The organism is Magnetococcus marinus MC-1 (assembly GCF_000014865.1).
Taxonomy (GTDB): Bacteria; Pseudomonadota; Magnetococcia; order Magnetococcales; family Magnetococcaceae; genus Magnetococcus; species Magnetococcus marinus.
The window spans coordinates 4,144,045-4,374,730 of the sequence record NC_008576.1 but is presented as its reverse complement, the minus strand read 5'-3'; the positions used below and the strand labels follow the sequence as shown (position 1 = coordinate 4,374,730).

Here is a 230,686-nt window from a genome sequence, read left to right as displayed (position 1 = left end):
AGCCCCTCTTTGGGGTCTTCCGCTTTAAGGCTATTTACCGGCGGGCTCTGTTGCGCCAAAACCGGTAGTGCCAAAGCGTGGGAGAGCAGCAGCACGAAGGCCAACATGATAAGGCGAGCCATTAGGATGCTCCTGGTGTGGGCGAGGGGGTGTGGGTGCGCATAAGCGGCAGTGCCACTTTGTCAAACCAGCCAGGCATCAGTGGGCCATACTCTTTTTTGACGATTTTCCCAGCGGGGTTGACAAAATAACTCTCCGGTGCCCGCACCACGCCCCACTCAATGGCCACCTTCTGATCGGGGTCAAAAACCATCGCGTAGCTGGGTGTGCCATGACGCTGCAAAAAGGAGATGGCTCCCGAGCGGGTATCTTTATAATCAATGCCTATGATGGCAAAATCATCCCGCTGTTTGGCAATACGATCCAGTTGCAGTAATTCAGGATGCTCACTGACGCAGGCACCACACCAAGAGCCCCAAAAATTGACCAAAACCCATTTGCCCTTATAGTCAGCGATATCAATGGTGGCCGAACCAGTAAGGGCCGGTCCCCGCAAGGGGGGCGCAGGCTTATCCAACAAGGCGGTAGGAATTTTTTTGCTGTCGTGCCCCAGTCCCAACGCCATTAAGACCAAGATACCCACAATCACGCCAAGCAGTAGGATTTTCCATAGCTTACCCATACTAAGAGGCCCCCTGGATGCGTTTAAAACGGCGTCCCTGGAAGAGTGCCAGTATAGCCCCCGCCGCGATGATGAAGGAGCCATACCAAACCCAGCTAATCAAGGGGTTGCGGTAGGCTTTAATGGCCCACCCCTTGCCAGGGATGCGATCTCCCAACACCACATAGAGATCTTCCCAGAAAAAGTTGATAATGGAGGCCTCGGTGGTCTCCATCTCATGGTTATCATACTTACGTTTTTGGGGATGCAAGCTGACGGTCAGACCATCCTCCCGCACGCCATGCATCACCGCTTCGGTTGCTGTCCAGTTATCTTTACGCACCTGATGGTACTTTTCCAGGGTCAGCTCCCAACCCGAAAGGCGTACCTTATCGCCGGGTTGCATAATGACGGTCTGAACCTCCTGGAACATGCCACTGCCAATAAAACCCGCGCACATAACCAGAATGCCAATATGCACCGTCAGGCCACCGTAGCGGCGCTTGTTACGGGCGACCATTTTAACGAAAGCAGAAATGGGGTTGTGGCTACCCGCTTGAAGGCGAGCCGCAACGCCCCGCTGTACATCAATAAGGTGGGTGCTGCCCACAAACAGAATGATCATCACCGTAACAATGGCGTAAGGGTGCTGCACACCCAAGAGCAGGGCGATAGGAATCCCCACCAAGGCCAACAGACCCGGCACCAAAAAGTTCTTTTTTAACTGTCCCTGGGCGGCCCGCCGCCAAGAGATCAAGGGACCAATGCCCATCAGAATAAGCAGGCCCAGCATAATCGGCACAAACACCTTGTTAAAGTAGGGGGGGCCCACCGTGACCTTGGCATCCATCAACGCTTCCAAAGCGAGCGGGTAGAGGGTGCCCAGCAGCACCGTGATCGCCCCAACCAACAGGAACAGGTTATTAAACAAGAAGGTGCTCTCGCGACACACCACCGCGTCCATGCGGTTTTCCGCTTTTAAGGCATCGGCTCGCCACACCAGCACACCAAAGCTAAACAGCAACATAACCGCCATAAAGCTTAAAATAAACATACCCCGGCCCGGGTCGGTAGCAAACGCATGTACCGAACTAAGCACCCCCGAACGCACCAAAAAGGTACCCAGCAGTGAGAGCGAAAAGGTGGTGATAATCAGGAATAGATTCCATACCTTAAACATCTGGCGGCGCTCTTGCACCATGATCGAATGCAAAAAGGCGGTACCGGTTAACCAGGGCATGAAAGAGGCATTCTCCACCGGATCCCAAGCCCAATAGCCGCCCCAGCCCAGCTCATAATAGGCCCAGTAGGCACCAAACACGATGCCCGTCGTAAGCATGGTCCAGGCAAACAGGGTCCAGCGCCGGGTTGCCAAGATCCACTCATCCTTGGCCTGTCCGGTTATCAGTGCCGCCATGGCAAAGGCATAGGGAACCGCAAAACCCACATAACCCAGATAGAGAAAGGGGGGGTGAAAAACCATACCAGGATCTTGCAACAGCGGATTAAGATCCCGTCCATCCATGGGGATGGGAAACAGCCGCTCAAAGGGCGAAGAGAGCAGCAATACCAAGCACAGAAAACCCAGGGTCACGGCCCCTAGAATGGTCAAAATCCAGGGCATCGAGACCGAGTGGGTGTTCCAGTGGCGCCATGCTGCAACGGCAATAAAAAAGGACATTAACCAAGCCCACAGCAACAAAGAGCCCTCATGTCCCCCCCACATGGCGGTGGCCAAATAGAAGGATGGCAGGCTCAAGGAAGAGTTGCGGGCCACATAGAGCACGGAAAAATCGTGGCTCATAAAGGCGTGTATCAGTGTGCCACTGGCTACGCTCAAGAGCAAAAACACCGCAAAGGCGCTGTAGCGACCAACCCTGACCCAGGCCATCTGACCACTGCGTATGCCCACCATAGGGGTGACCATTTGGGTAATACTCAGCAGCAACGCCAGGATGGCGGCATAATGTCCAACTTCTATCCACATAGCAAACGGCTCCACAAGGCCGGGGAAAACGTCAGGTTATTGCAAAGATTTAAGAATGTTCTCGCGGGATTTTTGAATCGCCTCGGCATTCATCTCTACAGGCATATAATCTTCGGAGTGTTTGGCCAGGATGGTATGGGCGATAAAGGGTTTGGTGTTTAACCACTCCCCTTCGACCACCACGCCTTGCCCCTCCCGGAACAGATCGGGTGTAACCCCTTTGTAATAGACGGAGATGGGCGTCTCCCCATCGGTGACATCAAAGGTGATCTCAAGGGTGCCCTCTTTGCGGCTTAAACTGCCTGCTTGCACCATGCCCCCAATGCGCACCTTTTTACCCACGAGTTCAACGGTTTTTTGCATCACCTCCGTGGGGGTGTGAAAATAGACCATGGCACCGCTGAAGGATTGAAAGACCAAGGTTAACAGCGCTCCCCCCACTAACACCAGGGTGGCGATAAGCAGCAAGCGTTTATTGCGCATCCGCTTTTGATAATCAGCCTTCATCGACCTGAGCCTCCTGTTCCTCAGCCAACCGCTGTTGTACCTGCTTTAACTGTTTGTGCCAAAAGAGCGTCGCACCACCCAAAATCAGCAGGGTGACACCGTAGACCCCCGCAACATACTCCATATATTCCATTATGCGATCCCCTCGCTCTCCAGTGCATCCAGTTGGCGCTGGGCAGCGACCATGCGGTAACGTAACACCAAAAGGTAGCAGGCCAGCAGCAAAAAGGCGACGGTCATGCCCGCCAGCGGCGGCAGCATGGATGAATCAATATGGATCATGCCCGATGCCCCATCAAATGACGGGGGTTGGTGCAGGGTGCGCCACCATTTGACCGAAAAATGGATGATGGGTAGATCCACCGCGCCAATAATCGCCATAACCGCCGTGGCTTTGGCCGCTTTGCGGGGGTCGTCAAAGGCACCGCGCAGGGCCATCAAACCCACAAACAGGATCAACAATACCAACATGGAGGTGAGGCGGGCATCCCAGGCCCACCAAGTGCCCCACATGGGTTTACCCCAGATCGAGCCCGAGGCCAGCGTAGCGGCGGTAAAGGCCGCACCCACGCCGACCATCGCTTCGGCAAAGATATCGGCCCGCTCCGAGCCGCGCGCCAACACCCAGATGCTGGCCAAGGTAATGGCCACATAACTGAAGAGCGCCATTTTAGCCGCAGGGACATGCACGTAGAGGATACGTACCGAGTAGCCTTGTTGAAAGTCCGCTGGCGCGCTCCATACCAGAGCCAGGGACGCCAGCAATACCCCAACAAAGGCAAAACCCAGCAGGCGTTGTATTTTGCTTAAATCCTGAAACATCACTCCTCCACCAACCAACCAAAGGCCCAAGGCACCAGGGCAAGATAGACTACATCAAAGATTATCATCAATTGCAGCCAAGCGGCGCTGTCCGTTACCGTACCCAGTACGGCAGAGGTCGCCTGCACCCCTGCAATCAGCAACGGTACCACCAGCGGTATAAGTAACAACGCCAGCAGGGTCTCGCGGGAGCGGGCCGTTTGGGTCATCGCCGCCAAGAGTACCCCCAGGCCGGTCAACCCCAATGTCCCCAATAACAGAATGCCAAAGATAAGATGCACCCTATCCCATGCATCCACATTGAGCAAGATCATCATCATGGGCAGTAGAAGAATTTCGACCAAGATGGTCAAGATTAAGTTCCCCCACCATTTACCCAGAAAGATGATACCTCGGGGTACCGGGGCCATCAACAACCCCTCCAGCGCACCATCCTCCTCTTCGGCCTGAAAGACCCGCCCCAACCCCACCAGCGAGGTAAATAGCACGGTGATCCAGAGCAAGCCCGGCATCAGGCGCAGGGCCTCTTGGCGGTTGGGTTCCAGCGCGGCTTGAAACACAATCAACACCGAAATGGCAAAAAAGAGCATGGCAGAGAGGGTGGCGCGACGGCGGAAATCCCCCATCACATCCTTCCAGGCGATGCGGTAGGCGGCTTTTAACATACCTGCATCTCCTCTTCCTCACGAAAATCGGCATCCACGGTATCGGCCAGCAGCAACCCTTTACTCACCCGCAAGGCACGATAGGGCAGTGCCGCCACCCGATCTGGATCGTGGGTGACGATGATCAAGGTACCGCCCTCTTTAATGTAAGCATTAAGGATTTTGTTCAGCCACTGCACACCCTGGTGATCCAGGGCTGAATAGGGTTCATCCAGCAGCAGCAAGGGCGGGTTGGCCAATAGTACCCGCGCCAGGGCCACGCGCTTGCGCATGCCCGCCGAAAACCCTTTAACCGGACGGTGCAAAAAACGGCTTAAACCCACATCCCGCACACACTGTTTAATCTGTTCATCGGTGCGTTCAAGGTCGCGCATCGCGGAAAAAAATTGTAGATTTTCTACGGGGGTAAGATGACCATAAAGATGGCTGTGGTGAGCGATGGTAACGATCTGACTGCGGCTATAGTCGGGGTTATCCCACACCTCTTGTCCATTGAGGCGATAGCTGCCCCGCTTGGGTCGATAGCGCAGCGCAAGAATGTTTAACAAGGTGGATTTGCCTGCGCCATTGACACCAAACAGCACCAGACACTCACCATCCTCTGCGGTTAGGTCAATGCCTTTTAGGACTTTATGACGACCAAACCCGTAGTGAATATTTTCAACTTCCAGTCGAGCCATGGAGCACTCTCAGTTGGCCGACTGGAAGCGAAACAGGTTCCAATCAGCAGATTAGCGGCCAGGGGCGACAATCTGGCCGCTCTGACCGGTGCGTTGTTGTAGATAGAGGCGTGCCTGATTGGCAACCTCACGATTGGGGAAAGGCCCCAAACGTACCCGATAATAGAGCTTGCCTTTAACCTCTGCGGTGGTGGTATACACCGGCAGATATTGGCCGTTAAAGGGCAGAGAGGCCAACCGCTGACGCAGTCCGTTGGCGTGGATAGTATCCGAGAATGAGCTCACTTGCACCGAGTATCCACTGGTTGGGGCCGCTTGCGCAACATTTTGTGATGGCATTTGGTACGCTTGAGCCGGGGCCGCCGGGGCCGGAGTCGGCTGTATGGCGCGCATACTGGGCAGAGCTGGGGTCTGGTTGATGGGTGCCGGCATACGATAGGCTGGTTGAATAGGGGCCTTGTACTGGGGCTGAACAGGTACCGGCAGGGGTTGGCTGACGGGGATCGGTGTGGTAGTGCTGGCCACCGTAACCGGTACCGGTGTTTGGGTGGCGGGCTCACTAATTTTACGCGGCGCTAAAGAGAGCGGCGCGGGCTTGTTGGCAGGCGGAGCCGGCACCACCGGTTCTACCGTGGGCGCGGGCATCTGAGCACCGGTCGCTTGGCCATCCTGCATCAAGGAGACGGACTGGGTACCCGCAGGGCTCTGGCTTGGCTGAGGCGGGGAGAGGTTCATATCGTCAGCCCGCAGAGTGCTGGTGGGGCGGTTCCAACTGGCTTGCAATTCAGAAGGGGGTTTAATCTCCTTCACCTGATCCACGGGCTCTTCTTGCTTGCTCGGGGCTTTGTTGGGTGGGGCGGCAAAGATGCGGGCAGGCTGGCTGGATGTCAGCCATGACTGGGGTTGGCTCGCTGCGGCGCTATTGACTTTAAGCCCCTCACCACCGGGGCGGGTTACTTGCACCACAGGGCGTTGGCTGCCCAGGTCGGCCAGCATAATATCGCCGCCACCCGTAAACATTTCATAGACGACCATGCCGACGATCAAAACCATGATCAGGCCGCCAAAGTTAATAAGAAATTGCTGTTCGCGACGGATTGCGCCACTCATGGCTGTAAGCTCCCCTATCCTTAGGATACCCTTGCAGGCTGCCCCTCTGCTGAGGGCGTGACTGCGCGACGGATGCAGGCCGTAGGATGCGTTTACGCTTTCCCCCCAAGGGTGGCTGCGTTATCCTGAGCATCCGTTTTTTGACAACGGCCCGCTTGCGGGTCGCATACCGGCCTGTTATCACCCTGCCAGGGTGGTCGGTATGGACACGGCACAACTTTTGAAAGTATAAAACCTTTCAAAAGGATAAACATTCTAACCAGCGCATCGTCAGCAAGGTTTTAACCTGCTTTGACGCTGCCTATGATGGTCTTCCATCCTTTCATAAGCAAGGGTCGCGCCATGGCTAACTATGTATTGTTGCAACTGTCGGGTTTGGATCGCCCGGGTATTGTGGCGGAAGTTACGCGGGTATTGTTTGAGACCGGTTGCAATATTGAAGATTCCAGCATGACCCGTTTAAGCGGGCAGTTTACCATTATGTTGGTGCTTAGCCCGCCCCACGCCCAGATCTGCGCTGAGTTAGAAGCCAAGCTCAAGCCGGTGGTGGCGCGTTTTGCCCTGGCGCATCTGATTACCGAGCTCAGTGCCGCCCAGGTAGAAGACACCCAGCCAGCGGATGAGGAAGAGTCTTTTCTGATTAATGTATTGGGGGCGGATAAACCGGGCATTGTTTACCATGTCACCCAATTGTTGGCCGATAAAGCGGTCAATATCGTGGATATGCACACCCACACGGGTGGTGCGGTGGGGCGTCCCATTTATATTATCAATATTGAGGTGGAAGGGGTTAAACAGCCCGAAGCCCTGCGTACGGCGCTCAAAGAGCTGGCCGCCCAGTTGCAGGTGGAGATCTCTCTGCGTGCAGGTGATGTTTTTGAACTGTAAGAAGAGTCTATCATGGCCATTTTGGATGTATTGGTCTACCCCGACCAGCGCCTGTTACAGCCCTGCCGCAGCTTGGAGGCCGAGGAGTTTAAAACCGCCGCTTTTCAAGCCTTTGTGGAAGATCTTATTGAGACCACCCAACACGCGCCCGGTTGTGTGGGTTTAGCCGCCCCGCAGGTTGACCATGCCATACGTATGGTGGTGGTCAACTGTGGACTGGCCCGCAAACCGCCCGACGAGCACCATGGCGAGTTGATTTTGTGCAACCCCGAAATTATAAGCTGGGAGGGTATGGAGACCGCGCGGGAGGGCTGCATGTCGGTGCCGGATTATACCGGTAATGTGATGCGGGCTACCCACATATCGGTTCAGTTTCAAGACCGCCATGGTCAAGAGCAGGTACGCCACTTTAAAGGCTTTGAGGCCCGGGTGGTCCAGCATGAGATGGACCATTTGGAAGGTAAGCTGTTCACCGATCGGGTGGTCAGCCGCAAAGCCGACCTGTTTCCCCGCAAGGTTTACCAGAAAAAACGCAACCGAGCTTAAGGGCAATCTATACCGTTACCGATACATGGATGCGGATATTTGGGTGTTCATCAGAGCCATTTATCCGACCGATCCTACCCCACGGTTCGTTTTTCAGCCAGCCAATGATGAAAAGGGGCTTCTGGCGATACGTTCGGGGCTTTTTCTGCAAGCCGGACATGGGATAAAGTCGATCAATCAACGTTTCGCTGATCTCCCTTGCCTCATTGACCTGCACACACGTTTGATGGTGTCGGTCAAGCTATCACCTCTGCGCGGTTCCAAACAGAAATGATAAACCCGTAGCCACTGTACCAAACGTATCCATGGCTCTTTATAGCAGGGCAATCACCCGGAAAAAGCTAAAAAAGGCCAGAATAAGCGGGGGAACAAACCACCAGGGGCTCATGCCCGCAGCGGCCATCACAGCACCCCCCAAAAAGAGAAAACCTGCCATCACCGCCGACCAAACCCGCTTGAAACCCAAAACAATCTCATGTTCCACCCGCTCCATAGAGCTGGCATGGAGGCGAATGTGAAAACGGTCGTTGGCGACCCGCTCCAAAACCTGAAAAGCCATCTCTGGAGCCGCCCCCATGGCATAGCCCATCTCCTCCAACTGGCGGCGCAACTTTAATAACTGACCCTTTGGGCCAATGCGGGCTTTCATCCAAGCCATGACCAACGGCTCGGCAATCTCCCACGCATTGAGGTCCGGATGCAGCTCTCGGCCCACCCCTTCCAGGGTAAAGAGGGTCTTTTGCAGCAGCAACAGCTGAGGTTGCACCTCCATATTATACTGCTCCGTGGTCTTGAACAGCTTGGCCAGCAGCCGCGCCACGGAAATATCCTTCAACGGTTGACCAAACACCGGTTCGCCAATCTGCCGACACGCCTCCTCAAAGGCATCCATATCGGTATCATGGGGGATATACCCGGCATCCAGATGCACCTGGGCCACCTTTTTATAGTCGCGGGTAATAAAACCCTGCACCATCTCCGCCAAAAATTGGCGTGTCTGCTCAGAGACATGGGAGACAATGCCAAAATCAATCAGGGCAACCACCCCATCCTCGCGCACCAAAATATTGCCTGGGTGTTGGTCCGCATGAAAATAACCATCGTGAAACACCTGCTTAAAAAAGGAGCTTAACAGGCGCTCCGCCACCACCCGGGGGTCAGGACGCCCCGCCACCCGCTCACGGGGTAATTCATCAATGGAGACACCCTCAATCCACGCCATGGTAAAGACCCGGCTGGAGGTCAAGGGCCAATAAACCTGGGGGATCATCATCCCCACATCATCCTTAAAATTCTCCCCTAATTTTTGCGCCCGCGAAGCCTCCACCAAAAAATCCATCTCATTACGGATGGTTTGGGCAAACTCCTTAACCACGCCCCGGGGTTTAAGGCGACGCCACTCGGGCATCAACTCCTCCACCAAGCTGGCCATGGTCATGAGCATGGCAATATCTGTCTCGACCCGCGCCGCTACATCCGGGCGTAACACCTTAACCGCCACCTCATCCCCATCGTGGGTAAAAGCGTGGTGAACCTGAGCAATGGAGGCCGAAGCCACCGGCTTTTCATCAAAGCTACGAAACAGCTCATGCAGGGGGCGTTTAAGATCTTCTTCGATGCTTTGGCGTACCGTCGCCAGATCAAAGGGGGGCACATCATCCTGTAAGCGCTTGAGCTCCTGCCCAATCTCATCGGGTAGAATATCCAGACGGGTCGAAAGGGTTTGACCAAACTTAATAAAGGTGGGTCCCAGCTCCTCCAAGGCCAACCGCAAACGAATGTGCAGCGGCGTGCGGCGACAGTGCCGCCAAATCACCGGGTTAAGCTGCACCAACCAGCTAAGCAGGCGCATGGGGACATAACGTCGGGCAAAGGGCTCCATGACGTTATGCTGGGCGAGGATCATCCAGATCCCCCCAAGCCGTTTAAGAGAACGAAACGCTGAGAGCATAAATTAGGCTTCCGAATCCGCCGCGCGTAGGGCCGCTTGGCGCATCTTATAACGGTTTTCCAAACGGGTGAGGCGGCGCTCCAGACTCTCGGTTTCGCCACTTAGGTCGCTACACTGATCCTGCAAATCATCCACATCATGGCGTCGGGGTACGCTGTTTTCATCCAGCCACATCTCCGCACTCTCTTCTGCCGACTCCTTTTGCATGGCAAACAGCGCTTTGAGACGGCTGCCAACTCCACCGGCCAGCTTGGCGCCTATGGGACCAATAAAAAAGGCCGCCTCACGCTCCCAATCAATCGCAACATTATCCAGAATGTTTTTAAAGTGTAGGCCGGTCTCGGTCTCGCCGCTCATTTTTAGACGACGGGCGAAAAAGAGCGAGTCGGGATCTTCCACATTAAACAGGAGTTGCAAAAAGGCCTCGGCACTGCCGCTCATGGTGACATTCACCGGGGCGTCGCTGTAGGTGTGGATGCGCACATGACCATCCTGTTCCACCAACATGTAGTAGTCCTGGCCCAGATCCTCCACCGCAAAATGAAACAGCTTACCAGCCAGCTCTTGCAGGCGTGCTTTGAGTTCGGGATAACGCATAAAAAACAGATTGAGCGTTACCCCCAGGCCCACGGCGGTAAAGGGTTGGGGAAGCAGGGCTAAAGGTGCGGCAAATTGCTTGACAAACATGGCATTACACCTTGTAACCCAGGTGAATGGCGGAGATCCCTGCCGAGAGATTTTCATAGCGGACGTTAAAGAAACCAGCGGCTTCAATCATCGCCTTAAAACTCTCCTGATCGGGGAACATGCGGATGGATTCCACCAGATATTGGTAGGAATCCCGATCCTTGGTCACAATGTGGCCAATCTCCGGTAGTAACTTAAACGAGTAGAGGTCGTACAGAGGGCGCAGCGCCGGAATGGCGATCTTAGAGAACTCCAACACCATCAATTTACCGCCGGGTTTGAGCACCCGAAACATCTCACTCAAGGCTTGGGGAATGTTGGTCACATTGCGGATACCAAAACCGATGGTAACCACATCAAAACAGTTGCTGGGATAGGGCAGCTCTTCGGCATTGGCCTGCACCCACTCCATACCACACAGCCAGCCCTCGTCGGTTAGGCGGTGGCGGCCTTGGTCTAGCATGCTGTAGTTGATGTCGCAAATGGTAACCCGACCGCTGCGCGTCATGCGCTTTTGCATGAGCAGCGCCAGATCACCGGTGCCACCAGCCAGATCCAGGGCGTGGTCACCGGGTTGCAGGTTGAGTTTGCTAATGGCGTGGCGCTTCCAGAGCCGATGCACGCCCATGCTCATCAGGTCGTTCATCAGATCATATTTGGGGGCCACGGAGTCAAAAACATCCCGTACCTTTTTAACCTTCTCGCTGGTAGGGACGTTGGTAAATCCAAAATGTGTGGTGGTATCGCGCATAATCTTTGGCTTTCCTGGCTAGCTGCAAAGTTGCTCGCATCTTACGCCATTGTGCCAACTGGGGAAAGGTAAAGCTTAGCCTCCCCTGGATGAGCGGGTCGGCTGAGGGGATTGCTCTTCTACTACAGCGAGGGTTTTACCCCGCCTATGTGTATCCATGGGTTGCCTGGCAGAGGGGGGCCGTAGGGGGTATGGTTTAAAGGTCATCTTGTTGTTTTAGGGTGTAGCGGGCCAGTTGGTCCAGGCGCTCCAGCCGTTGATCCCAACGATATTCACGGGGGGGCTGGCCCCACCACTCGGGGCGGGCCTGCTGCATACGCGCCAGCCGTTGGCGCATGGTCTCCAGATTGGCGGGCTCTGCGGTGCAGGCTTGCTCGGCCAGCAGCTCGATAATGCGGGGTATGAGTTGTTTATCCACCGGGGGCTGTTCGTGGGTTAGCAGCCATTGTGCCAGTGTCTGCGCCCCACGGCGGTTGGCCACGTGACACCACGTTGTAAGCCCCATGGGGTTGGCATTGATGTAGTCTGGATCAAACACGTTGTGGTTTCCCTCGTCATGCATGGGGCAGCTGGTGCGCCCCGGTGGTTGTGCGGGGTGGTTGGGCACCCTGCGCTTGGCACACCTGGCCAATGAAAGGCTTGATTGACCGCCAACCCAAGTTTGCCTTAGAGATGCGCCAAGGGAAAGTCAGGTAAGCCGCCATCAAGGTCAGAGAGCTGCTCGGGGGGATAGGGCCAAGCCATGCCAAATTGGGCATCATCCCAGCGGATGCCCCGTTGTAACAGGGGTTCATCTTTAACCGAGGCCATGCTAAGCAACAGTGTATCGGCAGCCAAGGTTAAAAAACCATGGGCGCAGCCTGGGGGAATGCAGAGGCTCTGAGCCGCGCTCGCCTGCATCTCGACCCCATACCAGTGGCAAAAGCTGTGACTGTTGCGGCGTAAATCCAGCACCATGATCCATACCATGCCCGTCAGCGGTGTCAACAGCAAGGTTTGCGCCGCCGGGGCTTGTTGTACCCGTAGACCCCGTAAAGTGCGGGCTTGGGGCTCCCGCCACAGTTGCAGTTGGGTATCGCTCTGGATAAAGGGGGTGGTTTCAAATAGGGACTGGGGTGCCCCTGGGGCTGCGACAGCACCATTGGTTAAAAGCAAACCTGCAATGGGGGTGGCGTGTTGCGACATGGTGTTTCACTTGGGGTCAGGGTGGCCGAACTTGAATCTTTTGACATGTTAACCAATATCCCCATTAAAAACGATGGGCCACCTGATGGGCTAAAGGGGTTAAGTGAAAAAAAGCAAGCATACTCAAGAGGGCAGGGCGTCAAGTTAACCTACACGCACGCTGCCCACAGGGTGAAGTGGGTGTTGATGCAATAGGCCCTATTTCCCGGACAAAGGGGCGTTCAAGGGGGAGGATTAAGGGGCAAATCGTGTGGATAATCCAGTGGTGGGGTCTCTGCACGAAGAAGGCGTGTTACACCCTTGCCTTGCCAAGGGTCCCCCCCTCTGGATGACAAGATACAATTTTTTTCCGGTCTGACAGGGATCTGCTGCATCCCTTGGCATACATGGATTTTCACGCCATCGTGGTGGTCGGCAGAGGGTGAATTCGAAGTTGTCAAGCATACAATGGTGTTGAACCCATCGGGTAACGGTGGCATGATCTCTCTCGCGCTGTTTCACCTACCTGTTACGGTTAACGAACAAAGCGTTTCCAGAAATGAAATCTATGGTGGTTGGTCAACCGGAGCCATTGCGACGCAGTGGGACTTCGCGGTATCCTATAAACCTAAGCAGGTAAAAGGTTTTTTTGGCTACATAAACACTTTTTTGGTCTGCGCTGCGCGCCATTCTTTTGCACAAGGTAGACCATTTTAATCCATAGGCTGCATCGGTCCAACACCGTTTAATCCTCATTAAGAAGGCGCGGTGGACCTATCCGGGTATGCGGTCTATGTGCACCATCGGGAGCCCTCTATTCCGATGTGCCGGTTCGTCATACGAAACGGTGCCGCTGCGGCTGGCACCCTGTTGTATGGCTTGGAAGAGTTTTCGCACGTTTACGAGTAGAGGTCATCTTCTCATGCCCAATCGCGTGAAGAGACTGGATATCAATCCGCAAAGGGATCTGGAACTCCAGTCTGCCTCCCAAGATATTTGGGACCGCAAATACCGTCTCAAATCCAAGGGCGGCGACCCTGTGGATAAGACCATTGAAGACACCTTCAAACGGGTTGCCCGTGCGCTCGCTTTGGTTGAGCAAGAACCGCTCCAGGAGCAGTGGTATCAGCGCTTTTTGTGGGCACTGATGCAGGGTGCCATACCGGCGGGACGCATTGTCTCCAATGCCGGTGCCCGGGACCATAAACCCGCCACCAGTACCATCAACTGTACCGTTTCGCAAACCGTTAAAGACTCCATGGATGATATCCTGGCGGCGGTGCATGAGGCGGGTTTGACCCTTAAGGCAGGCTGCGGCATCGGCTATGAGTTCTCCACCTTGCGTCCCCGTGGGGCGTTTGTGGCGGGGGCTGGCTCCAGCACCTCGGGGCCGCTCTCCTTTATGGACATCTATGACGCCATGTGCCGTACCGTCTCATCGGCGGGGGGGCGGCGTGGTGCGCAAATGGCCACGTTTGATATTACCCACCCGGATGTGGTGGATTTTATCCGTGCCAAGCGTGAGGATGGCCGTCTGCGTCAATTTAACCTCTCCTGTTTGGTGACTGAGCAGTTTATGGAGGCGGTTAAGTCCGATATGGATTGGGAACTGGTGTTCCCTGCCAACCACTATGAGTTGGATGACCCAACGGTGGAGATTGTCTACCGCCACTGGCCCGTAACCGAAGGCTATAAAACCAATGAGCAGGGCGAGGTGGCCTGCCGGGTATGGAAGAGCATTCCTGCCCGTCGGTTGTGGGATGTGGTGATGTCCTCCACCTACGATTATGCCGAGCCGGGTTTTATTTTGATTGATAAGGTCAATGAGCAGAACAACAATTGGTTCTGCGAAGATATACGGGCCACCAATCCCTGTGGTGAGCAGCCGTTGCCCCCCTATGGGGCCTGTCTGCTGGGTTCGGTCAATCTGGCACGCTTTGTTAAAAACCCCTTTACGGCCAAGGCGGAATTTGATTGGGCACGCTTTAAAGAGGTGGTAGCTGTCTTTACCCGTATGTTGGATAATGTGGTGGAAATCCATGGTCTACCCCTGCCGGGTCAGGCCGATGAGATTGCACATAAACGTCGTCATGGTATGGGCTTTTTAGGTTTAGGCTCAACCTTGACCATGCTCAATATGGTGTATGGGGACCGTCAATCCGTAGAGTTTACCAGCCAAGTGGCCCGCGAAATGGCGCTAACCGGTTGGGAAGTCGGTCTGGAGCTGGCCAATGAAAAGGGTCCAGCCCCGGTGATGAACCAGATGTATACCATTACCGAAGCGATGATGGCCAAGCGTCCTGAGATGGCCAATGACGGCATCTGTGTCGGGGATCAACTGCCCGGCAAGGTGCTCATGGCCCGCTATAGCCGCTATATGGCTAAGTTTCCTGAGCGCCTGCGCAAGCGTATTGAAACCGAAGGCTCGCGTTTTAGTCACCATAGCTCCATTGCGCCAACGGGGACCATTTCGCTGTCGTTGGGTAACAATGTATCCAATGGTATTGAACCCAGTTTTGCCCATAAATACAGCCGCAATATTATTCGCGAGGGGCGTAAGACCAAAGAGAAGGTGGATGTCTTCTCTTACGAACTGCTGGCCTATCGGGCGTTGGTTAATCCTGATGCCGATCCCTATGCCGAAGAAGAGAAAAACCTACTGCCCGCAACCTTTTTGGACAGCAATGCCATTAATCCACGGGCTCATGTGGATATTCAGGCCGCCGCGCAGGAGTGGGTGGACTCTTCCATTTCCAAGACCATTAACGTGCCCACCGATTTTCCTTACGATGAGTTTAAGGACATCTATCTCTATGCCTATGAAAAGGGGCTGAAGGGGTGTACCACCTTCCGCTTTAATCCCGAGGCATTTCAGGGTGTGTTGGTTAAAGAGGAGGATCTTGCCAATACCAGCTATCGGTTTGTTATGGAAGATGGCAGTACCGTTGAGGTTAAGGGTAACGAAGAGATTGAGTACGACGGCGAAAAACATACCGCCGCCAATCTGTTTGAGGCGCTTAAAGAGGGTTATTACGGGCGCTATTAAACGGGCGACCCGAGTAAATGTTGTTTAACCAGGGTGATGCTGGATAATGGCTGCCAAGGGTGGGTGGTGGCACCACACGAGAGGTTAAAACGAGGGGTTAAAGTTCGGATGGCCGCAGGTGGGGTACAACCGCTGTAAAAGCGGTGACACACGTGGGTTGTCTCGGGTGTCCATACGATGCGCCAAGGGTTAGGCCAAGCGCCGCCGAGCATGCTTAACGGGAATGGGTGGTTGTTTGTCCTTAGGCGTGTGTATATGGCAGACCAAAACAGTAGATGGGGAGCGGTAACATAATGTCCGTCACGATTGAGAAAAAGATTGTGGGTTTTGAGGTTGTCTCTGATGTTCCCAAGACGGAAGCAGAAGAGGAGAAGCGTCCAACCGGTGGGGCCGAGGTGATCCGCATGCAGCCTTTGTTGCAGCGTCCACCGGAACTGCGGGGCACCACCTATAAAATTGCGACGCCCATGTCGGAGCATGCACTCTATATTACCATCAACGATATTGTGGTGAATGAGGGCACCGATCGGGAGCATCTGCGCCCCTTTGAGATCTTTATTAACTCCAAAAACATGGAGAACTTCTCTTGGATTGTGGCTCTGACCCGCGTGCTGTCGGCGGTGTTTCGTCATGGCGGAGAGGTTTCGTTTTTGGTGGAGGAGCTGCGTTCGGTGTTTGATCCCCGGGGTGGTTATTATAAGCCCGGTGGTAAATATATGCCCAGCTTGGTGGCAGAGATTGGTGAGTGCATCGAGAAGCACCTGTTGGATATTGGTATGATTCACGCGCAGGAGGTGAGCGCGGAGCTGCGTGAGAAACGCAAACAGGCGGAGAAGCAGGGTATGTTGGGGGGGAGTTTGTGTCCCAAGTGTAGCCAGCTGTCGGTGGTCCGTCTGGATGGCTGCGAGACCTGCCTGGAGTGTGGTTATTCCAAGTGTGGCTGATCATGGTTAGTGACGTGGCGTAAGTTAAAAAGGCGAGGTGTCAAGCTTCGCCTTTTTTTATTGCTCATGGTAACCACGTTTAGCCAGCAGTGGCTCAAGCAGGGTTGTAGAGGTGGCAAACGATGATGAGGGTTGGATGAAAAAAACGGAGATATTTCGGCGTTATCTCCTTTGCTATTTTGCAAAAGCTGGGGAGTTGTGTAGGATGGGTGGGCTAGGGTATGTGGGCTTTGGGTAGAAGCTTAATGGTGTTTTGAAGAGGATCTGGAATGGCTATTCTCAATTTTGTGTTGATTGCGGCGCTGCTGATCTTTGTGGTGAAAGCGGTTGCCATAGGCTTACAACGGGGCCATTCGGACCGTTATTTTAAAAAATGGAAACTCTTTACAGGCCAGCGGTTTCATAATTTTTTTGGCCTGCCCCGTGAAAGTGATGAGAGCCGTTTCAACGCCAAGTTTAAATCCTAATACTCTCTTTCCCGAGGGTGGCTGGCACTGGGTGTGAAGATAGACGGCGTGTTTGGGTAGGGATAAAACCATGGGTAAACGAATCGGTGTGGTGCTCTCGGGCTGTGGTGTTTATGATGGTGCAGAGATCCATGAAGCGACCTTGACCCTCTATTTTCTGGATAAAGCGGGTACCAAGGTGGTCTGCATGGCCCCGGATAAAGATCAATTTCACGTGGTAAACCACCTGACTGGGGATGAAATGCCCGAGCGCCGCAATGTTCGGGTGGAGTCAGCCCGTATTGCGCGGGGTGATGTCAAACGGCTGGACGAGGTTAAGGCGACCGAACTGGACGGGTTGATTATACCGGGCGGTTTTGGCATGGCTAAAAATCTCTCTACCCTCGCCTTTGATGGTGCCAACGCCCAAGTTGATGAAGATCTGGTTGCGCTGGTTATGGCCATGCATGGGGCGGGGAAACCCATTGGGGCCCTCTGTATTACACCCGCAGTGCTCTCCAAAATCTTAGCGGAGCGTGGTGTGCGCCTAACCATTGGTAATGATGAAGGCACTGCTGAGGCTATCCGCAACATGGGCAATACCCATGTGGAGAGTGGTGCTGAGCAGATTATCATTGATGAGCAGAACAATGTGATCTCCAGTGCCGCCTACATGTGCGCGGCCAGCATTGCCGAGGCGGGGGTGGGCATTGAAAAATTGGTGGCCGAGGTGTTAAAGCGCGCTTAATCTCACGGAGAGAAGGGGCCTTTTTGTGGCCAAGCCATCGCTTTTGACCGGTAAGCCGGTTATGTTACGCAGATTGGGCCGTATCCGCAGCTCAATGCTGGGTAGGTTTGCATGGGGCACTTTGTCGCCTCTCTGTTTCGTGGGTACGCTCTCCTTGCTTGCTGGTCATGGTCCAACGACCGGGTTTTGCTTTCCTCCATCAATCCATACCATGAAAAAGTGAAAAATAGTCCGCGTTGCTTGCAGCGCATCTGGACTTTTGCGACCCTCTGCGCCAAGGTTGAAAGATCGGTAACGTTGCTCTTTTTAGCAGGTGATCACATGGATGCTTATCCCGCCCGATTGATCTATGCGGACAGCGAAAGCTGTGCCGACCTTTTTTATGCCACCGGCTTTTTTGCACCGGACCCCTTTCTTTATGTTAAGGAGGGCGGTCCCCAAGGGGCCAGCCATATGGTGGTTTCGGCTTTGGAGATCGATCGGGCGCGGCGCTGTGCCAAGGTGGATAAGATTCACGATATGGCCGACGTGCGTGATTTTTATTTTGAGATTCACGCCGATGGTGTGCCTGGAGAAGGGGATCTGGTCGCGGCCTTTTTGAAAAAGCTGTCGGTGGGGGATGTGATTACGCCATGGGATTTTCCCTTGGCGATTGCCGATACCTTACGCCACGAAGGGGTTGGCGTGACCCCCATGAGTGGCCCGTTTTGGCCAGATAGGGCACACAAGCAGGATGATGAGATTGCCTATATTGAGGCGGCATTAGAGATCACCGGCAAGGGTATGCAGGCGGGCATTGATCTTATCCATATGGCGGATATTGATGAGGATGGCGGGCTTTATTATAAAGGCGAAGCGCTTACGGCGGAGCGGGTACGGGCGAAGATTAACGCAACCTTGGTTGAACTGGGGGCGATGCCCCACCACACCATCGTGTCTGGCGGCCAGCAGGGTGCTGACCCCCATGAGGAAGGGCATGGACCCTTGCCCGCGCACCAACCCATTATTCTGGATGTTTTTCCCCGTCACGAAAAGAGCGGCTATTGGGGGGATATGACCCGCACGGTCTGCCGCGGTGTGGCACCAGAGCCGCTCAAAAAAGCTTGGGCTTGTGTACGGCAGGGGCAGGAGATCGCTTTTTCCATGTTGTGCGCGGGGGTATCGGGCAAGGCGGTGCATGAGGCGATAACCAACTATTTCACTGAACAGGGCTTTGCCACTGGTCCGGGTGAGGATGGTAAACAGCGGGGCTTTTTCCATGGCACCGGCCACGGCTTAGGGTTGGAGATTCATGAATCTCCCCGTATTTCAAGCCGGGATATGGTGCTAGAAGCGGGCCATGTGGTGACGGTTGAACCGGGACTCTACTATCCCGAGTGGGGTGGGGTACGTTTGGAGGATGTGGTGGTGATCGAAAATGGTGGTTGCCGTAATTTGACCAAATTTCCCAAAATTCTGGAGGTCTAAACCCACCCATGGTAGGGGTATTCTCCTTATGCCGCGGTATGGGCGAGCAATCTAGGGGTGTCCCAGAAATTACATTGTGTTGGCCCTTACTTGTTGACGACTCTATGCAGCTTGGGTGCATGGTGATCGTGCTCTGGGTGTATCCTTGTTGTCTTTATCATGCAGCTTGAGTGCAGGGGATGGCCTTTTGGTGATTCGGGAACTTGTATTAATGTGAGGTTGGCATCAATGGTGCGTCTTTGTGGCGTGTGGCTGAGCTGAGGCGGCGTTTTTTGCGCCTAGTCCGGCTGCCCCCCCCCACCCCCAAGGGTTGGAGTTATGCCGTCTATAAATTATCTATGCTGAACAACTACCTAGTGGTTAAGCATTGGAGTAGGTTTCGTTGCTTTTACTGATCCTGACTTTCATAGGACTCTTTTTCACGGCAATCGGCGAAAGTTTTCTGCCGCTGGTCAGTGTGTGGGTGTTGGGTTTGATCTGGATATTGCTTCCCTATCGGGATAGTCCAGGCCTGATTGTGGTACCGCTCTCAGTCTCCTTTCAATGGCTGCAAATTACCTTCGGAATCTTCTACGTCCCCCTTACTGGCATTCAACTGCGCCCCATGGAAGTGGATTATGTCTCCTTTGTGGGAATTGGATTGGCATCCATGGTGGCTTTGGCCAGCGGTATTAACCAGGGTTATCGGGTAACAGCCCGATGGGCGCGAAGCGAGCAACCCCACAGGGCGCTGCACAGCATGATTTCCTTTCGGTTTTTACTCTATTTCAACTTAATACTGCTCTATTTTAAAGAAGATATTCTCTCGATTATCTGGATGATTCCGGCGTTGACACAGCCTCTTTATGCCATTTTTAATCTAAAGATAGGGGTACTGTTTTTGGTGGTGTTCGGCTTTATTTATCAGCAAAAATATGGATGGGTGTGGGTGGTGGTGGGGCTGGAAGTGGGGTTAAACTTTACCGGCTATTTTGCCGACTTTCGTATTTCGCTGATGGTCTTTTTTGTGGCACTGTTGGATTCGTACGTGCGGTCAAAAAGTTCGTATATTCATAAGCGTATTTTATTGCACCTGTCTATATTACTGCTGTTTACGGCCATAGCCGGTACGGTATGGACGGGCATTAAGTCAGACTGGCGCACCTTTTTAGACTATCAAGCGACCGGGCAAGAGACCCAACTAGACAAGCTATCAATGGTTGCGGATATTATTGAAAAGTGGCGCAACAGCCCAAAGTCAAAGGGTACCGGTACCGCGTTTGGCAACCGTATTTGGGATATCTATCATGCCAGTTTAGTCATTCAAAGGGTGCCCGATGTGGTGCCCCATGAAGATGGAGCACTCTTGATGGGGGCCATACGCCATATTTTGATGCCCCGCTTTCTGTTCCCAGATAAGCCGGTTTTGCTGTCTGAAAGCTATAAAGTGCGTAAGTATGCCGGGGTAATGGTGGCTGGGGGGGAGGGTAATAAAACCAACCACTCCTTTAGCTACATTACCGAATCCTATGTGGATTTTGGTATGCCCTTGATGCTGGTGCCGATCTTTGCGTTTGGCATGCTGTTTGGTGCCGCGCTGGGCATGATTCAAAGCTATATTTCGGACTACTACTTTAAAATTATTTTTATTCTGGCACTGAGTTGGACCTCACTGGGGCGTTTTGAAACCTCCTGGACCAAATTGCTGGGCATGTTTGGTACCATGTTAATCTATGCGTTGATTTTTTACTTCTTCTTGAGGTTGTTTACGCCATCTAGGCAAAAAGCCCTCTCTTAGAGGGCGCTTCAACCATGCATGGTCACCTCCACCTTGGGCTAAGGATGTGGCGACGCCAACGGTTAGGAATTCTCCTGCAACCACTGCTGCATATGGGTTAAGGCACGCTGGGCATAGGCCTCTTTACGCTGTTTTTTGGGGACCCGTTCGGTAAAGTTGGGAAACAGGCCAAAATTGACGTTCATGGGTTGAAAATGGGTGGCGTCAGCCTCCCCTGTAATATGCCGCATGAGTGCCCCCAGCGCGGTGGTCTGTGGGGGAATGCTGACGGCCTCCCCCCGCATCTTATGGGCCACAATACGACCCGCCATTAAGCCGCAGGCGGTGGATTCCACATAACCCTCGACGCCGGTGATCTGTCCGGCAAACAGCAGGCGGGGTTGGGTTTTGAGTTGCAGGGTCTCGCTGAGCAGGGTGGGGCTGTTAATAAAGGTGTTACGGTGTAGCGCCCCCAACCGGACAAATTCAGCCTGCTCCAAACCGGGAATGGTGGCAAAGATGCGCTTCTGTGCAGGCCAGCTAAGTTTGGTCTGAAACCCCACCATATTCCACAGGGTGCCCAATTTATTATCCTGGCGCAGCTGCACAATGGCGTAGGATTTTTCCGCTTTGTGAGGGTTGGTCAGCCCAACCGGTTTCATAGGCCCATACCGTAGGGTCTCTACGCCCCGTTCCGCCATCACTTCAATGGGTAGGCACCCATCAAAATAGGGTGTGTTGGCCTCAAATTCCTTATAGGCCACCTTTTCCCCCTCTAAGAGTGCTTGCACAAAAGTGTGATATTGAGCCTCATCCATGGCACAGTTAATATAATCGTTGCCATCGCCCTTATCATAACGGGACTGTTTCCAGGCTTTGCTAAAATCAATGGAATCGTGGCTGACGATGGGGGCAATGGCGTCAAAAAAGGCCATGCGTTTGCCCACCTGTGCTTCAATCCAGTGAGCCAGACCGCCCGCTGTGAGGGGTCCGCTAGCGATGATGGTATACCCATCCTCTTCCATAGGCGGGGTGACGATCTCCTGACGGATCAACTCAATAAGGGGGTGCTGCTCAAGGGCCTCGGTTATGGCGGCGGAAAAGGCGTGGCGGTCTACCGCCAACGCACCACCAGCGGGCACCCGATGTTGGTCGGCACAACGCATAATTAAGCTATCCAGCCCGCGCAGCTCTTGGTGCAAGAGACCCACCGCACTGTTGCTGTGGTCGTCGGAGCGCAAGGAGTTTGAGCAGACCAACTCGCCGCAATGATCGGTCTGGTGGGCTGGGGTCATGGTGTGGGGGCGCATCTCATACAGACGTACCGGAATATTGCGCTGGGCAAGCTGCCAAGCGGCCTCAGAGCCCGCCAAACCGGCACCAATGATGGTTATTTTAGCCATGGATGTTACACGCCTCATTCAATGTAGTGGGGGGCCACCCGCCCCCCAGAGCCTGCTATTCGTACCGGCTTAACGTAACGGAAAGCGCACCTTCTGGTGGTGCAATGATCCACCGGGCAGGCCCGCCAAGCTGCCTGTGGCACCGCGTCGGCTGCTCACACGAAAACCACGATCCTCTAAAATTTCTTGAGGAAGCTCCTTTAAAAAACGGGACTTAATTGGCATAACCGGTTTATTAAAGAGCCATCGACGACGCGCCATGGTGAGATAAAGCCGCTGTTTGGCGCGGGTCATGCCAACGTAGGCCAAGCGCCGCTCCTCCTCTAAGCCGATCTCCGGCTGTTCGGTGAGGGCCAGTTTATGGGGCATAACATCCTCTTCGACCCCCACCAGAAACACCCAGGGAAACTCCAACCCCTTGGCGGCATGCAGGGTGGAGATCACCACCCGATTGGCAACTGGTCCGCCATCCTGGAGGTCGGTGGCAAGGGCAACCTCTTCCAAAAATAGTTGCAAACTCTCAGTGCGGGCCAGGGCATTACGCAGTTCGTCCAGGTTGTCGATACGGTCGTTGCCCTTTTCCAGATCCCGTACATAATCCCGGTAGCCACTTAGGGCCAACAGTTTGGTGAGCATCTCAGCGGGGGTTATATCGTCGGCGAGCATGCTGCGAGCGTGCTCAATGAGCTGAATAAAAGCTGCCAAACCCTTGGCCGCAGCCCCCTTCATGGTGTTGCTCTCGACCGCAAAGCGGGCCGCATGCAGCAAAGAGCAGCGCTCCTGGCTGGCAATCTCCCGCAGGGATTGCAGGGCACCTGGGCCAATGCCACGCTTGGGGAGATTGATAACCCGCTCAAAGGCCACATCATCCCGGTTAGAGGCCACCACCCGCAGATAGGCCAAGGCATCGCGCACCTCGGCGCGATCCAAAAAGCGCAGCCCCCCCACCACCTGATAAGGAATACCCGCCCGCATCAAACCCTCTTCCAGGGAGCGGGTCTGGCGAGCGGTTCGCACCAGAATAGCCGCCTGTTGATAATCCCCAGCGGGGCAGAGGGTGAGAATTTCCGAGGCCACAAAGCGTGCCTCATCCTCATCATTCTCCGCTTGGTAGAAGTGAATGGCATCGCCTTGGGCATCTTCGGTCCAGAGCTGTTTTTCCATGCGGCCCTTGTTGTGGTTGATCAGGCCGCTGGCGGCTTTAAGGATATTGCCACTGGAGCGATAGTTTTGTTCCAAACGAATAATCTTGGTTTGAGGGAAATCCTCTTCAAACTTGAGAATGTTTTCAATACGTGCCCCCCGCCAACTGTAGATGGATTGGTCATCATCCCCCACCACACAGAGGTTTTGGTGCAACCCTGATAGAGCGCAGATCCAGCGGTATTGAACATGGTTGGTATCTTGATACTCATCCACCAACAGATAGCGAAAGCGCTGCTGAAAGGCCGCCAAGATGGCCGGTTCCTGTTGCCACAATTGCAGACAGTGCAGCAGCAGATCGCCAAAATCCATGGCATTGCTTTGCAGCAGTGCTTGCTGGTAGCGTTCGTACATCTGTTGAATACGCGCCCGTTCCCACGCTTTACGGATCTCCCGATCGGTTAAATCCTGGGGGCGAATGCCATCATCTTTCCAGCGTCCAATGGTGTGGGTTAGGCGCTTGGGGGTCCAGTAGGCATCGGCAAAGCCCAACTCTTCACAGAGCCGTTTAAATAGGCGCTCCTGGTCGCTGCTGTCAAGAATGGTAAAGTCCCGCTCAAAGCCAAGGCGGTCGGCGTATTGGCGCAGCATGCGGGCGCTCATGCCGTGGAAGGTACCAATCCAGAAGCGGTGGGCCTGGGCGGGGGCATCCAAACCCAGTAACGCCTGAACCCGGTTCCGCATCTCTTTGGCGGCCTTATTGGTAAAGGTCACCGCCAGCACCTCTTCAGGGGAGGCCTGTTGCTGTTGGATAATCCAGGCCAGACGTCGGGTCAATACCCGTGTTTTGCCCGATCCTGCCCCGGCCAAGACCATGAGGGGGCCGTCCAGGGTGGTAACGGCTTGCCGCTGGGGGGCGTTGAGATGATGCAGTGTGGGATGATCCATGGCTGAACAGACTCGCGGTGGCGGAAGGTGTGAAAGGGGGTTGCCCACGCTGGCGGGCAGCCGCCCTTTGTGTTTATGGATAGGCTAGGGCAAGGTGGGCGATTAGCGGTTGAGTTCCCGTTCGGCTTCACGCTCCAGCAGGGCTTGGTTGTAGGCTTGGATGACATCATGGTTGGTGATAATGCCCAGCACCTGCGAGCGGTTATCCTCACTCACCACAGGTAACTGTTCCACATTGCCCGACCCCATGCGGCGGAAGGCATCATAAAGGTTATCGCTGGGGGTAACGGTGATCAATTCACGGGTGGCAATATCGCGCACCAGCACCAAATCCTCTAACCCCTGCTCAAAGGCCACCCCACGGATATCCTGAAAGGAGACAATACCTTTTAGATCGCCTTGCTCATTGACCACCAGAAAATTCTCCTCCTGCGTGCGATGTATTTTCTCTTTAAGATCGCGAATATTCATGCTGTCGGGGATCATTTCGAAGGTGCGTTTCATGATGGCGCTCACGGGAATATGGCGCAGCAGTCCCGATTCTCGTCCGGACCAGAGATCAATATTTTTAGTACGTAAGGCTTTGGTGTAGACCGAATCGCGATAGACTTGGTTAATAAGCAGGGTAGCCACGATGGAGGCCACCATTAATGCCAGCATGATACGGTAGTCACCGGTCAGTTCAAACAGGATCAAAATAGAGGCGATGGGTGCGCCCAAGACGGCGGCGGCCATGGCACCCATGCCCACCAGGGTGTAGGCACCTGGACCGGCGGAGATGGCTGGAAAGAGGGCGTGGGCATAGGTGCCAAAAGCCCCTCCCACCATCGCGCCCAAAAACAGACTGGGGGTGAACACCCCCCCCGAGAAGCCGCTACCCAGGGTCAGGGAGGTAGCGAGAATTTTGACGAACACCAGCATCAACATGGTTGGGCCGATCATCTGTTCCAACAAGGCTTTGTTCATGGTGTCGTAGCCAACGCCCATGATCTGCGGAAACTGGAGGGCAATAAGTCCCAACAGCATGCCGCCAAACATGGGTTTGATCCAGCGGGGAACGGCGATTTTGCCGATGACATCCTCGGCTTTAAACAGGGTGTGCATAAACAGAATGCCGGTCAAGCCGCATACCAGCCCCAACCCCACGTAGGCGGGGATCTCCCAGGCAGAAACCAGGGTGTAGTGGGGTACGATAAAAGCGGGGAAATCGCCCAAGTGCAGACGGGCAATGACGGTGGCGATCACCGATGAGAGCACGATGGGGGAGAAGGTGGCAAGGGCATAATCGGCCAAGATCACCTCCAGGGCAAACATAACCCCGGCGATAGGGGCATTAAAGGAGGCCGCAATGCCCGCCGCCGCGCCACATCCCACCATGGTACGCATATGTTTGGTGGACATGTTGAGCTGCTTACCAAACCAAGAGGCGAGGGTTGCGCCCAGATGCACCACGGGACCCTCCCGGCCTACGGAGCCACCGGAGCCGATGGAGATGGAGCAGGCAAACATTTTGCCGATGCCATCCTTCAGGTTCATTTTGGCACCGTGCAAGGCCACCGCCGCCATCACCTCGGGCACACCATGACCCCGGGAGCCAGGGAAAACAAAGTGAACCAACGGGCCCACAATAGCCCCACCCAGCATGGGGGCCAGGATCACATGCCACCACTGTAGACCAGAGATGACCTGTACCATATCTTCGGCGCTACTGCCGAAGAAAAGGTGTTGAAATCCCTCGATCAATGTACGAAACAAAATGGCCCCATAACCCACCATGACGCCGATGATAATGGCGATGGCAGAGAGGATAATATGTTCGTTAACCCCAAGGCGGTTTAAATAAGTAAGCATTGTGCTCAAGCGATCCGGTGTGGGTGCCGATGAATAAGATAAGCAGCTCCCCGTGAGTGTAGTGTAAGGCCCGCTAGAGCCACAACCATTAAAGGGCCATTTTGCCAAGAAACCACACCGGCGAGGCAAAAAAGGAGTTCTGAATATGTTGATTGAGTTGCAACCTTCGTCAGGGTCAAGCCTGCTGGCCTCTTCTTCACCCAGCGCGAGCGGCAGCCAAGCCGTGGAGAGCGTGCCCAGGCAGGATACACAGAGCATCTCTGTACGTGCGCCGCTGCCCATTATCACCCAGCAGGAGATGAAGATGCACCTGGATCGCCTATTTATGCAGGAGCTCTTTAAAGAGGATCTGCAACGTGTAACCCGCTGGGATCTGCTGCCCGAGCAGGATGACCCGATGGTGCAGGAGATTCTGAGGAGCTTGCAAGAGGGTGAAACAACCTCCTCTTTATAATCATATTCTGATATACTCAGGCTCTCTTTTACCCATAGGAGCCTGTTATGTCTATGCCCTCAAAGGAACGCTCCCAGCGATCGGTTTTAATTACAGGTTGTTCCAGCGGTATCGGTGCCTGTGTGGCCCATGGCCTGCGTGAGCGTGGCTACCGGGTGTTTGCCACCGCTCGCCAAGAGGCCGATGTGCAACGGCTGATGAGTGAGGGATTTGAGTCCTATCTCCTGGATCTCACCGATTCTGACACCATTGCGAACGCCCTAGAGGCCGTGCTTTACCGCACCGAAGGTAAGCTCTATGCGCTTTTTAATAACGGGGCTTATGCCCAGCCCGGCGCGGTGGAGGATCTCAGTCGAGCCTGTTTAACCGCATCCTTTGAGACCAATCTCTTTGGTTGGCACGATCTGACCGTGCGGGTCTTGCCCATTATGCGTGCGCAAGGGTATGGGCGTATCATTCAAAACAGCTCGGTACTTGGTTTTACCGCGCTGAAATATCGCGGGGCCTACAATGCGACCAAGTTTGCGTTAGAGGGGTTGAGTGATACCCTGCGCTTGGAGCTGCATGGGAGTGGCATTTACCTGAGCTTAATTGAACCAGGACCCATTCACAGCCGCATTAATGCCAATGCGTTGCAGGCGTTTGAACGTTGGATTGATCCCCAACACAGCACCCATCGTGAACACTATGTCCAGCAGCTTCCCCGTTTGCTCGATCAGCAGCATGCAGCCTATAAGCTACCACCCGAGGCGGTGCTCAAGCGGGTGATTCATGCACTGGAGAGTGACCGGCCCCGTCGGCGTTACCCCGTTACCATGCCAACCTATCTGTTTAGCGTCCTCAAACGGGTGGCCCCCACCGCCTTTTTGGATTGGATGCAAATCAGGGTCTCCTAAGTGCAGCAGTGCTTGTGACCCAACACAATGCAGGGTTGCACACGAAAACCGGGGTATAGGCACCCAACTTAAACCGGGATGAGCCTTCGGTATGGAGGTTAACCTGCAAGATGAGCAACCTCTGCTTGAGTGGGATAGGTGCTACCTCTGCAACCCCCTAACCCCAGCCAACCACCAAGAGCGCAGCAATGAATCTATTTGCCACAGCCTTGCAGCAGCATACCGGCACACCGGTTATGGAGGCGGCGTCACTCAGCCTCATTCAGGTGAATGTGGGTTTGACTTGCAATCTACAGTGCCGTCACTGCCATGTGGGGGCTGCTCCCCAGCGTACGGAGCAGATGAGCTGGGCGGTGATGCAGCAGGTGCTGGCGTTGATCACCCAAAGCGGCTGTAAACAGGTGGATATTACCGGCGGTGCGCCAGAAATGAACGCCCATATTCAGCCCTTTATACAAGCGCTGCGGGCGAGGGATGTGGCGGTGCAACTACGCACCAACCTGACGCTGCATCGGGACCCCGACTGGCACGCCATGGCCCCCTGGTTGCGGGATCACGGGGTGGTGCTGGTGGGCTCTATGCCCTGTTATGTGCAGGAAAATGTGGATCAACAGCGGGGCGATGGGGTCTACCAGGCGTCCATCGCCGCCCTGCAACGGCTCAACCAATTGGGTTATGGGGTGGCCGGAGGGGTTCCCCTAAACTTGGTCTACAATCCGGGCGGTGCCCACCTGCCGCCGCCCCAAAGTAGCCTTGAAGAGGCCTATAAAAAGGCGATGTGGCAACAGTATGGCATTACCTTTGACCAGCTCTTAACGTTGACCAATATGCCCATTGGGCGGTTTCGCGCCGACTTGCGCCGGGAGGGCCAGGAGCAAGCTTATTGGGGTTTGCTGCAAGCATCCTTTAACCCAGCCACCGTGGCAGGCTTGATGTGTCGTCATCAGGTGAGTGTGCGCTGGGATGGTGTGCTGTTTGATTGCGATTTTAATCTTGCCCTCGATCTGCCTGCCCGTGTGTCGGGCGGGGCGCGGTTGGGCGAGGTGACCGTGGCCACGCTACGCAGTCGCCGGGTGGTTATTGAACAGCACTGCCTGGGCTGCACGGCCGGGTGCGGTTCATCGTGCGGTGGAGCGTTGGTTTGATGGATATGTTTACCCTGTTGCAGGTGCTGTTTGCTGGGGCCAGTGCCCTCTTTTTGCTGCTGTTTGTGGTGGGTTTGCTGTGGATGCGTCTGCGGCAATGGCGGGCGCAGCGCCAAGCCCACCGGGCAAAGGCACCAAGCTCCCAATAGGGTTAGGTGAAGCCGCCTGCAAGGTAAAGGGATGGTCATGACGTGCTCGGGATCTGCGTCATAAGGGGTGGGCTGGGTCTGTTGGGGGGCGGCTGGTGTGGCCCCGATGGGCGTGCAGATGGCACTATGCCGCCGATGAGTGGTCGCTGGGCCAGCTTATGACAGTGCAGAGCGGTTGATAATCGGTGCCATGACCGGTGCGATTCTCCCCCTGTCCCCCCCCCGTTCAGAGATCCCTATGGGGCGAAACCGGAGAGGTTTTAACCCACACCTTTATGGCAAAAAGATATGCAAATTGGTAGGTTTGCTGCTCAAGTTGAGCTAAGGGGGGGCAAGCCATGGTAAAGGGTTAGTTAGCGCTTGTCATTCGGTCGATTTTGTTGCTTAATAGGGCCTCCCGGAAACCAGCCCATGGGACTCTTTTACATGCTGCCCCTTCGAGCTCACCTCGCCTGCTGCATGGTCATGAGCGCTTGTTTACAAGCATTGGAACACCCCTGGGTTGGATCCACGCTCTCCCTGGCCCCTGTGCCCTCTCCCCATGCCAAACTACGGAAATTTACATTATGAGCACGTCGGATCTGGATCGTCTCTGTATTAATACCCTTCGCATGTTGTCGGTGGATGCCATTGAGGCTGCCAATTCCGGGCACCCGGGTTTGCCACTGGGGGCAGCGCCTATGGCCTATGTGTTATGGTCGCGGATTATGCGGCATAACCCCAAAAATCCCCTTTGGCCCGACCGTGACCGCTTTATCCTCTCGGCAGGGCATGGTTCGGCGCTGCTCTACGCGCTGCTGCACACCAGCGGTTATGATGTGAGCTTGGATGAGCTGAAAAATTTCCGCCAATATGGCAGCAAGACCCCCGGTCACCCCGAATATGGTCACACCCCAGGGGTGGAGTGTACCACAGGCCCCTTGGGTCAGGGGTTCGCCATGGGGGTGGGGATGGCTTTGGCAGAGCGGCATCTGGCGCAGCAGGTCAACCGCGCGGAGTTTCATCCCATTGTCGACCACTTTACCTATGGCATTGTCGGTGATGGCGACCTAATGGAAGGCATTACCTATGAAGCGGCGGCTATGGCGGGCAACCTCTGCCTGGGTAAGTTAATCTATCTGTATGATGATAATGGCATCTCCATCGAGGGCAGTACGGAGATTGCCTTTACCGAGGATGTCACCACCCGCTTTGAGGCGGCCGAGTGGCAGGTGCTCACGGTTGAGGATGGTGAGGATCTGGATGCCATTGAGGCGGCGATTCTTCAGGCTCAGCAAGAAGAAGAGCGCCCCTCGCTGATCCGGGTTAAGACGGTGATTGGTCGTGGCAGCCCCAAGCAGGGTACCGCCGCCACCCACGGTTCCCCCATTAAGGGGGCGGATATGGTCGCTACCCGTCAGGTTTATGCATGGCCCGAGACGCGTTTTTATCTCCCTGACGAGGCCCAAAGCCACTTTGCGCAAATGGTTAAGCGCGGGGCTGAGGCCGAAGCGGAGTGGAACGCCACCCGCGAAATTTATATGAGCCGTTTTCCCACCGAGACTGAGCTGTTGTTGGAGCGTCTGGCCGGTGAGCTGACCGATGGCTGGGATCGCTCTTTGGATGAGCTAACCTTTGCACCATCGGCGGCGACCCGCTCCACTTCGGGTCAATGTCTGAATGCCATTGCCCAGGATCTGCCGGGTCTGATTGGGGGTTCAGCCGATCTAGGTCCCTCCAACAACACCACCCTGAAGCATTTTCCCGAGCGTACCTTGCACTTTGGGGTGCGGGAGCACGCCATGGGTGCGGTACTCAACGGATTGGCGTTGCATGGGGGCTTTCACCCCTATGGGGGCACCTTTTTGGTCTTTTCCGACTATCTGCGTGGGGCGATTCGTCTCTCTGCCCTTATGCATCTACCGGTGACCTATGTGTTGACCCATGACAGCATTGGGGTGGGGGAGGATGGTCCGACCCACCAGCCGGTGGAGCATGTGGCCAGTTTGCGTGCCATCCCTGGGCTCAATGTATTCCGTCCGTGCGATGGCGAGGAGACCCGCGCAGCATGGCACTGGACCCTCTGCCACAAGGCCCCTGCGGCAATGATTCTGACCCGTCAGGAGCTGCCCGAGTTGGGCGGTGGTGAAGGGGTTATGGAAGGGGTAGCGCGTGGGGGATATATCAAGGTGGATTGCCAAGGCACGCCCGATCTTATCCTGTTGGCCAGTGGTAGTGAGGTGAGTTTGGCGGTGGCGGCGGCGGCGCAGTTGAGCGCTAAAGGGCACCAGGTCCGGGTGGTCTCCATGCCCTGTATGGAGCGCTTTGATGTCCAGGATGCCGCCTATAAAGAGTCGGTCTTGCCGGCGGCGGTGGCAACACGTCTGGCGGTGGAGGCGGGTTCGACCATGAGCTGGTATAAATATGTGGGCTTAGAGGGAGAGGTTATCGGTTTGGATAACTTTGGTGCCTCGGGTCCTGGTGATACCTTAATGGAGGTTTACGGCTTTACCACGGAAAATGTGGTGGCCCAGGCCCAGGAGCTGCTGGGTTAAAAAAGGGCATGGCAAGGGTGCTGGAGCAGTGGGCCGTTCCACCAGTGATGGGTGGGGCGCGGTTTGGTGAAGACCCATGCTCCCCCCTTGCCCATGGGTTAACGTGCGGATCGGTTTGGGGGATGCCATGGGCTTAACCTAGGCTTGGCAACCTGCTCATGCCTAAAAAAGCCCCCTCTTTAGGAAATCACCCTCGGTAGGTAAGCCCTCCAAATGGTACGGGGCGACCCTCATGCAGGGCCTCTGGTTGGCCCCACTTCAGTAAAAAAAAACATCAACAAAGAACCTTTTTATCCACCACAAAATAACAAGCAATGCTGTTGGTTTGCTGAGCCACCATAAAGCGTGGTGTTTTTATTGGAGGTTAATCTCAAATGATCACAACGGAGGCGTTGGATCAAAACAGTATAAGAAAAAAGCTTCATAGGTAAAAAAATCCATTATAATCCTAAAGAAATCATGAAACCCTGAATGAATCCATGAAATAGGTCAATTGATACAAAAAGAGACAAAGGTTAGGTAGAAAAGTGATTTTTTCAATGTCTTTTTGACAAATTTTTAAATCTTTGTTAAATTGTCGAAAGTTTTGTTTAGAGCACTTTGCCTTCATATACCCATTAGGAACGGATCTCATGAAACGCTCAAACCTATCCCTGTTAACCCTGAGTCTGGCCACCACCGGCCTGCTGTTGATGACACAACCCGCCGTGGCCTTCCAGGAGGAAGAGTATACCGATGAGGTCATCTCTCCCCGGGAAGAGGTCAAGCATTTGCTGCGGGTGGTCTCTCGTAACGTGGGTAAAGCCGTGAGCAAACGTACCCCCCCCGCCCAACAACAGGCGGCATTTGAGGGTGAACGTACAGGTCTCTCTACCGGGGATATGACAGGTCAGGGTCTGGCCGCCTGGATGGATGCCCAGTATGTGCACAGCAAGGACGACACGGCCAACTCCAAAACCTCCATGTATGTTACTTCGCTGGGGGTGGATAAAAAACTCAACAACGATCTGGCCATTGGTACCGCCGTGACCTATGAAAACGTCAACGAAAAATTTACCAACGCCACCACCCGCAACGATATTGACAGCTTTACCATCACCCCCTACGTCGCTTACGCTTATGGGGATAGCTGGGTGTTTGACGCTGAGTTGGGTTACTCCTGGGTCAACGAAGACCGCAGCACAGGGGTTAGCTTTGATACCGAGCGCTGGTTCATTGGTGGTAATGCAACCTACTATGTGCAAAACACCGGTAACTATGACGTGAGCGGGCGTCTCTCTTACTTCTTTTCCAAAGAAGATCAAGAGGCTGCAACGGGTGTAGCCGCCAACGTCCGTTCGTTTTCGCAAATCTCTGGTTCGGTGGAAGTGGGCTACTTTCTGGAGAAATGGGAACCCTATGCGGGCATGACCATCGAGCGGGACCTCTCCTATGAATCCGGCGGTACAGCCTATGATAATAGCGGGTTATCCTTCACCGTGGGGGGGCGCTTTAATCTTTCTGACACCATGTTTGCGGAGATCGCCGCCAGCACCGAACAGGGCCGTAATAAGTTTTCGCAAAACTCCATCTTGGCCAACTTACGCATGGAGTTCTAAGCACGCGCTCTAAATAGTGCGGCGCATTTTACAAAAAACCCCGCTGTTTACAGCGGGGTTTTTTGTACCATAATAAGCAAAAGAGATCTTTTATAGGGAGTATCAATCATGGCAAGACGATCCCCATATAGAAACAGCTTACTCTGGCTGTTGGGCATAACGGTTCTATGCATGACACTACCTAACCAAGCGGAGGCTCGCCGTGCCCATACACGGGTGCAGGGCTTAAAAAGCATCCAAAGAGCGGTCAATACCCAGGCACGCACGCTGTTTCATCCGAAGATGCGTATTCGTTCTCGCTATGCAGCCCCCATGACCACGCTGGCGAAAGAGTCCACAGAACAGTGGCTGGCCTCTGCCACCAATACCGGGGCCATCCAGCTTTGGAACCTAAAAAATGGTAAACGCGAGCTGGAGCTCAATGGCCATGAGCAGCGGGTAAGTACCCTCTATTTTGTACCAGCCTATGTGGGTATTACTGAAACCGATGCCAAAGTACGCATCCGCAGTGCCCTGCAACGCCCTAACTATCTGATCAGTGGGGATGTGCAGGGGCAGATGATTTTATGGAATTTACAAACCGAACAGATTGTGCGGCGTTTTTACCACAATCCCCAGCCCGTATTGGCGGTGAGTGTGGACAAGCGCGGGGTTTTGATGAGCTTGCAAAAACACGATCTGCTACGTATGTGGAACGTGCAAAATGGCCAAGCCAGCGACCAACTAGAGCATGGCATTAACCAAGCCACCGCTGCGACCTTTGATGAGGAAGGCAAGCTGTTTGTGGTGGGCAATGCCCATGGCGATGTGGCGGCTTGGCGGGTTAAAGCGCCCCAAAAAAGGGTGGCCTTGCTGCAAGGCGATGGCAAGCCAGTACGCTCCATGGCACTCTCACCGGATGAAGTGACGGTGGCCATTGGGGATGACCAAGGGGGGATCCGACTGTTTAAAACCGGTGATGTCAAAACCGTATTAGAGGTGGATAAACATCGGGGTGCCATCACCTCACTACGATTTAACAACAAGGGTACAGAGCTCATTAGCGCTGCTGCGGATAAACAGATCCACCTATGGCAGTTGCCCAACAATGCGGGCGGTTTTCGCCCCCCTAGCACGGAGAGCGGTTCGGGTAACAGCACCCGTGCCCTGCTCAAGCATAGCTATACGGCGCATACGGAGTCGGTGAATGATGTGACCACTCTCAATGAGGGTAAAATGCTCATTAGTGCCGGTGAGGATGTTATGTTGCGTCTGTGGGATAAAGATCAGGGTAAAGAGATGTTGCGCTTGGTCTCTATGCGTAAAGGCTGGGCTGGGGTCAGCCCCGAGGGCTTTTTTGATGGCGTGCTGGAGGGCAACGCGGAAGAGCGGCTGGATGCCATTGAATGGGGCGATGACGATACACAGTTTAAGTTGGATGGCTTTTTAGAGCACTACTACCAACCGGCGCTGTTGGGCAAACTTATGGCCGGGCGTCCGCTGATTGTCAACAAGCCGGACCTACCCAAGATTGAGCAGGGCTTCTACCTCCCCCCCAAAGTGAATTTTCTTAGTCCTACAGCGTCGTCTGCGGTTGAAGGCGAAGGCGAGGTGGTGATCGAGGTGGTGGAGCAGGGGGGTGGCATGCAGGAGCTACGACTCTACCACAATGGCAAAGTGGTGGAGCCCAGCAAACAGCGGGTATTGGAAACCAGCGACGAGGAGGCCAGCGAGACGCTCACCAAATATGCCTATACCATCCCTTGGCTGCCGGGTTTTAATACCCTGCGTGCGGTGGCGTTGAGCAATGATGGTATTGAGAGCCTACCTGCCGAGTTGCAGGTGGTGGCCCGCGATGAGGCCGATCAACACCGCAACATCCATATGCTGGCGGTGGGTATTAACCAATATGCGCTGGATGCCTTAACCCTGAATTTTGGGGTGGCTGACGCCAAGGGGGTTAACACCTTTTTTCGCCGTCAAGATTATGTGCATTATAGCAATCTGGTCTCCCACCAGCTCTACGATGCCGCCGCCACCCGTGCCGCGATCCGTGCCCTGCTGCGTGAAAAATTGGCCACCATTCCTCCGCAAGATACGGTGCTTATCTTCTTTGCCGGACATGGTGAGGTGGTGGATGATCGCTGGTATTTTATTCCCCATGAGTTAAGCGAAGTCAGTGCCGAGCAGATCCAACAGCAGGGTTTTAGCTCGTCCCAAATCTACGAGGACCTGAGTACTATCCCAGCGCGTCATATCGTGATGTTTATAGACGCATGCCACTCTGGGGCCGCAGCGGACGCCTTCGCTCACTATGATGCCCAGCGCCCCATTGCCCGCCTATCCCGTTCAACGGGTATACACATTGCCACATCCACCAGTGTTACTCAGTTGGCCAATGAGCTTCGAGAGCTGGGACACGGCGTTTTTACCCACACCTTGTTGGAGGGATTAAAGGGTAAGGCAGACAGGGCACCCAAAGATGGGCGCATCATGGTGCAGGAGATTTTGCACTATGTGCGTGACCAAGTGCCAGAGTTCAGTGAAAAGCTGGAGCTTGAAGAGGAGCAGACCCCGGTCATCAATAGCCGTGGTGAAGATTTTATAATCCTCGGCCACTAAAGCGTGCGCGGCAGGGATGGCTGTGTGCCCCATACCTGCCGCGCTTGCTAATACATACAGGAAGGCACAGAAAGAACTTAGTAGGTATACATTAGAAATAATTTGGGTAGGCATTCACGAACCAAAAAATTAAGCATATATGATAAGATTGACACATAAGATAAAGAATTAAATTTGGAAAAATGGCGGCGTGCGTTTTATTTTTCTTGTAAGATAAAGCGAGATTTTTTACAGTCGAAACAGCGATAATGATTTTTGCTCACCGCCATAGGTACCTCTCCCTGTGGGTGTCAAGGTCTGTTGGGAGAGTTTATGCCACATTCTGGGCTGTTCTATCTTGGTGGGGTGGTGATTTTTGTGTTGGCAGCCTTACGACCGACACCGCATCCAACCCAGCACACGCCGGTTGAGCAGGCCGTGGCCCATCTTGCCACGCTGCCGCCTTGGCAAAAAGCACAGGACTATAACTCTGTACGGGTGCTCTATGATCGCGCTTTATCCCACGGGGTGATGGTCCGTCCTCAACCATAAGCCCTCTCCCCACGTAAGGCCGTTAACTCCTCATCAGAGCGGCCCCAGCAAAACGCTGGTAAGGATGCGACCGCATAGGCAGGTTCACAAGGCAGACCGGGCGGCTCGCGCGATCTGATTTTGTGGAGGCAGAAAAGAGCTGCTGTAACGTTAAGCTTAATCGCTTACCTAGGCGAAACACCCGCTAACACCTCCCCCTATTTGATCGGTCGTTGTCTACCAGCGCCCATGCCCAGGTATCAACCGCTGCGCCTAACCCCCCTGGTGAATGAAGGTCCTTTAGTGGTTGGTTTTGAGAATGCGCTGCTTTTCACGCTGCCAATCACGCTCTTTGGTGGTGGCCCGCTTGTCGTAGAGCTTTTTACCCTTGGCGATACCCAACTCTAGCTTAACTTTGCTGCCTTTCCAGTAGGCCCGCAGGGGGATAATGGAGAGCCCCTTCTCTTTGACAAGACCGATGAGGCGGCTGATCTCTTTGTGCCTAAGCAGCAATTTACGGCTGCGAAAGGGTTCGTGGTTATGAATGTTGCCGTGTTCATAGTGGGCAATCTGCCCATTAAGCCAGTAGAGCTCTTCACGGTTTACCACCGCATAGGAGTCTGCCAGTGTCATTTTACCGGCACGAATAGACTTAACCTCAGTGCCTTGCAGCACAATGCCCGCCTCGATTTTTTCGATAATTTCATAGTTGAAACGGGCTTTACGATTTTCGGCGATCAGTCGGAACGTCATGGGTTTACCTGACTTAGGGCAAGCGTTTTAAATGGCCGATCAAAGCGGCCCGTTTATAATCGTCCCGCACCCCACGAAACAGCATACGAGTATGGGGTATGTGGGACTGGGGCGCGTAGAGAAAACGATACAGGCTCACCTCATCCCACACCTTAGGGTTCTCTTTATTCTCCATCCAGCGGCGAAAACCGGGGGAGTAGCAAAAGCCTTTGCTCGATCCAACTTCCCGCTCAACGATATCCACTAAGGGGGGTCCGACAATGATCTCGGCGGATTGAGTAAGATCGTGACAAGCGGTGCATTTTTGGGCCTCTTTGGCCCCCGCTTTGCGCCAGCGTTTAGCGTTTTCGCCGCGCATGCGGTTGAGGGTTGCTGAAACTTGAGCATAGTTCTCCGCAGCCACCAGTGTGGGCTGAGTGACTTGGGGGTCCTGTAAACTGGTTAAAAATTCAATAAGCAAGCGGCGCTGTTCAGGATCGGCTATGGGTGCGTAATCCTTACGGGTGCCGGGCATAAACCGTTTGGGGTCAGTCAAAAAACGGTCAAGGTTGGCTTCGTTCCAAACCAAGCAGCGCTTGGCCAACTCCATATACCCTTCGGAATAGGGGTAGAGGGTGTGACCGGCCATGGCATCCACAATTCCCCACAGGGGTGGTCCCTTTTCGCTGAGGGTGCGGGCAGGGGTAAGGTCGTGGCAAGGCAGGCACTGGCGGGCCAACTCACGCCCCCGGTTGGCATAGTCTGGGGTGGTGTTGAGTATGGGCGCGGTGGTGCGTTTTACGACGCCAAAAATGAGTAAAATAACCACACACACCGCTGCCATTAGCAGCACCGTAAAAATATCCCGATCCAGTTTCACAAGGCGTTAATCCTGCATGGAAAAGAGATAATCCACGGCCTGCATGCGGCTCTTTTCATCCGCGATACCGGTAAAGGCCATGCGACATCCCGGGGCAAACATGCGGGGGTCCGCCAGATAGCGCTCCAGGGTGCGACGGTCCCAGATTTTACCATGAGCACCCATGCTAACCAGGGTCTCTGAATAACCCGCAAAGCTGTTTTCCGAACCGATGGAGCGGTTGGCAACCCCCCACAGGGGGGGGCCAATAAAGCCTTGGCTTTTTTTCTCGGAGCTTAAATCGTGGCACACTCGGCAGGCGCGTAGGCTAGCGGGCTGGTGCTCCCCAGCCGCGATGGCCGATTCACGCTTGGTGGCAAACACCACGGTGAGCACAGCCAACAGCAGTAATGCCCTTGCCCCCCAGGCTGGTGTACCACTCATAAGTTATTCCTCCAACAGATTCAGTTTTACCATGGCACGATGCAGTTTGGCCTGATTGGCTTCACTCATGGCTGTCATAGGCAGGCGCAGTTCATTGTGACACAGACCCAACATAGCAGCGCCTGCTTTAACCGGAATGGGGCTGGTTTCACAAAAAAGTAAGCCATTGATCTCCAAAAGCTGCTCATGAACCTCACGGGCTTCGTTTATTTGCCCATTGTGCCACAGGTCCCATAGATCTCGCACAAGACGGGGGGCTAGGTTGGTAGTTACCGAGATAACCCCCTGACCGCCTACGCTGAGAAAGGGTAAAAAGGTGGCATCATCCCCAGAGATCAAGGTCATACTCGATCCTGCACCCTTATGGATTTGCGAAGCGCGTTCCATGTTACCTGTCGCTTCCTTGATGGCCACAATGTTGCTGACCTTGGAGAGGGCAATCACCGTATCGGCATGCATATCCACTGCGGTACGGCCAGGCACATTGTAGAGTACCACCGGCAGCTTGGTGTGGTTAGCGACCGTGGTATAATGGGCGATCAGACCCGCTTGGGTCGGCTTATTATAATAGGGGGTAATAAGCAGAGCACCATCGGCCCCCACCTCTTCGGCGTAACAGGTGAGCTCAGTGGACTCCTCGGTACAATTGGAACCGGTGCCCGCCAACACTTTAACCCGGCCCTGGACCAGTTCGACAACGGTACGGATGACCGCTTTATGCTCTTCATGGGAGAGCGTGGCCGATTCGCCGGTGGTACCACAAGGCACCAGACCATGTATTCCACCATTAATCTGCTGCTCAACCAGCTTAGCCAATGCCGTATAATCGACAGCACGGTTCTTAAATGGTGTGATCAGTGCAGTATAGACACCTTTGAACATTCCGCTACCTCAATGCTTGAATTCTTACCGTTGGCGGGTTTTCTTGTGGGGAGGGAGAAACCAACCCTCATGGTGCTGCATCTAAAGTGGCATCGGGCTACACTATCCTGAACCGAGAGCCTTTTCAAGATTGTCACATGGTAATCGGTCCGTACCCAAGAAAAAAAGAGGGTAAAATCGCCGCAATGTGTTGGGTAAAACTGCCAACTTAGGCTTGAAATCTGCTAGAGTGGGTCTTATCTCATTGGAGCAAGGGGTGTGTAAGCCCCCTTGCCGGCCAAGCACGGCGGTTCGTGCTGGATTAATGCACGCATTTTAATCACCATTGGAGGGTTTCGTGAACCAATCTTCGCGTTTTCAACCACGTTCGTCACTAGCTGGGGCCGCTGCGTCTTATGATGTTAGCGCCTCGCGCAGTCAGGCTAGTGTGGGTTATTTACAACAGGTCTACGCCTTTCTCGCTGCGGGCATGCTACTGGCGGTGGCGGCGGGTTATGTGGGCATGACATCGGAACTGGCGTTCCAGATGCGCGGCAATCTACTGGTCTCGTTGGGTGCCCTTATCGGCACCATGCTGCTGGTCTCTTGGAAGCCCAGCGCACCAACCCTGTTTCTCATGACCGCGACTTGGGGCTTTATGGGTGGTCCCATCATCGCTTACTACGTTAACGCTGGGGCTTCGCACATTGTGGGGCAGGCGGCCTTTATGACCGGGGCGATCTTTACCGGCATGACCTTCTATGCCATGACCACCAAGCGGGATTTTAACTTCCTCGGTGGCATGCTCATGGCGGGTTTTATTGTCATCTTGGTGGGTGGATTGTTAAACTTTTTTATCTTTGAATCCACCGCCGTGACCTTTGCCCTGTCGGCTATCGGGGCGCTGTTAATGACCGGCTACTTGCTTTATGAAACCCAACAACTCAAGCAAAATCCCGGCATGCTGCATCCAGCGGCGGGGGCTGCCATGCTCTTTTCCAGCATCTATAACCTGTTCATGATGCTGCTGCAACTGCTGGGTATCATGAATTCGGATGATTGATCCGCAGCTTAGAGAACAGGCACTTAGCACGCTGGTCCAACACGGTTGGTCCAGCGTGCGCCCTGGGCTTTATCTTCACGGCCCCAGTCAACGGTTGATGGGGTTTTATGGCGAGCAAAGTGTGCTGGGGGTGTGGCCTGTCTCAACCGGTTTAAAGGGCTTTGGCAACGCCCAGGATAGTGGACAAACCCCCATGGGTTTGCACACCCTGGGGGAGTGTATTGGGGCCGGTCAGCCCTTGGGTATGTGCTTTGTGGGGCGTCAAGCCACCGGGCAGATCGTAGAGACCACCGAGGATCGTAGTCGCGACTATATCACCACCCGCATCATCCGATTATGTGGTGCTGTGCCGGGCTTTAACCAGGGGCCGGGTGTGGATAGTTATGAGCGTTATATTTACATCCATGGCACGCCCCATCTGGCGGATTTAGGTCAACCCGTTTCTCATGGATGTGTTAGGATGCATTCGGCCCACCTGCTGGAGCTGTTTGATCAGGTTGGCCCTGGAGATCTGCTCTATATTGAGCCGGGTCGGTAGGGGTAGCCAACCGTGTTTGTTCAGGGTGCGCACCCCAGGTGCGCTATTTTAGGCGGACAGGAAGGCTCTTCCTGGGGCCTGCTTGCCAACAGTTGATCCACACATGAATTTTATCTCGCGTCAAAAAGTACGTTTGCGCCACCCGCAGGTGGTGGGATTGCTGGCTGCTCTGCTTACCGTATGGATCGTTTTCTACTTTTTGGGTTCTGCTTTGGCACCGGTGATCACGGCGCTGTTTATTGCCTATTTGCTGGATAGCCTGGTAACGCCCATGGTGCATTATCATATTCCACGACCGCTGGCGACGTTGTGTGTTTTTTCCCTTTTTGTGTTTGCCATGGCGCTGTTGATTTTGGGATTGGTGCCGATCATTGGCCAGCAGGTGACAGAATTGGTGCAAGAGATGCCCCGCATCACCCAGGTGCTTAAAGAGCAGATTCGCAGTTTGATCGAAAGCTATTCTGGGATCATTAATCCGGCTTTGGTTGAGGATCTGTTGGTGGATTTAATGAACAAAGCCAAGGAGGCTTCCACCCAATCGCTGGGGCTGGTGGGGCATGTGAGCCAAGGGTTGATTACCACGGGGGTCTATCTGTTTTTGGTGCCATTTTTGGTCTTTTTCTTCCTCTTGGATAAGTCTGAACTGCGTAAAAGTTACAGCACGTTATTGCCCGATGAGCAAAAACTGCTGGAGCAGGTGGTGCAGGAGGCCAATGCCGGTTTGGGGGGCTATATCCGGGGTAAGTTTTGGGAGATGATGCTGGTGGGTTCGCTGGCATTTTTTGTTTTTACCATTCTGGAGTTTCGCTACGCACTGATCATGGGTGTGCTGACGGGCATGTCGGTGTTAATTCCCTTTGTGGGGGTGGCGGTGGTGGCGTTGCCGGTGGCGATTTTGGGCTTGGCGCAGTGGGGGTTTGGCATGGATGGTTTTAAGCCCCTGTTTGCTTATGCCATCATCCAGGTGGTGGATGCCAACTTGGTGGCCCCCTTAATTTTGGGTGAGTCGGCAAAAATTCATCCCACCACTTTCATTATCGCGGTATTGGTGTTCGGTTCGTTGTGGGGTCTGTTAGGGGTGTTTTTTGCGGTACCGTTGGCGGTGTTAGCCCGCAGTATTTATCAGGCTATTGCCAGTATCGAGGTGCATGCCGATCCTGTGACCGGGCAAGAGGTTTCTGATAGCCTATGAGCATGCCTTCGGCGCACACACAACTGGTGGCGCAACTGGCCGAACAGATTTTGAATCACCCTGAACGGGCGGTTGATGGTATACTGCGGCGCAGTTTTAAGGAGCACCCGCAGATGGGCAGCGGAGATCGGCGACGCGTGAGTGATCGTCTTTATCTGCTATTGCGTCATTTGCGGCGGTTCAATGGCCTGCATACGGGGCAACCCTATCTGCCAGCCTGTGAAGCACGCGCGTTGCTGCCTTTGGTGCAGATGGCAGAGCAGGCTTTGAGTGAGGGTTTACCACCCCGCCAACCGCAGGAGTCGGATGGGTTATACTACAGCCTGCCCGATTGGTTGTGGCAGGCGTGGTGTGAGCAATATGGGCAGGATGCTGCCCAGATGTTAGCGGCGGCCATGTTGGAGCAGGCTCCGGTGGATCTGCGGGTCAATCGGCAGCGGGCCAGCCGGGAGGGGGTGGCGCAGCGGCTGTTGGAAAGTGGGGTAGAGAGTGCTCCCTTGGCCATCAGTGCCGATGGATTGCGGTTGACGAAGCGCCATCTGTTGCGGGATCATCCGGTCTTTTTGGAGGGACTGGCTGAAATTCAGGATGGGGGCAGTCAGTGCATTGCTCCATTATTACAGCCTGTTGCGGGTCAGTTGCTGGTGGATTTTTGTGCAGGTGGTGGGGGTAAAACAGTGCATCTGGCGGCTTTGATGCAGAATAAGGGGCGCATTTTGGCGTTGGATACCCAGGAGCATCGGCTTAAGCGGTTGGCTCCTCGGCTCAAGCGCAATCAAATTAAAATGGTGCAGAGCCACACCATCCGCCATGAGCGGGACCCTTGGTTGAGCCGTTGGTATGGCAAGGCCGATGGGGTGTTGGTGGATGCACCATGTAGTGGTAGTGGTACCTTGCGGCGTCATCCTGAGATTAAGTGGCAGTTGGAGCCTGGGCAAGTGGGTTCACTGGCCATTCAGCAGGGGGCGTTATTGGAGGGGGCTGCGCATTTGGTCAAGCGGGGAGGGCGGCTGGTGTATGCCACCTGCTCTTTGCTGGCGCAGGAAAACGAAGAGGTGGTGGAAGCATTTTTGCGCACCAACCGGGGTTTTCGGTTAGAGGAGATCCAAGGGTTGGGCGATTTACAGCGGTTGGCAACACCTTATTTAAAGGTGATGCCGCAGCAGGCACAAACCGACGGCTTTTTTAGTGCTGTCTTGATACGTACGTAGCTGGAGTAGAAGCCTCATGGCTAAGATTAAACGCGCTCTTATCAGCGTCTCGGACAAAACAGGTCTGGTTCCCTTCTGTCAGGGACTGGCGGAGCATGGGGTAAGCTTTCTCTCCACGGGGGGCACGGCCCGCCTGTTGCGTGAAAGTGGCCTGGATGTAATGGATGTATCAGAATTTACAGGTTTTCCAGAGATGTTGGATGGCCGGGTTAAGACGTTGCATCCCAAGGTGCATGGGGGTTTGTTGGGGTTGCGTGACAATGCCTCTCACCAGCAGCAGATGGGGGAGCATGGTATTGAGCCCATTGATATGGTAGTGGTCAATCTCTATCCCTTTGAGGCGACGGTGGCTAAGGAGGGGTGTACATTGGAGGAGGCCATTGAGAACATTGATATTGGTGGTCCATCCATGTTGCGCAGTGCGGCCAAGAACTATCGTTCGGTGACGGTGGTGACGGATCCAGCGGATTATGCCCGGGTATTGGAGAGTTTGCGTGCCCATGATGGCCAGTGTGATGCGGGGTTGAATGCGCAGTTGGCGCGTAAGGTTTATGCACGTACGGCGGCTTATGATGCGGCGATTTCCAACTGGTTATCGGCGTTGGATAATGAGGGTCGCCCTGGTGCTTTTCCTGAGACCTACACGGTACAATTTAAGAAGGTTCAGGGCATGCGTTATGGTGAGAATCCCCATCAGAGTGCGGCCTTTTACGCAGAGAGTCCACCCAGTGAGGAGGCATCATTAGCCACGGCCACGCAGTTACAGGGCAAGGAGCTATCCTTTAACAACATTCATGATGCCAATGGTGCGTTGGAGTTGGTGAAGGAGTTTAGCAAGCCGGCGGCGGTGGTGGTGAAGCATGCGAATCCGTGTGGTGTGGCGGTGCATGATGGGGATCTGTTGGCGGCCTATCGCATGGCGCGGGATACGGATCCGGTATCGGCGTTTGGGGGTATTATCGCTTTGAACCGTTGTGTGGATGTGGCGGTGGCCAAGGAGATTGCGCAGTTATTTGTCGAGGTCATTATTGCACCGGAGTATGATGAGCAGGCATTGGAGTTGTTTGCGACCAAGAAGAATTTGCGTTTATTACGGGTGCCCAACATTGGGGTAGCGACGGCGGTGAGCACCATGGATCTGAAGCGGGTGACGGGTGGATTACTGTTACAGGATCGGGATTTGAAGCAGTTACCGGAGGGTTCGCTCAAGGTGGTGACGGAGCGTGCGCCGTCGGAGGCGGAGATGCGGGATCTTTTATTTGCGTGGAAGGTGGTTAAGCACGTGAAGTCCAACGCCATTGTGTATGCTAAAGAACAGCGCACGTTGGGTGTTGGGGCGGGTCAGATGAGTCGTGTGGATGCTTCACGCATTGCGGTATGGAAGGCGCAGGATACGGCGCACACGGCGGGTTTGCGGGAGAATCCATTATTGGGTGCGGCGATGGCGTCGGATGCATTTTTCCCGTTCCGGGATGGAGTGGATGCTGCGGCCAAGGCGGGGGCCAAGGCGGTGATTCAGCCGGGTGGTTCGGTTCGGGATGAAGAGGTGATTGCGGCGGCCAATGAGCATGGTATGGCGATGGTGTTTACGGGCATGCGTCATTTTAAGCACTGAGTATGGGGTTGGTTAAAAGGGGGGGGGTCGGTTTCCGAGGGGGGACCGGCCTCTCTTTTTTGTTTAATCTTTTGATTTTTTGAGGTTGTATTTTCTGTTATCGCAGCTAACTTGATCGTTTCTATTATTAAAAAAAGGTTAGAGGGGGGTCTGGGGGGAGAAGTTCTCTGTCTCCCCCCAGGGTTTTGCTTTTAATCTTTTGATTTTTCTTGGCTTTTAGGCTCGCCCTTCGCCAGGGGAGCTAAGCGGCGTCTTTTTGCCGCTTAGCGACCAGCGAGCCAGCCTTTTAATCCCCTATTGGGGGTCCCTTGAGGCTTTTTTCAAGGGAACCCCAATAGGGGGTGCCAAATGCCTCAGCGGGGTTTAGGTCCGGGCTGTGGTTGGGGCGCATGATGTGATTTCCCCCCCAACCATGTGCCCAAGCACGGTTCCACCCCAGCCATGTGCCCAAGCACGGTTTCCCCCCAGCCATGTGCCCAAGCACGGTTTCCTCCCCAGCCATGTGCCCAAGCACGGTTTCCTCCCCAGCCATGTGCCCAAGCACGGTTTCCCCCCAGCCATGTGCCCAAGCACGGTTCCACCCCAACACCGGTGTGCCCAACCGCCCGCCACGCTGGCGCGTGACATCGCTACCCTATGCCCCGTACCGCGCCCCTACAAAACCCGTGCTCTCCTAATCAATCCCTGCGCCCCTGTCCAACCGGTGCGGGGCTAAAAGATCAAAAGATTAAAAAAGTCAAAAGATCTCAGGGCTTCGCCCCGAACCCCACTGGGCGCCGCCCAGACCCGGCAGGGCTCTGCCCTGCACCCGCTGGATGGGCAAGCAGAGCTTCCCCCCAGACCCCCCAATCCCTTTTAATAATGAGACTCCCTGGGCATAAAGGCATTCAGTTTCGAGTTGGGCCGTGGGTTGGGGATGTAGCGCTTTCCCCTCCAGCCACCATGTGCCCAACCGCCCGCCACGCTGGCGCGTGACATCGCTACCCTACGCCCCGTACCGCGCCCCTACAAAACCCGTGCTCTCCTAATCAATCCCTGCGCCCCTGTCCAACCGGTGCGGGGCTAAAAGATCAAAAGATTAAAAAAGTCAAAAGATCTCAGGGCTTCGCCCCGAACCCCACTGGGCGCCGCCCAGACCCGGCAGGGCTCTGCCCTGCACCCGCTGGATGGGCAAGCAGAGCTTCCCCCCAGACCCCCCAATCCCTTTTAATAATGAGACTCCCTGGGCATAAAGGCATTCAGTTTCGAGTTGGGCCGTGGGTTGGGGATGTAGCGCTTTCCCCTCCAGCCACCATGTGCCCAACCGCCCGCCACGCTGGCGCGTGACATCGCTACCCTACGCCCCGTACCGCGCCCCTACAAAACCCGTGCTCTCCTAATCAATCCCTGCGCCCCTGTCCAACCGGTGCGGGGCTAAAAGATCAAAAGATTAAAAAAGTCAAAAGATCTCAGGGCTTCGCCCCGAACCCCACTGGGCGCCGCCCAGACCCGGCAGGGCTCTGCCCTGCACCCGCTGGATGGGCAAGCAGAGCTTCCCCCCAGACCCCCCAATCCCTTTTAATAATGAGACTCCCTGGGCATAAAGGCATTCAGTTTCGAGTTGGGCCGTGGGTTGGGGATGTAGCGCTTTCCCCTCCAGCCACCATGTGCCCAACCGCCCGCCACGCTGGCGCGTGACATCGCTACCCTACGCCCCGTACCGCGCCCCTACAAAACCCGTGCTCTCCTAATCAATCCCTGCGCCCTTGCTCCATCGGTACGGGGCTAAAAGATCAAAAGATTAAAAAAGTCAAAAGATCTCAGGGCTTCGCCCCGAACCCCACTGGGCGCCGCCCAGACCCGGCAGGGCTCTGCCCTGCACCCGTTGGATGGGCAAGCAGAGCTTCCCCCCAGACCCCCCAATCCCTTTTAATAATGAGACTCCCTGGGCTTATAAATATTCAAGATCACGCAAATATCCCTTCTTCCTCATCCCCCATAACCCTACACCCCCAAAGAAAATCTACAACCTATCCTCCTTTTAAATTGACCAAACCCCCGCCTATCATAGAAAGTAAGAGCGCTACGCGACCCCCACCCGAATAGGAGTCGATTCCATGCCGCGTCTACTGCTCGCCCTCGTCCTGCTCTCACTGTGCCTCACCCAAAACCCAGCCCTCGCCCAAAGCCGCGCCGAATACCTCGCTTGGCGTGCCCAACAAGGTGACGGAAATGCCTTGCCCCGCCTCGCTCAAGAAGGTGACATCAACGCCATGATCGCCACCGGTAACTGCCTGCTCACCGGTCAAGACGGAAAACAAATCTGTACCTTACCCTCCATCAGCACTGGCCTCCTCTACTGGGAACAGGCCCTGCTCAGTAACCAACACCCCTGGCTCGCCAACGACCTGCTCGAACTACTCATGCGTGGCCCAACCATGTACCGCCATACATGGAACCAAGACTGGAACGCCATCTGCCGCGTCTCCCAATATGTGCGCCATGCCAACCTTATCCAAAACCTCGGCACCATCCAAAAATCCGGCGTCGGCCTCTGCTACCTCTCTAACTTCGCCCTGCCCCAAAAAGATACCCCCTTCGGCCTCAAACTTATCGAACAAGCCGCACACGACGGCCTGAGCGAAGCCGCCTCCATCCTCGCCGATATCTACGCAAAAGGGCTCTATGGCATCCCCACCAATATGCCCAAAAGCCGACACTGGCACGCCATAGCCCAGAAAACCCAGTAAAAAATATCCATCCAGCCATATGCCAATAGACCCTAACCCCAACCGCCCCTAGGCACCATTTTTCCAAACCCAATCCACCAAAAACGGAGGCCACCCACTAAAAGATGTTATGATAAATTAAATATATTTTTCGAAAGAGGTTTGAATGAAATTAAAATGACACCACCGATTTGAAGGTAGATAACTGGTTTTGCCAGAAAATTCGTTTTGCAAGAGAAATCTTTCTTAATTTTTCTAAAAACAGGCTTTACATTCGGCCCGTTAGAAACGAGAATATCGAACTTGTTCATGCCGTTTCTTTCCCACGATCGTTGCATCGGGGGGCTGGTATCGGTCGCTCGTCCTGCATGCGAGAAGCAGGCCTCTAAGAGCGTGCCCGTGGTAAGAACGGCACCGGGGATAAACGCATAGGTTTACCTAAGCGTACGCCCTACACTCGGTCGGGAGTGTCAAATACCCCCTCGGGGGACACCAAGCCCGAAGAAGCCCCAAGCTTCTTCGGGCTTTTTGTTTGCGAATAAACAACGCTTAAACAATATAAAAAACGACTTTTTGCAAAGAATCATGCCGCACTCAATTGCCCCTTAGATGGATTTTGGCTACATTCATGGTAGATGATGACCCTGGAAGATCCTCTGTGCGACGGTTGAGAACCTCCATCAACCAACCGCCCAGAGCGCTCAACAACACCTCTTGCGTAGAGGTGGCTTGTGTGGGGTGCTGTTTCCCAAATTTACGGCACGCCGCTGCATCAACTCTAACGAATGGATAACGCAAATGGGCATGAATGTTTTGGTGGTCGGTGGTGGAGGTCGTGAACACGCCTTGGTGTGGAAGATCACCCAATCCCCCTTAGTGGGTACCGTCTACTGCGCCCCCGGCAATGCCGGCATTGCGCAACTGGCGACCTGTGTCGAGATCTCGGTGGATGATCTACGCGCGATGAAACAGTTTGCCATCGAAAAAAAGATTGAGTTGGTGGTCATCGGTCCCGAAGTGCCCCTGGTTATGGGTATGGCCGATGAGATGCAAGAGGCGGGTATGAAGGTGTTTGGCCCCAATAAAGCCGCTGCTGCCATCGAAGGCTCCAAAACCCTGATGAAAGAGCTCTGCCAGCGCTACAAGGTACCCACCGCTGAATACCGTACCTTTACCGATGCTGAAGCCGCCAAAGCCTATGTTGCCGGCGAAGGCGCACCCATCGTGGTGAAAACCTCTGGCTTGGCCGCCGGTAAGGGCGCCATCGTCTGCTTGACCGTACCCCAAGCCATCGAAGCCATCGACCGCATCATGGTCAAACGTGAGTTTGGCCATGCCGGGGACGAAGTCGTTATCGAAGAGTTTTTAGAGGGTGAAGAGGCCAGCTTTTTAGCCCTGGTCGACGGTAAAACCATCCTACCCCTAGCCGGCTCCCAAGACCATAAAGCGGTGGGTGAAGGGGATACCGGTCCCAATACCGGCGGTATGGGGGCCTATTCCCCCGCCGCACTGCTGGATGATGACGAAATGGTGCGTCGGGTCATGGATCAAGTGATGATCCCCATCGTGCAAGGAATGGCCGCCGACGGCATGCCCTACAAAGGGGTGCTGTATGCCGGTCTGATGATCCATAATGGGCGCATCAAAACCCTCGAATTTAATGCCCGTTTTGGCGATCCCGAATGCCAACCCCTGCTCATGCGCATGAAATCCGACATTATGCCGCTGCTGTTGGCCTGCGCCGATGGCACCCTCCATGAGCACGAAATTGAGTGGGATAGCCGTACCGCCATGTGCGTGGTGATGGCCGCTGGTGGATACCCCAATATGTACGAAAAAGGGCTGCCCATCACAGGCTTAGAAGAGGCCGCCGAATTGACAGATTGCATGGTCTTTCACGCCGGTACCCGTCGCCATAATGGCCATGTGCTTACCGATGGAGGCCGTATTCTGGGCGTTACCGGCTTGGGCGAAGGTGCCATCGGCGCCCGTATTAATGCCTACGAAGCTGTGCGTAAAATCCATTGGAAAGATGCCTACTACCGACGCGATATCGGCTACCGGGCCGTGGAGCGAGAAGAAGCTGCCTTGGATGAGGACGAAGGATAAAGTCGCGTTGAAAGGCCGCTCCCATTAACGCGCGCCTCAGCCCACTTTCCAGACAGCAAACCTAAGTGTGCGTAACAGCCAGTGAGAAGAAGAACATGAATAACACCCCACAGATCGCCATTTTAATGGGCTCTGACTCCGACTGGGATGTGATGTCCGAAGCCGGTAAGGTTCTCAAAGGGTTTGATATTCCCTTTGAGATGCTGGTTACTTCAGCCCACCGTACCCCAGAACGAACCCATGCCTACGCCAAATCCGCCGCCGCACGAGGCATTCTCGCCTTTATTGTCGGGGCAGGTGCCGCGGCCCATTTGGCTGGGGTGATCGCCTCAGAAAGTAATCTACCGGTGATTGGCGTGCCCTTGTCCGCGACTGAACTCAAAGGGATGGATGCCCTGCTCGCGACCGTGCAAATGCCAGGGGGCGTTCCTGTGGCAACCATGGCCATCGGTAAAGCTGGGGCGAAAAATGCGGGTATCTTCGCCGCGCAAATACTGGCACTTAGCGATCCCCAGTTGGCGGCAAAGTTGGTCCGCTATCGTGAAGAAATGGCCGCTGCGGTGACTAAGAAAAATGAAGCCCTACAGGCCAAACTGGCCGATTTTTAACCAAGATGATCACCACCGCCCCGCTCTATCCCAGCGAACAGTTGCGCCACGCGGTGCAGCTGCTGGAGGGGGGCGGTATCCTCGCTTATCCCACGGAGACCCTCTACGGCTTGGGGGTTGATCCCTTTAACCCCCAAGCCGTGCGTCGATTGCTGGACCTAAAAGGGCGTGAGGCCAAAAAGGGCCTCATCCTGTTGGTCCCAAACAGCGTGGCATTGCTGCCTTTGGTGCAGCCCCTTGAGGCCGTTGCGCAGCGTCTAATCGAACATTTTTGGCCCGCCCCTCTGACCTTAGTGCTGCCAGCCCAAGCGGGCCTGAGTAGCCTGCTGACTGGTGGTACCGGACTGGTAGCGGTGCGCCATTCAAGCTCCCCTTATGTGCAGGCGCTGATGGCACATTGGCAGCGGCCTTTGGTTTCTACCAGTGCCAACCCCAGTGGCTCTCAAGTGCAACACTGGTCGCCTGAGCGCATCGCCGCAGAGTGGGGGGGGCAGGTTGATATGATCCTCGCTGGACCCTATGATGATGGGGCCTTGGCTTCGACGGTGGTAAAGGTTATAGCGGGACGTGGGGTTGTACTGCGCGAGGGTGCCATCACGTGTGCCCAGTTACAGCAGATTATTCCAATTGAGGCGGTTTAGTCGGTTTTTCTGGTTCACGGCTAAATTCACCTTCAACCACATTTCCCCCCATGGTGTGGTGGCTCGCAAAGGTGCCAGCATTTTTCAAGAAACCCAACACCGTGGCAGCCAACATCAGCCGAAGTAAATGGCGGGTAAACGGAAAGACCAATAAAAAACCAAGGGTGTCACTAATAAAGCCGGGTAGCAGGAGCAGCAGCCCGGCAAACAGCAACAGGGCACCATCCAGCAATTGCACCGTGGGTATTTCCCCTTGTTCAGCCCGCTGTTGTAGCTTGATGAGGGTTTTGATGCCTTCGTGTTTGACGAGCGCAATGCCCACCACGGCACTGCCTATAATCGAAGCGAAGGTCAGCCAACCGCCAAACGCTTCACCCACCCAGGCAATCACCGTGATCTCCAAGGCAATAAAGGAAAAGAGAGCGAAAATGATAACAAGACGCATTATAAACTGTTCCTGGTTAACGTTGGTAGAAAAAGATCTACACCAGCATATGGGGTAGGCGCGATTAGATATCAACCGGTGAAGGAAAGATTTGTGATTTTAACGATATTAGAATATCTTAATTTTCGGTTGATTGCTCAGTGTTTAGGTCAGCTGAAAATGGGGTGTTATGGCCTGTGATGAATCCCCCATATTTAGGCTGTCACTAAAAAAAACCGTAGAATAGTGGTCAAAACATTGAACTTACCCGCGTAAAATGCTAAACATTCCGGGTTCACCGATTTGCCCACCGAAGCGTGAGGACGTTCGCCGTGCACGAAAGCACTATTGCTAAACGATATGCAACTGCCCTGGCTGAGCTGGCCAGTGAGCTTAACATTCTGGATTCTATCCGGGATGAGCTCGCCCATTTTCAAGCACTCTTGGCGGAAAGCCCCGAGATGCACGAGATGATGGTCAGCCCCACCGTATCCAAAGAGAGTCAGCATAAGCTGATTTCCACTTACCTGGAGTATGCCAAGCCAAACGATCTGACGGCGAATTTTCTTCGCTTGCTTATCGATAAGCACCGCATGGCCCTGCTCAACGACGTGGCAACCGCCATTGTTCGGGTGGTGGACGAACGTGCAGGTCGGATACAGGTCAAGGTTGAGACCCCCAAGGCGCTCACGCCGTCCCTGGTGGCCAAGCTAGAGAAATCTCTGGCTGATGTGACAGGGAAAGAGGTCTCCCTGGAAATTAGTGAAAAACCCGAGCTGCTGGGCGGCTTGGTCATTCGTATGGGCAGCGTCATGTTGGATGACTCACTGCGCACCCAGTTACACCGTCTCAAAGAGATCATGAAAGGATAGGGGCCGATGCAAGTCAGCGTCGCGGAAATCAGCGGTATCCTGAAGAAACAGATCGCCGAGTACGGTAAAGAGGCGGAAGTCTCTGAAGTCGGCGAAGTTATCGCGGTGGGTGATGGTATCGCCCGTGCCTACGGTCTTGACAATGTCATGGCCGGTGAAATGGTGGAGTTCGAAGATGGTACCCAGGGCATGGCCCTGAACCTTGAAGAAGATAACGTGGGTATCGTTATCTTTGGTGAAGGTCTTGCCATCAAAGAAGGTACCACCGTTAAGCGTACTGGCCGCATTGTGGATGTACCTGTGGGTAAAGGGCTGCTCGGTCGTGTAACCGACGGTCTAGGCAACCCCATCGACGACAAAGGTCCCCTTGAGACCACCGAGCGTCGTTTGGCGGAGGTCAAAGCCCCAGGCATTATCCCCCGTAAATCGGTGCATGAGCCTCTGCACACCGGTATTAAAGCACTGGACGGTTTGGTGCCCATCGGTCGTGGTCAGCGTGAATTGATCATTGGTGACCGCCAAACCGGTAAAACAGCGGTGGCCATCGACACCATTATCAACCAAAAGCGTACCCATGAGACCGACTCTCCGGTTTACTGCATCTACGTGGCCATCGGTCAAAAGCGTTCGACCGTCGCCCAGGTTGTGCAGACCCTGGAAGAGAATGGTGCCATGGCTTACACCACGGTGGTAGCCGCTACCGCATCCGATCCGGCCCCCATGCAGTTCTTGTCGGCCTACACCGGTTGCGCCATGGGTGAGTACTATCGTGATAATGGCATGCACGCCCTGATCGTCTATGATGATCTCTCCAAGCAGGCCACCGCATACCGTCAGATGTCTCTGATTCTGCGCCGTCCGCCTGGTCGTGAAGCCTATCCTGGTGACGTGTTCTACATTCACTCCCGCTTGCTTGAGCGTGCGGCTAAGATGAATGATGAACATGGTGGTGGTTCTTTGACCGCACTGCCCATCATTGAAACCCAAGATGGTGACGTGTCGGCCTACATCCCCACCAACGTGATCTCCATCACCGATGGTCAGATCTTCTTGGAAACCGACCTCTTCTACTCCGGTATTCGCCCTGCGATCTCCGTGGGTCTGTCGGTCTCTCGGGTGGGTGGTTCGGCTCAGGTTAAAGCGACCAAACAGGTTGCCGGTACCCTGCGTCTGGACTTGGCGCAGTACCGTGAAATGGCGGCCTTTGCCCAGTTTGGTTCTGACCTAGATGCCACCACCCAGAAATTGCTACACCGTGGTAAGCGCCTTATGGAACTGCTGAAGCAGGCCCAGTATGCGCCCCTCTCCATGGAAGAGCAGGTGGTTTCTATCTTTGCTGGTACCCGTGGTTTTCTGGACGTGGTGGATGCCGATGCCGTGGTGAAAGCTGAGTTAGAGTTGCTCAAGCAGATGCATGCAAAGCATAGCGATCTTCTGGACACCATTCGTACCAGTGGTAAGCTGGATGCGGACACAGAAACCAAACTTGGTGTGGCGATTACCGCCATCATCAAAGAGTTTTTGGCCTAATCCAACCTTGGTAAGTTAAGGATCAGCCATGGCGAACTTAAAAGCCCTGAAAGTACGGATCGGTTCCGTCAAAAATACCCGGCAGATCACCAAGGCTATGAAAATGGTTGCGGCCGCTAAGCTGCGTAAAGCAACCGAACAGGCCGAGTCGGCCCGTCCTTACAGCAAACGTATGAGCCGTATGATGCACTCATTGGCCCCTGCTGCTGCTGGACGGGACAACGCTCCTGAGCTGCTGGTGGGGCGTGGTGATGTTAAAAAAGTAAACTTGGTTGTCTACACCGCAGACCGCGGTCTGTGTGGTAGTTTTAATAGCGTGGTAATCCGCGCCACCCGTGCCCGTATCGCAGAGCTAGAAAAGCAAGGTTTTCAAGTCATGCTTACCTTCATTGGTCGCAAGGCTTATGATGTGCTTAAACGCTCTCACGGTCATCTGGTGCGTAAGGTCTATACCGAGATGTCACGCCATATGAGCTTTGCTTATGTGGAAAAAAACATCGTAAAAGAGCTTATCAAAGATTTCCACGAAGGCCAGTTTGACGCCTGTTATCTGGTGTTTAACCAGTTTAAATCAGCCATGAGCCAAGAGCTGACCTGGGCACAGAGCATTCCTCAACCCATTGATACCGAGGGTGCTTCTACCCAAACCGGATATCAGTTTGAGCCGGTTGAAGAAGAGCTGCTCGAAGAGTTGTTGCCCCGTAACTTGGCTGTGCAGGTGTTTCAAGCTTTGGCCGAATCCGAGGCTTCTGAGCATGGTTCCCGTATGACCGCAATGGATAACGCGGTGCGTAACGCGGGGGATATGGTCAAGAAGCTACAGACCAAATACAACCGTTCCCGACAGGCGGCCATTACCACCGAGTTGATCGAGATCATCAGTGGTGCTGAATCCCTGAAAGGTTGATGACGTCGCACATCGACGCCTAACAAAGCGGAGTTTTTAAATGAGCGTAGCACGCACTGGAAAAGTGGTACAGGTAGTCGGACCGGTTGTGGACGTCCGCTTCGAGGGCGAATTGCCCAACATCCTCAATGCGTTACACATGGTGCGCAATGGTGAGCGTCTGGTTTTGGAAGTCGCCACGCACATGGGTGAGGGCACCGTGCGTGCCATCGCCATGGACAGCACCGACGGTGTCGTCCGCGGCATGGAAGTAACCGACACTGGGGACACTATCCGCGTGCCTGTGGGTCGTCAAACCCTGGGCCGTATTCTTAACGTGGTGGGTGAGCCTCAAGATGAAAAAGGCCCAGTCGAAACCACCGAGACCCTGCCGATTCACCGTCCTGCTCCGGCCTTTGCCCAGCAAGCCACCAGCGCAGAGATATTGGAAACCGGCATCAAGGTGATCGACTTGCTGGCCCCCTATGCTAAGGGTGGTAAAGTGGGTCTGTTCGGCGGTGCGGGTGTGGGTAAGACGGTGTTGATCATGGAGCTGATCAACAACGTAGCCCAGGAACATGGTGGTTATTCGGTGTTTGCCGGTGTGGGTGAGCGTACCCGCGAAGGTAACGACCTTTACCACGAGATGGCCGAGTCTGGTGTTATTGATCCCAATAGCTGGGAGAACTCTAAGGCCGCTCTGATCTATGGTCAGATGAACGAACCCCCTGGGGCCCGTGCTCGGGTGGCGTTGACCGGTCTGACGGTGGCTGAATATTTCCGTGATTTGGGGGGCCAGGATGTGCTCTTCTTCGTGGATAACATCTTCCGCTTCACCCAGGCTGGTGCTGAAGTGTCGGCGCTGTTGGGTCGTATCCCTTCTGCGGTGGGTTATCAGCCTACCCTAGGTACCGACATGGGTGCTTTGCAAGAGCGTATCACCACCACCAAAACCGGTTCCATCACCTCTGTGCAAGCCGTCTATGTGCCGGCCGATGACTTGACCGACCCTGCTCCAGCCACCACCTTCTCCCACTTGGATGCCACCACGGTGCTAAACCGTGCCATCTCTGAGATGGGTATCTATCCTGCTGTGGATCCTCTGGACTCCACCTCGCGGGTGTTGGATCCTAAGGTTGTGGGTGAAGAGCATTACCATACAGCCCGTGAAGTTCAGCGCATTCTGCAAACCTATAAATCCTTGCAGGATATCATCGCCATTCTCGGTATGGATGAGCTTTCCGAAGAAGATAAGCTGGTGGTGAACCGCGCGCGTAAAATTCAGCGTTTCCTCTCCCAGCCTTTCCATGTGGCTGAAGTGTTTACCGGTACCAAGGGTGTCTATGTACCCGTTAAAAAGACGGTACAGGGCTTTAAAGAGCTGTGTGAAGGCAAGTATGACAATGTGCCAGAAGCAGCCTTCTACATGGTAAGCGACATTGATGCTGCTTTGGCAAAAGCTGAGAAGCTGAAAGCGGCGAGCTAAGGAGAGACGCCATGGGCGTGACTGTTGATCTTGAGGTGGTAACACCTGAGAAACTGATTCTCTCCGAAACGGTGCAACTGGTGACTGTTCCGGGTAGCGAAGGCTATTTTGGGGTTTTAAGCGGTCACGTTCCCATGATTTCCTCGCTGCGCAGTGGTGTTGTGCGCATGGGGCAGGGGGATGATGCGGTGCATCTGGCCGTTTCTAAGGGGTTTGCCGAGGTTCGTCCAGATCGGGTAACGCTACTGGTTGACCGTGCGGTATTTGGCAAAAAAGTGGACGCCGCCGCGGTGACAAAAATTCGTGATGCCGCCCAGGATGAGTTGGATGGTACCCCGACAGAGAGCGAAGAGTATGAGACTTTGCGTGATAAGTTAGACTTTGCCAATGCGCAGTTGGCCGCCCTTGAGGGTGAGCTTGTTTAATAAAGCATCACGTGAGTTGGTCAATAAAAGGGGCGATCCATCAGGATCGCCCCTTTTTTTCTAGGGAAGGGGATAAATGGTGAGGATTGAGAGTAATGCTCCATTTTATCCCATGAGTTGAACCCACAGACCCACTAACATAGATCCGGTGATTCACTTCTACGTTAAATAAGAGATGGACAGTATGCGCAACAACAGTGCTGTATTAATATTAGCGGCGGGTAAGGGTACTCGGATGTGCTCCAAGTTACCCAAGGTTTTGCATCCTATTGCTGAAAAGCCACTGCTTGGGCATGTGTTGGATGCGGCGCGTGGGCTACACCCGTCACGGTTGGTGGTCGTGATCGGACATGGTGGAGAACAGATCCGGCAAGCCCTGGATGCGCCGGATATTACCTGGGTAGAACAAAACCCACAAATGGGCACCGGCCACGCGGTGCAGTGCGCCATGGGGGCTTTGCAGGGGTTAAGCCAGCACCACCTGCTCATTCTCAATGGTGATGTGCCTTTGATTACCACAGAGACATTACAGCAACTGTTAGAGAGCCACCAGCAGAGCAGACGCGGCGTGACGGTGCTCTCTTGTACGCAAAAACCACCGACGGGTTACGGACGTATCGTCCGTGATGATGTGGGCGGTTTGCAGCGTATTGTGGAAGAGAAAGATGCCGATGCGCAGATCCGTCTCATTGAAGAGATTAATTCGGGCACCTATTGTGTTAATTTAGACGCGCTGCCCGGTTGGTTGGCGGAAATCTCCAACACGAATGCTCAAGGTGAGTACTATCTTACCGACATCGTAGGGTTGGCCAACGCCCAGCAGGGTATCGAACCCTTTAGCCATACCGGCAGTGGTGCCCATTGCCACCACGATGACCATGAGCTGGCTGGGATTAATAACCGGGTACAGTTGGCTGCTATGGGGGCCCGTTATCGTGACCGGCTGGTGCGGCAGCATATGCTGGCGGGTGTTACTTTCATGGATCCCAGCTCCTGCTGGTTGGCGGCTGATGTGACCATTGGCCAAGATACCACCATCGCCCCCCATGTCATTTTAGGGCCGGGGGTAACCATTGGTGAGGATTGCCTGATTGGGGCTTTTTGTGAAATACGTCATACACGGATTGCGCAAGGGGTCGAGGTATTACCCTTCTGCCATTTTGAGCAGGCCGATATTGGGGTAGGGTGTCACTTAGGACCCTATGCGCGGTTGCGGCCTGCCTCGGTTTTGGCTGCGGGGGCCAAAGTGGGTAATTTTTGTGAGGTAAAAAAATCGCATATTGGCGAGGGGGCCAAGGTTAACCACCTTACCTATATCGGGGATGCCGATATAGGGCGTCGGGTCAATGTGGGGGCGGGCACCATCACCTGCAACTATGATGGCGTGAACAAACATCGTACGGTGCTAGGGGATGATGTGTTCATTGGGTCGGACACGCAGCTGGTGGCACCGGTTACCGTGGGTGCGGGGGCGTTTGTGGGGGCCGGGTCAACGGTCACCAAAGATGTGCCCGCCGGCGCCCTCGCGTTAAGCCGAAGTCAACAAAGTAATATAGAGGGTTGGGCGGATAAACGCCGTCAAACCTTAAAGAAGAACGCTTAAGGTGTCATCCAGCAACCGGTAAAAAGCGCTCTGGTGTCAACCACCAAAGCGGGAGGTTCCGAGCATGTGCGGTATCATCGGTGTTATTGGCGAGCGTAATGCGACCCCGATTTTAATTGAGGGGTTACGTCGCTTAGAGTATCGCGGCTATGATTCGGCTGGTATAGCCGTTGCTTACCAGGGTAAATTGCTGTTAGCCCGCGCAGAAGGTAAGTTGGTCAACTTGGAAAATGAGTTGGCGCACACCCCCCGCACCGGATTTTTGGGCATTGGCCATACCCGCTGGGCCACCCATGGACCCCCCACCATCCATAATGCACACCCCCATCGTAGTGAGTCGGTTGCGGTGGTGCATAATGGAATTATAGAAAATTATCAGGAGCTGCGCGAAGAACTCATGGCGCATGGCGTAACCTTTGTCTCAGAGACCGATACCGAGGTGATCCCCCATCTCATCGAGATGGCGATGCGAGCCGACCCCCATGCTCCCGCTGAGGAGGCGGTACGAAGGGCGATCTGTAAATTACAGGGGGCCTTTGCGCTGGGGATTTTAATTCAAGGCAAAGAGGATATGCTCATCGCCGCCCGTCGGGGCAGCCCTCTGATCATTGGCTTAGGGGATGGTGAAAACTTTATTGGCTCCGATGCAACCCCTTTGGTGCCCTACACCCGCCGCATGATCTATTTGCATGATGACGATATGGCGGTGCTGACCAAAGATGCGGTGCGTTTGATGGACATGGAGGGTGCCGCAGTAAGCCGCCCCATTAAGGTGACACAGGTACGCGATGATGTGACGGAGAAGTGGCCCTATCGGCACTATATGCAAAAAGAGATCTATGAGCAGCCCACCGCCATTGGTGAAACGCTCAAAGAGTTGATTCACCCTGCCTACCGCACCATCTCCATCCGTCAAAACTCGGCTGGGTTGGATCTTGCCACCATTGAGGATATTACCATCGTCGCGTGCGGCACCTCATGGCATGCAGGGTTGGTGGCAAAATATTGGATTGAGCAGTTGGCCCATGTGCCGGTACAGGTGGATATTGCTTCGGAGTATCGCTATCGGGCCTCCCCCATGCGCAAAAATGGGTTGATGATTGTCATCTCGCAGAGCGGTGAGACGGCGGATACCCTGGCGGCTATGCGCTATGCCAAGCAGGGCGGGTTGCAGGTGTTGGGGGTGGTGAATGTGCCGGAATCCTCCATTGACCGTGAGGCCGATGCCACCCTGCACACCTATGCAGGTCCAGAGATCGGCGTCGCCTCGACCAAAGCTTTTACCACCCAACTCACGGCGCTGGCCTGTTTTGCCTTGGCGATGGCCAAAGCCAAGGGCGTGTTGGATGCCAAACAGGAACAGGGTTATGTGGATGAGTTGTTGCAACTCCCTGCAAAAGTTGAGCAGGTGCTCATCCATGATGCCTCGTTAGAGGCCATTGCGCGGGAGCTGATGCATGCCAATGGGTTTCTGTTTTTGGGGCGTGGTACCTGCTTTCCCATCGCTTTAGAAGGGGCACTAAAGCTCAAGGAGATCTCCTATATCCATGCTGAAGGCTATGCCGCTGGGGAGATGAAGCATGGCCCCATCGCTTTGATTGATGAAGATCTGCCGGTGGTGGTGGTGGCCCCACAGAACAGCTTGTTCGATAAGGTGGTCAGCAATGTGGAGGAGGTCAAGGCGCGTGGAGGGCGGGTATTGATGATTACCACCCAAGGCCAAGCTGCCGGACGTATTCCAGCCGATTACACCATTCCCGTGGTGCCGTGTGGTGAGTTTGTGGCGCCCATTTTGTATGTCATTCCCTTGCAAATGCTGGCCTACCACATCGCGGTTCTCAAGGGTACGGATGTGGATCAACCCCGTAATCTCGCAAAAAGTGTGACGGTGGAGTAGATCTTATGCGCATGTTTTTGTGGCTCATCGCTCTTATGTCTATGCTGGCGGCCTGTGCATCGGTCGTCCCCGATCAGCGACCCTTATTAAACCGTGAGGTGGTGGAAGTGGTGCGCACACGGGGCGATCAAACCCAGAGCTTTGCCTTTACCCCGATGGAAAAAGCGACGGCCCATCTGATTTTAATGGCAGGGGGGCGTGGTACACCGGAAATTTCCAGCCGGGGGGTGGATTTGGGGGTACGCATGGTATGGGGCAAACATCATTTCCTTATCCGTGAGCGGCATCAACTGGCGCAACATGGCTTTAATATCGCGCTGCTGGATGGGCCTTCGGACCATGCCACCGACCTGCGCCGAGGCTACCGCAACAGTGCCGAGGCGGTGGCGGATGTGCAGCGGGTAATCGAAGCATTAAAGGCCAAAGCCGATCTACCGGTGTGGCTGGTGGGTATGAGCCGGGGGACCGAAATGGCGGCCTATGTGGGTAAAGCGCTGGATCACCGCATTGCTGGTGTGGTGTTGATTTCATCCATCACCGAGGGGGACTACCAGGGCAAGAGCGTGTTGGAAGCCCTGGATTATGATCCCATTCAACAGCCGGTGTTGGTGGTGCATCATCTTCAGGATGGCTGCTTAAAGAGCCAACCAGAGGCCATTAAGCCGTTGGTGGAGATACTCTCCCACCGGGGCCACAGCGAGGTGCAGTGGTATGATGGCGGCAAAGCGGACCTTGACCCCCCCTGTGAGGGACGTTCCAAACACGGTTTTTTTGGCATTGAAGAGTCGGTGATCGGGGGCATAGGCCGCTTTATCCGCCTCAATAGCTCAGCAGCGGCGACCTCTGCGCCCTAGTAAAGCCCGGTCAAGCCCAAGGATCTAACCTCTGCACCGCTGGGCACTTAGGGGGAGCTAGGGGTTGCCCTGTTATGGGATTTTAAGGTTAGGGTTTAATAAAATAGACCCCGGTAAAATCCAGAGGGTGCAGGGCTAGGTTTATGTTACGCTGGGCAAAAAATTCATCAACCGCCTCTTTGCACCCCTGCCATGCGCCATAATCATCAATCTGCACGGTACCGCCTGGGATGACTTTATCGTAGAAGGTGGCAAAGATGAGTTGGGTGGATTCATACCAATCGGCATCCGCATGCAGTAGGGCAATGGTGGGAATTTGCGGCGCGATGGTGGGAAAAGTATCCTGAAACAGGCCCTGGATGGGCTTAATGACATCCAGTAACTGCAACTGCTGGGCAATCTTTAATAAATATTGCTCCAGGGGTGCACTAAGGGTGCCGGTGCCAAAGGGTGTCTTATCGGCGTGGGTGCCTTGGGCGCTCTTATCCCGTGCGGTGGCTTGGGGCATGCCCGCAAAGGTATCAAAGGCATAAACAGACCGTGGACGGCGGCTATAGCGTCGAACAACCCATGCCAAGAGGGCCGCCGCCCCACCGCGCCAACTGCCACATTCGACAAAATCCCCTGGTAAATCCGCATCACAAATCTGTTTAGCCTGTTGAAACAGATTAAACAGGCGAGCCTGACTAAGCATGGTATACGGGCGTATTTGGGGCAGGCATTGGTAAAATGGGGCCAGATTATCCAAGAGCTGCTGCGCCTGGGGGGTGCCTGCACAGGGAAAGGTGCGTAAAAAATCGGGCAGTGGCCAGTTAATGCGGGGATCGGGGCGATGGTTGATGGGTGTCATACAGCCACGCCATGCGATGCCCATAATCTGAGCGGTTTGATAAATCAAGGTCTGCCAGCCAGAGTGACGTAGAAAAGCCAACCCTTCGGCGACAGCCGGTGCGGCCAAGTCATGGAACAGAATCACCGCGTCATCGGCGGCCAGTTTTTCGCAAACCTGGGCATCCTGTAGGGGGGCGTGCCCTTCATGATCGCCATCAATAAAGATAAAGGGCCAGCGTTTGTTGTGTGCCTTGGCCAACTGGGTAACAGCCTCGGGACTGGCACCGACCACCAAGTTGGTGGTGTGCAGCACCCCCGCGCTGGCGAGGGAGTCCCGAACACTCTGCAACAGCACCGGGTCGTTGAATAGGGGATCCACCACATCCAGCACCACCCCGGCCAGCGCAATATGGCAGGCTGACCAACCCATCCAACACCCGATCTCCAGCCCCGTCTGACCACGAAAAGGAAGGGCGATATTATAGATAAGCTGCGACTCGTCCCGGTTAAGAAAGCCCACCATGGGGTTGCGTCGATCCACATACCACGTGTGGGGTATGGCGCGGCGCAGATAGGGCCAGGTGTTGCGCATCGGGTCGCCGACCACCCGGTTGGGGAAGGCGGCGTCAGGGTAGACACGGATAAAGTTGGGGTCGCTATAGTCCCAGCGCTGGGGTGTTGGTGGGGCTGTAGGGCTTTGCTCTGGGCTGTTCATGGGCGGGCTTTTCTAAAATGATGGTTCATAAGGGATAGAGACAACAGGTTTTCCTGACAGCCTATTGGGTTTGAGTGGGTTTGTCGATACGTTAGGTTGCGCCAAGCGGGTGAAAAGGGGGGGTAAAGCGTCATCAGCCGGCCAACCATGGGTTGTCTCTCCCATGGTTGGCCGCCGCCGCGCCACCCGCTTGGGTTGACGGTCCATCCCGCCGTTGGTGACCGGCGTACAGGGTTACACCTAACCGTCTGGGTCGCTTAAAAAACCCTGTAAACGGAACAAAAAAGGAGCCAAAGCGGTCCTAGCACTAACCTGTCAAGCGGGTTAAACTGCTGGCTTGATCCCTATTTCACACTAAAGATTGCAATGCTATGACACCCTTGGACCGACCCACCTATGCCCGCTACCTGCCCCGCATGGGGATGTTGGCGCTGCTCTGTTTGATTGCCTATACCGCCACCGCAGGCTGGTTGCCAAGCGAGGCCCGCAGTCATGTGGTGGTGGGGGCGGCGATCCTACCGCTGATTTTGGCCAACATTCTTTATTTTAGTGCCACCCTCACCCGCTCCAGTCAGCCGCCTGCCAGCTTGTGGGGCTGGCCTCTGCTGGGGCTGCTGGCGGGTTTGGTGGTGATTGCGGCGTTGAGTTTGGATCGCCGCTGGGCACTGCTGGGGGCGGTTATGGCCATGGTCGCCGTACTCGGTACACTTAACTGGATTCGCCAGCGGCGTAAGCAGTGCTTGGGCGACCCCCATCCTGGCCTGCGCTGGTATGAAGGCGCGCTGGTATCGCTGTTGCTGGGGTTGGTGGCGATCTCCGGTGGTCTGCTCATGCCCGACTATTGGGCGCCGCTGCGCTCCATGCATCTGCATCTCAACCTCATAGGTTTTGTGGGCATGACGGCCATTAGCACCATGCAGGTGCTGCTGCCAACGGCCGCCAAATTTCAGGATACCGATGTGGTGCGCCGTCTGCACCAGCACGCCATATGGGCCATGGGGGGGAGCTTGGCCTTCGCCGTGGGGGCCGCCGGGCTGCACCTATTTTATCTGCTGGGGCTTGGCCTTTGGTTGCGGCCATTGGGGGCGTGGATCCTTAGCCTGTGGGGGTTTCGTGATAAAATTTATGGGGGTGGCGGGGCAACGTGGCCGCTGCTGGCGGCTTTGGCCGGCTTTATGATCATGATGTTTGCGGGGCTGTTGGTCGCTTTGGGTTGGCTCTCCGCACAGAACACCCTGCCGCTCTTTTTTATCGGTTTTCTGTTCCCCTTGCTGACCGGAGCGCTCACCCAGCTGCTCCCGCTGTGGTGGTGGCCTGGACTAGAAACCCCGCTGCGCAGCGAAGCCAGAAGCGCCATTGAGCTGGGCAGCCCCGGGCGGGCTGCGGTTTATTTGGTGTGCGGTGTGGGCGCCGCCCTGGGTTATGGCTGGGCGGCCCCGCTGGCAGCGGCAGCCGTGGCGCAGTTTTTGTTGCAGGTGCTGGTGGTACGTATGAAAACCCCAAAAATGCCGCCGGGTAACAGCTTCTAAACGCCAGCAGAGCAAGACGCGAGGTCGACGTAAAGCTTGCACCCTCTGGAGTGCAGGGTGCTTTGCGTGTATAAAAGGGGGGTAACGGTCCCAGGGTTGCCCCCCTGATTTCCCCTTTTTTCCGACTTTCATGGATGATGATGCATGCGCTTTGCACTGGAACTGTTGGCCATTGTGGTCTTTTTTGTGGTTTATAAGCTCGATGGTATCTATAGCGCCACCGCTGCTTTGATCATCATGGTGCTGCTGAATGTCTTTTACCACTGGTTTAAACACCGCCATGTACCCTCGATGATGTGGATCACCCTGATTTTGGTGATGCTGTTTGGCGGTGCCACGCTGATTTTCCACGATCCCCTGTTTATCAAGTGGAAGCCCTCGATTTTACAATGGGTGTTGGCCTCTGGTTTTCTGGCAAGCCATCTGATTGGTAAACGGGTGCTGGTGGCACGCATGCTGGATAACCAGATCAGCATGCCGAGCCTACATTGGCGTCGTCTGAACGCAGCTTGGGTGCTATTTTTGCTCTTTTCAGGTGCGCTTAACCTGTACGTCGCCTACACCTTCTCCGAAGAGATTTGGGTCAGTTTTAAGCTGTTTGGGTTGATGGGCCTAACCATCCTCTTTTTAATCGGCCAAGCCTTCTATATGTCCCGTCATGGTAGTGAGGTGAGGGTGGAAGAGCGCAAAGAGGGGATGATCGAGGCAGAAGAGACGGTGGAAAATCGGCCAGAATAGGTGTGGGTACGGGGGGTAATCCCGCTGTTGCAGCCGCTTGTGCTTAGGTGTCGTCAGCATCACTGGTGCGACGGGGCGGTGGAGGTGGTGGCGAGGGCTGTTGCCAGGGGTCCTGGCCAGTGGCGTCGTCGCACCAAGGGTGAGGGAAAAATTCCTGCAACCGCTCGGCCGGGCTGGGGATGCGCTCCTCTGAGGCTTTGGTTGTGGGGGTTGGCCGCGGGGACTTGTGGGGGGCATAGACGGCCTCCAGCTCCGCGTCATAGGCGGTTTGCCGGGACTCGAGCTGACTCTCCAGATCTGCGACCCGCTGGTTAACCCAGGTGGGCTTGGCTTCGTTCTCTATCGACGGGATAGGCGAATGTGCGGCGGTTTCTGGCGCTTCCTGCTGACCGGCTGGGGGAGCCGCTGCGGGCAGTGGGGTGTCAGGCAGGGTGTCGTCCCAGTACCGTTCAAAGGCTTCATCCAACGCTTGAAGCTGCTGGTGGTAGGCCTCATCGGCCTGTTCCAGCTCTTCCATATAGGCCTGCCAGTGATCCCCTTCGATGCGCTCATCCTGATTATTAGCTAACATTTCCCCGGTTAAAATACCGGCAAAACCAGCCTGCCGATTGCCCTCAACCTGATTGCGGGTGGGTTCCACAAAGGCGCTCTCCCCGCGCAGAGAGAGTACCAGATAGTTCCAGGCCCAGTTCCAGCCCATACGAATAAAGGTAAATTTACCCCGTTCAATTCCAGAAGGGGGTGTGCCACGAACCAGCCGATAGACCAGCCAAGCATTGAGCAGGCTGAGTGTCACAATCATCAGTGCCCCGACCAAAGCAAGCTGGGGGTTGCGCCCCAAATGGGCCACTAGGGTCCACAGTGTCAGGGCAAACCCCAGCAGCAGCACCAACAGTGCCAGCAACAGCCCAGCGGTACGACGCAATCGGTAGCGACGCTGCTCCATGTTCTCTTGCAGATGGGGAAAATAGGGTGCCTCCGCAGGGGGGGAAGAACCCATGGATTTAAACAGATGCTTGAGCATGGTGGTATCCTGGGAGGGTTGGCCCGGTGTTTGCGCACATTGTAGTGCGATCCATCGGTGCAGGCCAAGGTATTGTGTGGGCATGCCCCCCGCTTGGTTGGTTTGGTTTTTATAAAGAAGGGTATGAAAAAATGCTCTATTTTATCCTATTTGTGGTGCTGTTACTGCTATCCATCGTGCTGGTTATGGGGGTGCCACAGCGGCCACAGCGAGGGGTTGCTGGGTTTTTTTTGCCCCCCGCCGTGGTGGCCGGGGCGCAAGAGTTGGAGGAGGTGTTGGGGCCAGACTTTGCGCTGTTGATCCGCCCTGACCCCGCCATGTTAGCCGGTAGGGTGAACGATGCAACACCCGATTATGTGATTTTAGATCGGCAGGATCAGCGCCCCTTGGGCATGGTGTTGCTACAGGGTGATAAAGCACGCATTCAGCGTTTAATGAGCCACGGCCTACCCCTACAGGTGTGGGATGAGCGGATCGACAGCGAAATGGTACATGATGCGGTGTTGGCTTGGCAGCAGCATAAAGCTGGTCCTCTGCACAAGGAGCCCCATCTGCCCGCCGCAGAGATTCCCTACACCCCAGCGCTGGGGCCTGAACAAGCCTTGCCACCGATGCCGCCCCCCCCATCCACGCGCCAAGTTGATTCCCCCCACTGTGACAAGTGTGGTGCCCAGATGCAGCGTAAAAAAGTGGTGAAAGGGCAGCATGCAGGTAAACGGTTTTGGGTGTGTAGCAACTATCCAGAGTGCCGCACCATGGTTCCTGTCTCCTCCTAATGTAGGTATGGATAAGGTTTTTTTTGAACAAGGAGTGATTATGGCTTACACGCGCATCACCCTACTGCTTTCCCTCTTGGTGTTGCTGGCGAGCTGTGCCTCAGACCCGGCCTGGGAGATGCGTCAATACCGCCTTAAACGCCATTATGATCAGGCGATCCAATGGTATGAGCAGAACTATCGTGCCGAGGATGATGACCAGTTGGGGGATGAGGCGTTGCAGGATCTCTGCAAAGCCTATTTTGAGGTGCGTAATTACCAAAAGTTTATGGATTGTGCCCAGCGCTATTTTAAATTGGTACAGGGCGGCGTTGCGGTACAAGGGGACTATTTTAACGAAGAGACGGTGGAGATTTCCAAACAGGAAAAGCTTGCCTCAGTAATGGCGTGGCGGGCCTTGATGCGCATTGATATGGGCCGTTATGAACGCGCCTTGGAGGATGCCAAACAGGCGACGCAATGGTTGGAGCAGGCGCGTAAGTTTAATGGCAATCAGCAATCGAAAGATCATCAGGAGTGGGCCTTTGTAGAGGCTGATGTGCTACAGGCGGCGGGTTTGGCCCACGCCTTTGTCGAGCTGGAGGATGAGGCGCGAGGTTACATCCAGCGGCTTGCTCATCTACGCACACCAGAAGGGGGCAGTGAGCTCCACCGCAAGCAGACCATGGCCCGGTTGCGGATTTTGGTGGCGCTCAAGGATTACCAGGCCGCGCGGGTGTTGGTGGAGAGCTATGACCGCACCCACCCCTTGGGTTTTTTGTTGATGGCGGCCAGCTTTGTCAATCCCGTGCAGGGGGTGATGCAGGCGGCGGACATGCTTGGTCGTGAGGATCGTTTGCAGCATCAACCGGCCAGATATCTGCCTGAGCGTTTTATTTTAGCCAAGGTCCTTTATGAAACCGGTGCCACAGAGCGGGCTTTGGCCCTCTATACCCAACTGTTGGAGAGCCCGTATCGGGGCAGTTTTCCCGGTCTGATGGTAGCCGCTCTGCATGATCGTGGCACCATTGCCATGGGGGCGGGCCGCTTGGACGATGCGCTCAAGGATCTGCAACAGGCTGCTGGTTGGATTGAGGCCAGACGGGCCTCTATTCGAGATGCCACGGCGCATACCGGGTATGCCCATGATTATGACCGGGTTTACCATGATCTTATTCTCTTGTTATTAAAAAAACAGCGCACGGCGGATGCCTTTGAGGTGGCTGAGCGGGCGCGTATGCGGCTGTTGGTAGCTGATCTGGCGTATAATAAATATTTAATTGAGGGGGCCGGTACGGGGGCGGCTTTGATTAAGCAACTGGAGCAGGCCGAGGAGCGCCTCATCATCCGCCGTTTTGATGAAGATCCCGAGGCTTTTAAAACCATTGAGGCCGAGCCAGGGCGGTTACGTGCAGAGATTGCCCAGCAATACCCCCATTTAGCGCCCATGGTGGGAGCGGTGGGGAAAGATCTGTTGCACCGTTTACAGCAGCGTATCGGTCCTCAGGGTCGGGGGGTCGTCTACTACCACTATGGGGATACCTTGCTGGCCTTTGTGGTGGCGCAGCAGGGGGAGCCTCGGGTACACAGTCTGGATGGCAACAATCTGGGTGATGCGGTTGCCCAATGGCGGCGTTTAATCCAGCGTCCCAGCGATGAGGAAGGGTGGAAAATTGGTGCCCGTTCCCTCTATGATCGGCTGTGGAAATCCCTAAAAATTGACCCCTCTGTACGGCAGGTAACGTTGGTTGGTGATGGTCCCTTACGCTTGCTACCATGGGCGGCATTGCTGGACGAGCAGGATCTGCCATTGATGCAACGTCACACGCTCTATGTGCTGCCCTCGGTTTCGGCGTTGGCTTGGCAACAGCGTCTGACGGGTAAGATATGGTCCCGCTATCTGTTAGCCGTAGAGGGTAGCGGCATCGTGTCGGTGCAGGGCAGGCAGAGCGAAGCCGAGCGGCGCATCATGGCATTGGCCTATGAAAGTGCGGCCCACCAAGCTGGCGAGACCGGTAATAAAGAGGTGCGGGTGCTGACGGGTACACGGGCCAGTGAAGCAGCCCTAAAACGTCATGGACCCAGCAGTGAACGGTTGCATCTGGATGCCATTTGGCAGTTGGAGGAGGAGCAACCCTGGCGGAGTTCGGTGATTCTTAATCCAGGTTTTGGTGAGGATGGCAAGCTGCATTTGCAAGAGTTGCTGAGCCAAGCATGGCCGGTGCGTCTGGTGCTGCTACCGGGTATTATTGCTGAGGGCGATGCAGAGAGCCGGGGCCGGGGTGTGTTGGCTTTGCAGAGTGCTTGGCTCTATGCGGGGGCAGACTACCTATTACATGGCATGTGGCGCCTTGATGGTGAGGATGTGGACCGTTTTATGAGCCGCTACCACCGGGTGACACGGTTGCAGAGTCCAGCGCGGGCGTTACAAATGGTGCAGCTCTCCATGCAACGCGATGGATTGACCCACCCACACTACTGGGCTACGTTCCAGCTTGTGGGTAATCCACCCCCGTTTCGGGTACGCACCATGGATATCCGTAGCCGACCCATTAAGGATGGAAAACCCTGATGGTAAGAGCCCTACAGCATGGAGAAGTAAATGGTTAGCCCAGGGTGGTGCCGAACCAAAAGTGCTGTGGTGGCGCTTGGCGTGCTGCTGTTGGGGGGCTGTAGTGGGGTATCGCCGGCCACCTTGGAGAGTGCGTGCGCGCTGTTTGATCATCGTAGTAGCTGGAACCGCGCTCTGGAGCAAACCGAGCGGCGCTGGGGTTTGCCGGTGCATGTGCAGTTGGCGATTATCCATCAGGAATCAAAATTTCGCAGTGACGCACGCCCTCCCCGCGAGCGGCTCTTATGGCTTATTCCCTTGGGTCGGGCTTCGTCGGCACAGGGTTATGCGCAGGCGTTGGATAGCACTTGGGCGTGGTATCAAGAAAAAACCGGGCGTCATGGGGCAAAACGCTCCAACTTTGCCGATGCGGTGGATTTTATTGGTTGGTATGCGCGGATGAGTCAACAACGCTTAAATATCTCTATGTGGGATGCACGCAACCAGTATCTGGCTTACCATGAGGGTCATGGGGGATTTGAACGGGGTAGCCACAAACAGAAAAAATGGTTGCTCAAGGTGGCTGATAAGGTGGCTAACCGTAGCTACCTGTATCGACAGCAGCTTAAAAGTTGTCGCCCCTAAGGTTTAACTCTGGGTGCTCGTTGGTATGATTTATAAATGGTCGCTAGTCCTATGGTCTGATTTCTGCCATTATAAAGCTTATGGGTTGGGGTATCGGTCTTTTCTATGGCCGTTGCCATGGGCGCTGTGGTCGACGACGCTACGGAGCAGAAGTTTTCGTGGGTTGTAAACGGACCCTGTTGGTCATGCCGTATATTCAATCAAGTTTTTGGAATAATGCGTGATCATGACGGAGAATAGGGTGTAGTGGTAGGGTTGTTTAAGTTAGGGGTGCCTTGCGTGTTATGCCGGACGCAACCAAGCGGTCGCGGCGGATAATCAGCAGAGCAGGGGGATGGGTAGGGTGGTTAGCGTGTTATTTTTTTAAATGACGCGCTTTATCATTGAAAAAAATGAGTCATAAGGGTAGCTCTGTTTAGGTAAGGCTTGGTTTGCTGATCCTCCTGTAAAAAAAGCCAGCGTCAGCCCATTGCTGGGTGACACTGGCTTGGACAGGTTGTGCGTCTGATTCAATGACCAGCAGCCGTAGGGCTGTTTGCCAGCGACAGAAAACAGGCCCTGGGTTGGTCATTGGCTTTTGTCAGATGCCTGTTCATTCTAGAGTGAACAGATTCAATAGAAAAATTTTAAAAACAAATCTGGGGTATTCCAGCCATGTGGGGTATTCAGTGAAAGAAGGACTGAACAAATTCGACCTTAATCTTTTGGTAGCTTTTGATGCACTGATGAGTGAGCGTGGGGTGACCCGTGCTGGACGTCGTTTGGGCATTACGCAGGCTGCTATGAGTAATACTTTGCGGCGTTTGCGCACCGCTTTTGATGATCCGCTGTTTATCAAAACCGGGGCACGTATGGAGCCGACTCCCCGGGCTATGGAGTTGTCGGGCATGATCGAAGCGGCGTTAAAGCAGGTGCACGTGGCCCTGGATAACGACAGTTTTGATCCGGCCAACTCCCACTATGTGTTTCGGGTGGGTATGGTGGACTATACGGTGCCGTTGGTGTTTCCGGCGCTGTTGGATCATTTGGAAAAGTATGCCCCCAACTGCATCCTTGAGGTGGTCAATACCGGTGATTTTGAAGGGGAGATGCTTGAGTCGGGTGAGGTGGATCTGGTGCTCAGCCGGTTGGATCAAGCCCCCCGGGGATTAAAATCGCGTGTGGTGGGGGAGATCCCGTTTGTCTGCATCTATCGCCCGGGCCATCCCTTAATCAAAGAGCCTATGACCCTGGAGCAGTATCTGCAAGCTCGCCATGTGCACTATTACCCACCCATGGTCAAAGAGGGTTTGGTCGATTTAGGTTTAAAGGCGATCAATCAAGAGCGGAATGTGGTGGTGCGGTTGGACTCGTTTGGGATGGTGCCAACTTTGGTGGCTGAAACCGATCTGATTGCCGCTGTCACCCACACCTCGGCCCATGTGATTGCGCCGGCTATGGGGCTAAAAGTGCAACCGCTACCCTTTGAGGCACCGCCGCTGCAGTTTGTTATGGTTTGGCATGATCGTTCTGAAGAGAGCGCCCCGCACCAGTGGTTCCGGGAGCAGGTACTGCACATGTTGATCTCTTTGGAGGGGATGGTAGGCAAGGTATAAAACAGACCGGCAGAGCAAGGCACAGAGGGGGGGGGAGGCCGCTCCACCGGTCCGTCGCGTTGCAGTAAACCACAAGGGAACCGCAACAACGCTTGAAACCGCCCCCCGGTAGGCCGAGGCAGACCAGTAGGGCGGGAATCAATAATGAAACGCTGATACTTATATCCATGGTTGCGTGATAACGCAACATAAAAATGGATCTCTCCTCCCTAAGCGGCGGCTGATTTAGCAGAAAATTTAGGTACAATGCTGTTTTTGCAGAGCAAAGATTTTTTTCTAGAGTGCGGTGTAGTTGGTCGGTCGTGGCTCGTAAATGAGGGTATAAACTGGTCCCTTTAGGGACTTGCACACGCTTTTTGAGGTGACACAGCACATGTCAGGTTCGAGCATGAAACACAATTTGAACAAGTTCGACCTTAATCTCTTGGTCGCCTTTGATACGCTCATGACAGAGCGTGGCGTGACACGAGCCGGTCGGGCTTTGGGTATTACCCAGGCGGCGATGAGCAATACATTGCGCCGTTTACGTGAACTGTTTGATGACCCTCTGTTTGTAAAAACCGGTTCTAGTATGGAGCCTACACCCCGTGCTATTGAGCTCTCTACGCCTGTGGCGTTGGCCCTAGAAGAGGTTCGCAAGGCATTGAATCAAGAAGGTTTTGATCCAATGATGGCGAGCGAAAATTTTCGCTTGGGTATGATTGACTATGCTTCGGCCATGTTGATGCCCGGTTTGGTGCGGCATATGAGCCAAGTTGCCCCACGGGCCAAGATGCAGGTTGTGGATGTGGGGGGGGATGAAGAGGTGGCCAATTTGGAGCGGGGGGCTGTGGATCTGGTTTTCAGCCGTTTTCAGTGGGTGCCGCCCAAGGTTTGTATCAATCGACTCTTTAGTATGGAGTATGTGGCGGTATTTTGCCCCAATCATCCTGGGGTAGAGGGTGGCTCGTTGAGCATGGATGCCTTTTTAGCCTCGCGTCATGTGCACTATTATCCCCGTGGTATGGATAATACGGTGGTGGATGAGACCCTGGCCGAGATGGGTGAAAAACGGAACATTATTGGTAAATTGGCCTCATTTGGCATGTTACCAGCCATGCTGGCTTCGAGCCACGTCATGGCGGTGATGCCCGAAGGGGCGGCCAAAGTGGTGGCGCGTCCGTTGGGGTTGCGGGTGGAGAAGCTGCCTTTTAAAACGCCACTCTTACGTATGGCTTTGGCGTGGCACCCGCGCACCGATCGGGACCCTTCGCATGTATGGTTTCGCCAGCAGGTAAAATTTGTGCTCAAAGAGGCGTGCTGGCGCGATGAAAGTAACTGTGAAGATGGCATTTATCACTAAGGATAGCATGCTTTTTTGGCGGTTTGGTGAGGATTAAAAAGCTGAGAGTTAGGTTCTAGGAGTTGGTGTGATGCACCGCTACGGTAAAGAGTAAGTTACGGTAAATAAGAGCGAGCAGTAAGTAAGATCAAGGCAGGCCTGCGGGTCTGCTTTTTTTATGGGAGCTGGGTTAGTGAGACGCGGTTGACATGGGTTTTGGTAAATATTCTGCGTCATTTTGGTGGGTTTCAGGTTGCAGAGGTGTGGTATGCGTTTTCAAATGAGTATTCAATTTAGAATAAGTGTGGCGGTACTGTTGGGTTTGGTGCTGTCCTCGTTGGTGGGTGGGGTCAGCCTCTATGAAATGAGCAGAATTCGTGGCCAAATTCAGGAGATCGCCAAAACCGAACTGCCGTTAACGGAAATTTTAACGCAGGTTGAAAATCTGCATTTACAGCAAGCCCTTTTATTAGAGCGCGCCTACCGTTACGGGGTAAGCAAGCAGCCGGCAACCGTGAGCGCGTTACACAACCAATTTGCACAGACCGCAGGCCGGATGGGGCAACTGCTGCAAGAGGGGCGGGCGCTGGCTCTTGGTGCGGTAACGACGACAGCTGCTACCCAGGCACGCCAAACTTTTCAGGGGATCGCGCAAAGTTTACGGGTGTTAGCACAAAACCATGAGCAGCTCGGTCAATTGGTGATGGAAACCTTGGTCAAGATTCATGGCGACGCGGTGGCCCAGACGGACCATCTCTTCCAACGTATTGAAAGCCAAGAGTTGGCCCTGATTACAGCGCAAAACCAGTTAAAAGGGCAATTGGCGAGCATGCTACAAGAGAGCGCCCAATATGCGGTCTATAAAGAGGAGCAGGGCATCTATCTCATTGGCTTATTGCTGGGGATAAGCGTGGTCGTTGGGTTGCTCTTCTCCTGGCGCATTTCCAAGGAGATTATTCAACCCTTAACCGAGGCGGCGCAGATCGCTGACCGTATCTCTGAAAACCAGTTGGATATTGAGACCCCCAAGGGCCAACTACCGGAGATGAAGCGGTTGTTCAGAGCCATGACCTACATGGTCACAGCCTTGAAAGAGCGACAACGGCTGGAACAACTGCTCTTGATTTCGGAAAAAATGTCCTCCATAGGACGGCTTACCGCAGGCATTGCGCATGAGATTAATAATCCATTGGCCTCGGCATCTATGGGGGTGCAAACGCTAAAAACCCTGTTGGGTGAGTCGCCGTCATTGGATGTAAGTAAGCGGATAGACTCTATTGAGCGAAACCTGGACCGCGCCGCCACGATTGCACAAGAGATGCTAGTCTTCTCTCGTTCCGAATCCAGCAGCTTGGTGCCCATCGATCTGCAAGAGCAAGTAGAGGGTGCTTTAACCTTGTTAAGCCATAAACTAAAAGATGTTACTGTGGTGCAGCAGTGGCAGCAGGATATGCCCGAGGTGTGTGGTGATTTTGTGCGTTTAGAGCAGGCCTTTATGAACATTATGTCCAATGCGCTGGATGCCATGGCCGAGGGAGGGTGCATGGAGATTGTGGGAGAGCGGGATGAAGAGGGGGCAATGGTGCGCATTACCGACCATGGGCAGGGTATTGCGCCAGAGTTGTTATCCCGCGTGTTTGATCCCTTTTTTACCACCAAGGAGGTGGGTTTGGGTACAGGGCTAGGACTATCCATTTGTTATAATACGATTTTGGAACATCGTGGCAGCATTGAAATTACCAGTGAAGTAGGGGTGGGGAGCTGTGTGACGGTAAGATTGCCGGTACGCCAAGGGGATTGCTAAGGTTGAGATGCGGTCATGTGAAAAGAAATTCTATTTTTTTCCAGGGTGGTCAAGCACTACAGTTGCAAGGGGTCCGGTGGGGTCCCAAGAGCCCTTGGCTAGGAGTGTAGGTGATACCATGCAGGCTAAAGCGCGCTTGTTAATTGTGGATGATGATGCAGAATTTCGTGAAAACTTGAGCCAAATTATGTTGGCGCACGGTTTTGAAATTGAAGAGACAAACTCGGGCAAAAGCGCCTTGAGTAGGGTGCAAAGCGAACCGTTTGATATTGTTTTGCTGGATATGATGATGCCCGGTATGGATGGTATCGAGACCCTGCGAGAGATGGAAAAACTCAGCCAACACCCTAAAATTATACTGATTACGGCTTTTTCCACGGTGCAAAATGCGGTGGAGGCGATTAAACGAGGTGCCTCAGACTATGTATCCAAGCCGTTTAAAGTCGAAGAGCTGCTGGCGGTGATCCAGCGCACCCTGGAAGAGGCAAAGTTTGAAGAGGAGATCCGCATTGAGGATCTTGATCAAACCTTGGGTTCACTGGCAAACCCGATTCGTCAAAAGATCATCGCGCTGTTGGGTAGCGGCCTACCCCAACGCTTGATGGAGATTCGTAAGATCCTAGATATTGAGGATCACACCAAAGTGGTGTTTCATTTAAAAATTCTAAAAGAGTCTGGTTTGGTACAGCAGCAGAGTGACCGCGCTTATGTGCTGTCCGATTCGGGTAAAGAAGTATTGCAATTTCTTAAATCGCTGAAAAGCCGTCTCCCTTCGGTTCCCCTGTCCTGAGAGGCGTGGACGAGGGGCCTTGCGTGGCGCGCCCAACCCCCGTGAATAAAAATTCACCAAACGGTCATCACCGTTGATAAGATTTCTATTGAACCAATGAATAGGAGCGTTCAGGATGCCGCCAGCATGGTCTGTGGTCGGTGGATCGTGCCCCACTCTCTTATTGGGTTCAAAGGATCATATCATGGTAAATAAAGGGGTTATGGCCATTGTCATGGTGGCTTTGGGGACTCTGTTAGGTGCAGGAGAGCTGTGGGCTTCCGATGGGACGGGCGGCCATTTGGATCTGACCCATACGATGTATGGCTATCTGGCCATACTGCTGTTTGTGGTGGCCTACGGTTTGGTCATGACAGAAGAGTATACCAAGTTACGCAAATCCAAGCCTGTATTGTTGGCGGCGGGTCTTATTTGGGTATTGATTGCCGCTGCCTATGTGAGTAACCACATTCCCCATGTGGCAGAAAAGGCCATGCGCCATAATATTTTGGAGTATGCCGAGCTGTTTCTGTTTCTGTTAGTGGCCATGACCTACATTAATGCCATGGAAGAGCGTTTGGTGTTCGAGTCGCTACGTGCTTGGTTGGTGCGCGCGGGTTATGGTTTTCGTAAGCTGTTTTGGCTGACGGGGATTTTGGCCTTTTTTATCTCGCCGGTGGCCGATAACCTGACCACGGCGCTACTGATGTGTGCGGTGATCATGGCGGTGGGTCGGGACAATGGTAAATTTGTCACCCTCGCCTGCATTAACATTGTGGTGGGGGCCAACGCGGGTGGGGCCTTTAGCCCTTTTGGGGACATTACAACCCTGATGGTGTGGCAAAAGGGTGTGGTGGGTTTTGGCGAATTTTTCCAGCTCTTCTTGCCCTCGGTCACCAACTTTCTGGTACCCGCCTTGATCATGCACTTTGCGGTGCCCAATCTTAAACCAGCCAGCAGCAATGAAGTGATTTTGATCAAGCGGGGGGGACGGCGCATCGTGGGGCTGTTTCTGTTGACCATCTTGACGGCGGTGAGTTTTCACAGTGTGCTGGAACTGCCCCCGGTGGCGGGCATGATGACCGGTCTAGCCTACCTAAAAATCTTCTCTTACTACCTGAACAGAACCATGAATCGGGGCCGCAAGGGGCAGGGTTTGGCGGGCGAGCCAGAGGCCGAAGAGGAGACCTACTTTGACGTTTTTCAAAAGATCGCCCGTGCCGAGTGGGACACCCTGATGTTCTTTTACGGGGTGATCATGTGTGTGGGTGGTCTGGGTTTCATCGGCTATCTGACCATGCTCTCCCACCAGATGTATGGTGGTATGGGCCCTACCATGGCCAATGTGTTGGTGGGTGTTCTTTCAGCGGTGATTGATACTCGATGTTCAAGTTTTCTGCGCTTGACATCTGAGGGGAAAAGGGCAGCAGTGTCATCCCGTCGGACTCTGGATCAAGATTCAATCGAGACCCTTCATTATCTGACGGGCTGGCCTGCTGCCCCTGCTTTATTTTACACTTTCCTCCAGGGATGAACCAATGTCCCGTTTTCCATGGAGGGAAGACGGATGATTTTCAATCGACCTCTGCCATTTATCAGCGCCTTTGTTGAAGAGATTGATGGAGCCCTGCGGGAGCAGCATACGCATTCGGTTGGGATGAGCGTCTGCCAGCGGAGCTGGTTTGGTTTCTGCATCATGGCGATCATGCTGACCAACTCGATCTGCTGGGCACAGTTTGAGCGGGCTGGGTTGGGACGCTACGGCCTCGGGGCACTGGCTTGGATGTTTCGGAGTTCCAAGATTCCCTGGGAGCGGCTGTTTCAGATGAGCGTTCGGGTTGTTTTGCGTCGCCATGGGATCACGCATGGTGTGCTGGTGGTCGATGACACGGACAAAAGGCGGGCCAAGGTCACGACCCGCATCTCACATGTCCACAAGATGAGGGACAAGAGCAGCGGCGGTTATCTTTTTGGCCAGCAAATTGTCTTTTTGCTTTTGGTGGCCGACATGGTGACGATTCCGGTCGGGTTTGCGTTTTATCGTCCAGACCCGGCACGGACGGTTTGGCGCAAGGAAGTCAAAGCGCAGAAGCGCAAAGGGATTCTGAAAAGCAAGCGCCCAGTTGAACCGGCCAGGAACCCGGACTATCCGACAAAACCAGAATTGGCACTGCGATTGTTGCGGCAGTTCAAGCAGTGGCATGCTGTGGTGCAGGTCAAGGCGATCCTGGCTGATGCACTTTATGGAGCTGCTGATTTTGTAGACCAAGGGTCATCCCTGTATGCTGGCATCCAATGCGTCAGTCAGTTGAGGAAGAACCAGAAGGTCCGTTTCCTGAGCCGGGATCTGACTGTTGAGGAATTTTTCCAGCGCTATCCCGGTGTAACGGGGAGGCTCCCGGTCCGAGGTGGAGAGAACAGGGCCATCGTGTTTCGCAGCGCCCGCATCCATGTGAAAGCACATGGCGTGAAGCGCTTTGTTATTGCATTGAAATATGACGGAGAACAAGATTATCGATACCTGTTTGCCTCCGACTTGACGTGGCGAACGGAAGATATCCTGAAGGTGTTCACCTTGAGGTGGCTGATCGAGGTGTTTTTCCAGGACTGGAAGGCCCACGAGGGCTGGGGGAATCTGACCAAGCTTCAAGGTGACGAAGGATCAAGCCAAGGCCTGATCCTGAGCCTGATGGTTGATCATTGTCTCCTGGTCCAACCAGACCAACTGGCCCAGTTGAAACACAAACAACCCGCGTTCACTGTGGGAAGCCTGATCAATCACATCAAGGCCGACAACCTAGTGGCACTCATTCACGATCTATTGAACGCAAATGCACCAGAGCAGGAATTGACCCAATTGGCCGACGTACTGGCTAAACAGTTCAGGCTGAACCTCTCGGAAAAACACATGGTTGGGCGTGATCTGGGGCGGCAGGCCCCATCAGCGTCGCTCAAGTATAAAACTGCGTTGGCGTGACACCTTGAACGGCTGTCAAGCGCTGAAAACTTGAACATCGAGTGATAACATCCCGGTCATGTTTGCGGTGTTGACCATGCAGCCCGACATGTCCGTGGGGCAGTGGTTATTGGTGACGTTGACGGCGGGGGTGGGTGGCTCGCTGCTCTCCATTGGTTCGGCGGCTGGCGTGGCGCTTATGGGGCAAGCCCACGGTACCTACACTTTCTCAAGCCATTTGCGTTGGAGTTGGGCAATCATGTTGGGCTATATCGCCAGTATTTTGGTCCATTTCCTGGTCAATAGCAGCTCATTTGCAATGCAACCTGGCTTGTAACCAGTGGGTGGTCCTTTGTGAAATTTATTGCACAGAGGAGCGCTTTTTGAGGGTTAGATTTCTATTTAATAACAGCCATATCCTTGGTTACTGTTGACCCTATTAGCACGTTGATGGCCACGTAGTAGCAATAGAGGTTGAGGAGTGTCATGAGGGGCTTGTTAAGTGGGATCAGATTGGTAACAGAGGCCATACGGTCATGCCTTATGCCGCGTTCGCTTGCCAAAAGTCCGTGTAAAGGTTTAGTCTCACTGCGGATCTCCACCATGTCTGGGGATGAGCATGAAGAGCGTCCGGGGCCAGAAAAAAGAATCATTATTATGGGCAATGGTGGCCGGCCCAATGTGCCCAAGTCGTACTATGTGCAGATTGATGATCCCATGCTCTGCCCCCATCACGGTATGTTGGTCAAAAGCACTCTACGTGGGTGGTGTGTTGAGCCATTAAAACGGGGTTACGCCTGCCAGATGGAGCTGGATGGTGAACCCATAGAGCACACCATGCCCCTCTACGAAGGGGCGGTTGTCTCGCTGGGTAACAGTAGGGTGCAGGTAGGGGTGCAACCGGTGGTCAAGCAATGGCCTAACCTAAATCACGGGATCTAGGCTGCGCGAGACAGAGTAGGAGATGGCGCTTATGCTCACTTGGCTAGCGGATAAATTTAAACGGGGTCAGGAGGCATCGGACCGTTTGGTCAATGCGGTGCGTCTGGACAACATCGCCAAAGTAGAGATGATTCTTGCTGAGGGTTCGGATGTCAACACCCTCGATTCCCGCCACAAAACCCCCCTCTGCCATGCGGTGGAACGGGGTTATCTGGGCATTTGTGCGCTCCTGTTGGCCTATGGGGCCGATCCTAATATTAAAAATTCCCATGGTGAAACACCACTGCACTTGGCCGCCATGGCCAATCGTATCGAGATTGCTACGGCGCTGTTAGACCGCATGACAACGCCGGATGTGGTGGATAAAGATGGCCGCACGCCGTTGCATTTTGCGGCAGATAATGGTCAGCCAGAGATATGTAAGTTGCTGATTAAAAAAGGGGCAAATGTCAATATTGCAGATGTTGAGGGGGAGACGCCACTCTTTTTTGCCAACCGCATGGTGGCCGAATTGTTGGTGCAAAGTGGGGCGGATATTCACTGGCGCAATCGCTCGGGGGAGACGGTTTTACATCTGACTTCAAAGGACCTCGCGGAGTATCTGCTGGGGTTGGGGTCGGATGTCAATGTGCGGGATAATAAAATGTGGACTCCGCTGCACTTTGCCAACAGTGAACTGGCGGCGCTCTTGATCCAACATGGGGCAGATCTCAATGCCACCGACCGCTATGGTTGGACCCCACTGCATTTTGCGGCGAACCGGGGAGATGAAGAAAAAACGCTGCTGTTGATCAAAGCTGGTGCCGAGATCAATGCGGAAGATCGTTATGGCTATACCCCAATGACGGTAGCTTATAATACCAATTATAATAACTTAGCCCGACTTATTGGCATGCATGGTGGTGTTTCTCAGGTATCATGAGTGCCCAGGTTGGTAGGGATGGTTTGGGATGAATATCATTATTGTGGGCGCCGGGCGGGTGGGTATTGATTTGGCGCGATTTCTTTCCGAAGAGTCCTTGAACGTTACCTTGGTGGAACGGGATACGGTGGTGGCCCGACAGGCGCAAGAGGCGCTGGATGTGCAGATTGTGGAGGGGGATGGCACCGATCTGGATCTGCTTTTGGCCCACGGTTTAAAAGAGTGCGCGCTGGTGTTGGCCCTAACCGGTTCCGATGAGACCAACATTGTCATAACGCTGATTGCCCAGGTGCAAAATCCCGAGGCCCATGTGATCGCCTGGGTGCGGGGTCATCAATTTACCACCAACCGCGAGCTGTGGCGGGGTAAAGCGCTGCAACAGACCGCATTAATCAGCCCCGAGAGCGCGGCCCAAGAGAAGCTGCTGCACCTGATCACCTGGGAGCAGGCCTTTGAGGTGGTGCCCTTTTTGGATGGTAAGATCCATTTAGCCGGATTTAGCCTGGATGCCGATAGCCCCTTGGTGGGACGCAGCCTCTATAAAATTGGTCAGGAGTGGGGCCAGAGCGGTGCCTTGGTGGCGGCGATTAAACGGGGGAATAAGGTGCTGGTTCCCAAAGGGGATCACACCTTTGAGGCAGGGGATGAGGTCTATTTGACCACCCTCAAAGAGGAGGGACCAACCCGGATATTGCGTTTTTTGGGCAAACACCCCACCACCAGCCGCCAGATTGTGATCGTGGGTGGCGGGCGTATTGGGCAGAGCGTGGCTATTGAGTGCATTAGTCTGGGTTTTCCCGTGACCGTTATCGAACGGGACGAAGCACGCTGCCGACAGTTGGCGGAGATGATGCCCGCTGCACGTATTTTGCTGCTGGATGCCACCGAGCGCGATAGCCTAAAAGATGTCATTACCAGCCATACCACCTTTCTATCGTTAACCAGCCATGAAGAGCGTAATTTTATGTTCTGTATGGTGGCGCAACGTCTGGGGGCAGGGATCACCATCGGGCTTATGGATAATACCGCCTATATTGATATGGCGCGGGATATTGGGATCAATGCGGTGGTTAGTCCACGCTTGGCGGCGGTGGGTTCCATTTTACGGTTTGTGCGTAAGGGCAGGGTGGTAGAAGCCGCCCCGCTGTTGGATGGTAAGCTGGAGGCTATCCTTGCCGAGGTTGGGGTTGGTTCGCAGTTGGATGGGGTGGCCCTTAAACAGGCGCGTATTCCCCGGGATGTGCTGGTGGGGGCCATCAGTCAAAACAACCGGGCGGGTATTCCCGGTGGGGATACGGTGGTGCATGCGGGTGATCAAGTGCTGCTCATTGCACCACGACGCTATCTGACCCACATGGACAATATACTGACCCGGACAAAAGTATGAACTACCGTATGAATGTGCGGCTGCTGTCGGTGTTGGCGCTGTTGCTGGGCACCTTGCAGCTCATGCCCCTGTTTTATGCGTGGTATGCAAAGCTGTCCCTATGGCCATGGCAGCTTTCGCTGATGATCTCCATGGGGGGCGGGGGGATCGGGCTGTTGTTGACACGGGGTGCCGCTTCGGCGCTCTGTCCACGGGACGGTTTTTTTGTGACCACCGCAGGCTGGTCGCTGGCCATTGTGTTGGGGGCTATTCCCTATGTGGCCTCCCATGAACTGGGTTGGGCGGCGGCAATTTTTGAATCCTCCTCAGGTTTTACCACCACCGGCTCTTCCATCCTGCCCCATCCCGAGGGGTTACCTGCCAGCCTACAGCTCTGGCGTAGCCAAACCCAGTGGGTGGGGGGTATGGGGATGCTGCTGTTGACCATTGCCATTCTCCCTTTTTTGGGGGTGGGCGGCATGCAGTTGATGAAGGCCGAGGTGCCTGGCCCCAGCAAAGAGCGGCTCACGCCACGCTTGATGACGACTGCCCGTGTGCTCTGGGGGTTTTATCTGGGTCTTACGGTGCTGGCGGGGCTGGCCTATTATTTTGCTGGTCTATCCCCCTTTGATGCCCTTAACCACGCCTTTACCACCGTAGCCACCGGCGGTTTTTCCACCAAAGATCAAAGCTTTTTGGCCTTTTCACCGGCGGCGCAGTGGTGGTGCATTCTGTTTATGGCGCTGGCGGGGACCAATTTTTTGCTCCACTATCGGCTGGTGATGCACCGGGATTTGAGCATCTTTAAAGATGATGAGCTAAGGCTCTATCTGGCCATTATGCTGGGTGTGGGTGGGGCTGTGGCACTGCTGCTTATGCACGATATGCAGATGGATGCTATGCATGCCCTGCGGGAGAGCCTGTTTCAAACCGTTTCGTTGATGACCACCACCGGCTTTGCCAGTACAGATTGGGAACAGTGGCCTGCCTTACCGATCTTTCTGCTGTTTCTGCTGATGGGGGTTGGGGGCATGGCCGGTTCTACATCGGGGGGGCCTAAGGTGGTGCGGGTGGCGGTGGTGATGAAACTGCTCTCTATGGTCACGCGCCGCTTGGTCCAACCCAACCGGGTGGTGGTTTTACAGTTGGGGCACCGAGCGGTGACAACGGCGGTGGTGGAGGGTTGTGTGGGTTTGTTGGTGGCCACAGTTATTTTGGTGGTGGTGAGTGGCTGTCTGTTGCATCTGCTGGGTATGGATCTCACCAGTGCCTTGAGTGCAGCCCTAACCTGTGTGGCCAATGTGGGGCCCGGTTATGGCAGCGTGGGGGCGATGGATAATTTTTCCCAGGTCTCCGAGTTGGGTAAGCTGCTGCTTGCTTTTGATATGCTGGCGGGACGCCTAGAAATTTTTACGGTACTTATGCTGTTTACGCCCGGCTTTTGGCGGCGTTAAAGGAGAACGTAAAAAGGTTGCTGGGTGGTTGCTCCGCCTGTACAAAGTGTTCACCCAATTTTCACAGCATGGTTTAATGATAAGATGTTTGTCGATCCCTCGTGCATGTAGGTCGTGCGGCTCTAATGAAGGAGTGCCCCTATGGAAGTGTCTGACCAATCATCCCGCCCAGAACATGATTTTAAGTGTCAGGGAACCTTGTTGCAAGCCATACACCGACACGTGGTGACCACCTTGGGTAATGATGTTTTCCCCCCGCGCAAAGAGACCTACTACAAGGGGTTGGCTTATGCGGTGAGGGACCGTTTAATGGAACGTTGGGTTATGGCCCAGCGTGATTTTTATGATCAAAAAGCCAAACGGGTCTACTACCTCTCCATGGAGTATCTGCCGGGTCGGTTTTTGATGAACTACATCACCAACCTGGAGCTGGAACAAGAGGTGGAGGCGGCCATTAAGGATATGCCCTTCACCCTACAGGCGTTGGAAGAAGAGGAGTGGGATGCGGGCTTGGGTAATGGGGGATTGGGTCGGTTGGCCTCCTGTTTTATGGACTCGATGGCGACCTTGAAGATTCCCGGATATGGTTATGGACTCCGCTATGATTATGGCATCTTTTTTCAAAAGATCGTCAATGGTTATCAGGTAGAAAAAAGCGATAACTGGATACGGAATGGTTTTCCCTGGGAGATCAAACGCACCGGTTTTCTCTACGATGTCAACTTTTATGGCCGCTCCCAAGCCTATATTGACAGTGTGGGCGAGACCCGCTATCGCTGGGTAGATACCCAACAGGTACATGCCATGGCCTGTGACATTATGATCCCTGGTTACGGTACCAAGCATGTCAATAACATGCGCTTGTGGGAGTCGGTTTCGGATGAAGCCTTTAGTCTAACCCACTTTAATGATGGCGATTACACCGGTGCCATGCAGGCTAAGGTGCGGGAGGAGAGTATCACCAAGGTGCTCTATCCCAGTGATGAGAAGGCCGAGGGACGTGAGCTACGCTTAAAGCAGCAATATTTTATGGTGGCGGCGACCCTGCATGACATCTTCCGTCGGTTTAAGAAAAAACATGGTCAGGAGTTTCAAAAATTACCCGATCAGGTGGCGATTCAACTAAACGATACCCACCCCTCCATTGCCGTAGCGGAGTTTATGCGACGTCTGTTGGATGAGGAGATGGTGGGGTGGGATCAGGCCTGGGAGATTGCGGTCAAAACCTTTGCCTATACCAACCACACCGTCTTGCCCGAAGCGTTGGAAACTTGGCCGGTGGAGCTGTTGGGGCGCTTGTTGCCGCGTCATCTGGAGATCATTTACGAGATCAACCATCGCTTTTTAGAGATGCTACGCCAGGATTTCCCCCACCGTCCTGATTTGCAGAACAAGCTCTCCATCATCAAAGAGGGGCCAACCCGTCTGGTGCGCATGGCCCATCTGGCGATTATTGGTAGCCATGCGGTCAATGGTGTGGCAGAGCTGCACTCGCGCATTATTCGTGAGAGCCTGTTTAGGGACTTTAACACCATCTATCCCGACCGTTTGACCAACGTTACCAACGGCATTACCCCACGCCGCTGGTTGCGGCAGGCCAACCCCGAGCTTTCGCAACTGATCAGCCAAGCCATTGGGGACGCGTGGATTGCAGATCTGGACCAACTGAAAAGGTTGATTCCCCTTGCCGATGATGCCGCATTTCAGCAGCAGTGGATCGCGGTTAAGCGCATCAAAAAGCAGCAGTTAAGCGCGTATATCCAGCGTAAGTTAAAGTTTAGCCCCAATCCCGATGCGCTGTTTGATGTGCAGGTAAAACGCATCCATGAGTATAAGCGGCAACTGCTCACCATTATGCACGGTATTGCCCTATACCGGCGCTTGTTGATCAATCCCCAGTTGGATATGGTGCCCCGCACCATTATCCTCGCGGGCAAGGCGGCCCCAGCCTACCATTTGGCGAAAAATATCATCAAATTGGCCAATGCGGTGGCGGAGCAGATTAATAACAATCCCATCTGCCAGGGTAAGTTAAGCATGGCCTTTTTGCCCAACTATTGCATCTCGCAGGCCGAGAAGGTGATCCCCGGCGCAGACCTGTCGGAGCAGATCTCCACCGCAGGCATGGAGGCTTCCGGCACGGGTAATATGAAGTTTGCCCTCAATGGTGCCCTGACCATTGGTACCCTCGATGGCGCCAATGTAGAGATTATGGAGGAGGTGGGTGCCGAGAATATCTTTATCTTTGGTTTGACCAGTGAAGAGGTTGAGCAGTGGCGAGAGGGTGGTCTGTATAATCCCCGCTGGTATGTGGAGCGGGATGAAGAGCTGCGCGGCGTGTTGCAGATGATCTCCAGCGACACCTTTTGCCCAGGTCAACCCGGTCTGTTTGAGCCCATTCGGGCCAGTCTGCTGGAGCGGGGGGATTATTATATGGTCATTGCCGATTTCCGTGCCTATCTGGATAGACAGCAAGAGGTGGCAGAGACCTACCGCAATACCGGCGAATGGGCGCGGCGCTCCATTTTGAACACCGCCAACATGGGTAAGTTTTCCAGCGATCGGGCCATTCGAGAGTATGCGCGTAACATTTGGGATGTAGAGCCCCTGCGTTAAACGGCTTGGTGGGATCGTCAGGTTGCGTTGGTTAAGCACAAGGTTAACCGAGGGGGTGGCAGGCTGAGCCTGCCACCCCCTCTCTGTTGTTAGCCATGGGCAGGAGGTTGTGGTGCCTCGGGGGGGTGGGTAGCACCGGGTAGGCGGTGGTGACGAATATCATCCAGATCCAATAAAATCTGTTCCTGGGGAATCTCAAGATGGCGCAGGGTGTGTTGGCAAAGTACCACCGAGGCCTCCAACTGCATGGCCACCACATGGGTAGCCCCCAGGGTTTCCAACGCCTCGACCTCGTTTTTAAACGAGGTGCGGGCAATGATGGGTAGATCCGCGCGTAGATGGCGGGCCGTGTGCAGAATATGGCGTGTGGCGGCGGCATCGGGTACGGTAATCAGCAGCGCTTTGGCGTGATCAATACCTGCATGTTTAAGGATAGAGGCACGGGAGGCATCGCCAAACTGAATATGCGCTCCGGCCAGCTTTTCGCGGCGCACGGTTTCTGGATTGGTTTCTAGAATCAGGTGGTCAATGCCGTGGTAACGGGCCAGTTGTGCCATGGTGTGGCCATTTTCGCCAAAACCGATAATAATAAGATGATTGTGTAGCGTATCTTTGGTGGGGTTGGCGGCCTCGGCGCCCAACGCCAAGCGGCGAAACAGGGGCATGTGGGCCAGCTTACGACCCCACCGACCGGCCCGCCCTGCCAGCAGGGGGGTCATGCTCATGGTGAGCACCGAGACCGCCAAAAAGGTTTGGTAGGCCTGTTGGCTCAACAGGCCTTCATCCACACCGCTACGGGCCAGCACAAAGGCAAATTCACCAATCTGCGCCAGCGTCAGACCCGCGCCCGCCGCCGCCGCAAAACCGATGCCGGCACTCAAGACGGCTCCGCTGGTAAGCAACGCTTTGCAGAGGATTGCCAGCAGGGTCAGGGTGAGGATTAAACCCAGGTGATTCCAGAGAAAACCCACATCCATCAACATGCCCACCGAGATAAAAAAGAGGCTGGTAAAGACATCGCGGAAGGGTAGCACCGAAGCAAAGGCTTGGTGTCCATATTCGGATTCCGAGATAATAAGCCCCGCCAAAAAGGCCCCCAGTGCCAAAGAGAGGCCCGCCGCCGCCGTTAACCAAGCAATACCAAGACCGATGGCGATAATAAACAGAAGAAACAGTTCGGGATCGCGCAGCCGCACAATGGCGTTAAGCATGGCCGGGATCAACCGCCGGGCACCGAACCATAAGGCGAACCCAATGCCGACAAATTTTAATGAAAACAGCCCCATTTCCAGCATGGGGTTTTCAGCTTTGCCCGCCAGCAGCGGCACCAGCAGCAGCATAGGTACCACGATTAAATCCTGAAAGATGAGCACGCCCACCGCGGCCCCACCATGGGCCGAGCCCACCTCGCCCCGACTTTGCAGGGTTTTGAGCACGATGGCGGTGCTGCTATGGGCCAGCAAAAAGCCGAAAAAGAGCGATTGATTGAGGGGAAAGCCCAACGCGACCGCCAGCAGCGCACCCACCGCCACGGTTAAGCCAACCTGCAAGCCCCCGCCGACGAATACCGCCCGCTGCATCTCCACCAGTTTGGTTAAAGAGAGCTCCATGCCGATGGTAAACAGCAGCAGCATCACCCCTATTTCCGCCAGCAGCTCCACCTGTTCAATGGAGTCGATTAAGGTCAGACCAAAGGGGCCGGCCACCGCCCCGGTGAGCAAAAAGCCAATAATGGGCGCAATACCCAGGCGGTGGCAGAGATAGACCACGCTCACCGATAGCGCAAAAATAATTAACAGCTCCAATAAAATGCCATCATGCATGGGTTTGTTTCCGATCTTTTGCGGTTGCTGCTTGTCTCTAGGTGACCTTGCTAGGGAGCTTACCACAGGTGTCGTGAAGGGTATAGCTAAGGGGAGAGATAGCGAGGTAAATCCATGGCTATGGGGATACCACGCCAACCCGTCCCGGCTGCTTGAGCAGGGGCGGGTGTTGCATGGCGCATGGTTTGGGAGGGGGCGTCAGGCACCCCCCCTCCGTGCGGGTGAGCCCGCTTAGGTGATGACGGTGGGGGCCTGACGCCCGGTGTGCTGTTTGATGCCCGCCAAGGTATCGGCAATGCGAATGAGGTCGGCCAGCGCCTCTTGGGCATCCTTGTGCTGAAGGCTGGGGTTGGGCTCAAAGCGCTCCAGATAGATACGCAGGGTAGCCCCCGAGGTGCCGGTACCGGAGAGACGAAAGACAATGCGGCTGCCATCGACAAACAGAATGCGTACCCCCTGCTTGATGGTACTCTCCCCATTGACGGGATCGGTGTAGCCAAACTCATCGGCCAGTTTGATGGTTAAGCCCTCATGCACTTGGCCGGTTAAGGTGGCAAAGTTGGCGCGTAGTTCGCTCATGAGTGTGCTGGCCGCAGCGGAATCCACATCCTCATAGTCGTGGCGGGCGTAGTAGGTGCGGCCATAAATGGCCCACAGATCCTTCACCACGGCCTCGACCGAGGTTTTGCGATGGGCCAAAATGTTGAGCCAAAAGAGCACCGCCCATAGACCATCCTTTTCGCGTACATGGTCCGAGCCGGTGCCAAAGCTCTCTTCACCGCAGAGGGTGGCTTTGCCGGCATCCAGCAATGAGCCAAAAAATTTCCAGCCGGTAGGGGTTTCAAAGCAGGCGAAATTTTTCTTCTCAGCAACCCGGTCCACCGACTGGCTGGTAGGCATGGAGCGGGCTACCCCCACAATGCCCCGGGCGTAACCGGGGGCACAGGTGCCATTTTCGGCCAACACGGCGAGGGAGTCGCTGGGGGTGACAAAAAATTTACGTCCCAAAATCATGTTGCGGTCGCCGTCGCCATCGGAGGCGGCGCCAAAATCGGGGGCATCGTCGGCCCACATACGTGCCACCAAATCGGCTGCGTAGGTCAGGTTGGGGTCGGGATGTCCGCCGCCAAAATCGTCTTTGACCACGCCGTTGAGCACGGTGCCTGCTGGGGCACCGAGGCGGTTTTCCAGAATCTCCCGGGCGTAGGGGCCGGTGACGGCGTGCATGGCATCAAACAAGATGCGAAAGCCGCCCTTTAGGAGAGCACGGATGGCTTCAAAATCAAACAGCTCTTCCATCAATTGAGCATAGTCATAAACTGGGTCGATGACCCGCACCACCATGTTGCCGATCTCAGAATCCCCCAGATAGTCTAGGTCCACCTCGGTATCCGACCAGATGCGGTATTGGGTGATCGCTTTGCTGTGGGTAAAGATGGCGTTGGTGATGCTCTCGGGGGCGGGGCCGCCGTTGGAGACATTATATTTGATGCCAAAATCCCCATCAGGCCCGGCGGGGTTGTGGCTGGCCGAGAGCACGATGCCACCAAAGGCGTCGTATTTGCGGATTAAATGGGAGACCGCCGGGGTAGAGAGCACACCGCCGCGCCCCACCAAGACCTTACCAAAGCCATTGGCGGCGGCCATGTGCAGGATGGTGTGAATGGCTTCACGGTTGTGGTAGCGGCCATCCCCGCCCAAGACCAAGGTTTTGCCCTGAAACTCCTCCAGGGTGTCAAAGATGGATTGAACAAAATTTTCCAGATAGTTGGGCTGTTGAAACACCTTAACCTTTTTACGCAGTCCGGAGGTGCCGGGCTTTTGATCGTCAAAAGGGGTGGTGATCTTGGTCTGAATGCTCATGTTCGCTCCGATACAGGGTTGGGATGCTCTATGAATAGTAGGGACAATGGGCTCAGGAGAAAACAACCATCTGCATGTAGGGGCGGTTTTTTACCATTTCTTCATCAATTGCTAACCGGATAGTCGCACACCATGGGTGCATATGCGGCAGGATATATATGCCTATCAATGCGGTGCATACCCCTTATCAGGGAGCTTGTTATTGACACATCTATCTATATTAGGCATTCTCCGAGCATCACAAAACAGAAATCTCCAAGCCAAGGAGTCTGCAATCCATGTCTTTCCCCTCTGCGTTTTACCGTTGGCGTCCCCACCCCTGGCACGGTCTTGATGTTGGTCCAAAAGATCTGTTTCCCGAAGTGGTGCATGCCTACATTGAGATCACCCCCTTCGATATGGTGAAGTACGAAGTGGATAAGACCTCTGGCTATCTGCGGGTGGATCGTCCCCACCGTAGCTCTTCGCAGCCCCCTGCGCTGTATGGTTTTGTGCCCCGTACTTACTGCGGTGGTCGGGTTAAGGCGCTCTCCCCCAACTCCACCAAGGGTGATGGGGATCCGTTGGATATTTGTGTCATCAGCGAGCGCCCGATCAACAAGACCGAGGTGATTTTGAACGCCCGTGTGTTGGGTGGTATGCAGATGATTGATGGTGGCGAAGCCGATGATAAAATTATCGCGGTGTTGGCCAACGATAACGTATGGGGCGGTTTGAAGGATATTACCGAGGTACCCAAGGTACTTACGGAGCGTCTGCACCACTACTTTTCGACCTATAAAATGGTGCCGGGCCACGAAAATGAGATTACGGTGGACCTGACCTATGGTCGTGAACATGCGCTGAAGGTAATTAAGGCGGCCTGTGACGACTACATCGATATGTATGGTGGCTAAGCTTAGCCCACATGGTTTATAAAAAAAACGGGGCGTAGTTGCCCCGTTTTTTTTGGCGTTAAGCAAGGCTTAAGTGACGCCTTCAACGTGAATCTCTGGATCTCCCTATGAGCGTTGCTTTACATCATGCGCCCCATCCCACCCACTTGGCGTGCCGCTGTTGTGCGGGGCAGGCGACATTGTTGGGGGTTGTGGATTTTTCAAAGACATCCGCCAATGTGCGGGGGTTCTATCTGCCACTGGCAGGCATTCCGGTCTATTACTACCGCTGTGGGGGGTGTGGGCTGCTGTTTACCCCCCATTTTGATACCTTTGCTCACGACGATTTTCTGAGCTATGTCTATAATCGTGACTATTATGAAAAAATTGATACCGACTACGCCCATCAACGACCAAGCCAATGCGCCAAGCTGGTGCATCGCCTGTTGGCGGCCCAAAGATCCCATATCAGCCTGTTGGATTATGGCTCAGGTGGGGGGCTTTTTGCCCAGTTAATGCAGCAGCAAGGCTACCATGTCGCCGCTTATGATCCCTTTGATCCCCAAGGGGGGGCACCGCCTAGCGCACGTTATGATGTGATCACGGTGTTTGAGGTGTTTGAACATCTGGTCCATCCCCACGACACGGTAAAACGCTTACTTGAATGGCTGAAACCCGGCGGGCTGGTGCTGTTTAGTACCACCCTAAATACTTTTTCCAGCGCTCAAGAAATGTTGCAGTGGCCCTATCTAGCTCCCCGCAATGGGCATGGTACCCTCTATACCGCCCGTGCCTTGGCGGAACTGTGGGGTGCGGTGGGCTTTGCTTGCTACAGCCAAAACATTTTTATCCATTTTGCCTGTGACCCAAACCACCCAGAGGCGCTGTTTAGAGCCCAGCGACAGCCCAATGGAGGGCTTGTACTGAAAATAGGGAGAACGTAGGGGTTTAGTGGTTGAAATAACCAGAAAAGCGGCTAAATTACAACTAATGGGTGGTAATTATAATGATATTTTAAAATATACAATAGAAAATAGTTCATAAAATAGACAGCAACAGATACGTTTTTGCTTGTGTTATGGCCCACGCACGGTAGATTGAAATAGATGGGAGTGATCGCGTCAATTCTCGTAAAAAATAGAATCCCCGGTAGGGCCAATACAGGTCTAGTGGTTAAGAACAAGGGGAGTTGAATGTCTCGACGCGCAGGATCAATGGTCAACATTGATCACCTGACCACCGGGTTTTTGAGCCATGAAAAGCAAATTGACAGAGCGCGGCTTGCAAAAGCTGACGTTGGGGGGGATTGCTCTTCTGGCTGGCCTGATTTTCTATCTGTTCATCGCCGATGCACAGTTTATAGGCTGGTCTAGCGTACCGCAATCTCAGGTTGCCACATCTTCTCAATGGACCTCACCGGCGGTATTGGTGATTAGCTCCGGCGGCCTCGTGCTGTTTGGGCTTTTTGTCATACTGTTGCTGATGTTGGTCTACCGTCGCTGGGTGCGTCCTTCGCAATTGATGTTAGAGAGCATCTATAGCGTGGTGACCTGTGCCCGCGAGGGACGCTTTGATGTCCGCGCCCGTTCCGATTGTCCCGGTCGCGTGGGAGAGATTGCCGTCCAGCTCAATGGCCTGATGGACCAGTTGCATCTGGGTGTGGATGCCATTAATAAGGATGTGGTGCAGCTCACCAACTTTCATGCCGAAGGTCAGACCAACAAGCTGACCATGGCGGTGGAGGTGGTGGAGTCACTGGTGGAGGTCTCTCAATTTAAACAACAAATTGAGGAAGATCTCACCAAGGTCGAGGTTTACCGGCGCATCGGTAATATCATCCAAAATAAATTTGGCTTGGAGCGCTACACCATTTATGAGGTCTCCTCCAGCCAAAACCGTATGCACCCGGTGCTGGTCAATGGCGAGCAAGAGGGGATGTGTCGCTGGTGCCGGCAAGAGGTGCAGTTTAGAGCCGAGTTGTGCCGCGCCCAACGCACGGGCCGCATTGTGGACGGTGTGGAGCAGCCCAACATCTGCAACCAGTTTTACAATGACTCGGATCATCCACTGGGCTTTTACTGTATGCCGGTGCTGCACTCGGGCACGGTGGGTAATGTGGTGCAGTTGGTGGTGGAACCGGACATGGCCGTCATGTTCCCCTATATTATCCCCTTTTTGCAGGTCTTTTTGCGGGAGTCCTCGTCGGTTATCGAATCCAAACGGCTCATGGAAAAACTGCGGGAATCGGCCCTGAAAGATCCCCTCACCGGTCTAAACAACCGCCGCTTTTTGGAGGAGTACGAACGTACCATTGTGGCCTCCTCGCAGCGTAAAGAGATGTTCCTGTCGGTATTGATGATGGATCTAGACCACTTTAAAATGGTCAATGATACCCACGGCCATCAGGTGGGGGATGCGGTGCTCAAGTCGCTGGCTGGGGTATTGATGCAGCAGACCCGCGCCTCGGATCTGGTGGTGCGCTATGGGGGTGAAGAGTTTATGGTGGTGCTGCAAAATGAGCGGCCCCATATGGGCAATCAGATCGCCGAAAAAATTCGTGAGACGGTGGAGCGCCTGAAGATCAACGTTCCAGGGGGCTGTCTGCAAAAGACCATCTCCATCGGGGTGGCTGAGTTTCCCACCGATGGTACCGACTTCGATGATGTGGTAGAGAAGGCGGATATGGCCCTCTACCGCGCCAAAGAGCAGGGCCGTAACCGGGTTATCAGCCACTCCGCCAGCGAGACTGAAGATAAGGAGGAGCAACCCGCTGTCCATCTGCTCTTTAAAGGATAATGGGTGGGGGTTTCTCCAATGAAACCATGGGCGCGCGTGAATGCGTCATGGGGCCGTTGGCTTACCCGCTTTAGAGCGCAAGCAGCGGCGTTCAAAGGGTGATTAGGTCAGAAAAGGGGGCGAGAGCCCTCTTTTTTTGGGCGTAGGCTGGAAACTTTATCCGTGATGTTAGGTCTTTGCAGTCGAGGTTTGTTGGCTGAGTGGCACAACAATCCAGAAACCAACCCAACTCCAAAATAATATTAAGGGATGTGCATAAAGATGAAAATGACCCGTAAAGCGCAGATGGTAGGGGCCATGGCCCTAATGACGCTGTTGGCCGCAGGGCCAGCCTTGGCAACGGATGAGGCGGCACTCCTGGCTGAAAGCCGCGATGCGGTTAAACAATTCTTTGGCAAACTTAAAGGTACCTTGATGCAAGGTATGAAGGCCGGTGGACCCAATGCGGCAATGACGGTGTGCAACACTGCGGCGACGGGCATTGCCAAACAGGCTTCTGCCAGCTACGGCGGTTCGGTGGGGCGCACCAGCCTGAAACTGCGCAATACGGATAATGCCCCCGATGCCTGGGAGCTTGGGGTGTTGGAGAGCTTTGAGAGCCGCTTGGCCGCAGGTGAGGATCCCGCCAAGATGGAGCATCACGAGGTGGTGAGCATGGATGGCAAGCAGGTGTTTCGCTATATGAAGGCGATTCCCACCGCCGCCAAGCCCTGCCTAGCGTGTCATGGGGAGAAGATTGATCCAACGGTTGAGATCACACTCAACCGTCTCTATCCCGAAGATAAGGCACGTGGCTATACCGAGGGCCAGATTCGCGGGGCCTTTACGTTGAAAAAAGAGATTCAATAGTCAAGCTGTGTTCAAGCAAGTGTAAAAAAGGCCGGAATCCTTTAAGGATACCGGCCTTTTTTACAATGAAGCATGGTAGGGCCTGCCCGTAAAGACGAGATTACTCCCGCAGTTCTAAGGGCAGTGGAAAGGCCAAATACTCTTTGGTGACCGAGAGCAGTTCCACCTGGTGCTGCTCTGCGTGCAAATGCGCCAGCAGCTCTTCGACTAAGATTTCCGGTGCCGAAGCCCCGGCGGTAATGCCCAGGGTCTCAACCCCTTCAAGCCACTGTATTTCCACATCTTTGGCGTTTTCAATCAGGAAAGCCCGGCAGCCGTGCTGTTCGGCCACCTCGCGTAAACGGTTTGAGTTGCTGCTGTTTGGTGCCCCTAAAACAAGAATAAGATCCGATGCTTGCGCCAATGCTTTGACCGCATTTTGGCGGTTTTGGGTCGCATAACAGATATCCTCTTTAGCCGGTTCTTTGATGGTGGGAAAACGGGCTTTAAGTTGCGCCACCATCGCTCGGGTCTCATCCACCGAGAGGGTGGTTTGGGTAATGTAGGCCACCTTTTGCGGGTTACTTAGCCGCAACTGTGCAACGTCATCGGGATGGGAGATCAGTTTCATGCGCGCCTGTTGCAGTTGGCCCATGGTACCCTCAACCTCGGGGTGCCCGGCATGGCCGATGAGCAGCACTTGGTAGTGGTCATGATCCAGGCGTTCGGCCTCGCGGTGGACCTTGTCGACCAGTGGGCAGGTGGCATCCAAAATGTGCAACGGACGGCGCTCGCCCTCGGCTTGTACCGCTTTAGAGACACCATGGGCGGAGTAGATGGCTACCGCACCATCGGGGATTTCATCCAACTCATGCACAAACACCGCACCCTGGTTGCGTAGATGCTCCACCACCCAGCGGTTATGCACAATTTCATGGCGGACATAGATGGGCGGGCCAAATTTTTCCAGCGCTTTGAGTACAATGGCAATGGCCCGATCAACCCCGGCACAAAATCCCCGTGGTTCCGCTAATAGAATACGCATGGTTTTATTGGTCCAGTTGCAGTTGGTAGGGATGATAAGCGCGGATGGAGGCACCATTGCGCCAGCCAATGCGGCCCCGCACCTCCACAAAGCGCCCTTGCAGCTCTTTGAAGGGACCAAGAACTTTGCGAAAGTGGGCCAGCCAATCCCGATGGCTGATGGTTACGGTAAAATCTTCACGCCAATTTTTACCAAAGTTAAGGTAGATCCAACCCCCCTTTTGGTCAACGTTTAGGATGGTGCCGCCGACAATGCGATAGGCCCCTACATGGTGACGGGCCTCTGTATGATCCACCAGCCAATGCCCCTCAAGCCATGCGCCGCGTTTGGCTTTGCGGGCGCGGCGTTCGGCTTTGCTGTAGCGTTTGTAGCGGTTTAAATCGGCGCTGGGGTAGACAATGGCCAACCCCTCTTCCAGCAGTTGTTCTGCGAGATCCTGACCATTGGCAAGCTCTACATAACAGAGTGGTCGCGCGTAGACATCCCGCGAGCGCCCTTGCGGGGCAAAGCTTAATTTAACGCTTTGTCCACCACGCATAAGCAGTTCAGTGGCGCGATGTTTGGCTTGTTGGGCATAGGGTTCGGCGGGTAGGCGCTCATGCTCCAGCTCTGGGGTGTCGATACCCATAAGACGGATACGGCCCACATGGGGGATGGTAAAGGTGTCGCCATCAATCACGCTTGTAGGGACGGCGTGACGGGGGAGTGCCTGATCCGCAGCCCAGCCAGTCATGGTTTGGCCCAGTAAGATAAAACAAAAGAGCAGCGCCACAGGTGTGCGCAAATGTGATAACATATTGGTATCCTCATGCGGTTTTAAGGGTGCCTGTGAGCTGGGCAATGTTTGTGACCCCCTGTTCGGCAACACCCTGGTGCAGGGCTTGGGCGATGCGCATGGGGAGCAGGGGATCTTTAAACAGGCTGGTGCAGAGGCCGGTGGCGGAGGCCCCGACCAGAAAAAATTCAAGCACATCGTCAGCCGAGGCGATACCCCCTTGGCCGATGATGGGGATCTGGTGCTGACGGGCCAGTTGATAGGTCTGCCACACCTTGAGCAGGGCCACCGGCTTAACCGCAGGGCCAGAGAGTCCCCCTTGTAGGTTGCCTAGCACGGGACGGCGCTTTTTGAGGTCGATGGCCATACCCATCAGGGTGTTGATGACCGACAGCGCATCACTACCGGCCTCAATGGCCCGTTTGGCCACTGTGGTAATGTCGGTGACGTTGGGGGAGAGCTTGGTGATGATGGGTTTGGTGGTGGCTCGGCGCACCTCTTCCACCACGGCGGCGGCCATATCAGGATCAGAACCAAAGGCAATACCGCCCTCTTTGACATTGGGGCAGGAGATATTAATTTCGATGGCGGCCACCGGGCTTTGATCAAAGATACGCGCTATTTCGCCATACTGCTCGGTGGTGGAGCCAGAGATGTTGGCGATCAATGGGGTGTCGATCTGCGCGCAGAGGCGGGGTAAAATCTCATCCACCACGGCGCGGGCGCCGGGGTTTTGCAGGCCGATCGCGTTGAGCATGCCACAAGGGGTTTCGGCCAGTCGGTGCGGGGGGTTGCCCCGTTTGGGCTCTAAAGTGGTGCCCTTTAGGCAGATGGCACCGATGGCCTTAAAGTCAAACCCTTCCAGGGTGAGCAGCTCCTCGCCAAAGGCAACGCAGCCCGAGAGCAGCACCAGGGGGGTACGCATGGCAATACCGGCAACTTCAACAGCGATGGGGCTCTGGCTGGTCACGTCTGGGAACTCCTACAGCTCAAGGTGGTCAAGGGCGCAGGCCATGGTAACAAATTTAGCGGCCTGGGAGAATAGGGGGGTGTGGCTTGGCAAAAAAGAGCGGTCGACATGATTTCACACAATAAAAGCAGAGTTGTTACATATAATCCATAGAACAAAAGCAGAGATGCTGCTATTTTTGCCCACCCCAACGGGAGCAGTCTCTCTTCGTATAAGGGTGTATACCCCAGGGTGAATGGGTAACATCTGAAGATTCAAAGGGATGAAAAAATGGCAAAGGCTGGCCCGGCCTTTGCTTTTAGAAATGGATATCGACGTACAGAATCGTGCAAAACATGCATCCTTTTTTCCCCTTTTTAGCACCCATAAAAAAGGGTCTGTAAGAGATGTGTAGGAGAGGCAACCATGGGTAGCCAACAAATGATGTATACAGGATCGTCAGTGGTTATTGACAACTTAGAGAGTTATGAAGAGGCGCTGGTGCGCATTCACGATCTGTTGGAGATGCCACTCTCTCCCCATGTAGACAGTGTGCTGGACCCCCTGCTCAAGGCGGTTGCTGGTTATGAGCAGTATCTATACAGCGCTAAGCGTTCCCGTTTGCGCGGCTAGCGGGCACGCTATGACAGGATAAAAAGCCCCGTGCGCGGTGTAGGCGACGGGGCTTTGTGGTCATTTTTTGCGTTTGAGCAATCCCACCAACATCTGCAACTCCTCCAGCTTTAGCAGCCATGCGGTGAGCAAAAAGAGTGCGACACCCACGCCAATGGTGGGCAGCAGAGCCACGGCCCGCTGGGTGGTGGTTACATCGCCACCGTGTGGCCAAACATGACCATGCATCGCCCAGATCCCCGCCGCCATCATCATCGTTGCCAGCGTGCCTTTGAGCAGTACCTTGAAAAAGCCCCCATGGGGTTTAAAGCCCGTACGCTTTTTTAACGCCCGTAACAACAGCAGCATGTTCAGGTAGCTTGAGAGGGTGGTGGCCAGCGCCAGCCCCACATAGCCCAATGGAAACATGAGGATCACATTGAGAAACATATTGGTGATCATGCAGATAATGGCGATGCGCACCGGGGTTTTGGTATCTTTGCGGGCGTAGAACGCAGGGGCTAACACCTTAACACTGGCAAACGCCATCAAGCCCATGGCATAGGCGAATAGGGCGTTGCCGGTGAGGTGGGTGGTTTCGCTGCCAAAGGCGCCCCGCTCAAACAGCAGGGCCAAAATGGGCTCGCGCAGCATGATCAACCCCACCATGGCGGGTAGGTTGATCAGAAAAATCAAGCGTAGCGCGAAATCCAGGTCATGGTTGAGGGCGGCATCATCGTTTTTAGCGGCGTGGGCCGACAGTGCCGGTAAAATGGCGGTGCCCATGGCGATGCCGATCAAGCCCAAGGGGAACTCCACAAGGCGGTCGGCGTAATAGAGGTAGGAGATCGCCCCACTGGATAAAAAAGAGGCCAGCAGGATGTCAAACAGCAGATTAACCTGTGCCACCGAAACCCCCAGGATCGAGGGCCCCATGAGCCGCAAAATACGCCCAATGGCGCTATGTTTGGGTTCCCAGCGCAGGCGCACGGTAAAGCCGATCTGTTTCAGGGCGGGCCACTGCACCAATAGCTGGGCGGCCCCCCCTAAAAAAACGCCCCAGGCGAGGGCCTCGGCGGGGCGCTCCACGTAGGGGGTAAGGAACAGCGCCGCGCCGATGAGAGAGAGGTTGAGCAACATGGGGGTGGCGGCTGGTACGGCAAAGCGCTGATGGCTATTAAGAATGCCCCCCGCCAAGGCTACCAGCGAAATAAATAGGATATAGGGAAAGGTGATGCGGGTTAGATCCACGGTAAGCTGATATTTATCCGGCTGGTCCAGAAAACCCGGTGCGGCGGCCATGATCAACCAGGGCATAAAAAGTTGTGCCAGGGCCACAATCACCATCAAAACCAGCAACAGTTGGGTAAAGATCGCCTGGGCAGCCCGCTGGGTTTGCTGGGTGTCACCGGCGGCCAAATAGTCGGCAAACACCGGTACAAAGGCGGTGCTAAAGGCCCCCTCGGCAAAGAGGCGGCGTAAAAAGTTGGGCAGTTTTAAGGCGACAAAAAAAGCATCCGCGCCCATGCCCGCGCCAAAGCCGCGGGCGATGACAATATCGCGAATAAAACCGAGTATGCGCGATAAAAGGGTATAAAAACTGATCGTTCCAACCGCACGTAGTAAACCACGGCGTTGATTATGGGCAGAGGAGGGTAGGCTCACAGGCATGGTTTCCCGGCGGGAAGATGAAGGAAAATGAACGGGAAGGTAAAAAAGGATTGACGATTGCTCCATCTCTACCTATTCTGCCCGTTTCATCGGAACAGGTACTTTCTATCGTCATGTGCCCCTGTTTCCGCCGCTGCGTATCATTTGCGAGCGCAAATAGGCGGGCACCAGATGACGGTTTGTTTGCACAACAGTAAGATTGAAACCGGAGAGTAGGTCAAGTGGCTAATCACAAGTCCGCCCTGAAACGCATTCGTCAATCCGCCAAGCGCACCGTTGCCAACCGCATCGACAAAGCGCGTATGCGTACCTTCGCTAAAAAGGTGCTCGCCGCTGTCGAGGCTGGTGATGTCGAGCTGGCTCAACAGACCCTGCGGGACGCCACCTCGGTGATTTCGCGCACGGCACAGCGTGGCGTAATCCACACCAATCAGGCATCGCGCCGCATTGCACGCCTGAACAGCCATGTGAAAAAATTGGCGGTTGCAGCGGCCAGCTGAGCAGGCTTTGCAGATAAGTGGTGCCCTTGGGTGCTGCTATCTCTTGGGTCACACAGGATCTTAGCCGCGCAGGCGGGGCAGAACAGCGGTTTTGCCCCGTTTGTTGCGGCTAAACTCTTGCCGAAAGATTGAGTCGTGTCCCAACGGCATGTATAAAGGTTCATCCCCGGCCACGGCGTGTCGAGGGGTGCGGCATGCACAGGGTGGGAGAGAGATTCGGCAAACTCTTCGGCCTACCAGCCTTGCGGCTCTGTGAGTGCCTTTGCGGAGAGGTTTTCTGAAAAGGGGTGTCCTTCTGTTTAGCAAAGCGACTCACCCCTCAACTTCGTCCCTTTTCAGGTGACCTTTTCCACCCCCCGCGCATCCGTGCCCTTGCGTATCAACGCTCTAGCGGCAGGATAGATGCCCATGGAATTTACGGAACTCCCCATTCCCGAACCGGTTTTGGCCGGCATACGCGACTGTGGTTTTACCCAGTGTACCCCCATTCAAGCCTTAACTTTGCCACTGGCTTTGGCCGGTAAAGATGTCGCTGGACAAGCCCAAACCGGTACCGGCAAAACCGCTGCTTTTCTGATTGGCGCCCTCTCTCATCTGGTCACACACCCCCGCAAACATGGGAAACCCGCTGGTCAAAGTCTGCCGCGCATTCTGGCTGTTGCGCCTACCCGCGAGTTGGTGGCACAGATCGAGTCGGACGCCAAACTGCTCAACGCCCACACCCAATTTAAGTTGCACTGTGTCTACGGTGGGGTGGATTATGAAAAGCAAAAACGCATCCTTATGGAGGAGGATGTGGAAATTTTGGTGGGCACGCCGGGACGTTTGATCGACTATTTTAAGCAAAATGCCTACGGCCTCAAAGGGGTCGAAGTCCTGATCGTGGATGAAGCCGACCGTATGTTTGATATGGGCTTTATTGATGATCTGCGCTACATGTTGCGCCGCTTGCCCCACTATAGTGAGCGGCTTTCTATGCTCTTTTCGGCGACCCTCTCCTACCGTGCCCAGGAGATGTCTTACGAATATATGAACATGCCCGAGGTGCTCAGCACCACGGTGGATGTGAAAACGGCGGAGCGGGTGGAGCAAAAGCTCTACCATGTGAGCGGTGATGAGAAGATTGCGCTCTTGGTGGGGTTGCTGCGGGATATTTTGCAGCATGAGGGCATTGATTTGAGCCAGCCAGCCATGCTTGAGTTGGATGACAACGGTGATGAAATCGTTGAACCCAATGGGGCCATGTTGAGTGGCGATGAGCCCAGCACCGAGAGTGAACCCTTTGTGCCCCACCCGGATGATCTGGATACCGAGGATGCCGCCCGTGCAGCCGAGGCGGCCTTGGCCAACGCACAAAAAACCCCACCGGGGCGTAGCATGGTGTTTGTCAATACCAAGCGGGCTGGGGAGCGGGTGGAGCGTTGGTTGAAGGCCAATGGCATTCAAGCGGGTTATCTCTCTGGGGATGTACCGCAAATGAAGCGCCTAAAGGTGCTCAAGCGGTTTCAGGATGGCGAATATCCGGTCCTGATTGCCACCGATGTGGCGGGTCGTGGTCTGCACATTGATGGGGTGACCCATGTGATCAACTATGACCTGCCGGACAATGCCGAAGATTATGTACACCGCATTGGGCGCACCGCCCGGGCCGGTAATCGGGGTGATGCCATTGCTCTTGTGGATGAAGAGGGTGCCTACTCGTTAGAAGCGGTACAGGCCTATATTGGCATGACCATCCCGATTGTCTGGGCTGAGGATGATCTGTTTGCCGATCTGGTGCGTCCGCCACCACGGCCCCGCAGCGAGCGGGATATGCGTCGTACCGGTGGTGGCCGTAGCGGCAGCGGCGGCAGTCGCTCGGGTAGCGGTGGTGGTCGTGCCGGTAGTGGCGGCAGCCGTTCGGGCAGTGGTAGTCGTGCTGGTGCGGGTCGTGCGGTAGGTGGTAGCCGTTCCACGGCTGGTGGGGTCAGCCAGGGGGCGAAGCCCTCTCATCATACACCGGCTGCGGCGGCTCATGTGGCTGTGCCTGCGGGCAGTGAGGGCGGTGGCGAAGCGGTTAAGAAAAAGCGGCGCCGACGCCGTCGTAAGCCTGGGGTGCAAACGCCGGCTACGGGTGGTGAGGCGTAAGATGATTTTCAGCCCTTTGCTGAGGGGGGCTGTCACATTAAATCCTAATTTTTGTGAGGAAGATTCATGAGCGAGAATGAACAGGCCGCTAAGGCGGAGGCCCCCATCTTTCATGTGGTGAAACTCTACCTAAAGGATCTCTCCTTTGAGAGCCCCAACGCCCCAGAGTCCTTTTCGGTGGAGTCCGAGCCCAAGGCTGAGTTTAATTTAGACACCAAGGCGACCCAAAAGGACGATGACCACTATGAGGTTAGCCTGGAGGTCAATGTTAAGGTCGCCTCTGGAGATGGCAAAATCCTGTTTATGGCTGAGGTGAGCTATGGGGGTCTGTTCATGGTGAAAAATGTTCCCAGCGAACATATTCCCATGGTGTTGGGTATCGACTGCCCCAACATTCTGTTCCCCTACGTGCGTCAAGTCATCTCCAGTGTGGTGTTGGAGGGGGGCTATAAGCCGATGGTGCTGGATCCCATCAACTTTGCGGCCCTTTTCCACCATGCCCAGCAGCAGAAGGCCGCCCAGCAGGGCGAGAAAGCCTGATCTGCGAAGGTTCAAGATACAAAAAAAGGGGGGCGTGTTGCACACGCCCCCCTTTTTTTATCTTTCAAGCCCATGGGCCAAAGGGTTGGCCGCCTCCCCGCAAAGCAGGGCTTAACCTGTATGGCTGGGTAATGGGCGGTAGGGCTTGCGGCTTATGCCTCTGTGGAGCGCTCTTTATGGTGCTCAACGGTGATGGTAGTGGTAATGCCCCCGCGCACGTAAAAGGCACCCTGTACCTGCATGTAGCGAGGATCGCAGACGGCAATGAGATCATCCATAATCTGGTTGGTGACCGCCTCGTGAAAGGCCCCTCGGTCCCGAAAGCTCCACATGTAGATTTTAAGCGACTTTAGCTCAATACACTTCTCATCGGCCACATAGGTAATGCGAAAATCAGCAAAATCGGGCTGTCCGGTTTTGGGGCAGAGACAGGTGAACTCGGGGCAGTGCATGTCGATTTCATAATCCCGTTGGGGATTGGGGTTGGCAAAGCTCTCCAGGATAGCGCGCTGGGGCTCCACCTTTTCGGGGCTGGACATGGCGATTCCTCTTTATGGAATGAAGGTGGCCATTCCCACCCACGGGGGGTGAGGGGGGCACGGTTGGGCGTCATTCTAATGCAAGGTGCGGCGCTTTTCCACCTCTGCATGGTTTGGGTTGAGGCTGTGGTTGGTCATTAGGGTGGGTTAAATCGTTTCTTAAACACGCAATCTTTGGTGGTAATGGATTTGACTTACACAAAAAATAGTGGATAATTGCAAAGGGAAAAGGGGCTATTCTCCAAACAGTGGGCAGGTGTGGCTGTGGATTTTTGGCAGGGTAAAAAGCTTGTCGTGGCAGTAAGTGGTGGAATTGCCGCCTACAAATCTTTGGAGCTTATCCGTCGTCTACGCGAGTTGGGGTGCTGTTTGTTGGGGGTGGTGGTAACCCCTGCGGCGCTGCAATTTGTGACACCGCTCTCTTTGACGGCACTCTCTGAGGCACCCTTGTATGACGATCTTTTTTCCCTGACCCAAGAGCGGGAGATGGGTCATATACGGTTGGCGCGAGAGGCCGATCTGTTGATTGTGGCTCCCGCCACGGCTGATTTAATGGCGCGTATGGCTCAGGGGTTAGGGGATGACCTGCTCACCACCCTGTTGTTGGCGCGGCGCGGGCCGGTGCTGCTGGCCCCAGCCATGAACAGCGCCATGTGGTTACATCCGGCAACCCAGCGCAATGTGGCACAACTGCGTGAGGATGGGATTCACATGGTAGGGCCAGCCAGTGGCTCCCTGGCGTGTGGCGAGGTGGGACCGGGGCGCATGGCCGAAGCCGAGGCCATTATAGAGGCTGCCCAAGGGGTGCTCACCCCGCAACGTTTGGCCGGGCGGCGTATTTTAATTACGGCAGGACCCACCCGCGAGGCGGTGGACCCGGTGCGTTTTATCAGTAACCGTTCCAGTGGTCGCATGGGGTTTGCCATTGCGGCGGCGGCACAACGTATGGGGGCGCAGGTTACGTTGGTGCATGGTCCCTGTGGTATCCCGCCGCCTAGGGGTGTGCTGCCGGTGGCAGTAGAGAGTGCGGAACAGATGTTGGCGGCGGTGCAGGTGGCTTGGCCACAAAGCGATGCGGCCATTATGAGTGCGGCGGTATCGGACTACCGCCCGCTACAGGTGGCCCCGCAAAAGTTGAAAAAAGAGGCCCAAGGGGGTCAGCAGATCCAGTGGTCGTTGACGGAAAACCCCGATATTTTGGCCTATGCAGGGGCAAATAAACAGCCGGGGCAGTGGTTGGTCGGGTTTGCCGCTGAGACCGAAAAGCTGTTGCAGCACGGCACGGAAAAACGTCGCCGTAAGGGGTGTGACCTGCTGGTGGTCAACGATGTTTCGCGCCAGGATATCGGCTTTGATGCCACCCATAATGAGGTGATGGTGTTAGGTCCAGGGGAGGATGCGGTGGAGTCGTGGGCGCGGTGCCGTAAAGATGAGATTGCCCAACAGCTGATGGAGCGTCTGGCCGCATGTATGGAAACGGCGTAAAGGGGGTAATCAAGGTGGATGAGGAGCGCGGTATGAGAGAGACAAACACCAAGATGGCGCATATTACAGTGGCCTTGCAGCAGTTGCCCCATGGTGAGGGGCTGCCGCTGCCTAAGTATCAGACTGTATTGGCGGCGGGCATGGATTTGATGGCCGCCGTGGATAAACCGCTGACTCTGGCTCCCGGTGAGCGGGCCTTAGTGCCGACGGGTCTGGCTATGGCCCTACCCCCAGGCTATGAGGCGCAGGTGCGCCCCCGGTCAGGATTGGCCCTGAAGCATGGGGTAACGGTGCTCAATGCGCCGGGCACCATTGATGCCGACTATCGGGGTGAGGTGGGGGTGATTTTAATCAATTTGGGGCAGGAGAGCTTTACCGTACAGCGGGGCGAGCGTATTGCGCAGCTACTGTTTGCCCCGGTGTTACGGGGGGATTGGCTAAGCACAGTCCGTTTAAGCCAGACTTCCCGTGGTAGCGGTGGTTTTGGCCATACCGGGCGATAAGGTAGGGCTGGGATAGCCGCACTTGTGCGCGCGCATCGTTATTTTTCATCAATGTTGGGAGGTTGGACCTCCCACACCGGTGAATAGCGGTCTTGGAACAGCTTAGGTGGAGGGCCGATGCTGTTCAGCAGGCAAGACCATTAAGAAGGAGTGAGGGCGTGTTGAAGTTTTCTAAAAAGCTGCTTTATGCCATCGAGGCGGTGGTGGATATCGCTTATAATTCCGGTGGCGAACCGGTACAGATACGTGAAGTAACCAGCCGTCAGGGGGTGCCCCAGCGTTATCTGGAGCAAGTGATGCAGCGGTTGGTTAAAGCCGGTATTCTCAAGGGCATTCGTGGCCCAAAGGGGGGCTATCTGCTGGCTAAGGAGCGCAGTAAAATTAGCGTGGGGGATATTGCCCGGGTCGCTATGGAACTGGGTGATGAGGGCAACAATGGCCTACCCTCTGATGTGGCCACAGGCCCCATTGGAACGGCGGTGATACGCCCCGTGTGGGGGGAGTTTCAAGAAGAGATTTTGGTGATGATGGATAAGGTGTCGGTGGAGGATTTGACCAACCGCGCATTCCGTAATGGGGTGCCCAGTGAGGTCTATAACCGTATCACCTACACCATTTAACCCCTTGAGTGCGCACGGGCCGATACCCCTGTTGCTGGGGGCAGGTGGTTTGGGCAGTGCCACGGCGTTGGCCCTGGGTCTGTTGGGGGTGCGCCGCTTTGCGGTGATGGATGCTGATCGGGTTGAGCTTTCTAACCTACAGCGGCAGGTGATCTATGACCAAGGGGATGTGGGGCAGTTAAAGGTCGAGGCGTTGGCGGCGCAGATGGCGCGGCGCTTTCCCGGTAGCGAAATCCAGTGCATGGCCGAGCGGCTACTGCCCGAGGCGATGGTGGCCCGCTTTGCCCAGCACAGCTTGGTGGTGGATGGTAGCGATAATTTTACCACCCGTTTTGCCGCCAATGATGCCGCCTTGGTTGCTGGGGTACCCTTGGTGCATGGGGCGATTACCGGTTGGCGTGGGCAGGTGATGACGGTTACGCCGGGGTGTTCTCCCTGTCTGCGCTGTCTGTTTGAAGCCCCACCCAGCATCGAGGCGCCCACCTGTCAGGGGGCCGGGGTCTTGGGCAGCGGGGTGGGTGAGATCGGTGCCATCATGGCCCAACAGCTCTACACCCTTAGGCAGGGTGTGGGCGAGCTGCTGCATGGGCAGCTCTATACGGTGGATCTACGGCGTGGGGTACGTCGTGTGGTACGGTTTTATGCACGTCCAGGGTGTGGCTGTGGTATGGCCCATCAAGGGTTGGCACAGGTAGAGTGACCAATTGTGGTTTTAGGATGATGGCTTGCATAACAACCATCGTAGCCATTTATAGGTGCAGAAATGGGTCGAATCTATAACGATATCACCGAAACCATCGGCAACACGCCGCTGGTGCGCCTGAATCGCATCAGCCAAGGGTTGGATGCTGAGATTCTGGTTAAATTGGAGTATTTCAACCCCATGGCTTCGCTCAAGGACCGTATTGGTCTGGCGATGATCCAAGAGGCCGAGGCTAAGGGGCTGATCACTAAAGATACGTTGATTATTGAGCCAACCTCGGGCAATACCGGCATCGCCCTGGCCTTTGTCTGTGCCGCGCGGGGTTATCAATTGGTATTAACGATGCCAGAGTCCATGTCCATGGAGCGGCGCAAGCTGTTTGAGTTGCTGGGCGCGCAGGTGGTGTTAACCTCGGCCATGGACGGCATGAAGGGAGCCATTGATAAAGCCCAGGAGCTGCTGGCGGAGACCGACAAAGGGTTTATGCCCAACCAGTTTGATAATGGCGCCAACCCAGCGGTCCATGAGACCACCACCGCTGAGGAGATCTGGCGGGATACCGATGGTCAATTGGACCTGTTTTTGGCCGGCGTGGGCACCGGTGGTTGTTTAACCGGGGTGGCGCGCACGCTGAAAAAACGCATACCCCAGTTACGGGTGGTGGCGGTGGAGCCCGAATCCTCTCCGGTGCTCTCTGGGGGCATGCCCGGCCCGCACAAAATCCAGGGTATTGGGGCCGGTTTTGTGCCACGGGTGCTGGATACCCAGTTGATGGATGAGGTGGTGCGGGTGGGGGATCAAGAAGCCTTTGAAGTGGCCCGGCGCATGGCCCGAGAAGAGGGTATCGCCTGTGGTATCTCCTCAGGGGCGGTGGTGGCGGCGGCGCTGCAACTGGCCCGTACACCCCGCTACGCAGGCAAACGGTTTGTGCTGGTCTTAGCCAGCTTTGCGGAACGCTATCTCTCCACCGAGCTGTTTCCCTCACAGCTACCCTAAGGTCAACCAGGGATGTTTAGCGAGGCACAGATCAACCGCTATGCCCGCCACATCCTGCTGGATGGGATAGGCGGGATTGGGCAGCAGCGCTTGCTGAAAGCCCACCTCGTGTTGGTGGGGCGGGGTGCAGCTTGGGCGGCGGCGTTGATCTATCTGGTTGCGGCTGGGGTGGGGCGCATTACCCTCGTGCAGGCCCTACCCCAGCAGCCCATTACCCCAGGCGAGGCAGTGCTGGGCCTGCCTCCTGGCGCAAATGTGGCGCAGCTTGGGGCACAATTGGCTTGCCTGAATGAGGATACGGTGGTGGAGCAGGGGTCGCTTTGTGCAGGTGATGGCATGCTCTGTTTTTCACCCCTCGCGGTGGCGCCAACCCATCCACACCTGCCTTGGCAGCTTACGGTGTTAGGGTGTGGGGAGGGTGGCGTGCTGTGGGGTGGCCAGCTGCCCGCAACGGTGCCGGTCTCGGTTGATGCGGCGACCCCATTGGCGCAACTTAGCCTCAATCGGCTTGGCTGTGTGGCAGCAACCGAGGCGCTTAAAGCGCTACTGGGCGGCCAAGTGGCCCAGGGTGAGCTGTTCCGTCTGTAAGGCAAACAGGGCCATGGGCAGCTGCGTAGAGCGGCTCGATTCCGCTATGGTTTTGTATCCATCAGGGGCGAGTCATCTTCATCATCCCACAGCAATGCCTCTTCCTCTTCATCCTCTTCTTGATTTAAGCGGGCATGCTCGGTTAACAGGGTATCTACCCATATACCGAGCTGTTTACTCTCCTGAGCAATGCTGAGCAGCTCGGCTTGGGTGGTGCTGTCCAGATTGGGCTGTTTAAAGCGAATCATCTCCACCGCGCGAAAGATACCGCTTAAAGGTTGGCGAAATTCATGGGAGAGCAGGGATAAAAAAGTGCGCTGACGACGGCGGATGCGGCGCTCCATGTGCACGGCGACCATGCGTTGCTGATGGGTGCTTTCTAACGAGGCACTGGCGGCTTCTAGCTCCATAGCGCGGCGTTTAACGTGGCGCTCTAGCTCCAACTCGGTAGATTGTATGTCCCGAAGCAGAGCCTCTTGGGCCCGGCGCTGATCCTGTTGCATGCACTGTACGCGGTAGCCCAACACCAAGGTAAACAGGATTAAATGGCTCAAGCTCCCCAATTGAAAGGCGTGCTCCGTCCAAAAATTATGGGGGATTGTCCCCTCTTGCATCATCCGATAGATGTAACCGCCCACGGCTGTGGGCAAAAAGGCAATAAAGTAAAGCAGGTAAAGTCCATAGCTTTGACGGCGATAGGCAATGATGAGTGTTAAAAAGCTAGAAAGGGCAAACACATAAAAGGCTAAATTCATGATATGCGGGGAGAAATAGATGACCTGTTGGGTGAGCCCAAAGGGCATCACCAGGGCAACCCCAATGACCAGTACGTGATAGAGCTTGTGCATGGTAGGCAGATAGCGTTTGAGCTCCAGCAGATGATCCCACAGCAAAATCACCGCAATGGTCATGATGTGCAAGGCAAAAATCAGGACAAAATCGTTAAACCAAGGCCACGTGATGGGCAACAGCAAGAAGAACAGATTGGCCGTATTGGCTTGGATCAGTATAAGACCTACCAAATAGAGCGCGTAGATACGCAAGACAGGATCGCGTAACCAAATGCCCGCCAACAGGTTGACCCCAATCAGCAGTAAAAAAATACCCAAATGCATGCCATAAATCAGATTGTCTTGGCGCTCATTCTCCATAAACGCTTGCTCCTGCCAGATGGTGCCAAATAGGGTCATCATCTGTAGCGTCTGTAGACGTAGGTAAAGGGTGGTCTGGGGTGCAGAGCCAAGATCCAAGGGCACGCTGTAGAGCCGGCTCGCCATGGGGCGTTGGTTAAGGGGGGTGTGATCTCCCAACACCACACGTTGATAGTGGCCAGGGGTGGGGGTGGGGATGTAGAGTTCCAAACGGTCTAATAGCGCGGAGCCCAGCTCAATAATCCAGCGCGATGGCGCGTCAGGCTCCCGTTCCAGGTTTACCCTTAGCCAGCGTTCGCCAGATTGAAAGCCGCCGGCAAAGCCCCAGTTAATATTCAAAAATTGTTGGGTAATTTGCGGTTTTATAACCTGCTCAATGGTCAATGGGGTAGCCTGGGCGGGCAGTAATTGAAAGTGCCCTTGCAGGCTTTGGCGTTGGGTTTCTCGCATTAACAGTATGGGGCTATTATGGGTGGCATCGTAGAAACGTTCATGGGCACAGACCGCCGTAGGGCTCAGCAAGAGGCTGACGAGCACGAACAGGCCATAAAGCAGGTGTGCGGCGGTGCGGGCCATGGCTTACAGCGGCTTACGGGTGACGATACAATAGACACCCGGTTGTTCGGTGGCTTGTGGGGGGGTCACCAGATAGCCTTCTTCCAGCAGGGAGCGGGGCACATTGAGCAGGGGCTCTCCTTCACGCAGAAGGATAAGCAAGGGCTCACCGGGCTGCATCTGCTCCAAGTGCAGCTTAACCTTAACGAAAGTTATGGGGCATTGGTCTTGGCTAATATCGAGTGTGGCTGTGCTCATGGCGCGATCATTTTATGTAGGGCGTGAATACGGGTGACAAAGGGGTGCTCGCCGACGACCGACCGAAAGGTTTCACTGGCTTTAACGGCCTCTTCGCGGGTTGGGTAGTTACCCATCCAGACAAAAAACCAAGTCTCTTGCTTACGATTGAGGTAGTGACTCAGCATGGGGCTGTAACCCAAAGAGACCAACCGAGAGGCCAACAATTTGGCCCGTTGGCGATCTTGGAAAGCACCGACTTGGATGGTGTAGCCACTCACTTGAGCGCGCTCAGTGGGGAGGGCGGGTGCGGGTAAAAGGGGCTGCTCTGGCTCAGTCGGGGGGTTAGGGGATGTCGAAACCTCTTGTAAAAACAGGGGTAGTTCAACATCACCGGGCAGCGGTTGATTGTCCCCCCCATAGGTAGGGCTATTCAGCTCAGCATCATCTTGCCCTTGTCGGTTAAAGATCTCTTGCATGGTGTCGGGAAAGGTAAGAAAGACCGTGGGTTGTGGTTCGAGAATAATCCACACAGCATCCCCCAAAAATTGGTGCAGGCGGCGTTTAAGCAGACGCAGAGCCAGCACCAGATCATCCTTATTAAGGTAGCTGATCTGTTCGCTCCACAGGGGTTTTTCTTGGTTGGGCAGCCAGAGCTTGAGTACAACCTGTTGCAGGGGCTCTTTAACCACTTTAAGTTGTAAGAGCTGATCGGCTTGTAACCAAGAGAACCGCTCCCGTCCCTGGGGGGTCGTTGGGTCAATCTTAGCCCAATTTTCTGGGGCAGGCAGAGGTTGGAACTCCAGGGAACGGGTCGCGTGAATGTTGTCTAACCAGCGTTGCAAAATGGCGCGCTCGCTGAGATCTTCTGCCTGGATGGGCAGGGTTAATAAGCGATAGGTGCGGGCGGGCGGGGGTTGCTTAATGGCGACTGGGCTAAGTGGCGGTACGCTGCTTGCGGGGCTGCATCCGGTGATGAGCAACAACACCAGACATAGAGCGTAACCCAAACGCCACCCGCGAGGGTGTGTATGGGAGGGTAGTATACGCAAATGGGCAGCAGACATAGAGCTTGATCCATAGGGTTGGTAAGTGCCAAGCCGAGGTGATCAGGATAGGCTGTTTCGGCAAGCGTGTGGTGTTACGCTGTCCCAGGGCTGCGCTCAGCCTGCTTAGGTAGGGCGTGACTGGGGGAGAATACGACCGATGAGGCGCGAATGACCCCTAAGGCCAGGATTAAGGCACTAAAGGCATAGATCTCTTCGGTATGCATTTTTTCTTGGAACAGCTTAATCATGATCTCCCGCAGGACGAACACAATGGCGGCATCCACAATAAACACCAAACGCAGGCGTTTTTGCTCGAAGTATTCCACCAAAGAGCGGGAGAGCTCAATGAGGATAAACAGCGACAGCACATCGGCAATTAAGGTGTGATAGCTGTTTGCGAGGCCGCCTGTCAGCAGCAGATCGCTCAGGCCCAAAAACAGTTTACCGGCCCCAATGACCACACCCAGGGTCAAGAAGAGCAAGATAACCCCAAAAACCGCATTGGTAACATGGTAAAAATAGGGCAATAAGCGTTCTTTACAAAACAGGTTAGGCGGTTTTTCCAGCATGGGGCGTATCCTTATTGCAAGGGGGGCGGAGCCCCTGAGGTTAGGGTGACATTATGACCAGAAAGCGCGGCCTTAAACAGAGTTTTTTTCTGCTGGCCGAGCTTTAAGGTGTAAACTTGGCGGCGATGGGGTTTAGCCGCTAAGGGTGGGGCCAAGCGCTTGCTGGCTACCATGGGAGAACCCAACACAATGGGGCGGGTAGGGTGCCGTCACGGCCTTTGGTTTGGTGGATGGAGCAGATAAACGATGGAAAAGTATGCACCTCCCATAGATCGCACCGGCAACCAAGCGGGGGGGCGTCCCCCCCTGCACCAGCTCTTCGATGACGCACCGCCGCCGGATAGGCACGCCCCCTCGCTGGATCCCGTCTATGGGGAGGATCTGGCCCCGGAGGATTTTCCTCAAGAAACGGTGCCGCGTGCTCCGGTCGCCTTTTTATGGATGCTGGTGCGGCGCCACTTTGCCGGACGGGCCTTGGCGATGATGGGGGTCGCCGCGCTCTCCATCGGGGTGATGGGTTGTGAACCCCCCGTACTGCGACGCTTGGTCGAGACCTTGGGGCAGGGTGGGCACTCGGTAGATGCCCAGCAAGCGTGGTTTTGGTTTGCCATGGTGGCGGGCATTTGGTTGCTTTCATCGCTGTGCAACCGGGCTTTCCAAATTTTGGACCTCTACACTGCGCCACGTTTGCGGTTTGCCGTACAGTCCTACCTCTACGCCTATTTGCAAGGCCATAGCCCACGTTATTTCCAAGAAAATTTTGCGGGAAAACTGGGGCAAAAGATTAAACAAGCCGGGCAGAGTGCCCTGCCGTTGCTCAATATCCTGCTGCATGATGGGGTGCGGATTATTACCATTCTGGCCATGGGTACGGTGATGCTCTGGGAGATGTGGCCCGCCATGAGTTTAACCCTGTTGGGCTGGTCGGTGGGTTTTTTAGGGGTTGCTCTGTTCTATGCCCGTCGCTGTCAGGCCCTCTCCTACGCCTTTTCTGATGAGGTTTCCACCTCGGCTGGACGCTTGATCGACACCATCACCAACATTGAGCTGGTGCGGGCTTTTAGTCGTCAGCTCTTTGAACGGCGTCAACTGGCCGGTTTTTTGGCGCGGGAACAGCAGGCGTCGGAACGGGTGCGCTGGTTCTTGATTATTATGAACAGTGTGCTCTATACCATCACCCTGTTTTTTCAAGTGCTGTTGCTGGCGATGGTGGTTCACCGGGTGGTCAAAGGGGAGCTGGGGGTGGGGGATTTTGTGCTGGTCTTTTCCCTGATCACCATCGTTGTTAATAACGTGTGGAACCTTTCCCAACGCATGTTGGAGTTTTATGAGCAGCTGGGCATTCTTGCCGAGGCGTTGGCCATGGTGGGGCAGCCCCATGAAATTCAAGATGCCCCCCAAGCGCAACCGTTGCAAGTGACCCAAGGGGAGGTGGTGTTTGAGCGGCTACATTTCAACCATGGCGATGGACATGGGGTGTTCCACGGTCTGGACCTCACCATTAAGGCAGGGGAAAAGGTGGGGTTGGTGGGGCCATCGGGTGCGGGCAAAAGTACCTTGGTCAAGCTGCTGCGCCGTCAGTATGACCCTCAGCAGGGGCGTATCTGCATTGATGGACAAGATATTGCCCAAGTGACTTTGTGCTCCCTTAACGATGCCATCGCCGAGGTGCCCCAACTGCCCGGCATGTTGCACCGCAGCATTGGGGACAACCTACTTTATGCCCGACTGGATGCCCAGCCCCAAGAGCTGGTGGATGCGGCGGCTCAGGCCCACTGTATGGCCTTTATCGGACGCCGCGCGGGAGGGATGGCAACCCTAGTGGGGGAGCTGGGGGTGCAGCTCTCTGGGGGTGAAAAGCAGCGGATTGCCATCGCCCGTGCCTTTCTTAAAAATGCTCCGATTCTTATTTTGGATGAAGCAACCTCCTCGTTAGACTCTCAAACCGAGCATCTTATCCAGACATCTTTATGGCAGTTAATGGAGGGTCGAACGGTGATTGCCATTGCCCATCGGCTCTCTACCCTAACTGCGTTAGATCGCATTATCTATCTGGAGCAAGGTGAGATTGTGGAGATGGGTACCCATAGAGAGCTGCTGGCCAAACAGGGTGCCTATTGGCGACTGTGGGAGCGGCAATCTGGAGGTTTTTTACCTGAGTAGTTTTTACCAAAGGCAAGATGCTGGGGGCGTAAAACAGTGGCTCATGGAATGGAACTGCGTTAGATTGGGTAAGCTTTGCTTGGGTGGAACGGTTACTCTTTTGGCAGGATTCTATGATGAGAATGCTATTATTGGTGTTGGTTGGGTTGCTTGCTTGGCTTCCCTCCAGTTGGGCTGGGGATGAGCCCCCCATCCATGCCGATATCCGTCACCGCCCCCCCGAGATGATTGTACATGGCGGCTTTATGGGTGGCCCCCTTAAAGAGGTGTTGGAGCAGGCAGCCGCCAAGTTACAGCGCAAAGTTGTGTGGCGTTCGGTTCCTTTTTCAGAAAGTTATAAAGATCTTCAAAGCGGTGCGGTGGATGTGGTACCACGGACCATCCGTACGGCCGAGCGAGAGCCTTTTGTGCATTTTTTAGGGCCGATTGGTCAGCAGAACAAGGCGATTCTGTTTTTGCTGAGAAAGGGCCAGGAGCGGCAGATTCGCAGTTTAGCCGATCTGCATGGTCTAACGGTTGGGGTTAAACCCAAAACGGCCTATTTTCCCGCGTTTGACCAAGATGAAAGTATTACCAAACTGCCGACTGAGGGGGGCGATTATGGTCTGGTGACCCGCTTGATCGAGGGCACGGCTGATGTGGTGGCCGTGTTGGACCAAGCCGCCATGGAGAGTGCCTTGGCCGGTTTAGGCTTTAAAGATTATGCCTATGCCCCCTTTCGCCATGAACAAATTATCGAGAACTATTTTGGTTTTTCCAAAAATTCACCCCTAGCCGCCGTGGCACCGGCCTTAAATCACCTTCTCCAAGAGATGGCGGCCAGCGGTCAGATTGAGGCAATCTACGCCCGCCATCAAGCCAACCCCATGCCCATTGCGGAGCATGGCTCCCTGCTCACCGTGGCAGAGAAGGCGTGGTTAGCAACCCATCCAGAACCCCTGCTGGTACACAACGAACAGGATTATCCCCCCTTTAACTATGTGGTAGAGGGTCGCCCCAGCGGTTTTTCGATTGATTTTATGGATCTGGTCGCAGCCAAACTTGGGCTTACCATCCGTTATGTGACAGGCCCTCGTTGGTCTGAATTTCTTGAGCAGATGCAGCAGGGTAAGCTGGATATTATGCTCAACATTGTGCAGACCGAGGCGCGGGATCACTATCTTAATTTTACCCGTCCCTATGTGGATAATCCGCCGGTGTTTGTCACCCGCCAGGATCAACCCCCCGTGCGCCGTTTTGAAGAGCTGGTTGGTCGTCGGGTAGCCGTGCCCGAAGGCTTTTTTTATCAGGAACTCATGGGCAATCGTTACCCAGAGATTCAACAACACCTGACCAAGGGCATGCTTGAGGCGTTGCAAGCCGTGGCAGGGGGTGAAGCGGATGCTGCTGTGGGGGGGCTGGCGATTGAAAATTGGTTGATCCAGACCTATGGTTTAACCAACCTGCGGGTGGATAGTCTGATTCGTGATACCGCATTTTCCAACCAGCTACGCATGGCGGTACACAAAGAGCAACCGCTGCTCGCAGCTTTGCTGCAAAAGGGGATTGACGCGGTTACACAAGAGGAGTTGGGGGCTCTCCAGAGAAAATGGTTTGGTGGGGCGGTTGATCCGGGCAGCGAGCGTGTGGCCGTGGGAGAAAACCTAGGCTTGGTGCCCCAAGAGCGGGTGTGGTTGCGGGAGCATCCAAATATCCGCTTGGGGGTGGATCCTGCTCGGCCCCCCTTTGAGTTTATGGATCGCAACGGTATCCATAAGGGCATGATTAGCGACTATGTAAAAGAGGTTGAACAGAGCATCGGCGTGCGCATGGAACCGGTGCAAAATCTGGATTGGGAAGCGATGCTTGCCCGCGCCAAACGGGGCGAAATTGATGTGATTTCAGCGCTCAGTCCAAGCCCAGAGCGACGCAAGCAGTTTTTGTTTAGCCGACCCTATATGCAGGTACCTATTGCGGTGTTAACCCGTAATACGGTGGAGGATCTGCAAAAGATGGACAACCTGCGCGAAACCCGTTTGGGTGTCGTTAAGGGTTATATGACCGAAGAGTTGGTGCGTCGCAACCATCCCCAGCAAAAGATTTTTCCCTATAAAAACTTGGAAGTGGCCCTTAAAGCGCTCTCTGTGGGTGAAGTGGATGCGTTGTTAGCCAATCAGCTAGCGGCGGTGCATCGGGTCAATGAGCTGGCGATTACCAACTTAAAGGTGAATTTTGTCTCGCCCTACAGCGACGATCTGGCCTTTGGCATTCGTCAAGATTGGCAGCCTTTGGTGGCGATTATGGATAAAGCCATCGCGGCGATTCCCGCAAGTGAACGGGAACGCATTCAGCGCAGTTGGGGGGGGGGTAGTCTGACCCAGGGCATGGAGCCGAGTCAGTTGGAGAGTATCCCCTACGGACGGCTTGGTTGGATGGTGCTGGCGCTGGTGGGTGTGCTGCTGGTGGTTGAGCGGATTCTGGATCGCAGTGGGGCCGATGTGCAAAGCTTTTATCGATCCCGTTCCGCTAAAACGCTGGGCGTGAGCTTGGTGGCTGTGCTCATGGTGTTTGTGGTGGTGATGGCATGGCTGTTTATAGAGCACCAAGAGCGGCAGACGCGACAACGCACCGGCGAGTCCTTGAGCACCCTGTTGCAGACCACCCACGAAGCGCTCTCGATTTGGGTGCGCGGCAATCGTAATTTTTTACAGGCCATGGCACGTGATTTGGAGATTCGCCATTATACGCAAGCCTTGGTCGCGAGCGATTTGGCTGACCTGAGTCGCAATCCGGCCCAGCAGGAGATGGCCGCCCATTTTCAGCGGGTCATACTTGCCCGTGAAGCACAAAGTTTTGCCTTGCTGGATGCCACAGGCACCATACGTTTTTCCACCAACAGCCATGATTTGGGTAAGCAGCATGCGTTGGCCAGCCTTAGGGCCGATGCATTGGCTAAAGTGTTTGCCGGGGAGGGTGTGTTTATTGCGCCTCTGCTCGAACCCGTGGAAGGGGAGGCACGGCCATCTCTCTTTATGATGGAGCCGGTTAAAAATGCCACCGGGCAGACCCTGGCAGCCCTGGCGCAACGTTTGGATCCAACCCAAGAGTGGACCCGTATTGCCAATGTCGGGCGGCTCAATAAAACCGGCGAGACCTATCTGTTTAACCAAGCGGGCATTCTGGCCTCAGAGAGTAGATTTCTCTATCAACTCAAGCAACTTAAATTGGTGGGTGAGCAGGAGAACAGTATTCTCAATCTGCGCTTGGGGGATCCTGGTGGAGATCTATTTAAGGGGTATACACCCCACAAAACGAGGGATCAATATCCCCTGACACGCATGGCGCAAGCCGCGATTAAGGGCCAGAGTGGGCAGGATATTGAGGGGTATCGGGACTATCGCGGGGTGCCGGTGCTGGGGGTATGGTTATGGGATAGCGAGTTGGGCTTGGGCATGGTCAGTGAGGTGGATGTGCAAGATGCCCTAACCTCTTATTATGCCAATCGTAATGCCTTGCTGTGGGTGTTGGCCGTCACGCTGTTGCTGTCGTTGGCACTGACGGTGTTCAGTGCGCTGCTGGGGGAGCGGGCCAACCGTCAACTGCTTAAATCCAAAGATGAGCTAGAGGATATGGTGCAGAGCCGTACCATGGCCCTGAATAGGGCTTCGGAGGGGCTTAATCTGGCCCTATCGAGCATGTCTAACGGACTCATCATGCTGGACCAGGCCCTAACCATTCTTATTGTCAATGGTCACTATTTGTCTCTGTTGCAGCTACCTGAAACACTGGTTGGTGTGGGTAAACCCATTGAACCGGTGGTGCGCTATCTGGTCGTCCGTGGGGATTATGGCGCGGTGGATGAAGAGAGCATGGTTCGGCAGCAGCTACAGAGCATGCGCCAACAACAGAGTGGCAATATTGAGCTTAATACCCCCGATCGACGCAGTATTGATGTGCATCAGGCCCCAACAGAAACCGGTGGGATGGTGTTTACCCTGACCGATGTAACCGAACGCAAACGCAGTGAAGAGCGCCTTAATTTGGCCCTAGAAGGGGGTTCCCTGGGTTACTGGGACGTCAACTTGATTACAGATGAGATGGTGGTTAACCAACGTTGGGCAGAGATGTTGGGTTATGGGTTGGATGAGATTAGCCCGGTCTTGAGGCAGACGTGGTTAGAGACCATACACCCTGAGGATCGTGAATTGGTATTGGCCCGTGGCAATGACTACCGGGCTGGTGTGTTGGATCGTTACGAGGTGGAGTACCGGGCACGAGCCAAGGATGGCACGGCGCGTTGGTTGGTCTCGCGGGGGGCCATTATGGAGCACCAAGAGGATGGCCAGCCACGGCGCATGGTGGGCACGGTGCAGGATATAACCGAGCGTAAACTGATGGAGGCCGCCCTTTCCGAGTCAGAGGAGCGTAGCCGGCTGATTTTGACCTCTGTGACCGATGGTATTTTTGGTATGGATGCCCAAGGGTGTACCACCTTTGTCAACCCTGCGGCGGCGGCTATGTTGGGTTATCGCGAAGATGAGCTGACCGGGATGCTTATGCACGATACCGTGCACCATAGCCATCCCGATGGCAGCCCCTATGCCCATGAGCAGTGCCCCATGCGGGCCGCCTTTGCAGAGGGGGCCGTGCGGGTCATTACCGACGAGGTGTTGTGGCATAAGGATGGTCACGCCTTTCCGGTTGAGTATACCGCTGTACCCATGCAAAAAAGGGGCAAACGGGTGGGTGCGGTGGTGGTGTTTCGTGACATCACCCAGCGCAAGGCCGATGAGAAGCGCTTGGCAGAGAGTGAACAGCGGTTGGTGCTGGCCCTACAGGGTGCCAACTTGGGATTATGGGATTGGCAAGCGGAGACCGGTTCTCTGATTACCAACGATATTTGGTCGGCGATGATTGGCTACACCAAAGAGGCGTTGGATGCCCGTTATGGCAACACGTTTGAACGCTGGTTGGCGTTGGTGCATGCCGACGACCTGCCGGAAACCCAGCAGCGGTTAGAGGCCCACTTGCGGGGTGAAACCGAGGAGTTTCGGGCCGAGTATCGGATGTTGACCGAATCGGGAGAGTGGAAATGGATTTTGGATATTGGGCGCGGGGTGGAGTGGGATGAGCAGGGTGTTGCCAAGCGTCTGGTGGGCATTCATCAGGACATTGATGCCCTCAAGCGCTCAGCAGAGCAGCTACGTCTGGCCAACTTTCTCAGCGATCAGGCGCTGGATCTTAGTCAGGCGGGTTACTGGCATGTCCCCCTGACCGCAGAGGATGGCTACTATAACTCGTCGGAGCGTGCTGCGGCGGTGTTTGGCGATCCACCACGGCCCGATTGGCGTTACCATGTGATGGATGAGTGGTTTGCCAATGTGGAGGCGGGGGATAAGCTGGCGTCAGCAGCAACCTTGGCCAATTTTACAGCGGCCATCAATGGCACGGTGCCTCGCTATGACAGCATCTACGCCTATAAACGCCCCCTGGATGGCAAGGTGGTATGGATTCATGCAATGGGCCATGTAGAGCGAGACGAACAGGGCAAAGCGACGGATATGTATGGCATTACCATGGATATTACCGCCAGTAAGCTAGCGGCGGATGCCATTCAGCAAGCCAAGGAGATTGCGGATGCGGCAAACCAGGCCAAGAGCGATTTTTTAGCCAACATGTCCCATGAGATTCGTACCCCTATGAATGCCATTATCGGCATGAGCCATCTGGCGTTACAGACCGATCTAAATGGGCGCCAGCGTAACTATATTACCAAGGTTAAGCGCTCGGCCGAGGCGTTGTTGGGGATCATTAACGATATTCTGGATTTCTCTAAGATCGAAGCCGGTAAACTCACCATGGAGTTCATTGATTTTCGACTGGAGGATGTGTTGGATAACCTCTCCAATCTGGTGGGGTTAAAGGCTGAAGAGAAAGGGTTGGAGCTGCACTTTAGTTTACCGCCAGGGCTGCATACGGCGCTCAAGGGTGATCCCTTGCGGCTGGGGCAGGTGCTCATCAACCTAGGCAACAATGCGGTTAAGTTTACCGCCCATGGGGATGTGGTGGTAAAGGTGCAGCAGCTGGAGCGTACCACGGAGCGCATTAAACTCTATTTTAGCGTCAAGGATAGTGGCATCGGCATGACCCCGGAGCAGAAGGGGTTGTTGTTTAAATCCTTTAGCCAAGCGGATGCCTCCACCACCCGTAAGTTTGGCGGTACTGGCCTGGGATTGGCCATCTCCAAGCGGTTGGTGGAGATGATGGAGGGTGAAATTGATGTGGATAGTGTGCCTGAGCAGGGCAGCGATTTTCACTTTAGTGCATGGTTTGGGTTGGGCGAAGTGCGGGGCGAAGAGACGCTGCGGGTAGAGCGGGATTTGGCGAATCTGCATCTGTTGGTGGTGGATGACAACAGCACCGCGCGGGAGATTCTCGCGGAGATGGCGCAAAGTTTTGGTTTTCGGGTAGACACGGCAGAGAGTGGCGCAGCGGCTTTGGCTAAAGTTGAAGCCGCGGCGGCGTTAAACGATCCGGTACAGGTTGTGCTAATGGATTGGAAAATGCCTGATATGGATGGGCTTCAGACTGCCCGCGCCATGCAGCATAATGACGATTTGCAAGAGCTGCCTATGGTCATTATGGTGACCGCCTATGGCCGGGAAGAGGCCGTGCAGGCTGCGACAGGGGTGGAACTCAAGGGCTTTCTGACCAAGCCTGTTTCACCCTCGACACTGTTGGATGCGGTGATGGGCGCCTTGGGCCGGGAAGGGGTATCAGGCCGTCGTGCCCATGAGCGGCAGGTTGAAGAGTCAGAAGCCATCATCCTGCTGCGTGGTGCCAAGGTGTTGTTGGTGGAGGATAACGAGATTAACCAAGAGCTGGCTCTGGAGTTATTGGCCAATGCCGGCATTTTGGCCAAGCTGGCGGAAAATGGTGTCGAGGCTTTGCAGGCCCTTCAGCGAGAGCCCTTTGATGGGGTGTTGATGGATGTACAAATGCCCATTATGGATGGCTACACGGCCACCCGTGAAATCCGCAAACAGGCGGCTTTTAAGGATCTACCGGTGATCGCCATGACAGCCAATGTGATGGCGGCTGATCTGGAGAAAGCCAAGGCCGCAGGCATGCAAGCCCACGTGAGTAAACCCATTGATGTACGCGAGATGTTTACCACCATGGCCCAGTGGATTAAACCGTCAGGATTGGTGGTAGAGCCGGTGCTTGCGGTGACAACAGCAGAGCCGGTGGATGTGGGTGAGGGGGATGCGTTCCCCACAAGCCTGCCGGGGATCCATTTGCAGGAGGGATTAGCCCGTTCAGGGGGGGATGTTTCCCTATATCGGCGGTTATTGGGTAAATTCCGCGAGAATCAAGCCGCAGCATTGGTGCGCATGCAGGGGCATTTGCAACAAGGTGAGCGTGAGGATGCGGTGCGTCAAATACATACCCTTAAAGGGGTGAGTGGTACCCTTGGTGCACGAGACCTATTTGAGGCGGCAAAGGCGCTAGAGGCCAACCTGAAAGCCCACGATACCCCCGTGGATGAAGCCTTGTTGGCAACCACCGAGCAAGCTTTGCAGCAGGTGCTGGGGGGGTTGGCGTTTACGGCGCAGGTCAGCAGCCCAGCAGATGGGGTGCAGGCTGAACCATTGGCCCAGCGATTGTCAGCCCTGCGCCGTTTGTTGGAAGAGGATGATGTGGCGTCAGCCCGTTTGGTTGAGCCGTTACTACCCATGTTGGCGGGAAGCCCCTTAGCCCCGCTGGCTAAGCAGCTCAGTGAGGCGGTGAGTGGATACGATTTTGAGGCGGCCTTGTTGGCGTTGCAGGCGCTGGAGGCGGCGGTTGCAGGGGCTGATGAGGGTGCCCAGATTGATCTGCCCCAGGTGCGGGAAGCGGCCCGCGCTCTGCTGCACCTGTTAGAGGAGGATGATACCGCCGCGGGGGAGGCCGCAGAGGCGCTTTCCCAGATGTTACAAAGCGTGTCGTCGTTGGGTGAGGATGCGCATCAAGCGGGCCAGTTGGCCGAGCGTTATGCTTTTGAGGAGGCCGCGACGGTGGTGCGTGCGCTGTTGGCGAAGCTGGAGCAGTTGGGTTAGGCTGGTAGCCTGTGGCATAACGGGGTTCATGGGGGTGGTTGACTGGCTAGGCTGGTTTGCCGAAGGTGGGTGCGGTCTGCTGGGTTGGGTTTGGGGCGATGCGGGATTGGTGCGCAAAGGCGTAGCAAGGGTGAAAAAGGAGACGACAGATGGGCGAATTGGTGGAAAAGGCCACGCTATTGGTGGTGGATGATACCCCAGAAAATATTGAAGTTCTCTCCGGCGTGCTACGCAGCTGCTACCGCGTTAAGGCGGCGCTCAATGGGGAAAAGGCGCTGCGTATTGCAGCCATGGAGCCGCGCCCCGACATGATTTTGTTGGATGTGATGATGCCCGGCATGGATGGCTATGAGGTGTGCCGACGGCTTAAAGCGGACCCCATAACCGCCCACATACCGGTGATTTTTGTCACCGCCAAAGCGACGGTAGAGGATGAGTTAGAGGGGTTGCAGCTGGGGGCGGTGGATTATATTACCAAGCCCATCAGTCCACCCATTGTAGAGCTTAGGGTGCGCACCCAGTTGGCGTTGTACGATCAGCAGCGGGAGCTGGAGCGTATGGTGCAGGTACGCACCGAGCAGTTGGTGCAGACTCGGTTGGAGATTATTCGCCGGTTGGGTCGTGCGGCGGAGTTTAAGGATAATGAGACCGGCCTACATGTGATCCGTATGAGCCACTATGCCCGGCTGATGGCAGAGGCTTTAAACATCTCGGCGCAATGGACTGAGTTGGTATTTAATGCGGCCCCCATGCACGATATTGGCAAGATCGGCATCCCCGATCATGTTTTGCTCAAACCCGGTAAGTTGGATGATGAAGAGTGGCTCGTGATGCGCAGACACCCGGTGATGGGGGCTGAGATTATTGGGGACCATGATTCGGAGCTGATGAGCCTCTCTAAAGAGATCTCCTTGACCCATCATGAAAAGTGGGATGGTAGCGGTTATCCGCACGGTCTGCGGGGGGAGCAGATTCCCCTGGCAGGCCGGATCGTCGCCATTGCCGACGTGTTTGATGCGCTCACCTCCGAGCGTCCCTATAAAAAGGCGTGGTCGGTGGAGAAGGCGGTGGAGATTATTGAAAAGGATGCTGGCACCCATTTTGATCCCAGTTTGGTGCCGGTGTTTCTTAAAACCTTGCCTGAAGCACTGGAGATTAAGGCACGCTACGGGGAATCCAGCCACGGATAGCGCGGCGTGGTCGGCTTAGGGGCGGCTTTTGCATGAAGGGCGCCCTCGACCGCCGTGGTTAGGTTGGGTGCGGCGTCTAGGGCATGTGGCGAGCCTATCAAGCGTTAGGTTGGCAGCGCGGTGGTGTGCGGCGGGGGCTGTTGCTGGGGATACCCCCTCTATACCTAGGGTTGTCATGGCATAGAGGGGGGAAGGTCTGGGCATTAGGCGGAGAGAAAGGGCTTCTCTTTGCTCCAAGCGGCGAGCAGTTCTTCTTTAGCAGGACCGTGGTGGTTTTGGATCCACTGTTCGGCATCGGCGATGTTGGTAACAACCTTGACCAACTTTAGATCATGTTCCAGCCAGCGCGCGGCCAAATCTTGGGGTGGCGGTGCTTCGTCAGGATCGGCCCGCACGGTGTGACCATGCAGATCCTCATATTCGATGACATGGTTGCCAGATGCTAGGATGGATTGGAAAACGGGGGGCACAAAGGCTTCGCCACCAAACTCCCGCTCCAGGGCTTCACGGCCAAGGCTCACATAATCAAAGCCGGTGCGTTTTTCGGCAAGCTCGATCAGGGCCTGGGTGTCCAGCAGTTGAAACGCGATGGCACCGGGTGCGGCGGTAATCATGAGATAGTCCCAATGTCCACCCGTTGCCAGTTCACCAGAGGCTTGTTTTTGTTTAAAGCGATCCCACGCTTCGCGCAAGGGGGCTTGATCAGCGTCGCTGAGGGTTGCCAACCACGCTTCGACAGCAGGCATATCAGCAAACAGTTTATGGTTGGGCAGGGCTTTTTCTATCCAGTGGGCAGCCAGATCGGTTTCGGTCGGGGCGCGGTCCTGTGGGCTTTGAATGTCGTGGCCGTGCAGGTCGGTGTACTCCACCAAGCCACCCTCGGCATCCATCATGGAGCGAATGGCGGCAGGGATGAACTCAATACCACCATATTCCCGCTCAAGCTCTGCACGGTTGCGCACACGGTAGGAAAAATCGGTTTTACTTTCGGCAAGTTCCACCAAGCTCTCTGCATCCATGCGGAGGATATGGATATTGTTGGGGGTAGCGTTAACCAAGATTCGGGTTGGCATGGATGACTCCGTTGGGTTTAAGTGCCGTGGTCATTAGGCACCGATTATCACATCGCAGGTTTTTAACATAAGCCTAAATAGGAGAGATTTCAAGTGCTAAGCAGGCATCATGGGGTTTTTGCAAGGGATGCTGTGGTGGGGAAAATGAGGAGCCTGGTAACGGGGTTGGCTGTGGAGTGTCAACCCCTTGTAGCAGCATGGAATCTAAGCAGAGCTGGCAGCGTGGGCGGGTGGGGGGGGCTGTGATCAGGTCGGTTAGAAATGGGCATGAGCCGTCCAGTCTTGGGGGAGAAGGCATATTCCGCCATACAACAGGACAACCCGCTGCGGGTCGGGTGTTTGTTGAGGGAAAAGGATAACAAGCCGCGCGGTTTCCTTTTATCCCGGCTGGCATTAGGGTAGATTTATATTTTCTTTGTTTTGTTAAGGTGTTAGTGGTGATAATGCCGAGGATACCCCCTTAATTGGGGTAAGAGAAGGGCCGATGGTGTTGGGGGGTGCTGCTCTAAGCGGTCAATCCTCTAACGGGTGGGGCGTTTAGAAGTTTCTGGCGAATGTGGTGTTTTAGGGATGTATAAAATGAAAGCCAAAGTGTTTGATTACTATATGATGCGGCTCTATAAAGCCGCGCCTGTTTGGTTGCAACGGTTGTTTTTATGGTATGTCTATCGGCCTTATCGTCAAGATTTGCCCAAGGATGGTACGGCACCGATTTTTCATGAGTTATATATTGAGTTGCGTACCCGTTGTAACAGTACGGTGTGTCGTTTTTGTCCGGCGGTTAAGGGCGCGGATGAGCGACCAGATATTACCATGCCCTTTGAGGTGTATGCCAAGGTGATTGATCAACTGGCGGAGATCAACTATGGGGGGCGAATCGCCTTTTATTTAAGCAATGAACCGTTGATTGTGAAGGATTTTCCGCGTTATGTGGCCTATGCGCGGGAGAAGCTGCCCCAGGCGTGGTTGATGATTACCACCAATGGGCAGGCGTTGACGCCAAAGACGGGGCGTCCATTGTTGGAAGCGGGTTTAAATATGATCAATTTAAATTTGTATAACGATGATTTAGAGGCTCCATTGCCTGAGCCTATCAAGCGGTTTGAGGAGGAGGTTTTGCAGGCGTATGCGCAGCAGGGGCGTGTTCAGTATCAGGGATCGCGACATTCGGCTCAGGGTCAGCCGGTGGATTTTGTCTACAATGTTAACCGCCGCTTGGCTACGGAGGTTTTGACCAACCGAGGGGGTTCGGCTCCTAACAATTTGGGGGATCATGAGCGGCAGCGTTCGCCGTTGGGTTTATGTGACAATCCCTTTTACAGCATGACCATTACGTCGGATGGTCGGGTAGGGCGCTGTTGTTCGGATCACTATATCCATGAAGCGTTGGGCAACATTAAGGATCAGCCATTGATGGAGATATGGAACGGGGCGGCATTTGGTGCGTTGCGTCGTGCTTTATTGAGGAATGATCGCCCAGCGGGTGTATGTCGGGTATGTGATTCAGCGGGCATCCGCTGGAGCCGCCAGAACAGCTGGCAGGAGCGGTTTTTAAAAAATTTAACCCAGTAGTCGGTGGATCGTCCACGGGGTATTTTGACCGTGCAAGAGGGCCCGTGGGCGATATACTGCCCGACCACACCGTCACAGCTCGGTATTCCCCCCCTTATTAGGGGCATTCTGAAGTAGAGTTAAGCAGTCATATCTAACCTCTGGTTAGGTGTCACGCACACCAATGGCCATTGGTGTGCGTGAGCATCGCGCCATAAAATGGGTAGCACGCGACAAATAAGAGCGATAGATCAAATGCTAATCGTATAATTTAGGGAAAAACGATTAGGTTTGGTCAGGGTCACAGCATGCAAGGGCTGCCGTCGTTCTTTTGGCAAGAGAGGAGAAAACCTCAATCTCCGCTCCCACGGTAACGCTAAGGTTACGTCCGTGCTAAATGCAAAACAGGCGATTGAACGTGGTGTTCAACCGCCTGTAAATACTTGAAAAATGGTGGGCGATACTGGGATTGAACCAGTGACCCCTGCCGTGTGAAGGCAGTGCTCTCCCGCTGAGCTAATCGCCCCTTGTGCCTGATTCAAGGAGCGTGATTTATACCCAAAATCGTGCTACCTTGTCAAAGAAAAAATGCGTATCGGACGGTATACCCTATGACCCCAACTGCCCATGACTGGATCGCCGCATTCGGCTACCTGGAAACCTCCGGCGTGCCCATGCTCTATGGTGACATGCCCACTCTCGAACTCATACAACAACAGTTCGATAGCGCACCCGCCCAAGCGTGGCGTACACCCTCCATTACCCCACATGCCCAATCCCAAACCGCTGGGTATGCACCGTCACAGCAGGCCGCCTACCCCACAGTCGCAGCCGCCCCAGCCAAACGGCCCCGCCTGCCCCAACCCGTCGCACCCGCCCATAAACCGGATGAGACCCCCATTGTCACCCCACCACAACCCCTTAACCTGCCTGCCGGTAAAGCCGCTGCCCTAGAACATATCGCCCAACACTGTCAAGCCTGCCAACGCTGCGACCTCTGCCGTACCCGCACACAGGCCGTGCCCGGTATCGGTCATCCCGATGCCCCCGTGGTGTTTGTGGGCGAAGCCCCAGGAGCCGAAGAAGACCGCATCGGACAACCCTTTGTCGGCCCCGCCGGTCAACTGCTGGACCGCATGATGGCAACCATCGGCCTGCAACGTGAGCATGTCTATATCGCCAACGTCGTAAAATGTCGCCCCCCAGGCAACCGTAACCCCCAAACCCACGAAGTGGCGCTCTGCCAAGGCTACCTCCACCAACAGCTCGAAGTGATTTCCCCTAAAGTAATCTTCGCCCTAGGCCGCTTCGCCATACAAAGCCTGCTGGGTAGTACCGATAGCGTGGCCGCAATCCGCCGCCATGAACACAGCTGGCGCGGTATTCCCGTGCTGGCCTCCTACCACCCCGCCTTCTACCTGCGTACCCCAACCCGTAAAAAAGATGGTTGGCTGGACCTTATTCGTTTGCAGCAGCTTTTAGAAAACAACCCAAAACAGCCCTTGATCCGATAGGTTGATCCGACCCCAACGCATGAAGCTCTTTTAAATCCTTCTAAACTAACGTAGTCTGGTTACTACGAAGGCACCAAATAGGAGCACGTTGATGGTCAGTCGTTTGTGGATGGCACTGCTGTGTGGTTTGCTCAACCTACTGTTGGCAACACCCTCGCTGGCCCAGACGCCGCTTATATTCGGTGTGCACCCCTTCTTGCCTGCCACAGAGCTACATAAACGTTTTCAACCCCTCATCACCTTCTTAATGCATGAACTACAACGGCCTGTGCAATTTCATGTGGCCGCCAATTATGCAGAACATTTAAAAAATCTCGTGGATAACCAGATTGATATCGCCTATCTTGGCCCCTATCCCTACATTAAATTGGTGCATGATTTTACGCAACCACGCCTGCTGGCCCAACTGCGGGTTAATGGTGAAAACGCCTACCATGGTGTAATCTTTACCTATGAAAAAGCATCGCTACAAAGTTTGGCCGACCTACGCGGTAAACGCATGGCATTTGGCGATGTGGACTCCACCATGAGCCATCTTATCCCTTTAAAAATGCTCCAACAAGCAGGCGTGAAAAAGGTTGATCTGGGTGGTTTCCAACATGTCAATAACCACCTTAATGTCGTCTACGGTGTATTGACCGGCCTGTTTGATGCCGGAGCCACCAAAGAGAGCACCTATCACCAATACGCGGCTTGGGGGCTGCGTGTGTTGGCGCGTTCCCCCGCTGTACCTAACCATGTACTCGTCGCACGTGCCACCTTGCCCAATGCGCACATCGAAGCGGTTAAAGCGGCCTTGGCGAAAATAGGGAGCGGAACCCTAGACACCCTAATATTAAAACCGCTTAAACCGAACATTACGGGTTTGGGGCCAGTGACGGATGCCGATTTTGATGGATTGCGTAGACTGCTTTCCGTACCCATACCGCAGCGGGGGCAACCCTAATGGCGCATATCAATGTCCATACAAATCTCCGTAACTCCAGGCCGTTGATTTTATTCGCTGGGGCATTGTTGCTGTTGTTGCTGACCCAGTTGTGGGTCATTACCGGAAAATATCAACAGGATATGCGTGAGGATCTGCATGGTAGCATCAAAGCCCAGCTTGCCTTGCTCGGTGCTACGTTGCAGGAAGCCGCCATCCGTGGTGACCTTGCTCAGATCAAGCGCAACCTTGAAATGTGGGGGCAGGCTCACTCAGAAATTTTGGCCATACGGGCGATCTCTCCCAACGGGTTTGAGTTGGTTCATTATCAAGCGGGCGCGTTGCAGGGTGATATGTATGTCCATAAAAGCGCAATAACCGTAGATGGGCGTCAGCTCATAACCCTGGAAGTTACCCATAATTTAAGCATGATCAATGACCGACTGCGTACCATGACCCTCTACATGGGGGTGGTCTCCAGTCTGATATCGGGACTATTTGCCCTAACGGTTTGGTGGATTATGACCCGTTTTGCCATCGCGCCGCTCAACCAAGAGTTGGCAGCACGGCAGCGCGCGGAAAATATGATACGCGAGAGTCAACAGGCGCTGGTCAAAGCACAATTGGTAGCCCATATGGGGAGCTGGAGTAGCGATGTCGCCATTGAACATATGGAGTGGTCCCAGGGGCTCTGCCAGCTGTTGGGGGTGAAGGTTGATGAGGCACCTCTACCGGTGGAGCGCCTGTTGGGGTTGGTTCCACAGCCCCAGCAACAGTCTGTGTTAGAGATGTTGGATCGTCTCAGTCAACAGCAGCAAAATCAAGTCCAGATGGAGCACCGCATTCATCGCGAAACCGGTGGGGTGTTGCAGGTGCTGCACCGCTGTGAACGGGTGGAAGGGGCCAATGGCCCACGGGTGCAGGGCATTTTAATTGATACCAGTCAGAGCGAGGCACTGCGTGGGGCTTTGGCGGCCAGTGAAGAGAAATTTCGTAACCTGTTCGACAATATGGGCAGCGGGGTGGCCATTTATGAAGCCATAGATAATGGCGATGATTTTATTATTCGTGGCTTTAATAAGGCGAGCACGGTTTTTACCAAACTCGACCGCGAGAGTATATTGGGAAAGCGGGTCACGGAGATTTTTCCGGGCATCCGGGCGATGGGGCTGCTGGATCTTTTTAAGCGGGTATGGCACAGCGGCGTGCCGGAACATTTACCATTAACCCAATATAGCGACCAACGCATTACACAGTGGGTGGAAAACTATGTCTACCGTTTAGAAAATGGTGAGGTGGTCGCGGTATTTGATGACGTTACTTCCAACCGACAGGCCCAGCAGGAGCTGGCCCAGAGTGAGCTGCGTTTTCGCGAGATGGCCGAGACCTTGGAGGATGTCTTCTGGATCACCAGTGCCCATGGGCACCGCATACTCTATGTCAATCCAGCGTTTGAAAAGGTGTGGGGCTATTCGGTACAGGCGCTGGAGCAAGATATTAACCTCTGGTCGCAGTCGATCCACCCGGAGGATCGTGCGCGGGTCGAAGAGGCGCTCCTCCAAAGCACAAGCCATGCGGATGGTTTTGATCAGGAGTACCGTATTGTGCGGGGGGATGATGGCCAATTGCGCTGGATACATAACCGAGGTTATCCCATTGAGGAGCAGGGGCAGGTAGTCAGAGTAGTTGGGTTAGCCACGGATATTACAGCTAAAAAAGAGAATGAAGCAGCGCTACAGCAGGCGATGCGACAGGCGCAGCAGGCCAGTCAAGCCAAGAGTGAGTTTTTAGCGGCCATGTCCCATGAGATCCGTACCCCAATGAACACGGTTATTGGTATGACCGAGCTGCTGCTGGAGACCCCTTTGAGTGAAGAGCAGCAGCGTTATGTGCGGAGTTTGCGCAGCTCGGGTACAGCGTTGTTGGACGTGATTAACGCCATTTTGGATCTTACCCGTATTGAGTCGGGCCGTCTGGAACTGACCGAAGAGCGTTATGATCTCCATGAATTAATGCGTGAAACCTGTGAAGTTATGGGCTATGCCGCGGCCAAAAAGAAGCTGGAGATGGTCTTGGAGATGAATCCCAATACCCCCAACTATTTGGTGGGGGATGCGCCGCGTTTGCGTCAGATCCTGATCAATTTGGTGGGAAATGCCATAAAATTTACCGAAGTGGGACAGGTTTGTGTGCGTGTTTGGTTAGATGAAGCGGTAGAGCGCTTACGCATTGAGGTCGAGGATAGTGGAATTGGTATTCCCAAGGAGCACATAAACACCATTTTTGATATGTTTGCCCAAGCAGATTCCAGTATGGCCCGTCGTTTTGGTGGCAGTGGGCTGGGTTTGACCATCTCTCAGCGTTTGGCTCAGCTTATGGGGGGGCGTCTCGCGGTGCAGAGTCAGGTACAAAAGGGCAGTTGCTTTACCTTGTCCATGCCTTGCCAAATTGGTGAAGAACCTGCACAAGAGGTGGTAACAGAAACGCAGAGTTTAACCCGTCAGACTTTACGCATTTTGCTGGCGGAGGACTCTGTGGATAACCAAAATTTAATTCAGGCCTATCTCTCCCGTACATCCCACGAACTGATCTATGCCATCAATGGAGAAGAGGCTGAGCGCTACGTTAAATCCGGGCAGCCAGTGGACCTGATCTTGATGGATATACAGATGCCCTTGGTGGATGGCTATACCGCCACCCGTCGCATTCGAGCATGGGAACAGCAGCAGGGGCGGCCTGCGGTACCGATTGTGGCTTTAACCGCCCATGCTTTGAAAGAGGATGAAATGCGCAGTTTAGAAGCGGGTTGTGACGCACACTTGACCAAGCCCATCGGTAAAAAGCAGCTATTGCAGGTATTGGCACACTATCCACGTCGGGAGAGCACCCCGTAAGGCGGTCCGCACGAATGGCTACCCCTTCTTGATGGGCGATTGATGGGGTGGTGGTTCTAGGGGACGAGAGGCAATCGGGATTGGTTCGGCTTGGTGCGTCCAACGTGGAGATGGGAAACCCATTTTGCCGTTATATTGGAGTGTGTCCCCCGTTAAGTGATGCATTTTGCCGTTGTATTGGAGTGTGTCCCCCGTTAAGTGATGTGGGGATGTATTAAGCGCATCTCCTGGTTATGTTTGTGCAGGCTGGGGCTGCTTGCCTTGTGGAGGTATGATGTCCTTTCGACTAAAAACCGTGCTGGGTATAGCGCTTATTCAAGCTTTTGTATTGCTTACATTGGTCAGTTCAGCCTTGGACGATCTGCGGCAATCACACCAAAATAATCTGTTGGCCCATGCGAAAACCCTTACCACGCTTATGGACACCGCGACCAAAGCACCCATTTTAGAAAAAAACCACAGCGCATTACAGGCGATTGCTCATGAGATTGTGCAGAAAAATGCTATAACCTATCTAAGCATTTACGACAACCAACAGCAGATCCTCTATCAATTTGGTCCAGCACCCACCCCCCATATCAAGCCAGACATAAATTTACGGGATATAGACGACGCCACCTTTGATCTGCGCCACCCGATGCTGCATGAGCAGAGTGTCTATGCAACCTTGGCATTAGGGCTGCCCGTGACACCGATTATAAAGGCGCTGCACGCTGCACAGAACCAGCAACTACGTTTGGCACTGTTGGCGATGAGTGCCTCAATACTGGTTTCCTGGTTGCTGGGCAGTTACCTTACCCGTCAGTTGGTGCATTTGCGGGAGGCGGCTACAGCCATAGGCCATGGACATTTTAACCATCGCATACCCGTGCAGGGGCAGGATGAGTTGGCGTTGACCGCCACCGCCTTTAACCGTATGTCGGGGGAGTTGGATAAAACCTATCAGCGTTTAAAAAAATCACTCTATACCAGCAACCGCATGGCCAAATTAGAGGCCACCATTATGCACACGGTGATGGATGGTTTGATCACCATGGACAGCAGCGGCAAAGTTTTGAGTTTCAACCACGCGGCGGAGGGGATTTTTGGTTATGCGGCGGCGGAGGTGGTGGGGGAGCAGATCACCATGCTCATGCCCGAACCCTACCGTAGCCAACATGATGATTATGTGCAGCGCTATCTGCAAGGGGCGGCGCCCCGGGTGATCGGTTCAGCGGGACGGCATGTCACCGCGCAGCGCAAAGATGGTGCCCTATTACCCATCCGCTTGTCGGTCAATGAGATGGTATTCGAGGGGGAGCGGCTGTTTGTGGGATTGGTGGCAGATGTCAGTGAGCGGTTGCAAGAGGAGCGCGCTTTGATTGAGGCCAAGGAGCAGGCCGAGGCGGCCAATATGGCCAAGTCGCGTTTTTTGGCGGTGATGAGTCATGAGGTGCGCACCCCGATGAATGGTATTTTGGGTATGCTTGGTTTGCTCAATGATCGCCGCTTGGATGGTCAGCAGCAGGAGTGGCTTGCCACCGCGCAGGAGTCTGCCGAATCCATGCTTACCCTGTTAAACGATATTTTGGATTTTAGCAAAATTGAGGCGGGGCATCTGGAACTGGAGCAGAGCGCTTTTAGTCCAGAACAGATCTTAAAGGGGGTGCATGATCTGTTTTTACCCCGTGCTACGGCCAAGGGCATCACGCTGGAACTGGAGCAGGGGGCTAACCTTCCGGCGTGGGTGCAGGGGGATCCTGGGCGTCTGCGCCAGGTGTTGATGAATTTGGTGAGTAATGGCATTAAATTTACCCACCAGGGGGGGGTCACGATGCGGGTGGCGCAACAGGCGAAGAGAGAGGATTCTCTACTGTTGCAGTTTGAGGTGCAAGATAGTGGTATTGGCATTCCTCCGCAACAGTTGACCCAACTGTTTCAGCCCTTTAATCAGTTAGACCCGTCTTATTCCCGCAAATATGGGGGCAGTGGTTTGGGGTTGGCGATCTGTCGTCATTTGGTGGATCTGATGGGGGGGGAGATTCGCTTGGAGAGTCCACCAAGTGGGGGTAGTCGTTTTACCTTTACCGCCCGTTTTGGCTATGCGCATGCGCCCCAAGATGAGGTGTTGGACAATTCCGAGCAGGAGGTACAACTGCATGGGGTGCGGGTACTCCTGGCCGAGGACAGCCCCACCAATCAGATGGTGGCGGTGGCGATGTTGGCCCGGGTGGGGTGCCACGTGGATGTGGCGGTCAATGGTTTGGAGGTGCTGGAAGCGTTGACCCGTGCGCCTTATGATCTGATTCTTATGGATTTAGCCATGCCAGAGATGGATGGCTGGCAGGCCATTGCACGTATCCGTGGCATGAATGCCCCGCTGCGGGATATTCCCATCATTGCGCTTACCGCCAATGCCTATCCAGAGGTACGCGCGCAATGTCTGGCGGCGGGGGCGCAGGACTTTATTACCAAGCCGATCCAGCGCAACATTTTGCTCAATGGTATCTTGGCATTGGTGACGCAGGCTCAGCAGACAGGCCAGCAAGGGGTGGGGGCTAAGCGGTGTCATTCCAACGCCCCGATCCGCGATGAGAAGGTGCTGGAGCGTTTGGCCGAAGATACCCACTGTTCGTTGTTACCCCGTATTCTGGAGGTATTTATTGATGAGGCCGATGCCCGTTTGCAGGCGATCTCTACGGCGTTGGATAATGAGGCTTGGCAGACCGTAGCGCTGGAGGTCCACCCCTTAAAGAGCAGTGCAGCCACCTTTGGAGCAGCCCGATTGGCTGCCTGTGCCATGCAGTTGGATGCTGCTTGCAAAGCGCAGCAGTGGACGCAAATGCACGATTTATGTAACTGTTTGATCGAGGTTTATAGGGAGACGAGGGGTCTTTATAAGGGGCAGCAGGTTTAGGGGTTATGGTTTGGTGCGGGCTTGGTGGTACGCAAGTTGAAAGGGAGCGGCACAATGCGGTTTTTACATACCATGGTGCGGGTGGCGGATTTAGAGGCGTCGCTGCATTTTTACCGGGATCTGTTGGGGTTGGTTGAGACCCAGCGCAAGGAGAGTCAGGCGGGGCGGTTTACCCTGGTCTATCTGGCCGCGCCGGAGGATCTGGAGCGGGCCAAGGGGGAGCAGGCGCCAGAGATTGAGCTTACCTACAATTGGGAGAGTGAGTGTTACAGCGGTGGGCGTAATTTTGGCCATATAGCGCTGTTGGTTGAGGATATTTATGCGGTTTGTGCACGGATGCAGCAGGGTGGTGTGACGATTTTGCGGCCACCGCGAGATGGGCACATGGCCTTTTTTCGTAGTCCCGATGGGATTAGTATTGAATTACTGCAAAAAGGGGAGGCCCTGCCTATGCAAGAGCCCTGGGCCAGTATGGTCAACAGCGGTAGTTGGTAGGGGGCGGAGCCATGCCCTATGGGCGTATGCTCCCTGCCTGGGTTTGCCCCCGTAGGGACGCCGCGCCGCTTACCGGGGTGGTGGGAAAAGTGGCTTGTTGTCAGCGCTGGGAACAGGCACAGCTTTGATCGTTGCACGGGTGAATTTCGATGGTTGTGTGTTTGAGCTTGGCAATTGGGGCAAGCCGTGACCGGTAATCCTCGGGGGTTCGGGGCGCTTTTGTAACGACAGTGATGGCAGCGGCAAGCGCATTGGAACCGAGGGGCCAGATGTGGAGATCGCTGACGACGCTGTCGTCATCGGATTCAATGGCTTGCACAATGGCATGCTGGCTCGCTTGGTCACCATGGCCATCCAGCAGGATAAAGGCGCTGCTGTGGAGCAGGCCCCATGCCCAGCGGGCGATTAAAAGGCCGCCGACAATGCCCATGGCCGGGTCGAGAAAGGACCAGCCTGCCAATTTTCCCGCCACCAGCGCCACAATGGCCAACACAGAAGTCAATGCATCGGCGAGCACATGCAAGTAGGCCGCCCGCAGATTGTGGTCATGGTGATGATCATGATGGTGGTCGTGGTGATGATCATGATGGTGGTGGTTATGACCATCGTTGCTGTGGAGCATCCAGATACTCAACCCATTGACAGCAAGCCCGATGAGGGTGACTAAAATGGCTTCGTCAAAGGCGATGGGCACCGGATTGAACAAACGTGCGAAGGACTCCACAATCATATAGAGGGCTGTACCCCCCAAAAAGAGGGCGCTGGTATAACCGGATAAAATGCCGAATTTCCCGGTTCCGAAGCTAAATTTCGCAGAACCAGCATACTTTCTTGCCATCACATAGGCAAAATAGGTAATCCCCAGGGCAAAGGCATGGGTTCCCATATGCCACCCATCCGCCAGCAGAGCCATGGATCCCGTCAGCACACCAGCGATGATTTCAACGCCCATCATGACGCCGGTGAGGATGATTACACTGAGCGTTTTCTTTTCGTTGTCATGGGCAGCACTGTTTTAAAAATTGTGCTCATGACGGATCTCTCTTAATGGTATCGACATGCATATGAGACGCTCTTTGTAGATTGCTGTGGTGGCCTTTGGCCGAATTTTCCCAAGCTGCGCGATGGGGGTCCAAGCCTCACTCGCTCACCATTGCTCGGCTGAAGGGTCGCATTGTGCGGGCGGCACCCATGGCCCCTACAACAGAAACCACTTCATTGAGGTGATCGCCGAGGCGATCGAGGTACGCGCTGTCCGCTTCTCTTGTGCGGTGCATGCTGCGGATTGAACCCCCCATGTGGGGTTAAGCGGTTTGCTGGGCCTGTTCCCCATAGCGTCCAAGCGCTTTCCCACAATCGAGTCTATAAGGGACAGCCTAAGCAGAGCGTTTTTGAATGTCAATCAGAATTATTCTCAAACAGATAAGCGTGCTCTCTGGTGAGGGTTCTGGGGCTGTGCAGAAGCGTTCATCAAGAGATTAAGCGTCGATGGCAATTTATTACTTGCAACAGATATCAAACATTATTACTATAATATTTTTAACAAGAGAGGGTGCGCCAACCTGGGTCAGCGCACCGTTCCGGGATGGGCCACCCGTGCGGGAACACGGATGACGCCACAAAATGTAGCCTGAGGATATCAGGACCGCCCAACAAGGCAAGGGAAAAGTCGTGGTTCATCTCCTCTCCATCGTGAGACCTGGAACGCTAAGGGCGTGTGATCGTGTTTAATCGAAAAGATCATTGTAGCAACATACCCAACCCTATCGGTCGGCAGGCGTGTGAGACACAGACGCAAGCGCAGACGCAGCAGTGGCAGCGACAAGTTGAGCGGCAAGAGCAGTGGAATCCCCGTTACACGCAACCAGCCGAACGCTCCAATCCGCCTGCCTATGGTTGGCAAGAGGTAGACAAGAACATCGAAAAGACCCTCAAGGAGAATTGGTTCGCCTGGGTTAATCGCGTTCGGGAGGACGGAACATGGGATTATAAAAAAAAACAGAAAGACCATTCTTGGTCTAAACGGGAACGGGCTGGCAACATTAATTATGGTGCTACCTGCGTGGCCGCTGGACACGATCCAGAAACTTGCCTAAGGGCAGGGGGGGCATTTCAAGGACTCACCGACGCCAAGAATCTACGTGTTCCGTTCTCCGACAGTTCTGGACGCCCCTGGGATATGAAGAAGCCAACCAGTTGTTTTGGCGAACCGATTGACGATTGCCAACAGGTCATCCAAGGCATGCGTTACGGATCGGACTACCTGCGCCGCAGAGGGCGCTAATCGTTTTAGGTATGCTACTTACTCCGGGAGACCGCCGCTATGGCGGTCCCCGTTTTTTTGGTGAGGTCTCTTATGGCAATTGGATTTGTGCGTTGGTTGAGTCGACATCCGCTCCTGGCCGCTTTGCTGACGCTGTTCAGTTTTGTCTGGATCAAATGGATGGCCCTGCCGCCGGATTGGTACCTCATTCATACGTTCCCGTCGAACAAAGAGACGCTTGAACGGTTGGTTACCATGCTCAAGGAAGACATAGCCTCCTACAGCTCGATCATTCTTGACCCACACGAACGGTGTTGCGTCGTCCGGCTCGATGATTTTAAAGAGATCAAACGCTCTATGACCAGTGAACAGATACCCGAGAGTCGGGTTCAGGCGTATGGCAGACTCATGAGAAAAGCGGGGGTGTATGATGTTGGGCTTTTACGTAATGGCTACAGTCAGGTATGGATTTCAATAGACTATTATTTTGTTGGTGGATCGGTAAGTTATTTATATTCTGAAGAACCAATGGCTGATTGTGCGCAGAAACTCTATGACATCACGGAGGGCATGCCCGCCTATGACTGTACTCAATTGGATAAGCATTGGTATCTGTTCCATATCTGACGGAGTGCAAAAAAAACAAGCCCGGCTATGGAGAGCATAACTCTGTGCTCGGTGCTGGAGAGATCGAGAGGCTGAGCATCGACGATGTGAATGTTATAGGCTGCCCAGGGCACGATCCAGCGCGATAAGCTTCGGAGTAACTCCTCCAGTGAGGTCCAGGGAGCAACCGGGGCAAGTGACACCGGCAGAGCGCCGCTATGGCGGTCCCCGTTTTTTTGGTGAGGTCTCTTATGGCCATTGGATTTGTGCGTTGGTTGAGTCGACATCCGCTCCTGGCCGCTTTGCTGACGCTGTTCAGTTTTGTCTGGATCAAATGGATGGCCCTGCCGCCGGATTGGTACCTCATTCATACGTTCCCGTCGAACAAAGAGACGCTTGAACGGTTGGTTACCATGCTCAAGGAAGACATAGCCTCCTACAGCTCGATCATTCTTGACCCACACGAACGGTGTTGCGTCGTCCGGCTCGATGATTTTAAAGAGATCAAACGCTCTATGACCAGTGAACAGATACCCGAGCGTCGGGTTCAGGCGTATGGCAGACTCATGAGAAAAGCGGGGGTGTATGATGTTGGGCTTTTACGTAATGGCTTCAGTCAGGTAAGGGTAAAAATAGACTATTATTTTGTTGGTGGATCGGTAAGTTATTTATATTCTGAAGAGCCAATGGCTGATTGTGCGCAAAAACTCTATGACATCACGGAGGGCATGCCCGCCTATGACTGTACTCAATTGGATAAGCATTGGTATCTGTTCCATATCTGACGGAGTGCAAAAAAACAAGCCCGGCTATGGCGGTGCTCATTCCCTCATGTGTTGGGGATTGCCGTGGGCCAAAGCGCGTTTTAATCCACTTGTCCTTCAGCTTGGGTTGGGGCTTTTGCAGCGGTACAGGCCTCCATGGCCTCCAGTAAACGGGCTTTGCTGATGGGCTTGCTCACATAACCCGTAAATCCCGCAGAAAGACATTTTGACTCGTCATCCGACATGGCAAAGGCGGTTAGGGCAATAATCGGGCAGGGCGGCTTTTTATGCGCTTTTTCCCATGCCCGAATGGCCGCTGTGGCTTGAAAACCATCCATTTCAGGCATCTGTATATCCATCAAAATCAAATCAAAGCGGGGCGATGTTTGGGTAAAGCGCTCCACAGCCTGCTTGCCATTGGTGGCGGTTTGGACAATATGGGGCGTGCTCTTTAAAAAGGTCGAGGCAAGCAATAAATTATCTTCGCTGTCATCAACCAACAAGACACGCAGCGAGGCTCTGCTTGGTTTGCTGTCCACTTCTGGTTGCTGGGACTTTTGCGTAATGCGGCAAAGTTCATCCAGTAAGACATCTGGAAAAACCGGTTCAGGCAAAAAATTAACCCCCTGTTGCAACATCTTAGCTGGTAATGAGCGATCGTGGCAGCGTCCATAGATTAATACCGGAATCTTCTCCCAGGGGGATACCGCCCTAAGACGCTTGATCTCACTCAATACATCGACATCGGCGTGATCAAAGTGAATAAATAACAGATCAATGGGCGTAGCTGCATGGTTGGCCTGCGCACAACGTAGAAAAGGGTCAACCTCGCTGCAATGGTGCAGGGTTGCACCATAACGGATTAAGGTCTCTTCAATATTCATGCGTTTAATAGGATGTGTGTGCCATATTAAAATATGCATCCCCGCAAATATGGGCGCAGGCTGGGCACTGCTCTTACTCGGCCCTGTTGAGCGGCTTAACCGAAGGGATAAAGTGAAGGTGCTGCCGTGGCCTTCCTGGCTTTTTAAGCCAAGTTGGCCCCCCATCAGATCGGCCAGTTTTTTGGAGATGGTCAAACCCAGACCGGTACCCCCGTAGCGCCGCTGGGTGGAGGAATCCAACTGCTTAAAGGCATCAAACACCACGCTCTGCTTGCTTTCAGGTATACCAATACCGGTATCAATGACCCGAAAAACAATCTCTACCTGACTGCCTTTGCCGGCGGTGGTGCTGACCACCGTGGCAATGGTGCCCGCTTCGGTAAATTTAATGGCGTTGCCTAGAAAATTGATCAAAATCTGACGTATACGGGCCGGATCACCCAATAACCACTCCGGCACACTTTCATCAATAAAAATCAGCTGGTGCAACCCCTTTTCATGAGATCTAAAACGAATCACCTCGCCCGCATCATACACAATACGGCGCAGATTAAAGGGGACATGTTGGAGCTCCAGCCCACCCGATTCAACTTTGGAAATATCCAGAATATCGTTGATAATCTGTAATAGATTTTCACCGGCAGAGCGACAGACAGACAAAAAGCCCCGCTGTTCAATGCTCAACTGAGTCTCGCCCAATAACTCCGTCATGCCTAAAATGGCGTTCATGGGGGTCCGTATTTCATGGCTCATGGTGGCCAAAAATTCGCTTTTCGCCAGGGAAGCCGCCTCGGCCTTTTTCTGGGTCAACTCCAGGTGGGCCTCCGTCTCTTTTAACGAGGTAATGTCCTCTTTAATGCCGACAAAATGGGTAATCTTGCCACTGGTCTTAGAGAGAACCGGGCTAATGTGAGCCATTTCCCAATAAAGCGAACCATCTTTGCGCTTGTTGATAAGCTCACCTCTCCACTCATGGCCCCGACTAATGCTGTCCCAAAGGGCATCATAGATGGCCGGTTCAGTCTGCCCGGATTTTAGTAAGCTGGGTTTATTGCCAATCACCTCTTCTGCCCCGTAGCCGGTTATTTTTTCAAACTTGGGGTTAACATACTGGATGTGCCCCTCGGCATCGGTAATAACAATACTTGCAGGGCCATACTCAACAGCCCGAGAGAGCAACCTGAGCCGCTCTTCTTGATGGACCCTGTCGGTAATATCCCGAATAAAGGCATAGTTATACTCATGAGATGAAGTTTTTACATAGTTGGATTGAATCTCAACGGGAAATTGAATGCTATTTTTGGTGCGTAAATGGGACTGAAAGGTCAGGGTCTGGTAGGATTTTAATTTAAGCCAATGCTCTTTCCAAGAGGTCTCAATATGGCCACAGCCGATCTGCTCAATACTCAACTGAAGCAGTTGTTCTTTTTCATATTGCAATTTTTGGCAGGCTTTTTCATTAACATACACAATTTTGCCTTGGGGTGAGATGAGAAAAACCATATCCCCCAGGCGATCAATGGCAAATTGTGTCATGCGTAACTGCTCTTCTACACCCCGGCGTAACGAGATAGACTCCCTCAACTGTCGGTTGGCCTCTAGCAGTTTTTGACGAGAACGGTAAAGGTCGACAAAAACCTTCACTTTGCTAAGGAGGATGGTGGTATCAACCGGTTTGTCAATATAGTCCGCAGCCCCAAGTTGATAACCCGTTGCGCGGTGGGCATCATCATGGTGGATGGCGGTCATAAAAATGATGGGAATATCTTTGGTCTGTTCCCACGAGCGGGCAATTTTAGCGACCTCGTAACCATCCATGCCCGGCATGTTGACATCCAACAGCATGAGTGCAAAGTCGTGCTCGACCATTAGCCCCAAAGCATCATTGCCACTGGGGGCCTCAATGATCTGCACATCCAATTTGGAAAGAGATACCCTTAGCGCCATAGAGTTAGCGGGTCGATCATCGACAATCAATATTTTAGGCTCTATAAGGCTCATTCTGATACAAACTCGTTGGGGGTGTTTTTTGGGTTTTTCAGGGATGACGCTGCTTGGATTGCCAGCGTGCTCCCTAGGCTAAGAATCTCTAATATTTCATGTAATGGTGCGGGGCGCGCATAGTGAAAGCCCTGCATAATCCCACATCCCAGCCCTTGCAGAACATTAACTTGTGCGGCTGTCTCCACCCCCTCGGCCACCAGGTCGTAACCCAGCGCATGGGCCATTGAGATAATGGCTTGCACGATGGTGCGGCTCTCCTGATTGTGCGCAACTTCCATGACAAAGGAGCGATCAATTTTCAGGGTGTGGATCGGAAAATTTTTCAGGTAGCTCAAGGAAGAGTAACCAGTGCCAAAGTCATCAATGGCGATTTTGTAGCCAAGTTGGTGAAGGGCTTGCAACAACGCCGCGCTCTTTTCAATGGGTTTGGCTAAAAAACTCTCGGTAACCTCTAACTCAAGCTGTTCGGCCTCGATACCATAGTTTGCCAAAGTCTGAGAAAAATAGTTAACCAGATTATCTTGCCGCAGTTGCCGAACCGAAAGGTTAATGGCTACCGGTAAGGGTTTAGGGGTGCAGCGGTTGATCCGCTGCAAGCCTTGGCAGGCCATCTCCACGACCTGATTGCCAATGGCGGCAATCAATCCAGACTCTTCGGCAATGGGAATAAATTGGTTGGGTGAAATCACACCCTCGGTTGGGTGTATCCAGCGCAAAAGGGCTTCAAACCCGACAATCTCAGAGCTATGGGCATCCACCTTGGGTTGATAGTAAAGTTCAAACGCTTTATGGTCAATGGCATAGCGTAGTTCGGACTCTAGGGAGATACGGCTTTGCGCTTGGGCATTCATCTCGGCTGTGTAAAAGGAGTAGCGGTTGCGGCCAGACTCCTTCGCGCGGTACATGGCCGTGTCGGCATGTTTAATCAGCAGAGCAGCGTTGCCGCTATCGTCAGGGTAGATGGCCATACCCAAACTGCACCCTATAAAAAGCTTTTTATCTTCTAGCACAATGGGGTGTGTGAAGGATTCCAGAATAGTCAAAGCCACATTGGTCATCACTTTAGCGGTATCTGTCAGGTCGGCCAGAATAATGGTGAACTCATCCCCCCCCATGCGGGCCACCGTATCCTCTTCACGCACACAACTTTGTATACGCTTGGCCGCTTCGATCAACAGTTGGTCCCCGGCATTGTGGCCCATGGAGTCATTGATGTGTTTAAAATGGTCCAAATCAATAAAAATCAATCCAACTTTATTTTGGCGACGGTTGGCGGCGGTTAAAGCGTGGTCCAGGCGCGATTGAAAGTGCGCACGGTTGGGCAGTTTGGTCAAACAGTCAAAAAAGGCCAACTGTTCCAACCGCTCCTCGGTTGCTTTTAACCGTGAAATATCCGAAAAAATGCCAATACAGTTGACCAAATGGCCACGTTCATCATACACGGCGTTGATGGTTAACCATTTTGGGTAGATCTCGCCATTGTGGCGACGGTCCCATATCTCCCCTTGCCACTGACCCGTTTGCCAGATCTTCTTCCACATTTCAGCATAAAATTCGTGAGTATGGCGGTGCGATTTCATGAAACCAGGATCTCGGCCAATCACCTCATCGGCTGGGTAGCCTGTAATACGCACAAAAGCGGGGTTGACCTCCATAACCCGGTTAGCGGCATCGGTAATAATGATCGCTTCGCTGGTGTTTTCAAATACCCCGGCGGTCAAGCGTAGGCGGTGCTGGGCCTGTTCCCGTTCAATCATTTGCTGCTTCAACTGCTCATTGCTGGTTTTGAGGGCGGCGGTACGTTGGGCAACCGTGGCTTCGAGTTTGTCATGACTCTCTAAAAGCGCATGGTTCGCCAATTCAGCCGCTTGTTTGGCATCCGCCAGCTCTCTTTCAAGCAGTTTGTGGGCGTTAATGTTGTAGATGGAGACTAAGATAAATGGATTATCATGATAAAGATCTTTGAATAGATCCTGTTTCAGGGTGCTGCACCCGGTCAACTCCGCAATAAAAGAGTGATCTTTATGTTTAAATGCGCTCCCCTTATGGATGAGCCGTATCTCAATGGGCTTTGGATAGGTACTTTTAAAAAACGAGGGGTAAGAAGCATAAAATTTAGGCTGGTCTTCAATATGCACAAAGGCAGAAAAGGGCTTGCGGATCAGATCTTCCCGCTTGCAGCCCAACATCTCCAGGGTGGTATGGTTGCACTCTAGGACCATGCCCGAGACATCAATCAAAATAAACCCTTCAGGCGCACTGTTAAAAAGTGCCTCAAAGCGGGCTAGGGCACTCTCCTGCACCTGTTTGGCCTTTTCCAAGCGCAATTGAGATTCCCGCAGCTCCTGATTTTGAATCTCCAACTCAATTTGGTGTACGTTTAGGTCATGGATAAGGGCATTCACATTATCCCTATCCCATTTGGTGTGAATCTGCTCCTGACGCAGCATCAACTCTTCAGCACGTTTGCGCAGCTCTGATTTATTATGATCGTCCATTCGGAATATCCTTACCAAACGATACGTCGGACACGGGTTAGTAGCTCGTCTCCGTTAAGGGGTTTGACGATCACATCGTAGGCGCCTTTACGGAGTAGGCGTTCTTGGGTTTCTAGGGCACGATCACTGGTGATCATGATGATCGGAATTTTTTGAATATCTGTGGTGGAACGAACCTTTTTGAGCAGCTGAAAACCATCCATAAGGGGCATATAGACATCACACAATACAAGATCGGGACGCAGCTCCACCATGTTGGTGTAGGCGGTTTGACCATCCCATGCCTCAAAGAATTCACAATCTTCGAGAATGTTTAAATATGTTTTTATAAGCGTGCGAATGTCCTGATCATCATCAACAATTAGAATTCTGGGTCTAATGTGGGGTAGGGTGACGGTAAAGTGGCTACCCTTGCCAAGCTCGGACCAAACGGTAATATCCCCCCCATGGCTCTCAATAATATTGGCACAAAAGGGTAAAGCAAAGCCGGACCCCTTCTCCCCATCGGTGCCGGGCATGCTGGTTTTGCTACCTGCATCAAACAACTGGGTTTGTAGGTCGGGTGCGATACCCACCCCTTCATCTTTGACCACTATGGTGCCGGGTTTAGTTGGGCAAGCCTCAAACCGGATGGCGCTCTCAGCATGGCTGAATTTGATGGCATTGGAGAGCAGATTTTGTATCACCTCTCCATACAGCACAGGGTCGGCGAAAATACGTGTACCCGGTGGGACATTATTGATGATTCGTAGCCGCTTTTGGCGCCGCATATACTCCAGTTTGGGCAGGCACTCCTCAATACACATATAAGCATCAATAAACTCTTGTTTTAAAGTGATTAGCCCGGTATTTAAGCGGCTAATATTAAGAATTTTCTCGGTTAAATTAAGCAAGCTATTACCGCTATTGCGGGCCACCTGAATCAATTCCATATGCTCTTTTTCGAGCACATGTCCGGCCTCTTCCATCAAATATTCAAGCAGCCCGACAATAGAACTTAATGGTCCCCGCAGATCATGCGCCACTAAGGAGATAAATTTATCCTTAATCTGGTTGGCCTGTTCAGCTTCCGCTTTGGCACGTTGCATAGCAAGATTACTATCAATCAGCGGGGTAACGTCACTGACAACGACCAAGAGATGGTTGCCCTTAACCTTGCTGCTGCCAAGACAAGAGCTATCCCAATCGGCGCGTTTGCCCTCCAATTGGGCATAAAAGGGGAGTCCTTGTTGGGGAATCAAGCGTAGTGAAAGGCTCTTATTGGTCGGTTTGTTGAAAAAACTGGTATAGCGAGCAAGAAACTCTGAGCGGTCCCTGGCATCGATCCAGTTAAGAAAGGGTTTGCCGATAACGGGGGTATCCTGAGCTTGGAGCAGGTCTAAAAAGGTCTCGTTGACCATCTGCACAATACCGGAATGGTCAACAACCAAATATCCAGTAGGGGCTTCGTTAAACAGGCGGGAAAAACATTCACGCAGTTGATCCGACTCTTGACGCACCCGGATCAAACGCTCCTGGGTTATGCGCAGTTCGTCATTTTGCATCTCCAGTTCAATTTGATGCACCCGCAGATCATGAATCAGCGTCTGTAAATCCGTGCGTTCAAATTGATCCAAAGCGTGTGTATCACTTTTCAACACCTCTTCTGCCCGGCTACGCAGTGCGGATATGTTGGTTATGTTTTCCGAGTTCATGAGCGTTCTCAACGGTTCTGTTGCGCGAAAAGGTGGGGTGTTACTCTGTATCGTGATTGATCAGGGTTCGCAAAGAGGGCATGCTTTGCGGCGTATCCAACACGTGGGTGAGATCCAGGACGGTAAAGGTGACGCCCTTGTCCCAATTGTGTCGATCAATGGGGGTAGAGCTCATCAATACGTCAATGACCACCCCATCTTTTCTACGCCAGCGGGTTTTAACCGTACCGGTACCACTCACTTGAATTTGCCGATATTTTTCGGTACCGACAAAGGTATACTCTTCGTCCGAGGGATATAACAGGCGTGAATCTTGACCAACCAGTTCATCCATGACATAGCCGGTTATATCGCACACTTGCTGGTTAACCCACTTGAAAACCCGTTTGTTGACCAAACCAATGCCAATGGGAGCCGTTTTAAAGATACTTTGCAGCAGCGCTCCTTTTTCCTGAATCTGGGCCTCTAAATCTTTGCTCATGGTGATATCTCTCACCACGCCGATCATGCGCTCTGCTTTGCCCCGGCTGTTGCGGATAACCGTGCCGGTTTCGGCCATCCAGCGAATGGTACCATCAGGGCAGATAATGCGGTGGTCAATGTCGTAGGGCATATCCTTTTCGATGGCGTTTTTGACGCTTTCCATAACAAAACCATGGTCCTCGGGGTGCAGGGACTTTAAGAAGGTGTCGTAGCTACCATCAAACTGATCCTTTTCAACCCCAAACATCTCCTCAATATTGTCGGACCAGACCAACTCGCCGGTAGTGATGTTCCAGTCCCAACTGCCAATCTGTGCCGAAGAGCGAACCAAACCATAGGATTCGGACACCCGCAGCAGCTCTTGCTGGGCGGTATGCAAGCTGTTGATGTTGACAAACACCAGCACCACACCCAGGTAGGCATCGGTGGCAATGCGGTACGGCAGAATACGCAACTGGTACCAATCGCCACTGGAGGTGCGAACCACCTTCTCTTCCACCTTGTGGGATTTATTGACGCGCAAGGCGAGGGTGATGAGATCCACCTCTTGCAGATTATGGGAAAGGTGGGCCAGCGGGCGGCCAATATCGCTCTCTAAAATATTAAAGAGCTTGGCGGAACTGGTGGTGAATTTTCTGACATCCAGATCTTCATCCAAAAACACCGAGACCACTTGGGTGCTGTTCATCAGGTTATCCAAGTCGTTATTAACCTCGGTCAACTCAATGATCTTATTCTGATATTCCGCATTGACCGTATAGAGCTCCTCGTTGACCGATTGCAGCTCTTCGTTGGTGGATTGCAACTCTTCATTGCTTGCCAGCAGCTCTTCATTGGTCGCTTGCAGCTCTTCGTTAGAGGTCTCCAACTCCTCGATGGTCGCCTGTAAATTTTCCCGGGTCAGTTGCAGCTCTTGCTCAAGATCCGCGATGCGCTGCATGGTCTCTTGGTTAAAATCATAAGCGTCATCGGCGGGATTAAGGCGCGTTTCAGCGGCCTGTTCCTGGATAAAGAGTGCCGCAAGGGGGGATTGGTTTTTGCGTCCAATAACCGGTTTAATATGGATATTAAGCAGCCGGTTCGCGCGTCCCCCCTGACCATTGAAGCGTATGTTGGTAAAAGTAACGCTCTCGCCTTCACGAAATACCTTGGTCAAACCTGTAGAAACGTAACCGTTCAGAGACCCCGATATCAAGCGGCTACTGGAGCCGGTAACGGCGGTACGAGGTTTCCCTTTCTCCGTTCAGCAATCACCTCAGCAAGATAGTCCCAGGGAGACACGTTCCGCAATCGGCAAGTTTCGATGACGCTAGCCAGCACACCCAATACCCGACTCCCTTCTGCCGTACGAGTTCCGTGGCTGATCAGACGCGCAATGACCCAGTGGCGCAGAGCCCGCTCCGCATCGTTGTTGGTCAGCGGCAGCCCTGGAACTCTCACAGGTTGCCAGATAACATCCCAGTCATTGAGAAGCTCAACGGCAAGGCTGCGAACTTTCTCGGACGGGGGATAATCTCTGTACAATTCGCAGTATCCCTGGAATTCTTCCAAAATCGACTCGGCAGCTGGCGGATCCGATCCATCTTTGACCTCTTCGACCATGTATTCCAGGACCTCCAATACCCTGGAGCCGAATCGTTTGCTCTCTTTATCCAGGCTTGTCGACAACCCCTTGGCTTTTCGGATCAAGTGCGCCCAGCAGCGCAGCCGCCTGGAGAAAATCCGGTAGTTCATGAGTCCATCGCTCATTAGCCAGCCTGCATATTCCTCGGTCAGGATATCAAGGACCATTTGTCGAGTCCGGCGTCCCACGCAAAACAAGACCGTATTTGCCGTCGCGAAAACCCAGAGCCACAAAGCTTGACCTTTTTGCTTCCAAGGCGTTTCGTCTACATGAGCCAGAGCGGATGCACGAAGTTCGGCAATCAGTTCATCCTGAACAGGGGCGGCAGCCAGTCCGACCTCACGTATGCAATTGTCGATGGTCCCGACACTCAACTCCAGGCCGAACCAATCGATCAAAAACTCCTGAACCTTGGAGCGAGACAACCGCATCCGTTTTGCGAGCGCAACAATGAAAGCAGCCAACATGGGGCCGACAATACGCCATTCACTCAAACTGGTTGCGGTTTTGCGTCCTGCAATCTCAAGTCTATCCCCTGTGCCGGGACCGGTACATGAAATATGGCCGCATCTACAGGCAACTTCCCCAAAAAGGTGCTTGGTCCCCTCTAGCCTCAATCCAGGCTGATCCGGGGCACCCCTTATCAGATCGATGGTCACATAGCCGATTCGAGCTGTAAATCGAGCATCCAAGGGAAGGGCAGCATCGCAGGCAGCACACGTTTCCGCTCGATGAACCACGGTACTCCGAATCGGAATTATCTGCGTTCTGCCGAATCCCTTGGCCCCAACTGGCTTCCCAGCCCTGCCTTTCGGCTTCTTGCCTGAGGAATCCGACTTACCATTTCCTGGAGCAGAGGGAGTAGAACTGCCGGATGGCCCTGGTGAATCATCTCCATCCGCATCATCGGTTCCCTTCTTCTCCACCGGCGAAACGTCCTCTTCATCCTCATCCGAAAGCGTTTCGTCTTGCTCAACTGGAATCCCAAGGTACGCCGGACGACTGCTGGGCGGCTGGGAACTGTTGTCGGGTGTTCGGTTCAAACGCTCACGAGATTCCTTGAGATCCTCCAACATTTTCCGGCTGACGGCCAGTAACTCTGCAGACGATAGTGAGGAGAGATATTCCTCATCAATCTGGAGCAGGTCGTGATCTGAAAGCTTCATGGTTCGCGCACCACATCATCGCCGGTGAATGAATCCTCGCACACATGATAACACGGGTTTCCAGGAAGAGATTTTTGCGCTTCTGCGCCCCATTGGATCCAGCGCAAAAATTCGCTCGTACCCGGGGGTGGGCGCCACAGCTGAAAACCCGCCAGAACTCTCCTCAAGGCTTTGATAGGCAAAAACAGATCGGATCGCACTCTCCTTCTGAAATTTCACATTTTCGACGAAAATCGTGTCAAGGATATTCTTTGCCATGGTCAAACAAAATTGGCGCTATTCCCGGCAGTTGACTCCTTCTCAAACGGTGAACATCCTCACTGAACGAGGGGTCTCTGAACGGTTACGTAGAAACGGGAATATAGAGATCATCGGCCACCATTTTGGAGATGTCGGTAATGGGAGAGCCGAACGGGATGCGCATATAGTCCAGGGTATCCCCCAGCACCTGCACCAATTGCAGGTTATCGTTGACCACCACGGCAAAGGGTAGATAGTTGCCTGAGATTGTCTGCACAAAACGGCTGAGAATTCGTTCTTCTTCAAGGTAGCGCCCGGTGGTGGTGGTTTCTAAGCGGCCACCTGCGCGACCACCAACCCAATGTTTGGGTTCATATTGGCTGAGGGGGCGGTTGGCTGAGGCCACTTTACGGATGCCCTTGCTGCGGTAGATTTTCCATTTGGCATGCAGAGTGTTGAAAAAACTGTCCATTTCACCCGGGGTCTCGCTACTGCCCAAGAAGAGAATACCGTCTGTGGCCAGGGAGAAGTTAAAGCCCTCCAGCACCTTTTGTTGCAGCACGGGCTGGAAATAGATCAACATATTGCGGCAAGAAACAAAGTTGATGTTGGTAAAGGGGGGATCTTTAATAATATTGTGCTGGGCAAACACCACCATCTCGCGCACCTGGCGAATAATATGGTAGTTATCCCCTTTGTGCATAAAGTATTTATTTAATAATGGGGCGGGCACATCGGCCACAATGCTCTCGGGGTAGGCCCCTTGGCTGGCGCGAAAAATGGCATCCTGATCCACATCGGTGGCGAAAATTTTTATATCAACCGCAGCCTCACTCTTTTGCATGGCCTCCATAAACAAAATGGCTAGGGAGTAGGCCTCCTCCCCCGAGGAGCAGGCCGAGGCCCACACCCGGATCTGTTTGCCTGTATTATTTTTTACCAACTCTGGGATAATGCTCTCTTGTAGAATCTGGTAAGCGTCGGCATCGCGGAAAAAGCTGGTGACGCCAATTAACAGCTCACGGAACAGCACCGTCTGTTCCCGTGGATTGGCTTCTAAAAAGTGTACATAGTCATCCAGGTCTTCGTACTGATTGATGGTCATGCGGCGCTCGATACGGCGCATCACGGTGGAGGGCTTGTAAAAGGTAAAATCAATGCTGCTGTTTTCCCGCAGCAGGGCAAAAATACGGGTTAAGCCCGTGCCTTTTTCCGCCAGTTTATCGGTCATTAACTCGCGGGTCGCATAGGGGTGTTTGACAAAAGCCAGCAGTTGGCTGGGCATTTCGTCGGGGGGCAGAATAAAATCGGGCAGGTTGGTGGCTATGGCGCTTTTGGGCATGCTGTCAAACTTGGCGGTGGCCTCCTCCTGCACCATGACCATGCCGCCCTTTTCTTTGATGCTCTTGACCCCCCGTGTGCCATCGCTGCCCGCACCCGACAGAATAATACCCACCGCCTTACGCCCCTGATCCTCTGCAAGGGAGACAAAGAAAATATCAATGGGCAGATTGATGCCAATATTATTATGGGTTTGGTCGGTTAAAATCAGACGTCCGTGGAAGATTTTAACATTCTTCTTAGGGGGAATCAGATAGACCGTGTTGGCTTCGACCGGCATACCGTCGGTGATGCGCGTGACCTCCATATTGGTCTGCTTGGAGAGCAGCTCCACCATGAGACTTTTATAGTCGGGGGAGAGGTGTTGCACCACAATAAAGGCGGCCCCGCTGTTGGCAGGCATGTGAGAGAAAAATGCCTGAATCGCCTCCAAGCCGCCTGCCGAGGCCCCTATACCAATATAGTGTGTGGGGGGGTTGGCGATCACTGGATCCATGAGCTTGGTGCGGGGTGGCGTTGTTTCGTTCGAGGACATGTCTCTTCTCTCTTCAAGCATCAAAAGGGGGTGGCAAGACCATGATCCTTGCGCCTCATGGGTCAAAAAAAGGTCCACCATCACTTAGCAAAACCGGTTTGCTGGTATGGCATGGCCAACACACCATAGCAGTTTCTGCTTGTTTGGAAAGTAGAAACATTCTATCATAAGTACATATGCTTATCATAAATGAGTAAAATATGAAGAATGCACGACTGCATGTAATCAATCCCGATGAAGTGGCCACCTCGGTGCTCTTTCGTCTGCTGGCTCCCACGGGTATTGAATCGCGCCACTACCCTTGCGCCGAGGATTTCTTGAACCAATATCAGGCCAACGGGCCTGCTTGTCTGCTGGTGGATATGTTATTGCCAGATTGGGGGCCATTGCGTCTGCTGGGAGAGTTAAAACGACGACAGATCCACCATCCCTGTATCTTTATGTCCTATCGCTGTGAAGAGCAGACCCTTATGGAGCTGCTGGAACAGCAAGCGTTTGCTTTTATCAAAAAACCCTTAAATCAGGTTAAGTTGACGGAGTTGATTCAAGTGGCCATGGGCCAGGATCAAAAACAATTCCCGCTCCAGCAGCGGGTCATGCAGCTGGCTGATGACTTAGAAAAATTGGGTAAAAATGAGCGCAGGGTGGTGGATCTGGTGGTTAAGGGGCTCTCGGCCCGTGAGATCGCGGCAACCTTACAGGTCAGCCCGCGTACCGTGGAGAACCAACGGCTCAAGGCCTATGCCAAATTGGGGGTGGCCACCACAGTAGAGATGGTGCGACGCTATACCGAGAGGGAGAGCTATCACGCCCTGACTTAGTCCGACGGCGGATTAGAAGTGTATAGGACATGCACCACTGGAACCGTCGGGGATGCGGCGCTCTGAGTGTGGTGTGACAGCACCATGGTGGTTGGCCGCCGGATAGCTGGACCGGTTGCGGTGGGGGGCGTGTAACCTCACCTTCACGCCAGGTGTAGAGAGCCGGTAAAGCTGTAGCCCACACTACGGGCCGATTTCACCGGTAGGCGGGCACCACATATGTTCATAACCTTTTGCCGCAGCCGGTTGAGCAGCACCGAGGCGCGGTGAATATCATTGTCGGAGGGGTCTTGAAAGATGGTCACAATGTTGGCATAGGCAACGGGCACGCCGGGGCTCTCTGCCAGCATGGTGAGGAAAGCCAACTCTGTGGCGGTTAAGGGAATATTGTCGCCATCGGGGGTGGTAAGGTTCCAGGTGTTGCGGTTGAGCGTCCAACTGGCGTGAGGGGTAGAGGGGGTATGCAGACGACGCAGCAGGGCTTGAATTTTGGCCTCTAAAATACGCAGGTCCACCGGCTTGGCCAGATAGATATCCGCACCAGCACTCAGGCCCATTAGATAATCCTCGGTGGTATCGCGGCCCGTGAGCATAATGATACCCACATCGGGGTGGTCATGATGCAGGGTCGTGGCAATATCAAAGCCGATCTCTTCTCCCAGATTAATATCCAGCACCACCACTTGAATGGGGGGGCTTTGGGTCAAGCGGTGGGCCAGTTGGGCTGCATGGCTGGCCTCGAACACCTGCAACCCCTGTAAGACCAAAAAATCCCGTGCCGATTCGCGAAAGTCGCGCTCATCTTCAACCAGTGCTACCCAACTCATGACAGCTCCTCTATCCGTGGTAGTGAGACGACAAAACATCCCCCAACACCCGCCTCGGCCTGCACCGTGCCGCCATGGGCCACAGCAATTTGACGCACCGCGTTTAAACCAATGCCGCTGCCACTGCCTGAAGGGGCAGCGGGACAACGGTAATATTTATCGAACACCTGTTCAAGCTGATCAACAGATAGACCTGGCCCTTGATCTTTGACCCGCAGCTCTACTTTATCTTTGACGACTTGTAACAGCAAATCAATACTGGCACCCTGTGGACTATATTTACTCGCATTGTCCAGCAGATTTCCCACTAAAACAGCCAGCAGGGTGGGACTACCATGAATCATAACCGAGCCATCGGGAAAGTGGCTCTGCATGGGTCGCTCGGGATCCATCTCCTGATGGCGTTCCACCACCTGTTTGACCAGTTTTACCATGTCCAGCCGCATATGGTCGCCATGGTGGGCACCCTCCAGACGGTCCCAGGTTAGGCAGCTGTTGATCAAGGTCTCTAGGCTCTGTACCGCGCCCTTAATTTTATGCAGCTCGCGTTGGGTCAGGGCGCTCTGTTCGGGTAACACAACCTCAATCAATTGAGTCGCGGCCAAGATCACGTTGACCGGGCTGCGAAAATCGTGGGCCATAATGGCCAGCAGATTACGGGTCTCATGCAGGGCGTCGTGGGCTCTGTTTTCGGCTTCTTGACGTTTGTGCACCTCGCGGGTAAGGCGGGTGTTCAACACATAGAAGCGCCCCCCCACCACCGCTACCAGCACCAAGGCCACCACCACAAACAGCAGCAACCGATAGAGGTTTGCAAGGTTCTCATCTTTTTGGGAGGGATCGTAGAGAAAACCATCCAGGTTCCAGGTGTCATCCAACATGCCCAGTTTATGGTAGGTTTCGCCAATATGCTTCCAGCGGCCCGGGCTCATATACCCCCACTCCACCAAATCAGGACGGATGAGGGGGATGCTATGTTTGGCCTCGTAGAGCAGTTGCTCCACCGACTTGGCTTGGCTATAGTCCTGGTAAATCCAGTTGGCTACCTCCTCGGCATGGTTCAGGGCGTAATACCATCCCCGCCGCGCGGCACGCAAAAAAGCGGCAACGCGCCGGGGGTTTTGAGCGATCTCTTGCTCGGTGGTAAACAGCACCTCACCATAAAAATCAATCCCCGCCGAACGGGCATCAAACATTTGGTAGGGTATGCCCAGCTTATCCAGGGTATAGGGCTCATCGGTGGCGTAGACACTCATGGCGTCCACCTCACCAGAGATAAGGCTCTCGGTGTTAAAGGTGTGCTCTTTGAGCTGCAATGTGTTGGTGGGGATCCCCTCGCTGCGCATATAGGCCCACATTTCGGCAGCTTGGGGTTCCAACATCAGACGTTTGCCCGCCAGATCATGAATGGTGCGAATGGAGGAGCTTTTTAAGGACGCGATGGCAAAGGGTGAGTGCTGATACACGGCGGCCAACGCCACAATGGGCAGACCCTTATGGCGCGAGACCACCAACTCTGAAGAACCGATGCCATACTCACCTACCCCAGCGGCGACCAACTCGGCGGGGTCCTCCCCCGCTTTGGGCACACGCAGTGTGACATTGAGCCCCTCATCTTTAAAATATCCGTTACGAATGGCCGCATAGTAGCCCGCAAACTGAAATTGATGTTGCCATTTTAGCTGTAGGGTGATGGGTTCTAATGCTCTCTCCAGTGCCCAGCTAGGGTGGCTGTAGAGCACCAGCGCACACAAGAGTATCAAGAGCCGTTTGGGCATGGTGATCTCAATCTTGCACAAAAATGTAAGCCACAGGGATCGGTTAACAAAGCAGGAATTTCGTTATTCCAGCACTTTAGTGTCAGAATGAACATAAGAGTTTCCCAATTTGGAGTAACACATTAACACACATTTGAAAAGCGTGCGTAGGGTAAGGCAGGTGTGGATCGGTTTGCGGGGGTAGGTAGAGGGAGGTAACCGGGCGACCGCTACGGCCACCCGGTCAGGCTTACTTAATGTTTCATCATTTGGATGATGCGGTAGGTATTATCCCGCCCCAGTTTAACGGTAAAGTGGACCTTATCCCCCGCTTGAAAAGCGCTTAAATCAACCTTGTTGCTCACCGGTAAATCCATGGTCATGCCGGGCCAGCCCAGCGCGGGGATGGGGTCGTGGGTTAAGTTGACCCGCGCCTGTTTGGCATCCACATGGTGGATCAGGCCCATGGCATCGGCTTGGTTAGATGGCTGCTCCTGTGCCATGGTGCTGTGATCCATAGCCGCAGGAGCCATGCTATGGCCACTGTGATCCATGGTGCTATGAGAATCGGCCATGGCTTGCCCAGAGAGCAGAAGTAGGGCGGCACACACAGTAATAAGGCGTTTTTGCATGCTCATTCTCCAGAATGTAGGGTGGGGTTGGGTTCTATGGGTAGGCGACGGGCCTCCCACAGCATATAGAGGACGGGGATCACGATGAGGGTCATCAAGGTGGTGCTGAGCATACCCCCCACCATGGGCAGGGCAATACGGCGCATCACGTCTGAACCCGAGCCGTCGGTATAAAAAATGGGTAGCAGACCCGCTATAATCACCGCCACCGTCATTAATTTAGGGCGCACCCGCATGGCGGCCCCCGTTATAACGGCATCAAACAGGGCGCGGTGATTTTGGGGTTGGTCATGGCGCACCTGTTGGTCAATGTAGAGCAGCATAACCACCGCCGTTTCCACGGCGATTCCCCCCAGTGCAATAAAGCCCACCGCCACCGCCACCGACAGATGATAGTCGGCCAGATAGACCGCCCATAATCCCCCCACCAAGCCAAAGGGCAGCGCGGTCATGACCATCATGGTGCGGTCTAGGCGGCCAAAGTGGATCATCAACAGCAGCAGAATAATGGCGGCGGCGGCGGGGATGGCGATATTTAGGCGTTGGCGGGCTTCCATCATCTGCTCATACTGGCCCGACCAAGTGATGGCGTAACCGGGGGGAAGCGGAACGACCTTGGCGATGTGCGCTTGGGCTTCGGTCACATAGCCGCCCATATCCCGCCCGCTCATATCCACAAAGACCCAGCCGGTAAGGCGAGCATCCTCGGATTTAATCATGGGGGGCCCTTCGGCATAGGTAATGGTGGCCAACTCACCCAGGGGAATGTGCTGTCCCATGGGGGTAGGGACCAAAATCTCGGCCAAATCCTGCTCCGACTCGCGGAAGGGGCGGTCATAGCGCATCTGAATATTATAGCGCTCCCGTCCCTGGATGCTCTCGGCGATCTTCATGCCCCCCAGCGCGGTCTGAATAATGGATTGAAACAGAGCAAGATCAATATTGCGTCGCGCCAACTCTTCCCGATTGGGGTCAATCTCCAGATAGCGCCCGCCGCTCACCCGGTCGGCAAAGGCACTGCGGGTACCGCGTACATCCTTGACGGCGGCCTCCACATCCAGGGCGATGCGGCCAATCTCTTGCAAATCTTGACCAGAAATTTTAATGCCCACCGGTGTACGGATGCCGGTGGAGATCATATCCATACGAATTTTGATGGGATACCCCCAACTGTTGACCAATCCGGGCAGTTTAACCCGTTGGTCAAGCTCTTTGATGAGCCCCTCCACATCCAGACCAGTGCGCCACTGGGCCTTGGGTTTAAGTTTGATCCAGCTCTCAATCATGGAGATGGGCGCGGGATCGGTGGCGGTATCGGCGCGTCCCAGCTTGCCAAACACCCGTTCAACCTCTGGCACCGTCATGATCAGGCGGTTGGTCTGGGCCAAAATCTCTTTGGCTTTGCCAATGGAGACCCCCGGTAGGGTGGTGGGCATGTAGAGCAGCTCTCCTTCGTAAAGGGCGGGCATAAACTCGGAACCCAAATTCTTGAGCGGGATCTGTAGGCTCATTAACCCCACCACGGCCAGCAGCAGGGTAAACCAGCGCAGATGCAACGCGAGGCGTAAAATAGGCCGGTAAAGCCCGACAAAGAGTCGGTTAAGGGGGTTGCTTAGCTCTTTGAAAATGCGCCCTCGGATCAGCCACACCATAAGAATGGGCACGATTGTAACCGATAGAATAGAAGCAAATGCCATGGCGTAGGTTTTGGTATAGGCCAGGGGGGCAAACAGGCGATGGCTTTCACCGGTGAGGGCAAACACCGGCAAAAACGAAACGGTAATAATCAATAGGCTGAAAAAGAGCCCTGGTCCAACCTCTTGAGCCGCGACAATAAGCGCCTGCCTGCGGGCAGCCGCCGAGCGAGGTTGTGGCAAGTCGCTCAATTTGCGGTGGGCATTTTCGACCATGACAATGGAGGCGTCCACCATGGCGCCAATGGCAATGGCAATGCCGCCCAAGGACATAATATTGGCGGTGATGCCCTGGCTGGACATCAGGATAAAGGCCCCTAAAATACCCAAGGGTAGGGTGATGATGGCCACCAAGGCCGAACGCACGTGCAGCAAAAAAACCAGACAGACCAGGGCGACCACCAAGCCCTCTTCGAGCAATTTATGTTTAAGATAATCCACCGCATCCCGAATCAACGGGGCGCGGTCGTAGACGGTGCGTATCTCCACCCCAGCGGGTAATCCGGGGCGCAGTTGGGCCAGCTTGGCTTGCACGGCTTCAATGACAGTAAGCGCATTTTCCCCAGAGCGCATCACCACAATGCCCCCCACCACCTCGCCCTCACCATTGAGTTCCACAACCCCTCGGCGTAGTTCAGGACCCTCCACCACGCGGGCGACATCGGTGAGCAGTACCGGACGGCCATTTTTGGCGTAGACCACCACCTGTTGCAGATCGTGCAGTGAGGTGACATAACCCTTCGAGCGAATCATCAACTCGGTTTCGGCCCGTTCTAAAACCCGCCCCCCCACCTCTAAGCTGGCGGCTTTGACCGCCTGTTGCACCCGGCTGAGGGGCACATCAAAGGCGCGGAGTCGGTTGGGGTCAATACGCACCTGATATTCGCGCACAAAGCCCCCCACCGAGGCAACCTCGGAGACACCGGGCACGGTGGCCAGCTCAAATTTTAAAAACCAATCCTGTAACGCACGCAGCTCCGCCAGATCGTGTTGGCCGGTGGGGTCTACCAACGCATATTGAAAGATCCATCCCACCCCGGTGGCGTCTGGTCCCATGCGGGGGGTGGCCTTGTCGGGCAGATCTTTCTGCACGGTGGCCAAGGCTTCGGCCACCCGACTACGGGCCCAATACATGTCCACCCCATCTTGAAAGATGACATAAACAAAGCTGGTGCCAAACATGGAAAAACCACGCACCGCCTGAGTCTTGGGTAGACCAAGCAGGGTGGTGGAGAGGGGATAGGTAACCAGATCTTCCACAATCTGCGGGGCTTGACCGGGAAACTCGGTGCGGATAATCACCTGGGTGTCGGAAAGATCGGGAATGGCATCCAGTGGGGTACGCTGCACCGCCAACACCCCCGCGACAGCCAAACCAAGGGTGAGTATCACCACAATGAGCTGATGGTGGATGGACCACTCAATCAGACGGGCAATCATGGATTGGGTGGGATCGTGCCCCGCGCTGGGGGGGGTGTGAGGGGTATCAGCCATGATTGGCCTCATGGGCCGCCGGGTAGGGTATGGCTTGGCTGGGACCAGGACCGTAGGGTGAGGCGGCTTCGGCGCCAAGTTGCAGCCAATAACGCGCGGGGCTTCCCTGATGTTGGAAAAGATGCAGCCCCTTGGCTTGATAGTGTTGGGCGGCACCCTGTTGTATCCAGGGTTGCAGGGCTTGCACCAGCTGATCCAGCGCAGTGAGCAGCTCGGCTTGGGTGCGTGCCTGTTGGGCCCTACTTAGGGCATCTTCAGCCTGGGTGAGAATCGCCCCCAAACGGGTCTGGCCAAAGTGTGGCCAGAGCAGGCTTTTAATATCCCGAGCAGGTTGCAACTGCGTCGGTTCTACGGCGTAGCCATCTATGTGGGCCTCATGGATATAGAGGGCGGCATCCACCAAATGATCGAGCATGGCAAGTTGGGCGGGGGTTGGCGCAAGCTGGTTAAGGGGGGGTTTGAGCCGCTCAAGCTTGGTAAAGGATTCCCCTAAAGCACTCTCAGAGTCGATGAGAAATTGCCCGGAGATCACCACCTGCTGCTGTTCGTCCAGACCTTCCAGGATTTCGGTAAAGCCACCGCTGGAGAGCCCCACCTTGACCGCTTTGGGCTGAAAGCGTCCCTCTCCTAGGGCCAGCACCACGTGGTAGCCTTGGGCATCGTTGAGCAATGCCCCGTCCGGCAGGGCCAGACGACGATCCACACCGACCTCGAACAGCACATCCGCATAGGCCCCGGGGCGCAGGGCGCCATCCTGATTATCCAGCAGCAAGCGGACCGTGCCGGTGCGGCTGGCAGCATCAATGATGGGGTGAATATAATCAATTTTTGTCGCCACCTTACGCCCAGGCAGGTGGGGTAGCAGCACACGTACGGGGGTCTGTTTGGTGATGCGGGAGAGATCTTTCTCCGCCACGCTGGCGTTAAGCCACACCCGGCTGTAGTCCTGGATCACCGCTAGGGTCATCCCCGGTTTGACATAACTGCCTTGGCGGACCTCCAAGCGGCTGAGGGTGCCGCTGCCTTCGGCGTAAAAGGGTACCCGCTCGGAGAGGCTTTTTTCCGCGATCCAACGGTTAATCAAGCGGCGTTCCACCCCCAGTGCCAGCAAGCGTTGGGTGGCCGCGTGCAGACGCCCACCCCCCTGCTGTTGAGCGGCGCTGAGCAGATCCCGCTGCGCGGCCACCAGATCGGGACTAAACAGTCGGTAGAGTTCCATGCCCTGCTGAATGGTGTCGCCTACCGCAGTAACCTGCAATTTTTCAATCCAGCCAGCGACACGGCTGGCCACCACACTTTGGGCGCGTTCATTTTCCATCACCATGCCAAAAGCACGGATACGGCGACCAAACTCGGTCCATTGGGGGATGCCGTAGCGTACCCCCATATTTTGAATGGTCTCCGGGGCAATGGTGACAGCGTTGCGTGGATTATCCGGGCTGCTGCTGGTGGGGCGCTCGCCCGCCGCCAAGGGTACCAGATCCATGCCGCACAAGGGGCAGCTGCCCATCTGATCGGCAATATAGTGGGGGTGCATGGGGCAAGTGTAGCGTTGCACCGCTGGCTCGCCCCAACCCAACTGAGGCAAAATCAACAGCAAACAGAGCAGGGGGGTTGCAAGATAGCGCCGCATCATGGTTGCACCTGACTATAAAAAAGGGTGTGGATCTTGGCCGCCGCAATGGTTTGCAAGGCGCGATGACGGGCCAGATCCTCCCCCAATTTAATGCGGGTCATGGCTGGCTTGATGAGCTGTTCCAATGAGGCTTCACCAGCCTCATAGCGGCGGTTCATGGCCGCTTCCAACTCACGGATCTCCTGCTGACGTTTGGTAATGGCCTTGAGTAACTGACCACTGGTGTGATACTCCGCCAGGGCTGTGTCATAGCTGGCTCGGCTGCTGCGTAGGGCGTCATCCACCAGCAACTTGGCCTCATCGACCGCCACTTTGGCAGCGGCGATCTTGGGTTTTTGGTTCCACTTGGCCCATAGGGGCACGCTGATGGTGGCCGTTATGCTGTACCAATCCTCGCCACTAAAATTTTTACCATCCTCACGCTGTTGCCACATGGCGTTAACCCCATAATCGGGGCGCAGGCTGGCTTGGGTAATCTCCACCTGCCTGCTGGCCATGGCCTGTTTAATCTGGGCAATCTCAACCGCGATGGGGGTGTGGTTCTGCCACGTTAAGGGTTGCAGGGCCGGGGGGGCGATACGGGGGCTCTGCTGCACCAACTGCTCTAGGGTGGCTTTGTGGCGCTGATCCTCCCCTTCCTGCAACAAAAGCTGCTCTTGGAGTTGGCTGTGCTGAATATCCAGCGCCTCAACCTCTCCATAGGCAGGCTTACCGGAGGCCATCTCGCCCTTGAGCCACTGATCCAGTTCGCTGATTTTATCCAATTGGGCCTGAATCACCTGTATGGTCTGGGCGATGCGTTGGCGTTGGGCGAGGCTGGTGATCAGTTGCAGGGTCAATTGCGCCTGGGTGTTTTTGGCTTGGGCAAGGGCGAGATCGCTGCGGTTAAGGGTGAGCGCACGGTTGGCACGTCGAGCGGTTAAATTGGGCAACGGTTGGGCAATGGCGATACTTTTATTGCTGGGCAAAAAACGGTCAAAACGGGTAGGGGTCTGGATCGGCACATTATTGATGCCCAGGGCAAGGGTGGGGTTGGGTAGCCCCATATCCCCTTGGGCGCGGGTGGCTTGGCCCAAGCCACTCTGCTCAAGGGCAGCTACGCTGGGGTGTTGCGCCAGCATCCCTTGCAGCTCAAAATAGCTGGGACTATCGCTCCCAGCCAGCGCGGTGCACGCTAAAAAAAGGGTGGCAAAGAGGGCCCCTAAATGCAACATGAGTTGGCATTCCTTTTTCTTTCGGACAGGTGGCCTATGGCCCGCTGGCCACGGGGGTGAGATTGCTGGATCTCAACCAGTGAACCATAGGCGCAACCTGAGAGTGGTTTGACACCACGGATCTAAGCATGGCAGATTTTATCAGGAATGGGCAGCGGGTTTAATGTAAATAATCTATTGAAATAGTGGCAAAATATTAGAATTTTATGACCGTTTCCCAAAATTGTTTCTGCGGTATGACCAAACCGTGCTTTCTGTCATACTTGTGTTATAGATTGGCGTTGGGTATCGCCCCTTGCCCAACGGTGCCCCTGTTACCCCATCCAGATCGAGCAAAGGCGCTTATCCATGACCCAGCAGGATCGCATACTGATCGTTGAAGATGACGAGCCCACCCGCACCATGGTAGCGGACTATCTGCGGGGTCATGGTTTTGAGGTGCGCACTCTCGCCAGCGGGGAAACGATGAACAGCACCCTCGCGGCGTGGCCGGCCGATGTCATTGTTATGGATCTCATGCTGCCCGGAGAGGATGGTTTAACGCTCTGTAAACGGTTGAGCGTAGACAAACAGACGGCGGATATTCCCATTATCATGCTGACCGCGCGGGGGGAGGAGACCGACCGCATCGTGGGGTTGGAGATGGGCGCTGATGACTATCTAAGCAAGCCCTTTAGTACCCGTGAACTCCTGGCGCGTCTGCGCAGTGTGTTGCGGCGTGCCCGGGCGATGCCCCGCAGCCACGCGGCCCCCCCCATTAACCATTACCATTTTGCGGGTTGGCACATGAATGTGCAGGCTCAGGAGCTCATCGCCCCCGATGGTTTGATCGTGGAGCTAACCCGGGGTGAAGCGACCCTGCTGTTGGCCTTTTTGCACCATCCCAATCAAATCTTGGATCGGGAACAGATTATGGCCTTCTATCAGCAGCGTCAGGCGGGTATCTATGACCGCAGTATTGATGTACAGGTTGGACGCCTGCGCAAACGTCTGCAAGAGCCCAAAGAGCCGCAATTGCTTAAAACCGTATGGGGTAAGGGCTATATTCTTAAAGCTGAGGTACAGGCGCGATGAGGCTGGCGCTGCTGCCGCGCACCCTCTCTGGGCAACTGCTGCTGATTTTGATGACCGGCATCTCCATGGTATTGGCTTTAAGTGCGGTGCTCCATCTGCATGAACGCAGTGAGGCGCTCTCGAACTACGGCAGTATTCAAGCGGCCTATCGGTTAAAGGGGGTGGTGGAGAATCTGGATCCGCTGTTGCCGCAGCAACGGCAGCAGATTCTGGGTCTGATGGAGAGTTCGCTGCAATTTATACAGATTATCGCGCCCAGCTCGGATGCGGTGATTGGCGATGCACCCTCGCACCCTATGGCCCAGCAGTTTTTACAGCGTTTACAGAGCGTATTTGGGGTGGGTTGGCAGATACGCGTTAAAATGTTGCAGTGGCAAGGCCCCCCCGAAACGCAGGATGTACACCAGCGCCACCACCGTCAACATATGGGGGGCATGCAGCGCATCTTTCCCGATGGTCTCTCCTTTTTGGCGCAGGTGCAACTGCGGGATGGCAACTGGGTTGAGTTTCACAACCATCTGCCCAAAGAGGTGTTTGATCGCCCCGACCATCTTTTTGGGGCGCTGTTGGCGCTGTTCATAGGGGTGATGCTGTTGGCGGTGGTGGCGGTGCGGTTGACCACCCGTCCCTTGACCCTGTTGGTGCAGGCGGCCCATGGTTTGGGGGAGGATCTCAATCGTCCCCCCTTACCCGTACAGGGTTGCCGTGAGCTGCGGCAAACGGCCCAAGCCCTCAACAGCTTGCAGGCCCGTATTAAACGCCATGTGCAGGAGCGCACGCAGCTGTTGGCGGCCATTTCCCACGATCTGCGTACCCCCTTAACCCGCATGCAACTGCGCACCGAGCGGCTCATTGAAGGGGATGTTCAGCACGCCTATTTTCAAGATATCAAAGAGATGGAGCAGATGATTCAGGGGGCGATGGCCTTCATCCAAGGCATGGAGCAGCAGGAGCCGTGGCAGCGGGTGGATCTGGCGGCGATGCTGGAGCGGTTACAGGAGGAGTTTGCCGAAATGGGCTACACCATCACTCTGGATGTGCCCGATCATCTGCCCTTTTGGGTCATGCGTACCAGTTTGAAGCGGGCACTAAGTAACCTCATAAGCAATGGGGTGCAGTATGGCCAACGGGTGGCGGTGAGCGCCATCGCTGAAGGGGATGGGGTTAAATTGAGCATCCGCGATCATGGTCCGGGCATCCCTGAGTCGGAATTTGCACGGGTGTTGGAGCCCTTTACCCGGTTGGAGGCCTCCCGCAGCCGTCATACCGGTGGGGTGGGGTTGGGGCTGGCCATTGCACGCAATATTATCCAGGCGCACGGGGGAGGGTTGCGGTTGCACAACCATCCCGATGGGGGGTTGCAGGTGGATGTCATGTTGGTGGCCAAAGATCCGCCATCACCGCATAAACCCGTATAGGGTAGGGGGATGTGACCCTGCGCTGGGCGACAGGAGAACGCCAGTGCGCGAGGGGTAGCAGGGTTGGTGAGTGGCAATCCTTTAGAGCAGGGAGAGGGTGTGGAGAGCTTTTGTGGGCGTATTAAACAGGTGGTCTTCCATAATCTGGAAAACGGTTATGCGGTGATGGTGGTGCGCCCGGATGAGGCCCCGGAGGAGACCCAGACGGTGGTGGGGGTGTTGGCGGCCCCGGCGGCGGAGATGCGCTTGTGTTTTCATGGCCAATGGGAGAGCAACGCCAAGTTTGGTCGGCAATTTAAGGCCGAGCGCATGGAGCCCCTGGGGACCACCCTGCGGGAGGCTATTGTACTGTTTTTGCAGAGTGGCTCCATCAAGGGCATTGGCAAGACCATGGCCAACCGCTTGGTCGAGCGGTTTGGTGAAGCGCTGTTTGAGGTGATGGATGAGCGTCCCGAAGCGCTGCTGGAGGTGCGTGGGGTGGGTAAGGCCAACCATGGGCGTATCTTAAAAAATTGGCAAAAAGCACGGGACGATGCCCAACTGATGCTGTTGCTCTATCAACTGGGTTTTGGTGCGGCTTTGACCCGCGCGGTCAGTAAATGCCTGCGGGAAGCCGATCCCCAAGCCGACCCCCTCAAGATGGTGCAAGAGAACCCCTATCTGTTGGCGCAGGTGCGGGGCATCACCTTTCAGCGGGCCGATGCCGCCGCTCTGCAATTAGGGATGCAGCGTTTGGACCCGCGCCGTATTGAGGCGGGTATGCAGGAGATTTTAATACAATTGGCCAATAATGAGGGGCACACCCTGCTAGAAGAGCCCCGTTTTCACCAACAGCTAACGGTTTTGTTGGCCTTACAGGGGCACCAGGATCAGCTCAATTTGGTGCCCATGGTGTTGGAGCGTTTGGATCTTGGTCAGGGGCCGTTGGTGCGGGTATATGGTCGGGATGGCAGCCCTTTTGTGCAGCTTACCCGTTACCATGACTATGAAAAACAGATTGCTTACCATATCAGCCGTTTGCACGGGCCAAGCCCCATTGAGACCATTAGCGATGGCTGGATTGAGCGGGTGAGTCGCGGCCATTTTAGCCTCTCAGTGGATCAGCGTCAGGCGCTCAAGACCATTACCCAGGACAAGGTCGCCATTTTAACCGGTGGTCCTGGCATGGGTAAGACCACCATCACCCGCTATGTCATTGAGCATGCCGTAGAAAACAAGCAAACGGTTAAGCTGTGCGCCCCCACGGGGCGGGCGGCCAAGCAGTTGGCCGAGGCTACCGGGGAGGTGGCTTTGACCATCCACCGTTTAATGGGCAAGGGCAGTGATGAGTCTGTGGATGGTCAGCGTAAGTTTGAGTGTGATCTGCTGGTGGTGGATGAGAGCTCCATGATGGATGAGTGGATGGCCAGTTCACTGCTACAGATGTTACCGGACCACTGCCGCCTGTTATTGGTGGGGGATGCCGATCAGCTACCGTCGGTTGCAGCGGGGCGTGTGTTGCAGGATTTAATTCAGAGTGGGGTGGTGCCGGTGGCGCGCTTGACAGAGGTACACCGGCAGGCGGAGGGTTCGGGTATCGCCTTGGGGGCGGTGGAGATTTTGCATGGGCGGCGTCCACAGATGGCGCGGGATTTTAAATTTGTGGCGGTTACGGGCGGCATGGAGCATCTTCATCAGTGTGCCAATCGTATGCTGGAGGGCATAGACAAGATGATGCGCGTGGGGGGCATTGATGGGGCGGAGATCCAGGTGATTACTCCCATGCATGGTACCGAGGTGGGGGTAAAGGCGCTGAACGAGCGGCTCCATGAGCAGCTCAACCCCTATCAGGCGGGGCAGGAGGTGTTGGAGTTGGACGGCTTTGCCTATCGGGCGGGTTGCCGCATTATGCAGACCAAGAATGATTATGATCTGGAGCTGTTTAATGGGGACCAAGGGGAGATTGTGGAGATCAGCAAGGATGCCCAGGGGGAGCTTCAGGTCATTGCCAAATTTGATGAGGCGCAAAAGCTGTTGGATCGGGAGCAGATGGGTAACATTGTGCCCTGTTACGCCATTACTGTGCATAAAAGCCAGGGTGGGCAGTTTAACTATGTGGTTACGCCGGTGGTAACGGCCCATGGTAAGATGCTCTATCGCAACCTGTTTTATACCTGTGTGACGCGGGCGCGTAAGGGTGTGGTCTTGGTGGGCTCTTATGAGGCGTTGGTGATGGCGATCTCCTATAAGGAGAATATGCAGCGCAATACGGGTCTGTTGAGCCGTATCGAGGAGCGCATGGGTGGTGCAGTATAAGCCAGCGTGTTTAGAGATACCTGCCTAATCGTGAATCCCCCCATGGTTAGGGATGGTGGTTAGGTTTTACTCTGGGGGATCACACAAAGTAAGCGACCGGATATGAAACTGAAAGATCGAGAGCTGCTGGGTAAACTGAAAGGTAAGCACTACCCTTTGGTGATTTTGCTCTATGGGCAGGAGCAGGGGCGTATTGAGGATGCGGCGAAAAAGATTGAGCAGTGGGTATTGGGGCCGGATGCGGATGCGGATTTTGATCTGGAGCGTTTTTATGGGGGGGATCTGGATGAGGGGCGTTTTTTAAGTTCATGCCGGGCCATTCCCTTTCTATCGCCCATGCGTTTGGTGGTGGTTAAAGAGGCGGATAAGCTTCTATTACCCCTAAGAAAATCGTTTTTGAGCTATTTGGAAAACGAGCCTTCCAAGAGCAGTGTGGTGCTTTTTTTGGCGGATAACCTAGACGCTTCGCACACTTTGCGTAAGGGGTTAGAGAAGCATGAGCAGAGTTGGGTGGTCCCTTTTTATGCGCTCGCGGGGCGGGAGATGGGGGGGTGGATTGAGGAGCACCTGCGCTGTCATGGTTTTAGTGCGGCTGAGCCAGATTTGATCCCTCTGCTGGTACAGCTGTTGGAGGGGGACACCCGCAGTGCTGAGCAGGAGTTAGAGAAGCTGTTTCTTTATGTGGGTAAGCCAGGTCCCATTCGCCTAGAGGATGCCCGTGCCATTGTGGGTGAGGCGGCGTTGCACAGTGGTTTTGATTTGGCGGATGCGGTATTGCGGGGGGATGCGGCCAAGGCGTTGCATACGTTGGATGGTTTGGTGCAGGCGGGGGGGATGTCGGAGGCTTTGCCGTTATTGGGGTTGATTACCCAGCGTATTCGCCGTTTGGCTCAGGCGCAGGGGTGGATGCAGCGGGGTATGAGTGGGGATGAAGTTACCCGCAAGCTACGGATTTTTTGGAAAGAGAAAGATCACTTTTTGGCGCAGTGTCGGCAGGTATCGGCCAAGCATTTAGCGGAGGGTTTGATCACCTGTCAAAATGCGGATCGGCAGCTCAAGGGGGCGGAGGGTGCGCGCCCCCCTGAGCAGGTTTTGGGTATTATGATTTTGCGTCTTGCGCGGCTATTTGGCGGGCGTCCTTAATGCGATCTCGGCTGAGGGGGATGAGGGCGCCCAGCAGCACAGTCATACCCATAGCGCTGACGAAAAACAGGTTACCTTTGAGGGAGACGAAGGCGATGCCAGCCCATAGGGGGCCTAGCACGCGGCCCAGAGCGCCCATGGATTGGAACAGTCCCATCATGAGTCCTTGTTTATCTTTATCGGTATTGAGGCTGACCAGTGAAGAGAAGGCGGGGTGGACCAAACCGGCGCCTGTTGCGGCGAGGCCGAGGGCGATGAGCAGGGTGGTATAGTTGCTGGCTTGTCCTAGTAGCATCAAACCGAGGGCGATACAGATTAGGCCGCTGTAGGCGGTACGCACTTCGCCAATTTTGGGCACCAATCGCCGCACGATGCCACCTTGCACGATGGCCATAACCACTCCGACGAAGGCAAACAGGTGTCCATTTTCGGCCATGGTTTGGGATCCGCTATCCCAGCCCATGATGATTTGGGTCCAGAGGGGCAGGGCCATTTCAAAGGCGGCGAACAGGGTGATAAACAGGCCCATAAACAGGCAGACCATCAAGGCACCTGGGTAATTGCGCGCTTGTTTCCAGGGGTGTAGGGAGAGGGGGTGGGCGCGTTTGCTTAGGGGTTGTTGTTGTTCGGTGCTCAGGTCACGAGTTTCTGAGAGCAGGAAGAGAGCGGCCACGGCGTTGAGGCCGGTGATGAGGGCTGCGGCCAGGGGTGCGGCGCTGATCCCGTAGGTACTGGCGAGGTAGCCGCCCATGGCGGGGCCGAGCACGAAGCCTAGGCTAAAGGCGGCCCCGATGATGCCCATGGCTTGGGCGCGTTTTTCTGGGGGTGTTAGGTCGGCCATAGCGGCTTGGGCGGCGGCGATATTGGCCCCCATAAAGCCGGCCAGGGCGCGGGATAGGATGAGCACCATTAAGCTTTCGGCCAGACCATAGATCAGGTAGGAGAGGGCGGAGCCGAAGAGGCCGATGATTAACACGGGGCGGCGTCCGATGTGGTCGGAGAGGCGGCCCCAGAGGGGTGCAAAGAGAAATTGCATGAGGGAGTAGATCCCCATGAGCACGCCGATTTCCATGGTGGAGGCGTGGAACATGGGATCGCTGGCGTAGTTGGGTAGTAGGGGTAGGACCAATCCGAAACCGAGCAGGTCGAGAAACACGGTAAAGAAGATAATGCTGATGGTGCTTTTACGTTTCATGTAATCCAGGTCCTGTGGGTTTTGGACGGGTACCATGGTTGGTTTTTTTGGGTGAGGGACCATTTAACCATGGAAAGGGTTTGAGGAAAAGTTTCCGTCTGGTGTTGGGTTGTTGATAGGGATGTTTTTGGTGTATGGGGTTGGATTTGGGTTTATTTTTTTTATGTTTTGTTTGGGGTGATGGTTTGCCTGTGGTGGCATGGCTTTTATGATTAAAAAAAGGTTAGGGGGGGGCTGGGGGGAGAAGTTCTCTGTCTTCCCCCAGGGTTTTGCTTTTAATTTTATGATTTGTTGTTTTTTGACTTTTTTGCATGTATTCAAGGTTTGGCACTGAACGGCATGGCTTTTATGATTAAAAAAAGGTTAGAGGGGGGTCTGGGGGGAGAAGTTCTCTGTCTTCCCCCAGGGTTTTGCTTTTAATTTTTTGACTTTTTTGCATGTATTCAAGGTTTGGCACTGAACGGCATGGCTTTTATGATTAAAAAAAGGTTAGAGGGGGGTCTGGGGGGAGAAGTTCTCTGTCTTCCCCCAGGGTTTTGCTTTTAATTTTTTGACTTTTTTGCATGTACTCAAGGTTTGGCACCGAACGGCATGGCTTTTATGATTAAAAAAAGGTTAGAGGGGGGTCTGGGGGGAGAAGTTCTCTGTCTTCCCCCAGGGTTTTGCTTTTAATTTTTTGACTTTTTTGCTTTTAGGCTCGCCCTTCGCTAGGGGAGCTAAGCGGCGTTTTTTTGCCGCTTAGCGACCAGCGAGCCAGCCTTTTAATTCCTTAATGGGGGAAAATTGAGTTTTTTTTCAATTTTCCCCCATTAAGGAATGCCAAATGCCCCAGCGGGGGTTAGGTCTGGGCTGTGGCTGGGGGATGTAGAGCTTTATCCCCCAGCGCCTTTGTGCCTACAAGTTGTTCCCCCAACCCACCATGTGCCCAACCGCCCGCCACGCTGGCGCGTGACATCGCTACCCTAAGCCCCGTACCGCACCCCTACAAAACCCGTGCTCGCTTAAAAAAAATCCCTGCACCCTTGCTCCATCGGTACGGGGCTTTACAAAAGATCAAAAGATTTAAAAGTCAAAAGATCTCAGGGCTTCGCCCCGAACCCCACTGGGCTCCGCCCAGACCCGGCAGGGCGCCGCCCTGCACCCGCTGGGTGGGCAAGCAGAGCTTCCCCCCAGACCCCCCAATCCCTTTTAATAATGAGACTCCCTGGGCATAGAGGCATTCAGTTTCGAGTTGGGTTGTGGGTTGGGGGATGTAGAGCTTCCCCCCCCATCCACCATGTGCCCAACCGCCCGCCACGCTGGCGCGTGACATCGCTACCCTAAGCCCCGTACCGCACCCCTACAAAACCCGTGCTCGCTTAAAAAAAATCCCTGCACCCTTGCTCCATCGGTACGGGGCTTTACAAAAGATCAAAAGATTAAAAAAGTCAAAAGATCTCAGGGCTTCGCCCCGAACCCCACTGGGCTCCGCCCAGACCCGGCAGGGCGCCGCCCTGCACCCGCTGGGTGGGCAAGCAGAGCTTCCCCCCAGACCCCCCAATCCCTTTTAATAATGAGACTCCCTGGGCATATAAGCATTCAAGATCCCTCAAATACCCCCTCCACGCCTTCCCCCCCTTGCCCTACTTCAATAAACCCTCTATGTCCCGCACCTGCTCCCGGTTCATCGCCATCAGCGCCCGACTCATCGCCAACGCCTGACCCCCCATCGAACGATCCCCCTCCAATGACTCCCTATGGCGATACCACCGACTCAACACCGGCGGCTGGTTGCGATCCCTCAAAATATGCCAGCGCCCCTCCAAAACTAAAAAATCCCCCTCCGCATCCAACCTAAAAAGCTGCGTCTTTAAAATAAAACCCCCCCGAAATTGCCGATAACTATCATCCCCAACCACACGAGCACTGCCTAATAAATACGCCAAATTAATCTCAGTAACCCGATTTATACCCCGATTTAACGACTCCCCCCATACCGGACTCTCCGTCACAATAACACCACGACCCCCACGCCTAACCAACTCACTACGATCCACATAATCCGGTATCTCAACCGGCCTCAAAGATACCACCACCCCATCCAACGCTGGCACAACCCCCCCATCCACCATCGAGGTCAATAACAACTTACCCTCCCCACCATGGCTACCCCCCACATCCGTCTTCGACGCCAATGTTGAGCAGCCACTTAAAACAAATAATACGATCATGCCAAATAATATGCGCATTCAACCAAACCCCACCCGCTACTTGTTCTTACCAAACAATAAGGATTGTGGATCCTTCTCCAACGCCGTCGCCAAACTGCTCAACGACTCCGCCGCCGCCGATAAACTCTTCATCGTCGCCACCGCATGATCATGCAACGGCGCATCCGGTGCCACCACCGACTCCACCACCGATAACGTCCGCTTGGTCTGCAACAGCATCGCCTCCAACGCCTTTAAAGAACGATTAACCCCCTGCGTCGCCATGGGCACCTCCCGGCTAACCTGTGCCGAAAGCTCATTTAAATGACCCATCGTCGCCGATACCGCCGCAATCGCATCCTCAACCGCATGACTGTTAACCTGCCTGTTCAACCCCGCCAATGTCTCCTGCAACTCCTTGCCAATAGACTCCAACGGTAGCTTCTGTAACGTAACCAATACATTCTTTATGGCATTGGTCATCTCCGCAATCTCCGTCGGTAAAGTCGGTAACTCCACATAATCCGACGCCAAACCCGCCAAATGCACCGCCTCACCCGGATACCAATCCAAATCCACCAATAACTGCCCCGTGATCAAACTGCCCGTCTTTAACCGCGCCCGTAAACCCTGCGCCACCATCGCCGCCAATAACTGCTTGTCATCCCTAGGCGCATTCGCATCCCCTATAATCCGCTCCGGCTCAACCTCGACCAAGACCACAATGGGATAACGACCAACCTGCGGATCAAAACGCATCTGCACATCCAAAACCCGACCAACCCGTATGCCCCTCACCTCCACCGGTGCGCCAATCCTTAAACCCCGGACCGACTCCTCAAAAAAGAGTACAAATCGCACCTTCCGCTCATAAATGCGCTCCTCCACCGCCTCCCGACTGGGATACAAAGGGAAAATATGTCCCTGCTGCAAATCCCCCTTACTATCCAACGAATCCGGCGTATCAAACGCAATGCCCCCCGTCAATAAGGTCTCAACCGATTCCGTGTTTAATTGAAATCCATCCGCATTAACCGAGAGATCCAATCCGCTGGCGTTCCAAAAGCGCGTATTGCTGCGTATTTTGTCAAAATAGGGCGATTTAATAAAAACATGCAGCAATACCCGGTTATTAGCGCTGTCTAAATCATGCCCCAATACCTTGCCAACCTGTATGCCACGGTAAAGAATCGGCGTACCACTGCGCATGGAACCCAAATTGGCCGTACTCAATAAAAAACGCTTGCCACTCTCGTCCGTCCTTAAAAAGGGCGGGGCCTCCAAACCCTGAAAACTATCAAATTGCTGCCCCGTCGAAACCGGGTCCATGGCAATATAAACCCCAGAAACAATCGTCTCTAAACCACTCACCTCACGCATGGATAACCGAGGATGCACCACCCAAAACCGTGTGCTGGCCGAAAGATGTTTGGCCATCAGCCGATCCATACGCACCCTTACCTCAACCTGCGTCAGATCATCACTTAACTGCATGCCCGTCACCATGCCCACATCCACCGACTTATACTTAACCCGCGTCTTGCCCGGTTGAATGGCGTCCGCGTTGGCAAAGGTAATGGTAATCTCCGGCCCCATGGCCTGCACATGCGCCACCGCCAACCACACCACATATGCCGTCGCCAAAATAGGAATTAACCAAATCCAACGCGCACCATGCCGTTCACTCTTCTTAGGGTGGGCAAGGGGGCTGGGCAGTTCATCAAGCGCACCATTCACCAGCAGGGCTCCTCAACAGATACACGTTTAACAAACACCATGATCCCAAACAAAAGGGCATACATCTCTAAGATTCCGGCGACTCTTCCATAACATCCCAAATCAACCTAGGATCAAACGACTCCGCCGCAAACAGCGTAAACACAACCACCATACCAAAATAAAAGGCACCCGGTGCTGGCGTAATCGTCGCAACCGCCCCAAGCTCGACCAACGCCGTCAAAATCGTAATCACAAAAATATCCACCATCGACCAACGCCCAATCCAAGCCGTCAAACGGTAAAGCCGCAGCCGTGTGCGTGGCGCAACCCGGCTGCCCCGCTGAACCGATATCAACAACGTGGTCAGCGCCCCCAACTTGAGCATGGGTATGAACACACTGGCAACCAACACAATCAGGGCTAACGGCCACATGCCCGCCGTATAAAGTGAGATAACGCCACTTATAATGGTGTCTGAACTATATTGCCCCGCCTTCACAACCGACATGATGGGAAAGGTGTTAGAAGGAATATAGAGTAATGTCGCCGTTAACAGCAGTGCCCATGTGCGGGTAATCGACTGCGGACGCCGCACATGCAACTTACCCAAACAACGGGGGCATGGTCCCACATGGGCCACCGCCACCACCAAACCACACGCCTCGCAACGCTGTAGGTGATGTGCCATGGCACGAGGTGCGCGCTGACCATAGCGGCTGCTCATCGGGGCACCTGCCAGCGGCGCCACGCCAGTGCAGGCTCCAACGCCGCACCCGCCCGGCTGGTGGCCACCACCAAACCCACAAAGGCCCATAAACCCTGCTCCATGCTTACATGGGCCAGATCCCCCAGTTTGGTGGCCGCCACAATTAAGCCCAGCATATAAACCTCAAGCATGCTCCAGTGACGGATCACCCCCACCTGCCGGTAGAGTGGGGCTGCCCAATGGGGCGGTGGTGTGTCACGACGCATCAACCACGCCACAAACGCCAAACCGGCAATATGCAGCGTAGGCGCCAGCATGCCCGTCAATAATACCAAAGCCCCCACCACCGGGCTGCCACTCTCCCAAAGTGCAATGACCCCATCCAAAATAGAGCCTGCCTGCCATTGCCCACCCGCCTCCAACGCCATGAAAGGTAGGGTAATGGCAGGAATCAACAAAATTAAGCCACTCAGCGCCCACGCCAAAGCCCGCCGCGCACCCCCCTGTTTATAATGAAATAGGGTACTGTGACAGCGCACACAGTGAAACTGCCCCTCCGGTAAAGGGGTGGGTACTTTATGCAAGGTGTCACACCATGGACAGGCCATGGTATCGGTGGTAACTGGTGTTTGCATGGGCTCCCAACGGTGGTAAAGGTCAATCCAATACCCCACCATGATGCCATATCCCAACCCCAATGGGCAGGGGGGATCAAGGACCTTGCTGGTTAACCCCCATATGCAGGCGTTCGCTTAGGCAACGGTGTTCGCAAGGGTTTTTGACAGAGCCCCAGTTTAGACCGGATATTTTATGAATCCCTTCGAAGATCGCGTAGAGATTTGGCTTTTAAAGGATTTTTTAGCGCGCACGAGATACTTTCAAGCATTAAAAGTTCTCTAAAATTCAAAGTTCAAGCGAGCGCGTCTTGGATTCATGAAATATCCGGGTTAGCCGCATGCTAAAGTTTACAGCCTTGAGCTTGGGTGTCGTGGGGGGCGTAGACAGGTACTGGACACACAAAAGGGAGCGTTAGCTCCCTTTTGTGTGTCCAGTCTGGTTTTTTTATGGTGTTAAGGATACAGCAAACTACATGCGTGCGGTGGAGCCGCTTTGTCTGGTAGTGGTCTCCATAACCGCAGCGTTGGTACCGTTACTGCGGGTCAAAACCACAACCGGCACCCGACCCGTATTCTCGATTCTAACCTCATCCCCCGCACGGGGATTACGCAGCGTCACCATGCGAATGCCATCCACCACCAACTCCCGGCTGACATCCACACCCAAGCCCGGCGCGTTGTGGGTTAAATTAATCGGGGCAGGCTCCATAGATTCCAACTGCAACATCACCGAACGGTTGGCCCGCTCCCGCAAGGCCATGCGCGTGGTATGACCCGGCATTAAAATAAAACGGTTGGTCCACTCAACTTGCGCCTCAACCTGTTTATAGGCAATGTCACTCACCTCTAACCGTGGTGTATGCACCCCAGGTAAAATACGCTCCACCATCGGCGGCGATTGCAACACGATCAAAGCAACCCCCGCCGCAACCAAACCCGAAGCAAACGACAGCGGCTGAAAATGTAGATGGTGGGCACGGTGAACCCACTGTCAGAGCTGAACCACAGGATGGGGCGCATGGTCCGATGCACCACTCTCTCCACGTTCACGCTCAAGGGTGGCAACAATGGCGGCTGCGAGATCTACTTTAGGTAATGGCTGGCTAAGTTGCTGCCCCAAACGGTTGAGCGCCAGCTCGGTCTCTACCATCGCGCCCATGCGCGCCGGTAAGTCAACTCGCTCAGCCACAAGTTGGTAGAGCTTACGCATCTCACGGCGATCCAGATCGGCATCCAGACCTCGACTAAGAAGCTCTTCAACCTCTAACTCAGCATGGCGTTCTTGATTATTGGTTTCCGGCATCACGACCCACCCCTACGCCTTTCGGCGTTTTATGATTTCACAACCCGCTGTATCTCCCAATGCAGCTGGAGTGTCTAGTATAGATATCGCCCCAGGTGCGTGTAGCGTGATATTACAACCGCCCCCCGGTGCGCTCGCCGCGCTCTTGTGGCTCAAACTGATCCAACACGCCACCCTTGTGCAGAAGTTCTCGCAAATGTTTGCGCGCACGAAATACCCGTGTTTTTAACGCCGATAAAGAGATATCCGCCACCACAGCGGCCTCTTCATAACTCAACTCTTCCAATGAAATCAACGTCAGGGCTTCGCGCTGCTCTTCCGGTAGCTGCTCCATAGCCCGTTTGAGTAATTTCATACGGTCGGCCTCGTCCGCATAATCATGGGGCGTGGGCCGATCATCCGAAGTGTATTCCAAAACCGAATCATCGGTTATGTCATATCTGTAGTGGGGCGCACGGCCCCTAAAGTTGCGCGCCATATTGTGGGCAATGCCCAATAACCATGTTGAAAAAAGCGAATTACCTTGAAAACGTGAAAGATTTCTATACGCCTCTAAAAAAGTTTCCTGCGTTAAATCTTCGGCGTCTTCCGGTGAATGGATGTGACGCAACACAAAATGGTATACCCGCACCTGTAGCCGTCGCACCACCAAGGCATAAGCCTCGGGATGGCCGTTTAGGGCCTGTTTAAGATGCGCCGCATCTGGATCATTCGGCATAAATTCAAAGGGAGGGGGTAATATCATAAACGGCCCCCCTCACCTGTAACAAAGGTAGGGGTTAAGGTGCGCACAGAATTTTCTCCAAAATGCCGGTTATGCGGATTGTGCGGCCCGCATGGGCCTTGACCCGACAGTCCGATTTCCAGCCTGCCTGCGCACTGTTGGAGAGGGGGATGTAGCCAGACATCACGATCAATGGGGTGATCGTCTTGCTACACTGAACCTTGCTGCAACAAAGATGCGCCCCCGCCGCAATATCCCCCTCAAAAGGGCTGCTGTCTAAAGCTTGCACATGGATGCGTGCAGCTAGGGCATTCTGGACACAAAAAACAGGCGGCTCAGGCTCGGCTTGTGCAGGGGCCTGCTCCGGCTCGGCTTGTGCAGGGGCCTGCTCCGGCTCGGCTTGCGCAGGAAGGCTAACCAGCAGCAGGGCAGCAAATGACACGGCGATTAGGGCTCTCATGATGCTAGTGCAGCTCCCATTCTGGCGCTGTGTAAATAAAATTTAACCTAACCAAGGGGCCCGCATCCTTGTTTGGTCAGATGCCCAAGCCGCTGACCAAAGGTTAGCCTGTTCCCAAAAATTTACCAAGCATTAAACCATATTGGCCATACGCTCCAAAGCCCGCAAGGAGCGCTGCATAAGCTGCTGTAGGGCAAGCAACTGCTTTGCGATGGGCGGTGGTGGAGCGCCATAACAGAGCTTTTCCAACCGTCTGGCTTCATCACCCAAACGCCCCAGCGCCATATTAGAGGCCGCTCCAGCCAATTTATGCAGGGCCTGGGCCGCCTCATGGGCACGACCATCGGCAACCCCCTGTATGGCCTGTTGCAGATAATCTGGCCCGCTCTGTTGAAACATAACTACGGTTTCCAACAGCGCCGCGCGTTCCATAAGTGGCGCCATGCGTTGCCAATGTTGCTCGTCCAAAATGGCCTCAGTGCTGTGGGTACTCGGTGCTGTAGGTATCTCAGCGGCGGCTGGTGGTGGGGCGAGGAAGGTGGGTTGAAGATTTTGCAAAACATGGCAAAAATCCTCTTCCAATATGGGTTTTCGTAGTAAACCATTCATGCCTGCCGCCAAAACTTGGGGCACAATGGCGGCATCTTGGCTGGCGGTTATGGCAACAATCGGTAGGCCAGCACGCTTGCTATCTACATTCTGCCGAATGCGGCGACTAATGCGATACCCGTCGATGTCGGGGAGACCAATGTCTAAGAGCAGCAAATCCCAACTGGCCCGATAAAATTGGGTCAGGGCACCAATACCATCCTTCTCTACCGTGACCCGATGCCCCAGTGTCTGCAACAGCGCGGTGACTACCCGGCTGTTGATGGGGTCATCCTCCACCAGTAGGATATGCAGCGAATGGCGCGGGTTAAGCGGTTGCATCGTCAGACCCTTAGACAAACATGGGATGGCGCAATGCCCATCCCATGTTAAACCAATCTACCACACCAAGTACCTACCTATGCCTACGCTAAAGTAAGTTGGCCTTGCTGCCTATATTCAGTGGGTAAACATACCCGCGCGAATAAGCTCACGCTCCATCAACTCAATCTCACGCGCTCCAGAAACCACCACCTCAGGATGGGGAACATAGTCCAGTTCAGGATTTCGCCCCTCGTAGGGAACGGAGTTAAGAATGGCCAGCATGGCGTTTAAACGGGCCAAATATTTATCGTTGGAACGGATAATCGTCCAAGGCGCCCAGGGTGTGTGGGTGCCCTTGAGCATGCGATATTTCATCAAAGTAAAATCGTACCAGCGCTCTTGGGCCTGCATGTCAATTTCAGAAAGCTTCCACTGACGCAGATGGTCGGTTTGACGCCGCTCAAAACGGTTGGCCTGCTCATCTTTGGTCACAGAGAAGTAGAGTTTGACCAAAATGGTGTTACCATTCACCAGATCTTTCTCAAACGAGGTTACACCATCCATAAAATGGTGGTACTGCTCTTCCGTACAAAATCCAAAAATGGGCTCTACCACCGCGCGATTATACCAGCTACGGTCAAACAGCACCAACTCGCCCCCTGTGGGTAGCTGGGTGACATAACGCTGAAAATACCACTGGGTTTTCTGCTCCTCCGTGGGTTTGCCCAGGGCAACCACACGATAGTGCTTTTCGTTCATATAACGGGTTACACGGCGAATGGTGCCACCCTTTCCGGCTGCGTCGCGCCCCTCAAATAGCACAACCATCTTGAGCTGTTCGTGCTCTAAATAGTTTTGCAGCTTGATAAGCTCTGCCTGATAAGGCTTTAAGCTGCGCTCCTGTTTGTGACGCAGCATCGCTTTATCCGCTTTGCGCTTATAGTCACTAAAGCTCTGACGCAAGCGGCTGTTCTCATCACTAAGACGCCGGTTGTCCCGCAGCAGCTCTTCTACCGCCACTTTTTTGCCGTCCACAATGACATAATCTGGGTTCTCAGTGTTCATTCTCACCATTCCCATGTTGAGTAGGGGGTATTGCGGGGCTCAGCGCGCATGAGCAACGTTCAGTTTGGTGTATTGACGACACGCCATGCGACCTTCACGTGCCTGTCAAAATGGCACCCCTCTTACTCTACTAAAAAAGTGCAAGAGTTAGAAGAATACAATGGAGCTATGACACCTTTTCTGCCGCTGCGTTAAAAAGGGGCGACTTTTCTTGCACGTCACTGGGTGCCAGCAAGTAGCCTGTGAAGACGCAGGGTGGGGCATGCCGGGTGCAGGGACCGGCGGACCCCCCATGGGGATGACAAAGGGGGCCATGGAATGGTCGCTTAGAGCGATGCAACGTGTTCGGTTTCCTGCATCTGTAACGACAGACCTGTCTCCTTGGCGATGGCGCTAAAACCCAACTCCACCTGATAGCGTAAGAGGCTAAGCTGGTTGTGTTGTACCGAAGGTTGGCTGCTATGTTCTTCCATGATCTTGGCCATCTCCATCACCCGCTGTAGTCCCAAGGTGGCGGCACTGCCCGCCAATTTATGGGCGGTGTGGCGCAGGGCCCCTTCATCCCCATTCTCCAGCGCTTGCTGCATGCCGCTTAGACAATTTTCAGAAGTGGTTTTAAAAGCTTGTATAATGTTTAGTAAATGGTCTTGATCCATGTTTGAGACCAGATAACGTAACCTGGTCAGATTAAGACAGGTATCTTCCTCAGACTCTGTGGGGAGAGCGCTCTCGGTCGCTTCTGGCGCTGGTTCCGATAACGCCTGGGCAGGGGGGCGCGGCGGAGCCATGGGTAGACCAATGTGCGCCAAGGCATGGTTAAGTTGCACCAGCCGTATGGGTTTCGTCAAAACCTGCTGCATGCCGACCTCTAGGCAGCGATCCAGAGTGCTTTTTAATACATCCGCTGTTAAAGCGATAATGGGGGTCTGTTGGTTCATGCCTTGTTGGCGAATCTGCTCCGTGGCGCTTAACCCATCCATCTTAGGCATGCGTAGATCCATCAAAATTACCTGATAGGCACGCTGCTGGCACATAAGCACGGCCTCTTCCCCATGGTTGGCCACATCAACGTGATGTCCTTCATCCTCTAATAAGGCACAGACAACCTGTTGATTAACCGTCTCATCTTCCACCAACAACATCTGTAGTGGTCGTAGAGCAAGCGTCTCTTGCGGGGCGAACGCATCGGCAGGTAGAGGGGTATGCGCAACCTGCATGGGTAAGGTCACGCGAAAATGGGTGCCTTTGCCCTCGATGCTGGTGACACTAATGGCACCGGCCATCGCCTCGACCAAGCGTTTGCTGATGGCCAGTCCTAGCCCAGTACCCCCATAGTTGCGGGTGATGCTGCTATCGGCTTGGGTAAAAGGATTAAACAGATGGACAAGTTTTTCATCAGCAATTCCGATACCTTGATCTTGTACCGCTAACTCAACCCAAACAATATCGTCGATCCGTTCATGCACCAGCAAGCTTATTTTAACCCATCCCCGTGGGGTGAACTTAATGGCATTGCCAATTAAGTTGAGCGCCACTTGGCGTAGACGGGTGGCATCCCCCAGCATGGTACTGGGGAGTTTTTCATCCATATTAAGCTGTAGATCCAACTCCTTATTGCGGGCCTGTGGTTGCATCACTTCCAACAAATTAAGCAGTAGTTGGGTTGGGCTGAAAGGTGCGCGCTCCAATACCAACTGGCCAGCCTCAATTTTGGAAAGATCCAAGATATCGTTTAAAATATCCATCAAAACCACGCTACATTTGGAGATAGTCTCCACCTGTTGACGTTGTTCCACGCTAAGAGCGCTCCGTTGTAAAAGCTCTATCATGCCGGTTATGCCATTTAACGGGGTGCGTATCTCATGGCTCATGGTGGCTAAAAAGGCACTCTTAGCATGGTTGGCTGATTCCGCCTCCTGTTTCGCGGTGGAGAGCGCCCGTTCGGTCTCTTTTAGCGGGGTCACATCAAAAGCGCAGCCAATTAAAAACAGGATCTGCTTATGGGTATCGCGAAAGGCGGCACCCTGTTCACGAATCCAACGGGTGGTGCCATCGGGATGCAGAATACGATACTCCGCCTCCCACGGTTGACCGTTGCTGTTTAGAATGCGCTTGAGTACAAAACTGCGGTCACTCGGGTGGATGCTGGTCCATAGGGATTGTGGATCTTGCAACAGGCTCTCCCGTGATTTCCCCCAGATCTGTTCATAGGCCGGGCTAACAAAGTGCATGCTGGTCAGTAAGGGATCACTCATCCACACCACAGCAGGCAGGTTTTCGGTCACAATACGCAGGCGGGTTTCACTCTCACGGAGTGCCTGGGTACGCTGGGCAACCTCTTGCTCCAACCCCTCATGGGCGGTGCGCAGGGCCTCCTCGGCCATGCGTCGCGCCGAGATGTTGCGCACCGTGGTTAAAATGCCCGAAACCTCCCCCGTAGCCTGGGTGATTGGGGTGCGGATAACGTGCAGCCAAAGCGGGAGGTTGTCAGGGCCTACGGCCTCCTCTTCCTGTGCCGAGGGTGCGCCACTGGATAAGACCCATTGGTCGGCTTGCCGTATGCGTGCGGCTTGGTGGGGGGTAAACAGGCGGGCATCATCTTGGCCGAGGATCGCCTCTTTAGGAAGCCCCAAAAAATGGCAAAAGGCAGGGTTGACCACTTGATAGATACCGACCCGGTTTTTCAGGCTAATCAAATCGGGGTTGGCAGCCAGTAACGTTTCAAACCGGTTCCGCTGGGTCTGTAGATGGCGATGATATTCGCCAATGGAGCGAGACATAGCCGCAATGGCAATGGCCAAATGGCTGATCTCATCCCCTTCGGTCAAGGGTAACTTAGGCAGTGGTTCGTGGTGGGCAATGCACTTAGAAGCTTGTCGCAACAGGGCAACCGGTTGCAGCACCAAGTGCCGCAGCAAACCATAGACCAGCAAGATAAAGGCCGCTGTGAGCAGTGCTGCCACCAACAGGGTGGTGTGGCGTATGTTGCGTACCGCTGCGGTAAGTTGGGCATCGCTGGCAAGCAGCAAAATCTGCCAACGCCAAGGGGAAAACCCCTGTTGCAGATAGAGGGCCCCCGTGGCTTCATCCCCAGAGGGCGGCAGCGCGGTCAAGCGGCCCGTGCTGTCGGGAAGCAGAAGCTGCTTGAGCTCAATAGGGGGTTGTTTGGTGATGGGCTTGCTGGTGGCGTATTGAACATTGCCACGGGTATCGTAGATGATCAGCTGGACTTCGTGCTTTTGGGCAATGCGTTCCGCGTCGGCATAGATCTCCCGGCGGTATGTTTGCACAAAGGAGGCGATATCATTGAGATTATTTTCTTGCAAAATGACAAAGCGCCGCTGTAGAGCGTTTTCCATAAAGCCATCCAGCAGCGTTTGCAGATAGCGTTCGTTGGCCTTGGTTACTTCAGCCATGGTGGTGTGATGGTGCCACCAACCCAAACCAAAGAGCGCGAGCAAAATAGGCGGCAACAGCGTCAAAATAAACTTATGGCTCAGCTTCATGGCGACACCGTTTGGTAGAGGTTGCCTTTAGCCAACTCCATAATTTGCGAGGGGACCACCAGATCCATTTTGATGGCGGTCGCCAAATTAAGGCCGAACGCCATCATTTTTGGGGAAGTAATGGGTAGTTTTTCCGCAGGGGTGCCCAGCAAAATAGCCACAGCCCGCTGGGCCGCCTCTTTCCCTGTAGCCACGCTATCTGGGGAGAGGTGGAGCAGGGCGCCCTGTTGCACACTACGCAGGGTTAAACCAAACAGCACGGGGTGCTTGGAGTGGTTATTAAATAGCGTCATGTAGTCAGCACCATCGGCGATAGGATCGTGTGGAGACCACCAATAATCCACTTCACTTTCAAGGGCTACAATGGCTTGCTGTAGTGCGCTCAACATGTTGGGCAGCTGTTCTTGCTCCTCTTGGTAGGGGATAACCCGTTGCACCAGGGTGATGAGGGGCTGGGTGTGCATCAACTGTTCTAACTGTTTGGCGTCTCCCATGGCTGCGGGATAGTCGCTATGGATGAGACCAATGCGGATGGGCCGCTGCATGGCGGGCCAATTGAGCAATTGCTTGATGATGCTAAGGAGCACCGCCCGGTCGGCACTATTAGAGAAGCCGGTCACTGGGGTGGTGTTGGGTTTATCCAAAGAGGCAACCAGCCCGGCCTCCACTGGGTCGGCAACGGTCATAAACAGCAGGGGGATGTTTTGTCCTTTAAGCAGTGCCAGAGCCTCTTGGCTGGCGATGGTGGCGCTGGTGACCACCAGATCTGGACGCCGCTGGGCCAAAGCCTCGGTTAAAAGCGCCCGTGCCTGTTGGCGGTCACCATTGGGTCGCAAAATATGTAGATCGAGGTTGACCCCACTCTGAAACCCTAGGTGATGCAGTTGCTGAATAAAAGCGCTTGTCTGCGAATCAATGGTAGGCGCTGCCAAGGTGGGCATAAGAATGACTTGGTAGCGAGGGGGGAATTCTGTGTTGGCCCAGCTTGAGCGGGCAAAACCGAGCAGCAAAACCATGCCCAGTACGGCTCTGAAGAGAGGATTGCAAAGCCGTTTCCGCTGGGGATGAGGTGCCATGATTTACCTCTCTAAGGCTTCATAAAGAACGAAGGTAGATCCTCTGTCAAAACAGCGACACCCTCCGCATGCTCATGCAAAACACCCGACCTAAAGCCTCATCTAACGGGGCCGCTTGGCCATGATAAATGCACTGCCACGCTAAAGGGCATGGCTCTCCCCGATTTTTCCCAGACTGGATAGCCCAAGGCGTTGGCTACGAAGTGGGGAGCACCTCCCCCAGCGAGGGACAGAGCTCGTATTTGGGACAGCAACGTTGCCGCCAAACCCTGCTGATAGAGAGGATTTAACGGACCCAGACAACAAGATCGACCTTTACCGCTATTATTATGGATACCCCAGGCATGGCTGAATTGTCAATTTATAGCTGGTGTATTTGGTGGGAATTGAGGTTTAGCGTGTGAGTTATATAAAGAGATTTTTAGTATGGTTGGGTGTTAGATTGGAAAATCCTATAATAATCAATAGAGTAAGTCGTTGTTGGTGGGGGCAGGCAGCGGGACGGCTGCCGAGCTGGAGGGCCTCTTTAGGCCGCTAGCATGACACCGGGGCGTGTTAGCTTATGCGTCGGATGGGATTAGATGCGACGCCCTACCCACACCACTCGTCCTATAACGCACAGTTGACGGGCTTGCTCGGGCGAGGCGCTCTGCTCTTTATAAATTGGATTGTCACTGCGAATTAAAATGGTGCCGTCCAGCATACGTTGGGCGCGTTTGACAATAAGATGATTTTCCAACCGCAAGACATAAATGGCATCATCGCGCACCTCCACCCGGCGCAGATCCAACAGCAGCATGTCACCACCGCGCAAGGTGGGTTCCATGCTATCGCCATGGACGTTTATCAGCGCTAAACGCTCACTATCGAGCCCCATTTCACCAATGATCCAGTCGGATTTGAAGGCCAATTTTTCCACAATGGGCTCTTCATCAATGGCGCCACCATGCCCTGCGCTGGCCTCCACCGCATAACGGGGCACCAGCGTATATTCATCGTCAGGCAGGCTTGATTCCATCTGGCTGGCTTGCCCGCAAGCCAGCCAACCAACATCCACATCAGCCGCTTGTGCAATCGCCACCAAGCGGGATGCTTTTGGTTCAGACTGGCCGGTCAAATAGGTTTCGATGGTGCGCCGGGGAATACCACTCAGGCGGGCCAGCGTATCGCCACTGCCAACCTTTTGGGCACACTGCCGAATGCGTTGGGATAATGCGGCATGCATAAGGACGCTCCTTTTAAGATCGCGGTACAACATAGCAGTAAGCTGCTATATCGCTAATAACTGCCATTATATCAAATCTTAGTCAAGCAAAAACCGCGTTGTATGACAAAAATTGAGCCCGATAAACGGTGAAAAAATGCTTGTCAACATAGCAGAAAACAGCTATTACTGTAGACATCAACGCAGGAAAAACTAACACAACGCAGATTGCTGCTTGATTTGAGAGGATAGATCATGCAAACTCAAAAACAGCTGGAGACGGTTATGGTGTGTCTCAAAGGAAACCAGCAGCGACAAGGCCAAGCGGTGGCCCTATGGGGTGATTTTGTGCTGGTGATGTTGGAGGGTGAAGAACCGACCCCGCGTCCCTACGACCCCGCGCTGATCCGCAGTGTCGATGGTCAGCCATGGTACGCCGCCCCAACCCGGGGCATGCAGCACGCCTGGGGGCGGCCATCATGAGTGATTTTTGCGGTGTAGAGCCTCATGTGGCCGTGCCGGGGGGCAAGCAAAGGTGGCCAGACCCCCCCAGCGCGGCCCTGCCAGCGTCGACTCAGCGGGGGGCGGTGGCCAATGATTGTGACCCGTCGGATTATAGGACAAGCGCGGAGACCGAAGGCGTGGTGTTCAGCGGAGCCAGCGTTGGCGTGGCTGACCTAGAGTCGTTGGCCCGTAAGCATATTGAAGGGGCCGCCCTGGATCGGCTGAACTGGGCCTCTCGCTGCTATCGGGTGGTGGGTGCCTTAATCTCTCCCCATAGCGATTTGGCGGATGTCTCTGCACGAGATCTTTCGGACTTAATGGATTTTTTTGATCGTGTTATCGGTGATGCCCTACAAGAGTTGCAACGGGATATCTACTGATGACGCTAGGCCGGGGGTTAACCCTCTGCAACCATTGCGGCTGCCACCGCAATGGAAGCCGCACCTAGATTTGGGTGTGGCTGTGGGGGGAATGCCTCCCTGACGCTGGATGCGTCTTACACGTGGTGTGTGGTGTACTCCCTTCCACAGGCGCGTGGTCCGTTGCAATGCGGACATATCTTGTTCATGGCCGGATGTGCGCACATCCGGCCATTTTTTTTTGTGTGGTGAGGGTTGTTTGTTAACCACTCTACTATGGTAAGGTCGGTAAATCGTACAGCGAGCGGGGAAGAGGTGAGGGAAACAGGGATGGAGCATCAGCAGCAGTTGGTATGGCAGCAGTGGCAGGTGCCCGTTCACTATCGCCGCTCATCGCGGGCTCGGCATCTGCGCATTACCATTGGGCAGCAGGCGGTGCGGGTGAGCATGCCCCCCGGTGTAAGCTTGCAAGAGGCCCAGGCCTTTGTTCAACGCAAAGAGGCGTGGATCGGCCAACACTGGAGCCGTAACCAACACCAAGCACCGCCTCGGTTGTCCGGGTTAACCGATGGTATGACGGTGATGCTGTGGGCCGAGCCGGTTTCGTTGGTCTGGCAGCCGGCTACCGAGGCGCGGGTGATCTTAGCGCGGCACCAACAGCAGTTACACGCGTGGGTCCCCGCCGCATGGAGCGACGCGGTGGCGCAGCAGGCGCTACAAACCGCGCTAAAGCGTTATTTGTCCCAGACCTTGTTGGATGCCTTGCACGGGTGGTTGCCACGCTATAGCCAACCTTATGCTTTGCACCCCACTGGCATGCGTGTACGACTCATGCGTAGTCGTTGGGGGAGTTGCGGGGTGCGGGGCACCTTAAATTTTAATCGCCATTTGGTCCATGCGCCACCTGCGGTGGCAGAGTATGTGCTCGTGCATGAATTAGCCCATTTGCGTCACCGTAATCACGGGCCACGCTTTTGGCAACTGGTGGCCGAGATGGACCCTCTCTATGGGGAGCACCGCCACTGGTTGCGAAGCCACGGGCAGGGGTTAGGGCTAAAAATCGGGGATCTGTTGCTCTGATTGAGCAGGGGATCATCTGGGGTGGGCAGGGGGTTCGGATGGCGTTGCATGGTTCATGTTTATCAGGATTCAGCGGTGCGTGCCTGACACCATAGAACGGTTATCAAGGCCACCGAATTAAGCACCGCAAAACTGCTGATGAGTGGAACGACGCTCCCATTAAAAGCCTGACCAATGGCCGTGCCCAAAGAGACCGCCATGAGGGATGAGAGCCCCCCCACCACGCTAGAGGCCACGCCCGCCAGATGACCCATCGGTTCCAACGCCAGCGCTGTCACATTACCCATGAGAATGCCGATACAGAAGAATGAGAGAAAACCCCAGAGAATAAAGCCCGTCAAGGAGAGTGGGTTGGCGCTCCAAGAGATCACCAGTAAACAGACCGTAGCGGTCACAACAGTGCCAATGAGGGCGACTATGGTAAGCAGACGCATACCAAAGCGCATGACCAATTTGGCATTACTGATGCTGGCAAACCCCACCGAAAGCGCCATAAGACCAAAATAAAAAGGGAACGCGCTGCCCAAGTGATAAAGATGCTGAAAAATGGTTTGAGCAGAGACCAAATAGCCCAAAAAAGCACCAAAAATAAGGCCATTAGCGACGGTATAGGTTCGTGTAATGGGGTGGCTTAGGGCCTCTGTAAAAAGGCTTTTTAAGCGTGATAGCGAGAACGGGTGGCGATGGTTGGGCGATAGGGTTTCTGGCTGACGCAGGCCAAACCAGACCATGACCAACACAGCGGTGAGTAACAGCAGTATGAAGATCATGCGCCAATGGCTAAGATTTAAAATGAGTTGTCCCAGCGTCGGTGCGATAACCGGTACCAAGATAAACAGGGCCATGACCATGGACATAATACGGGCCATGTGGCGTCCTGCATAGAGATCCCGCACCAGGGCCATGGAGACCGTGCGTGGGCTGGAGATCCCCAAACCTTCCAAAAAACGCCCTAGCAGCAGGGTGGTGCTGGTTTCGGCAAAAATACAGATCAGCGTACCGAGCATGAAGATAGCCAAGCCTAAAATAATCATAGGTTTGCGACCTGTTGTGTCGGAGATGGGGCTAAAGATCACCTGACCACAGGTAAAACCGGCAAACATGACGGAGATAATAAGCTGATTTTCTTTAGGTCCGCTGCTCTGTAAGGCGGTGCCAATTTGATCTAAGGCAGGCATCATGGCGTCGATAGAGAGTGCGACTAGGGCGATCAAGAGCGCCAACAAGGGCACAAACTCCCGCAGGGGCAGGGCATGAGGGGGCTGCGTGGTGATGGACATGGAGGGGGTTCCTCAACGTTATGGAAAGGGGGGCATTATGGGCGCGCGATGGGTTGATCAAGGGTTGCTCCCGAGCCGTCAATGAGGCGATGTTGGCCATGGCTATGGTTACGCCACATCTGCTGGTAGAGATGCTCTAAATGGGTGGTAAAGAGGGGGGCATCGTAGAGAGGGGCATGTTCTCTGGTTTGTCGTAAACGGTCACGCAGCGCGGCGCGGCGCTGAGGGTCGTGGGCCAATGCTTGAGCCAGCGCCAAGTAGTGTTCGCCATCCTCCACCACCAGCTCTTGCATGCCCATGTTAATGGCAAGGCAGGTCGAAACGCGAGAGGCAAAGGTTTCTCCCCGCCAAGCCACCAGCGGTACCCCGCTCCAGAGGGCATCACTGGCGGTGGTGTGGGAGGTGTAGGGAAAGGTATCCAAGGCCACATCCACCAAGGGCAAGCGGCCCATGTGTGCTGCCATGGAGAGACGCGGCGCAAAAATCACCCGCTGTTTGGCAATGCCATGGGCTGCAAAATGGGCCTGTAAATGTTCCACCGCCGCCGGCAGATCGGGATCCAACAGCCACAAAACACCATGTTCAACGGCATGCAGCAGCCGACTCCACAGCGCCACAATCTGGGGGGTGATTTTGTAGCTCTGGTTAAAGCTGCCAAATACCACCCCTTGGGGGGGCAGACCGGCCTCTTGACGGCTGGGGGTTGGATCGCAGGCCAGCGTGCGCGGGTTGGGCTGGTAGCAATGGGGCATAATCGCCAACCACTCGGCGTGCAAGTGCGCCTCATGGGCGGGGGTGTTGATGGGATCCCCCACCAGATAATCGGCCAGCCGTCGATCCCCCATGCCACCGGGATAACCCAACCAGCTAACCTGCACCGGGGCCGGTCGGTGGGCCAAAATTCCGGGTCGGGCATGGGTGGTGTAGCCCATCATATCCACCAAAATATCGATCTCTTGGGCGGCAATGAAGCGGGCTGCGGCAGCGTCATCTAAATGACCGATGAGATGAAAGTGGTGTACTGCCTGTTTGACCCTCTGGCGCATGGCATCGTCGGTGTCGGGGCCAATGGCAAATGCGGTAAGGGTAAATTGGCGGCGATCATGCCCTTCCAACACGCCGATGGCTAAGCGCGAAATGGCATGGTTGCGAAAATCCGCAGAGAGGTAACCAATGCGCAGGGGGCTACCCGTGGCGCGGGGGCGATGGGCCGCAGCCAAGGGGGGCTGCGCCATAATAGCGCCAAAGGAGAGCTGGGTAAACTGTGCCCCCGCTTGACGCTGTAGAGCGGCACCGATTTGGGGTAGATAAGTGGTAATAAAGGGGACCAGTGGGGGCGCGTGTTGGGCACGCTCCCCCCCAAGCAGTGCCTTAACCCCGGCAATGTGCGCCTCTAGGCGGTCCCAACGGCAGAGCATCATATCACACAAGATCATGCTGCCCAGTGCGCCGCCTAACTGGGGATCCAACCGGTAGGCGTTGCTATAGTGCTGGGCTGCCGTGGCATGGTCATTTTGCAGCAGATAGACGTAACCCAAATTATAGTGAAACATCGCCACGCTGGGACGTAGCTCAATGGCGGCCTGATAGTGGTGAATGGCCTGGGCAAAGTGTCGTTGATCGGTATAGAGATTGGCCAGTTGGTTGTGGGCCTCGGGCAGGCTGGCTTGCTGCTGGATGACCAGCAGATAGTTCTGCTCGGCCTGTTGGGCTTCCCCCAAGCGTTGCTGACACTCGGCCAGATGCAAACGGGCCAGATAAAAATGGGGGTGTTGGCTAAGGATCTCGGCAAAGGCTTGCTTGGCCTGTTGCGGTTCGCCCAGACGTTGCCACAGACGGCCCAAGCGAAAGCGGGCGCTATTGAGCCCCCCCTCCAAGGTGACAGCTTGCTGGTAACATTGGAGGGCAGCTTGGAGCTCCCCGGCGCCCTCCAATAAGCGGCCAAGTCCGTGGTGGGCGCTGCCCAGGTGCGGATTAAACCCGAGGGCGGTGCGAAAGGCCGTGTGCGCCTCTGGCAGGCGTTGGGCCTCTTCCAGCAGTTCGCCCAATCCCACCAGCGCTTGCCCCTGCTGATCGGGGGCGGTGATGGCCATGCGCCATAAACGCTCTGCTTGGGGTATGTCATGCAGCTTTTCCGCTGCTTGGGCGGCAAGTTGCCAGAGGGCATAAGGGTGTGGCCCCGGCTTTTTGAGCTGTCGGTTGGCCTGCTGGAGGGCTTGGGCAAAACGGCCCTGTTGCATCGCTTGGCTTAGGGCTGTGCCGAGGGGATCGTGCTGGGGCATGGTCATTCCGGTCGTGTCGAGCTTGAGTAGAGGGTACCATTATGCCATGGCAAACGGGGGATGCAATGCTACTACTCGGTCTTGGGGGTGGGGGCGACCCGTTGACCACGGGGTTTGCTCTGTTTGGGACCCGGTGGTGCCGTTGGGCGCTGCATGCGCTGAAGCGCCTCTTGCGCGCCATGCACCCCCGCTTTGGCCGCTTCACGATACCAATGGCGGGCCTGTAGTCGATTGCGCATCACCCCTTCCCCCCGCATGAGCATTTGTGCCAGCATCTTTTGCGCGGGGCCATGCCCCCCCAGGGCCAAGGATTCAAAACCACGCCGGGCCGTCGCAAGATTTTTTGGCACGCCGTTGCCACTGTAGTACTGCATGGCCAGTAAAAAGTGGGCCTGTCGACTGCCTTGCAGAGCGGCCTGCTGTCGCCAGTAGAGGGCCTCTGCGGTGTTACGGGGGGTGCCGCGCCCCCGCATGAGCAGCTCGGCCAGGGCCAATTGTGCCTCAACCTCTCCGCTCTCTGCGGCGGCTTGGTACCAGTAACAGGCCCCTTTTGGATCGGGTGGAATGTGGGGTGGCGTACCCTGTAAGGCCTTTTTCGCCAACCGCAGTTGGGCGTCAATCCAACCTTGATGGGCGGCATAGGTGAGCCAGTGGTGTGCTTCATTCTCGTTACAGGGGATAAGTCCGGCATCCAGATCCTGAGCCAACGCCCATTGGGCTTCATCAAAACCCGCCAGGGCCGCATGCCACAGCCAGTTGATGGCCTGATCCAAGGCCGGGCTGCCGATCTGATCGCTAAGGGCCTGGGTAAACTTTTCCATGGCATAGCGGTACATGGCTTTGCTGTGCCCCTGCTGGGCAGCCTGTTTGTAAAAGGTCGCGGCGGTCATGCCACGGCTGCCCAATTGAGGGTGCTCCTTGAGCAGTTTAGCCAGCTGCACCGTGGCCTCCAGATCCCCCGCCGCTGAGCCCGCAAACAGGTGATCACGGGCCGCTTGCAGGGCCTCTTGGGTGCTGCTTCGTAAACGCAGTTGGGCCGTCGCCCGATGGGCGGCATGAGCCCCGTCCTGGGCCGCTTCCATATAGGCCAGTTGCGCTTCGTCCCGATGTTTCATGCGGTAGTAGTGATCCCCCGCCAAGAGTTGAGGGTGGGGGCGTGGTAACTCAGGGGCGGGCTGGTGAAGATCAAAACGTTCCAGCCATTGTTGAATATCTGCGGGACGCTGGGCCACATCTAGGGTTAAAGCACAATCCACCGCTTCGAGTAGGGCGGGGCTAAAGAGATCCAGATAGCGACGGCGCAAAGCGCGGTAGGGATCTTCACCATAATCATTACGGTAAAGGTGGCGCACCACACTGTTGATCGGGGGTTCGCCCACCAGCAGACGATGCAGGGTAGCGCCTAGGGTGTAGAGGTCGCTGGCTGGGCCGACGCCCTCTCCGGTGTGCATTTCTAATGCGCTGTAACCCCGGTCAAAATGAAAATTGGCTTCGCCCCGTTGCAGACTGCCCATGGACCAGGCTGAGCCAAAATTGGTAAGCATGGGCTGGCCATCGGGTTGGATTAACAGGGTGCTGGGGCGTAGATTAAGATGGCTCTGTCCCAACTCATGCAACTGGCTAAGGGCTTGGCAAATGGGGCTGAGCAGTTGGAGGATTTCCCACTCGTTTAAAAAGCGGCGTTTTGCGAGGGATTCTAAATCCTCCCCTTGGACATAACGCAACACCATATAACTGCTGCCAAGGGCATCAAAATGGTCCAACAAGGGGGGAATAGAGGGGTGTTTAAGGTGGGCTAACAGCTGTGTTTCATAGCGAAAACGCTGACGTTGAGCCGCATAGGCGGCTTGATTGTCGGCACGGACTGAAATCCCCCCTAGGCTATCCCGATGCACCGGCAGCTGGGGCATGAACTCTTTAACCACCACCGGACCACTGGCATGAAAGGCCAGATAGACGATGGCAAAGCTGCTGCGCGCCAGCTCCGCATGGATCTGGTAATTGCCTAGGGTATAGCCTTCGGGTAGAGCGCGGTTATGCATGCAGCAATCCTGCAATAGGAAAAAAAATGAACGCACTCTGCGTATCGGCAGAGATGCGCCTATTGGGCACTGTTTTTTTTGGTTTTCCTCCCTTTTTGACAAGGCGCCGCGGCGCGATCTGTCCTATCCTTAACCTGCGGGCGGTTGGGGAAGGCGCAGAATCAACAGCCGCTGTAGGGCTTGTTGGGCACCCTCCACCTGTTGAGCGGCTGCTTGCATATACCACTTAATGGCCTCACCCACCTGACGTGGCCCGCCTTCACCCCGTGCCAGCATATCCCCCAACCGCTTTTGCGCCGGGCCGTAACCCCCTTGGGCAGCTTGTTGAAAGAGCGTGCGGGCCCGGTTGCGATCACGGATCACCCCATGCCCTTTGTGCAACTGTAACGCCATATGGTAATAGGCCTGCTCGCTCTGCTGTTGAGCCGCCACCTCAAACCAGTAAAAGGCTTGTTTGGGGTCCCGTGCCACCCCACGGCCCTGTAAAAAGCCTTGTGCCAGCATTAACTGGCCTTGCAAGGCTCCATGCAAAGCAGCCTGACGGTACCAATAGTAGGCCTGGCTTAGATCAACCTCAGGCAGGGGGGCATCGCCTGCTTCGTACCAGCCAGCCAGTCGCAGAGCTGCTTTAGGCCACTCTTGAAAGGCAACCATCTGGAGCCAATCAAAAGGGTGCTCGGGGGGAAGCGAGGGTAGCTGTTTATCCTGTAACTCCTGAAACAGCCGCCACTGTGCTTCGGCGTAGCCCATTTGGGCGGCCCGGCGTAGCCAATGAATGCCCTTAATCAATGCCTGTGGCTGTCCCGCCTTGGCGCGGGCCTGTTTGAGCAACAGATGGGCATAACGATACATGCCCTTGCGATTGCCCAATTTGGCCGCCTGTTGGTAAAAGGCTATAGGGGTGTGCTCGGGTGGCTGGGCCAGCTTGGGATGATCCCGCAGCAGCGCACCCAACAGCACCGCGCAGCCAGCATCCCCTGCCATACTACCCGCCAGCAACGCTGCATGAATGGTAGATGGGTGCGCTTTATCCGCCTTGAGCAGGTTGGCGATGGCACGATGGGCCGCATAATCCCCCGCCTGAGCGGCACTTTGATAGGCTTGTAGCGCTTCATCTGGCCGCTCGGCGTAAAGCTGTCGATCACCCTCTAGCAGCATGGGGTGGGGGTGGTCGCTGCCACGATAGCGGGGCTGTAGGTGGTGTGTAAGCCAGTGATGTAGATCGCCGGGGCGTTGGGTGCTCTCTAAGATTAGGGCTGTATCAATGGCATCCAAGAGAGCGCGGCTGTAGCGGTGGGCAAAATCTTTGTGCAAAGGGCGCTGGGGGTCGCTGCCCAGCTTGTGTAAGTGATAGTGCCGGATCTGACTGCAAACCGGTGCATGGCCAGTGAGCAGCCGGTAGGCAAGGGCACCAAGACTATAAAGGTCGCTGTGGCAGCCCACATGCTGTTTGGTAAACAGTTCATAGGGGCTATAGTCGCGGGTAAAAAGGGGGTCGGCGCGTCCCCGTTCCAGCTCTTTTTGGTGCCAAGCTGCTCCAAAATCAATGAGTACCGGAGACCCATCCTGCTGCAATAAAACATTATTTGGCTTGATATCCAGATGGCAATAGCCAGCCTCATGAACAGCGATCAACCCTTGGGCAAGGGCGACCAGCAGGGCGTGGAGCTCGCCTTCATGCAGCGGGCGACGGCGGATGCGTTGGTGCAGATTTTCGCCCGCAACATAGGGCATGACCAGATAGCTGGTGCCGAGGGCATCAAAGCTCTCCTCCAGAGGGATAATACCAGGGTGGTGTAACCGAGCGAGCAGTTCAGCTTCATGACGAAAGCGGCTGCGGTTATGCTTAAAATACCCCACATCCCCACGATTAGGGGTTACGTTGCCCGCCTCATCACGGTAGATTTGCGCCTTGGGAAAAAACTCTTTAATCACCACCGCGTGGCTTGTACGCTGGGCCAGATAGGCAATGGCATAGGTGCCTGTTGCCATCACCTTATCAAGGGTGTAGCGGGTCAGCTTAAAGCCGGGAGGGAGCGGTGGTTGTAACATAAGCTGTACGCTTTTCCACACCGGAGCAGCCGTTGGGTTGCAGGGTGTCGGGTTTGGGATAAAGCATGCCATGGCACGCCATGCTGTTTAACCATATGCGTGAGCGATGCATTGCTCTCGGCGCGGTGGCTGAGTGCGGTTTGCCCGTCCCTTTATACCGATTCGATCCCCAAACGCCATGGGTGGGGAGGCAGGGTTGACCCACTATAGCGGGTTGATACGGGTAAGAAAATGAAATCTTACCCCCAGTTAGACGGCTTTGCCCGGCTTTAAGGTAAACAAGTACGTCAGGGATAAGGCGAGGCGGAAGCACAAAACGTTGGCCAGCAAAAAACGGCGTATAACCATAGAGGGAGGCCGGTTGTTTGGATGGGTTACAGAGATGGATTAAGATGTGTGTAAAAATTTCCAAACGGTGTTACGTAACCCCCTAAATAGGGTAAAATGAGAAGTGCGGCTAGCGTGAAGATGCTGAAGAAACGGTCCGTCAAAGCGGTGCAAGGAGCGCACAATCATGAAAACCCTCTCCATCAATCCTGCGTTTGTTACCGGGTTGGATGAAATTGATCTGCAACACGCCTTTTTTGTGGATCTACTGGCGCGTTTGACGCCCGCCCTGCGCAACAGCAAAAGCTTGCCCCGACAAGTACGCTTACTGCAAGAGATCCAACTGTTTGCCGCTTTTCACTTTCACTCGGAAGAGAATCTTTATCGCGAGCATGGTTTGTCTGACCACCAGCTGACGCACCATCAAAAGCGCCATGGAGAGCTGCTCGGTGCACTAAATCACTATATTTTTCAGTTGGAACAGGAAAAAGAGACGGTGGAGAGCATTCTCGCCGTGCTGGGGGATTGGTTCGCCTTTCATGCGGTAGAAGAGGATGGTTATGCCGTCACAACACTCTTTTCTCAACAGGCTGAGGCAGAATCACGCAACCAAACCAATATGCTGAGCTTGAGTTTACAAAGTTTCGATCCAGACGATCCCTTTGGTTAAGGTGGGCCACTGCTACGCTCAGCCTACGCTTGCGGTGGTGGCCCGGTTTTGCCTGCCACAAGGGGCCTCTGCCCGCTGGGGTTGCCTGGGGTTTGTTGTGTCGTAAACCTTGCAAAACCGACAAATCGTCTGAAACAAAACAATAATATAATCTATATATATTTGAAATATATCATTATATCTTTGGTATGCCCGTTGCGTTTGTTGTGCCATGTGAGGGTGTTGGTTAACCTGATTTCCATCGGTGGGCGATCCCCACAAGGAGAGAAGCATGTTTCAGTTGACACCTGGGGCTGTCAAAGCTGCCAAACGTTTTATTCGTTATTCTGAAGAGCCGGTGTTGGGTCTGCGGGTGGGCATTAACAGTGGTGGATGTTCGGGGTTTCGCTACGAGGTTGAGCTGTGCAAAGCCTTAGTGGACGGGGATGAACTGATCACCATTGACGGCGTAAAAATTTATACCGATCCGGTCTCTATTCCCTACATCAAAGGCATGACCATTGATTTTAAAGAGACCATGATGGAGAGCAAGTTTGTCTTTGATAACCCCAATGCCTCTAGCAGCTGCGGCTGTGGTAACTCTTTTGAAATTCACCAAATTGCCGAGGTCGAATAATTAAGGCGCGTCCTTAATAGACCCAAGGGTGCATTCTGCCTTTGTTACGAGAGAGGCCCCTTAATCGCGCACATTTGCGTACACCTTTCTTTCTCCAGCCTGTGGCAGCCGTTTCGAGAGTGCATTTCGGAGCGGCCTTTTTTTTGGAGTCGACACCATGCTTTGGATCTTCTGGTTGGTGGTAGGGGTGACAGTGCTCCTACTCACGGCAACGGGTGCGCTGCTCTACCGTTGGAGCGTGCCCGGTGCCATCAACAACCCTTTGGCCTTGCAGCTAGGGGCGGGTTATTTTAGCGCCATGGGGCTATGGATGGTGGTCAGCCGACTGCTCAGTTGGCCGCTGCCAGCGGGAAGTCTGGGGTGGCTGCTGGGGTTGGGGTTGTTGACATTGAGCGGGCTGTTGTGGTGGCGGCGGGCCGATGGTTTGCTGGTGTGGAAAAAGCTGCGTAAAGCGGTGGATGGCGAGGTGCTGCTACAACTGGGCGCAACCCTGGTGTTGGTATTGGCCCTGCTGCCATGGAACATGCCCGTGGTCGAGCCTCAAGCTGGGGCCGGTGTGGCACTGACGCAGTTATGGAGCGAGCAGGCCAAGCTGAGCGTGTGGATGGTGAGCCATCAGCAATGGCTGGGCACGGCCAACTGTGTGTTACAGAGTTGGCCAACCTTGCTAGGGGTGACGGCCACCAGTCAAACGGCATGGCTGGCGGCCCATGGCTGGATGTTGGGCCTGACCCTCTTTGGCTTGATGCGTTGGTTTGGGCTCAAGGGTAATCGGCAATGGATGGGGCTGGCGGTGGTGATGGTTGGGCAGAGTTGCTGGAGTCTGCTGCCAGTGCAGATGCAGCTGGGGGGGTTGCAGCTGCTGGGTTTGGCCGATGGTAATAGCCTGCTGTTGCTGGGGGGGCTGCTGGTGTGGTTGCTGTGGTTTAATGATCGCTTAAAACAGTCTGCACCGCTGCGTCTATGGGATCTGCCCATGCCCGCCCTGTTGCTGCTGCTCTGCGCCATTACGGTGCCACTGCTGTGGCCGGTGGTGGTGGTGCCGCTGTTGGGATTTTTGCTGTGGGCACGTTGGCGCTACCACTGGTCTGGGCTAGGCTTGATGCCATGGTTGACGGGGCTGCTACTGGTGGTGCTGGTGGTGCTGGGCTTGGGGGATGGCCGTCAAGCCCACGCCGTGGTTGAAAACCCGCAAGGGGCTTGGCAGTGGCAACCGGAGCATGCCCCCATGCAGGTGCTGCCCACCCTATGGAGCGATACCACCACCTTAGCCCGTGTCGCCATTGAGCCGGGGGTGGTGCGTCACCTGGATCAGTTAGAGTCGGCGGCGTGGCATCAGCTACGGGGCCTGTTTTTCCCCTTTGTGGGTATGGTGCTGATGGCTGTTTGGGTGATGACGGGGCAAGAACATGCGCTGGGTCCACCCCCTGAAGGGCGGGTACTGGGGGCCCGTGAAGGCCCCTATACCATGCTGGTGGCTGGGATGTTTGCGGTCTCCTTCACCATGCTGTTGCTGTTGGGGCAGGGCACGCCAAAATGGTCCATGACCCCCATTCTTTTACCCGCGAGTACACTGGGACTGCTGTTTTTTGTGGTGGGACTCAAACGCTTTCTGGCGGGCCTCAACGGCTGGGCGCGGGAGTTAATGTGGGGCACCCTGCTGGGTGTCACCCTGTGGGGTCCCGTCACCCACCTGCTGGCCCGGCTGTTTTAAGCCCGATCCTGCGGTTTGTCGGCAACGGCGATGGTTGGGATCGGGTTCTGTAGTGGAGGTGAGCCTGCGTCTGTTTATAGCCTAGCTACCCGTTTGCGCCAGGGAGGCGTGTGGCTGCGCTGGGTTGGAACCCATTATGGAGATCGAACAGGGTCGCCGCTGCGATCCATTTTAGCACTGTTATTGCAGCGGAGTAATCCGGTAGAATCGTACCCTTGTGTTGAAAATAGGTGGATCATTAAACACGATGGGTAACCATGGATCGAGCAAGCACATCCACACGTAGCTTTAGGGCACCAAATCGGGTGGTGCTCTCAGGGGGTTTGACCCTGCTGTTGAGTCTGTTGTTAACCGGTTTATTGGCTGTGCAGGAAAATGGCCGCTACCAAAACCAGTTGCGGGTAACCGTGTTAGAACAGCTCAGCCAACTGCGAGGTCTTTTAGAAAATGAGATTAATCTTAGCTTTCACCTCACCATGGGTCTGCTGGCCTATGTGGCCATTGAGCCAAACATAAGTCAGCAAAATTTCCAGCTTATGGCCCGCGAAATCATTGCGCAGAGTCGCAATATTCGAAATTTAGGTTTGGCCCCTGACAATGTGCTTAGCTACATCTATCCCCTTAGCGGTAACGAGCGGGCGTTAGGGTTGGACTATCGCAAAAATGCCAAGCAGTGGCCTGCGGTGCAGTTGGCCATTAGCGAACGGCGTACGGTGGTGGCCGGTCCGGTAAAATTGGTGCAGGGTGGGGAAGCGTTTATTAGCCGAACACCCATCTATCGCACGGGAATGGATGGAAAAAAAGGGGCTTACTGGGGGTTGGCAAGCACGGTCATTGATAAAGATAAGCTGTTTACTACGGCGGGTATCTATGAGGTATCCAAGCAGATTAAACTGGCCATTCGTGGGCGTGACGGGCTGGGGGCGCAGGGAGATCTGATCTCGGGTGAGGGTGAACTGTTTAATGAGCGAGCTGTCCTGCAAAATGTGCAACTGCCCGATGGTCGTTGGCAATTGGCGGCCGAGCCCTTAAACGGGTGGGATCAGGATTCGCCCTATGTGCCCGTGATATGGGGTGCCGGTATTGGGGGAGGAATGCTGGCTGGTGGGTTGGTCTACCTGTGGTTGATTGGCGTGGCGCGGCACCAACACATCCTGCAACAGGCCTTGCAGGATGCCCAGGCGGCTGATCGGGTAAAGAGTGAATTTTACGCGACCATGAGCCATGAGATTCGCACCCCAATGAACGTGGTGCTGGGCATGAGTGATATTCTGCTGGAGACGGTGCAAGAGCCTGAACAGCGCCAGCAGTTGGCCCGCTTGCAACAGGCCGGTAGTGCCCTGTTGGAGTTGATCAATAATATTTTAGACATATCCCGCATTGAGGAGAAGCGCTTAACCCTCCATATGGCGCCTATGGATTTACGGTCTTTGGTAGAGGATCTGCTGGGTTTCTTTCAACTCCCTTACCATGAGAAAGGGATCGCGCTGGTGAGTGAGTGGGAGCAGGGCTTGGCCACCCATATTTTGGGGGACAGTGGACGGCTAAGGCAGGTATTGACCAATCTATTGGGGAACGCTCTTAAATTTACGGAGCGGGGGCAGGTGGTGGTGGTGGTGCGTCGGGATCCCGAGGATGCCACCTACTTACGTATTGAGGTTAGGGATAGCGGGATTGGTCTACATGCCGATCAGCTTTTGCATATTTTTGATAAATTTACGCAGGCTGAATCGGGTCTGACGCGGCGTTATGGTGGCAGCGGTTTGGGTTTGGCTATCTGCAAGCAGCTGGTGGTGTTGATGGGGGGGCGTATCTGGGTAGAGAGCGAGGATGGGGTGGGTAGTTGTTTTATCTTTACCTTGCCCTACCAGGAGGTTACAGAACTTGAACGGCGGCAGATGCAGGATGAAGCGGCGGAGTGGTCGGTTGATGTGCCGCGCAAAGTGTTGCTGGTTGAGGACTCTGTGGACAACCAGCAGCTTATTGTCGCTTATTTAAAAGCTAGCCCTTATCAAGTGAGCATTGCCCAAAATGGTGCCGAAGGGGTGGCGATGGCCAAACAGGATGCCTACGATCTTATTTTGATGGATATGCAGATGCCGGTGCTGGATGGCTATGCGGCGACGCGCTCCATCCGCCAGTGGGAGCGGCAGCAGGGGCGCGAGCCGGTGCCCATTGTGGCGCTGACGGCCCATGCCTTGGAGGGGGATTTAGAGAAGAGCATAGAGGCGGGCTGTAGTCTCCATTTGACCAAGCCCATACGCAAGGCTCAACTCCTTAACCAGCTGCGCGGCTTTTTTAAAGAGGCCCCTTAAGGTTAGCGGGGGATTTAATGTTTAAGGACTCGAACGTAGTGACCTGTTCGCCCCGATCGTTCGTGCAAATGTCCGGTTTGGTATCGTTCATAGGGTTATGTATAGGCTGATAAAATTTAAAACTCAATGAATCTTCATGACTCGGTTTATGTCCGCTTGGGGTAGGGCGTAAAGGGGAAACCGTCATGACCCCTGTAAGCCAGACCCGCTGGGGAAGAAATGCGCATCCCAGCGCTTTGGTGTGTCATACAGGGTATGTTGCGATGCTTGGTATGGCCACCGCTCCCCATGGGCTCACCCCCATGCTGAAAACAGAAAAAGCAGCTAGGGCGGTAATCCCTAACTGCTTAAATCTTATGAAATACATGGTCGGGGTGATAGGATTTGAACCTACGGCCCCTGCGTCCCGAACGCAGTGCTCTACCAGTCTGAGCTACACCCCGAGGGTCATTTTTGAAGAGGCCCTAACATAGACCCGTTGTTAAGTGGGGTCAACGGAAAAATCGGTTGCTGCGCCAAGCGCTGCGATACCTACGCCATAGGCGCAAAAATACCCGTTGCATGGCCCGTTGCTTAATATTCCCGATCCACCGAAAGGTCGGCCAAATCCATCAGTGCTTGGCGCTCGGCACTCTCCGGCAAGGGAGCCAATGCAGCTTTGGCTTTAACAATCAACGCGCGGGCCTGGGACATGGTGTAGTCCAGCGAACCATGCTTGGCAATCAAAGCACGGGCATGATCAAAGCTGCTCTCATCCTGCTCTTCATCCTCCAAACAGCGCCGCCAAAAAGCTTGCTCTTCCGCATCGCCTGAGCGGAAAGCGTGGATCACCGGTAGGGTTATCTTACCCTCCTGGAAATCATCCCCTACATTTTTGCCCAGTTTTTCCGTCTCGGCCGAGTAGTCCAGCAGATCATCCACCACCTGATAAGCGGTGCCCAACATCATGCCATAATCATACATGCGCTGGGCAATCTCGTCGGATTGATCCGCCACCACCGCCCCCAACTGCGAAGCCGAGGCAAACAGCGAGGCCGTTTTGTGGCGAATCACATCCAGATAACGCTCTTCATCGGTGGCCAGATCATTGCTGGCCACCAACTGCATCACCTCGCCCTCAGAGATAATGGCGCAGCAGTCGGAAACAATGCGCAAAACCCGTAAATCGCCATGTTCAACCATGATCTGAAACGAGCGGGAAAAGAGAAAGTCGCCAACCAAAATGGGCGCCTTGTTGCCCCATACCGAGTTGGCGGTTGCCTGTCCCCGGCGGGTGTTGGACTTATCCACCACATCATCATGCAGCAAGGTTGCGGTGTGAATAAACTCCACCACAGCCGCCAGCAGCGCATGGACATCGGCTTTTTGATACCCAAACAGCTTGGCTGTTACCAAGGTCAAAATGGGGCGCAACCGCTTACCGCCGCTGTTAAGAAGATGATCCCCCACCTGGGTGATCAACTCAACAGGGGAGTTGAGCTGTTCCAAAATGACTTCATTGGTGCGCTGCAAATCCTGTTCAACCAGGCTACGCAGACGAGCCAAAGCTTCGTTGGTCTGTTGGGCCATAGGGTTTTAGCCGTCCCATTCATTTCAGTAGGCTTGAATCCTTCTGGTTTCAAGCAGGGTTCTCTTCTTTGATAGAGGAGATCAAAGTCAAGGGAACATACGGAGTATCACAGCCCAAGGTCAAGGGCAAATTGCCAAGGCAGCGGCACCATGTTGTCATTTTTGGGGCGACAGCATGGCGCTTTTTTGAGATAACAACCGCACTTTATAATCACTAGGCAACAGAGTATAGCATATCCATAAAATAATATGCAGTCTGCATTCGGCAAAGAGAGAAAGAGCAGCCTGTTTACAGAGGGGAGATATGCCATGCAAGCGTTACCCGCGTTGTGGTGGCTTAATGGCGAGGTGAAGGTCTGTTTGGCGTCGGCCTCACCAAGGCGGTTGGAACTGTTGCGGCAAGTCGGTCTAGATCCGATGGTTAACCCGGTGGCGTGCGATGAGACGCCACGCATCGGGGAGGATCCCCAAGCCTATGTGGTACGCTTGGCGCGGGAAAAAGCCCGGTCTGGGGCTGTGGCGGGGCATCTAACCTTGGGTTCAGATACGGCGGTGGTGGTGGATGGCGCAATTTTAGGAAAACCACAACACCGCGCCGAGGCCATAGCGATGGTGCAACGGCTGGTGGGGCGCTGCCATGAGGTGATGACCGGCATAGCGGTCTGCGATAACAAGGGGCAGATCTTTAGCGATGTGGTGATCACGCAGGTATCTATGCGCGAGGTCGCGCCTGGAGAGATTGCCGCCTATGTGGATTATGGCGAGTCTATGGATAAAGCAGGGGGTTATGCCATTCAGGGCATGGGCGGTTTTTTGGTTAATCGCATAGAAGGTTCCTATAGTGCGGTGGTGGGGTTGCCGCTGGTAGAGAGTTTGGCGTTGCTGCAACGTGCCATGCAGGGGTGAAAAAGGGGGGTGTTCGTGTGACGTGTGTGGGGATTTCTCTTGACTTATTTTTGGCGTTCATGATAATACACGAACCTTTTTACAGGTCTGGCGGGTCCGAGAGTCGGTTCCCAAGCGCTGTGGGCGAAGGTTTTAAACGACTCAGCCCTTAGGAACAGGCTTTTAGACCACAGTTATAACGCATTGAAATAGATGCGTTTTTGGAGGAATGATCGATGTATGCGGTAATTCGTACCGGTGGTAAGCAGTATAAAGTGTCCCAAGGTGACGTCCTGCGTGTTGAGACAGTGGCGGGCGATGCTGGCGGCGAGGTGATCTTTGATGATGTGCTCATGGTTGGTGGTGATGAGGGTCTTAAGGTAGGTGAGGCGACTGAAGGCGCCAAAGTTACCGGCACCATCATTCGCCAGATGCGCGACAAGAAGGTTATTGTTTTCAAGAAAAAGCGTCGTAAGAACTATATCCGCACGCAGGGTCATCGTCAAAATCTGACGGTGGTTCGCATTAGCGGCATTTCTTAAGACGGGTATAGAGGAGAGACGTCATGGCACATAAGAAAGCTGGCGGTAGTTCCCGCAACGGGCGTGATTCAGAAGGTCGTCGCTTGGGCGTTAAGAAGTACGGTGGCGAAAACGTGATTCCTGGTAACATTCTGGTGCGTCAGCGCGGCACCAAAATGTGGCCTGGCGTTGGTGTGGGTATGGGTAAAGACCACACCTTGTTTGCGCTGGAGGAGGGTCGAGTGGCCTTCACCATGCGGCGCAACCGTCAATATGTAAATGTGGAAGTTGCGGCGGCTCAGTAAGCCGTTGTGAGCTGCGGGTGGTGAGCATTCGCAACGCAAGGATGATGGGGAAACGGTTTTAGGCCGTTTCCCCGTTTTCTTTTGCAGGGGTGCTGTTTTATGCTGCTTGTAAAGTGGCTATATTTGGTCTGGGCCAAGCCACCGTTAGCGCTGTTTGACAGGATCAACCTTGTGACCAAAGGATCTTTCGGTACAGGGTAGAAAAATGCAATGCCTACCCCTTTGATCTACGCAAGGCGTTGTCTGCCGAGACTTTTTTAGCCCATGCTTGAGGGTCAGCGATGGCTGGTCACGCTTGTTAGGGCATTTTCTGAATCTCCACACCTACCACCATCTGGACATCATGAAATTTCTAGACGAAGCGAAAATCTACCTAAAATCCGGCGACGGCGGTGGCGGCTGCATCTCGTTTCGGCGGGAAAAATATATCCCTTTTGGTGGGCCGGATGGCGGCGATGGGGGGCGTGGTGGCGATGTTATTTTTCAAGCCGATGGCCACCTGAATACGCTTATTGATTTTCGCTACAAGCAGCATTTTAAGGCCAAGCGGGGCACCCATGGCATGGGCTCACAGTGTACCGGTGCCTCGGCGGAGGCGCTGATCATCAAGGTGCCGGTGGGGACCATTATCCGGGATGATGCCGACGGCACCATATTGGTGGATATGGTGGAGGATGGTCAGCAATTTCTCGCCTGTAAGGGGGGGGATGGTGGCCGGGGCAACATGCATTTTAAGAGTTCCACCAACCAAGCCCCGCGTCGGGCTGATCCGGGTTTTCCGGGTGAGGAGATGTGGGTACGGTTGGAGATGAAATTGCTGGCCGATGTGGGGTTGGTGGGTATGCCCAATGCGGGCAAGAGCACGCTTATCTCCAAGGTCTCTGCGGCGAAACCCAAGATTGCGGACTATCCTTTTACCACCTTGCAGCCCAATTTGGGGGTGGTACGGGTGGAGATGGACCACAGTTTTGTGATGGCGGATATTCCGGGCTTGATTAAGGGTGCCCATGAGGGGCACGGGCTGGGTATGTTTTTTTTAAAGCATATTGAGCGGTGTGCGGTGTTGTTGCATTTGGTGGAGATTGATTCGCTGGAGGATGATGATCCGGTGAGCCGTTTTCAGACCATTGAGGCGGAGTTGGCGGGTTATTCGGAGCAGTTGGCGCAGAAGCCGCGTATTTTGGTGCTTTCCAAGGCGGATTTGTTGGGGGAAGAGGATCGCCAGGTGGTGCTTTCGTGGTTTAAGGAGCGGTTGGGGGAGGCGATGCCACCGGTCTTTATCCTTTCGTCGGCCACGGGAGAGGGTATTGAGGCGTTGGTTTATCATGTTGGTGGTATGGTTAAACAGTGGCGGTTAAAGCAGGGCAAGGTGGGTCATGCCTTGGAGGATGCTCCGACCCGTGCGGGCAGCAAGGCGCTACGGGATGAGCATGCTCCGTCGTGGCAAGATGACGATGATGACGACGATGATGATGATGGTGTGGAAGTTATTTGGGTCCGGGAGTGAGTATGCGTGAGGCTACGGAGGCGTGGCAGCGTGTGGCGGCTGCCCAGCGGATAGTGGTTAAGATTGGTTCAAACTTGCTGACCACCAAGGATGGGGTGTGCGAGGATTGGATTGCGGCCCGTTGTGCGGAGATTGCGGCATTGATGGGTCGTGGCAAGCAGGTTGTGGTGGTCACGTCGGGCTCGGTTGCGGCGGGGGCGTCGCGTTTGGGTTTGGGGCGGCGTCCGGCAACACTGCCAGAGAAGCAGGCGGCGGCGGCGGCGGGTCAGGGCAAGTTGATGCAGATTTATGAGCAGGCTTTTAACACCCATGGTTTGCATACGGGGCAGATATTATTAACGCGGGATGATGTGGCGAACCGGCGTCGTTATTTGAATGCGCGGGATACGTTGGAGACCTTATTAACCTTGGGTTTGGTGCCGGTGGTTAATGAGAATGACACGGTGGTGGTGGAGGAGATTCGGTTTGGTGACAATGATACCCTGGCGGCGTTGGTGGCGGGTTTGGTAGAGGCTGAGCTGTTGGTTTTGTTATCGGATGTGGATGGTTTATACAGTGCGGATCCCCGTAAGGATGAGAGGGCGCAGCGTATTGAGTTGGTGGTGGAGGTAACGCCGGAGATTGAGGCTTTGGCGGGTGGTACCGGTTCGGAGGTTGGCTCTGGGGGTATGGTAACGAAGTTACGGGCGGCGAAGATGGCGGCGCGTACGGGGTGTATGACGGTGTTGGCCAATGGTTTTCAGGCGGATCCTATCGGGGCGGTGATGGGGGGTGGTGTTGGTACGCTCTTTTTATCGTTGGGGGATGCCATTAGCAGCCGCAAGCGTTGGATTGCCAATGGTTTAACGTGTGAGGGTAGTCTATTTTTGGACGAGGGGGCGGTTGCGGCTTTATTAAAGGGCAAGAGTCTCTTAGCGCGGGGTGTGGTGGCGGTTGAGGGTGTGTTTGATCGGGGTGCGGCGCTCTATTGTTGTGATGTGCAGGGGCGGCGGATTGCCAAGGGGTTGGTGAATTATCGCAGTGATCATATGGAGCAGATTAAGGGTAAGCATAGTTGGGAGATTGAGGCGGCCTTGGGTTTTATTATTGATGAAGAGGTGATGCATCGGGATGACATGGTGCAGTTGGTCAAGTAGGTTAGGGGGGGTGTGCATGCCCCTATAGCCAGGGAGTCCCATTATTAAAAGGGATTGGGGGGGCTGGGGGGACGCTCTGCTTGCCCGCCCAGCGGGTCTGGGCAGCGCCCAGTGGGGTTTGGGGCGAAGCCCTGAGATCTTTTGATTTTTTTTATCTTTTAGCCCCGTACCGGTTGGACAAGGGTGCAGGGGTTGTTTAAGAGAGCACGGGTTTTGTAGGCGCGCGGTACGGGGCATAGGGTAGCGATGTCACGCGTCAGCGTGGCGGGCGGTTGGGCGCACGGGCGCTGGGTGGAAACCATGCATAAGGATTTAAAAAGCCTAACAGCAAAAAATCACAAGCAAAACCCTGGAGGGATAGAGAATTCCCCCCCCAGCCCCCCCTCAAACTTTTTTTTGAGCGTAGAAGCATTAAAAAGTAAGGTGCAAGCGTGGGGGGACAGCGCAAAAAACGCAAAAGCGTACATAATGACGTAAAGCGGCATAAAAACCAGCGAACAAGGCAATACCATGAGCAACGACAGCATCAAACTCATCGACGAAATCGGCAAAAAAGCACGCAAAGCTGCCCGTCAACTGGCTTGGTTAGACTCCGGTAGCAAAAACGCAACCCTACACGCCATGGCCGATGCCCTGATCGCCTGTAAAAAGATCCTCCAAGTAGAAAATGAAAAAGACCTGGAAGCCGGTGAAAAAAATGGCCTGACCGACGCCATGCTCGACCGCCTGCGCCTCACCGATCAAGTCATCGCCAGCATGGCCGAAGGCATCCGCCAAGTGGCCGCTCTGCCCGACCCCATCGGCGAAATCAACCATATGCGTCGCCTGGCCAACCAGCTGCAAGTGGGTAAAATGCGCGTGCCCCTCGGTGTGATCGGGATCATCTACGAATCCCGCCCCAACGTCACCGCCGATGCCGCCGCACTCTGCGTCAAATCAGGCAATGCCGTTATCCTGCGCGGTGGCTCTGAAGCGTTTCACTCCAACCGCGCCATCGCCGCCGCCCTCGCCCAAGGTATGGAAAAGGGACGTGTGCCCAGCGATGCCGTGCAAGTGGTAAGCACCACCGACCGAGCCGCCGTCAGTGCCCTGCTAAAAGCCGATCAATATGTGGATATTATCATTCCACGTGGTGGTAAAGGATTGATCCAACGGGTCATGGATGAAGCAACCATCCCTGTCATCAAACACCTGGATGGTATCTGTCATACCTATATTGATGCCGACGCTGACCCCGCTAAAGCCATTGACATCACCTTTAATGGCAAAATGCAGCGTACCGGCGTGTGTAATGCCACCGAAACCCTGCTCATCCACGAAAAGGTCGCCAAAACCATACTGCCCGCCCTGGCTAAACGGCTCAACCAAGCCGACTGCGTGCTTAGAGGCTGCCCCGAAACCATCCGCTTGGTGGGCGAAGTGGCCCCCGTCATCCCCGCGACAGAGGAGGATTGGGATACCGAATACCTCGCCGCAATTCTCGCTATCCGGGTGGTGAAAAATCTTGAAGAAGCCATGGACCATATCGACGCCCATAGCTCACGCCATACCGAAGTTATTGTGACAGAAAACCACGCAACCGCCATGCGTTTTGTGCGCGAAGTGGACGCCTCCGCCGTCATGGTCAACGCCTCCAGCCGCTTTAATGACGGCTTTCAATTCGGCTTGGGCGCAGAAATGGGCATCTCCACCGATAAACTGCATGTGCGCGGCCCCGTCGGCCTGGAAGGACTGACCTGTGAAAAATGGATCGTGCTGGGCGATGGTCAGTTGAGAAGCTAACCATGGTTACCGCATTTCGCCAACATCTCGCCCGGCGTATCGGTATCCTAGGGGGCTCATTTAACCCGCCCCATCTAGGCCACCTGCGCTCCGCCATGGAGGTGATGGAAGGGTTGGGGCTCGACGGTATGCAGCTTATCCCCAGCGGGGCCCACCCCTTTAAAGGGCGTGAAATGCAGGCAACCCCCGAAGAGCGGCTGGATATGGTACGCCTGGCCGTAAGCCGCGAACCCCGCTTTGAAGCCAATGATATCGAAGTGCTACAAGATGGCGTAGGCTATACCATCGATACCCTACGTAGCCTCGCACGCAGCCGCCCTACCATCGAGTGGGTGTTGGTGCTGGGTAGCGACCTGCTGAATGAACTACACCTGTGGAAAACGTGGCAATTGCTGATAAAGTACGCCCACCTGTGTATTATGACCCGACCCGGTTATATCGTGGATCTGCAACAGACCGAAGCCGGACGCTTTTTGGAACCTTTCATGGTGCAGAGTCCCGAACTGCTCTACCGTGAAGAGATGGGACGTAACGGTGTGATTATTCAACCGGTTACGCCAATGGGAATTAGCTCCACCGCCATGCGCGAAGCGCTGGTGGCGGGGCGCAGTATCGACTATCTCACCCCCACACGGGTGGTGAACTACATACAGAAGCAGGAGCTGTACCGCCCATGAGCGACGTTAAGAGCGATGACCAGATCAAGGCAGAGATCACCCAAGCTGCCCATACCATTCAAGCCAAGTTGGATGATAAAAAGGGCGAGGATATCGTGCTGGTGGATCTGGAAGGCCGCTCAGGATTGGCGGACTTCTTTATTATTGTCACAGGCCGTTCCACCACCCATGTTCGCGCCTTGGCCGACGAGGTAGACCAAGTAGCGTCGCAACTTAACCTACCTACCATCGGCGTCGAAGGGGTGCAAGAAGGTGAGTGGGTGCTGATGGATTTTGGCGATATTGTGGTGCATATCTTCCGTGAAGAGGTACGTGCCCACTATAACCTAGAAAAACTCTGGAGTGCCGAAGCCTCCTCGCCCCACCCCTCTAAAGCACTGGCCCAACAAATCGCCCACCGGGATGCCGAAAACCCCTGGCACGCCGCCGACCTGGATGCATCCACATGGGATGCCGACGATGATGGCCAAGGGGGCGCCGATAACGATTGGGACGGCGACGACGATGAGGAACGCTGGGACGAAGAGGATGATGAAACCTGGGATGACGACGAAGCAGAAGAGGATGATGCCTGGGATGACGACGAAGCAGAAGAGGATGATGCCTGGGATGACGAAGACGATGAAGACGATGAAGACGACGAGGCAGATGAAGCAGATGGGGCAGGCCGTCGGTGAGTCGGTTTCGCATTCTCTCTGTGGGTCGGGGCATGCCCAAGCATGAGAAGGGGCTGTTTGACGACTATGCAGGGCGCATGAAACGCTATGGTGGTCTGGAGCTGGTGGAGATTGCCGAAGGGCAGCGTACCGGCAAGGAGAGCCCGGCGACCCGCAGCAAAGCGATTGCGGATGAGGGCGAGCGCATTTTGGAAAAGATGGATAAGCGTCTCTGGATGGCCCTCGACCGGGGGGGCAAACTGTTGGATAGCGAGACGCTTGCCGCTCAGCTACTCCGGTGGCAGGAAGCCGGTGATCGGGATGTTGGACTGATCATCGGCGGCCCGGATGGGTTGCATGAACGGGTTTTACAGGGGGTAGCCTTTAAACTGGCCTTTGGTCCCATGACCTTTCCCCACATGCTGGTGCGGGTTATGCTGGCTGAGCAACTCTACCGCGCCATGACCCTACAACATGGGGTGCCCTATCACCGCTAATGGGTGGTTGATCAGGGTACGTCCTCCCCCCCAAAAAAGCTCTTCCAATTAAGAGATCGAACAGAGCCTGCTCCCTTAACGCCCCGCTTTAATGTGTAGCTGGGCAATGGCCGCCAGCATGGGGGCCAACTCCGCCTGCATCGTTTGAATAAGTGCAGCGATATTCTCTTTGGGTTGAGCCATCTTCAGCGAGGTCTCCAGGGCGATGACCCTGGCGCGTAAGCGCTCCGCCCCAACACTGCCCAACAATCCCTTGAGCGTATGCACCAAGGGTTCCAAGGCGGCCAAGTCACCCGCTTCCAGTAGCTGAATCAGTTTAGCAGAGGTCTCCCGCTGATCTTGCTCAAAGGCGAGAAGTATTTGGTGATAGAGCTCTGCATCCCCACCCAGTTGTTGCAGCCCTAGCGTATAATTGATGCCCGGTATATTGGGGGGACCAGCAGGAGAGCGCTGGCCCGGTTGCCCCGGCACGCTTTGCAGGCTGTCCGCCGGTTGTGGTTGAGCGGGTTGAGGGGATGAAACCGATGGCGGCTTAGGTGGTTGCTCGCCAAGCCATTGGCTTAGATTGGTGTACAAAAGAACTGGATCAATGGGCTTGGTCAGGTGACCATTCATACCACTCTGCTGCACCTGTTTTTGATCCTCTGGGGTTGAGCTGGCGGTCATGGCAAAGATGGGCAGTGTGTTGCCAAACCGTTGGCGGATTTGCGTGGTGGCCTCAAAGCCATCCATAAGGGGCATGTGCAGATCCATGAGAATGGCGTCATGATGCAGGGGGTTGGCCTTTTCCACCGCCTCGAACCCGTTGTTGACCAGCGTCACGTTTACCCCGACTTTACTCAAGAGCTCCTGGATAATTTGCTGGTTGATGGCATTATCTTCTGCCACCAGCATATGACGGCCAGTCAGTTGGGGCCACGTGGTGGGCGAGGCATTGGATTGTACCGGGGCGTGTTGGGCATCGCTAAGGGAGCCTACCCCCAGGAGCTGTACTGCACCATCATAGAGGCTGGAAGAGGTGACCGGCTTCTGTACCGCCCCCACCCGTGCATCCTTAGCGGCCAGATCCATAACCGCTTGCTGAGTCTGGTAGCCATGTAACATCAGCACCCCCCCCTCGACAAAACGGTGAAGCATGGGGTTGAGCAGCAGCTCCAGATCTTGTGCCATGGAGACCGGCAGCATATCCGCATCCAACACCATAAAGCGGGGCAGCGGGTTATTCTCTAACCACTGATGCAGAGTGCTCATGGCACCGACACTGGCACAGGTCAGACCAAAGCGGCCAAGGTTTTCTGCCACCACGTCACACATGCGCTGGTTGGCGCTGGCCACCACCACCTGCCCCGTCAACAGCTTGGGTATGACGAGACTTTCTGGCCGATCCGGCAAAACGGCAAAGGGCAAGGTAATAACAAATTGGCTGCCAACCCCGGGTGTTGAGCTCACCTGAATGGTCCCGTTCATGAGCGTGACCAACTGGTGGCTGATGGAGAGCCCTAAACCACTGCCCCCAAAACGGCGAGAGGTCGAAGATTCGGCCTGCTGATAAGGGCGAAACAGTTCCGCTATCTGCGCTTCATTCATCCCAATACCGGTATCGCGCACGGTAAAGCAGAGCTCCAGCAGCTCCCCCCGTTGGGTGTGGCGGGTAATGCTCATCTCCACCTCGCCCTGCTCGGTAAACTTAATGGCGTTGCCCACCACATTGAGCAAAATTTGACTCAGGCGTAAAGGGTCCCCACGCAAGGCGTGGGGTAGCGCCGGGGCTTTGTCGAAAATAAGCTCAATCTGTTTCTCTTGGGCCTTAACCGCGGTCAGGGTGGCAAGGTTGCTCAACACATCATCCAATTGGAAATCGGTCTGTTCAATCTCCAGCTTGCCCGCCTCAATTTTGGAAAAATCCAAGATGTCATTGATGATACGTAACAACGATTGGCCCGCTGTGTGGATTTTGCTCAGATAGTCCCTCTGGCGCTGGTCGTGGCTCTGTTCCAGGGCAAGGTGGCTAAGGGCGATAATGGCATTCATAGGATTGCGAATTTCGTGGCTCATGGTCGCCAAAAAATCAGACTTGGCATGGTTGGCCCGCTCGGCGCGTTGCTTGGCGCAGCTTAACTCCTTGGCGGCACGGCGGCGCATTAATCCCATGCTGATAATATGCCCAGCTCGCGCCAGAAAGGCGGTCTCCCGCTCCTTCTGCTCGTGGCCGTGGGCGAGATAAAGCACCATCACGCCCAGTACCTGTGCCCCATCCATAATGGGCACGTTGTAGTGCCCATGGGCGGTAATCCCCTCAAAGGTAATGACGTGGCGGTGATCCATGCAGCTGGCAAACTGTAGGGTGCCACTTTGGGCCGCCAGACCACACAAACAGGTGCCAAAAGGGACTTTGGCGCAGCGCTGCTTTAACTCTGGGTCAAGATTGTGGTTGACCACCAACTTGAGCTGGGGTTGGGGGGCGCTCTCATCGGTGAGGAAGAGCCCCCCCACCGGTTTAAGCTTGAGCCAGGGTACCGAGTGAATCAGCGCCTCCAACACCTCTTCGAGATAGTGGGTGGTGGCGCTCTCTTGCAGGGTCAACTTAAAGAGAGCCTCTAGGGCGCGCTCTTCGGCGGCGATCAACTCCGCCTCTTGTTGGGCAGCGATTAGCTTCTGCTCATCCTGGCGCTGTTCCGTGGTGTCCCAAAAGGTGATGACCGCACCACTGCGCTGATCCCCTTGCCAGAGGGGAATGCTGCTGTAGGTGACATAAAAAGGGCTGCCATCCTGTTTCCACAGCACCTCATCGGTCACGTGGTACTCCCGTTGCTCCCGTAGGGCCGCCGACATGCGGCATGCATGTTCCGGATAGGGTGTGCCATCGGCATAGGCGTGGTGCACCATGCTGTGGATATTTTTACCCAACAGCGCTTCACGACTGTAACCCAACATGCGCTCGGCTGCCGGATTGATAAAAGAGACCAAACCCTGGTCATCAATACCAAACACCCCAACGTCGGTGGCTTCTAAGAGTTGATTAGCACGGTGATCGGCTTGAGCGGCGTTCTGCTCGGCGGTGCGCTGCAACATCTGCGCAAAAGCCTTGGCTAGAATCCCCATTTCCCCCCCAACCCCTACAGGTAGCGCGTGGCGGCCCTGGTCATGGGCGGTATCCTCGACCGCGCGAATCATCGCCCGCAAGGGGTGGGTCAAAGAGCGGGTCAACAGCACCGCCAGCAGCAAGGCCATAAGCAGCATGCCGCCACCGATAAGCAGAGACTCATCCCTGGAGCTGTAAAGGGTGGTGAAAATTTTCTGGTAGGGCATGCTTACCGTGATCACCAACCGTTGGTCGGGGCGGTTGGGGTTATGGTAGAGCGTCTGCACCCCCAACAGCTCATGGGTGCCGGATGGCGCATCCTGTGCCACCAAAGTAAAGGCGCTCTCAGCGCTATGGTTTAATTGCTGGGCCAAAACCGGGTAGAGGGTGAGCATCAACGGCGGCTGGTTAAACTCAAAGCCAAAGTTCTGCAACTCGGCCTGCGGTGGGCTGCTTGCCAGTAGATAGCCGTGATGGTTGAACAGATGCATGCTCTGACCTGGGGTCTGGTGCTGCAAATCCGCCAGCAGACGGCTGAGATCCAGATTGATGACCAGCAAACCAAAGGTTTCCCCCAAATGGTCAAAAAGCGGCATGCTGGCACGAATAACCGGCATGTGTGGGCTTACAATAACCTGATTTTCCCGGCTTAAATTAATCTCAGAGAGATAAACCTGATTTTTTGGCAGAATAATGGTGCGCTTAAAATAGCTGCGCTGTCCTTGGGTTTGCAGGTCCGCTGGGGCAACCTGGGTGAGGGTGTTGTCAGGCTGGCGCTTGATGCGGATAAGCTCCCGCCCATCCTCATCCAAACCAATAAGGCGGATCTGCTGATAGTCAGCCCGTTGCTGTAAAAGATTGGTAAAAATCTGTGCCATGCGCTGTTTGTGCGCGTGGACATCGCCATGCTCATGGGGGACGCCACGGGCGAGCTCCGCCAGATCCAACAGGGCGGGATCCGCCGCTAGGGTGCGCACATCGGCCATCAACAGGGCGATGCCTTGTTCCAGCTTGTGGCTTACCTGCTGCGTGGTGTGGCGCACCTGTTGTTGGGCATGCAGCGTCAGCTCCTTTTGCAACCGCTCCATGGTGGCATAACCCACACTGCCCGCCGCTAAAATGGCAATCACACAGACCAGGGTGATAATTTTACCGCTCATACTCATGAGGTGGCTCCTGGCGTTGAGTGCAAATGGGTGCGCAGTGCTTGCTCCAGTTGGGACAGATCCAAGGGCTTAGGTAAAAAGCCATCCATACCGGCCTCCCGACAATTTTGACGATCCTGTTCAAAGACATTGGCGGTCAGGGCAACAATGGGGATGTCGCACCAGGGTTTTGGTAAGGCACGTATATGACGGGTGGCCTCCAAACCATCCATATCTGGCATACGAACATCCATGAGGATCAGATCAAACCCCCCTTTTTGCACCAAATTGAGCGCCTGAATGCCATCCTTGGCAAATTGGTAGCGGTGCCCCAAACGGGTGAGGTAACCGGCGGCAATCTGCTGATTGACGAGGTTATCCTCCGCCACCAAAATTTGTAAGCTGGGGAGCGCCTGGGGCTCATCCACGGGCGGTTCTGGGGTGCTCTCGACCCCATGCAACAGTTGATCGAGCTTGTGCAATACAGGGCGTAGCCGCAAGGGCCGCTCCAGGGTGTGCAACCCCTCCATACTAGGGGCTGTGGCCCATGGGGAGTGGGGGTGTAACAGCAGCATGGGCAGATGCTCAAAGGGGCTCTCTTTACGCAACTTGCGCCGGAGCTCCTGGGCCATAACTGCGTTGGGGTGGTCCAACAGCAGCAGGTCCACGGGTCTGCCTTGTGCGTGTAATCGCCACAGGCTGCGCAGGGTCTGTTCCTCATCCATAACCAGCGTAACCCGCGCAAAATAGGGGGTTAATAGATTGCGTTGCAGCTCACCCACGATACTGTTGCCATGCCAGTAGAGCAGATGGCTGTGGGTAAGGTTTGGCAAGGGTGCTGGGCCGTTGGATGGCAGCGGTTGCAAGGGCAGTTCAAACCAAAACAGGGAGCCTTGGGAGGGTTGGCTTGTTAAGTGAATCGCTCCCCCCATGCGTGCCACCAGGGCCTTGATGATGGAGAGCCCCAAGCCCGCCCCTTCATAGCGGCGCGAGGCCGAATCGTCAGCCTGGGCAAAGCGTTCAAACAGCGCCTCTTGGAGTTCGGGGGCAATGCCTATGCCCGTGTCTTGCACACTAAAGCGGATGAGATGCTGTGTCTCATGGCGGCTAATGAGCGCCAGATCCAGGGTGATGCTACCACGGGCGGTGAACTTAAGGGCGTTGCCCAGCAGTTTAAGCAAAACCTGACCAATGCGAGGACCATCCCCCAGGTAGCTGCCATGCAAGGGTTGGGGTAGATGATAGCCAAGGGCCAGATTTTTGGTGTCGGATTGCTGCATGATGACCGTCATAACCTGTTCAACTAACGCCAAGAGATCAAAGGGTTGTGCTTTAATCTCCAAGGTTTGAGCATCCAGACTAGCCAGATCCAAGAGGTCATCAATAATCTGCTGTAGGGCGCGGTTGTTCTGCTCAATAGCATGCAGATGTTTTTGTTGTTGAGGGTTGGTTTCGGTCCCCAACAACAGTTGGGTCATGCCGCGTATGCCATGCAGGGGGGTGCGGATCTCATGGCTGATCATGGCCAAAAAGGCGGTTTTGGCACGGTTGGCAGATTCGGCCAGCTCTTTAGCGTGGGTGAGATCCACAATCAGTTGCTGCAAACTGTGGTGGGTGCGATCCACCTGTCGGGCGATAAACAGACCCATGAGCAGCACCAAGCCCATAACCAATAGGGAAAACAGCAGTTGCATGGTGCGATAGCGGCTACGCTGGGCCGCGACCTGCTGTTCCAGTGCCTCCAAGTTCAGTTTGGTCTCGTAAAAAAGGCGGTTAGCGTTCTCATTCATGCGCACAAACAGGGGCGGAATGGTTTTGATAAAACGCTCGATGGTGTGGTGAAAGGGTTCGGTTTGGTTGGCCGAGGTGCGGTTCAACCGATCGCGTTGGCGTAGCAGCAGCGAGAGCGACGAGATTTTATCCTCGATCTGGTCCAGCTTAGGCTCCAGGTCGATCATCTCCAGCACAAAGGGGGTCTGGTGTTCATCAATGTGAAACCGTACCGAGCGTACCATCTGTACCTGGGTGCTCAGGTTAAGATGGGTGGTCAGATTGACCACCCCCCCCCATTTGAGCACCTTGAGGGTGTTGCGCAGACTGGCAAGCTCATTGAGCACCTGCCCCCGCACCACCAGCCGACCCCGTGGGGTCGGGGTCAAGGGCAGGGCGTAGACCCCTTTTTCAATAAGGGCCAGATTATGGATGATCTGTTCGCCCAAAAAAATCCGCGCACGCTGGTTTTCGGTCTGTTGGTCTAACTCATGGATCACGTGGGCAAAGATAAAATCCAACAGCAACAAAAGAATAAAGGCAAACAAAAACAGGGCCATTTGCAAATAGACCCAGCGCCGAGGCGAGACACCGATCTCGGTTGTGGGTGCGCCTTGTTTGGGCTTTAGCCATGTTATTCCATTGAACATAAAAGCTATCTTATGTCAGCCTTGTTATCCAGAAAGCCGTAGTCACGAAAGATCTGCTGCCCCTCTTCCGAGGCGGCCAGTTGCATGAATTTTTCGGCCAGTTGGGGGTGCCGCGAGAAGGTTAACTTGCTGAGCACCAATTTTTTCGGTATGGCCATGGAAGCAGGCAGATCCACCACATCAAATAGGGCTTTATTCTCTTCAAAGTAGCCGGTGGCGCGCCAATTGAGGATGAGATCGGCATCGCCCTTTTTTAGGGCGGCGTTCAGGGTGCGCGAGGCGGTGGTAAGGTAGGTAGCCCGCTCAAAAATCTGCTGATAGATGCCAGCATCGGTGAGAATTTTTTTGGTCTCTCGCCCAATACTGCCGCTCTCTGGATTGCAGATAACCACCGAGAGATCTTCCCGCAGCAGCTCTTTAATATCGCCCTTTACCTTGAGTGGATTACCCTTTTTAACCATGAACGCGGCTTGATTATAGCCCACATGCACCGTATTACCCAACAGGCCATCGGCCATATTACGCTCCAGATAGGAGGCCGAGCCGGGCAGATAGAGATCCCCCTCATGGGATTTTTTTAAACTCAGATAGAGATCCTGCGACCCCCCCTGAGTATAGACCATTTTGACTGGTTCGCGCTGTTCCAGCAGCTTGCCAATGGCCATGATAGGCTTAATCATGGTGATGCCGCAGTAGATCAGCAGGGTCGCCTGTTCATCCGTGGGGGTGGGCGGGGGCGTTGCAGCGGCCTGTTTGTCGCTGGATTCACCACATCCCCAAAGTAATAGGGGGGTGCATAAGGCCAGGGCAGAGAAACGGCGGCGTGTCATTCCCATGGGGCGCTCCTACAGGCTAGCGGTGCAAAGTCCAAAACGGGTCAAGTCCAGTGTGATCACTATACCCTGGATAGGGTGTCCAAGGCAGTGCATTATACAAAAATTTTTGTCCCATTGGTGATGCGGGACAACCGCGCGGTGAAATTAAGATGGTGTTTATGCTTTAAAATAGCAGATTATTTTGCCGCTGGCATGGTTAAATTTATGCTTCGAGGGCGTAGAGTGTCGCGTTCGATCAATGTTTGAGGCGTGGCGTGGGGGGATAACCTGCCCGCTGCGGCACACGCTTTGTTGTCGGCGGTGGGCCCCCGCCCAAAGCTGAGCCCTGTTTAAAAAGGGTGGGGGCTTGGGCAGGGGGGGCGCTTGGGTGCAGGTTTGTCAAAAACCTGGGCTGTTAAAGTTGGTGTTGCAAACGGGCATGTTCAATCTTTAAGCAGAGATCCTGCGTGGCGGGTATACCCGCTGCGGCACAGATCGCCATGGAATCGGCATTGGCAATGCCAAGCTGAATCCATACATATTTGGCCCCAATGTTAACCGCAGCTTGGCACACCTCGGGGGTCTGTTCGGCACGGCGAAAAACATCCACAATATCCACTTGGATGTGGCTGGGAATATCCTCCAAGGTGGCATAGGCCTTTTCACCCAGGACTTGATCCACCCCAGGATGCACAGGAATGATGGTATAGCCCTGGCGCTGCATGTAGGCCGCAACCCTGTTAGAAGCCCGGTCGGGTTTGGGGCTTAGGCCAACCACAGCAATGGTTTTGCTGACCTTTAACATCTCAACCATCTGGTCATCGTTCATAAGGGACATGGGCGGCTCTCTCCATTTAATAATCGTTATGGGTGTCCCCCAGCAGCGCCCAGAAAATGCGCTCCTCCCCGGAGGGGGTCTTGACCAGCCGGATGCGCGAGAGCATGCTCATTTGACGCCCTTGGGTGGTCACAGCTGGAATATTGATTTTACGAATTTCCTCGCAGTGTGTCAGCAGGGTATAGAGCGCGGTCCAGATTTCGGGATCTTTAACCAGATGGTCCGCCGTGATGTTATGATCCTTAATGGCCTCTTCGGTGAGACCCAGGATCTGTTTGCTCTTTTCATTAAAAGCTAGGATGGGATGGTTCTCTTTGGGGAGCAGCCATACGGCAGGTTCAGGCACACTCTCGGGGTTGAGTACCGCCTGATGGCTGCGTAGATTGCTGGCCATGGCCTTGATCACATCGGTCATGCTGATCATGCCACGAAAGGTGCCGTCCATATCCGCAATGGGTAGGCGTCGGTGATCGGTCTCCATAAAGATCTCCATCACCTCATCCAAGGTGCGGCCTGGATCAATAGCGACCGGTTGGCGACGCATAAAATCGTCCAGCATCCATTCAGGGGACCAATCTTCGCGCAACCGGAGGCGCATTATATCCCGCTCGGTGACGATGCCGATCAAGATACCCTCATCCACCACCATGGCGCAGCCCCGATGCCAAGCAAACATTTTTTGTGCAACCTCCCGGTATTGAATGCCAGGAGAGAGCATGGGGATCGGTTTGCGGATTACATCCATGACACGAAACTGTTTCAGCAGATCGGTGCGCGGTAGTGAGGCGAGGATCTGTTTTTCATTGATGGTGCCGATGAGGATCTCCTCATCATTAAGCACAGGGAAACGGCGAAAACGGCGACGGCTGTAGAGCTCCAACAGCTCCTGTACCGGGGTGCCCTCGTGGACGACGTGGGGGCGCGAGAGGCGCATGTCGCCAATTTTGGTGGTGTCGGGGTCGCGTCCTTGGACAATCCATTTTAAAAAATCAAACTCCGTGGCAAGACCGGTGGGCACCATATCCTGCAACACCACCGCAAAGCCTGGAGCCGCGTGGGATTGGCTGGTCATTAGCCGCATGCCATCGCGCAGGGTGGTGGTAGGGGTAAGGGTGATGACGTTCCCGATCATGCGGTCGCGTACCGTCATGGGCTTGTTGTCGCGCTGGCTCATGGGAGCTCCATTGAAGGCTTTGCGGCACCTGTTAGGCCGGTGAATGGGGTCGATGCAGCCGCATTATAGCCGCTGTGGCGGCGGATGTGATCGGTTTTTTTTGCAAACCCCTGTGACAATCTTTGCGAACCATGGTCTTTTAGCCATGAATAGAGGCAAAATTAGTCGCTTGCTGGTCCATGATATAGCGGCATGGTGTTAAGTGGAGAGAGTGGATGGAGAGCGATCATAATCGGGATATGTTGGCACGGGCACGCCAGACGCTAGAATTAGAGGCTGAGGCCATTTTAGCCATGCGCGAGCGGCTGAATGGCGATTTTGTTCAGGCTGTGCAGCAGATTTTGGCCTGTACGGGGCGGGTGGTGGTGACCGGCATGGGTAAATCGGGCATAATCGGTCATAAGATTGCGGCAACCCTCTCCTCCACCGGTACCCCCGCCCTCTATCTGCATCCAGGGGAGGGGATACATGGGGATCTGGGTATGCTTACCGCCCAGGATTGTGTCATTGCCCTCTCCAACAGTGGTGAAACCGCCGAAGTGTTGGCGCTGTTGCCGGTTATTAAGCGGCTAGGTACCCCGTTGATTGCCATCCTGGGGCGCATGGCCTCGACTTTGGCCCGGCAGAGCGATGTGGCCTTGGATGCCTCGGTGGCGCGGGAGGCTTGCCCCTTGAACTTGGCCCCTACCAGCTCCACCACGGCGGCCCTGGCGCTGGGCGATGCCTTGGCGGTGGCGCTGTTGGAAGCACGGGGTTTTAGCGAGGATCAATTTGCGCTGTTTCACCCCGGCGGTGCATTGGGGCGTAAATTGCTGCTCAAGGTAGAGGATCTCATGCATCATGGGGCGGCACTGCCCCAGGTGGCGCGGCACACCCTGGTTAAGGATGCCCTGTGGGAGATGACCGCCAAGCGACTGGGATTGACGGCGGTGCTGGAAGAGGATGGGCGCCTAGCCGGGATTATTACCGATGGCGATTTGCGGCGACAGTTGGAGGATCATCCGGGGGATCTGCTCAACCTGCGGGCCGAGCAGATTATGACGGTCAATCCCAAAGCGATTCAACCCGATGCGTTGGCGGCCCAAGCGGTGCATGATATGGAGACCCGCGCCATTACCGCTCTGTTGGTGGTGGACGCCCAGCAGTTGGTCGGGGTAATTCATCTGCACGATCTGCTACGGGCTGGGGTGGTATGAGTGACCGCTAAGGGCAAAGAGGGGGCTGTGGTGGAGGCATCCATTCGTACAAAATTAAAGGCGATCCGGCTGGTGGCTCTGGATGTGGATGGGGTGCTTACCGATGGGGGCATCTACTACGGCAATCAGGGCGAGGAGCTCAAACGCTTTTATGTGCAGGATGGCTTGGGCATTCGTTTAATGTTGGATGCGGGTATCCATGTGGGGTTGATTACCGCGCGAAAATCCCAGTTGGTAGCCCGGCGTGGGGCCGAGTTACAGATGAGTTTTGTGCACCAAGGGGTGAAGGATAAGTGGTTCTGTCTGTGCGAAGAGATGGGTCGTTTGGGGTTGGAGGCCAGTCAATGTGCCTATATGGGGGATGATCTGATCGACCTGGGCGTGTTGACGCGGGTCGGTTTGGCGGCCACCCCTGCCGATGGACACGAGGCGGTGCGGGCGCGGGTGGATTGGGTGGCACCCAAGCCAGGGGGGGGCGGGGCGGTACGCGCCTTGGCGGATGCCCTGTTACAAGCCAGGGATCAGTGGGATATTATCATGGCGAGAATGATTGGGTAGGGTGTCAATACCGTGCGTAAGCATGTCAAAAATATGTTTTTGCTCGCTGCCATCGGCATTGTCGGGGTGACGGGCTGGTATCTGTCCAAGCAGGATTTGCCAGGCACCGCCGAGCTGTTGGGTGGTGGCGGTCTTGCCACCGAGGTGGATGCCCAAGGGCATGTGACCGGCATTACCCTAACCCAATACGATGGCGATCGCTTGCAGTGGGCACTGAGCGCCCCGGGGGCCAAACAGCGCATCAGCGGCTGGACAGAGATTCGCGCGCCACGCTTGGTGTTGTATACGGAAAAGGGGGGTGCCGTCTATGTCTACGCTTTGACGGGGCGGGTGCATGGGGCGAGTCGGGCGATGGAGTTTAATCAGGATGTGAAGGTGACAGACCAGCTCCAGCGACGGCTAACAACACAGTTGTTGCGCTTTGATGCCCAAAAGGGGGAGCTTTCTACCGACAAGGCGTTTAAACTGGTGGGAGAAAATATAATCCTTGAAGGTGTAGGGCTCCGTTTGTTAAAACAGGCACAAGAATTGCATGTGCTTAAACGGGTACGGTTAATCTTTCTCCAGGGCACCGAGGATCTGGTGTGAGCATGGGCTCTATCGTGAAACAGTGGATGTTGGCCACGTTGGTGGTACTCATAAGCGCCATGATGGTGGTGGAGGGGCATGCCCAACAGGGGGCTCTGACCATTACGGCGGATGCGTTGGAGATGAACGACCTTAAACAAATCGCGGTGTTTAAGGGCAATGTGCAGGCAGAGGAAGGGGCGATGCAGCTTTTCTCTGACCGTATGGTGGTTACCTACCGCCCCAGCCAAGCGGGTGGCACGAAGCAGGATCGCATTCGTGAGATTGTGGCCAACGGCAATGTGGTGCTACGGCAAGGAGATCACATCGGGCGGGCTGACAAGGCGGTCTATAGTGTGAGCAGCCGGGCTTTGAGCCTGGAGGGCAATAACCGCACCGCCGTGGTGCAGCACAATAAGGATCGTCTGGAAGGTCAAAAGATTGTGTTGCAGATGGATGAAAACCGGCAGATTCAAAATGTTAAAGTAGAGGGTGGCCGGAAGGGACGGGTTTCGGCGGTGATCACTCCTGATGGGGATATTAAACCCCAGCAGCGACCCTAGGGAGAGGCCCTAAAGTTTATGAAGAGCGGGGTCAACAGTGGGCAACCCACAAGCCGGTTAGAGTCACGCAGTCTGAGCAAACGCTACCAAGGGCGGGAGATTGTCGCCAATGTGAGCATCGGCGTGGAGCCGGGGCAGGTGGTGGGTCTGTTGGGTCCCAACGGAGCGGGCAAGACCACGACATTCTATATGTTTGTGGGGCTGGTGGGTCCGGATAGTGGCTCCATTGTGTTGAACGGGCGGGATATTAGCGCCGAACCGGTGTTTAAACGGGCGCGGGCTGGTATTGCCTATCTGCCCCAAGAGCCATCGGTGTTTCGTAAATTGACGGTGCGGGACAATATTTTGTCGATTTTGGAAACCCTGCCCTTGGGCCGGGAGAAGCGTCTGCAAAAGTTGGAGTCGCTGATGTTGGAGTTGGGTGTGGCCCATTTGGCCCGCACCAAGGGTTACTCTCTTTCGGGCGGCGAGCGCCGCCGGGTTGAGGTAGCGCGGGCGTTGGCCATTGAGCCCCGCTATATTCTGCTTGATGAACCCTTTGCCGGGGTCGATCCCTTGGCGGTGGGGGATATACAGTCGATCATTCGCCATCTAAAAGAGCGGGGCATCGGCATATTGATCACAGATCATAATGTACGTGAGACGTTAGGGATCTGCGACCACTCTTACATTCTTTCCGAGGGGCGCGTGCTGGCAAGCGGCGAGCCGAGCAAGGTGGTGGAGGATGAACGGGTGAAAAAGATGTATTTGGGTGAAAATTTTAAACTCTGATCAGGATGTCGGAGTCATAACGAAAGGTTGTACTTAAGCAGCCTTCACAGTGGTACTACACAAGGGTCGGTCGTGATCTGCCCCATTGGCACGGGGTGGGGGGTCGGTTCTTTAACAGGGAGTTTGTCCATGGCTTTGGGTATGGAACTCAAGCTGCGGATGGGTATGCAACTGGTGATGACACCTCAGTTGCAGATGGCCATTCGGCTGCTACAGATGTCTAGCATGGATCTTCAGGAGTATCTTCAGGAGGAGTTGGAGAAGAATCCACTGCTGGAGCGTGAAGACGAAAACGGCAATGCGGTTGATGGCGATACAGCCCCTCTGGGTGAGGATGGCGCCGCCGTGGATGGCGCAGGGCTGGATGGCGAGAACTATATGGAGTTTATGGGCAACAACAGCTCAACTGGAGAGATGGATGGTTTCCAGATTGATGAGCCCCAGACCCCAGAGGTAACGCACCTGAGTGAGGATTTACCGTTGGATGCCGAGTGGTCCGACGTCTATTCGGATGCCGGTTCTAATTTTGAATCCCACAACAATTCACTTAATACCTCAGAAGCGCCACCGCTAGAGAACACCCTGGTGCGCAATGATACGTTGTCGGATCATCTAATCTGGCAATTGGGGTTGTCGGCGCGGGATGAGCACGAGCGAGCGTTGGGTATGGCGTTGGTGGATGCCATTGATGAGAATGGCTACCTAACCGCACCGTTGGAGAGTTTTCAGGAGACGACTGGGGCCAGTTTGGATGATCTGGAAGATGCCCTGCTCTTAATTCAATCCTTTGAACCCTCTGGGGTGGGTGCGCGCAACTTGGCGGAGTGTCTGTTGTTGCAGTTAAAGGCAGACCGCATGGCGGTGGCCCCCTATACCTCACTGTTGGCCCATTTGGATGATTTGGCGCGGCGGGATTTTCGCAAACTCAGTCGGGTCTTAAAACTTAGTGAAGAGGATCTGGCCAGCGCGGTGGCGGTGATCCACGGTTTAGACCCCAAGCCGGGTCTGGCCTATGGCAGCGATCAAACCAGTTATGTGGTGCCGGATGTCTACGTACGCAAGCAAAACGGTAAGTGGGTGGTGGAGATCAATCCCGAAACCCAACCACGGCTGCGCATTAATCGCCACTATCAGGATCAAATTTCCCGTTACGCTTCTGCCGATGACAAGCGGTTTATGACCGAATCGGCCCGCAATGCCCAGTGGCTGATTAAATCGTTGGAGCAGCGCTCTTCCACCATCTATCGGGTGGCTGAGAGCATTGTGCGTTTTCAGGAAGATTTCTTGGACAAAGGACCCGAGTATCTAAAGCCATTGATTCTCAAGGATGTGGCCGACGATATTGGGGTACACGAGTCAACCACCAGTCGTGTGACCAGCAATAAGTATATGCACACACCACGGGGCATCTTTGAGCTGAAATACTTTTTCAGCTCGTCGCTGACCTCGCAGAGTGGCGAGTCGCACTCGTCGGAGGCGGTGAAGTTTAAAATTCGTAAGTTGGTGGAGAGCGAGCCGTTGCGGCGCCCCTTCTCGGACGAAAAACTGGCGAAAATGCTCAAAGAGCAGGGCATCAATGTGGCCCGCCGGACGGTGGCGAAATATCGTGAGGCGTTGAACATACCCTCTTCGTCACGACGTAAGCAGCTGGGTGAAAAGTAGACGGGGCTAACTTTTTTTCGGTATGGCTGAGGGATCCATGGATGAGCATGGGGTGCAGACCCCACAAGTGACCAGTTTGATTGTGGTGGCGGGGCTCTCTGGAGCGGGTAAGTCCACGGCGTTGAAGAGTCTGGAAGATATTGGCTATCTCTGGATTGACAACCCACCGCTGCTGGCGCTGCCGGGCCTCATGCGTGAGTTGAGTGAGAGCACCGAAGATAGCCACGTGGCGGTGGGGCTGCATATGCGTGAGCATGGGCGAGACCCCGATGCTTGGCAGCGCTTACAGCCCATTTTGCAGGAGATGACGGCGCGGCTGGAGCTGCTCTATCTGGAGGCCGACAGCGATATTTTGGTGAAGCGATTTCGCGAAACCCGGCGGCGCCACCCTTTAGCGGGTCGGAATATGGCTGGTGGGGGGGGCGAGGCGCTACGCACCGTCAAAGAGGCGGTGGAAGAAGAACGGTTGCGTATGCAGCCGGTGCGGGCACAGGCCAATCTGGTGATTGATACCACCTATTTGCGGCCCCAGATGTTGCAGGAGCGGGTGGCGGATCTGTTTCGTATGGATGCGCACAATACGCAGGGCATCACCCTGTTTGTGCGCTCATTGGGCTTTAAGTATGGTTCCAATACCGATGCGGATATGGTGTTGGATGCCCGTTTTTTGCAAAACCCTTACTACGATTTGGCCCTGCGTGAACTGACAGGTATGGATGCGCCGGTGCGGGCATTTTTGGATAGGGATGGTGAAGCCGAGCAGTTTTTAACCCATTTGCAGGGGCTGTTTGGCTATTTGATCCCCCGCTACATCAAAGAGCGTAAATGCTATTTTACGGTGGATATTGGCTGTACGGGCGGCCAGCATCGGTCGGTTTATCTGGTGGATCGATTGGGGGAGATGCTGGGGCAGATGGGCTACCGAGTGGTGGTCCGGCACCGAGATATGCATCGCAAATCGGCCAAATAGAGGAAAACTTCCTTGGCGTTTGGTCACTCAAGTAGGATGGTGAAAAAAGTGGGGATGTAGGGTCGGTGGCCCGGGCTCAGCGATGCGTCTGGCGATTGACCTACATGGGAATTAATCAACGCCGTACTCGGATGGGTGCGGTTTATCGTGCTGTTAGGCATCACAGGAGCGTGAGGAACATGCCGCGTAACTATCTATTCTCTTCTGAATCGGTCTCTGAGGGGCATCCCGACAAAATGGCGGATCAGATTTCCGACGCGATTTTGGATGCTTTGTTGGCCCAAGATCCTTTGTCACGGGTCGCTTGTGAAACCATGGTCAGCACAGGTTTTTGCACCATTGCTGGTGAGATTACCACCAAGGCGGTCATTGATTATCAAAAAATTGCCCGTGAGACCATCAACGCCATTGGCTATACCTCGGCGGATACCATGGGCTATTCGGGGGATACGGCGGCGATTTTTGTGGCGCTGGACAAACAGTCGGTGGACATTGCCCAGGGTGTAAACGAGGGTGAGGGTATTGACCTGGACCAAGGCGCGGGCGACCAAGGCATTATGTTTGGTTATGCCTGTACAGAGACCGATGTCTTAATGCCCATGCCCATCTACTATGCCCACCGCTTGATGGAAAAACATGCGGAGTTACGTAAGAGTGGTGAGCTGGCCTGGGCGCGGCCCGATGCCAAGTCGCAGGTGACGGTGCGTTATGTGGATGATAAGCCGGTATCGGTGGAGGCGGTGGTGATCTCCAGCCAGCATAGCCCGGATGTTGACCATGACACCATTGAGAAAGAGATCATTGAAAAGGTGATCCGTGCGGTGATTCCGGCTGAGTTGCTGCATGAGGGGACCCAATATTTTATCAACCCCACGGGTCGTTTTGTGATTGGTGGTCCGGTCGGGGATGCCGGTGTGACGGGTCGTAAGATCATTGTGGACACCTACGGCGGCATGGGTTCCCATGGTGGCGGGGCCTTTTCGGGCAAGGATCCCTCTAAGGTCGACCGTTCGTCGGCCTATATGGGCCGTTATGTGGCGAAAAACATTGTGGCGGCGGGTTTGGCGGAGAAGTGCGAGATTCAGGTGGCGTATGCCATTGGGGTATCGCAGCCGATGTCGGTAATGGTGGACACCTTTGGCACCGGCAAGCTGGATGATGAGGCGATTACGGAGTTGGTGAAGAAGCATTTTGATCTGCGGCCCAAGGCGATTGTGCAGCAGTTGGATCTATTGCGTCCCATCTACAAAAAGAGTGCGGCGTATGGTCACTTTGGTCGCGAGTTGCCAGAGTTTACCTGGGAGCGCACGGACAAGGCAGCGGCCCTGCGGGCAGATGCAGGTTTGTAAGGTAGGGTAGGCGAATACGGGCTGTGCAGAGGGTTTCTGGGCAGCATGATCGGTAAAATTGGTCCCGGGCGCGACAGTGCCCGGGATTCCATTTATATGAGGGAATAGGTCGTTATGAACGTTAAGGTCAATAAAATGCAATTGGTTCCTGGCGAAGATTTTAAGGTTGCTGACATTGGTTTGGCGGCATGGGGTCGTAAGGAGATTGAGATTGCAGAGACCGAGATGCCAGGATTGGTATCGTTGCGCAGCGAGTATGGTGCAGAGCAGCCGTTGAAGGGTGCGCGGGTTGCGGGTTGTCTGCACATGACCATTCAGACGGCGGTATTGATTGAGACGTTGACGGCGCTGGGGGCGGAGGTTCGTTGGTCATCGTGCAACATTTTTTCGACACAAGATCATGCGGCGGCGGCCATTGCGGCGGCAGGGGTGCCGGTTTTTGCCTGGAAGGGTGAGACCGAGGAGGAGTATGTCTGGTGTGTGGAGCAGACCATCAAGGGACCAGATGGTTGGGTTCCCAACATGATCTTGGATGATGGGGGTGATTTGACGGAGATTTTGCATCGCCCCGAGTATGTGGAGATCATGAAGGGTGTGCGTGGTATCTCTGAAGAGACCACCACCGGGGTGTTGCGTCTGTATGAGATGGCGCAGAAGGGCAAGTTGGAGTGCCCCGCATTTAATGTGAACGATTCGGTAACCAAGTCGAAGTTTGATAACTTGTATGGTTGCCGTGAGTCGTTGATGGATGGGATTAAGCGTGCCACGGATGTGATGATCGCGGGCAAGATTGGCGTGGTGTGTGGGTATGGGGATGTGGGCAAGGGTTGTGCCCAGGCGTTCCGTGGTTTGGGTGCGGTGGTGTGGGTGACGGAGATTGACCCCATTTGTGCCTTGCAAGCGGCGATGGAGGGTTACCGGGTGGTGACCATGGAAGAGGCCGCTTCCCAGGCGGATATTTTTGTGACGGCCACGGGCAACCGGGATATTATCACCCGGGCGCACATGGAGCAGATGAAGGATCAGGCGATTGTCTGCAACATTGGCCACTTTGATTCTGAGATTGACATTGCGTCGATTCGTGAATTGAAGTGGGACAACATTAAGCCCCAGGTTGATCATGTAACCATGCCCAGTGGTAACCGCATTATTGTTTTGGCGGAGGGTCGTTTGGTGAATTTGGGCTGTGCGACGGGGCATCCCAGTTTTGTCATGTCCAACAGTTTTACCAATCAGGTGATGGCGCAGATTGAGCTGTTTAACCGGGGTGAGATGTATGAGAACCGGGTTTATGTGCTGCCCAAGCATCTGGATGAGAAGGTGGCGCGTCTGCATTTGGCGAAGGTGGGGGCCAAGCTGACCACCCTGACCCAGGTGCAGGCAGACTATTTGGGTATTTCGGTGGATGGTCCTTACAAGTCGGATCACTACCGTTACTAGAGTATCTGTGACGGTGCGGTAAAAGGGGCCTCTATCCTTGTGGTAGGGGCCTTTTTCGTGGGGAGGTGCATTCTGTCAGGTTACATGTTTAAGCAAGGCGCCGAGTGTGGTGCAAACCGCAACAGGTGTTAGAACAAGCGCAGTGGGGCACTCTGGGGAGATGGCCTGGGTTATGGGGGGTGGGGCTACTTAAAAGGGGAGCGGTGCAGACGCATCCAGACCAGATGTTTGGTAAGGGTGCGGTAGAGGGTTTCTCGCAGGGTTGCATCGGCCACATGGGCGACAATGGCACGCACCTTCTCTTGCTCGTCGGGCCGGGGGGGGGGAAGGGGGGTCTTTGGGTTTGGCGGGCGCTGTTGTTGATGACGCTTGAGCGGCCCTTGCACAAATTTCATATCCGCGACCAAAGGCTCGGGCAGGACGCGGTTTAAATGTTCCAACAACTCGGTTTTTAAAAAAGATAACTCCTGTGCCCAACTGGCAGAATCCACCCGCACCGTCAAAACCCCCTTGTTTAAGCGTACCGGTTCGGTGTGTTGGGCAATGTGGGGCGAGATGGCACGGTGCCAATATTTCCAGATTAAGCTGGCCTGTCCGGTGGGATGTTCCATCCATGGCGCGACGACTTTGCCCATAATACCCCGCAAAGCCGTGGGCGCCCCCGCTTTGCGGGGTTGGAAAGGGAGTTTAAAATCCTCGTCTCCCTTGCCATGGTTATCCCCGGCCGCCACCCCTAGTTACCATCGGTAAAGAGAATGGCTGTGCCACGCAAAACACGGTAGATGGAGGGGCCATAGATGGATTCGGTGCCGGTGACCATCTCTTTGCTCTTTTTCTCCACCACAATGGCACTTGCACCAATGTTGCGTGCCTTGGCTCGCATGTTCTCAAGGAGAAAAATATCCGAGTTGGCGGCTTCATTCCCCTGGGTCTCTAGGCGGGCAATGGTTTTGTAGGGGCGGTTGGGAAAATCGTCCAACAGCTCCACACTCGCGGTTGGCGTTAGCTGTTGGGAAGGGTTGCTTAAAGCCACATTGGTGACCGCCTCTGGAGACGTACAAGCGCTGAGTGATACAAGCAAGCATCCCAAAACAGGCATAAGCAGCGAACGTTTTATAGACATGATGACGACCTCGGTAGCGGATTGGTGCGATTTTTGTAATAGCGTATGAGAAGATGTCACCATATTGGCAGATACAGGCTCCTACGCCACACTGCCAGAGTCGTTTGCAAAGAGCGTGCAACGTCACGCATTACTCAGAAAAAGCTGGAGAAGCGCCATGGGGCTGTTTCAGTTTCACCACCGTTGGCACTATGCCACTGGTTGGATCGTGAGTTTGGGGCTGTTGGGTATGTCAGGCTGTTCCAGCCCTATTCATGAATACCCTATTCACTATAGCACACCCAGTGATCAACGGGAGGCATTGGCAGAACAAAAACGTGCCAAACCCGAGCAACCCGTCGAAGAGATGCTGGATCCTGCGCCCTTAGTGGTGCCAGAGCAAGTGGAGGTGCAGAGCGCCCCCCCGCTCCGCCATCCCCCGGTGGGTGAGGTGGTCATGCCCCAGGGTCAGGCCGTCAATGGAACCCAGGAGAGGATTCCCGAGCCACAAATCGTTGAGGCTGTCCCCCCCGCTCCAGCCATCGCACCACCTGCCCCAGCGCATGCGCCCGTAGCGCCGGAGTATGCTGCGCCAACCTATGCGCCTGTAGCGCCGGAGTATGCTGCTCCAGCGTCTCATGAAGAAGGTGCGGAGCCCTCCTATGAGGTTCCAGCGGTAAAACGCACCATGGTGCATGCCAAACCCAAACAGGTGGAGTCGGCCCCCCCCCTTGCCAAGGGTGAACTCTATTATGTGGAGTTGGGGAGCTACGCCCACCAGCTCAATGCCGACCGCCTGAAGCGGCGCGTGCAGCAGATGGGTATTCCGGTGGAGTCGCAACCCTTGGCACTGCGGGGGACCCAATTTACCCGGGTGCGGGCGGGGCCTTTTCCTTACCGTGCCGAAGCCGATTGGGCAGCCCGTGTGCTAAAAGAGGAAGGGGTGGATACCAAGCTGGTCATGGAGTGACCGGCGGTTATCGCTCTTAATCGAATAACAGACACAGAGGTGCCCCCCTTGGGAGGCACCTTTTTTGTGCTTGGGCAACCTAGTTGCGTCGTCTAAGTTGACACACAAAATGGAAAAAGCAGGTTTATGCCCCCCCTTGTGCCGCTTTTAGGCGGCCTTGGATTGTACCTTGGGTGCGGCACGTGCTATAAGAATCCTCTTCACCCGTGCGGTTTGAGCCGATCATCAGGGTTCGGTTTGCTGCAACTAAATGGAAAGATAAAGAGACGACTCATGTTCTCCGCAATTGCCCGTAAACTATTTGGCTCCCGAAATGACCGCTACCTGCGCTCTTTGCAACCGCTGGTGGACCGTATCAATGGCTTGGAGGCAGAGTATGAAGCGCTCAGCGATTCTGAGCTGACCGCCATGACCTATGCATTTAAGGCACGCCTGGAGAAAGGGGAAACCCTGGATGATCTGCTGCCAGAAGCCTTTGCGGTGGTGCGCGAGGGCAGTAAACGTGTGCTGGGTATGCGTCACTACGATGTGCAGCTTATTGGTGGCATTGTGCTGCATCAGGGTAAAATCTCTGAGATGAAAACCGGTGAGGGTAAAACCCTGGTGGCTACCCTGTCGCTCTATCTGAACGCACTGAGTGGCAAGGGTGCGCATCTGGTGACGGTCAACGACTATCTGGCCCGCCGCGATGCGGAGTGGATGGGTAAGCTCTATCAGTTTTTAGGGTTGAGCGTGGGGGTCATTATTCACGGTATCGAGGACCAACAGCGTAAAGCGGCCTACAATGCCGACATTACCTATGGTACCAACAATGAGTTTGGCTTCGATTATCTGCGGGATAATATGAAGTTTTCACTGGAAGAGATGGTGCAGCGCCCCCTGAACTATGCCATCGTGGACGAGGTGGATTCAATCTTGGTGGATGAAGCCCGTACCCCCTTGATTATCTCCGGCCCCACCGAAGACAGCACCGATAAATATTATAAAGTGGATCGGCTTATTCCTCAGTTGGAAAAAGAGCGGCACTATACTTTGGACGAAAAACAGCGCTCCGTTACCTTTACCGAAGAGGGCAATGAGCAGATTGAACAGCTCATGCGCCAAGCGGGGCTGCTGCGTGACGGGGATCTGTACGATCTGCACAATATCGAGATGGTGCACCACGTTAACCAAGCCCTCAAGGCCCACGCCATGTTTGAGGTGGACCGGGACTATATTGTTAAAGATGGCCAAGTGGTCATTATTGACGAATTTACGGGACGCATGATGCCGGGACGTCGTTACTCGGACGGTCTGCACCAAGCGTTGGAGGCCAAAGAGCAGGTGGTGATTCAAAACGAGTCCCAAACCCTTGCTTCGATTACCTTCCAGAACCTATTCCGTCTTTATAACAAACTGGCGGGCATGACCGGTACCGCCGATACAGAGGCGGCGGAGTTCCAATCCATCTATAATCTGGAGGTGGTGATTATCCCCACCAACCGGGATATGGTGCGCATCGACCGCGACGATATGGTGTTCCGCACCTTGGAAGAGAAGCTCAAAGCGGTGGCCGAAGATATTAAGGTCAGTTATGAAAAGGGCCAGCCAGTGCTGGTGGGGACGGTCTCCATTGAAAAATCGGAGATGGTCTCGCACTTTTTGAAAAAGCTGAAGATCCCCCACGAGATTCTGAACGCCAAACACCATGAGCGCGAGGCGGAAATTGTCGCCCAAGCGGGACGCCCCCGGGCCGTGACCATCGCCACCAACATGGCCGGTCGTGGTACCGATATTCAGTTGGGCGGCAACTTGGAGATGCGCCTGAAAAAAGAGATCGATCCCGAGGCGAGCCCAGCCGAGCGCACCCAGCAGGAAATTCAGATCCGCACCGAGTATGAGCAGGATAAAGCGCTGGTGCTGGCTTCGGGCGGTCTGCACATTATTGGTACCGAGCGGCATGAATCCCGCCGCATTGACAACCAGTTGCGGGGCCGGGCCGGGCGTCAGGGTGATCCGGGTTCGAGCGGCTTCTACCTGAGCTTGCAGGATGATCTTATGCGCATCTTTGGTTCGGAGCGCATGGATGGCATGTTGAAAAAACTGGGCTTGCAGGATGGCGAGGCCATTGTGCACCCCTGGATCAATAAAGCGGTGGAGTCGGCCCAGAAAAAGGTTGAGGGTCGCAACTTTGACATTCGTAAAAACCTGCTCAAATTTGATGATGTCATGAATGAGCAGCGCAAGGTGATCTACGATCAGCGTAAGGAGTTGATGGAGAACGAGGATATTCGTGATTTCATCGACGAAATCCGGGAAGAGGTGGTCCATGCTTTGGTGGATAGTCACCTCGGGGAAGATGTTTACCCTGAAGAGTGGGACGCCAAAGGCTTTAGAGAGGCGATGCTCAACCAGTTTAATCTGGACCTGAATGTGGAGTCGTGGAAGCATGAAGAGGGGGTCACGCATCTGGTTGCCAAGGAGCGCGCCATGGCCGCCGTGAAAGCCTATAGTGAGGCCCGCGAGGCCCGTTTAGGCCCGCCCTTGATGCGTTATTTGGAAAAATCCATCATGTTGCAGGTGCTTGATACGCTGTGGAAAGAGCATTTGCTCAACATGGACCATTTAAAAGAGGGCATTCATCTGCGTGGTTATGCCCAGAAGGACCCGTTGAACGAATATAAGCGCGAGGCCTTTCAGTTATTCAGCATGCTGCTGCAACGCATCCGTGAAGAGGCCATTGAGTTTTTGGGCAAGGTAGAGGTGCAGCAACCGGAAGAGGTGGCCGCCTATGAGGCGGAGCTGGCCGAGGCGCGTAATCAGCAGATGAGTCTTAACCATCCCGAGAGTGGCAGTTGGGGGGGGGAGGGTGAGGGTCCATCCAGTGAGGGTGCCCCCCATCTTCCTTTTAAGCGGGATGGGGAGAAGGTTGGGCGCAATCAAGCGTGCCCCTGTGGAAGTGGTAAGAAGTATAAGCAGTGTTGTGGTAAACTCAGTTAGGCTTGCTTGTTTGGGTATGAGCAGGCAGCACGCGGGATCTAAGCATGCGGAGCGCCCCATATCTGCTGGCACAGGGTGGGCGAGCCGGCTGGCAGGGGCCCCGAACCCCTACCAGCAAGCAGAGCCCGCATCCCTTATGGGGATGCGGGATTTCTTTACCCAGTGGACCGCGCAAGGGGAGGGGCGATGATGGGCAAAC

At 54.7% G+C, this 230,686-nt stretch carries 185 protein-coding genes, 2 tRNA genes and 1 pseudogene (2 of these 188 running past the window's edge); 111 read left to right on the top strand and 77 right to left on the bottom strand.

The window, feature by feature from the left end; all coding sequences use genetic code 11:
• The 9 genes in view from MMC1_RS17960 to MMC1_RS17925 are tightly spaced (at most 51 nt apart) and all read right to left on the bottom strand, a layout consistent with a single transcriptional unit that may run on beyond the window.
• Positions 1–122: the 5' portion of a cytochrome c-type biogenesis protein gene (locus MMC1_RS17960; RefSeq protein WP_011715045.1), read on the bottom strand. It extends 394 nt beyond the left edge of the window; only the first 122 of its 516 coding nucleotides appear in the window; its start codon is at positions 120–122; the stop codon falls past the left edge of the window.
• On the bottom strand, positions 122–682 hold the full coding sequence (locus MMC1_RS17955; RefSeq protein ID WP_011715044.1) for a DsbE family thiol:disulfide interchange protein: 561 nt from the start codon (positions 680–682) through the stop codon (positions 122–124). The genes MMC1_RS17960 and MMC1_RS17955 overlap by 1 nt, the downstream gene beginning before the upstream one ends.
• A gap of 1 nt (position 683) precedes the next feature.
• Positions 684–2,648, bottom strand: a complete 1,965-nt coding sequence (locus MMC1_RS17950; protein ID WP_011715043.1) for a heme lyase CcmF/NrfE family subunit — start codon at positions 2,646–2,648, stop codon at positions 684–686.
• Between the two features lie 36 nt (positions 2,649–2,684).
• Positions 2,685–3,155: a cytochrome c maturation protein CcmE gene (gene ccmE / locus MMC1_RS17945; RefSeq protein WP_011715042.1), complete on the bottom strand. Its 471-nt coding sequence runs from the start codon at positions 3,153–3,155 to the stop codon at positions 2,685–2,687.
• Complete coding sequence (locus MMC1_RS21780) at positions 3,145–3,288, bottom strand: heme exporter protein CcmD (protein WP_143711461.1); 144 nt, start codon at positions 3,286–3,288, stop codon at positions 3,145–3,147. Before MMC1_RS21780 ends, ccmE begins: the two co-directional genes overlap by 11 nt.
• Positions 3,288–3,977, bottom strand: coding sequence for a heme ABC transporter permease CcmC (gene ccmC, locus MMC1_RS17940; protein ID WP_011715041.1), 690 nt, complete (start codon positions 3,975–3,977; stop codon positions 3,288–3,290). The genes MMC1_RS21780 and ccmC overlap by 1 nt, the downstream gene beginning before the upstream one ends.
• Positions 3,977–4,642, bottom strand: coding sequence for a heme exporter protein CcmB (locus MMC1_RS17935; RefSeq protein WP_011715040.1), 666 nt, complete (start codon positions 4,640–4,642; stop codon positions 3,977–3,979). Before MMC1_RS17935 ends, ccmC begins: the two co-directional genes overlap by 1 nt.
• On the bottom strand, positions 4,636–5,322 hold the full coding sequence (gene ccmA, locus MMC1_RS17930) for a heme ABC exporter ATP-binding protein CcmA (protein WP_011715039.1): 687 nt from the start codon (positions 5,320–5,322) through the stop codon (positions 4,636–4,638). Before ccmA ends, MMC1_RS17935 begins: the two co-directional genes overlap by 7 nt.
• A gap of 51 nt (positions 5,323–5,373) precedes the next feature.
• The gene (locus MMC1_RS17925; RefSeq protein ID WP_011715038.1) at positions 5,374–6,432 is read right to left on the bottom strand and encodes an SPOR domain-containing protein; all 1,059 of its coding nucleotides are present in this window, start codon (positions 6,430–6,432) and stop codon (positions 5,374–5,376) included.
• Between the two features lie 342 nt (positions 6,433–6,774).
• On the opposite strand from MMC1_RS17925, the gene MMC1_RS17920 reads away from it, so the two are divergent.
• Genes MMC1_RS17920 through MMC1_RS17910 form a run of 3 tightly spaced genes read left to right on the top strand, consistent with a single transcriptional unit; the run spans position 6,775 to position 8,140 of the window.
• Positions 6,775–7,320 carry a glycine cleavage system transcriptional repressor gene (locus tag MMC1_RS17920; protein WP_011715037.1) on the top strand — a complete coding sequence of 182 codons (546 nt, stop codon included), beginning with the start codon at positions 6,775–6,777 and terminating at the stop codon, positions 7,318–7,320.
• Between the two features lie 12 nt (positions 7,321–7,332).
• Complete coding sequence (gene def, locus MMC1_RS17915; RefSeq protein ID WP_011715036.1) at positions 7,333–7,866, top strand: peptide deformylase; 534 nt, start codon at positions 7,333–7,335, stop codon at positions 7,864–7,866.
• A 25-nt stretch (positions 7,867–7,891) separates the two neighbouring features.
• Positions 7,892–8,140: a hypothetical protein gene (locus MMC1_RS17910; protein WP_041641424.1), complete on the top strand. Its 249-nt coding sequence runs from the start codon at positions 7,892–7,894 to the stop codon at positions 8,138–8,140.
• A gap of 39 nt (positions 8,141–8,179) precedes the next feature.
• Here the strand turns inward: MMC1_RS17910 and ubiB are convergent, their stop codons facing one another.
• The 5 genes from ubiB to MMC1_RS17885 all read right to left on the bottom strand — a co-directional run bounded on the left by ubiB (position 8,180) and on the right by MMC1_RS17885 (position 12,440).
• Complete coding sequence (gene ubiB, locus MMC1_RS17905) at positions 8,180–9,817, bottom strand: 2-polyprenylphenol 6-hydroxylase (RefSeq protein ID WP_081436353.1); 1,638 nt, start codon at positions 9,815–9,817, stop codon at positions 8,180–8,182.
• A gap of 3 nt (positions 9,818–9,820) precedes the next feature.
• Positions 9,821–10,504 carry a ubiquinone anaerobic biosynthesis accessory factor UbiT gene (gene ubiT / locus MMC1_RS22460; protein ID WP_011715034.1) on the bottom strand — a complete coding sequence of 228 codons (684 nt, stop codon included), beginning with the start codon at positions 10,502–10,504 and terminating at the stop codon, positions 9,821–9,823.
• Between the two features lie 4 nt (positions 10,505–10,508).
• Entirely contained in the window at positions 10,509–11,255 is a 747-nt protein-coding gene (gene ubiE / locus MMC1_RS17895) for a bifunctional demethylmenaquinone methyltransferase/2-methoxy-6-polyprenyl-1,4-benzoquinol methylase UbiE (RefSeq protein WP_011715033.1), read from the bottom strand.
• A gap of 196 nt (positions 11,256–11,451) precedes the next feature.
• Complete coding sequence (locus MMC1_RS17890) at positions 11,452–11,793, bottom strand: hypothetical protein (protein WP_143711460.1); 342 nt, start codon at positions 11,791–11,793, stop codon at positions 11,452–11,454.
• A gap of 128 nt (positions 11,794–11,921) precedes the next feature.
• Positions 11,922–12,440: a dTDP-4-dehydrorhamnose 3,5-epimerase family protein gene (locus MMC1_RS17885; RefSeq protein ID WP_011715031.1), complete on the bottom strand. Its 519-nt coding sequence runs from the start codon at positions 12,438–12,440 to the stop codon at positions 11,922–11,924.
• Positions 12,441–13,341: 901 nt separating this feature from the next.
• On the opposite strand from MMC1_RS17885, the gene MMC1_RS17880 reads away from it, so the two are divergent.
• The 6 genes from MMC1_RS17880 to MMC1_RS17855 all read left to right on the top strand — a co-directional run bounded on the left by MMC1_RS17880 (position 13,342) and on the right by MMC1_RS17855 (position 20,847).
• A complete protein-coding gene (locus tag MMC1_RS17880; protein WP_011715030.1) occupies positions 13,342–15,465 on the top strand; it encodes an adenosylcobalamin-dependent ribonucleoside-diphosphate reductase in 2,124 nt (707 codons plus the stop codon).
• Positions 15,466–15,758: 293 nt separating this feature from the next.
• Complete coding sequence (locus MMC1_RS17875; protein ID WP_011715029.1) at positions 15,759–16,409, top strand: TSCPD domain-containing protein; 651 nt, start codon at positions 15,759–15,761, stop codon at positions 16,407–16,409.
• 269 nt (positions 16,410–16,678) lie between these two features.
• Positions 16,679–16,876 (top strand): hypothetical protein, encoded by a 198-nt coding sequence (locus tag MMC1_RS17870; protein WP_041641421.1) that lies wholly within the window; start codon positions 16,679–16,681, stop codon positions 16,874–16,876.
• A gap of 70 nt (positions 16,877–16,946) precedes the next feature.
• The gene (gene elbB, locus MMC1_RS17865; protein ID WP_011715028.1) at positions 16,947–17,603 is read left to right on the top strand and encodes an isoprenoid biosynthesis glyoxalase ElbB; all 657 of its coding nucleotides are present in this window, start codon (positions 16,947–16,949) and stop codon (positions 17,601–17,603) included.
• Positions 17,604–17,924: 321 nt separating this feature from the next.
• Complete coding sequence (locus tag MMC1_RS17860; RefSeq protein ID WP_011715027.1) at positions 17,925–19,070, top strand: M24 family metallopeptidase; 1,146 nt, start codon at positions 17,925–17,927, stop codon at positions 19,068–19,070.
• Positions 19,071–19,452: 382 nt separating this feature from the next.
• Positions 19,453–20,847, top strand: coding sequence for a hypothetical protein (locus tag MMC1_RS17855; protein WP_011715026.1), 1,395 nt, complete (start codon positions 19,453–19,455; stop codon positions 20,845–20,847).
• 62 nt (positions 20,848–20,909) lie between these two features.
• Here the strand turns inward: MMC1_RS17855 and trmFO are convergent, their stop codons facing one another.
• The 3 genes from trmFO to MMC1_RS17840 all read right to left on the bottom strand — a co-directional run bounded on the left by trmFO (position 20,910) and on the right by MMC1_RS17840 (position 26,171).
• Positions 20,910–22,229, bottom strand: coding sequence for a methylenetetrahydrofolate--tRNA-(uracil(54)-C(5))-methyltransferase (FADH(2)-oxidizing) TrmFO (trmFO, locus tag MMC1_RS17850; RefSeq protein WP_011715025.1), 1,320 nt, complete (start codon positions 22,227–22,229; stop codon positions 20,910–20,912).
• A gap of 69 nt (positions 22,230–22,298) precedes the next feature.
• Positions 22,299–24,320: an ATP-dependent helicase gene (locus MMC1_RS17845; RefSeq protein ID WP_011715024.1), complete on the bottom strand. Its 2,022-nt coding sequence runs from the start codon at positions 24,318–24,320 to the stop codon at positions 22,299–22,301.
• A gap of 102 nt (positions 24,321–24,422) precedes the next feature.
• The gene (locus MMC1_RS17840) at positions 24,423–26,171 is read right to left on the bottom strand and encodes a chloride channel protein (protein WP_011715023.1); all 1,749 of its coding nucleotides are present in this window, start codon (positions 26,169–26,171) and stop codon (positions 24,423–24,425) included.
• A gap of 145 nt (positions 26,172–26,316) precedes the next feature.
• Between MMC1_RS17840 and MMC1_RS22000 the strand changes: the two genes are divergently transcribed.
• The 8 genes from MMC1_RS22000 to MMC1_RS17805 all read left to right on the top strand — a co-directional run bounded on the left by MMC1_RS22000 (position 26,317) and on the right by MMC1_RS17805 (position 36,079).
• Positions 26,317–26,625 carry a hypothetical protein gene (locus MMC1_RS22000; protein ID WP_041641419.1) on the top strand — a complete coding sequence of 103 codons (309 nt, stop codon included), beginning with the start codon at positions 26,317–26,319 and terminating at the stop codon, positions 26,623–26,625.
• A 47-nt stretch (positions 26,626–26,672) separates the two neighbouring features.
• The gene (locus MMC1_RS17830; protein WP_011715022.1) at positions 26,673–27,521 is read left to right on the top strand and encodes an SDR family oxidoreductase; all 849 of its coding nucleotides are present in this window, start codon (positions 26,673–26,675) and stop codon (positions 27,519–27,521) included.
• Positions 27,522–27,709: 188 nt separating this feature from the next.
• Positions 27,710–28,666: an arsenosugar biosynthesis radical SAM (seleno)protein ArsS gene (gene arsS / locus MMC1_RS17825; protein ID WP_011715021.1), complete on the top strand. Its 957-nt coding sequence runs from the start codon at positions 27,710–27,712 to the stop codon at positions 28,664–28,666.
• Positions 28,666–28,815 carry a hypothetical protein gene (locus MMC1_RS21995; RefSeq protein ID WP_160162735.1) on the top strand — a complete coding sequence of 50 codons (150 nt, stop codon included), beginning with the start codon at positions 28,666–28,668 and terminating at the stop codon, positions 28,813–28,815. Before arsS ends, MMC1_RS21995 begins: the two co-directional genes overlap by 1 nt.
• Before the next feature lie 566 nt (positions 28,816–29,381).
• Entirely contained in the window at positions 29,382–31,349 is a 1,968-nt protein-coding gene (gene tkt / locus MMC1_RS17820; RefSeq protein WP_011715020.1) for a transketolase, read from the top strand.
• 632 nt (positions 31,350–31,981) lie between these two features.
• Positions 31,982–32,947: an autotransporter outer membrane beta-barrel domain-containing protein gene (locus MMC1_RS17815; RefSeq protein ID WP_011715019.1), complete on the top strand. Its 966-nt coding sequence runs from the start codon at positions 31,982–31,984 to the stop codon at positions 32,945–32,947.
• Positions 32,948–33,055: 108 nt separating this feature from the next.
• Positions 33,056–35,548 carry a caspase family protein gene (locus MMC1_RS17810; RefSeq protein ID WP_011715018.1) on the top strand — a complete coding sequence of 831 codons (2,493 nt, stop codon included), beginning with the start codon at positions 33,056–33,058 and terminating at the stop codon, positions 35,546–35,548.
• A 312-nt stretch (positions 35,549–35,860) separates the two neighbouring features.
• On the top strand, positions 35,861–36,079 hold the full coding sequence (locus MMC1_RS17805; RefSeq protein WP_041641416.1) for a hypothetical protein: 219 nt from the start codon (positions 35,861–35,863) through the stop codon (positions 36,077–36,079).
• A 279-nt stretch (positions 36,080–36,358) separates the two neighbouring features.
• Here the strand turns inward: MMC1_RS17805 and smpB are convergent, their stop codons facing one another.
• The 4 genes from smpB to dapA are packed head-to-tail and all read right to left on the bottom strand — an operon-like array spanning position 36,359 to position 38,975.
• Complete coding sequence (gene smpB, locus MMC1_RS17800; protein ID WP_011715017.1) at positions 36,359–36,811, bottom strand: SsrA-binding protein SmpB; 453 nt, start codon at positions 36,809–36,811, stop codon at positions 36,359–36,361.
• A 13-nt stretch (positions 36,812–36,824) separates the two neighbouring features.
• Entirely contained in the window at positions 36,825–37,670 is an 846-nt protein-coding gene (locus MMC1_RS20680; RefSeq protein ID WP_011715016.1) for a c-type cytochrome, read from the bottom strand.
• A 6-nt stretch (positions 37,671–37,676) separates the two neighbouring features.
• Positions 37,677–38,093 carry a c-type cytochrome gene (locus tag MMC1_RS17790; RefSeq protein WP_011715015.1) on the bottom strand — a complete coding sequence of 139 codons (417 nt, stop codon included), beginning with the start codon at positions 38,091–38,093 and terminating at the stop codon, positions 37,677–37,679.
• Between the two features lie 3 nt (positions 38,094–38,096).
• Complete coding sequence (dapA, locus tag MMC1_RS17785; protein WP_011715014.1) at positions 38,097–38,975, bottom strand: 4-hydroxy-tetrahydrodipicolinate synthase; 879 nt, start codon at positions 38,973–38,975, stop codon at positions 38,097–38,099.
• A 337-nt stretch (positions 38,976–39,312) separates the two neighbouring features.
• On the opposite strand from dapA, the gene MMC1_RS20675 reads away from it, so the two are divergent.
• From MMC1_RS20675 to MMC1_RS17730, 9 genes are all read left to right on the top strand, one after another.
• Positions 39,313–40,017 (top strand): Bax inhibitor-1/YccA family protein, encoded by a 705-nt coding sequence (locus MMC1_RS20675; protein ID WP_011715013.1) that lies wholly within the window; start codon positions 39,313–39,315, stop codon positions 40,015–40,017.
• Positions 40,010–40,555 carry a L,D-transpeptidase family protein gene (locus MMC1_RS17775; RefSeq protein WP_011715012.1) on the top strand — a complete coding sequence of 182 codons (546 nt, stop codon included), beginning with the start codon at positions 40,010–40,012 and terminating at the stop codon, positions 40,553–40,555. Before MMC1_RS20675 ends, MMC1_RS17775 begins: the two co-directional genes overlap by 8 nt.
• Positions 40,556–40,658: 103 nt before the next feature.
• Positions 40,659–41,747, top strand: coding sequence for an AI-2E family transporter (locus MMC1_RS17770; protein WP_011715011.1), 1,089 nt, complete (start codon positions 40,659–40,661; stop codon positions 41,745–41,747).
• Entirely contained in the window at positions 41,744–42,958 is a 1,215-nt protein-coding gene (locus MMC1_RS17765) for an RsmB/NOP family class I SAM-dependent RNA methyltransferase (RefSeq protein ID WP_011715010.1), read from the top strand. The genes MMC1_RS17770 and MMC1_RS17765 overlap by 4 nt, the downstream gene beginning before the upstream one ends.
• A 16-nt stretch (positions 42,959–42,974) precedes the next feature.
• The gene (gene purH / locus MMC1_RS17760) at positions 42,975–44,573 is read left to right on the top strand and encodes a bifunctional phosphoribosylaminoimidazolecarboxamide formyltransferase/IMP cyclohydrolase (protein WP_011715009.1); all 1,599 of its coding nucleotides are present in this window, start codon (positions 42,975–42,977) and stop codon (positions 44,571–44,573) included.
• A 2,096-nt stretch (positions 44,574–46,669) separates the two neighbouring features.
• Positions 46,670–47,302, top strand: a complete 633-nt coding sequence (locus MMC1_RS17750) for a sel1 repeat family protein (protein ID WP_011715007.1) — start codon at positions 46,670–46,672, stop codon at positions 47,300–47,302.
• Between the two features lie 783 nt (positions 47,303–48,085).
• Entirely contained in the window at positions 48,086–49,390 is a 1,305-nt protein-coding gene (gene purD / locus MMC1_RS17740; protein WP_041643197.1) for a phosphoribosylamine--glycine ligase, read from the top strand.
• Between the two features lie 95 nt (positions 49,391–49,485).
• Entirely contained in the window at positions 49,486–49,998 is a 513-nt protein-coding gene (gene purE / locus MMC1_RS17735) for a 5-(carboxyamino)imidazole ribonucleotide mutase (protein ID WP_011715005.1), read from the top strand.
• A 5-nt stretch (positions 49,999–50,003) separates the two neighbouring features.
• Positions 50,004–50,639 (top strand): L-threonylcarbamoyladenylate synthase, encoded by a 636-nt coding sequence (locus tag MMC1_RS17730; protein WP_011715004.1) that lies wholly within the window; start codon positions 50,004–50,006, stop codon positions 50,637–50,639.
• Here the strand turns inward: MMC1_RS17730 and MMC1_RS17725 are convergent.
• On the bottom strand, positions 50,617–51,084 hold the full coding sequence (locus MMC1_RS17725; protein ID WP_011715003.1) for an FxsA family protein: 468 nt from the start codon (positions 51,082–51,084) through the stop codon (positions 50,617–50,619). The genes MMC1_RS17730 and MMC1_RS17725 overlap by 23 nt on opposite strands.
• Positions 51,085–51,395: 311 nt before the next feature.
• Between MMC1_RS17725 and atpH the strand changes: the two genes are divergently transcribed.
• The 8 genes from atpH (at position 51,396) to MMC1_RS20670 (ending at position 60,616) form a co-directional block, all read left to right on the top strand.
• Positions 51,396–51,935 (top strand): ATP synthase F1 subunit delta, encoded by a 540-nt coding sequence (gene atpH / locus MMC1_RS17720; protein WP_011715002.1) that lies wholly within the window; start codon positions 51,396–51,398, stop codon positions 51,933–51,935.
• Positions 51,936–51,941: 6 nt separating this feature from the next.
• Complete coding sequence (gene atpA / locus MMC1_RS17715; protein ID WP_011715001.1) at positions 51,942–53,465, top strand: F0F1 ATP synthase subunit alpha; 1,524 nt, start codon at positions 51,942–51,944, stop codon at positions 53,463–53,465.
• 28 nt (positions 53,466–53,493) lie between these two features.
• Positions 53,494–54,372, top strand: a complete 879-nt coding sequence (locus tag MMC1_RS17710; RefSeq protein WP_011715000.1) for a F0F1 ATP synthase subunit gamma — start codon at positions 53,494–53,496, stop codon at positions 54,370–54,372.
• Positions 54,373–54,412: 40 nt separating this feature from the next.
• On the top strand, positions 54,413–55,837 hold the full coding sequence (gene atpD, locus MMC1_RS17705) for a F0F1 ATP synthase subunit beta (RefSeq protein WP_011714999.1): 1,425 nt from the start codon (positions 54,413–54,415) through the stop codon (positions 55,835–55,837).
• 11 nt (positions 55,838–55,848) lie between these two features.
• Positions 55,849–56,262 (top strand): ATP synthase F1 subunit epsilon, encoded by a 414-nt coding sequence (gene atpC / locus MMC1_RS17700; RefSeq protein WP_011714998.1) that lies wholly within the window; start codon positions 55,849–55,851, stop codon positions 56,260–56,262.
• Positions 56,263–56,446: 184 nt separating this feature from the next.
• Entirely contained in the window at positions 56,447–57,865 is a 1,419-nt protein-coding gene (gene glmU / locus MMC1_RS17695) for a bifunctional UDP-N-acetylglucosamine diphosphorylase/glucosamine-1-phosphate N-acetyltransferase GlmU (protein WP_041641406.1), read from the top strand.
• Positions 57,866–57,929: 64 nt separating this feature from the next.
• Positions 57,930–59,762 (top strand): glutamine--fructose-6-phosphate transaminase (isomerizing), encoded by a 1,833-nt coding sequence (glmS, locus tag MMC1_RS17690; protein WP_011714996.1) that lies wholly within the window; start codon positions 57,930–57,932, stop codon positions 59,760–59,762.
• A 5-nt stretch (positions 59,763–59,767) separates the two neighbouring features.
• Positions 59,768–60,616 (top strand): alpha/beta hydrolase, encoded by an 849-nt coding sequence (locus tag MMC1_RS20670; protein WP_011714995.1) that lies wholly within the window; start codon positions 59,768–59,770, stop codon positions 60,614–60,616.
• 88 nt (positions 60,617–60,704) lie between these two features.
• Here MMC1_RS20670 and MMC1_RS17680 read toward each other — a convergent pair whose 3' ends face one another.
• The gene (locus MMC1_RS17680; protein ID WP_011714994.1) at positions 60,705–62,162 is read right to left on the bottom strand and encodes a class I SAM-dependent methyltransferase; all 1,458 of its coding nucleotides are present in this window, start codon (positions 62,160–62,162) and stop codon (positions 60,705–60,707) included.
• 371 nt (positions 62,163–62,533) lie between these two features.
• On the opposite strand from MMC1_RS17680, the gene MMC1_RS17675 reads away from it, so the two are divergent.
• Positions 62,534–63,691, top strand: a complete 1,158-nt coding sequence (locus MMC1_RS17675) for a hypothetical protein (protein ID WP_011714993.1) — start codon at positions 62,534–62,536, stop codon at positions 63,689–63,691.
• A gap of 144 nt (positions 63,692–63,835) precedes the next feature.
• Positions 63,836–64,429 carry a septation protein A gene (locus tag MMC1_RS17670; RefSeq protein ID WP_011714992.1) on the top strand — a complete coding sequence of 198 codons (594 nt, stop codon included), beginning with the start codon at positions 63,836–63,838 and terminating at the stop codon, positions 64,427–64,429.
• 43 nt (positions 64,430–64,472) lie between these two features.
• On the opposite strand, the gene MMC1_RS17665 is transcribed toward MMC1_RS17670, so the two are convergent.
• Entirely contained in the window at positions 64,473–65,453 is a 981-nt protein-coding gene (locus MMC1_RS17665) for a hypothetical protein (RefSeq protein ID WP_011714991.1), read from the bottom strand.
• Between the two features lie 131 nt (positions 65,454–65,584).
• Here MMC1_RS17665 and MMC1_RS17660 point away from each other — a divergent pair, with 131 nt between their 5' ends.
• The 15 genes and pseudogenes from MMC1_RS17660 (at position 65,585) to MMC1_RS17590 (ending at position 85,149) form a co-directional block, all read left to right on the top strand.
• The gene (locus MMC1_RS17660) at positions 65,585–66,229 is read left to right on the top strand and encodes a topoisomerase DNA-binding C4 zinc finger domain-containing protein (RefSeq protein ID WP_143711459.1); all 645 of its coding nucleotides are present in this window, start codon (positions 65,585–65,587) and stop codon (positions 66,227–66,229) included.
• Between the two features lie 40 nt (positions 66,230–66,269).
• Positions 66,270–68,780, top strand: a complete 2,511-nt coding sequence (locus tag MMC1_RS17655; protein WP_041641404.1) for a CHAT domain-containing protein — start codon at positions 66,270–66,272, stop codon at positions 68,778–68,780.
• A 30-nt stretch (positions 68,781–68,810) separates the two neighbouring features.
• A complete protein-coding gene (locus MMC1_RS17650) occupies positions 68,811–69,404 on the top strand; it encodes a transglycosylase SLT domain-containing protein (protein ID WP_011714988.1) in 594 nt (197 codons plus the stop codon).
• A 668-nt stretch (positions 69,405–70,072) separates the two neighbouring features.
• On the top strand, positions 70,073–70,999 hold the full coding sequence (locus MMC1_RS17645; protein ID WP_041641402.1) for a LysR family transcriptional regulator: 927 nt from the start codon (positions 70,073–70,075) through the stop codon (positions 70,997–70,999).
• A gap of 388 nt (positions 71,000–71,387) precedes the next feature.
• Complete coding sequence (locus MMC1_RS17640; protein ID WP_041641401.1) at positions 71,388–72,341, top strand: LysR family transcriptional regulator; 954 nt, start codon at positions 71,388–71,390, stop codon at positions 72,339–72,341.
• 247 nt (positions 72,342–72,588) lie between these two features.
• The gene (locus MMC1_RS17635; RefSeq protein ID WP_011714985.1) at positions 72,589–74,124 is read left to right on the top strand and encodes a sensor histidine kinase; all 1,536 of its coding nucleotides are present in this window, start codon (positions 72,589–72,591) and stop codon (positions 74,122–74,124) included.
• Between the two features lie 118 nt (positions 74,125–74,242).
• Complete coding sequence (locus tag MMC1_RS17630) at positions 74,243–74,914, top strand: response regulator (protein WP_011714984.1); 672 nt, start codon at positions 74,243–74,245, stop codon at positions 74,912–74,914.
• 184 nt (positions 74,915–75,098) lie between these two features.
• Complete coding sequence (gene nhaD / locus MMC1_RS17625; protein WP_227665280.1) at positions 75,099–76,427, top strand: sodium:proton antiporter NhaD; 1,329 nt, start codon at positions 75,099–75,101, stop codon at positions 76,425–76,427.
• A gap of 33 nt (positions 76,428–76,460) precedes the next feature.
• Positions 76,461–77,870, top strand: a complete 1,410-nt coding sequence (locus tag MMC1_RS17620; RefSeq protein WP_011711816.1) for a transposase — start codon at positions 76,461–76,463, stop codon at positions 77,868–77,870.
• A 43-nt stretch (positions 77,871–77,913) separates the two neighbouring features.
• Positions 77,914–78,186, top strand: a pseudogene (gene nhaD, locus MMC1_RS17615) (sodium:proton antiporter NhaD); the annotation flags it as partial.
• Between the two features lie 266 nt (positions 78,187–78,452).
• Entirely contained in the window at positions 78,453–78,791 is a 339-nt protein-coding gene (locus MMC1_RS17610) for an FHA domain-containing protein (protein WP_041641397.1), read from the top strand.
• Positions 78,792–78,822: 31 nt separating this feature from the next.
• Positions 78,823–79,713 carry an ankyrin repeat domain-containing protein gene (locus MMC1_RS17605; protein WP_011714981.1) on the top strand — a complete coding sequence of 297 codons (891 nt, stop codon included), beginning with the start codon at positions 78,823–78,825 and terminating at the stop codon, positions 79,711–79,713.
• 28 nt (positions 79,714–79,741) lie between these two features.
• On the top strand, positions 79,742–81,100 hold the full coding sequence (gene trkA, locus MMC1_RS17600) for a Trk system potassium transporter TrkA (protein WP_011714980.1): 1,359 nt from the start codon (positions 79,742–79,744) through the stop codon (positions 81,098–81,100).
• Positions 81,097–82,533, top strand: a complete 1,437-nt coding sequence (locus tag MMC1_RS17595) for a TrkH family potassium uptake protein (RefSeq protein WP_011714979.1) — start codon at positions 81,097–81,099, stop codon at positions 82,531–82,533. The genes trkA and MMC1_RS17595 overlap by 4 nt, the downstream gene beginning before the upstream one ends.
• Before the next feature lie 141 nt (positions 82,534–82,674).
• Positions 82,675–85,149, top strand: a complete 2,475-nt coding sequence (locus MMC1_RS17590; RefSeq protein WP_011714978.1) for a glycogen/starch/alpha-glucan phosphorylase — start codon at positions 82,675–82,677, stop codon at positions 85,147–85,149.
• An 89-nt stretch (positions 85,150–85,238) separates the two neighbouring features.
• On the opposite strand, the gene MMC1_RS17585 is transcribed toward MMC1_RS17590, so the two are convergent.
• Complete coding sequence (locus MMC1_RS17585; protein ID WP_011714977.1) at positions 85,239–86,972, bottom strand: cation:proton antiporter; 1,734 nt, start codon at positions 86,970–86,972, stop codon at positions 85,239–85,241.
• 231 nt (positions 86,973–87,203) lie between these two features.
• Positions 87,204–88,835, bottom strand: a complete 1,632-nt coding sequence (locus MMC1_RS17580; RefSeq protein WP_011714976.1) for an alpha-D-glucose phosphate-specific phosphoglucomutase — start codon at positions 88,833–88,835, stop codon at positions 87,204–87,206.
• 278 nt (positions 88,836–89,113) lie between these two features.
• Here MMC1_RS17580 and MMC1_RS17575 point away from each other — a divergent pair, with 278 nt between their 5' ends.
• The 4 genes from MMC1_RS17575 to MMC1_RS17560 all read left to right on the top strand — a co-directional run bounded on the left by MMC1_RS17575 (position 89,114) and on the right by MMC1_RS17560 (position 93,355).
• Positions 89,114–89,731 (top strand): inorganic pyrophosphatase, encoded by a 618-nt coding sequence (locus tag MMC1_RS17575; RefSeq protein WP_011714975.1) that lies wholly within the window; start codon positions 89,114–89,116, stop codon positions 89,729–89,731.
• 107 nt (positions 89,732–89,838) lie between these two features.
• A complete protein-coding gene (locus MMC1_RS17570) occupies positions 89,839–90,654 on the top strand; it encodes a class I SAM-dependent methyltransferase (protein ID WP_011714974.1) in 816 nt (271 codons plus the stop codon).
• 310 nt (positions 90,655–90,964) lie between these two features.
• On the top strand, positions 90,965–92,506 hold the full coding sequence (locus MMC1_RS17565; protein WP_011714973.1) for a diguanylate cyclase: 1,542 nt from the start codon (positions 90,965–90,967) through the stop codon (positions 92,504–92,506).
• A 261-nt stretch (positions 92,507–92,767) separates the two neighbouring features.
• Positions 92,768–93,355, top strand: a complete 588-nt coding sequence (locus MMC1_RS17560; protein ID WP_011714972.1) for a Tll0287-like domain-containing protein — start codon at positions 92,768–92,770, stop codon at positions 93,353–93,355.
• Positions 93,356–93,455: 100 nt separating this feature from the next.
• Here the strand turns inward: MMC1_RS17560 and ispH are convergent, their stop codons facing one another.
• The 3 genes from ispH to MMC1_RS17545 are packed head-to-tail and all read right to left on the bottom strand — an operon-like array spanning position 93,456 to position 96,124.
• The gene (gene ispH, locus MMC1_RS17555) at positions 93,456–94,379 is read right to left on the bottom strand and encodes a 4-hydroxy-3-methylbut-2-enyl diphosphate reductase (protein WP_011714971.1); all 924 of its coding nucleotides are present in this window, start codon (positions 94,377–94,379) and stop codon (positions 93,456–93,458) included.
• 4 nt (positions 94,380–94,383) lie between these two features.
• On the bottom strand, positions 94,384–95,175 hold the full coding sequence (locus tag MMC1_RS17550) for a thermonuclease family protein (RefSeq protein ID WP_011714970.1): 792 nt from the start codon (positions 95,173–95,175) through the stop codon (positions 94,384–94,386).
• Between the two features lie 10 nt (positions 95,176–95,185).
• Positions 95,186–96,124 (bottom strand): dihydroorotate dehydrogenase, encoded by a 939-nt coding sequence (locus MMC1_RS17545; protein WP_011714969.1) that lies wholly within the window; start codon positions 96,122–96,124, stop codon positions 95,186–95,188.
• 405 nt (positions 96,125–96,529) lie between these two features.
• On the opposite strand from MMC1_RS17545, the gene MMC1_RS17540 reads away from it, so the two are divergent.
• A complete protein-coding gene (locus MMC1_RS17540) occupies positions 96,530–96,736 on the top strand; it encodes a hypothetical protein (RefSeq protein ID WP_041641395.1) in 207 nt (68 codons plus the stop codon).
• Positions 96,737–96,796: 60 nt separating this feature from the next.
• On the opposite strand, the gene murJ is transcribed toward MMC1_RS17540, so the two are convergent.
• Positions 96,797–98,386, bottom strand: coding sequence for a murein biosynthesis integral membrane protein MurJ (gene murJ, locus MMC1_RS17535; RefSeq protein WP_011714968.1), 1,590 nt, complete (start codon positions 98,384–98,386; stop codon positions 96,797–96,799).
• 221 nt (positions 98,387–98,607) lie between these two features.
• Between murJ and rpsT the strand changes: the two genes are divergently transcribed.
• The 3 genes from rpsT (at position 98,608) to secB (ending at position 101,553) form a co-directional block, all read left to right on the top strand.
• The gene (gene rpsT / locus MMC1_RS17530; RefSeq protein ID WP_011714967.1) at positions 98,608–98,886 is read left to right on the top strand and encodes a 30S ribosomal protein S20; all 279 of its coding nucleotides are present in this window, start codon (positions 98,608–98,610) and stop codon (positions 98,884–98,886) included.
• A gap of 408 nt (positions 98,887–99,294) precedes the next feature.
• Entirely contained in the window at positions 99,295–101,013 is a 1,719-nt protein-coding gene (locus MMC1_RS22305; RefSeq protein WP_011714966.1) for a DEAD/DEAH box helicase, read from the top strand.
• Positions 101,014–101,079: 66 nt separating this feature from the next.
• Complete coding sequence (secB, locus tag MMC1_RS17515) at positions 101,080–101,553, top strand: protein-export chaperone SecB (RefSeq protein WP_011714965.1); 474 nt, start codon at positions 101,080–101,082, stop codon at positions 101,551–101,553.
• A gap of 152 nt (positions 101,554–101,705) precedes the next feature.
• Here secB and queF read toward each other — a convergent pair whose 3' ends face one another.
• Positions 101,706–102,092 (bottom strand): preQ(1) synthase, encoded by a 387-nt coding sequence (gene queF / locus MMC1_RS17510; RefSeq protein ID WP_011714964.1) that lies wholly within the window; start codon positions 102,090–102,092, stop codon positions 101,706–101,708.
• Positions 102,093–102,356: 264 nt separating this feature from the next.
• Between queF and coaBC the strand changes: the two genes are divergently transcribed.
• The 6 genes from coaBC to MMC1_RS20660 all read left to right on the top strand — a co-directional run bounded on the left by coaBC (position 102,357) and on the right by MMC1_RS20660 (position 106,987).
• Complete coding sequence (gene coaBC, locus MMC1_RS17505; protein WP_011714963.1) at positions 102,357–103,577, top strand: bifunctional phosphopantothenoylcysteine decarboxylase/phosphopantothenate--cysteine ligase CoaBC; 1,221 nt, start codon at positions 102,357–102,359, stop codon at positions 103,575–103,577.
• A gap of 32 nt (positions 103,578–103,609) precedes the next feature.
• Positions 103,610–104,080: a dUTP diphosphatase gene (dut, locus tag MMC1_RS17500; protein ID WP_320407282.1), complete on the top strand. Its 471-nt coding sequence runs from the start codon at positions 103,610–103,612 to the stop codon at positions 104,078–104,080.
• Between the two features lie 158 nt (positions 104,081–104,238).
• On the top strand, positions 104,239–104,700 hold the full coding sequence (locus tag MMC1_RS17495) for an RrF2 family transcriptional regulator (RefSeq protein WP_011714961.1): 462 nt from the start codon (positions 104,239–104,241) through the stop codon (positions 104,698–104,700).
• 4 nt (positions 104,701–104,704) lie between these two features.
• The gene (locus MMC1_RS17490) at positions 104,705–105,400 is read left to right on the top strand and encodes a HesA/MoeB/ThiF family protein (RefSeq protein ID WP_011714960.1); all 696 of its coding nucleotides are present in this window, start codon (positions 104,705–104,707) and stop codon (positions 105,398–105,400) included.
• Between the two features lie 63 nt (positions 105,401–105,463).
• Positions 105,464–106,399 (top strand): cysteine synthase A, encoded by a 936-nt coding sequence (gene cysK, locus MMC1_RS17485; RefSeq protein WP_011714959.1) that lies wholly within the window; start codon positions 105,464–105,466, stop codon positions 106,397–106,399.
• A gap of 12 nt (positions 106,400–106,411) precedes the next feature.
• Complete coding sequence (locus tag MMC1_RS20660; RefSeq protein WP_011714958.1) at positions 106,412–106,987, top strand: molybdopterin biosynthesis protein; 576 nt, start codon at positions 106,412–106,414, stop codon at positions 106,985–106,987.
• 44 nt (positions 106,988–107,031) lie between these two features.
• Here MMC1_RS20660 and MMC1_RS17475 read toward each other — a convergent pair whose 3' ends face one another.
• The 4 genes from MMC1_RS17475 to MMC1_RS17460 form a co-directional block, all read right to left on the bottom strand.
• Positions 107,032–108,714 (bottom strand): 7TMR-DISM family protein, encoded by a 1,683-nt coding sequence (locus MMC1_RS17475; protein ID WP_011714957.1) that lies wholly within the window; start codon positions 108,712–108,714, stop codon positions 107,032–107,034.
• Between the two features lie 3 nt (positions 108,715–108,717).
• A complete protein-coding gene (locus tag MMC1_RS17470; RefSeq protein ID WP_011714956.1) occupies positions 108,718–108,951 on the bottom strand; it encodes a sulfurtransferase TusA family protein in 234 nt (77 codons plus the stop codon).
• Positions 108,948–109,997 (bottom strand): SPOR domain-containing protein, encoded by a 1,050-nt coding sequence (locus MMC1_RS17465; RefSeq protein ID WP_011714955.1) that lies wholly within the window; start codon positions 109,995–109,997, stop codon positions 108,948–108,950. Before MMC1_RS17465 ends, MMC1_RS17470 begins: the two co-directional genes overlap by 4 nt.
• 74 nt (positions 109,998–110,071) lie before the next feature.
• The gene (locus MMC1_RS17460; RefSeq protein WP_011714954.1) at positions 110,072–110,548 is read right to left on the bottom strand and encodes a phosphate-starvation-inducible PsiE family protein; all 477 of its coding nucleotides are present in this window, start codon (positions 110,546–110,548) and stop codon (positions 110,072–110,074) included.
• A gap of 246 nt (positions 110,549–110,794) precedes the next feature.
• On the opposite strand from MMC1_RS17460, the gene MMC1_RS17455 reads away from it, so the two are divergent.
• The 3 genes from MMC1_RS17455 to MMC1_RS17445 all read left to right on the top strand — a co-directional run bounded on the left by MMC1_RS17455 (position 110,795) and on the right by MMC1_RS17445 (position 121,979).
• Positions 110,795–112,711: an ABC transporter ATP-binding protein gene (locus MMC1_RS17455; protein WP_011714953.1), complete on the top strand. Its 1,917-nt coding sequence runs from the start codon at positions 110,795–110,797 to the stop codon at positions 112,709–112,711.
• Positions 112,712–112,824: 113 nt separating this feature from the next.
• Positions 112,825–120,789 (top strand): transporter substrate-binding domain-containing protein, encoded by a 7,965-nt coding sequence (locus MMC1_RS17450; protein WP_011714952.1) that lies wholly within the window; start codon positions 112,825–112,827, stop codon positions 120,787–120,789.
• Positions 120,790–120,938: 149 nt separating this feature from the next.
• A complete protein-coding gene (locus tag MMC1_RS17445) occupies positions 120,939–121,979 on the top strand; it encodes an HD-GYP domain-containing protein (RefSeq protein ID WP_011714951.1) in 1,041 nt (346 codons plus the stop codon).
• A 203-nt stretch (positions 121,980–122,182) separates the two neighbouring features.
• Here MMC1_RS17445 and MMC1_RS17440 read toward each other — a convergent pair whose 3' ends face one another.
• Complete coding sequence (locus tag MMC1_RS17440; protein WP_011714950.1) at positions 122,183–123,052, bottom strand: hypothetical protein; 870 nt, start codon at positions 123,050–123,052, stop codon at positions 122,183–122,185.
• Positions 123,053–123,631: 579 nt separating this feature from the next.
• Between MMC1_RS17440 and MMC1_RS17435 the strand changes: the two genes are divergently transcribed.
• On the top strand, positions 123,632–124,624 hold the full coding sequence (locus MMC1_RS17435; RefSeq protein ID WP_011714949.1) for a radical SAM/SPASM domain-containing protein: 993 nt from the start codon (positions 123,632–123,634) through the stop codon (positions 124,622–124,624).
• A gap of 430 nt (positions 124,625–125,054) precedes the next feature.
• Here MMC1_RS17435 and MMC1_RS17430 read toward each other — a convergent pair.
• Positions 125,055–125,129, bottom strand: a tRNA-Val gene (locus MMC1_RS17430).
• Positions 125,130–125,214: 85 nt separating this feature from the next.
• On the opposite strand from MMC1_RS17430, the gene MMC1_RS20655 reads away from it, so the two are divergent.
• The 5 genes from MMC1_RS20655 to MMC1_RS17405 all read left to right on the top strand — a co-directional run bounded on the left by MMC1_RS20655 (position 125,215) and on the right by MMC1_RS17405 (position 133,327).
• Complete coding sequence (locus tag MMC1_RS20655) at positions 125,215–126,117, top strand: uracil-DNA glycosylase (RefSeq protein ID WP_011714948.1); 903 nt, start codon at positions 125,215–125,217, stop codon at positions 126,115–126,117.
• Between the two features lie 91 nt (positions 126,118–126,208).
• A complete protein-coding gene (gene phnD / locus MMC1_RS17420; protein WP_011714947.1) occupies positions 126,209–127,063 on the top strand; it encodes a phosphate/phosphite/phosphonate ABC transporter substrate-binding protein in 855 nt (284 codons plus the stop codon).
• A complete protein-coding gene (locus MMC1_RS20650; protein ID WP_011714946.1) occupies positions 127,063–129,936 on the top strand; it encodes a PAS domain-containing hybrid sensor histidine kinase/response regulator in 2,874 nt (957 codons plus the stop codon). The genes phnD and MMC1_RS20650 overlap by 1 nt, the downstream gene beginning before the upstream one ends.
• A 271-nt stretch (positions 129,937–130,207) precedes the next feature.
• Positions 130,208–132,832 (top strand): hybrid sensor histidine kinase/response regulator, encoded by a 2,625-nt coding sequence (locus tag MMC1_RS20645; protein WP_011714945.1) that lies wholly within the window; start codon positions 130,208–130,210, stop codon positions 132,830–132,832.
• Between the two features lie 54 nt (positions 132,833–132,886).
• Positions 132,887–133,327 carry a VOC family protein gene (locus MMC1_RS17405; RefSeq protein ID WP_011714944.1) on the top strand — a complete coding sequence of 147 codons (441 nt, stop codon included), beginning with the start codon at positions 132,887–132,889 and terminating at the stop codon, positions 133,325–133,327.
• A gap of 100 nt (positions 133,328–133,427) precedes the next feature.
• Here MMC1_RS17405 and dmeF read toward each other — a convergent pair whose 3' ends face one another.
• Positions 133,428–134,279 (bottom strand): CDF family Co(II)/Ni(II) efflux transporter DmeF, encoded by an 852-nt coding sequence (gene dmeF, locus MMC1_RS17400; RefSeq protein WP_227665335.1) that lies wholly within the window; start codon positions 134,277–134,279, stop codon positions 133,428–133,430.
• Here dmeF and MMC1_RS22300 point away from each other — a divergent pair.
• The 4 genes from MMC1_RS22300 (at position 134,214) to MMC1_RS17385 (ending at position 136,981) form a co-directional block, all read left to right on the top strand.
• The gene (locus MMC1_RS22300; RefSeq protein WP_227665345.1) at positions 134,214–134,375 is read left to right on the top strand and encodes a hypothetical protein; all 162 of its coding nucleotides are present in this window, start codon (positions 134,214–134,216) and stop codon (positions 134,373–134,375) included. The genes dmeF and MMC1_RS22300 overlap by 66 nt on opposite strands.
• Positions 134,376–135,050: 675 nt before the next feature.
• The gene (locus MMC1_RS17395; protein ID WP_011714942.1) at positions 135,051–135,611 is read left to right on the top strand and encodes a polymorphic toxin type 44 domain-containing protein; all 561 of its coding nucleotides are present in this window, start codon (positions 135,051–135,053) and stop codon (positions 135,609–135,611) included.
• A gap of 72 nt (positions 135,612–135,683) precedes the next feature.
• On the top strand, positions 135,684–136,217 hold the full coding sequence (locus MMC1_RS17390) for a hypothetical protein (RefSeq protein WP_227665277.1): 534 nt from the start codon (positions 135,684–135,686) through the stop codon (positions 136,215–136,217).
• A 230-nt stretch (positions 136,218–136,447) separates the two neighbouring features.
• Positions 136,448–136,981 (top strand): hypothetical protein, encoded by a 534-nt coding sequence (locus MMC1_RS17385; protein WP_143711457.1) that lies wholly within the window; start codon positions 136,448–136,450, stop codon positions 136,979–136,981.
• 80 nt (positions 136,982–137,061) lie between these two features.
• Here MMC1_RS17385 and MMC1_RS20640 read toward each other — a convergent pair whose 3' ends face one another.
• The 6 genes from MMC1_RS20640 to MMC1_RS17355 form a co-directional block, all read right to left on the bottom strand.
• The gene (locus MMC1_RS20640; protein WP_011714939.1) at positions 137,062–139,845 is read right to left on the bottom strand and encodes a response regulator; all 2,784 of its coding nucleotides are present in this window, start codon (positions 139,843–139,845) and stop codon (positions 137,062–137,064) included.
• Positions 139,842–142,346 (bottom strand): sensor domain-containing protein, encoded by a 2,505-nt coding sequence (locus tag MMC1_RS17375; protein WP_011714938.1) that lies wholly within the window; start codon positions 142,344–142,346, stop codon positions 139,842–139,844. The genes MMC1_RS20640 and MMC1_RS17375 overlap by 4 nt, the downstream gene beginning before the upstream one ends.
• A gap of 11 nt (positions 142,347–142,357) precedes the next feature.
• Positions 142,358–144,040 carry a response regulator gene (locus MMC1_RS17370; protein WP_011714937.1) on the bottom strand — a complete coding sequence of 561 codons (1,683 nt, stop codon included), beginning with the start codon at positions 144,038–144,040 and terminating at the stop codon, positions 142,358–142,360.
• Positions 144,041–144,080: 40 nt separating this feature from the next.
• Complete coding sequence (locus MMC1_RS17365) at positions 144,081–145,679, bottom strand: PAS domain-containing protein (protein ID WP_049757729.1); 1,599 nt, start codon at positions 145,677–145,679, stop codon at positions 144,081–144,083.
• A 35-nt stretch (positions 145,680–145,714) separates the two neighbouring features.
• Entirely contained in the window at positions 145,715–147,313 is a 1,599-nt protein-coding gene (locus MMC1_RS17360) for an IS66-like element ISMasp4 family transposase (RefSeq protein ID WP_011712137.1), read from the bottom strand.
• A gap of 343 nt (positions 147,314–147,656) precedes the next feature.
• A complete protein-coding gene (locus MMC1_RS17355) occupies positions 147,657–149,429 on the bottom strand; it encodes a chemotaxis protein CheB (protein ID WP_049757727.1) in 1,773 nt (590 codons plus the stop codon).
• A 200-nt stretch (positions 149,430–149,629) separates the two neighbouring features.
• Between MMC1_RS17355 and MMC1_RS17350 the strand changes: the two genes are divergently transcribed.
• The gene (locus MMC1_RS17350) at positions 149,630–150,250 is read left to right on the top strand and encodes a response regulator transcription factor (RefSeq protein ID WP_011714934.1); all 621 of its coding nucleotides are present in this window, start codon (positions 149,630–149,632) and stop codon (positions 150,248–150,250) included.
• Positions 150,251–150,393: 143 nt separating this feature from the next.
• Here the strand turns inward: MMC1_RS17350 and MMC1_RS17345 are convergent, their stop codons facing one another.
• The 6 genes from MMC1_RS17345 to MMC1_RS17320 all read right to left on the bottom strand — a co-directional run bounded on the left by MMC1_RS17345 (position 150,394) and on the right by MMC1_RS17320 (position 159,504).
• Positions 150,394–151,077, bottom strand: a complete 684-nt coding sequence (locus MMC1_RS17345) for a response regulator transcription factor (RefSeq protein ID WP_011714933.1) — start codon at positions 151,075–151,077, stop codon at positions 150,394–150,396.
• Positions 151,074–152,855 (bottom strand): ABC transporter substrate-binding protein, encoded by a 1,782-nt coding sequence (locus tag MMC1_RS17340; RefSeq protein ID WP_011714932.1) that lies wholly within the window; start codon positions 152,853–152,855, stop codon positions 151,074–151,076. The genes MMC1_RS17345 and MMC1_RS17340 overlap by 4 nt, the downstream gene beginning before the upstream one ends.
• 233 nt (positions 152,856–153,088) lie before the next feature.
• A complete protein-coding gene (locus MMC1_RS20635; protein ID WP_011714931.1) occupies positions 153,089–153,466 on the bottom strand; it encodes a copper-binding protein in 378 nt (125 codons plus the stop codon).
• A 2-nt stretch (positions 153,467–153,468) separates the two neighbouring features.
• Complete coding sequence (locus MMC1_RS17330) at positions 153,469–156,654, bottom strand: efflux RND transporter permease subunit (RefSeq protein WP_011714930.1); 3,186 nt, start codon at positions 156,652–156,654, stop codon at positions 153,469–153,471.
• Complete coding sequence (locus MMC1_RS17325) at positions 156,647–158,290, bottom strand: efflux RND transporter periplasmic adaptor subunit (RefSeq protein ID WP_011714929.1); 1,644 nt, start codon at positions 158,288–158,290, stop codon at positions 156,647–156,649. The genes MMC1_RS17330 and MMC1_RS17325 overlap by 8 nt, the downstream gene beginning before the upstream one ends.
• Complete coding sequence (locus MMC1_RS17320; RefSeq protein WP_011714928.1) at positions 158,287–159,504, bottom strand: TolC family protein; 1,218 nt, start codon at positions 159,502–159,504, stop codon at positions 158,287–158,289. The genes MMC1_RS17325 and MMC1_RS17320 overlap by 4 nt, the downstream gene beginning before the upstream one ends.
• Before the next feature lie 348 nt (positions 159,505–159,852).
• Here MMC1_RS17320 and MMC1_RS17315 point away from each other — a divergent pair, with 348 nt between their 5' ends.
• From MMC1_RS17315 to holA, 4 genes are all read left to right on the top strand, one after another.
• On the top strand, positions 159,853–160,578 hold the full coding sequence (locus tag MMC1_RS17315; RefSeq protein WP_011714927.1) for a response regulator: 726 nt from the start codon (positions 159,853–159,855) through the stop codon (positions 160,576–160,578).
• Positions 160,575–161,996, top strand: a complete 1,422-nt coding sequence (locus tag MMC1_RS20630) for an ATP-binding protein (protein ID WP_011714926.1) — start codon at positions 160,575–160,577, stop codon at positions 161,994–161,996. The genes MMC1_RS17315 and MMC1_RS20630 overlap by 4 nt, the downstream gene beginning before the upstream one ends.
• Positions 161,997–162,062: 66 nt before the next feature.
• Positions 162,063–164,291, top strand: a complete 2,229-nt coding sequence (gene recD2 / locus MMC1_RS17305; protein ID WP_011714925.1) for an SF1B family DNA helicase RecD2 — start codon at positions 162,063–162,065, stop codon at positions 164,289–164,291.
• Between the two features lie 102 nt (positions 164,292–164,393).
• Positions 164,394–165,434 carry a DNA polymerase III subunit delta gene (gene holA, locus MMC1_RS20625; RefSeq protein WP_011714924.1) on the top strand — a complete coding sequence of 347 codons (1,041 nt, stop codon included), beginning with the start codon at positions 164,394–164,396 and terminating at the stop codon, positions 165,432–165,434.
• Here holA and MMC1_RS17295 read toward each other — a convergent pair.
• From MMC1_RS17295 to MMC1_RS17225, 14 genes are all read right to left on the bottom strand, one after another.
• A complete protein-coding gene (locus tag MMC1_RS17295; RefSeq protein ID WP_011714923.1) occupies positions 165,391–166,629 on the bottom strand; it encodes an MFS transporter in 1,239 nt (412 codons plus the stop codon). The two genes, holA and MMC1_RS17295, sit on opposite strands and share 44 nt — an antisense overlap.
• Positions 166,630–168,251: 1,622 nt before the next feature.
• The gene (locus MMC1_RS20620; RefSeq protein ID WP_011714922.1) at positions 168,252–168,857 is read right to left on the bottom strand and encodes a PqiC family protein; all 606 of its coding nucleotides are present in this window, start codon (positions 168,855–168,857) and stop codon (positions 168,252–168,254) included.
• Between the two features lie 18 nt (positions 168,858–168,875).
• Positions 168,876–170,555: a PqiB family protein gene (locus MMC1_RS17280; RefSeq protein ID WP_011714921.1), complete on the bottom strand. Its 1,680-nt coding sequence runs from the start codon at positions 170,553–170,555 to the stop codon at positions 168,876–168,878.
• 67 nt (positions 170,556–170,622) lie between these two features.
• Complete coding sequence (locus MMC1_RS17275) at positions 170,623–171,261, bottom strand: paraquat-inducible protein A (RefSeq protein WP_011714920.1); 639 nt, start codon at positions 171,259–171,261, stop codon at positions 170,623–170,625.
• Positions 171,258–171,920 (bottom strand): paraquat-inducible protein A, encoded by a 663-nt coding sequence (locus MMC1_RS17270; protein ID WP_011714919.1) that lies wholly within the window; start codon positions 171,918–171,920, stop codon positions 171,258–171,260. The genes MMC1_RS17275 and MMC1_RS17270 overlap by 4 nt, the downstream gene beginning before the upstream one ends.
• A 409-nt stretch (positions 171,921–172,329) precedes the next feature.
• The gene (locus MMC1_RS17265; protein ID WP_011714918.1) at positions 172,330–172,767 is read right to left on the bottom strand and encodes a hypothetical protein; all 438 of its coding nucleotides are present in this window, start codon (positions 172,765–172,767) and stop codon (positions 172,330–172,332) included.
• 84 nt (positions 172,768–172,851) lie between these two features.
• Positions 172,852–173,166: a hypothetical protein gene (locus MMC1_RS17260; RefSeq protein ID WP_143711456.1), complete on the bottom strand. Its 315-nt coding sequence runs from the start codon at positions 173,164–173,166 to the stop codon at positions 172,852–172,854.
• A 109-nt stretch (positions 173,167–173,275) separates the two neighbouring features.
• Positions 173,276–173,908 carry an RNA polymerase sigma factor gene (locus MMC1_RS17255; protein ID WP_011714916.1) on the bottom strand — a complete coding sequence of 211 codons (633 nt, stop codon included), beginning with the start codon at positions 173,906–173,908 and terminating at the stop codon, positions 173,276–173,278.
• A 34-nt stretch (positions 173,909–173,942) separates the two neighbouring features.
• Positions 173,943–174,347, bottom strand: a complete 405-nt coding sequence (locus MMC1_RS17250) for a hypothetical protein (RefSeq protein WP_011714915.1) — start codon at positions 174,345–174,347, stop codon at positions 173,943–173,945.
• Between the two features lie 132 nt (positions 174,348–174,479).
• Positions 174,480–175,277 (bottom strand): Hpt domain-containing response regulator, encoded by a 798-nt coding sequence (locus MMC1_RS17245; RefSeq protein WP_011714914.1) that lies wholly within the window; start codon positions 175,275–175,277, stop codon positions 174,480–174,482.
• A 117-nt stretch (positions 175,278–175,394) separates the two neighbouring features.
• Positions 175,395–176,324 carry a polyphosphate kinase 2 gene (gene ppk2, locus MMC1_RS17240; RefSeq protein ID WP_011714913.1) on the bottom strand — a complete coding sequence of 310 codons (930 nt, stop codon included), beginning with the start codon at positions 176,322–176,324 and terminating at the stop codon, positions 175,395–175,397.
• A gap of 326 nt (positions 176,325–176,650) precedes the next feature.
• Positions 176,651–179,830 (bottom strand): hybrid sensor histidine kinase/response regulator, encoded by a 3,180-nt coding sequence (locus MMC1_RS20615; protein ID WP_011714912.1) that lies wholly within the window; start codon positions 179,828–179,830, stop codon positions 176,651–176,653.
• Positions 179,827–180,906, bottom strand: coding sequence for an ABC transporter substrate-binding protein (locus MMC1_RS17230; protein WP_011714911.1), 1,080 nt, complete (start codon positions 180,904–180,906; stop codon positions 179,827–179,829). The genes MMC1_RS20615 and MMC1_RS17230 overlap by 4 nt, the downstream gene beginning before the upstream one ends.
• A 577-nt stretch (positions 180,907–181,483) precedes the next feature.
• On the bottom strand, positions 181,484–182,131 hold the full coding sequence (locus MMC1_RS17225) for an XRE family transcriptional regulator (RefSeq protein ID WP_011714910.1): 648 nt from the start codon (positions 182,129–182,131) through the stop codon (positions 181,484–181,486).
• A 234-nt stretch (positions 182,132–182,365) separates the two neighbouring features.
• On the opposite strand from MMC1_RS17225, the gene MMC1_RS17220 reads away from it, so the two are divergent.
• The 3 genes from MMC1_RS17220 to MMC1_RS20610 all read left to right on the top strand — a co-directional run bounded on the left by MMC1_RS17220 (position 182,366) and on the right by MMC1_RS20610 (position 184,053).
• Positions 182,366–182,593 carry a hypothetical protein gene (locus tag MMC1_RS17220; protein WP_041641383.1) on the top strand — a complete coding sequence of 76 codons (228 nt, stop codon included), beginning with the start codon at positions 182,366–182,368 and terminating at the stop codon, positions 182,591–182,593.
• Positions 182,590–182,994: a hypothetical protein gene (locus MMC1_RS17215; RefSeq protein WP_011714909.1), complete on the top strand. Its 405-nt coding sequence runs from the start codon at positions 182,590–182,592 to the stop codon at positions 182,992–182,994. The genes MMC1_RS17220 and MMC1_RS17215 overlap by 4 nt, the downstream gene beginning before the upstream one ends.
• Before the next feature lie 309 nt (positions 182,995–183,303).
• Positions 183,304–184,053, top strand: coding sequence for a M48 family metallopeptidase (locus MMC1_RS20610; protein WP_011714908.1), 750 nt, complete (start codon positions 183,304–183,306; stop codon positions 184,051–184,053).
• A 62-nt stretch (positions 184,054–184,115) separates the two neighbouring features.
• Here the strand turns inward: MMC1_RS20610 and MMC1_RS17205 are convergent, their stop codons facing one another.
• The 4 genes from MMC1_RS17205 to MMC1_RS17190 form a co-directional block, all read right to left on the bottom strand.
• Complete coding sequence (locus tag MMC1_RS17205; RefSeq protein ID WP_011714907.1) at positions 184,116–185,333, bottom strand: multidrug effflux MFS transporter; 1,218 nt, start codon at positions 185,331–185,333, stop codon at positions 184,116–184,118.
• 35 nt (positions 185,334–185,368) lie between these two features.
• Positions 185,369–187,615 carry an O-linked N-acetylglucosamine transferase, SPINDLY family protein gene (locus MMC1_RS17200; protein WP_160162733.1) on the bottom strand — a complete coding sequence of 749 codons (2,247 nt, stop codon included), beginning with the start codon at positions 187,613–187,615 and terminating at the stop codon, positions 185,369–185,371.
• Between the two features lie 71 nt (positions 187,616–187,686).
• Positions 187,687–189,657: a serine/threonine-protein kinase gene (locus tag MMC1_RS17195; protein ID WP_011714905.1), complete on the bottom strand. Its 1,971-nt coding sequence runs from the start codon at positions 189,655–189,657 to the stop codon at positions 187,687–187,689.
• A gap of 129 nt (positions 189,658–189,786) precedes the next feature.
• Complete coding sequence (locus MMC1_RS17190) at positions 189,787–191,709, bottom strand: serine/threonine-protein kinase (protein ID WP_041641382.1); 1,923 nt, start codon at positions 191,707–191,709, stop codon at positions 189,787–189,789.
• Between the two features lie 514 nt (positions 191,710–192,223).
• On the opposite strand from MMC1_RS17190, the gene MMC1_RS17185 reads away from it, so the two are divergent.
• From MMC1_RS17185 to MMC1_RS20605, 4 genes are all read left to right on the top strand, one after another.
• Positions 192,224–192,706, top strand: a complete 483-nt coding sequence (locus tag MMC1_RS17185; protein WP_011714903.1) for a bacteriohemerythrin — start codon at positions 192,224–192,226, stop codon at positions 192,704–192,706.
• 271 nt (positions 192,707–192,977) lie between these two features.
• Entirely contained in the window at positions 192,978–193,322 is a 345-nt protein-coding gene (locus tag MMC1_RS17180; protein ID WP_011714902.1) for a HesB/IscA family protein, read from the top strand.
• A gap of 157 nt (positions 193,323–193,479) precedes the next feature.
• Positions 193,480–195,036 carry a hypothetical protein gene (locus MMC1_RS17175; protein WP_011714901.1) on the top strand — a complete coding sequence of 519 codons (1,557 nt, stop codon included), beginning with the start codon at positions 193,480–193,482 and terminating at the stop codon, positions 195,034–195,036.
• A gap of 257 nt (positions 195,037–195,293) precedes the next feature.
• Entirely contained in the window at positions 195,294–197,351 is a 2,058-nt protein-coding gene (locus MMC1_RS20605; protein ID WP_011714900.1) for an ATP-binding protein, read from the top strand.
• 366 nt (positions 197,352–197,717) lie between these two features.
• Here MMC1_RS20605 and MMC1_RS17165 read toward each other — a convergent pair.
• Both MMC1_RS17165 and MMC1_RS17160 read right to left on the bottom strand, forming a co-directional pair.
• Positions 197,718–197,794 (bottom strand) — tRNA-Pro (locus tag MMC1_RS17165).
• A 130-nt stretch (positions 197,795–197,924) separates the two neighbouring features.
• Positions 197,925–198,920, bottom strand: coding sequence for a polyprenyl synthetase family protein (locus MMC1_RS17160; protein WP_011714899.1), 996 nt, complete (start codon positions 198,918–198,920; stop codon positions 197,925–197,927).
• A 309-nt stretch (positions 198,921–199,229) separates the two neighbouring features.
• Here MMC1_RS17160 and MMC1_RS17155 point away from each other — a divergent pair, with 309 nt between their 5' ends.
• The 9 genes from MMC1_RS17155 to MMC1_RS17110 all read left to right on the top strand — a co-directional run bounded on the left by MMC1_RS17155 (position 199,230) and on the right by MMC1_RS17110 (position 206,886).
• Complete coding sequence (locus MMC1_RS17155) at positions 199,230–199,826, top strand: Maf family protein (RefSeq protein ID WP_011714898.1); 597 nt, start codon at positions 199,230–199,232, stop codon at positions 199,824–199,826.
• A gap of 215 nt (positions 199,827–200,041) precedes the next feature.
• Complete coding sequence (rplU, locus tag MMC1_RS17150) at positions 200,042–200,347, top strand: 50S ribosomal protein L21 (protein ID WP_011714897.1); 306 nt, start codon at positions 200,042–200,044, stop codon at positions 200,345–200,347.
• 23 nt (positions 200,348–200,370) lie between these two features.
• Entirely contained in the window at positions 200,371–200,631 is a 261-nt protein-coding gene (gene rpmA / locus MMC1_RS17145) for a 50S ribosomal protein L27 (protein WP_011714896.1), read from the top strand.
• Between the two features lie 343 nt (positions 200,632–200,974).
• Positions 200,975–202,138 (top strand): GTPase ObgE, encoded by a 1,164-nt coding sequence (gene obgE, locus MMC1_RS17140; protein WP_011714895.1) that lies wholly within the window; start codon positions 200,975–200,977, stop codon positions 202,136–202,138.
• A gap of 2 nt (positions 202,139–202,140) precedes the next feature.
• Positions 202,141–203,274, top strand: coding sequence for a glutamate 5-kinase (gene proB / locus MMC1_RS17135; protein ID WP_011714894.1), 1,134 nt, complete (start codon positions 202,141–202,143; stop codon positions 203,272–203,274).
• A 510-nt stretch (positions 203,275–203,784) separates the two neighbouring features.
• A complete protein-coding gene (locus MMC1_RS17125) occupies positions 203,785–205,056 on the top strand; it encodes a glutamate-5-semialdehyde dehydrogenase (RefSeq protein WP_011714893.1) in 1,272 nt (423 codons plus the stop codon).
• 2 nt (positions 205,057–205,058) lie between these two features.
• Positions 205,059–205,733, top strand: coding sequence for a nicotinate-nucleotide adenylyltransferase (gene nadD, locus MMC1_RS17120; protein WP_011714892.1), 675 nt, complete (start codon positions 205,059–205,061; stop codon positions 205,731–205,733).
• Positions 205,730–206,410, top strand: coding sequence for a ribosome silencing factor (gene rsfS / locus MMC1_RS22100; protein WP_011714891.1), 681 nt, complete (start codon positions 205,730–205,732; stop codon positions 206,408–206,410). Before nadD ends, rsfS begins: the two co-directional genes overlap by 4 nt.
• Positions 206,407–206,886, top strand: coding sequence for a 23S rRNA (pseudouridine(1915)-N(3))-methyltransferase RlmH (locus tag MMC1_RS17110; RefSeq protein WP_011714890.1), 480 nt, complete (start codon positions 206,407–206,409; stop codon positions 206,884–206,886). The genes rsfS and MMC1_RS17110 overlap by 4 nt, the downstream gene beginning before the upstream one ends.
• A 75-nt stretch (positions 206,887–206,961) precedes the next feature.
• On the opposite strand, the gene MMC1_RS20600 is transcribed toward MMC1_RS17110, so the two are convergent.
• From MMC1_RS20600 to MMC1_RS17085, 5 genes are all read right to left on the bottom strand, one after another.
• Complete coding sequence (locus MMC1_RS20600; protein ID WP_011714889.1) at positions 206,962–211,134, bottom strand: ATP-binding protein; 4,173 nt, start codon at positions 211,132–211,134, stop codon at positions 206,962–206,964.
• Positions 211,131–213,533, bottom strand: coding sequence for an ATP-binding protein (locus MMC1_RS17100; RefSeq protein WP_011714888.1), 2,403 nt, complete (start codon positions 213,531–213,533; stop codon positions 211,131–211,133). Before MMC1_RS17100 ends, MMC1_RS20600 begins: the two co-directional genes overlap by 4 nt.
• A gap of 5 nt (positions 213,534–213,538) precedes the next feature.
• Complete coding sequence (locus tag MMC1_RS17095; RefSeq protein WP_011714887.1) at positions 213,539–214,369, bottom strand: substrate-binding domain-containing protein; 831 nt, start codon at positions 214,367–214,369, stop codon at positions 213,539–213,541.
• 394 nt (positions 214,370–214,763) lie between these two features.
• Positions 214,764–215,186 (bottom strand): CoA-binding protein, encoded by a 423-nt coding sequence (locus MMC1_RS17090; protein WP_011714886.1) that lies wholly within the window; start codon positions 215,184–215,186, stop codon positions 214,764–214,766.
• A 16-nt stretch (positions 215,187–215,202) separates the two neighbouring features.
• Positions 215,203–216,360, bottom strand: a complete 1,158-nt coding sequence (locus MMC1_RS17085; protein WP_011714885.1) for a CBS domain-containing protein — start codon at positions 216,358–216,360, stop codon at positions 215,203–215,205.
• A 215-nt stretch (positions 216,361–216,575) separates the two neighbouring features.
• Between MMC1_RS17085 and MMC1_RS17080 the strand changes: the two genes are divergently transcribed.
• From MMC1_RS17080 to ahcY, 9 genes are all read left to right on the top strand, one after another.
• A complete protein-coding gene (locus MMC1_RS17080; RefSeq protein WP_011714884.1) occupies positions 216,576–217,556 on the top strand; it encodes a KpsF/GutQ family sugar-phosphate isomerase in 981 nt (326 codons plus the stop codon).
• Positions 217,557–218,114, top strand: a complete 558-nt coding sequence (locus MMC1_RS17075) for a KdsC family phosphatase (RefSeq protein WP_011714883.1) — start codon at positions 217,557–217,559, stop codon at positions 218,112–218,114.
• A 12-nt stretch (positions 218,115–218,126) separates the two neighbouring features.
• Entirely contained in the window at positions 218,127–218,702 is a 576-nt protein-coding gene (gene lptC, locus MMC1_RS17070; protein ID WP_011714882.1) for an LPS export ABC transporter periplasmic protein LptC, read from the top strand.
• Between the two features lie 2 nt (positions 218,703–218,704).
• On the top strand, positions 218,705–219,244 hold the full coding sequence (locus tag MMC1_RS17065) for an LptA/OstA family protein (RefSeq protein WP_011714881.1): 540 nt from the start codon (positions 218,705–218,707) through the stop codon (positions 219,242–219,244).
• 18 nt (positions 219,245–219,262) lie between these two features.
• On the top strand, positions 219,263–220,015 hold the full coding sequence (gene lptB / locus MMC1_RS17060) for an LPS export ABC transporter ATP-binding protein (protein WP_011714880.1): 753 nt from the start codon (positions 219,263–219,265) through the stop codon (positions 220,013–220,015).
• 129 nt (positions 220,016–220,144) lie between these two features.
• Positions 220,145–221,677 carry an RNA polymerase factor sigma-54 gene (locus tag MMC1_RS17055; protein WP_011714879.1) on the top strand — a complete coding sequence of 511 codons (1,533 nt, stop codon included), beginning with the start codon at positions 220,145–220,147 and terminating at the stop codon, positions 221,675–221,677.
• Between the two features lie 22 nt (positions 221,678–221,699).
• Positions 221,700–222,647 carry an RNase adapter RapZ gene (gene rapZ, locus MMC1_RS17050; RefSeq protein WP_081436336.1) on the top strand — a complete coding sequence of 316 codons (948 nt, stop codon included), beginning with the start codon at positions 221,700–221,702 and terminating at the stop codon, positions 222,645–222,647.
• A 179-nt stretch (positions 222,648–222,826) separates the two neighbouring features.
• On the top strand, positions 222,827–223,996 hold the full coding sequence (metK, locus tag MMC1_RS17045) for a methionine adenosyltransferase (RefSeq protein WP_011714877.1): 1,170 nt from the start codon (positions 222,827–222,829) through the stop codon (positions 223,994–223,996).
• Between the two features lie 114 nt (positions 223,997–224,110).
• Positions 224,111–225,436, top strand: coding sequence for an adenosylhomocysteinase (ahcY, locus tag MMC1_RS17040; protein WP_011714876.1), 1,326 nt, complete (start codon positions 224,111–224,113; stop codon positions 225,434–225,436).
• Positions 225,437–225,621: 185 nt separating this feature from the next.
• Here ahcY and MMC1_RS20595 read toward each other — a convergent pair whose 3' ends face one another.
• Positions 225,622–226,167, bottom strand: a complete 546-nt coding sequence (locus tag MMC1_RS20595) for a DciA family protein (protein WP_049757722.1) — start codon at positions 226,165–226,167, stop codon at positions 225,622–225,624.
• 2 nt (positions 226,168–226,169) lie between these two features.
• Complete coding sequence (locus MMC1_RS17030) at positions 226,170–226,559, bottom strand: hypothetical protein (RefSeq protein ID WP_011714874.1); 390 nt, start codon at positions 226,557–226,559, stop codon at positions 226,170–226,172.
• A gap of 157 nt (positions 226,560–226,716) precedes the next feature.
• Between MMC1_RS17030 and MMC1_RS17025 the strand changes: the two genes are divergently transcribed.
• From MMC1_RS17025 to MMC1_RS17015, 3 genes are all read left to right on the top strand, one after another.
• On the top strand, positions 226,717–227,508 hold the full coding sequence (locus MMC1_RS17025; RefSeq protein ID WP_011714873.1) for an SPOR domain-containing protein: 792 nt from the start codon (positions 226,717–226,719) through the stop codon (positions 227,506–227,508).
• Positions 227,509–227,781: 273 nt separating this feature from the next.
• Positions 227,782–230,487 carry a preprotein translocase subunit SecA gene (secA, locus tag MMC1_RS17020; RefSeq protein WP_011714872.1) on the top strand — a complete coding sequence of 902 codons (2,706 nt, stop codon included), beginning with the start codon at positions 227,782–227,784 and terminating at the stop codon, positions 230,485–230,487.
• A gap of 186 nt (positions 230,488–230,673) precedes the next feature.
• Positions 230,674–230,686, top strand: partial view of a glycosyltransferase gene (locus tag MMC1_RS17015; protein ID WP_011714871.1) — the beginning only. Its footprint extends 1,238 nt past the window's final position; 13 of the gene's 1,251 nt are visible here — the first part of the coding sequence; the start codon lies at positions 230,674–230,676; its stop codon lies beyond the right edge, outside the window.

Coding starts and splice junctions, on each gene's coding strand:
- atpD (WP_011714999.1), top strand. CDS start 54,413: ATGAGCGTAGCACGCACTGGAAAAGTGGTACAGGTAGTCGGACCGGTT.
- MMC1_RS17215 (WP_011714909.1), top strand. CDS start 182,590: ATGAGTGATTTTTGCGGTGTAGAGCCTCATGTGGCCGTGCCGGGGGGC.
- MMC1_RS17575 (WP_011714975.1), top strand. CDS start 89,114: ATGTCTTTCCCCTCTGCGTTTTACCGTTGGCGTCCCCACCCCTGGCAC.
- MMC1_RS17345 (WP_011714933.1), bottom strand. CDS start 151,077: ATGAGTTGGGTAGCACTGGTTGAAGATGAGCGCGACTTTCGCGAATCG.
- glmU (WP_041641406.1), top strand. CDS start 56,447: ATGCGCAACAACAGTGCTGTATTAATATTAGCGGCGGGTAAGGGTACT.
- MMC1_RS17275 (WP_011714920.1), bottom strand. CDS start 171,261: ATGAGCAGCCGCTATGGTCAGCGCGCACCTCGTGCCATGGCACATCAC.
- MMC1_RS17245 (WP_011714914.1), bottom strand. CDS start 175,277: ATGCAACCGCTTAACCCGCGCCATTCGCTGCATATCCTACTGGTGGAG.
- MMC1_RS20635 (WP_011714931.1), bottom strand. CDS start 153,466: ATGCAAAAACGCCTTATTACTGTGTGTGCCGCCCTACTTCTGCTCTCT.
- ppk2 (WP_011714913.1), bottom strand. CDS start 176,324: ATGAACACTGAGAACCCAGATTATGTCATTGTGGACGGCAAAAAAGTG.
- MMC1_RS17190 (WP_041641382.1), bottom strand. CDS start 191,709: ATGTTACAACCACCGCTCCCTCCCGGCTTTAAGCTGACCCGCTACACC.
- dapA (WP_011715014.1), bottom strand. CDS start 38,975: ATGTTCAAAGGTGTCTATACTGCACTGATCACACCATTTAAGAACCGT.
- murJ (WP_011714968.1), bottom strand. CDS start 98,386: ATGCCTGTGAGCCTACCCTCCTCTGCCCATAATCAACGCCGTGGTTTA.
- MMC1_RS17925 (WP_011715038.1), bottom strand. CDS start 6,432: ATGAGTGGCGCAATCCGTCGCGAACAGCAATTTCTTATTAACTTTGGC.
- ispH (WP_011714971.1), bottom strand. CDS start 94,379: ATGCGTATTCTATTAGCGGAACCACGGGGATTTTGTGCCGGGGTTGAT.
- smpB (WP_011715017.1), bottom strand. CDS start 36,811: ATGACGTTCCGACTGATCGCCGAAAATCGTAAAGCCCGTTTCAACTAT.
- MMC1_RS17590 (WP_011714978.1), top strand. CDS start 82,675: ATGGAAGTGTCTGACCAATCATCCCGCCCAGAACATGATTTTAAGTGT.
- MMC1_RS17445 (WP_011714951.1), top strand. CDS start 120,939: ATGGGCGAATTGGTGGAAAAGGCCACGCTATTGGTGGTGGATGATACC.
- ubiT (WP_011715034.1), bottom strand. CDS start 10,504: ATGTTTGTCAAGCAATTTGCCGCACCTTTAGCCCTGCTTCCCCAACCC.
- MMC1_RS17460 (WP_011714954.1), bottom strand. CDS start 110,548: ATGCTGGAAAAACCGCCTAACCTGTTTTGTAAAGAACGCTTATTGCCC.
- trmFO (WP_011715025.1), bottom strand. CDS start 22,229: ATGGCTAAAATAACCATCATTGGTGCCGGTTTGGCGGGCTCTGAGGCC.
- MMC1_RS20645 (WP_011714945.1), top strand. CDS start 130,208: ATGATGTCCTTTCGACTAAAAACCGTGCTGGGTATAGCGCTTATTCAA.
- MMC1_RS17955 (WP_011715044.1), bottom strand. CDS start 682: ATGGGTAAGCTATGGAAAATCCTACTGCTTGGCGTGATTGTGGGTATC.
- MMC1_RS17090 (WP_011714886.1), bottom strand. CDS start 215,186: ATGTCCCTTATGAACGATGACCAGATGGTTGAGATGTTAAAGGTCAGC.
- MMC1_RS17630 (WP_011714984.1), top strand. CDS start 74,243: ATGCAGGCTAAAGCGCGCTTGTTAATTGTGGATGATGATGCAGAATTT.
- MMC1_RS17870 (WP_041641421.1), top strand. CDS start 16,679: ATGGCTATTCTCAATTTTGTGTTGATTGCGGCGCTGCTGATCTTTGTG.
- glmS (WP_011714996.1), top strand. CDS start 57,930: ATGTGCGGTATCATCGGTGTTATTGGCGAGCGTAATGCGACCCCGATT.
- dmeF (WP_227665335.1), bottom strand. CDS start 134,279: ATGGGCGTTGAAATCATCGCTGGTGTGCTGACGGGATCCATGGCTCTG.
- MMC1_RS17180 (WP_011714902.1), top strand. CDS start 192,978: ATGTTTCAGTTGACACCTGGGGCTGTCAAAGCTGCCAAACGTTTTATT.
- MMC1_RS17655 (WP_041641404.1), top strand. CDS start 66,270: ATGGCTTACACGCGCATCACCCTACTGCTTTCCCTCTTGGTGTTGCTG.
- MMC1_RS17840 (WP_011715023.1), bottom strand. CDS start 26,171: ATGCTTACTTATTTAAACCGCCTTGGGGTTAACGAACATATTATCCTC.
- MMC1_RS17100 (WP_011714888.1), bottom strand. CDS start 213,533: ATGTTCAATGGAATAACATGGCTAAAGCCCAAACAAGGCGCACCCACA.
- MMC1_RS17570 (WP_011714974.1), top strand. CDS start 89,839: ATGAGCGTTGCTTTACATCATGCGCCCCATCCCACCCACTTGGCGTGC.
- MMC1_RS22300 (WP_227665345.1), top strand. CDS start 134,214: ATGCCACCCATCCGCCAGCAGAGCCATGGATCCCGTCAGCACACCAGC.
- MMC1_RS17355 (WP_049757727.1), bottom strand. CDS start 149,429: ATGTCCTCGAACGAAACAACGCCACCCCGCACCAAGCTCATGGATCCA.
- MMC1_RS17680 (WP_011714994.1), bottom strand. CDS start 62,162: ATGAACAGCCCAGAGCAAAGCCCTACAGCCCCACCAACACCCCAGCGC.
- MMC1_RS17670 (WP_011714992.1), top strand. CDS start 63,836: ATGCGCTTTGCACTGGAACTGTTGGCCATTGTGGTCTTTTTTGTGGTT.
- MMC1_RS17340 (WP_011714932.1), bottom strand. CDS start 152,855: ATGCCCAAACGGCTCTTGATACTCTTGTGTGCGCTGGTGCTCTACAGC.
- elbB (WP_011715028.1), top strand. CDS start 16,947: ATGGGTAAACGAATCGGTGTGGTGCTCTCGGGCTGTGGTGTTTATGAT.
- MMC1_RS17560 (WP_011714972.1), top strand. CDS start 92,768: ATGAAAATGACCCGTAAAGCGCAGATGGTAGGGGCCATGGCCCTAATG.
- MMC1_RS17790 (WP_011715015.1), bottom strand. CDS start 38,093: ATGAGTGGTACACCAGCCTGGGGGGCAAGGGCATTACTGCTGTTGGCT.
- MMC1_RS17885 (WP_011715031.1), bottom strand. CDS start 12,440: ATGTCGCAACACGCCACCCCCATTGCAGGTTTGCTTTTAACCAATGGT.
- MMC1_RS17585 (WP_011714977.1), bottom strand. CDS start 86,972: ATGCATGATGGCATTTTATTGGAGCTGTTAATTATTTTTGCGCTATCG.
- MMC1_RS17125 (WP_011714893.1), top strand. CDS start 203,785: ATGAGCAACGACAGCATCAAACTCATCGACGAAATCGGCAAAAAAGCA.
- MMC1_RS17320 (WP_011714928.1), bottom strand. CDS start 159,504: ATGTTGCATTTAGGGGCCCTCTTTGCCACCCTTTTTTTAGCGTGCACC.
- MMC1_RS17065 (WP_011714881.1), top strand. CDS start 218,705: ATGGGCTCTATCGTGAAACAGTGGATGTTGGCCACGTTGGTGGTACTC.
- rplU (WP_011714897.1), top strand. CDS start 200,042: ATGTATGCGGTAATTCGTACCGGTGGTAAGCAGTATAAAGTGTCCCAA.
- MMC1_RS17025 (WP_011714873.1), top strand. CDS start 226,717: ATGGGGCTGTTTCAGTTTCACCACCGTTGGCACTATGCCACTGGTTGG.
- MMC1_RS17440 (WP_011714950.1), bottom strand. CDS start 123,052: ATGCCAACCCGAATCTTGGTTAACGCTACCCCCAACAATATCCATATC.
- MMC1_RS17200 (WP_160162733.1), bottom strand. CDS start 187,615: ATGCCCCAGCACGATCCCCTCGGCACAGCCCTAAGCCAAGCGATGCAA.
- MMC1_RS17770 (WP_011715011.1), top strand. CDS start 40,659: ATGAATTTTATCTCGCGTCAAAAAGTACGTTTGCGCCACCCGCAGGTG.
- MMC1_RS17270 (WP_011714919.1), bottom strand. CDS start 171,920: ATGGTGGGGTATTGGATTGACCTTTACCACCGTTGGGAGCCCATGCAA.
- MMC1_RS17540 (WP_041641395.1), top strand. CDS start 96,530: ATGGGTAGCCAACAAATGATGTATACAGGATCGTCAGTGGTTATTGAC.
- purD (WP_041643197.1), top strand. CDS start 48,086: ATGAATGTTTTGGTGGTCGGTGGTGGAGGTCGTGAACACGCCTTGGTG.
- MMC1_RS17730 (WP_011715004.1), top strand. CDS start 50,004: ATGATCACCACCGCCCCGCTCTATCCCAGCGAACAGTTGCGCCACGCG.
- MMC1_RS17880 (WP_011715030.1), top strand. CDS start 13,342: ATGCCCAATCGCGTGAAGAGACTGGATATCAATCCGCAAAGGGATCTG.
- rapZ (WP_081436336.1), top strand. CDS start 221,700: ATGGCTGAGGGATCCATGGATGAGCATGGGGTGCAGACCCCACAAGTG.
- MMC1_RS17675 (WP_011714993.1), top strand. CDS start 62,534: ATGACACCCTTGGACCGACCCACCTATGCCCGCTACCTGCCCCGCATG.
- MMC1_RS17080 (WP_011714884.1), top strand. CDS start 216,576: ATGGAGAGCGATCATAATCGGGATATGTTGGCACGGGCACGCCAGACG.
- MMC1_RS20660 (WP_011714958.1), top strand. CDS start 106,412: ATGTTTAGCGAGGCACAGATCAACCGCTATGCCCGCCACATCCTGCTG.
- secA (WP_011714872.1), top strand. CDS start 227,782: ATGTTCTCCGCAATTGCCCGTAAACTATTTGGCTCCCGAAATGACCGC.
- MMC1_RS17405 (WP_011714944.1), top strand. CDS start 132,887: ATGCGGTTTTTACATACCATGGTGCGGGTGGCGGATTTAGAGGCGTCG.
- MMC1_RS17765 (WP_011715010.1), top strand. CDS start 41,744: ATGAGCATGCCTTCGGCGCACACACAACTGGTGGCGCAACTGGCCGAA.
- ccmE (WP_011715042.1), bottom strand. CDS start 3,155: ATGAAGGCTGATTATCAAAAGCGGATGCGCAATAAACGCTTGCTGCTT.
- MMC1_RS20600 (WP_011714889.1), bottom strand. CDS start 211,134: ATGAGTATGAGCGGTAAAATTATCACCCTGGTCTGTGTGATTGCCATT.
- MMC1_RS17775 (WP_011715012.1), top strand. CDS start 40,010: ATGATTGATCCGCAGCTTAGAGAACAGGCACTTAGCACGCTGGTCCAA.
- MMC1_RS17845 (WP_011715024.1), bottom strand. CDS start 24,320: ATGGATCATCCCACACTGCATCATCTCAACGCCCCCCAGCGGCAAGCC.
- trkA (WP_011714980.1), top strand. CDS start 79,742: ATGAATATCATTATTGTGGGCGCCGGGCGGGTGGGTATTGATTTGGCG.
- metK (WP_011714877.1), top strand. CDS start 222,827: ATGCCGCGTAACTATCTATTCTCTTCTGAATCGGTCTCTGAGGGGCAT.
- purE (WP_011715005.1), top strand. CDS start 49,486: ATGAATAACACCCCACAGATCGCCATTTTAATGGGCTCTGACTCCGAC.
- MMC1_RS17710 (WP_011715000.1), top strand. CDS start 53,494: ATGGCGAACTTAAAAGCCCTGAAAGTACGGATCGGTTCCGTCAAAAAT.
- ubiB (WP_081436353.1), bottom strand. CDS start 9,817: ATGCTCTCAGCGTTTCGTTCTCTTAAACGGCTTGGGGGGATCTGGATG.
- MMC1_RS20605 (WP_011714900.1), top strand. CDS start 195,294: ATGGATCGAGCAAGCACATCCACACGTAGCTTTAGGGCACCAAATCGG.
- MMC1_RS17155 (WP_011714898.1), top strand. CDS start 199,230: ATGCAAGCGTTACCCGCGTTGTGGTGGCTTAATGGCGAGGTGAAGGTC.
- MMC1_RS17370 (WP_011714937.1), bottom strand. CDS start 144,040: ATGAACTCGGAAAACATAACCAACATATCCGCACTGCGTAGCCGGGCA.
- MMC1_RS17920 (WP_011715037.1), top strand. CDS start 6,775: ATGGCTAACTATGTATTGTTGCAACTGTCGGGTTTGGATCGCCCGGGT.
- MMC1_RS17805 (WP_041641416.1), top strand. CDS start 35,861: ATGCCACATTCTGGGCTGTTCTATCTTGGTGGGGTGGTGATTTTTGTG.
- dut (WP_320407282.1), top strand. CDS start 103,610: ATGAGAGAGACAAACACCAAGATGGCGCATATTACAGTGGCCTTGCAG.
- MMC1_RS17830 (WP_011715022.1), top strand. CDS start 26,673: ATGTCTATGCCCTCAAAGGAACGCTCCCAGCGATCGGTTTTAATTACA.
- MMC1_RS17595 (WP_011714979.1), top strand. CDS start 81,097: ATGAACTACCGTATGAATGTGCGGCTGCTGTCGGTGTTGGCGCTGTTG.
- MMC1_RS17660 (WP_143711459.1), top strand. CDS start 65,585: ATGCTCTATTTTATCCTATTTGTGGTGCTGTTACTGCTATCCATCGTG.
- MMC1_RS17225 (WP_011714910.1), bottom strand. CDS start 182,131: ATGCATGCCGCATTATCCCAACGCATTCGGCAGTGTGCCCAAAAGGTT.
- def (WP_011715036.1), top strand. CDS start 7,333: ATGGCCATTTTGGATGTATTGGTCTACCCCGACCAGCGCCTGTTACAG.
- MMC1_RS17375 (WP_011714938.1), bottom strand. CDS start 142,346: ATGGACGATCATAATAAATCAGAGCTGCGCAAACGTGCTGAAGAGTTG.
- MMC1_RS17385 (WP_143711457.1), top strand. CDS start 136,448: ATGGCCATTGGATTTGTGCGTTGGTTGAGTCGACATCCGCTCCTGGCC.
- holA (WP_011714924.1), top strand. CDS start 164,394: ATGAAACTGAAAGATCGAGAGCTGCTGGGTAAACTGAAAGGTAAGCAC.
- MMC1_RS17635 (WP_011714985.1), top strand. CDS start 72,589: ATGCGTTTTCAAATGAGTATTCAATTTAGAATAAGTGTGGCGGTACTG.
- MMC1_RS21780 (WP_143711461.1), bottom strand. CDS start 3,288: ATGGAATATATGGAGTATGTTGCGGGGGTCTACGGTGTCACCCTGCTG.
- MMC1_RS17580 (WP_011714976.1), bottom strand. CDS start 88,835: ATGAGCATTCAGACCAAGATCACCACCCCTTTTGACGATCAAAAGCCC.
- MMC1_RS17175 (WP_011714901.1), top strand. CDS start 193,480: ATGCTTTGGATCTTCTGGTTGGTGGTAGGGGTGACAGTGCTCCTACTC.
- MMC1_RS17255 (WP_011714916.1), bottom strand. CDS start 173,908: ATGATATTACCCCCTCCCTTTGAATTTATGCCGAATGATCCAGATGCG.
- nadD (WP_011714892.1), top strand. CDS start 205,059: ATGGTTACCGCATTTCGCCAACATCTCGCCCGGCGTATCGGTATCCTA.
- MMC1_RS17550 (WP_011714970.1), bottom strand. CDS start 95,175: ATGTTATCACATTTGCGCACACCTGTGGCGCTGCTCTTTTGTTTTATC.
- MMC1_RS20640 (WP_011714939.1), bottom strand. CDS start 139,845: ATGAGCCTTATAGAGCCTAAAATATTGATTGTCGATGATCGACCCGCT.
- queF (WP_011714964.1), bottom strand. CDS start 102,092: ATGTCCAGCCCCGAAAAGGTGGAGCCCCAGCGCGCTATCCTGGAGAGC.
- MMC1_RS17230 (WP_011714911.1), bottom strand. CDS start 180,906: ATGGCACCTCATCCCCAGCGGAAACGGCTTTGCAATCCTCTCTTCAGA.
- MMC1_RS21995 (WP_160162735.1), top strand. CDS start 28,666: ATGGATATGTTTACCCTGTTGCAGGTGCTGTTTGCTGGGGCCAGTGCC.
- ccmA (WP_011715039.1), bottom strand. CDS start 5,322: ATGGCTCGACTGGAAGTTGAAAATATTCACTACGGGTTTGGTCGTCAT.
- MMC1_RS17475 (WP_011714957.1), bottom strand. CDS start 108,714: ATGGCCCGCACCGCCGCACACCTGCTTTATGGCCTGTTCGTGCTCGTC.
- phnD (WP_011714947.1), top strand. CDS start 126,209: ATGGTCAGTCGTTTGTGGATGGCACTGCTGTGTGGTTTGCTCAACCTA.
- MMC1_RS20620 (WP_011714922.1), bottom strand. CDS start 168,857: ATGCGCATATTATTTGGCATGATCGTATTATTTGTTTTAAGTGGCTGC.
- MMC1_RS17470 (WP_011714956.1), bottom strand. CDS start 108,951: ATGAGCACAGCCACACTCGATATTAGCCAAGACCAATGCCCCATAACT.
- cysK (WP_011714959.1), top strand. CDS start 105,464: ATGGGTCGAATCTATAACGATATCACCGAAACCATCGGCAACACGCCG.
- rsfS (WP_011714891.1), top strand. CDS start 205,730: ATGAGCGACGTTAAGAGCGATGACCAGATCAAGGCAGAGATCACCCAA.
- MMC1_RS17195 (WP_011714905.1), bottom strand. CDS start 189,657: ATGCATAACCGCGCTCTACCCGAAGGCTATACCCTAGGCAATTACCAG.
- ccmC (WP_011715041.1), bottom strand. CDS start 3,977: ATGTTTCAGGATTTAAGCAAAATACAACGCCTGCTGGGTTTTGCCTTT.
- MMC1_RS17205 (WP_011714907.1), bottom strand. CDS start 185,333: ATGTCCATCACCACGCAGCCCCCTCATGCCCTGCCCCTGCGGGAGTTT.
- lptB (WP_011714880.1), top strand. CDS start 219,263: ATGAAGAGCGGGGTCAACAGTGGGCAACCCACAAGCCGGTTAGAGTCA.
- MMC1_RS17860 (WP_011715027.1), top strand. CDS start 17,925: ATGGATGCTTATCCCGCCCGATTGATCTATGCGGACAGCGAAAGCTGT.
- MMC1_RS17950 (WP_011715043.1), bottom strand. CDS start 2,648: ATGTGGATAGAAGTTGGACATTATGCCGCCATCCTGGCGTTGCTGCTG.
- MMC1_RS17875 (WP_011715029.1), top strand. CDS start 15,759: ATGTCCGTCACGATTGAGAAAAAGATTGTGGGTTTTGAGGTTGTCTCT.
- MMC1_RS17435 (WP_011714949.1), top strand. CDS start 123,632: ATGAAAGCCAAAGTGTTTGATTACTATATGATGCGGCTCTATAAAGCC.
- MMC1_RS17250 (WP_011714915.1), bottom strand. CDS start 174,347: ATGAGAGCCCTAATCGCCGTGTCATTTGCTGCCCTGCTGCTGGTTAGC.
- MMC1_RS17750 (WP_011715007.1), top strand. CDS start 46,670: ATGCCGCGTCTACTGCTCGCCCTCGTCCTGCTCTCACTGTGCCTCACC.
- MMC1_RS17665 (WP_011714991.1), bottom strand. CDS start 65,453: ATGCTCAAGCATCTGTTTAAATCCATGGGTTCTTCCCCCCCTGCGGAG.
- MMC1_RS20670 (WP_011714995.1), top strand. CDS start 59,768: ATGCGCATGTTTTTGTGGCTCATCGCTCTTATGTCTATGCTGGCGGCC.
- MMC1_RS17450 (WP_011714952.1), top strand. CDS start 112,825: ATGATGAGAATGCTATTATTGGTGTTGGTTGGGTTGCTTGCTTGGCTT.
- proB (WP_011714894.1), top strand. CDS start 202,141: ATGCGTGAGGCTACGGAGGCGTGGCAGCGTGTGGCGGCTGCCCAGCGG.
- MMC1_RS20610 (WP_011714908.1), top strand. CDS start 183,304: ATGGAGCATCAGCAGCAGTTGGTATGGCAGCAGTGGCAGGTGCCCGTT.
- MMC1_RS17055 (WP_011714879.1), top strand. CDS start 220,145: ATGGCTTTGGGTATGGAACTCAAGCTGCGGATGGGTATGCAACTGGTG.
- MMC1_RS17455 (WP_011714953.1), top strand. CDS start 110,795: ATGGAAAAGTATGCACCTCCCATAGATCGCACCGGCAACCAAGCGGGG.
- arsS (WP_011715021.1), top strand. CDS start 27,710: ATGAATCTATTTGCCACAGCCTTGCAGCAGCATACCGGCACACCGGTT.
- MMC1_RS17325 (WP_011714929.1), bottom strand. CDS start 158,290: ATGATGCGGCGCTATCTTGCAACCCCCCTGCTCTGTTTGCTGTTGATT.
- MMC1_RS20655 (WP_011714948.1), top strand. CDS start 125,215: ATGACCCCAACTGCCCATGACTGGATCGCCGCATTCGGCTACCTGGAA.
- obgE (WP_011714895.1), top strand. CDS start 200,975: ATGAAATTTCTAGACGAAGCGAAAATCTACCTAAAATCCGGCGACGGC.
- MMC1_RS20630 (WP_011714926.1), top strand. CDS start 160,575: ATGAGGCTGGCGCTGCTGCCGCGCACCCTCTCTGGGCAACTGCTGCTG.
- MMC1_RS17640 (WP_041641401.1), top strand. CDS start 71,388: ATGAAACACAATTTGAACAAGTTCGACCTTAATCTCTTGGTCGCCTTT.
- MMC1_RS17220 (WP_041641383.1), top strand. CDS start 182,366: ATGCAAACTCAAAAACAGCTGGAGACGGTTATGGTGTGTCTCAAAGGA.
- atpC (WP_011714998.1), top strand. CDS start 55,849: ATGGGCGTGACTGTTGATCTTGAGGTGGTAACACCTGAGAAACTGATT.
- MMC1_RS17935 (WP_011715040.1), bottom strand. CDS start 4,642: ATGTTAAAAGCCGCCTACCGCATCGCCTGGAAGGATGTGATGGGGGAT.
- MMC1_RS17465 (WP_011714955.1), bottom strand. CDS start 109,997: ATGTCTGCTGCCCATTTGCGTATACTACCCTCCCATACACACCCTCGC.
- MMC1_RS17815 (WP_011715019.1), top strand. CDS start 31,982: ATGAAACGCTCAAACCTATCCCTGTTAACCCTGAGTCTGGCCACCACC.
- atpA (WP_011715001.1), top strand. CDS start 51,942: ATGCAAGTCAGCGTCGCGGAAATCAGCGGTATCCTGAAGAAACAGATC.
- MMC1_RS17350 (WP_011714934.1), top strand. CDS start 149,630: ATGAAGAATGCACGACTGCATGTAATCAATCCCGATGAAGTGGCCACC.
- ubiE (WP_011715033.1), bottom strand. CDS start 11,255: ATGCGCGATACCACCACACATTTTGGATTTACCAACGTCCCTACCAGC.
- MMC1_RS17030 (WP_011714874.1), bottom strand. CDS start 226,559: ATGTCTATAAAACGTTCGCTGCTTATGCCTGTTTTGGGATGCTTGCTT.
- MMC1_RS17185 (WP_011714903.1), top strand. CDS start 192,224: ATGAAAACCCTCTCCATCAATCCTGCGTTTGTTACCGGGTTGGATGAA.
- MMC1_RS20615 (WP_011714912.1), bottom strand. CDS start 179,830: ATGAAGCTGAGCCATAAGTTTATTTTGACGCTGTTGCCGCCTATTTTG.
- nhaD (WP_227665280.1), top strand. CDS start 75,099: ATGGTAAATAAAGGGGTTATGGCCATTGTCATGGTGGCTTTGGGGACT.
- MMC1_RS17650 (WP_011714988.1), top strand. CDS start 68,811: ATGGTTAGCCCAGGGTGGTGCCGAACCAAAAGTGCTGTGGTGGCGCTT.
- MMC1_RS17390 (WP_227665277.1), top strand. CDS start 135,684: ATGGCAATTGGATTTGTGCGTTGGTTGAGTCGACATCCGCTCCTGGCC.
- MMC1_RS17610 (WP_041641397.1), top strand. CDS start 78,453: ATGTCTGGGGATGAGCATGAAGAGCGTCCGGGGCCAGAAAAAAGAATC.
- purH (WP_011715009.1), top strand. CDS start 42,975: ATGGCTAAGATTAAACGCGCTCTTATCAGCGTCTCGGACAAAACAGGT.
- MMC1_RS22000 (WP_041641419.1), top strand. CDS start 26,317: ATGTTGATTGAGTTGCAACCTTCGTCAGGGTCAAGCCTGCTGGCCTCT.
- MMC1_RS17095 (WP_011714887.1), bottom strand. CDS start 214,369: ATGGGAATGACACGCCGCCGTTTCTCTGCCCTGGCCTTATGCACCCCC.
- MMC1_RS17910 (WP_041641424.1), top strand. CDS start 7,892: ATGGATGCGGATATTTGGGTGTTCATCAGAGCCATTTATCCGACCGAT.
- secB (WP_011714965.1), top strand. CDS start 101,080: ATGAGCGAGAATGAACAGGCCGCTAAGGCGGAGGCCCCCATCTTTCAT.
- MMC1_RS17725 (WP_011715003.1), bottom strand. CDS start 51,084: ATGCGTCTTGTTATCATTTTCGCTCTCTTTTCCTTTATTGCCTTGGAG.
- MMC1_RS17810 (WP_011715018.1), top strand. CDS start 33,056: ATGGCAAGACGATCCCCATATAGAAACAGCTTACTCTGGCTGTTGGGC.
- MMC1_RS17605 (WP_011714981.1), top strand. CDS start 78,823: ATGCTCACTTGGCTAGCGGATAAATTTAAACGGGGTCAGGAGGCATCG.
- MMC1_RS17360 (WP_011712137.1), bottom strand. CDS start 147,313: ATGAAGCTTTCAGATCACGACCTGCTCCAGATTGATGAGGAATATCTC.
- tkt (WP_011715020.1), top strand. CDS start 29,382: ATGAGCACGTCGGATCTGGATCGTCTCTGTATTAATACCCTTCGCATG.
- MMC1_RS20650 (WP_011714946.1), top strand. CDS start 127,063: ATGGCGCATATCAATGTCCATACAAATCTCCGTAACTCCAGGCCGTTG.
- MMC1_RS17330 (WP_011714930.1), bottom strand. CDS start 156,654: ATGGCTGATACCCCTCACACCCCCCCCAGCGCGGGGCACGATCCCACC.
- MMC1_RS17565 (WP_011714973.1), top strand. CDS start 90,965: ATGAAAAGCAAATTGACAGAGCGCGGCTTGCAAAAGCTGACGTTGGGG.
- MMC1_RS17295 (WP_011714923.1), bottom strand. CDS start 166,629: ATGAAACGTAAAAGCACCATCAGCATTATCTTCTTTACCGTGTTTCTC.
- MMC1_RS17085 (WP_011714885.1), bottom strand. CDS start 216,360: ATGAGCCAGCGCGACAACAAGCCCATGACGGTACGCGACCGCATGATC.
- ahcY (WP_011714876.1), top strand. CDS start 224,111: ATGAACGTTAAGGTCAATAAAATGCAATTGGTTCCTGGCGAAGATTTT.
- MMC1_RS17160 (WP_011714899.1), bottom strand. CDS start 198,920: ATGGCCCAACAGACCAACGAAGCTTTGGCTCGTCTGCGTAGCCTGGTT.
- MMC1_RS17620 (WP_011711816.1), top strand. CDS start 76,461: ATGATTTTCAATCGACCTCTGCCATTTATCAGCGCCTTTGTTGAAGAG.
- MMC1_RS22305 (WP_011714966.1), top strand. CDS start 99,295: ATGGAATTTACGGAACTCCCCATTCCCGAACCGGTTTTGGCCGGCATA.
- MMC1_RS17315 (WP_011714927.1), top strand. CDS start 159,853: ATGACCCAGCAGGATCGCATACTGATCGTTGAAGATGACGAGCCCACC.
- rpmA (WP_011714896.1), top strand. CDS start 200,371: ATGGCACATAAGAAAGCTGGCGGTAGTTCCCGCAACGGGCGTGATTCA.